Here is a 221421-nt window from a genome sequence, read left to right as displayed (position 1 = left end):
CGTCGCGCTGCCCGCCGGCACCCGCATGGTCACCGCGCAAATGACCTACACCTCGCCGTTCGACCGGTCGGACTGGCGGCCGCTGCTGACAGAGGCGATCGCCAACGTGCAGTGGGAAAAGATAAGCCTCTATCCCGCCGGCCACGCGGTGCGCCGCATCCGGGTGGTGCCGAAGCTGGTGCTGGCCGAAGGCTGGACCGCCGCCAGCGCGCTCGACGGCGCGAAGCAGACCGGGCGCACCATCCAGTGGGCCGTGACCGATTACGAGACGCTGGTCGATTCGCCGGTCTTCGCGGGCGCGCACCGGGCGAACTTCGACCTCGGGCAGAACGTCCGGCTCAACGTATTCGCCGACCAACCGCGCCAGCTTGCCGCCCCGCCCGAGATGCTGCCCGCGCACCGCAAGCTCGTATCCGAGATCACTGCGCTCTACGGCACGCGGCAGTTCGACCATTACGACTTCCTCGTCGCGCTGACCGACGAGCTGGGCACCATCGGGCTCGAGCATCACCGGTCGAGCGAGAACACCTTCAGCGGCAACGCCTATACTTCCTGGAAGGACAAGGCGAACGAGCGCAGCCTGCTGCCGCACGAGATGAACCACAGCTGGAACGGCAAGCATCGCCGCCCGGCGGCACTGTGGGCGCCCGATTATCACACACAGGTCAACGGCGACCTGCTGTGGGTCTACGAAGGACAGACGGCGTTCTGGGACAGCGTGCTGGCGGCACGCTCGGGCCTCCAGCCCAAGGAGGTCGCGCTGGGCGAGATCGCCGAGAACGCTGGCTATTATTCCGAGCAGGCGGGACGAGGCTGGCGCTCGGTCGAGGACACGACCTTCAACCCCGCGCTCGCCTATCGCAAGCCGCAGCCGTTCTCCTCGCTGAGCCGGGGGACCGACTACTACAACGAGGCCGCGCTGGTGTGGCTGGAGGCGGACCAGGTGATCCGCCGCGGCACCGGCGAGGCGAGGGGCCTCGACGACTTTGCGAAGCGCTTCTTCGGCACCGGCGAAGGGGACTGGGGCGTCAAGACCTATACGTTCGAGGATGTCGTCGCGGCCCTCAACGCGATTCATCCGTACGACTGGGCGACCTTCCTCGACACCCGCCTGCGCAGTCCCAGCCAGCCCGCGCCGGTCAAGGGCATCGAGATGGCGGGCTACCGCCTTGTGTGGAAGGAAGAGCCGAATCCGTTCACCAAGCAGGTCGGCGCGGCGGGAGATTTCGGCTACTCGCTCGGCTTCTCGGTCGGCACCGATGGGGCGGTTTCCGGCACGCGCTGGGGCAGCCCCGCCTTTGCCGCGGGGATCAACCCCGGCACCACGATCATGGCGGTCGACGGCCTCGCCTTCAGCCGCGAGCGCCTGGCGACCGCGGTCAAGGATGCGAAGGGCATCAAGACGCCGATCAAGCTCATCGTGAAGCGCGGCGACCGCTACGACGCGGTCGAGGTGCCCTACCATGGCGGGATGCGCTACCCGTGGATCGAGCCGGTGGCGGTGGGCGAGCAGCCGCTCGACCGGCTGCTGGCGCCGCGTACGGGTAACTGAGCGTGGCAGCCGCTGGCGGCCTCGGCAACCGGATCGCCCCGCCACGCTTCCTCGCGTTCCTCGGCGTGCTCGCAGCCGCGTGGATTGCGCAGAAGGTGTGGCTGCCCGCCGACGACTGGCGCGACGGGATCGCCATGGCGTTCAATGCCGCCGCGCTGGTTTTCCTCGCTTCGCTCTACCCGCTGCTCGGCCAGTGCGACGCCAAGGCGATGCGCGACCATTCGCGCCAGAACGATGCCGGCCGTTTCCTCGTGCTCGGCTTCACCTCGCTGCTGACGGTGGTGGCGATGGCGGCGATCACCGGCGAACTCGAGGCGGCCCGCGGGGGTGACTGGATCGCGATGGCCAAGCTCGTCGGCACGCTGCTGCTGATCTGGACGTTCGCCAACGCGGTCTATGCGCTGCACTACGCCCACGCGTTCTACGCCGCGAAGCCAGGCACCGGAGGCGATACCGCAGGCCTCGACTTTCCCGGCACCAAGACGCCCGACTACTGGGACTTCGCCTATTTCTCGTTCACGCTGGGGATGACGTTCCAGACGTCAGACGTTGCGGTCACCGCTCCGGCGATCCGCAAGGTGGTGCTGTTCCACACGTTCGCCGCCTTCGTGTTCAATATCGGCGTGATCGCCTTCACGATAAATGTGCTGGGCGGATCGTCCTGACACCTTTTGCCATGTTGCGGCGCAGCATCCCTCTCGCTAGAGGCACGCCCCATGCAGATCGACAAAATCCCCGTGGGGGACAATCCGCCCGAAAGCCTCAACGTCATCATCGAGGTGCCGACTGGCGGCGAGCCGGTGAAGTACGAGTTCGACAAGGCCAGCGGCGCGCTGTTCGTCGACCGTATCCTGCACACACCGATGCGCTACCCGGCGAACTATGGCTTCGTGCCGCACACGCTGTCGGACGACGGCGACCCGCTCGATGCGCTGGTCATCAGCCGCTCGCCGTTCATCCCGGGCTGCGTCGTGCGTGCCCGGCCGATCGGGGTTCTGAACCTGGAAGACGAGCACGGCGGCGACGAGAAGCTGATCTGCGTGCCGGTCGACACCACGTTCCCGTACTACTCGGATGTCGGCGAAAGGCAGGACCTGCCCTCGATCGTGCTGCAGCAGATCGAGCACTTCTTCACGCATTACAAGGATCTCGAAGCCGAGAAGTGGGTGCGTGTCGGCAAATGGGGCGACGCCGCCGAAGCACGCCAGATCGTGCTCGACTGCATCGCGCGGGCGAACGCCGCGAAGTAATCAGCCCGCCGCCACGGTCATCCCGTCGACCCTCAGCGTCGGCGCGTTGACCGGGCGGTAGTGCTCGAGGTCGTCGGCCGCGCGCAGGCTCGCGAACATCTCGATCAGGTTGCCCGCGATCGTGAAACCCGCGACAGGTCCCTCGATCTTGCCCTTCACGATCCGGTATCCCGCCGCGCCGCGGCTGTAGTTGCCGCTGACCATGTCGATGCCCTGGCCGATCAGGTAGTCGACCAGCACGCCGTCCTCGATATCGGCGATCAGTTCCTCGACGCTGACCTCGCCTGCCAGCAGGTCGATGTTGCTCGTCCCCACACCCGGTGCGCCGCCGCCCGAGCGACTGGCGTGGCCGGTCAGCGGCAGACCGAGCTGCGCGGCGCTGGCGACGTTGGTCAGCCAGCCGGTGACCCGGCCGTCCTCGACCAGCATGCGCGGGACGCAGGCGACACCCTCGCCGTCGAACGGACGCGAGCGCAGGCCGCGCGGGCGTAGCGGGTCTTCCGCGATACGAATCTCGGGGCGCAGTAACGACTCGCCCTCGCGCCCCACGAGGAAGCTCGCCTTGCGGGCGATCGCCGGAGCGGTCATCGCGCCGAGCAGGTGCCCGACAAGCGAGCTCGATACGCGCGGCGAGAAGACCACTGGCAGGCTGCCGCTCGACGGGCTGGCGGGGGCGAGCCGCGCGATCGTCCGCTCGCCTGCGAGGCGGCCTATTTCCTCGGGGCCGGGCAGGTCGGAAAGGTGCCGCGCGTCGCGCATGGCATAGTCGCGCTGCATCCCGTCCCCTGTTCCGGCGATCACGCTGGCGGCGAGCGAGTGCGACGAGCCGCGATAGCATGCGGCAAACCCGTTGCTCGTCACCAGCGCCGCGGCAGCCTGCGACGCGGTGGCCGAGCCGCCCTCGCTGTTGGTGACCCCGTTGACCGCCCGCGCCGCATCCTCGACCGCCAACGCGCGCGCGCGCAGCATCTCTGGATCGGGATCGGCAGGGTCGGCGATATCGAGATCGGCGAACGGCCCGCTTGCTAGCGATTCGGCGGGAGCGAGACCGGCATAGGGATCCTCGGGCGCGTGCCGCGCCATCGCCACCGCGCGCTCGGCGAGCTCGGCCAGGCCGGCGGGCGACAGGTCCGCACTCGACACGCTGGCCGAGCGGCGACCGACGAAGGCACGCAGGCCGACTTCCGCGCTCTCCGAGCGGTCGAGGTCTTCCAGCGCGCCAAGCCGCACCCCCACGCCATGCGACAGGCTGCCACGCCCGACGGCGTCGGCAGCATCGGCGCCGAGGCGGCGCGCGGCGGATACGAGCGCCTCGGCGGCGTCTAGCAGGTGCTGGGAATTCATCGAAGCGGCGCTAGGCCGCGATGGCGCGGGCGGCAAGCGCCGTTGCCGTCAATCGCTCAGGCCGCGGTTGCGATGACCTTGAACAGTCCCGTCAAAGCGAAGGGCAGGCCGATGGCGAGCGTCCAGAGGAACAGCTGATCGCGGCGGTAGGCTCCGCGATAGGCGGGGTCGGCAGCAGCCTCGTCCGAAATCTTCAGCCAACGGCTTTCGAAAGTGCGGCAGGCGGGAATGATCGCGGCGACAAGCACGACGAGCGCGAAATAGGGAAGGAGCGAAGTGGTCCCGGTCTTCAAGGCATGAACGGTCACGAAAATCTGCAGCGCGGTATAGACCAGCAGGGCATAGGCGATGTTGTCGCTCATGCGCTTGCGCCAGTCGAGCTTGCGCTCGCGTGATTTGCTGCGATCGATCGCTTCGGCCATGGGCCTCTGTCTCCCCTGTCCCTCTCCGCCGTATAGTATCGCAAATTGCCACGGGCGCGGCAAGGGCCTGTAACCATAGTGTCATGTCCATACGGTCGGGGCAGGCCGCTCGGCCCGGCGCTCGCCATGCACGAAACCTGCCAAACGCGAAGACATGGGGGTTTTCAGCGCCCCACGGGATGCTACATGACGCCTCGCATGAGCATGCTCGATCCCGATCCCGCCACCGTCCAGCCCGTGATGGACGCGAACGCCCCGCTGCCCAACGGTGGGCTGGAGGTGATCTCGATCGCCAAGTCGTACGACAAGCGTTCGGTGCTGACCGACATCTCGCTGACCGTCGGCAAGGGCGAAGTGCTCGGCCTGCTCGGCCCCAACGGCGCGGGCAAGACGACGTGCTTCTATTCGATCATGGGCCTCGTTCGCCCCGATTCGGGCCGCATCCTTATGGATGGCGAGGACGTGACCAAGTTGCCGATGTACCGGCGCGCGATCCTCGGTCTCGGCTACCTGCCGCAGGAAACCAGCATCTTCCGCGGCATGACGGTGGAGCAGAACATCAACTGCGTGCTCGAACTGGTCGAGCCGGACCCCGAGACCCGCGCCGCGGAACTTAACCGCTTGCTCGACGAATTCGGCCTGACCCGCCTGCGCGAAAGCCCCGCGATGGCGCTGTCGGGCGGTGAGCGCCGCCGCTGCGAGATCGCCCGCGCGCTCGCCGCCAAGCCCTCGATCATGCTGCTCGACGAACCCTTCGCGGGTATCGATCCGCTGTCGATCAGCGACATCCGCGACCTCGTGAAGGACCTCAAGACGCGCGGCATCGGGGTCCTGATCACCGATCACAACGTGCGCGAGACGCTCGAGATCGTCGATCGCGCCTGCATCATCTACGGCGGCCAGGTTCTGTTCGCCGGCACGCCCGAAGCCCTCGTCGCCGACGAGAACGTGCGCCGGCTCTACCTCGGCGAGAACTTCACGCTGTGACCTGACATGGCGCTGGGTCCGCGTCTCGATCTCAGGCAATCGCAATCGCTGGTGATGACGCCGCAGTTGCAGCAGGCGATCCGCCTGCTCGCGCTGTCCAACCTCGAACTGGAAGCCTTCATCGGCGAGGCACTCGAGGCCAACCCCCTGCTCGAAATGGGCGAAGTCAGCCGCGAGAGCGAATCGGATGGGGCGCCCGACGCCCCGCTCGAAGCGACGCCGGGCGAAGCCGGTGCGGACAGCGCGGGCGAGGGCGAGGGCGCACTCGACCTCGACCCGCAGGCGCTCGACCGCGACCGCGACACCGGAGATGCCGACTGGAGCGCGGCCGCACCGGCTGGCGGGGGCGAGGAAGGCCCCGACATTTCGGAGCGCGGTTCCGCCGAGGGGCCGACGCTGGCGGAACACCTCCATGCGCAGGTCGGCGCGGTGGCGGGCGACCGGCGCGAGGAATTCGTGGCGCGTGCGATCATCGATCAGCTCGACGAGGCGGGATACCTGACGATTCCGCTCGCCGAAGTTGCCGACGCGCTCGAGGTGCCGATCGCCGAGGCCGAGCGCGCGCTGGCGGTCGTCCAGTCGCTCGACCCGACCGGGGTCGGCGCGCGGTCGCTGTCCGAATGCCTCGCGCTGCAGGCCAAGGAAGCCGACCGCTACGACCCGTGCATGGCGCGGCTGATCGACAACCTCGAACTCGTCGCGCGCGGTGACGTGTCCCGCCTCAAGCGGATGTGCGAGGTCGACGACGAGGACTTCGCCGACATGCTCGCGGAGCTGCGCGCCTACGATCCGCGGCCGGGCCGGCGCTTCGGCGGCGGGGGCGAGGCGGCGGTCATACCCGACATCCTTCTGAGCCATGCGAAGGGCGGGTGGGACATCGCTCTCAACGAGGCGACCCTGCCCCGCCTGCTGGTCAACCGCGCCTACTACGTGGAACTGCGCAACGGCGCGGGCGGCGACAAGGCCGCGCTCGGTTGGCTCAAGGACCAGCTCGCCGAGGCGAACTGGCTGATGAAGGCGCTCGACCAGCGCGCGCGCACGATCCTCAAGGTCGCGGCCGAGATCGTGAAGCGGCAGGACGGATTCTTCCGCAAGGGTGTGAGCGAGTTGAAGCCGCTCACCCTGCGCGCGGTGGCCGAAGCGATCGAGCTCCACGAAAGCACCGTCAGCCGGGTGACGAGCAACAAGTACCTCTCATGCCCGCGCGGCACGTTCGAACTGAAGTACTTCTTCACCAGCGGCGTGGGCCGGACCGGACCGACGAACGAGGGCGGCGACGGCGAGGGCGCGAGCTCGGCGGCAGTGAAGGCGGCAATCCGCCAGCTGATCGACGCCGAATGCGCGCGCGACGTCCTCTCCGACGACACCCTCGTCGACCTGCTCAAGGACAAGGGCTTCGACCTCGCGCGCCGCACGGTCGCCAAGTACCGCGAGGCGATGGGTATCGGCAGCAGCGTCCAGCGGCGCCGGGCGAAGAAGCTGGCGGGAATGCTGTGAGCGCTCTAACCCGGAGTTCCCTCATCGCCTGCGCAGTGATGGTCGCGACGGGGTGCGATGAGCCCAGGCTGGTAGGATTTCCCGGGATGACCGTGGCCGAATTCAATCGCTTGAACCAGCCGCTGGGAATCGCCCTCGATCCATCGCGATCGGACTGGAAAGGGTTCGATGCGCCACACCTGCTCGTGCTGCGAAAAGATGGTCGGTCGATTGAAATTCCCGTGAGGGATATCGGCGGCGGCACGCAGATCCGGTCGACCGGAGGCGATCATACTATTCCGCCACCCCGAATCAGCGGCTTCGCTTTCGACATCGGGCGCGGCTACGAAAAGCTCGTCGATACGACGCCCATGTATATCGGTTACTGCCGCGCCTTGGAGCGTCTGGCGGGCGTGGCTCCGCAGGCTCTCCCGGACGCTACGATGCTGGAGAAGGCTCTGGCCCGCCACACCGGACCGTTGAGGGAAGCGGTAGTATGTTCGTCACAGGGGCCAGAAGTCGGCTATACCATCACCGTGGTCCACCATGACGGACACCGCGATGGCGGAGACTACAGCCTCGCGGGAGCGAACGGCTCGATACTTTTGCAGCTCGATCAATCTGTGCCGGAAGAGGTCCTGAACAAGGCGGTCCGGCAACAGCAACCCACTGTTGCACAAAAGACTCGTTAATTTCCGGCGCTGCGCTTTACCGCGCGTTAACCTTTTTCCTTCAGATGTTTTGTGGTTAATCCACGGCAACTCCCATTGACGGGTCGTTACCGCGGGGGATTTGGGCACTCAGGGGGGACCTGGCCAATGCGCGTGTTGTTGATCGAGGACGAGCCGACCACGGCCAAGGCGATCGAGCTTATGCTCACGACCGAGGGATTCAACGTCTATCAGACTGATCTCGGCGAAGAGGGCTTGGACCTCGGCAAGCTGTACGATTACGACATCATCCTGCTCGACCTGAACCTGCCCGACATGCACGGGTACGACGTTCTGAAGAAGCTTCGCGTCGCCAAGGTGCAGACGCCGGTGCTGATCCTGTCGGGTATCTCGGAAATGGATTCCAAGATCCGCAGCTTCGGCTTCGGCGCCGATGACTATGTGACGAAGCCTTTCCATCGCGAGGAACTGGTGGCGCGCATCCACGCCGTCGTCCGCCGCTCGAAGGGCCATTCGCAGTCGGTCATCCGCACCGGCAAGCTGGCGGTGAACCTCGATGCCAAGACCGTCGAGGTCGACGGCGCGCGGGTCCACCTGACCGGCAAGGAATACGCGATGCTCGAGCTGCTGAGCTTGCGCAAGAGCACTACGCTGACCAAAGAAATGTTCCTCAACCATCTCTATGGCGGGATGGACGAACCGGAACTCAAGATCATCGACGTCTTCATCTGCAAGCTGCGCAAGAAGCTCAGCCATGCATGCGGCGGCGAGAATTACATCGAGACCGTCTGGGGCCGCGGCTACGTGCTGCGCGATCCGGGCGAAGAGGCGGAAGCCGCCTGATCCCAAGCGTTTGACCGGATCCTTTTGGACGGGGAGAGATCGCCCGGAGCCTCGCGCTCCGGGCGATTTTCGTTTGGGGTTTCAGCCGAGGACCGCGAGACTGGACAGAACGATCCGCACCAGGTCGGCCTGACCGCGCGCGCCGGTCTTGGAGTAGATGCGCTTCGAATAGTTGCGGGTGGTTTCCTCGCTCAGTCCGATCGCACGGCCGGCCGCGATCAGCGGCGTTCCCTCGGCGAGCGCGATGGCGAGCGCTCCTTCCTTGGCGGACAGGCCGAATTGCCGTGCGGCGATCTTCGGTGCGTTCGCGGGCAGCCGGCCGGGCTTGGCACGCGTGGTCGCGATCCCGGTTGCGACCGCGAACGGTCGGCGGGCAGACTCGAGTGGTTGGAACAGCGCGTCGGCGTGTTCGGCTTGCCCGAACGCGGAATCGACGAGCGTCTGGTGGATGCCCAGGCGGGCCAGCGCGACCTCCGCTGCCTCGGCGCGCTCGCGAAGCCGTGCGACAGCGACATGATTCTCCAGCGCCGTCGCGATAGCCGGGACGAGATCGCTCAGGACCACGCTGTCCGCAGCCCCGAAGCGCAGGTCCCGCGCAAACAGGGCAAGCCAGGCGGTGTGGCCGCTGGTCCCTGCAACCCGCACGATCCTGGCATCGCCGATTCGGGCCCATCCGAGCCGCTCGTTCGATGGCGCTACAACATCGAGGTCGCCGAGCGCATAGACGCGACCGGGTCGCATCGCTTCGAGCGGCAACGCCTCCATTGCGGCTTCGTCGGCGGCGGCCGATAATTCCGCTGCGTCCACCCCTGCGCGGTAGTGCGAGCGGGGCGCGGCCACGCTCGGCCCCCGCACGACCAGGTGCACCCGGTCCGCCCCGGTCCGCGCGGCGAGGTTGCGCAGAAAGGTCGCCCACAACGGGGAATCGAAAAGCCCCGCGAACAGCGGCAAAAGCAATTCTCCGCGGTCGATCCGGGTCATCGCCATGATTTGCTCCCATATGGGAGTATATGGGTGCTGTCGAGATCACCAGATGCACCCGCGATCCCACGGAGACCCGCATGACCGCCGCGCCGCGCCCTGACCTGACGCATCTCGAACGGCTCGAGGCAGAGGCGATTCACATCATGCGCGAAGTCGTCGCCGAGGCCGACAAGCCGGTGATGCTCTATTCAGTGGGCAAGGATTCGGCCGTGATGCTGCACCTCGCGCGCAAGGCGTTCTACCCGTCGCCGCCGCCGTTCCCGCTGCTCCATGTCGACACGACGTGGAAGTTCAAGGCGATGTACGAGCTGCGCGACACGATGGCGCGCGACAGCGGCATGGAGCTGCTCGTCTATCAGAACCCCGAGGCGAAGGAGCGCGGGATCAACCCGTTCGATCACGGCGCGCTCCACACCGACATGTGGAAGACCGAAGGCCTCAAACAGGCGCTCGACCTCTACGGTTTCGACGCGGCGTTCGGCGGCGCGCGGCGCGACGAGGAGAAGAGCCGCGCGAAGGAGCGCATCTTCTCGTTCCGCACCGCGACCCACGGCTGGGACCCCAAGAATCAGCGGCCCGAGCTGTGGAACCTCTACAATGCCCGGAAGAACAAGGGAGAGAGCATCCGGGTGTTCCCGATCTCAAACTGGACCGAGCTCGACGTCTGGCAGTACATCCAACTCAACGACATCCCCATCGTCCCGCTCTACTTCGCCGCCCCGCGCCCGACCGTCGAGCGCGACGGGATGCTGCTGATGGTCGACGACGACCGCTTCCCGCTGCGCGCAGGCGAGGAGCCGGTCATGCGATCGATCCGCTTCCGCACCCTCGGCTGCTATCCGCTGACCGGCGCGGTCGAAAGCGAGGCGGCGAGCCTTTCGGAGGTGATCCAGGAAACGCTCCTCACCACCACCAGCGAACGGCAGGGCCGCGCGATCGACAAGGACGCGGGCGGCGCGGGCATGGAATTGAAAAAGCAGCAGGGGTATTTCTGATGAGCGGTCCCGCCTACGAGACCGACGCGCTCATCGCCGAGGATATCGACGCCTACCTCGCCCGGCACCAGCACAAGACGATGCTGCGGTTCATCACCTGCGGCAGCGTCGATGACGGCAAGTCCACGCTGATCGGGCGGCTGCTCTACGACAGCAAGATGATCTTCGAGGACCAGCTCGACGCGCTCGAAGCGGATTCGAAGAAGGTCGGCACGCAAGGGGCGGAGATCGACTTCGCGCTGCTGGTCGACGGCCTCGCCGCCGAGCGCGAGCAGGGCATCACGATCGACGTCGCCTATCGCTTCTTCAACACCGAGAAACGCAAGTTCATCGTCGCCGACTGCCCCGGGCACGAGCAATACACCCGCAACATGGTCACCGGAGCGAGCACCGCCGACCTCGCGGTGATCCTCGTCGATGCACGCAAGGGCGTGCTCGTCCAGACCCGGCGGCACAGCTACCTGTGCCACTTGCTCGGCATCCGCAACCTGGTCCTCGCGGTCAACAAGATGGACCTGATCGATTACGACCAGGCCCGTTATGACGAGATCGTGTCGGACTATTCGGCGTTCGCGCAAAGCATCGGAATCGAGCGCTTCATTGCCATGCCGATCTCGGGCTTCAAGGGCGACAACATCACCGCGCCTTCGCCCAACACGCCGTGGTATTCCGGCCCGACGCTGGTCGACCACCTCGAAACGGTCGAGGTTGCCGCGTCGCGCGATGCCGACGGGCCGTTCCGCATGTCGGTGCAGTGGGTCAACCGCCCCAACCTCGACTTCCGCGGCTTTTCGGGCCTGATCGCGACCGGCTCGGTCCGGCCGGGAGACTCCGTGCGCGTACTGCCCTCGGGCAAGACCACCACGGTGACCCGAATCGTGACGCTCGACGGCGACATCGAGCAGGCGGTCGCCGGGCAATCTGTCACGCTGTGCTTCGCCGACGAGATCGACTGCTCGCGCGGCGACGTGATCGCGACAGCCGACGATCCGCCGCAGGCGAGCGACCAGTTCGAATCGACGCTCGTCTGGCTCAACGACGACCCGCTGCAGGTCGGCCGCGGCTATTGGCTCAAGCTCGGCGCGCAGACCGTCTCGGTCACCGTCCAGCAGCCGAAGTACGTCGTGAACGTCAATGATCCAGGGGGTTCTGGGTCACATCTCGCGGCGAAAACGCTCGAGCTCAATGCCATCGGCGTGGTCGAGATCGCGACCGACCGCCAGATCGTGTTCGAACCCTACGAGCAGAGCCGCGCGCTCGGCGGATTCATCCTGATCGACAAGATCACCAACGCCACCGTCGCGGCAGGGATGCTTCACTTCAGCCTGCGCCGCGCGCAGAACGTCCACTGGCAGCCGGTCGACGTGACCCGCAGCGATCACGCGCGGATGAAGAACCAGACGCCCAAGGTCCTCTGGTTCACCGGCCTGTCGGGCGCGGGCAAGTCGACCATCGCGAACGAGGTCGAAAAGCGGCTCGCCATGATGAACCGCCACACTTTCCTCCTCGACGGCGACAACGTACGCCACGGGCTCAACCGCGACCTCGGCTTCACCGAGGCCGACCGGATCGAGAACATCCGCCGCGTGGGCGAGGTCGCCAAGCTGATGGCGGACGCTGGGCTTATCGTGCTCACCGCCTTCATCAGCCCGTTCCGCGCCGAGCGCGAGATGGTCCGCGCGATGCTGCCCGAGGGCGAGTTCGTGGAGATTTACGTCGACACCCCGCTCGAGATCGCCGAGGCGCGCGACGTGAAGGGGCTCTACAAGAAGGCGCGCGAGGGCACGCTGAAGAACTTCACCGGGATCGACAGTCCCTACGAAGCACCGGGCGCGCCCGAAATCCGCGTCAACACCGCCGAAATGAGCGCCGATGAGGCTGCGGACTACATCGTCCGCCAGTTGCTGCCGCTCAAGTGACCGGATTCCACGCCATGACCGATGCCGACCTCGCGGCCCACCTCGCAGAGACCTCCGGTCGCCTGCTCATAGACGTCCGCGCCAGCGGCACGCTGAGCGGCAAGGCGCTCGGCGATGCCGGCGATGCCGCGGCCAACGACTTCATCGTTGCGGCGTTGAAGCAGCAGCGGCCCGAAGACGGGCTGCTGTCGGAAGAGGAAAAGGACAATCCCGCGCGCCTCGCCAAGCAGCGCGTGTGGATCGTCGACCCGGTCGACGGCACCCGCGAATACGGCGAGGAGCGGACCGACTGGGCGGTCCACGTCGCGCTGGCGATCGACGGCGTCGCCACCACTGGCGCAGTGGCCCTTCCCGGCCTCGACCTCGTGCTGCGGACTGATGCGCCCGCGCCCGTGCCCCCCGCCCCGGCGCGCCTCCGCATGGTCGTCAGCCGCACAAGGCCCGCCGCCGAAGCGGTGGCTGTCGCGGAGGCGATTGGCGCCGAGCTCATCCCAATGGGTTCCGCCGGGGCCAAGGCAATGGCGGTCGTGCGCGGCGAGGCGGACATCTACCTCCACACGGGCGGCCAGTACGAATGGGATTCGTGCGCCCCGGTAGCGGTAGCGCGCGCCCACGGCCTCCACGCCAGCCGCGTGGACGGCAGCCCGCTCGTCTACAACCAGGCGAACACCTGGATGCCCGACCTGCTGATATGCCGGACGGAGCACGCCGATATGGTCCTTGCCGAAGTGGCCCGTTTCCAGGCGAAGAGGTGAGCCGCAACAAGCCGCTGGCGCTCCGCAAACCGCTTTGCTAAGCGCCCGCCTCCGGTCTGCACCCGTAGCTCAGCTGGATAGAGCGCTGCCCTCCGAAGGCAGAGGTCACAGGTTCGAATCCTGTCGGGTGCGCCAAGGGGGCGGTCTTCGGAAGAGGGCCGCCCCCTTGGCGTTGGGCCTGCCTTACAGGCCGAACCAGCGCGCGATGTGGTACGACGCGCAGATGTTCGCATCGAGGTTGTAGCCGGTCGCGGTGCCGCACTGCGTGGCGCCGGTTCCCGGGTCGACCGGCTGGCCATGGCCCATGCCGGTGATCGAGAAGGTTTCGACGACGCCGGTGCCGGAGCCGTTGCGATAGACCTTGTGCGGATAGCCGCCGACCGTGTCCGACGTGTCCGCCGTCTGGTCGACGCCGTGGGCGTTGGTCCACTGTTCCATCGTTTCGTTAAGGTTCGCGATGTTGACGGTCAGGTCGCCGGTGCCGTGCCAGACGGAGACCCGAGGCCAAGGGCCGGTCCAGTTGGTCGCGCCCCGCACGAGGTCGCCCCACTGGGCGGGGGTCTTGCCGACCGATCCCGCGTTGCACATCAGCGATGCGCCGACCGTCGTCGCGCACTTGAACGGCACGCCCGCGAGCGGCGCGCCTGCGGCGAACACCTCGGGATAGACGGCCAGCATCACGTTCGTCATCGCCGCACCCGAACTGAGCCCGGTCACGAAGACCCGGTTCGTGTCGATGGCGTGGTGCGCCACCGACCAGTCGATCCCTTGCTTGATCGAGAGCGGTTCGCCGCTGCCGCGCTGGTAGTCGCTCTTGACGAAGAAGTTCCAGCACTTGCTGCTGTTATTGGCCGATTGCTGCTGCGGGAAAAGCAGGGCGAAGCCCATCTGGTCGGCCCACTTCGTCCAGCCCGTTTCGCTGTCCATGTCGGCCGCCGACTGCGTGCAACCGTGAAGCACCACGACGAGCGGGCTGCCCGCAGTGAGGTTTGTCGGCACATATTCGAACATGCGAATGCTGCCCGGATTGGTGCCGAACGCGGTGACTTCCGTCAGGGTGCCCGCTGCCTGTGCAGGAATGCCGACCGACAGGATCGCGAGCGACACGAGGCCGGTCAGCGACTTCGGAAGCAGGTTCGTCATAACTGTGTCCTTCCCACTTTTGCGGCCGTTCAGCGGCCCCTTTGCTTGCTTGACCCGTCAGCGAACCGCACTGGCGCGTGCGCGTCCGAATTCCTCCCGCAGGCGCAGCTTGTCGATCTTGCCGGTGGCCGCGAGCGGAATGCTCGGCAGGCGAATCACGGCGTCGGGGACCCACCAGCCCGCGCATGCTCCCCGCACCCGCTCGAGAAGCGCGGCATCGGTCGGGTCGGCCCCTTCGACGAGCTCGACCAGCAGGATCGGCCGCTCGCCCCACTTGTCGTCCTCGCGGCCCACGACTGCCGCATTAGCGACATCGGGATGGGTGGCGACCGCCGCCTCGATCTGCGCGGGATTGATCCATTCGCCGCCCGATTTGATGAGGTCCTTCGACCGGCCGGTCAGCGTCAGGCTGCCGTCGGGATCGATCCGGGCGAGGTCGCCGGTGGCGAACCAGCCATCGCGGGTGGCGGGGGAAGTCTGGCCGAGGTAGCACTCGACGACCGAGGGGCCGCGCACCCACAGATGGCCTTCGGTCCCGCGTTGGTCGGCGAGCGGTGTGCCGTCGGCATCGGTGACCATGAGGTCGACGCCCACAGCCGGCTTGCCTGAGGTCGAGGAGTCGCGGGCACCGGCACCCGGCGGCGTCGCGGTTCCCAGCGGGGAGAGTTCGGTCATGCCCCAGGTCGTCTGCACCGCAATCCCGCGTGCCTCGATCCGCTCCATCAGCGCGCTCGGCATCGGGGCCCCACCGACCATGATCCGGCGCAGCGATGGCACCGCAAGATCGTTTGCATCGAGATAGTCGAACAGACCGAGCCAGACGGTCGGAACGCCGACCGCGACGGTCACGTCTTCCTGTTCGATGAGCGCGGCGAGGCTGGCACCATCGAGGTGGCGGCCCGGCAATACGAGCTTGCCGCCCACCGCCGGGATCGCAAACGGCAGACCCCACGCGTTCGCATGGAACATGGGAACCGCTACAAGCACTGAATCCGGCTCGCAGAAGCCGCCGACGGATGCCTGGAGCATCCGCAGAGTGTGGAGGTAATTGCCGCGGTGGGTGTAGGTAACGCCCTTGGGATCGCCGGTAGTGCCCGACGTGAAGCACAACCCGCACGGCGCGTTCTCGTCGAATTCGCCCCACCGGACGGCCCCACCGGGAATCGGGGCGAGCGAAGGGAGCGAATCGGAGACGCCGTCGATGACGAGCACCGCCGCGAGGTTGCCTGCCTTGTCGGCGATGGCGCTCGCCAGCCCCGCAAGGTCGGCACTCGCGACCAGCACTCGGGCACCCGATTGCGATACCATCGCGGCGGAGCTCTCCGCGGTCAGGCGCGGGTTGAGCGTGTGGCACACAGCGCCCATGCCCATCGCGGCGTACCACACCTCGATATGCGCCTGGCTGTTCCACGCCAGCGTCGCCACGGTATCTCCAGTTGCGACCCCGAGGTCGGCCAGGCGGGCGGAGATGCCCTGCGCCCGGGCGTGCACTTCGGCATAGCTTGCGCGGGTCGGAGCGCCGTCGTCCGCGGCGGTCACAATCTCGCCAAGGGGATGCCACTTGGCCGCATGGTCGAGGAACTTGTCGACCGTCAGCGAATAGGGCTGGAGGCTGCCCGGAACCAGCGGCACGGTCATCGGCAGGCCGCCGTTGCCGGGCTCATCGCAGGCGCCGCGACCCCGACGTTCCAGTTCCACTGCACCGTCCCCTGAGCGCGGCGGCGGCAGACCGTCTGTTCGTAGAGCGCGAAGCGATCGCCGAGGGGATCCGTGGCGATCCTCGGCACGTCCGCGAAGTGAATGAAGCGCTTGATCGCGCCGAATTGAGGCCAGTCCGGACTCTTCGGCGCAGTCGGGCGCGCGTCCTTCGCGAACGTCACCCAGTACGACATCATCGCGTCCGACAGAGCGCGTTCGTCGCCGGTGCGCGGGATGTGCGGCCAGGACGGTGCGGTTTCGTGGATGGTCCCGAACATGTAGGGGATTTCCGACGCGTGGAAGGCGTGGAGGCCCGCTTCGTCGGCGGCAGGGTAACCGTGGTCGAACAGGTACAGGTAGGCGGGCTCGCCGATGCGCGCCTGGGCTTCCGCCATGCGCTGCGCGGTCCAGCCGTAGAGCGCGTCGCGGGTGGCGGCGAGCATGCTGTGCTCGACGCTGGCCGAAGGATATGCTGCCAGGAACCGATCGGCATCGGGGCCATAGCTGGCGCGAATGGCCTTTTCGTATGCCACTCCGTCCGCCGGTGCAGGCGGCATCAGGCGACGCATCGAGCGTATCTCGCCCTGGTTGAACCCGGCAAGCAGCGGCACCGCCGCCTGCTCCGCCCGGTCGAATGTGTCGGTGACTTGTCGGGGAAGGACGACCCCGTCGACCGTCCCTTGCGGATAAAAACCGGCTGCCGGCGCCTTCGCGACAAGGTCGCCGGGCGTCATGGCGCGCAGGGCTGCGAGATCGAAGGCACCCACGGCCTTCTGCACCGCCGTTCCGATCGCTTCGGCGGGAGGGTGGCCGTTCAGCGGCCCGCGCAAGGCGGGAACCGAGACCATGTATGCGCTCTGGGCGATGGCCTTGTCGAACAGGCCGCGCGCCTTGGGCGACGCCATCAGGTACATCGCGCTGAGTGCGCCGGCGGATTCCCCGGCGATCGTCACATTGGCGGGATCGCCGCCGAATGCCGCGATGTTGCGCCGCACCCAGCGGAGCGCCGCCATCTGGTCGAGCAGGCCGTAGTTGCCCGAGATGCGATCGGGCGATTCGGCGCTGAGATCCGGGTGGGCGAGGAAGCCGAGCACGCCGAGGCGGTAGTTGATCGATACCACCACCGCGCCCTTTCGGGCGAGGTGCGCACCGTTGTACATGCCCAGGCGGCTCGAGCCGCTGACGAGCGCGCCGCCGTGGATCCAGACGATCACCGGCGCGTTGCGCTGCCCCTGCCGCGACCAGACGTTGAGCGAGAGGCAGTCTTCGCTCAGCGGGCCGGCGTCGTCGCGGTAGATGTCGGCGGCATCGGCCCGCGCGACCGGCTGGAAGCACGATGCACCGAACGCGGTTGCCGCCACTTCGCCCTGTGCATCGGCGGCCGCGACCGGCGGCTTCCAGCGAAGCGCACCGGTCGGGGCCTCGGCGTAGCGCATCCCGCGCCACACCCGCACGTCGCCGTCGGCGGTCCCGCGCAAGGAACCCGCGGGGGCCGCAGCGAGCGGCCCGGCCCCGGCGGGCGCTGGCGGAATGCTGGCGCATCCCCCCGTCGCCAGCGCCCCCGCGGCCAGCGTGATGAAGCCGAACCTGATCATCGACTGATCAGAATTCGTAGCCGACGCGAACTCCGAACGTCCGCGGGCGCAGGCGCGCATAGCGGCTGTCGAGGAATGCCTCGGGATGGACGTAGGTGATCGCCTTGCTGTCGAGCAGGTTCTCGACGTACCCGGTGATCTTCGCGTTGCCGACCGCCACGCCGGCGAGCAGGTTCACGACCTCGTACGACTCCGTATAGTCGAAGGTGGGGTTCACCCGCGTCGGATTGCCCGGAAGGTTCGGGAACAGGCCCGGGAAGCTGCCCACGTGCTGCACCGTCCCCGATACGAACGCATCGCTGTCCGCTCCGATCTGGAAGTCGTAGCGAGCGGTGGCCGATCCTTGGAACTTGGGACCGGACAGCTGGAGACCGTCCACCGCACCCGAGATGGCGGCTTCCGACGCGGTCAACTCGGTGATCTTGGCATCGTTGATCGATCCGTTGGCGATCAGGCTGAGGCCGCCGGCTGGCCGCAGGGCCATTTCGAACTCGATGCCCTTGCTCACCGCGGCGCCGATGTTGGTGGCGAACTGCAGCTGGTCCGACGTGCGGTTGACCTGCACCTGGATGTTCTGCCAGTCGATGTAATATGCGGCGAGGGCGGCGGTGAGCTTCCCGCCGAGCCAGCTGCCCTTCACGCCGACTTCGTAGTTCGTCAGGTCGTCCGAATCTGCGCCCGCCGGGATCACGATATCGTTCGGGTTGACGAGGCTGACACGGCCGGCGTTGGCGTTCACCACCGGGCTGCGGAAGCCGGTCGAGATCGTCGCATAGACCGTCGTGCTGTCGACCGGCTTGAACGAGACGCTCGCCTTGTAGGACAGTTGGCTGTCGGACAGCTTGCGCCCGGCAGCCGGAGCGATCGAGGTGACGGTCAGCGGCGTGTTGCTCAGTCCGAAAATCCCGGCAACGAGGTAGTTGCTGTTGTAGCCGCCGAACTCGGTGAAGCCTTGCGTCTGGTTGCCGGTGTAACGCGCGCCGCCAGTGACCCAGAACCGGTCAGAGAAGCGGTAGGTCAGCTCACCGAACCCGGCGAGTTCGCTCTGGTTGATGTGCACGCCGAACTGGTTGTAGACCTCGCTCGGCAGACCGGTGAGGCCGCGCGCCTGGAGGAATTCCGAACGCGAGCGGTAGTTGTAATCGACGTCGCGGCGCTTGTCGTAGAAGAACCCGCCGAGCAGCCAGTCGAAGTTGCCGCCGCCCTTCGAGGCAAGCCGCATTTCCTGCACGAAGACGTCGTCATAGGCATAAGCATCGAGCGCAAAGGGAAAGGCCTGCGCGAACGTGCCGGCCAGATCGACAACGAACAACTGGTCGAAGGTAGCGTACGTCGACGAACTCGTCAGATCGGCGAAATCGAGGTCGGCGTTGACCGTCAGGTTCGCGCTGGTGAGCTTGGCCCAGAAGCGGTCGGGCCGGTCGGACAGGCGCACAAAGTCGCCGCGCAGCGGATTGATGAGGCCGGAATCCTCGGGCTTGCTGTTCTCGTGGATCAGGGTCGCGCGGATCGACAGGCCATCGACCGGCGTCGCCATCAGGCTCGCGCGGCCGCCATAGGATTTGAGCGTGTTCGCGTTCTTGACGCCGGTGCCGATGTTGTCGACCCAGCCTTCCTCGTTGCGGTGGAAGCCGACACCGCGAAACGCGAGCTTGCCCTCGATCAGCGGTACGTTGATCATGCCGTTGTAGCGCTGGCGGAAGGCGTCGCCGTCGGTCAGGCCGAAATCGACCAGTGCCGCGGCCTCGAACCGGTCGGGGTTGGGCGCCTTGGTGATGATCCGCATCGCGCCCGCGAGCGAGTTGGCGCCGAACAGGGTGCCCTGCGGGCCACGAAGGAACTCTACTCGCTCGACATCGAACAGGGTGGGATCGAGGATGGTGGAGTTGCCGTTCGCCGAGATCGGCAGTTCGTCGATGTAGATCGCGACGTTGCTGGCAAGGTTCGCGCCGTAGCCGTTGGTAGCGATGCCGCGTGCGGTGAAGTTGTTGAAGTTGGCGGTGGGCTTGTTCATGACCACGCCCGGCGTCTCGCGCGCCAGATCCTCGTACCCGACCTGACCCTTTTCACTCATCGCTTCCTGCTGGAACGCGGTGACCGACAGCGGAACGTCCTGCAGCAATTCCTCGCGGCGGGTCGCGGTGACGACGATCGCAGGGTTGGTGCCTTCTTCGGCGGCGGGACCCTGATCGGCCGTCGCCGACTGGGCATAGGCCGGTGCACCGGACAGGAATGCGGCAATCGCGGCGGACGCGAGCAATTGGCTCTTCATTTGGTCTCTCCCAGATTCGCGACGGTTCTCGGCCGCCTCACGTCACGCTTTAAACGCGCGAAATCGGCAATTGTCAACATTCACTCTCACGTGTGAGAGTATTATTTCTGCGGCTATGCCGACGCCCGTTCGTGGCGCCCGATAGCCCGCGCCAGCAGCACGAACAGGACGATCGCGACCGCGTAGAACGGCGCGAGCGTGTAGAGGGCGAGTTGGAGCGAGTTGCCGGTCGAACCGCGCGCCGCGAACCAGTCGCTCGCAGCGCCGACCCATGTGGGGCCAAGGCCGAGTCCGATGAAATTCATCACCAGCAGCAGCAGGGCTCCGGCCAGCACGCGCTGGTTGGGCGCGACCTCCTCCTGCACCAGCGTGACCGAGCACGACAGGTAGAAGTAGTTGAAGAACATGACGATGGTCAGCAGTGCGAGCGCCAGCTGCCAGCCGGGTGCCCAGACGAAGCCGAGATAGAACGGCGCGGCGATGGCGAGCGATGCCGCGGGCGCGGTCGCGAACGACATGCGCGATTTCTGGCTCAATCGGTCGATGAGCTTGCCCGATGCGATCATGCCGCCGCCCATGCCGATAATGATCACGAGCGCATACCAGATCGCGATCTCGGGCAGGGTCATGCCCTTTTCCCGCATCAGGAAGAGCACCGCGAAATTGCCGAGGCCATAGGTGACGAACTGCGTCGCGCCGCTGCCGAGCGCCGCGAGAAGGAGGATCGGGTTCGAGAAGAACGCTTTCACGGTGCCCCAGAACGGGGCGGACGCATCCGCATCTTGGGTCGCTGCGCCGTCGGTCGCGCCGCGCTTCGGTTCGGGGACGAGGAAGGGGAGCGCGATGGCCGTGACGATGCCGACGATGCCGATGGCGACGAACGCGTCGCGCCAGTTGAACACGGCGGCGATCGTCGCGCCGAGCGCGATGCCCAGCGCAGCCCCGATCGGCGGACCGAGGTTGAAGATGCCGAACGCAAACCCGCGCCTGCCGGGCGGGTAGGTGTCGGTGATCAGGGCATAGGACGGGGGAACTCCGCCCGCCTCGCCAAAACCGACCGCCATGCGAGCGACGACCAATTGCGGGAACGTGCGCGCAAGGCCGCATGCTATAGTGGCCGCACTCCAGATACCGCACGCGATCGACAGCACGCCCACGCGGCTGGTCCGATCGGCCAGCCAGCCCACCGGGATGGCGATGAAGCAGTAGAACATCGCGAAGTAGAGCCCGCCGATCAGGCCCAGCTGGCCATCGGTGACCTGCAGTTCGTCCTGGATCGGCTTGGCGAGAATCCCGAGCAGTTGCCGGTCGAGGAAGTTGAGCACGTAGACGAAAGTGAGCGCCGCGAGCACGACCCCCGGTCGGCCCGGCCTTTTCGTCGCCGCAGCGCCGATCGGCGCGCCTTCATCGAGGCTGGTTGGCCGCACGGTCTCTCTCCCAGGTTTGTTTTATGGCCTGCGTTTGACAATGCTTTCAGCAGGCTGTCAATATACGCTCACACGCGTGTGAATGTTTTTCCCGAGGGCGTTCTTGACGGGGCACGGGTTTGGCGGGAGTGAGCGAGCCATGACTACTGGGGACAAGCCGGTCCGGCGCACACGCAAGGCTGAGCAGCGTGCCGAAACGCTCGAGCAGATCTACGACGCGGCGGAAGAACTGTTCGCGCAGCACGGGCTGCATGGCGTGACCCTGAAGGATGTCGCCAAGCAGGTCGGCGTCCATCACACCCTCCTGAACTACTATTTCGCCGACAAGAAGGCGCTGTTCGATGCTGTGTTCGCGCGCCGCGCGGTCGTGACCAGCGAACGGCGAATGCGGGCGCTCGACGAATACGAGGCCGCTGCGGGCGACGGAATCACGGTGGAAGGCGCACTGCACGCCTTTCTCGACACCGATCTCGACACCTACATCGCAGGCGGCAAGGGCTGGCAGAACTATGCCAAGTTGGGCGCGCAGGTATCGAATACACCGGAATGGGGTGCGGAGCTGATGGACCAGCACTTCGATCCCGTGGTCCTCCGGCTGATAGGCTTGCTGCAGAAGGCGCTGCCCGGCGCTGCCGAGGAAGACCTGCTCTGGGGCTATCACTTCACCACCGGCGCGTTGATGCTCACGCTCGCCCGGACCGGACGCATCGACAAGCTGTCCCACGGTCTCTGCCGCTCCGACGACTTCACCGCGATCAAGGCGCGCATGGCCGATTTCATGGCCGCCGGTATTCGCAAGATCTGCGAAAAGTAGCGCGTCCTCAGGTCGAAACGAGCGTCGCTCTCTCGGCGCTGGCAACTTCGCGCTCGGCCTGCATGAACCCATAGGACGGCACGATCTCGCCGTTACGCGCCGTGATCGCGGGCCACCGGGCGGCAACACGCCCGGCCGCGTCGTCGCTTCGCCCAACGTAGGCGCCCTCGGTCAGGGTCACGTGCGCTGTCGCGAAGTGGCCGGCGCCGGCGCACAGTATCGTCCGGGTCGGTGCGTCCGCTTCGACCAGCCGCACGAGCCCCGGGCTGACGAACGCCGGGTCGAGCTGCGCCAGCGCCTCGGCAGACAGCACATCGCCCGTCATCGCGGTCGCCGCCGTCGGTGCGAGGCAGTTGACCCGGATGCCGTACTTTTCGCCCTCGATCGCGAGCGTCTGCATCAGGCCGACGAGCGCCATCTTGGCCGCACCGTAATTCGCCTGCCCGAAGTTACCGTAAAGGCCCGACGACGACGTGGTCATCACGATGCGGCCATAGCCTTGGGCGCGCATGGTATCCCACACCGCCTTCGTGCAGATCGCGGCCCCCATGAGGTGGACGTCCACCACCAGCCGGAAGTCGGCGAGGTCCATCTTCGCGAAGCTCTTGTCACGGAGGATTCCGGCGTTGTTGACCAGGATGTCGACCGAGCCCCAGCGGTCGATGACGGCCTCGACCATGCGCCCGATAGCCGCCTCGTCGGTGACGGACGCCGCGAAGGCGAAGGCCTCGCCGCCGTCGTCGGCGATCTCCAGCGCGACTGCACTGCAGGCTTGTTCGGCGAGATCGACCACCACCACCTTCGCCCCTTGGCGGGCCAGTTCAAGGGCGTGACAGCGGCCCAGGCCTCCGCCAGCTCCGGTCACGATCGCCACCCGCCCAACCAGCCGCTGATCCTGCATACACGCCTCTCTCAAGTTTTGTTCACTATTGAGAGAGTGAGTAGAATTGAGAGGGCTTTTGCGCAACCCCGTTTTAGGCTCCGTAAAGAAGGCGCCGCAACCGGGCTCAGAAGAGGGCCTTCAGGTCCTTCTTGAGGATCTTGCCGTTGGCGTTGCGCGGTAGGGTATCGGCCGAAAACACGATTTGAACCGGCACCTTGAAGCGCGCGAGCCGCTCGGCAACCCAGCCGCGCAATTCGTCCTCGCTGGCCGTGGTGCCCGGCGCCAGGTGGACGACCGCGCCCGGCTCCTCGCCCAGGGTTGGATGCGGCAGCGCGACCAGCGCGGCGTCGGTGACGGCGGGGTGCTCGTAGAGGACGTTCTCGACCTCGATCGAGTAGATGTTCTCGCCGCCCCGGATGATGATGTCCTTGGCTCGGTCGACGATGTAGCAGAAGCCCTCGTCGTCGAGCCGGGCGAGGTCGCCGGTGCGGACCCAGCCGTCGATGAAGGTCTCGGCGGTGGCCTCGGGCCGATTCCAGTAGCCTTTCACCACCTGCGGCCCCCTCGCCCACAGCTCGCCCACGGCGGCGGCGGGCAGGTCTTCCATCGTTTCCGGGTCGACGATCCGCAAGTCCGACACCGCGACCGGAGGGCCGCAGCTGTCGGGCCGGTTGAGGTAGTCCTCCGACGAGTGGCTGGTCACCGTGGCCATCGTTTCGGTCATCCCCCAGCCGTTTCCGGGCAGCGCACCGAAGACCTCGCGGATCTTGCGCACGAGTTCGGGCGCGCTCGGTGCGCCGCCATAGGCAATCGCTTCCAGGCTGGAGAGGTCGTACTTCTCGCGAGCGGGATGCTCGATCAGTTGCCACGCGATGGTAGGCACCCCGCCGGTCGCGGTCACCCGTTCGCGCTCGATGAGCCGGAACGCCTCGACCACATCCCACTTGCGCATGAAGACGAGTTTGCTGCCCGATGCGATGGCGCCCATCAGCGTGGCCGAACACGCGGTCACGTGGAACAGCGGGATGACCGTCAGCCCCGTGCGCGGCACCGGTTCGGGCACCGGATCTCCCCGGCGCAGCGCCGCACAGGCGGCCGAGTAACCGCTCGATAGGATATTGGTGACGAGATTGCGGTGCGTACCGAGCGCGCCCTTGGGACGGCCGGTGGTGCCGCTGGTGTAGAAGATCGTCGCGTCGTCGTCCGGCTCGATCTCGGCAGGGGGCAAGTCGGTGTCGGGCAGGTCGCCGTAGCCATCGGGCGACCCGATGACGCTCTCGAGCGCGATGGCGGCGTCGAGCGGCGCGGTCGCCCGGGCGACAAGGACCGCTTCGACGTTGGGGAACTCGGCCCGGTTGCCAGCAAGCGCGAGCCACCGCTCGTGATCGCAGATGAGGATGCGGCTGCCCGAATCGGCAAGACCGAAGGCGAGTTCACCCGGCGTCCACCACGCATTGAGCGGGACGCAAATCGCCCCCAGCGTCGTCGCCGCGAAAAACGCCACCGGCCATTCGGGCAGGTTGCGCATCGCCAGCGCCACCCGGTCGCCCTTGCCAATCCCGCGCGCGCGCAGGTCGGCAGCCAGCGCCGCGACCGCCCGGTGCCAGCCGTCGAATGTCACCCGGTCGCTTTCGTAAACGAGAAACTCCGCCGCCCCGTGCGACCGGCCGAGCGCCGCCAGCACGCGCAGGTTCCTCGGCGCATTCGCCCATACGCGCGTCGGGACGCCGCGAATGGTCACGGTGTCCATGGCGAGTCGCTCGCCCGGCGCGGTCAGGATAGCGCGGCATTCGTCGAGGCTGCGCGCGGGCCAGCTTGCGGGAGCCGTCCACCAGCCGGGTTCAGCTGCGTCTGACATTGTCCACCTTCCCGGCCATCCTCTCTCGCTCCTTCGACGCGCGCCCTCGTTCTTGCTCGAAGGTCACTCAGTTTGGAACAAAGGGTATGGCAGTGCGTCATCGCCTGCACAACGGTCTCGCGAGTTTTTCCAAACGTATGGTATGGAGTAATCGGACCATCTGTCGCACCGGGTTCGGCGCACCGAAGAGCAATCCATCCGCGCATTAGCAATTTGGCAAGCGGCAGCGGTTAACGAAGGTGTCACGATGAGCGCGACTCCGACCGATTTTGCCACGCAGACCGCCAGCCGCAGCCAGCGCAGCGCGAATGCGATGAGCGTGCAATGGGCTGCCTTGCAGGATGCCGCGGGTGCGGTCGCCATGCTGGCGGGGCTGGCGGCGGAGAAGCCGAGCGTGCGCATCCGCGACTTTCCCGCACTGATCAAGGACGCGGGTGGCTGGCGGCTCGACCTGGCGACGACCGGGGTGGCCGATCTGGCCGCGATGATGACCCCGGGGCTCAAGGCATTGCTGGCGGTCTCCGCGCGCGGGCAGGACCCGACCGCGGCCGCGCTGACGCTCTGGCGCGAATACCACCATGCGCGCGCCGCGCTGCTCGAGCTGGTGCCGGAGCAAGGCGCCATGGGACCGCTGCGCAAGGCGTGATTCTCGTGCTGCGGCGCTTGACCCGGTTCTGCTTTCGTTCCAGTTTCCGGGCCATGCCCGATTCACCCGCGATCGCCCTTGCCACCGAACGTCACGATGCCATCGCCGTGTGCCGCGGGATCACCCGGCTGTTCGCGCGCAACGACATCTGGTGCCTGCCCGAGATGCCACTGAGGAACGGTCGCCGTGCCGATCTCATGGGCGTCGATCCCAAGGGTCGAATCGTGATCGTGGAGGTCAAGGTGAGCCGCGCGGACCTGGTGGGCGACGGCAAGTGGCCCGACTACCTCGACTTCTGCGACCGGTTCTACTGGGGCGTGCCCCCGGGAATCGACCGCGCACTACTCGACGGGCTGGACTTCAAACCCGACTGCTGCGGGGTGATCGTGGCCGACGGCTACGACGCGGAGATCGTCCGCCCCGCGCCGAGCCACCCGCTCGCCCCTGCACGCCGCAAGGTCGAGACCGAGCGCCTGGCCCGCGCCGCGCTGCGCCGGATGGTCGTGGCGGGCGATCCCGACTGCGGAGCGTGGGGGCGCGTCACCGGCTGATTCGCCGAAAGTCCATGCGCCGGCCCCGCGGGCTTGCTATCGCGGCAAGCCATGGACGCAATCGTATTCTCCGCGCTGGCGATGACAGCGATCGTCGCGGTCCGCTACCTGCTGTCGAGCGGGGGCTTCGCGTGGGCCACGTCGCGCGTGCGGCCTGGGCTCTATAACGGCCTGACGCCGCAAATCCGGCGAGAGATCGGCTGGTCGCTCGCCTCGGCGGCGATCTACGGCATCCCGGCGGGCGTCGTCGCGTGGGCCTGGCAGGAGCGCGGCTGGACCCGCATCTACACGGGCTGGACGGACTTTCCGCTGTGGTACCTGCCGGCGAGCGTCCTCGTCTACCTCGCCGCGCACGATACCTGGTTCTACTGGACGCACCGGTGGATGCACCGCCCCACGCCGTTCAAGGTCGCGCACGCCGTGCACCACGCCAGCCGCCCGCCGACCGCGTGGGCGGCGATGAGCTTTCACCCGTGGGAAGCGATCACCGGCGCAGTGGTGATCCCCGCGCTCGTTTTCCTCATCCCGATTCACGCCGCGATGCTCGGGCTGGTGCTCACGATCATGACCGTGATGGGCGTCACCAACCACATGGGGTGGGAGATGTTTCCCCGCTGGCTCGTTCATTCGAAGTTGGGAGAGTGGCTGATAACCGCCAGCCACCATCAACGGCACCACGATCTCTATCGATGCAACTACGGACTCTATTTTCGCGTGTGGGACAGGCTGTGCGGCACCGACCGCGGGCTGGCACAACCGTGATCCGCGCGGGCGGCGTGATGGCGCTGGCGGCCGGCGCGCTGGCGCTCGGCGGGGCTGCGCCGACGCACGAGGTCGGCGTGAGCGTGAGCGGCCTGCGCTCGACGAAAGGCGTGGTGCGCGCCTGCATGACCGGCAACGCCGCGCGCTTTCCCAAGTGCGCGGGCGATCCCGCATCGTACCGGCTGGTCGTTCCCGCGAAGTCGGCGGGCAGGCTCGTATTCAAAGGCGTGACGCCAGGACGCTACGCCATCGCGCTGCTCCATGACGAGAACGACAACGGCAAGGCCGACCGCGCGCTCGGCATGATGCCCAAGGAAGGCTTCGGCTTCTCGCGCGATGCGCCGGTCCGAATGGCCCCGCCCAAGTACGCCGACGCGGTATTCGCGGTGGAGGACAGGGACCTGAGCCTCAGCATCAAGATGCGCTACATGCTCTGACGTCGCGGCGCCCCGCCCTCATGTAGCGAAGCGGTAGGGCGCCCGCCCTCGAGTAGCGAAGCGGTAGGGCACAAAAAGACTCCCGCCAGCACTTAACGGGATGTTTACCACGCTCCGGCACAACCGGCCCAATCGCATCAGGCGCGCGCGCTGCGCGTCGCGGACGGGGGTTAGCACGAGGCCATGGAAAACCTGCGAGGACTGCTCGGGGCAATCGACTACGGCGCGGAGGAGCCGGAATACGGTTTCGCCGACGAGGATGTCGGCCACGAACCGCCGCCGAGCCCGATCGGGCAGGACGAGCGCCGCATGCAGGTGCGCGCCTACAATCACTGGGCCAGCCTGCTGGTCGACCGCAGTATCCCCTCGATCGAGGACCTCGATCCGGTCTCGCTGCCCGACTTCGGGCCATATTCGGTGCTGCTCGACTTCTCCCATGGGATCGACGATCCGGCGGTGCGCTATCTCGGAACCATGCTGGCCGAAGAATGCGAGGTCCCTTCCAACATCCAGCGGCTGAGCGACGTCCCGGGGCGCTCGCTGCTGACCCGCATCACCGATCATTACATGCAGATCCTCGCCAACCAGGCGCCGATCGGGTTCGAGGCCGAATTCGTCAACCAGCGTGGCCGCACGATCATGTATCGCGGCATCCTGCTGCCCTATTCGAGCGACGACGACACGATCGACTTCATCTACGGCGTGATCAACTGGAAGGAAGTGGCCGACCAGCTGACCAGCGACGAGCTGCTCCTCGAAATCGATCAGGCGCTCGAGACGTCGGAAGCCAAGCCGCGCGCGCTCGATCCGGTCACCGACTGGGCCGATGGCCCCGGCAGCGTCGATGCCGAGCCGACCGTGTCACTGTCGGTATCCTATTCGCAGCCCGTCAGTGACGACCCGTTCCCGCTGCCCACGTTCGGCAACGACGACGACACGTCGGCCGAGGGCTTCGGCTACGACGAGGACGAGGACTACGAGGACGAGGACGAGGACGAGGAAGGCGCGAGCAGCCTCTACGAGGCGATCGAGGCGGTCGACGACGAGCCCGAGGGTCCGAGCCGCTTCGCTTCGCTGCTGACGCTGGGCGGCGGCAGCTCCGCCGGTTCCTTCGACGACGACGACGACGAGGATTACGGCGACGAGGACCCCGTCGCCAAGTGGCTCGCGCGCGCTCCGACCCCGCTCGAGCAATTGCCCGAGGACGAATTCGGCGAGCCCGCCGATCCGGTCGCTACAGTAACGGACTACGAACCGCTGACGTTGGAAGCGCCTGTATTCGACGCCGCAGAGCCGGTCGCCGAAGATGCAGACGAGCCTTTCGAACTGGTCGCACCGGTCGAAGATGCCATCGAGGATGCGCCCTTCGAATTGGAAGTGGCGTTCGGGGAGCCAGTCGCGGAGGACGCGCCGTTCGAGCTCGTCGACATGGTCGAGCAAGTCGCAGTCGAGTCCGAACCGTTTGAACTCGTCGAAGCGGTCGAGCCTGTGCTCGAACACACCGTCGCCGACATCGTGCCTCCCGCGCCGGTCGAGGCATTCGCTCCGAGCGGCGACGAAGGTCTTTACGATTGCCTCGCCGAAGCGCGCGAACTCGCGCTCGCCGCGAGCAGCTGCGAGGACCGCAGTCGTACCGCGCTCTATGCCGCGGTCGGCCGGGCCTACGACTTCAGCCTTGCCGCGCAGGCCGAGCCGGAAGAGTTCGCCGAGATCATGGAAGACAGCGGCCTGACGATGCAGGACCGCGCGCCGATGACGCCGGTGGTCAAGCTGGTCTTCGGTGCCGACTACGACAAGACGCGCCTGACCGAGTATGCCGCGGTGCTGACCCACGCGCACCGCGTGGGGATCGAGCGCGGCACGCTCGCCGACTTTCTCGGCAAGGCCGACGGCGGCCTCAAGGGCGTCGTCCAGGCCGAACGCGCGTTCCGCCGCGCCGACGATGGCGAGGTTCCGGCACGCGAAACCCCGCGCGAGGCGCTGGCCCGCAAGCTGCGCGCGATCGCTCCGCTGGGGTTCGAGGATATCGATGCCGAGGGCGAGGAATTCGCTCTCGTCATGATCCGCCGCGTCGGCGGCGAGGTCGTGGTCCTCGGCGAGATCGCCGATACCGCGCTGGTCGAGAAGGCGGCGAGGAAGCTCGTCGCCTGACAGGCGGTATCGCCGGAACTTAGGGCTTTGCCCGCGCCCGCCGCGCCGCTAGCGCGAGGCCAATGGCCCTGTTCGCTAGCGCGCCCGTCCGTATCCAGCCCTATTTCGGGTATCGCAGCGAAACGCGGCTGACGATCGTCGCCCGCGCCCTGCGTGCCCGCGATCCGGGGGACGCACCTTTCGCCAATCGCGGGCGGGTGCGGGCGATGCGCACCATGCTCGCGCAGTTCGGCTCGCGCGAGGTTCCCGGGCTGGCCGTGCGGCTGGAACTCAGGAACACTCTCGGCACCGCGATCGAACGTCACGCGGTTACCGATGCGGAAGGCTATGTCCACTTCGACGTGCCGCTCGAACCGGCATGGCCGCTGTCCGCCGCGCCGGCGTGGGAAGTCACCTGCTTTCACTGGCTCACTCCCGAGGGCCCGCAATGCATCGAGGGATATGTGCTGGCCCCCGGCACCGACACGCACCTCGCGGTGGTGTCCGACATCGACGACACGATCGTCGAGACCGGTATCACCGGCGGCGTGCGCTCGGTGGCGAAGAACTGGCGCCGCGTGCTCGCCGAACTGCCGGACGAGCGGATCGCCGTGCCGGGTGCGGACGTGTTTTACGGCGCCCTGGGCGGAGGCGCGGTGCTCGCGGCACCCGGCGGCGCGGGCACCCGGTACGAGGCGACCCACCGGCCGTTCTTCTACATCTCGTCGAGCCCATGGAACCTGTTCTCGTACCTCGTCGCCTTCCAGCAGAGCCGCAAGTTGCCGCTCGGCCCGTTGCTGCTGCGCGACTGGGGCCTCAACCGCGCGACCTTCGGCTCCGAAAGCCATGGCGGGCACAAGCGCGCCGCGCTCGACAAGCTGCTGGCCTTCTATCCCGAGATGCGGTTCGCGCTGATCGGAGACGACACGCAGGGCGATCTCGCTGCCTATGCCGATACCGTGCAGGCGCATCCCGGCCGCATCGCGGCGGTGTTCATCCGCACCGGGGCAGGGCCGCTTTCGCCCGAGGAGGTCGCCGGCAAGGCGATGATCGAGGCGGGCGGCGTCCCGCTGTGGCTGGGCGACGATTTCGCGACCGGGAGCGACTTCCTGCGCACGATCGGCATCTCGACCAGCGGCGAGACGGCGCAGATCGTCAAGACCGTGCAGAAGGAGGCGCCCAAGCCATGAAGCCGGGCCGCGCAAGGAGATGGGTGATGGGGATTGCACTCGTGCTCGGCCTGCTTGCGCTTGCCGGATTCGGCGTGTGGCGCTGGGCGGTGGCCCAGGGGTCGGCCGCGACGCTCGACTGGATCGACGCGCGGTTTTCGCGCGACGGTGCGGTCCGCCTCGCCGCGACCGGGCAATACGGGCCCGACGCCGCGCAGAAGGTGGAACTGTGGGTGCCGGTCGGCCAGGCCTTTGCCGAGCCTGCCCCGCCGCCGGGCCGGCAATCCGCGCAAATCGTCCATCCGCTCGTCGTCTTCGTCCACGGCGGCGGCTGGCACTCCGGAGCGCCCGAAGACTACCGCTTCGTCGCGCGGACCCTCGGCGAAGCAGGCTTTGCGACCGCGCTCGTCGGTTATCGCCTCGTGCCCGAGGGGCGCTTCCCGGCGATGCTGACCGATACCGCGGCGGGCGTGCGGTGGGTGCGCGATCATGCAATGGAGAATGGCGTGCGCGCGGACCCGATGGTCTTGGCGGGTCATTCGGCGGGGGCCTACAACGTGCTGATGCTGGGGCTCGATCCGCAGTGGCTCGCGCAGGCAGGGGTGCCGCAAAGCGCGATCGGCGGGATCGTCAGCCTGGCCGGGCCGGCCGATTTCTACCCTTTCACCAGCGATTCGGCCAAGAATGCGCTCGGCCACGTCGCCGACCCGCACAGGACCCAGCCGATCGAGTTCGCCCGCGCCGACGCGCCACCGATCCTGCTGCTCCACGGCACGGCCGACACCGTGGTGCGGGTGCGCAACGCGCGCAATCTCGCACGGGCGATTGGCGCTGCGGGCGGTACGGTCGAGCAGCGCGAATACGAAGGCATGGGCCATGCGGGCATCGTGATGGGCCTGTCGCGCCCCTTCACACAGGGCGGAATCGTGTCCGACCTGCTGGTCGACTTCGCCCGCAAGAGGACCGCGCCACCTTCAGTTCCGGTTCAGCGCGAAACCCGCTAGTGCGGCAGTCGATGCGTTTCCTCGCCCGTCTGCTTGCCATTGCGGCCGCTGCCTCGCTGGTCGCACAACCGGCGGCCGCGCAGTCGATCCTCCGCGATGCCGAGACCGAGGCGCTGCTCGACGACATGGCCGCCCCGCTGGTCGAGGCCGCGGGCCTCGCGCCCGGCAACGTCGACCTGGTGCTCGTCGGCGATTCCAGTATCAACGCCTTCGTTGCGGGCGGGCAGGCGGTCTACATCCACACCGGGCTGATCGAGGCCGCCACCTCCGCCGAAGAGGTGCAGGGGGTGATCGCGCACGAGCTGGGCCACGTCACCGGCGGGCATGTGATCAATTCCGCCGGCGCGACCGAGGCGGGGCGGATCTCGCTGCTGTCGCTGGTGCTCGCCGCCGCCGCCGCCGCCGCAGGCGCAGGCGATGCGGCGATGGGCGTGATGATGGCGGGCCAGCGTGCGGCGCTCGGCAAGTATCTCGCCTTCAGCCGGATGCAGGAAAGCTCGGCCGACGCGGCGGGCGCGGAGTATCTCTCCAAGGCGGGCATCTCGGGGCGAGGCAGCCTCGCCTTCTTCAAGAAGCTCCAGAGCCTCGAATTCCGGTACGGCCAGAATCCGTCGGACGAGGACCAGTTCGTATCCACCCACCCGCTGTCGGGTGAGCGGATCACGCGGCTGACCGAGGTCTACAAAGCCGACCCGGCGTGGGAAAAGCCGATCGACCCGGCGCTCGAAAAGCGATTCCAGCTCGCCAAGGCGAAGCTCGCCGGATACGTCAATGAACCGGCCAGGACGCTGCGCGATTATCCGGTAAGCGATACCGGCGAAGCGGCGCGCTATGCCCGCGCCTACGCCTTCCACAAGGAAGCGCTGATCGACAAGTCGCTCGCCGAAACCCGCGCGCTGATCGCGGCCGATCCGGACAATCCCTATTTCCGCGAGCTCGAGGGGCAGGTCCTGCTCGAATCGGGTCGTCCGGCCGAAGCGCTCGAACCGCTGCGCAAGGCGACCGCGCTGACGAACAATGCGCCGCTGATCGCAGCGCTGTTCGGCCACGCGCTGATCGCGACCGAGAACCCCGCCAACCATGCCGAGGCGGAAACCGTGCTCAAGGCGGCGGTCGCCCGCGATCGCTATAACCCGTTCGCCTGGTACCAGCTCGGCGTGATCTATGCCGAGAAGGGCGACATGCCGCGCGCGCGCCTTGCCAGCGCCGAGCAGCAATCGATGAACCGCCGCTATGGCGAGGCGCTGCGGAGCGCGCAGGCCGCCGTCGCGGGACTGCCGACCGGCTCGCCCGACTGGCTGCGCGCACAGGATATCGAGCTGGAGGCGCGCTCCGAGCTTGAACGCCAGAACAAGCGCAAGTAGCGCTGGCGCCATGAACCGGCTCGTCTCGCTCCTTCCCGTCGCGCTCGTGGCGCTCGTTTGCGGTTTCCTCGGCGCGTGGGCGTTCGCCCTGACCGGCTTCGGCAATGCGTCGACGAAGGACTGGCTGCTCGAGAACCCGGAAATTCTTCCGCAGGTCGCCGAAGCCTACCGCGCGAAGGAAATGAACCAGCGGCTCGCCGGTATCGAGAGCGAATTGACGCGGCCGTTCCCCGCTGCCGTGCTCGGCAATCCGCAGGGTACGGTCACGCTCGTCCAGTTCAGCGACTATGCCTGCGGGTATTGCCGCCAGAGCGTGCCCGACGTGAAGGCGCTGATCGCCGCCAATCCCGACCTTCGGGTCGTCGTGCGCGAATGGCCGATTTTCCAGGGCAGCGACGTGACCGCAGGACTGGCACTCGCGGCGGCGCAGCAGGGCAAATATGCCGCGTTCCACGATGCACTGTATGCCGGCGGTCCGCCGAGCGACGCCTCGATCAAGGCCGCGGCGCAGAAGGTCGGGCTGGACATGGCCGCCGCCCAGCAGTTCATGCAGAACCCCGCCGTCCGCTCGGAATTCCAGAACAACCAGCGGCTGGCGATGCAGCTCGGCTTCGAAGGCACCCCCGGCTGGGTGGTCGGCACCCAGGTCCTCTCCGGTGCCGTGGGCCGTGAACAACTTGCCGCGGCGATCGAGGAAGCTCGCAAGGCGACGTGATCGCGCGGTATCTCATCGCACTACTGGCCGTCGTCACCAGCACGACGTTTGGCGCACCGGCTCACGCGGATCCGGCCGGGGACCGCGCCGGCCTCGCGACGCTGCAGGCCGAGGACCTGCGCATGCAGTCGATCGGCTGGCGGCTCGCCACGGGCAACGCGCGGTTCTGCGATGCGAAGCCGGCAATCGGCCTGCTGCTGCAGGACATGGCGAACTACATCGCACCAGCGCGGATGCGCGCGGCGGCGGCCATCGCAGGCGACATCGCCGTGCAGGTGGTCGTGCCCGGATCGCCCGCGGCGCTCGCGGGCCTTGCCCCGAATGACGAGATCGTCGCGATCGACGGGCAGCAAATGGCGGCCCTGCCGAAAGTGAAAGCAGGCGACTGGCAGCGACTGACCGGACTACAGGATCGGGTCGACGACGCCCTTGTGCGTAATGGACAGGTCGCGCTCTCCTGGCGCGATAGCCAGGGCCGCATTCGCGAAGCGACCGTTGCGGGCGTGGCTGCGTGTCCGACCCGTTTCGAGCTCGGCTCGAGCGGTGGACGCGCGGTCGCCGACGGCGCGCGAGTGATCATCGGCCGCAAGTTTGCCGGAGTCGGCTATGCCGAGGACGAATTCGCAGCTGCGCTGTCCCATGAGTTCGCGCACAACCTGCTGAGCCACAAGCTGTGGCTGCGCAGCAAGGGCCGCAGCGTGAGGAACATCCGCACGACCGAGGGCGAGGCCGATCGGCTGATGCCTTGGCTCCTCGCCAACGCGGGCTACGCGCCCGAAGCCGCGGTCCGCTTCTTCCAGCGCTGGGGCCCGGGCGGCGACGGCTGGATCTTCCGCGCCCGCACGCACGACGGATGGGACGAGCGGGTCGATGCAGTGCGCGGCGAATTGCCGCACGTCGCGGCGCTCATGGCGCGGGATGGCGCGGCGGACTGGAAATCCAATTTCCGCCGCGACACCGCGAACTAGGCTGCGTCGGCGACTTTCGCGTAGAGCGAGGCGAGCGGACGGGCCATGACCCGGCGCACCATCGGTTCGAAGAATTCGAGGCTCTCGCTCTCGTAATCGGGATCGAACGCGGCCTGGTCGTACTTTTCGCAGAATTCGGCGCAGGCGTCGAAATGGGGCGAGCCGCGGAACTGGTCGCGGGCGTTGCGGTCCATTCCGAGGTAGTGGAAGTAGTAATAGCCCTGGAAATGCCCGTGATTCTCGCAGATCCAGTGCACTTCCTCGGTCACGAAAGGCTTGATGATCGAGGCGGCCACTTCGGGGTGATTGAACGTGCCCAGCGTGTCGCCGATGTCGTGCAGCAGCGCCATCACGACATAGGCCTCGTCCCGCCCGTCGCGATGGGCGCGGGTCGCGGTCTGCAGCGAGTGTTCGAGGCGGCAGATCGGGAAGCCCCCGAAGTCGCCTTCCAGCAGCTTGAGATGGGCGAGCACGCGGTCGGGCAGCCCCTTGGCGAAATCCATGTATTCGCCGCCGATGATCGCCCAGTCTTCCTGCGTGCCGTCCTTCATTGCGCGGAACTTCGCGCGCTCGGCGGCGCCGTGGAGGGTGTCTTCGGTCACGTCCATCGCATGCTCTCCTTGGTGCGAGTGCATAGCGCATGATGCCGCGCGACGCCAAAACTTGTCTGTTTCGCCGCCCGAACTACGTTAGGGAGCGGTGATGGCCATGCTGCCCTTCCGCCCCGCGCCGTTCTTCGACAACAAGAACGCCGCCTTCTGGAACCTGCAGTTCGCGGGCTGGGGCGGCGCGCTTGTCTGGCGCGCGCTTTCGACGGTGGCCAACGAGCAGCCGTGGGACCTGTTGCTGGTGGTGCTGGTCCAGATCATCACCGGCTTCGCGATCAGTCTCGTGCTGAGCGTGATCTACGGCAACCTGATCAAGCGCAGTCCGTTCGTGACGTGGTCGATGACCGCGCTCGTCCTCGTCGTCGCGGTGCTGCTGTTCGCGGGCATCGATTCGTGGCTGCAGGGCATCTATTACTCGAGCGCGCGCGAGACGACCTTCGTCCAGCGCACACTGGGCCTCGCGTTCCTCGACGGGACGCTGCTCGGCGCGTGGTCGGCGCTCTACTACGCGATCAATTTCTTCCTCCAGGTCGAGGAGCAGGCCGACCGGCTCGAGCGGCTGGAGGCGCAGGCGACCAGCGCGCAGCTGGCCATGCTGCGGTATCAGCTCAACCCGCACTTCCTGTTCAACACGCTGAATTCGATCTCCACGCTGGTGCTGCTCAAGCAGACCGAACCGGCGAACGCGATGCTCACGCGCCTGTCCGCCTTCCTGCGACATACCCTGGTGAGCGAGCCCGGGGCCAAGGTCACCGTGGCGCAGGAAGTCGAGACGCTGCAGCTCTACCTCGGTATCGAACGGATGCGGTTCGAGGAACGGCTGCGCACCGAATTCCGCGTCGATCCCGATGCCGCGCGCGCGGTGCTGCCTTCGATGCTGCTCCAGCCGCTAGTCGAGAATGCGATCAAATACGCCGTCAGCCCGCAGGAAGAAGGGGCCGATATCGCGCTTGTTGCACAACTCGTCGGACGCCGGCTGCGAGTGGCCGTGTCGGACACCGGTCCCGGCTTGCGCGAAGGGACCAGCCGCGCCAGCGGATCGAGCGCACTTGCGGGCATTGGCAGGACGGTGTCGACCGGCGTGGGCCTTGCCAATATCCGCGATCGTCTGGCCCAAGCCTATGGTGAGGATCACCGCTTCGAAATCCGCAACCCGCCCGAAGGCGGTTTCACCGTGATCATCGAGATCCCGTTCGAAACCGCCGAGAGCGAGGCGCCTGCGCCCGCCGTGAAGCCCGCCATTTCCGAAACCGTAACTGCCCCGCGGCTCGAGCCGCGTTCGATTGGAACCCCCGCATGACCATCCGCACCCTCATCGTCGATGACGAGAAGCTCGCTATCCAGGGCCTCCAGCTCCGCCTCGACAAGTTCGATGACGTCGAGGTGATCGGCACCTGCGCCAACGGGCGCGAGGCGATCCGTGCGATCAAGACCGAAAAACCCGACCTCGTCTTCCTCGACATCCAGATGCCCGGCTTCGACGGCTTCAGCGTGGTCAAGGGCGTGATGGAGATCGAACCGCCGCTGTTCGTCTTCGTGACGGCGTTCGAGGAACACGCGATCCGCGCGTTCGAGGCCAATGCCGTCAACTACCTGATGAAGCCAGTCGACGAGGACAAGCTGGCCGACACAGTCGAGCGCGTGCGCCAGCGCCTCGCCGACAAGCGCAGCGCCGAAGAGGCCGAAAAGCTCAAGACCGTGCTCAGCGAAGTCGCGCCCGATGCGGCCGACCAGTTCGCCGCCGACGACGCGGCCCCGGCCGAAAGCGCCGATCGCTACGAAAAGCTCATCAACATCAAGGATCGCGGCCAGATCTTCCGCGTCGAGATCGATTCGATCGAGCACATCGAGGCGGCGGGCGACTACATGGTCATCTCGACCGGCAACAACAGCCTTGTGCTGCGCGAGACGATGAAGGACCTCGAGCGCCGGCTCGACCCCCGCACCTTCCAGCGCGTCCATCGCTCCACCATCGTCAACCTCAACCAGGTCCGCCAGGTCAAGCCGCACACCAACGGCGAATGCTTCCTGGTGCTGGAGAGCGGGTCCGAGGTGAAGGTATCGCGCAGCTACCGCGACGTGGTCGCCCGCTTCGTGCATTGATGGCTGTCGCAAGTTCGGGCTGCACCGCGCATCCCGCAAGCGCGAACGCGCGTCGGCCGGTTAGGCCGGAAGCCAAGGGGCCGGACGGCCCCGCCGGCGCTTGAGGCGCAAACAAAAAACGGCCACACGCGCTGACATGGCTGCCTTCTCCATCCCCGGCTTCGACCTCGATCGTTTCGTCCGCGAGACCCTCGCGGAGGATCTCGGCGAGGGTCTGCCGGGCGGCGGCCATGACGTTACCAGCGAGAGTGTGATTCCGGCCGACGCGCGGTTTTCCGGAGTGATGGACAGCCGCGATGCGATCGTCGTCGCGGGGCTTCCGATTGCCGAAGCATTCTTCCGCGCGCTCGACCCGGACATGGCGATCGAACTACTGGTCGAGGAGGGCGCGGACGTTCAGCCCGGCACCGACCTGATGCGGCTGGAGGGCAACGCGCGCGCCATGCTGACTGCCGAGCGCAGCGCCCTGAACACCGTCCAGCACCTCTCGGGCGTCGCGACGCTGACCCGCGAATACGTGCGCGCGATGGACAACCCGGCCTGCACCCTGCTCGACACCCGCAAGACGATCCCGGGCCTGCGCCACCTCGAGAAATACGCCGTGCGCATGGGCGGCGCGGCGAACCACCGCATGGGCCTGTGGGACGCGGCGATGATCAAGGACAACCACGTCCTCGTCGCCGGTTCGGTGGGCGAAGCGGTACGCCGCGCGGTCGCGGCCGGTGTGCGCGAGATCATCTGCGAGGTCGACCGGATCGACCAGATCGAACCCGCGCTCGCCGCCGGGGCGACCCGCCTGCTGCTCGACAACATGGAACCCGCCGAGCTGGCCGAGGCCGTGCGACTTGTCGCCGGGCGCGTGCCGACCGAGGCGAGCGGCGGGATCAACCTGCAGACGATCAAGGCCAAGGCCGCGACCGGCGTGAACTACGTGTCGGTCGGCCGCCTCACCCAGAGCGCGCCTGCCGCCGACATCGGGCTGGATTTCACCCCGCTGTGAAGCGCCGCACGGGTCCGCGCCCCCCGGCTATCCGCTGGTTCGCGGGGCTGTTCGTCCTCGCCGCGATCCTGAGCCTCTTCGACGGCCTGTCGGGCCTTGATGCCCCGAACATGACCGATAGCATCCGCGACGCGACGATCATCGGGTCGAGCGCGCGGTTCACCATCGCACTGATGACGACCGGGCTGGTGTGGTTCTTCGCCCTGCGCCTCGCCCGCTGGATGGTGCCCGCGTTCCTGCTGACGAAGATCGCCGCAACGCTCGTTCTAGTCGTACGGGCGGGCTCGTTCGCTTTCGTATCGCCCCTGTGGCTGGCGGCGATGGCTCTCGGGGTGATCGCGGCCGCGATGCTCTTCGCGCCATCGGCCCGGCCGTGGTTCGCGAGGCCGGGACAGCGGATCGACGATGTCTTCGCCTAGGGTCCTCGTCGGAGCCGTGCTTGCCGTCACTCTGACCGGCACCGCTCACGCCCAGGCCTACCAGTGCCGCGTCCCGCAGAGGGTCCAGGTCCCGCAGGTTCGCCCCGACGGGCCGGTCCGCCGCGTGCCCGTCACCGGATACACGTTCGCGCTGAGCTGGGCGCCCGAGTTCTGCAAGGGCCGCGAGGGGCGCCGGGCCGATGCGGTGCAGTGCTCGGGCGACAACGGATCGTTCGGCCTCGTGGTGCACGGGTTGTGGCCGGACGGGCGTCGCGGGGGGCGCAGCGGCTGGCCGCAATGGTGCCCGACCGGTCGCGCGCCGTTGGCCACCGAAGTCCGCCGCAACCTCTGCATGATGCCGTCTGCGCGAATGCAGGCGAACGAGTGGGCCAAGCACGGCAGCTGCATGGTGCGGCGGCCCGAGACGTACTTCCGCGTCACCCGCATCCTGTGGGACAGCGTGACGCTGCCCGATCTCGACCGGCTGTCGAAGGAGGACGGCCTGACCGTCGGGATGCTCCGCGACCGCTGGCGGTTCGCCAATCCCGGCTGGCCGCGCGCGGCCATCGGCGTGAAGGTGAACGAGCGCGGTTGGCTGCAGGAACTGCGGCTCTGCTACGATCGCCGATTCCTGCCGGTCGCCTGCGACGCGGCGCGCTATGGTCCGAAGGACGGCGGGAAACTTCGCATCTGGCGCGGGTTGTAACGATACCCTCCCGCGGAGCCCGATCCCCATGAAATTCCTGTCGTTTCGCCTACCGCTGGTCGGCGCCCTTCTTTTGCCTGCGCTCGCCGCACCCGCCTTGGCCCAGACCGGCACCGATGAGGGCAAACCGGACTACAACGTCCTGATCGGAGCAGGCCCCCGCGTCGCGCCCACGTATCCGGGGTCCGGCGCACGCGAATGGAGCGCGTTCCCCTCTATCGAGGTCTGGGAGGCGGATACCGCCTTTCCGGTCGAGGCAGCCGACGAGGGCATCGGCCCGATCATTTTCGGCGAGCGACTGGGCACCGGTGCGGGCGTGACGCTTGCCATCGCCCCGACCCGTTCGCGCGACGACATTCCGGGACTGGGCAAGGTCGGCTTCGGCGTGGAGGCCGGCGCGTTAGCGCAGACGTTCCTGGGGCAGACCCTGCGGCTGCGGGGCGAGGTGTGGCAGGCGATCGGATCGCACAAGGGCCTGGTGGCCGACCTGATGGCCGACGCCGTTCTGCGCGGGCGGGACGATCGCTTCGTGATCGCAGCGGGTCCACGCGTGCGCTGGGGCGACGGACGATACCACCGCGGCCTGTTCGGCGTGGATCCGGCCGAGGCAGCCGCGAGCGGCCTTGCCGCCTATCGTCCGGGAAGCGGCATTCATGCCTATGGCGCGCAGGCCAACGCCCACGTGTTCCTCGGGCCCCGGATCGGCCTCAATCCTTATGCCCGCTACGACAGGCTGGTGGGCAATGCCGCCGATTCGCCGATCGTGCGCCAGGGATCGCGCAACCAATACGAGGCGGGAATGGCGCTCACCTACCGGTTCCGCATCCGGCGCTAGCGTCAGCGCCGGTCGCGGAAGAAGCCGCGCAGCAGTACCGCCGCCTCGCCCTCGCCGATGCCGCCGACGACTTCGGGCTTGTGGAGGCATTGGGGGTGATCGAACACGCGCGCGCCATGCGCCACTGCGCCGCCCTTAGGGTCGGGGGCGGCGTAGGTCACGCGGGCAAGGCGGGCGTGGGCGATCGCGCCGGCGCACATCGCGCACGGCTCCAGCGTCACGAACAGCTCGCACCCCGTCAGCCGCTCGTCGCCCAGCGCCAGCGCGGCCGCGCGAATCGCCGCGATCTCGGCATGGGCGGTGGGATCGTGGGTGGCGCGGGGGGCATTGCGGCCTTCGCCGATCACCGCGCCATCCTTGACGACGACCGCGCCGATCGGCACTTCGCCCGCCTCGGCCGCCTCGCGCGCGAGCGCGAGAGCACGTTTCATCGGGTCGGGCAGGGGCCAGCGAGTCATGTCGCTCTCCTAGCAGTGGGTTGACGATTCGCGAGCCTCTCGCTAAGCGCGCGCCTTTCCCGGCACTGCCGTAACTGCTTACCGAAGAGATTTGTCATGTCCCGCATCTGCGAACTCACCGGCAAGGGCCGTCAGGTCGGCCACAACGTGAGCCACGCCAACAACAAGACCAAGAGGGTCTTCCTGCCCAACCTGCAGAACGTGACGCTGATGAGCGAGAAGCTCGACCGCAGCTTCAAGTTCCGCGTCTCGACCCAGGGCCTGCGCTCGGTCGAACACAACGGCGGGCTCGACGCGTGGCTGATGAAGACCAGCGACGAAAAGCTGTCGGCCACCGCGCTCAAGGTGAAGCGCGAGCTGAAGAAGGCGGCCGCCGCCGCCTGATTGCCCTAAAGGGCTGATCGACAAGGGCGCGCCGGACTTCGGTCCGCGCGCCCTTTTCGCGTTTCCGGTCGGATCTTACTGGGGCGGCAGGAACAACAGCGGGTCGAGCCGCGCGCCCTGCCATTCGAGCGACCAGTGAAGGTGCGGGCCGGTCGCGCGCCCGGTCGCGCCGACAGTGCCGAGCAGCTGGCCCTGCCGCACCCGGTCGCCCTCCTTCACCGCCAGGCCCTGCGAGTGGAGGAACGCGCTGTTGAGCCCGCCGCCGTGGTCGATCATCAGCAGGTTGCCCTCCAGCGAAAACGGGCTGGTCGCCGCCAGCACCACGACTCCGTCAGCCGGCGCGACGTAGGTCGCCCCCGCACCCGGCGCGATATCGAGCCCGGAGTGGTAGGCCGCAGGCTCCCCGCGATAGATGCGCTGCGAACCGAACCGGCCCGAGATCCGCGCCCTGACCGGCCAGATCATCGCCTGCTTCCAGCCCTCGACCGACGAATCGGTGGCGCGGGCCGCCGCGATCCGCGCGAGTTCGGGGCGGCGGCGGGCCATGAATGCCTCGGTCGCCCCGCCCGGCGTGCGGGCGACGTCGATGCGCTCGATCTGCCACGCGCGCGGCGAGACCGAGAGCGGGCTGCGCACCTCGCGCCCGTCAGCCAGCGTGGCGACAAGCATGGCATTGGCCGGGGCATCGCGATCGAACGCGGCGAGGAAGCGGCCCTGCGCATCGAGCAGCAGCGGCTGCGCGTCAAGCCGAGCGCTCAGCGTCCCGCCGGGGGCCTGCCCGCGAATCCAGCCGCCCTGCGTAAGCTGGCCATCGACGGCGAACGTCGTGAGGGCACTGCGAGAGCCGGCCTGCGTCGGGGCTGGTGCGGGAGGTGGTGTGCGAACCGGCTGGACGACCGAGACGCTCGTGGGATCGGTATCGCTGCCGCCCGCGGTGCAGGCGGCTAGGATCAACGAAACGGCTGCGACCGCGAAACGCTTCACTCTTACTTCCCTTGGCCGAGGAGCCTCCGCGTGGCGAGATCGGCGCTGGCGTAGGGTTCCTGCCGATCGACACTCCAGTAGCGCAGCGCTTCGAGCGGGATGGCCTCTCCGCTCACCGCGCACACGACGTGGTTGCCTGGACGCATCACGCGAAAACCGTTGGGGCCGTAAATGAGCTGCGCGGCCTGGTCGCCAGATTTCATCAGCATGGCAGGGACCCTAGCACCGCTCGCTCAACCGAACAAATCGTCCTGCCGCGGCGGAGCGGCGGGCGAAGGGGAGGGGCGCGTCCGACGGACGGGAGCGGGCGCGGCGCCGAGGGGCGCGACCTCCAGCGGCCCATCGCGGAAATGCAGCGTCAGCGCGGTTTCCGTCTTCGCGCTGGCCGCGTCGACCAGCGTCTGCCCGCTGGAACCGGTCACCCGGACATAGCCCTTGCCGAGCAGGGTATCGGGATTGAGCGAGGTCATCAGCCGCGCGGTCGCCGCCAGCCTGTCCTGCGCGCGTTCTATCCGGTGGCGCAGCAACGCGGGCGACAGCCGCGCACGGTCGTGCTGCAAGGCCTCGCGCGCCGCACCTGCCCGGTCGCGCAGGCCCTGGCGCAAACGGCCCGACAGGTCGTCGAGCTTCTGCGCCTGCGGAGCAAGCAGCGCTTCGATTCTCGGCAGGCGCTTGACCCGCGCCTCCAGCCGCTCGCGACCGAGTTCCACGGGGCGCAAGGCGCAGCGTTGCTTGCGCAGGGCGAAATCGGCGAGCGTCGCGGCGAGCTCGCGGCGCACCGGCACCGCCATCTCGGCCGCCGCGGTGGGCGTCGGCGCGCGGCGATCGGCGGCGAAGTCGGCAAGCGTCGTGTCGGTCTCGTGCCCCACCGCGCTGATCGTCGGGATGGTCGAGGACGCGATGGCGCGGACGACGACTTCCTCGTTGAAGCTCCACAGGTCCTCGATCGAGCCGCCCCCGCGCGCGACGATCACCAGGTCGGGGCGCAAGGGGTGTCCGGGCGGCAGGGCGGAAAACCCGCGCACCGCGCCCGCGACCTGCTCCGCCGCGCCATTGCCCTGCACCAGCACCGGCCAAACCACCACGCGGCTCGGGAAACGATCGGCAAGGCGGTGGAGGATATCCCGGATCACTGCCCCCGTGGGCGACGTCACGACACCGATGGTGGCGGGGATGAACGGCAGCGCCCGCTTGCGCGCGGGATCGAACAGACCCTCCGCCGCGAGCCGCTGGCGCGTCTTTTCCAGCAGCGCGAGCAGCGCGCCTTCGCCCGCCAGTTCCAGGCTGTCGATCACGATCTGGTACTTCGAACGGCCCGGATAAGTCGTCAGCTTGCCGCTGGCCACGACCTCCAGACCGTCCTCGGGCACGAATGCCAGCCGCTCCGCCGATCCGCGCCACATCACGCCGTCGATCACCGCCTTGTCGTCCTTGAGCGCGCAGTAGAAGTGGCCCGATGCCGCGCGCTTCACGCCCGACAGTTCGCCGCGCAGGCGCACGAAACCGAAGCGGTCCTCGACCGTGCGTTTCAATTGTCCGGCAAGTTCGCTGACCGTCAGCGGCTCGGCGTTGTCCCCGGGCCGTCCCTTCGCTACCAGCCCGGCTCCATCTTCGGGGTAATCGGGAACGGGCATGAACATCCTTTTGCTGGGCAGCGGTGGGCGCGAGCATGCGCTGGCGTGGAAGCTCGCGCAATCCCGCCTGCTTACCGAAACCGGACATAGGCTCTACGCCGCCCCCGGCAACCCGGGGATCGCCGAGCACGCCGAACTGGTCGCGCTCGATGCGACGGATCATGCGGCGGTGGCGGCGTTCTGCGAGGACCATCGCATCGGCCTCGTCGTGATCGGGCCCGAGGCGCCGCTCGTCGACGGACTCGCCGACAGTCTGCGCGAAGAAGGCTTCCGCGTGTTCGGTCCTTCGGCCGCCGCTGCGCAGCTCGAAGGCAGCAAGGGCTTCACCAAGGACCTGTGCGAGCGCGCAGGGATTCCCACGGCAGGCTATGTGCGCACCGCCTCGCTCGGCGACGCGGTCGGCGCGCTCGGCAGGTTCACCCCGCCCTACGTGCTCAAGGCCGACGGCCTTGCCGCAGGCAAGGGGGTGGTCATCGCCGAAACCCGCGAGGAGGCCGAAGGTGCGCTCGCCGAGATGTTCGGCGGCCAGTTCGGCGCAGCGGGCGCGGAAGTGGTGATCGAGGAATTCATGGAGGGCGAGGAAGTGAGCTTCTTCGCGCTCACCGACGGGGCGACCGTGCTCGCCTTCGGCAGCGCGCAGGACCACAAGCGCGTCGGCGAGCGCGACACCGGCCCCAACACCGGCGGGATGGGCGCCTACTCGCCTGCCCGGTGCCTCACCCCGCTGCTGCGCGGCGAAGTGATCGAGCGGATCATCGCCCCCACCGTCCGCGCGCTCGCCGACGAGGGCACGCCCTATTCGGGCGTCCTGTTCGCCGGGCTCATGCTGACGAGCGAAGGGCCCAAGCTCATCGAATACAACTGCCGGTTCGGCGATCCCGAATGCCAGGTGCTGATGATGCGGCTGGAGGACGACCTCGGCGAACTGCTGCTCGCGTGCGCCGACAACCGCCTCGCCCGGGTCCCTCCGGTCAAGATGAAGCGCGATGTGGCTCTGACCGTCGTCATGGCGGCCGAGGGCTATCCTGGCACCCCCGCGAAAGGCGATGCGATCGACCTCGGCGAAGCGGAAGCGAACGGCGCGAAGGTTTTCCACGCCGGAACCGCACTCGCGGATGGCGGCCTTGTCGCGAGCGGCGGGCGCGTGCTCAACGTCACCGCGACCGGCGCGACCGTGCGCGAGGCGCAGGGCACTGCCTATGCCGCGCTCGATGCGATCGACGCGCCCAGCCTGTTCTGCCGCCGCGACATCGGTTGGCGCGAGGTCGCGCGCGAGATGGACGCCGAAGCGGACGGCTGATAGTCTCCCAAAGAAAACGGGCCGCGGCACCTTTTGAGGGGAAGGAACCGCAATGCCATATCGCCACGCGCACTATTTCGTGGGCTTCGTCCTGCTGGTCATCCTGGCGGGTTTCTGGGCGAGCTATTTCGCCCCCATCCGCACCGCGCTGCCGCTGGCGTTCCACGTCCACGCCATGACCGCGATCGCGTGGCTGCTGCTGCTGATCGTCCAGCACGTTTCCATCCAGCGACGGATGAACGCCTACCACAAGACGATGGGCTGGGCGAGCTTCGGACTGTTCCCGCTGCTGATCGTCGGGCTGACGATGATCATCAACCATTCTGCCGCCCGTCTCGCAGCCAACGAGGGCGAGTTCATCGCGTTCGCCGGACCCTCGTTCGCGATTGGCATGGTCATCGCCATCGCCGCATACCTGACGCTGTTCTATCTCGCGCTGAAGAACCGGCGGACCGTGAAACTCCACGCGGGCTACATGCTCGCGACACCGCTGATCCTGTTCGAATCGCCGTTCAGCCGGGTGATCGACGCCTACCTGCCGTGGCTCAACGTCATCGGCAGCGAGGGGCCGCAGGCGCTGTTCGACACGATCGTCGTCGGCGACACGATCGCCACGGTGTTCGCGCTGGCGCTCTACGCCCGTGACCGCAAGCACGGCGCCCCATGGTTGATCGCTTCGGCGTTCATGATGCTGCAGGCGGTCGTAATGTGGGTCACTCCGGGCAACGCGGCGATCGGAGAGGTCTTCAAGGCCTACGCCGCGATCCCCGATACGATCACCCTGTCGCTCGCGGCCGCGGTTGGCGGAGCGGCCTGCTGGTTCGGTTGGCACGCCGCCCCCCAACGCAAGCGGCGCCGCCGGCGTTCGAAGGGCGGAGACGCCGCACCCGCCTGAGACGCGGTTGACGGTGCGCGGCGGGGGGCGCATCGGCGAGCGCGATGGACGCACCGCAGAGTCCCCCGCCACGCACCGGACTATTGGCCAGCGGCCGCGCGCTCGCCCCGTTCGCGCATCCGGCGTTCCGGGCGATCTGGACCGCGAACCTGCTGTCGAACATGGGCTCGATGATCCAGGGCGTCGCCGCGGCCTGGCTGATGACCGAACTGACGAGCAGCCACCTGCTGATCGCGCTGGTGCAGGCGTCGACGACGATGCCGATCCTGCTGTTCGGCGTGTTCGCCGGGGCGATCGCCGACAATTACGACCGGCGGATCGTCATGCTCGTCGCGCAGGTCGGGATGCTTGTCACATCGGGCGTACTGGCGGTGATCACGTGGGAAGGAGTGATCGAACCGTGGAGCCTGCTGGCGCTGACGCTGCTCGTCGGCACCGGGACCGCGCTCAACGGACCCGCCTGGCAGGCCTCCGTCCGCGCACAGGTGGGCCGGGCGGACCTGCCGCAGGCGATCAGCCTCAATTCGATCGCCTTCAACCTGGCGCGCAGCGTCGGCCCGGCGCTCGGGGGGCTACTGATCTCGCTGTGGAACGTGGGCCTTGCGTTTGCGGTCAACGCGGTGAGCTACGTGATCCTGATCGCGGTGCTGCTGCGCTGGCGGCCCAGCTTCGCTCCTCCGGTCCGGGCGCCGATGCTCGAGTCGATCGCGCGCGGGCTGCGATTCTGTGCGTCTTCCATCCCGGTGCGGCGGGTGTTGTTGCGCGGCGCGACTATCGGGCTCGGGTTTGCCGGATACCAGGCGCTGCTGCCCGCGATCGTGCGCGAGCGCCTCGACGGCAGCGAAATCGACTACGGCCTGCTGCTCGGCGTGTTCGGCGTCTGCTCGATACTGGCCGCGTTCACGACCCCGCCGCTGCGCCGCCGTTACGGGACCGAAGTCGTCATGGGCATCGGGACGCTGGTTTTCGCGCTGGGTATCGTCCTGATCGCGCTGGCCGGGTCGGTGCCCGCTGCCATGCCTGCCGCGGCCTGCGCCGGGTTCGCGTGGGTCACCGCGTTCACCACGCTCAACGTCGCGATGCAGGTGCGTTCGCCTGAGGAGATCCTCGGCCGCTGCCTGTCGATCTACCAAGCGGTGACCTTCGGCGCGATGGCATTGGGCGCTTGGGTGTGGGGCGCGATGTCCGACTGGCTAGGACTTGGCGCTGCGCTGACCTCGGCCGCCGTCTGGCTCGTCGCCATGCTCGTCGTCATGCGCCTGTCTGCGCCGATGCCCGCGCGCGGCGAAGGGGTGCAGTAGCGCCCGCGCTGCTCGGCCCGGTCAGACGAGCTTTTCGGCCATCAGCGCCTCAAGGTCCGCCTCGGGCCGCGCGCCGTAGTGGCTGATGATCTCGGCCGCACAGATCGCCCCGCGCTTGAGGCAGGTCTCGAGCGGTTCGCCCTTCACGTGCCCGAACAGGAAACCCGCGGCGAACAGGTCCCCCGCACCGGTCGTATCGACCACGCTGGTCGCCACCGATGGCACCGTCGCGCGCGCGCCGTCCTTCAGTGCGGTCGCACCGTCCGCGCCGCACGTGACCACCAGTGTCGGCACCTTGTCCTTCAGCGCGGCAATCCCCGCCTCGAAGTCGCTTTCGCCGGTCAGCGCCGCGAGTTCGGTGTGATTGGCGAACAGCACGTCGATCAGGCCTTCCGCGATCAGCGCGCGGAAGTCGTCGCCGTGGCGTTCGATCACGAACACCTCGGACAGCGTGAACGCGACCTGGCGTCCGGCAGCCCGGGCCGCCTCGATCGCCCGGCGCATCGCGGCGCGCGGTTCCTCGGGATCCCACAGGTAGCCTTCGAGATAGAGCACGCGCGCGGCGGCGATCTCGGTCTCGTCGAGCGCGGCGGCGGGGAGGAACTGGCTCGCGCCGAGGAAGGTGTTCATCGTCCGCTGGCCATCGGGCGACACGAAGATCAGGCACTGCGCGGTCGGCGGCTCGCTGTCGGGGCGAACCGGGGTGGCAAAGGCGATGCCGCCTGCACGGATGTCATGTGCGAAGACGCGGCCGAACTGGTCGTCGGCAACCTGGCCGATGAAGGCGCAGTCCGCCCCGAGCGCGGCGAGACCCGCGAGCGTGTTCGCCGCAGAGCCGCCCGAGATTTCCTTCGCCGGCCCCATCGCGTCGTAGAGGCGGCGTGCGCCGTCGGCATCGACCAGGGTCATCCCGCCCTTGTTGAGCGCCAGCCGCTCGATCGTGGCATCGTCGGCGGGGGCCATGATGTCGACGATGGCGTTGCCGATGGCGATGACGTCGTAACGGGGTTCGGGCACTCGGGAATCCTCGGATCTGGGAAAAGCCCGGCGCGCCTAGCGGGTTGCGCCCGATTGGCCAAGCGTGGAGAAGGCCGTCCTCAAGCAGCGAAGCGATAGGACGAAAAAGAATGATCGTCCTCAAGTAGCGAAGCGATAGGACGCAAGGAATGATCGGAGTGCCTTCCGCTTTCGCCCGCGCCGTGGGCCAGCTCGGCGATCGCCGCGTGCTGGCGGTGCTCGTCAAGAGCATGGGGGTGACGCTGGCGATCTTCGCCGCGCTGGCGGTTGCGTTGTGGCGCGGAGCGGCGCTCGCCATCGAGCGCTATGCAGCGGGCTGGGGCGAAGTCGGCGGGCTGATCGCGCTGGTGCTGGGCATCATCGCGGGCTGGCTCGCCTTTCGTATCCTCGCGCTGGCGGTGCTGCAGTTCTTCGCCGACCAGGTGGTCCACGCGGTCGAAGCGCGGCACTATCCCGCCGAAGCCGCCGCCGCGCGCGACCTGCCGTTCGCGGAAGACGCCCGGAATGCGCTGGGCGGGCTCATGCGGGCGGTGATCGTCAATCTGGTCGCGCTGCCCGTCGCGCTGCTGCTGCTGGTCACCGGGATCGGCACCGCGCTGCTGTTCTGGGCGGTCAACGCCTGGCTGCTCGGGCGCGAGCTGCAGGACATGGTCTGGCTGCGCCACCGGGCGCCTCGTTCGTCATCTGGCCGGCAGGACGCGCCGCCGCTCGGCGCCTTGACACGGCTCGCGCTGGGCGGGATCGTGGCCGCCGTGCTGCTGGTGCCTCTGCTCAACCTCCTCGCCCCGGTGCTCGGCGCGGCGGCGGCGACGCACCTCGTCCATTCGCGTAAAGGTCGCCCGTGAAATACTTGCCCCTGCTGTTCCCGCTCGCGCTCGCCGCCTGTGGTCCCTCGACCGGGACCAAAGTCGCCTCAACCCCCGCGCCCGTGACGACCGCGCGCACGCAGGCGGTCCCTGCGACGCGCCCCGCCCCTCCGCCGAGCGGCGGCTTTCGCGCGGCCAAGGTGATGAACCTGCCCGGACTCGAAGGCGTGATCGGGTCCGACACCGCGGGCCTGCAACGCCAGTTCGGCCCCCCGCGGCTCGACGTGTGGGAAGGCGACGCGCGCAAGCTGCAGTTCTCGGGCGAGGCCTGCGTGCTCGACGTCTACCTCTACCCGCCCGCGCCCGGCGGCCAGCCGACCGCGACCTGGGTCGACGCCCGCCGCGCAAGCGACGGCCTCGACGTCGACCGCGCGAGCTGCGTCAGGGCGCTGAAAAAGTAGGGCACGAATTTCCCCCCGAGCAGCCCCTTTTGGCGGAATTCAAACCATGAAGGACTCGCCGCAGCCGCACGCGCCCTTGGCGTTGGGGTTCGTAAAGACGAACCCGGCGGTGAAATCGTCCTCGACCCAGTCCATCGTGCTGCCGACGAGGTAGAGCACGCTCGGCCCGTCGATGTAGAACGTGCCGCCGGGGGTTTCGATCTTCTCGTCGAACCGGGTCTCTTCGCTGACGTAGTCGACCGAGTAGGCGAGGCCCGAGCAGCCGCGGCGCGGAGTCGATAGCTTGACGCCGATCGCGCCGTCGGGCGCCTCGGCCATCAGGTCGGCCACCCGCGCCTCGGCGGCGGGGGTAAGGATCACGGCGGCGGGACGGGTGCGGAGCTTGGTGTCGGTCATAACATTCCCAGTTCGAGTCGCGCCTCGTCGGTCATCTTGTCCGGTCCCCACGGCGGGTCCCACACGAGGTTCACTTCGGCATCGCGGACGCCGGGCACACTGCCGACGCGGAGCTCGACTTCGCCCGGCATCGATTCGGCGACCGGGCAGTGCGGGGTGGTCAGCGTCATGGTGACCTTGGCATCGCCGTCCTCGGTCACCTCGACCCCGTAGATCAGGCCGAGGTCGTAGATGTTGACCGGGATTTCCGGGTCGAAGATGTCCTTCAGCGCCTCGACGATCGCTTCGTAGAGATCGCCGCCGACTTCGCCCGCGTGAGCGACTTCGGGCTTCTGCGCGAGGAATCCCTCAAGGTAATCGCGCTTGCGCTCGAGCTTTTCGGTAGGGGTCTCGACCGCGTCTTCGACGCTCGCGCGCGGCGGCTTCGCGACGCTCCCGACCTCTTCGGTCTCGAACCGGGTTTGCTCATTCATGCGAAGATCCTGAGTCACGAGAAAATTCTTCTGGCACGCTCGATCCCGCGGATCAGCGCGTCGATATCGGTGTGGTCGCTGTAGAGGCCGAAGCTCGCCCGCGCGGTGGCGGGCACGCCGAGGTGCTCCATCAGCGGCTGCGCACAGTGGTGGCCGGCGCGGATCGCGACGGTCTCCTCGTCCAATATGGTGCCGAGGTCGTGCGGATGCACCCCCTCGATCGCGAAACTGACGATGCCCGCGCTGTCCTCGGGCCCGAACAGCGTCACATCGTTCATTGGGCGAAGTGCATCGCGCAGTTGCCGCACGAGATCGCCCTCGTGCGCCTCGATCGCGTCGAGCCCCACACCCGCGACATAGTCGCAGGCGGCGGCAAACCCGATCGCTTCGACGATCGCGGGGGTGCCCGCCTCGAACCGCTGCGGCGGCGGGGCGTAGGTCGTGCGTTCGAACGTCACGCGGTCGATCATCGAACCGCCGCCCTGCCACGGCGACATTGCAGCGAGCAGCTCCGCCCGCCCCCACAGCGCGCCGATCCCGGTCGGGCCGTAGAGCTTGTGCGCAGAGAAGGCGTAGAAATCGCAGTCGAGCGCGGCGACATCGACGCCCAGACGCGGCACCGCCTGACACCCGTCGACCAGCAGCTTCGCACCGACCGCATGGGCAAGGTCCGCCGCGCGGCGCACGTCGAGCGTGGAGCCGAGCACGTTCGACACGTGCGCGAGGGCGACCATCGTGTGCTCGGGCGTGAGCATCGCCTCGGCCGCGTCGAGGTCGATCCGGCCGTCGCTCGTCAGCGGACAGACGTCCACCTGCCACCCGGCGAGCTGCCACGGCACGATGTTCGAATGATGCTCGAGCGTGCTCAGCAACACGCGGCCCTTGTCGGGATACGAGTAGGCGACGAGGTTGATCGCCTCGGTCGCGCCGCGGGTGAAGACCAGCTCCTCCTCGCGCCCTCCGACGAAGGCAGCGACCCGCCGCCGTGCCGCCTCGTAGCCGAGCGTCATCTGCGCCGAGCGCGAATAGACCCCGCGGTGCACTGTCGCATAGTCGGCACCGATCGCGCGGGTCACCGCGTCGATCACCGCCTGCGGCTTCTGCGCGGTGGCCGCCGTATCGAGGTAGTGCCACGGCTGCCCGCCCGGGCCGACGAGCCCCGGAAAATCGGCCTTGCGGCTGATGGCCTGCATCATGGTCACGCCGCGCCCTCCAGCACGCCCAACGCCGCTTCGAGCAGCGCGTCGGGCTCGCCATGCGCGGCGAAGGCATCGGCGACGAAGGCCCGGACCAGCAGCGCCTTGGCGGCCTCGGGGGGAAGTCCGCGCGCGGCCATGTAGAACGCCGCCGCCTCGTCCATCTGGCCGATCGCGGCGCCGTGCGCGCACTTCACGTCGTCGGCGAAGATTTCCAGTTCGGGCTTGGCGTTGGCGGAGGCTCCGCGCGACAGCAGCAGGCCCTTGAAGCTCTGGGCGGCGTCGGTCTTCTGCGCGTCCCGCGCGACGGCCAGCCGGCCGAGGAAGTTGCCCGTCGCGCTGCCCCAGTGGACCGCGCGAACGACCTGGTTGCTGGTGCCGCCGGGCTCTGCGTGGTGCACGCGGGTGACGATCTCGCGCGTGGCGTCGCCGCCGCCGATGGTCACGCCGCCGAGTTCGAAATGCGCGCCTTCGTGCAACGTCACCTCGACCTCGAGGCGGGTGTATTCGGGTGCCGAGAGCACCGCGAACAGCTCCGCCCGCGCGCCCGCGGCTACGTCCAGCCGCACGCGGTGGAGGCCGGGGTACGCGGCATCGAGGATCAGGTCCTTGGCACGCGTCTCGCCGGGTGCGAGCACGGCCTCGTGCCACACGTCGAGCGCGGCCGGCTCCAGCGCCGCCAGCGCGTCGGGATCGGCGTAGCGCCAGTCCTCGTCACGCGTGGTGGGGAGCACGGCGAAGGTCACGCGCCGCCCCGCTTCAATGCCAGCGCCGCGATGCCCTGCCCGCGGTTCTGCTTCAGGCACGGGTCGAGCGTGGCGAGCTTCGCCTTCATCTTCACTTGCTTCTCTTCCGCGGTGCCCTTGCCGTCGGCGATCGCCTTCAGCGCGGGGTAGGCGGGCTTCACGCAGGTGAGCGTGGCGAAACAGCCGATCTTGTCGATCTCCTCGTCGCCCGAGGTCTTGACCGTCTTGCACGCGAGCTTGCCGTCGACCGCCGCCCAGGTGCCGCGCCACTGCTGCAGCTTGCCTGCGATCACCGGGACCTGCGCGGCGACTTTCGGATCGACCTTCGAGGTATCCACGTTCGCGGGCGGCGTGGCGGCACCGCTCGCTTGCGCGAGCACGAACAGCGCGGAGACCAGCCAGCTCATGCCGTCCCCACCTTTTCAGAGACCCCTTCGTAGCCTTCGCGCTCGAGCTCGAGCGCGAGTTCGGGGCCGCCCGACTTCACGATCCGGCCCTTGGCGAGGATGTGCACCCGGTCGGGCTTCACGTAGTCGAGCAGGCGCTGGTAGTGGGTGATCAGCAGCACGCCCTTGTCGGGCTTTCGCATGATCGCGTTGATGCCCTCGCCGACGATCTTCAGCGCATCGATGTCGAGCCCGCTGTCGGTTTCGTCGAGCACTGCGAATTGGGGATCGAGGATGCCCATCTGGACCATTTCGGCGCGCTTCTTTTCGCCGCCCGAGAAGCCGACGTTCACCGGCCGCTTGAGCATGTCCATGTCCATGCGGAGCAGCGCGGCCTTGTCCTTCGCGAGCTTGAGGAATTCGCCGCCTGACAGCGGCTCCTCGCCCCGCCCCTTGCGCTGCGCGTTGAGCGCCTCGCGCAGGAACTGGACGTTGGAAACGCCGGGAATCTCGACCGGATACTGGAAGCCGAGGAACAGCCCCGCCGCCGCGCGCTCGTGCGGTTCGAGGGCGAGGAGGTCCTCGCCGCCGAGCGTGACCGAACCCCCGGTCACCTCGTAACCCGGCCGCCCGCCGAGCGTGTAGGCCAGCGTCGACTTGCCCGCGCCGTTGGGGCCCATGATCGCATGGACCTCGCCCGCGCCGACCTCGAGGCTGAGGCCGCGCAGGATCTCCGCCTCGCCGACAGTGGCGTGCAGGTTACGAATCGAGAGCATTGGCATCTTTTCCGGTGAACTGGGCGATCGACTGCGCGATCTCGGCATCGAGCTTGCGAACGGCAGCCGCCTTGGCGTCACCCGACAGGCCCGCCGTGCGCTGGTCGCGGACGCGGGCGATCTGCGCGCCGCAGAACGCGCGCACCTCGGTGACCTTGGTACGCAAATCGCCGTCGAGCGCGGAGGTTGAGCCCGCGAGCAGGCACCCGCGCAGGCGTCCTTCGGCGGCGGCGGCGCCGAAGTCTTCGGCGGCCGCAGGCGCGGCGAGCGCTGTAACCGCCAGCGCGGCAACGAACGGGACTCGAATCATTCGGGCTTCCTTTCGGCGGGCCGCCTGCCTGGCCGCGACCAGTCCTGGTTGGGGTTCTGCGCGGCGTGTTCGCGGGCGCGGGTCTTCTTGTCGGCGATGCGCATCCGCATCCCGGCGGTGATGCGGGCGAGGACGGCGTCCATGTTGTCGAGCACGTCGGCCGCCGCGATCCGCATCACCTTGATGCCGACCGCGTTCAGGCTCTTGTCGCGGCGCTTCGAGATCGCCGGATCGGCTCCTTCCTCGTCGAGCATGATCGCCATGCCGAGCGTGGGGCTGCCGAAATCGACGATCGCGCTGCCGATCACCGCGTGGCGGGTGAACTTGTACCGGCCGAGATCGGCCTTGGCGAACCGCTCGGCGAGCGCCTTGTGCGCAGGGGTCGAATGCCGCCGCATCTCGCGCGCCATGTCGTGCAGCGCATCGAGCCGCTTGTCGGAAATCTCCCACCCGCGCCCCTTCTTCTTGATCGCGGGCGCGGCATCGGCGGTCTCGTCGGGCGAGCGGAGCTGGAGGGTCTTGCGGGTGGTCATCCGACCGCGTCCCATTCATCGCTTCCATCAACGTGAATAATGAAAAGGGTGTCGCAAATCACATCTGGCCAGGCCACTCGGACTACATTCCCTTCTTCGAACCGGAGTTGACCGGCTCTGGGAGCATCGCTGAGATCAAAACCCTTAACATATTTGCCAACTAGAGCGGTGAGCCCCGTCGGAGCAGCCTGGTCGCGGAAGTCTGACCCTCCATCCTCAAGCAAAATATCGGCAGACGAGCTCAGCGTGAAGCTCTCGTCGCCCTTCGTCAGGCCGAGCTGAAAGTGGGCTAAACCAAAGCAGACCCGGTCAACGTGGGCTCCAATGATTTTGTCAGCGAGGTTCACCCCACGCTCCCCTCGAGCGAGATCGCCAGCAGCTTCTGTGCCTCGACAGCGAACTCCATCGGCAGCTGTTTCATCACGTCTTTCGCAAAACCGTTGACGATCAACGCCACCGCCTCTTCCTGCCCAAGCCCGCGCTGCATGGCGTAGAACAGCTGGTCGTCGCTGATCTTGCTGGTGGTCGCCTCGTGCTCGATCTGCGCGGTGGGGTTCTTGACCTCGATGTAGGGCACGGTGTGTGCGCCGCAGGTCGAGCCCAGCAGCAGCGAATCGCACTGGGTGAAGTTGCGCACGTTCTCGGCATTGGCGCCGACGCGGACGAGGCCGCGGTAGGTGTTGTTGCTCTTGCCCGCCGAGATGCCCTTGGAGATGATCGTCGAGCGGCTGCCACTGCCGTTGTGGATCATCTTCGTGCCGGTGTCGGCCTGCTGGAAGTTGTTGGTCACCGCAACCGAGTAGAACTCGCCGACGCTGTCCCTGCCATTAAGCACGCAGCTCGGGTACTTCCACGTGACCGCCGAGCCGGTCTCGACCTGGGTCCAGCTAATCTTGCTGCGCGCGCCCTGGCACAGGCCGCGCTTGGTGACGAAGTTGTAGATCCCGCCGACGCCCTCGGCGTTGCCGGGGTACCAGTTCTGTACGGTCGAATACTTGATCTCGGCGTCGTCCATCGCGACCAGCTCGACCACCGCGGCGTGGAGCTGGTTCTCGTCGCGCATCGGCGCGGTGCAGCCTTCCAGGTACGAAACGTAGCTGCCCTTTTCGGCGATGATCAGCGTGCGTTCGAACTGGCCGGTGTTTTCGGCATTGATGCGGAAATAGGTGCTGAGCTCCATCGGGCAGCGCACGCCCTCGGGGATGTAGACGAACGTCCCGTCCGAGAAGACCGCGCTGTTGAGCGTGGCGAAGTAGTTGTCGTGCTGCGGCACCACCTTGCCTAGCCACTTTCGCACCTGGTCGGGGTATTCGCGGATCGCTTCGCTGATCGAGCGGAAGATCACGCCCGCCCGCTCGAGCTCGGCGCGGAAGCTGGTCGCCACGCTGACGCTGTCGAACACCGCGTCGACCGCCACCTTGCGCACGCCCGCGAGCACTTCCTGCTCCCCGATCGGGATGCCGAGCTTGTCGTAGACCGCCTTGATCTCGGGATCGAGCTCGTCGAGCGATTCGAGTTCGGGCTTCTTCTTCGGCGCGGCGTAGTAGAACGCGTCCTGGTAATCGATCGCCGGATAGCCGAGCTTCGCCCAGTCGGGCTCCTTCATCGTCTGCCACAGGCGGAACGCCTTCAGCCGCCAGTCGAGCATCCATTCGGGCTCGTCCTTCTTGGCGCTGATGAAACGGACGGTGTCTTCGCTGAGGCCCTTGGGCGCGAATTCGGTCTCGATCTCGGCAGACCACCCGTGTTCGTAGTCCGCCGCGCGGGCGGCCGCTTCGCGGGCGGCGATATCGGTCATGGTTGCATCGTCGGTCATGCCTGCACCTGCGCCAGACGGTTCAATGAGACGCTCGACAGCGCGCCATGCAGCGCTTCATTGACGAGTGGCCAGTGCGGGCGGACGGTGCACGAACTCTCCGCCGCGCATTCGCCGTGCGAGCACGCAGCGAGCGCAATCGGCCCCTCGACCGCCTCGACGATGTCGGCGAGCGTGATCGCCGCCGCCGGGCGCGCGAGCTGCAGGCCGCCGTGCGCGCCCCGCACCGAGCGCAGGAGGCCAGCGGCGGTCAGCTTGCTGACGAGCTTGGCGACGGTTGGCGCGGGAAGGCCGGTCTCGGCCGCCAGCTCGCCCGCACTCGTCCGCCCCCCGCCGCAGTGGCGGGCCGCGGCGCTCATCGTGACGACGGCGTAATCGGCTAGGTTCGAGAGGCGCATTGCAATCGGGTCAATTCGGAATGATTCGGTCCGAATTGCACCTAGGCGTCGTCGCCCTTGCTTTCAAGCGGCGGGAGAGGGGCGACCTGCGGGTGGATCTCGCGGAAATTGCGCACATCGAGCAACGTGCGCAGGATCGAATCGTCCTCCGCCAGCAGTCGCGCGGGCGTGCGGCCGGTGAACTCGCGGATTTCGCGGATCATGTGCGACTGGTCGTAGAAGACCTCGGTCAGCTCGGCGACACGGTCCTCGCTCACGTCTGTCTGCGAGAGCAGTGCCACGACGCGAGTGGCGCGGTAGATGCGCATGAGGTGCGTCGGCCCCGACCCGAGGTAGCGCGCGACGAGGCGCTGGACTTGGCGCGGCGAATATTCGCTGGCGTCGTAGAGCTCCTGTGTGGGCGGATTGAACCCGCCGCCAAGCCAGCCCGCCACCTGGCGCAGCAGTTGGACGTGCCCCTGCGGCACGCGGCGGATACGCGGTCGCAGAAAGGCCGAAACGATGTCGGCGAGCGCCTGTCCGTCCATCTCCGGATCGGCTTCGTACGCCGCGCGGACGGCGTCGCCGATGGCAGTTGCATCATGCCCGAAAACACCTGCAGCATCGTGCAGGCGGTCGGCCGACTTGTCGGCGGCTAGGCCAGTGAGTGCCGCCCAGCCGAGACCCGACAACGCCGCACCGAAGGCATGGAACGGCCCGTTCACCTCGAACGGCGCGGCGACGGTGGTCGGCCCCTGGACCGTCACCGGAAACGAAGGATCGGATCGGCCGTGCGGATAGTACATCACGCCGTGCCCGCGCAGATAGATCTGGAACTGGCCGACCGCCGCAGGCTGCATGTCGCGAATATCGATCTCGTCGCAGCGGAAGAGGAAATAGGTCGTGACGTACGGCTGCAAGTCCGCTGGCGGCGCGATGTAGTCGAGCCGCATCAGAGCCTGTTCGGTCAGCGCGTCGTCGATCGCGCCCCGTTCGGCATGCCAGTCTGCGGTCAGCGCGCGATGCATCGCTTCCGGAAATCCCCCGATTCCTGCCGATGCGACCCGGGGCAGCGGTTACGATCCCGGCTGCTCTCCAGCAACCGGACAATGCGCCAATCGCGAATTATTTCCTTGTGATAGAAAAAAGGCGGTCCCAGCCGGAGCCAGGACCGCCGTAAAGTGGAGGAACTCGTTGCCAAGAAAGCTTCGAGCCCTTCGGGTCGCAGGGGTCAGATACGGCGATTCGTGATTCGCGGATTGTATGAAAGCGACGCAAAACGGCTAATCGGGGCACCTTTTGTTGTATGTTTTCGACGTTTTGCGCATTTTGGGTCCATTCTCGACAGAGTCGCGCCTCCACGCCATAGGCGATCGGAATGCTCTATCGCCTGGCCACTCCCGCCCTCTTCGCGCTCGATCCCGAACGCGCGCATCGGATGACGATCGCCGGCCTGAAGCTTCTGCCCACGCTGACCCCGCCCGCACCGGGTCCGCTGGCGACGACGGTCGCGGGGATCGCGTTCGCCAACCCGGTCGGCCTCGCCGCGGGGTTCGACAAGGACGGCGAAGTTCCCGACAAGATGCTCGGCCTCGGGTTCGGTTCGGTCGAGATCGGCTCGCTCACGCCGCGCCCGCAGGCGGGCAATCCCAAGCCGCGCCTGTTCCGGCTTGCCGAAGACAGCGCGGTGATCAACCGCATGGGATTCAACAACGGCGGCGCCTCCGCGGCGATCGGCCGACTGGAAAAGCGCGACCGCAAGGGCGTGCTCGGCATCAACGTCGGTGCGAACAAGGATTCGCCCGACCGGATCAACGACTACCTCAAGGGCATCGCCACGTTTCGGCCCGCCGCCGACTACCTGACGGTCAACATCAGCTCGCCCAATACGCCGGGCCTGCGCGACCTGCAGGCGCGCGGCGAGCTGGAAGCATTGCTCGAGGCGATCCGCGACCAGCGAATGGCCGGCGACCCCCCGGTCTTCCTCAAGGTCGCGCCCGACCTTGCCGAGGGCGATCACGAGCGGATCGTGCGCGTGGCGCTCGACTGCGGGATCGCCGCGCTGATCGTCGCCAACACGACCGTGTCGCGCCCGCCACTGCGCTCGTCGCACGCGGACGAGACCGGCGGCCTGTCGGGCGTGCCGCTCGCACCGCTGGCGCTCGACCAGATCCGCCGCTTCCGCGCAATCGCGGGCACTGATCTGCCGCTGATCGGCGTGGGCGGCATTCGCGGAGCGGAAGATGCCTGGCAGCGCATCCGCGCAGGGGCCAGCCTCGTCCAGCTCTACAGCGCGCTCGTCTACGAAGGCCCGGGCCTGGCGAAGCGGATCGTGCGCGGTCTGGAGACCAAGATGAAACGCGACGGCTTCACGTCGATTGCGGAGGCGGTCGGGAGCGAGTAGCACCGCGCGCAATGCTGCGCCGCTTCATCGTTTCGCTCGCCGCGCTCCCGCTTCTCGCGGGCTGCGCCACCCTCCCCACCGAAACCTCGCCCGCGACCGCGGTGCAGGGCAACGTCAGCGCCGCCGACCCGCGCGCCGAGGAGGCGGGCCTCGCCATGCTGCGGCAGGGCGGCAACGCGGTCGACGCCGCGATCGCGACGATGATCGCGCTGACTGTCGTGGAACCGCAGAGCTCGGGCATCGGCGGCGGCGGGTTCATGGTCCGCGGCGCGGCCGACGGCAGCGTCGAGAGCTTCGACGGCCGCGAAAAGGCGCCGGCGGGCGCGGGCAACGACTGGTTCCTCAACGCCGACGGCTCGCTTCCCCCGTTCGACGCCTCGATCAAGAGCGGTCTCAGCGTGGGCGTCCCCGGCAATCTCGCGCTCGCGGCAAAGGCGCACGCCGAGCACGGCAAGCTGCCGTGGGCGAGGCTGTTCGATCCGGCGATTGCGCTCGCCCGTGACGGCTTCAGGATGAACCCGCGCCTCGTCGGTTCGCTCACCCAGACGACAGACCGCGCCGCCTGGACGCCCAGCGGCCGCGCGCTGTTCTTCGGCGCCGACGGCAAGCCGCTCCCTGCGGGAACTCTGGTGAAGAACGAAGCGCTCGCGCAGACGCTCGAAGCGGTCGCCAAGGGCGGCACCAAGGCATTCTACACCGGCCCGCGCGCCGAGGCGATCGCCGCCACGGTGGCCGCCGAGACCCCGCGACCGCGTCCGATGACGGCGGGCGACCTTGCCGCCTACGAATCGAAGGAGCGCCCGCCGGTCTGCGGCACATACCGCGGCTACAAACTGTGCGGCATGGGCCCGCCGAGTTCGGGCGGGATCGCGGTGCTGCAGATCCTCAAGATGCTCGAGCGGTTCGACCTGAAATCGCTGGGCGCCGACAATCCGGTGACCTGGCACCTTTTCCTCGAAGCACAGCGGCTCGCCTACGCCGACCGCGAGCTTTACGCCGCCGACAGCGACTTCATCGCAGTGCCGGTCGCGGGCCTGGTCGATCCCGCCTATCTCGCACAGCGCAGCCAGCTCATCGACCCGGCGAAGTCGATCGCCAGCCCCAAGGCGGGTGTGCCCGCAAGCGCGCAGATGGCGCTGGCCGACGGCGACGAGCCGGAGGAGCATGGCACCTCGCACTTCTCCGCAGTCGACAAGAGCGGCACGATGGTCAGCTACACCTCGACGATCGAAAGCGCGTTCGGGTCGGGCCTGATGAGCGGCGGGTTCTTCCTCAACAACGAGCTAACCGATTTCAGCCGCTCGCCGTCGGTGGACGGCAAACTCGTCGCCAACCGGGTCGAGGGCGGGAAGCGGCCGCGCAGCTCGATGGCGCCGATGGTGATCTACGACCCGTCGGGCAAACCGATCATCGCGGTGGGCGCGGCGGGCGGGGCGACGATCCCGGTTTCGACCACCCGCGCGATCATCGGCATGATCGACTTCGGGCTCGACGCGGACGCCGCGCTCGGGCTGCCGTTCACCATGGCCTATGTAGACACGATCCTGGTGGAAAAGGGCACCTGGCTCGAAGCGGCGAGCGACCGCCTGCGCGCGCTCGGCCATGCGCAGATCCGCTCCGGCGAGGCGCCGATCAAGGTCAACGCGCTGCTCCGCACGACCACGGGCTGGCAATCGGCGCGCGAGCCGCGGATGGAAACGCTGCTCGACGCCCCGTGACACCGCTTGTCGCTACGGCCGCGGGAGCCTAAGCCCGAGACCGACCGTTAAAGGCGGCAGCACCCCGGGTGTTCGGGAAGCAGGAGAGTGGGGCCTTGCAGCTCAGCGATATCGATTCCGCCAACAATCTCGTCGAACTGTTCTTGAAGCGCGCGGACGCCAAAGCCGACCGCCCGTTCCTCGGCACGAAGATCGGCGGCACCTGGCAGACGCGGACGTGGCGCGAAGTGGCCGACACGGTCTGCATCCTGGCCGAGAACCTGCGCGCACTGGGGCTGCAGGACGGCGACCGCGTGGCGCTGGTGTCCGAGAACCGGCCCGAATGGTGCATCGCCGACCTCGCGATCATGGCCGCCGGCTGCGTCACCGTGCCGGCCTACGTCACCAATACCGAACGCGACCACCAGCACATCCTCGACAATTCCGGCGCGCGCGCGGTGATCGTGTCCAACGACAAGCTGGCGAAGCCGCTGATCCCGGCGATGATGCGCACCGGGATTGCCGAGCACGTGATCGCGATCGATTCGATCCGCCAGTACCAGGGCGGCCAGATCGCCTGCCATCAGTGGTCCGCGATGACCGAGGGCGATGCGCAGGCCGCGCGCGCCGCGGTCGAAGCGCGGATCGGCAAGATCGGGCGCGGCGATACCGCGTGCATCATCTACACCAGCGGCACCGGCGGCGCGCCGCGCGGAGTGCTGCAGCACCACGGCATGATCCTGTGCAATGTGGCTGGGGCCGCGGACGTCCTGAACGAGGATTTCGGCATCGCCGACGACGAGCGGTTCCTCTCGTTCCTCCCGCTGAGCCATGCCTACGAGCACACGGGCGGCCAGTACCTGCCGATCGCGGTCGGGGCGGAAATCTTCTATTCGGAAGGGCTCGAAAAGCTCGCCAGCAATATCGAGGAGACGCGCCCGACGATCATGGTCGTGGTGCCGCGCCTGTTCGAAGTGCTGCGCGCACGGATCATGAAGCTGATCGAGAAGCAGGGGAAGGTCCCCAACTACCTGATGACCCGCGCGCTGCAGATCGCCGCGCATCCCAAGCTGCGCCTGCGCGACCGGCCCGCCGACCTCATCATCGAAAAGCTGCTGCGGCCCAAGATCCGCGCGCGCTTCGGCGGGCGGATGAAGGCGATGGTTTCGGGCGGCGCGCCGCTCAACCCGGAGGTCGGCACCTTCTTCGAGGCGATGGGCCTCACCATGCTGCAGGGTTACGGCCAGACCGAGGCGGGTCCGGTGATCTCGTGCAACCGCCCCAAGGCGGGGATCAAGATGGACACCGTCGGGCCGCCCTTGCGCGGGGTCGAGGTCAGGATCGCCGAGGACGGCGAGATCCTCGTGCGCGGCGAGTTGGTCATGCACGGCTACTGGCAGAACAAGGCGGAGACCGACAAGGCGCTGCAGGACGGTTGGCTGCACACCGGCGACATCGGGCACCTCGATGCGAAAGGCCGGATCGTCATTACCGACCGCAAGAAGGACATGATCGTCAACGACAAGGGCGACAACGTCGCGCCGCAGAAGATCGAGGGGATGCTGACCCTGCAGCCCGAGATCGCGCAGGCGATGGTCAGCGGCGACAAGCGCCCCTACCTCGTCGGGCTGATCGTGCCCGATGCCGAATGGATGGTCGAGTGGGCCAAGGCCAACGGCGAGAAGTTCGATTGCAAGGCGCTGCAGGACCTGCCCGCTTTCCGCAGCGCGGTGCGCGCCGCGGTTGACCGGACCAACCAGGACCTCTCGGTGATCGAGAAAGTGCGCCAGTTCGCCTTCGCGGACGAGCCCTTCACCACCGATAACGAGGAAATGACCCCGAGCCTCAAGATCCGCCGCCACAAGATCCGCGAACGCTACGGCACGCGGATGGACGCGTTGTACAGGGGATGAGGGTCATCCTGCCGGGCCTCGCCCTGCTTGCCGGTTCGGCGATCGCAGGCGAGGATGCGACGCTGCCATCTGCGCTGGAGGCCGGCTGGGACGACAAGCCGGTGTGCGAACTGCTGCACCGGGCAACGCATACCCGCACGCTGCGCTGCACCTTCCCGCCCGGCGGAGGACACGTGCGGCACTTCCATCCGGCGCACTTCGGCTATGCGCTGAGCGGCGGGACGATGGAATTGACCGACGCGGGCGGGGTGCGGATCGCGAAGATCGCCACCGGCTCGCACTATCGAAGCGACGGCACCCCGTGGCACAGCGTCCGCAACGTCGGCGACACGACGGTCACCTATCTCATCGTCGAGGAACTTACGGCACCACCGTCGTGAACAGGTAGGTCGCGAAGATCACGAGGTGGATCACGCCCTGGACCACGGTGACCTTGCCGCGGCTCAGCGTCAGCGTGGCGACCAAGAGCGTCAGCGCGAGGAGCACCGTGGAGCGCATCGACAGGCCGAGCTCGAGCTCCAGCCCAAGCACCAGCGCGACGGTCGCGACCGCCGGGATGGTCAGCCCGATCGTCGCCAGCGCCGATCCGATCGCGAGGTTGAGGCTCGTCTGCACCCGGTTGGCCCGCGCGGCGCGCAGCGCGGCGAAACCTTCGGGAGCGAGGACCAGCGCGGCGATGATGATGCCGACCAGCGCGCGCGGTGCCCCGGCGGCGGCGACCTGGGCCTCGATCACGGGGGAGAGGTTCTTCGCCAGCAGCACAACGCCCACCAGCGCGACCAGCAGGGCGGCCGCCGCCGCCATCGCCTTGGCTCGCGGTACGGGCGGCTCATGCGCGTGGTCGTGGCCGTCGTCCTCGTCGGCATCGTGGAGGAAGTGCTCGCGGTGGCGGATCGTCTGCGCGACCACGAAGGTGCCGTAGATGATCAGCGATACCACCGCGACGAACACGAGCTGCTGGCCGTTGTAGAACGCCCCCGGCGCACTCGTAGTATAGTTCGGCAGCACCAGCGTGAGCACCGCGAGCGTCGCCAGCATGGCAAGGCCTGCGCTAACGCCCTGCTGGGTATAGCGCTGCTCATGATGCGCCTGCCCGCCCGCCAGCAAGCAGATGCCGACGATCCCGTTGATGGTGATCATGATCGCCGCGATCAGCGTGTCGCGCGCCAGGGCCTGCGCCGCGCTGCCTTCGGACAGCATGATCGACACGATCAGCGAGGTCTCGATCACCGTCACCGCCAGCGCGAGGGTCAGTGTGCCGAAGGGTTCGCCGAGATAATGCGCGAGGACTTCGGCGTGATAGACCGCCGCCATCACCGCGCCGCCCAGCAGCAGCGCCGCGATGGCGACGCCGACGCCGTTATCGGGCTTGCCGAATGCGAGCGCGCCGAGCGCGAGCAGCGGGAGGGCGACGAACCAGGCGCTGAGGCCGAACATATTGCGAAGCGTGGGTTGGGTGGCGGTGGTCACCCGGCGACCCTAGCCAGATTGCCGCGGCGGGGCCAACCCGCCAAGGCAAAAAGGGCTCAGGCGGCTTCGCGTTCGATGTATTCGGGATAGAAGCTCGGCGCGCGGTCCGACCAGCCGGGCGCGGTGGCGGCGGCTTCGGACAACGACTGGAGCAGCAGCTTGCGGCGGCTCGGCTTGATTTGCGGCAGCGCGGCGGCAGCGCAGAACGCGCTCGGCAGCCACGGCCGCGCTTCGGCCCCCAGCAGCCGCTCGTATAGGAAACGGAAGGCCGAGAAGCTCTCGATCCGGTCCTGCGCAAGGTCGAACGCGGCGACGCGGGTCAGCTTGCCGATGAAACCCTCGACGCACTCGAACCCGGTTTCCGCCGGGATCGCCGCGCGCAGCAGTTTCAGGTCCTGGTAAGCGACGTACTGGCTGCGGATCGCCGCGTTCTCGTCGACCGAGCGGGCCCACAGCTTGAAGGCATCCTGCCGCCCGAGCCCGATGTCGAGGCTGCGGCGGATATAGCGCTGCTCGGCGGGCGAGAAGCTGGCGAACTCGCGCATTTCTGAGATCGTCATCGACGCGGCATTCTTGACGGCCATGGCCGGTACCCCCTGATCCCTGCAGGATCGCGCACGATGGTTAATTTCGCGTTAGCCTTGGCGCACGAAGTCCCCTCGGCCGCCCGCGGACTATCCGGATCGCGCAACGTCCCGTCGCATGACGATTTTACATTCTCTACTAATTTGGTAGATATAGTGCGCCGCCTGCCGACGATGGCCGGCGAAAAGCAGCAAGGAGACGTCCATTGTCGCATGATTCCGACGCCCGCGAACCGCTTGCCCTGATAGTGCCTGGCCTCGACAACAGCGGGCCGGATCACTGGCAGACGAAGTGGGAGGCCGAAATGCCGGACTGCCGCCGCGTCGAGCTCGGCGGTTGGGACAGGCCGCATCGCAATACCTGGGTGAACCAACTCAACCTCGCAATCCACCAGGCCGGCCGCCCAGTGGTGCTCGTCGCGCACAGCCTCGGCTGCCATGCGGTCGCATGGTGGAACGAGTACGAGCAGCCCGATGCCGACGGTCCCGTCAAGGGCGCGCTGCTGGTCGCCCCGCCCGAGGTCGAGAGCGCAGCGATCGACGATCGCCTGGCGCCGTTCGCGCCGGTAATGAAGCGCAGCTTCCCGTTCCCGACGATCGTCGCCGCGAGCCGGGACGATCCCTACATCGCCTTCGGACGCGCCCGCCGGCTCGCGCGGATCTGGCGCAGCCGCTTCATCGACGCGGGCTGGCTCGGCCACATCAACGCCGCCTCGGGCATCGGCAGCTGGCCGTTCGGGCAGTTCCTTCTGCGCCAGGTGCGCGAGATGGCAATGCCGTGGGCACCGCCGCATACGATCGGCCCCAACTACGCCGCGCTCGCCGGACCTGCCGCATCGCTATAGGTCACTGTCCGCAACGCGATTCGGCAAATTTGTCCTGCATCAATGATCCTCCCGCCTGAAGCGGGCATGCCGCCTCGACGGTAACCGCGAATCGGGAGATCATTCGAATGCTGACCCTGCACGACAGCCCAAGCGACGTCCTTGCCGTGACCGTCTCGCGCAAGATTACGGGCACCGACCTCGACACGATCATGGATGCGCTCGAGGGCGCGATGGCCAAGCACGAGCGCGTCCATATCTTCGTCGAAACGCAAGCCATCGAGGGGCTCGAGATCGCGAGCTTGCCCGCCTATCTCACTCGCGCGATTCCGCTCTTCGGCAAGCTGCGGCACTTCGGCCGGGTGGCGGTCGTCGCGGACCAGGCCTGGGTCCGTGCCGGAACGCGGATCGAAAGCGCGATGCTGCCGATGATCACATATCGGACCTATCTTCCCGCGCGACGCGGCGAGGCGCTAGCGTGGGTGGAAGGCGAACCCGCGATGAGCGCCGACTGAGCGCCCTAGATCAGTCCTGCCAGCGGGCTTGACGGATCGGCGTACTTGCGGGTGCCCATGCGGCCCGAAAGGTAGGCGTGACGGCCTGCCTCGACGGCGAGCTTCATCGCGCGGGCCATGCGGATGGGATCCTTCGCCTCGGCGATGGCGGTGTTCATCAGCACCCCGGTGCAGCCGAGTTCCATCGCGACCGCCGCATCGCTCGCGGTGCCGACCCCGGCATCGACCAGCACGGGCACTTTCGCGCCCTCGACGATCAGGCGGATGGTCACGCGGTTCTGGATGCCCAGGCCCGAGCCGATCGGCGCGCCGAGCGGCATGACCGCGACCGCGCCCGCCGTTTCGAGTTGCTGCGCCGCGATCGGATCGTCGACGCAATAGACCATCGGCTTGAAGCCTTCGTTCGCGAGCACCTCGCACGCCTTCAGCGTCTCGCGCATATCGGGATAGAGCGTGCGCGCCTCGCCCAGCACTTCCAGCTTCACGAGGTCCCAGCCGCCCGCCTCGCGCGCGAGCCGCAGCGTGCGGATCGCCTCGTCGGCGGTGAAGCAGCCAGCGGTATTGGGAAGGTAGGTGACCTTCTTCGGATCGATGTAATCCATCAGCACCGGCTGCGACGGATCGGACACGTTGACCCGGCGCACCGCGACGGTGACGATCTCCGCCCCCGACGCTTCGAGCGCGGCGGCGTTCTGGGCAAAGTCCTTGTACTTGCCGGTGCCCACGATGAGCCGCGAGGTGAAACGGTGACCAGCGACTTCCCACGAATCGTCGTCCGAGGCATTTGCGAGGTGATCGCCACCACCCACAAAGTGGACGATTTCCAGTGTGTCGCCGGCCGACAGCGTGACCTGTTCCAGCGTCGAGCGCGGCGCGATCTCGCCGTTGCGCTCGACCGCGACCTTTTCGGGCAGCAGGCCAAGTTCGCGAACGAGGTCGGCAACGGTGGCGGCGGAAGTCCGGCGGCTTTCGCCGTTAACGGTCAGCGTCAGAGGTGCAGGCATTCTCGCCAGATAGCGAACAGTGGCACGCGCGCAAGTTGAGGATGTGCCCAAGCGAGACCAGCGCGACGCCGATGATCGTCAGCACCGCTTCCTCGTACCCGTGCGGCACCGCCAGCGCGCCGCCCATGAAGCTCAGGCCGGTCATCGCGGTGACGAAGGGTCCGGCGCGGCGGTGGCGCAGCGCGCCCCACCCGATCGCCGCCGCGGCGACGATCATCGCCAGCGCCAGGCCGACTTCATGGATGATCGGGCTCGCCAGCAGTTCGCCGCCAAGGCCGAGCGCGGAGACGAGCACCAGCGTCGCGAGGCAGTGTACCACGCATAGCGCGCTGAGGGTGATACCCGCGCGGTCGAGGCTTCCCCGAATCGAGGTGATGAAGACGTTCGGCATGATCAGCCGTCCATCTATGTAACGCTGTATCGTTACGCAAGTCCTGCCGGGCCGGTTCGGCTTGCGATTCGCGTCCGGCGGACGCATGGGCGCGTCCGATGGAACGCCCTTCCCCCGCACCCGACAGCTGGCGGCCGCGCCAGATCGCCAACTGGCTTTATGTCGTCGCCGCGCTCGTCGTCGCCATGGTCGTCGTCGGCGGCATCACCCGCCTGACCGAATCGGGCCTGTCGATCACCGAATGGAAGCCGGTGACGGGGGCGCTGCCCCCGCTCTCCGAAGCGGCGTGGCAGGCGGAATTCGCCAAGTACCGCGAAATTGGCGAGTACAAGCAGATCACCGGTCCCGCTGGCATGACGCTGGCCGATTACAAGTTCATCTATTTCTGGGAGTGGTCACACCGGCTGCTTGGACGCCTGATCGGGATGGCCTTCGCGCTGCCGCTGGCGTGGTTCTGGGTCCGCAGGGCGATCCCGGCGGGCTACAAGCCGCGCCTCGTCGCGCTGCTCGCCCTGGGCGGACTGCAGGGCGCGTTCGGCTGGTTCATGGTCCGCTCGGGCATCAACGAGACGATGACCGACGTCAGCCATTTCTGGCTCTCTATCCACCTGCTCACCGCGCTGTTCACGCTCGCGGGGCTGGTGTGGACCGCGCTCGACCTGCGGGCGCTCGAACGCGACCCTGCGGCGCGGCCGGCGCGGATGACCGGCCTTGCATGGACGGTGGCTGCGGTGCTGTTCGTGCAACTGTTGCTCGGCGCGTGGGTGGCGGGACTCGACGCGGGCCTCGCTTCGGACACCTGGCCGCTGATGCAGGGGCGGCTCGTCCCTGAATACGATGCGAGCCGGGGGTTCGTGTGGGCGGCGCTCCACGATCCGTTCCTGATCCACTTCCTCCACCGCTGGTGGGCGTGGGCGGCGGTCGCGGCGCTGGTCGTGCTCGCCCGGCGGGTCAAGCCGATCGAGCGGCGCGCCTCGGTGGCGATCCATTCGGCGTTCGGGGTGCAGATCCTGCTCGGCATCGCGACCGTCCTCACCGGGGTCGCGCTGTGGCTGGCGGTGCTCCACCAGTTCGTCGGCGCGCTGGTCGTAGCGGCGAGCGCGTGGGGAATGCACGTCATCGGGCGCGAGCGCGGGTGAGCGGGGGTGCAGTCGGGGGCGGGCCCGCGCTGATCTGGACGCCGATCGACACGGCGGACAATGCCCGCAACCTCGCGACCGCCGTCGTCGGCTCGGGCCTTGCCGCCTGCGCCAACGTGATCGGCCCCATCGAATCGCACTTCGTGTGGCAGGGCGCGTTGCAGTCGATCGAGGAGTTCGGCGTGCAGTTCAAGCTTGACGCACGCACGCTCGACGCGGCGGTCGCGCTGGTTGAGGAGCTTCACGTGTACGACGTCCCGGTGGTGATCGGCTGGCTCGCCGACCGCGCTCCGCCTGCCACGCTCGCCTTTATCGCGGGCCCATCGATAGTCTAACGGTATTATTTTACCTCCCCGCAAACCCGCCGTTTTGCTTGACTTGTTGGACTTCGCCGGCCAATGGCGCCGCTCCCCCGCGGCATCGCCGTGGGCAACATTCGCTTTTTTCAAGGACCAGCCATGAAGGCGCTCAGCAAGATCACCCGGTCGATCAAGCCGGCCGAGGTCGAGAAGAAGTGGCACCTGATCGACGCCGAAGGGCTCGTCGTCGGCCGCCTCGCCTCGATCGTCGCCAACATCCTGCGCGGCAAGCACAAGCCGAGCTACACCCCGCACGTCGATTGCGGCGACCATGTCGTCATCATCAACGCGGACAAGGTGAAGTTCACCGGCCGCAAGCTGACCGACAAGAAGTATTACAAGCACACCGGCTATGCCGGCGGCATCAAGGAAACGACCCCGGCCAAGGTGCTGGACGGCCGTTTCCCCGAGCGCGTCCTTGAAAAGGCCGTCGAGCGCATGGTCCCCCGTGGTCCGCTCGGTCGCCAGCAGATGAAGGCGCTGCACCTCTATGCCGGCACCGAGCATCCGCACGGCGGCACCCAGCCGGTGGCGCTCGACGTCGCTTCGATGAACCGCAAGAACAAGGTCACCGCGTAATGGCTCCCGAGGATTCTGGCTCAACCAACACCGTGTCGGATCTCGCCGACCTCAAGGACATCACCAGCGGCGCCCCCGCCGCGGACGATGCCGCCGAAACCCAGGCTCCGGTCAAGGTCAGCAATGCCCCGCTCCGCGAGCAGGAGCTCGACAAGCAGGGCCGCGCCTACGCCACCGGCCGCCGCAAGGACGCCACCGCGCGCGTCTGGCTCAAGCCCGGCACCGGCAAGGTGACCGTCAACGGCCGCGACCAGGAAGTCTACTTCGCGCGTCCGACGCTGCGCCTCGTCATCGACCAGCCCTTCACGATCACCGATCGCCAGGGCCAGTACGACGTCGTCGCTACCGTCAAGGGCGGCGGTCTTTCGGGCCAGGCCGGAGCGGTGAAGCACGGCATCTCGCAGGCGCTTTCGAAGTACGAGCCCGCACTTCGTGCGACGGTCAAGGCCGCCGGCTTCCTCACCCGCGACAGCCGCGTGGTCGAGCGCAAGAAGTACGGCCGCGCCAAGGCTCGCCGCAGCTTCCAGTTCTCGAAGCGCTAAGAATTTCCGCGACGGCGGAATGGGAGGGCGGTGCCGCAAGGCGCCGCCCTTTCCGTTTCAGTGGACCGGTGGATCGACCCGCGGCACCGCGTTGACCAGCGCGACCGGCTCGCCCGGTTCGCGCGGCGGCAGGGCATCGGGCGGCACCGCGTCGATCTTCATCGCCTCGGTCGGCACGTCCTGCAGGTTGCGCGCCTCGACCGTCAGCGTTCCGTCGGCCTCGAAGCGGAGTTCGTTGAAGCTTTGCGGGGTGGATCGGATCCTTTGCGACAGCGTGCCCGCCCCGATCATCCGGACCGGGCCGTTCACCGTCTGCTGGATCAGGTCGAACGGATCGTGGACATGGCCCGAGAGGACTGCGGTAACGTTGCGCCTGGCAAGCTCGCCCATCGCCTTGGTCCCGCCGTGCGTGAGCGCGGTGCCCTTGGTCCCCACTTCGACCAGCGGGTGATGCACGGCGACCAGAATCTTCTTGCCCGGCGGCAGCGCATCGATCGCAGCGAGGCACTTGGCGAGCGCGGTATCGCTGACCCATCCCTTCGACCAGTCGAGCCGCGGCTGCATCCGTGCCGCAGTCTTCAGCGACACCACGGCCAAGCCGGGCAGATCGAGTTCTTTCTCGACCACCGATTCCATGCCCTTGAACCGCCGGTAGGGAGCGAAGAACCGCTCGTAGGGATTGAAGTAAGGCAGGTCGTGATTGCCCACTTCGACCGTGACAGGCGCATCGAGCGACAGGATCCAGTCGCGCGCCGCCGCAAATTCGCGGGACCGCGCGCGCATCGTCAGGTCCCCGGTGATAAGCACCGCGGCCGGCTTGCGCGCCGCGACCTCGGCGGCGACCCAATCAAGCGCGCGGTTGTGTTCGAGACCGAAATGGATGTCGGACAGGTGAAACAGCAGCGTGCTATCGGCCATCCGCAATCCCAAGCAGATCGACATCGAGGCTGTCGAGCGAAAAACTGAGTGCGGTGCCGCCTTCGCTGCGTTCGCCGTCGACCATCAATGGCACGGCTTCGTTGTCGAGCGATTGGCACGCGACCGATCGCGACTGGCCAAGCTTGTCGTGCGGGCCCTCGCGAAAATCGCGCTTGAGGATGGCGAGGCCTTGCTGGACATAATCGCCCAGCCCGTCCGCCCCGTATCCTTGGATCGCAATCCCCTCGGCACGCGGACAGAAGCGGAGACCGGCATAGCCTTCTTCACGGCCGGCGGGAGGCTGTGTGAGCGCGACCATCGGGCCGACGGTACTGGTGGCCGCGGCGTCCCAGCCCTTTGCGATGACCTCGCCGATATTCGCCTCGCGCATTTCTTCGCGTACATCGGCCCACTTGGCGCCTGGTCCGGCGAGCAGCTCGCACAAGGCCAGCACGCCTTCGCCGCGGATGCAGGTCCGCCGTTTGACCGTGAGCGCTCCGGAACCCAGCAGGCCGACGATATCGAGCGGATCGCGTTCACCAAAGATTTCGCGCGAGAGGAGGTTGAACGTCCCTCCCGGCAAGGGAAGCACCTGACCACCGAACCCTTCGAGACCGCCTATCGTCCGGCTCAAGGTGCCGTCCCCACCGTGTATGGCGATCAGGCCGACCCCGGCGGTGTTCGCTTCCGCGACCGTCGGTGTGCCATCCTTGCAGTCGATCACCCGGTCGGGCGCAAGGCCCGCGTCGCCGAATGCCGCGACCAAGGCCTGCAAGGCCTCGTCGTCGTGGCTGCCGCTGCTGCCGTTGTAGATGAGCCAGGTCGTGTCCGAATGAGCCATGCTCGCAAAGCGATGCGCGCCCTGCACGGTTCCCGAAGTCAGATGCGGCGCGTGAGGATGAGCCATGCTGCAAGGGCGTTGAGCACTCCGTAGCCCGCATAGACGCGCACAACCCACGTCAACCCCTGCGCCGCAAGGAGCAGTGCGGCGAACAGCAACAGGAACTCGGTCGCGAAGGTTACGCGACCGCCGAGCTGGTGCACGTACCACGGACTCCGACCGAGCAGCGGGTGGCGACTTTCGAGCACGGCGCGGTGCAACGCGAAGTTCGCCACCCCCAAAATGAAGATCGCGACGAGCGACATGAGACCGATGTGGTGTGCGCTCGTCGGTTCGCAACAACCGTTCGTCCGCCGCGGTCGCGCGCTCGTCATCCGGGCGGGTCGATGGTCGGATCGATGCGGCCGACCATCGACCCCATGCTGCGCGACCAGAATGTACACTTTAGAAGAAACGGCATCGGGGTTGATTGAATACGACGCAAAATTGCTTGGAATGAGGAGTTCACACCATGCGTATTACCATTCTCGCCCTTTCCGCTTTGGCGCTCGCTGCCGGTGCGCAAGCTTCTGCGAACAGCATCGAGGTCCGCTACGACGACCTGAACCTGGCGAGCGTGAGCGGCCAGAAGGCTCTCGAACGCCGCATCGAATCGGCAGCCCGGGATGTCTGCGAAGTCAATGTCCAGCGGACCGGAACCCGTATCCTGCCGCCCGACGTTAGGAAGTGCCACGCCGCCGCCCGCGCTTCAGCGAAGCAGCAGATGGCGACCCTCGTCAACCGTGAGACGGCGCTCAAGGGCGGCTGACGCTAGCCTGCAACGAAGTCCCTTGGATGCCGTGTCCCCACGGCATCCTGGCCCGGATGGGAATAGCCCTCCCGTCCGGGCCACTCTGTTTCTGGGGCCCGGCGCAGGAGTCGGCGGCGGTCAGCGACCGGCCATCGCCTTGACCTTGGCCATGTAGGTACGGCCGATCCGCAGCGTCTCGCCATCATCCAGCTCGATCGACCAGACGCCCAGTCCATCGTGCCGCAGGCCGCGAATGCAGTCGCGCCGCAGGATCGTGGACCGATGGATGCGGATGAACTGTGCGGGGTCGAGGCGATCCTCCAGCCCGGCGATCGTCTGCAGCAGCAGGTACGACCGGTCGCCAACGTGCAGCCGCACATAGTCCCGCTCGGCATCGATGCGACTGACTTGGGCCACTTCTATCCGCAGCAGTTCGGATCGGTGCGGTACCCAAAGCTCGCTGAGCCATTTGCTGTCCGGCCTGGCTGAGGGTGAGCCCGATCGTGCGATCGCCCGGTCTACCGCGCGGCCCAGCCGCTCGGGCGTGACCGGCTTCAGGACATAATCCACCGCCTCAAGATCAAACGCCTCGACCGCGAAGTGTTCATGTGCGGTGACGAAGACGATCGCCGGTTTGCGCGATCGCTTGGCCAGGGCCCGCGCGACCCCGAGACCGTCGAGTTCGGGCATCGTCATGTCGAGCAGGACGAGGTCGGGCGTCAATGCTTCGATCAGCCGCAGCGCGGCCGCACCGTCGCTGGCGGTGCCTACGACCTGCAATTCGGGAATGCGCGCGCAGATTATCTGCATCCGCTCGATGGCGAGCGGCTCGTCGTCGACGATCAGCGTGCGCAGCGTATCCGTTGCCCCTTCGCGGGGTGCACTACTCTCAGACATCGGCGCCGATCGGAAGCCGCAGTTCGCTGCGATAGCCGCCCTCGACCGGACCCGAGACGATGGCGGCATCGCTGCCGAAACGGGCCTCGATCCGGTCGCGCACATTGGCGAGGCCGATGCCGAAGCCGTGAGTGTTTGGATTGGGCACGCCGGGACCGTCGTCGGCCACCGTCAGCACCAGCCGCCCGTATTCCTCGCGCGCGGAGATCGTGATCGTAACCGGACGGTTGACCGCGGCGACCGCATACTTGACCGAATTTTCGACCAGCGGCTGGAGAATCATTCCCGGAACATGCACTTGTGCGAGTGCACCGGGAAGGTCGATCGCGACACGCAGTCGGTCGGGAAAGCGCACCGCCTCGATGGCGAGGTAATCCCGCTGCAGCGCCACTTCGTCGGCCAGTTCGACGTCGCCGGTGGGGTCTTCGGCGAGGCTGTGGCGGTAGAAGCTCGCCAGGCCCTGGATCATTTCTTCAGCCCGCTCGCCCCTGCCGCTCATCACCAGTGCCGACAGCGAATTAAGCGCATTGAACAGGAAATGCGGATTGACCTGATAACGCAGGGACCGAAGCTCGGCCGCTCTCGCGGCGCTGCGGAAATTGGCCTCTCGCCGCTCTGCCTCGCGCGCACGTCCTATCGCGCCCAACGCGAGGTAGAGCGATGCCCAAGACAACAGCAGGAAATAGCGCCCGGTCGCCAGTTCGATGAGCGGAACCCACATCTTCTCGCCGTCGTTCTCCGCCGGAAGGACCACCCGCGAGGTGGCCGCATCGTCCGGCCCGAGCGCGCCTTCGGCATCGGCGCCGGGAATGGACGGCGCCTCGATCACGATGTTGCCCGAGGCATCGCGCCGAATCGAATAGCCGTTGCGCTCGGCGATCTTGCTCTCGACCTTTTCCTGTACGTCGGCGAAAGCCATCAGGTTGGCCTTGGCGATCGCGAACGATGCCGGGATCGCAAGGATAAGCGCGACGGCGATTTGAGTCCCGAGCGATCGCCGGTCGACCAGACGCAGGATCAGCCACAATGCAAAGGTGACCGCCATCCCGACGAGGCACACGAGCCCCCTGCGCCACAGCAACTCGGTCTGGAGTTCCAGCCCGACCGCGGCCCGGATCGTCACGAGCACGAAATAGCACGCCCACAGCCCCGCAATCGAGGCTGCGACGGTCCGCAGGGAAACGCCTGGATGTTCGCTGGCTGAGTGGCCGATCATTCGCCCATGCTCTGCCCGAGCGCCCGGGATTATGCCAGTCCCGGCGTCGAGGGGAGTCTGCGCTTCATCGACCCGATCATGCCGTCGGCAGAAGATGCTCGCGGGCGATCTTCTCCTTCCATTCGGCGGGGGCGAGCGTGTGGACGTTGGCCCCGGTCGAATCGACCGCCACCGTCACCGGCATGTCTTCAACCCGGAATTCGTAGATCGCTTCCATCCCTAGGTCCTCGAACCCGACGACCTTGGCTTCGCGAATGGCGCGAGCGACCAGATAGGCTGCGCCCCCTACCGCCATCAGGTAGGCGACCTTGTGCTTCGCGATTTCCTGTACCGCGCCCTGCCCGCGTTCGGCCTTGCCGATCATCGCGAGGAGCCCGAGTTCGAGCATGGTGTCGGTGAACTTGTCCATCCGCGTAGCGGTAGTCGGACCGGCGGGCCCGACGACTTCGCCCAGCACGGGATCGACCGGGCCGACGTAGTAGATCGCGCGGCCCTTGAAGCTGACCGGCAGTTCCTCGCCCCTTTCGAGCATGTCCTTGATGCGCTTGTGCGCCGCGTCGCGTCCGGTGAGCATCGCACCGTTCAGCAGAAGCCGGTCGCCCGCCTGCCAGCTCGCGACTTCCTCCGCGGTCAGCGCGTCGAGGTTGACGCGCTTGGCGGCGGCGTCGGGCGTCCAATTGACGTCCGGCCAGTCGGACAGATTCGGCTTCTCGAGGAAGCTCGGTCCCGAGCCGTCGAGCGTGAAGTGTGCGTGGCGGGTGGCGGCGCAGTTGGGGATCATCGCCACCGGCTTTCCTGCGGCATGGCACGGCCAGTCCATGATCTTCACGTCGAGGATAGTCGACAGACCGCCCAGGCCCTGCGCACCGATGCCCAGCGCGTTGACCTTGTCGAAGATCTCGATCCGCAGCGCCTCGATGTCGGTCTGCGGACCGCGCGCTTTCAGCTGCCCCATGTCGATGGGGTCCATCAGGCTCTGCTTGGCGAGCTTGACGCAATGTTCGGCGGTGCCACCAATCCCGATCCCGAGCATTCCCGGAGGGCACCAGCCCGCGCCCATCTGGGGTAGCATCTCGATCACCCAGTCGACGATCGAGTCGCTGGGGTTCATCATCTTGAACTTGGACTTGTTCTCGCTGCCGCCGCCCTTCGCAGCGACATCGACCGAGACGGTGCTGCCTGGCACCATCTCGACGGAGAGGACGCACGGCGTGTTGTCGCGGGTGTTGCGGCGGGTGAATGCCGGATCGGCGAGGACCGAGGCGCGCAGCTTGTTGTCCGGGTGGTTGTAGGCGCGGCGCACGCCTTCATCGACCACGTCCTGCAACGACCGGGTCGATTCGAGGCGGCAGTCCTGCCCCCACTGCACGAACACGTTGACGATCCCGGTATCCTGGCAGATCGGCCGGTGCCCCTCGGCGCACATGCGGCTGTTGGTCAGGATCTGCGCGATCGCGTCCTTCGCCGCCGGGCCCTGCTCGGCCTCGTACGCCTCACCCAGCGCGCGGATGTAGTCCATCGGGTGATAGTAGCTGATGAACTGCAGCGCATCGGCTACGCTTTCGATCAGGTCGTCCTCGCGGATCGCCACCATGTCGCCCATCGAACCCACACTCCTCCTGATCGATTCGCCACAGTCGCGATAGGTTCGCATCGCCAAGGCGTCAAAGCGCTTGGCCCTTGCCACCGTTTGCGCCAATGACCAGATAGTTGACCGACTGTGTTGGCTAGTTAATACAGGTTCCCCAAGTATGGCCTCCGCCCCCCGCCCCGCATCCGACTTTTCCGCCGCCCGCCGGGCGATGATCGACAGCCAGCTGCGCACCAGCGGGGTCAACGAGCCGTGGGTGCTGTCGCGCATGGCCGCCGTCCCGCGCGAGGATTTCGTGCCCGCGGCTGCGCGCGAGGTGGCCTATACCGACCGCGCGGTTCCGCTCGATGGCGGAGCGATGCTTGCCCCGCCGCTCGTCCATGCGCGGATGCTGGCCGAGGCGAAGCCGACGGCAGCCGACCGCGTGCTCGTGATCGAGGGCGGCAGCGGATACCTCCCGGCACTCCTCAGTGGGCTCGCGGGTGACGTCGTCGTCGCCAGTCCGGCCGACGCCGCCAAGGCGAAAGGCACATTCACTCTGCTGGTTGTCGACGGGGCAGTCGAACAGATTCCCGACGCGCTCGCAAAGAAGCTTTCGGACGACGGACGCGTGGTAACCGGCCTCGTAGAAAATGGCGTCACGCGCCTCGCGATCGGGCGCAAGGCAGCGGGCGCGATCGCACTGCTGTCCCTCGCCGAAATCGGCATCCCGCGCCTTTCCGCGTTCGACAAGCCGAAGGTGTGGAGCTTCTGACCATGTCCGCCAAGCTGCGTACCTTCCTGCTGCTCGGCAGCACGGCGACCATTGCGCTCGCCGCAGTCCCCGCTCACGCCGATACGCTGCGCGAAGCGCTTAACGCCGCCTATCGCACCAACCCGACGCTGCAGTCGGCGCGGGCGCAGCAGCGCGCGACCGACGAGACCGTACCGATCGAGAAGTCGGCCGGACGCCCGAACGCGACGGGCAACGTCCAGTATATCGAGTTCGTGAAGCAAAGCTCGAACACCGGCACTGCACCCGATCGCCAGCTTGGCGCCAGCGTCGACCTCGGCGTACCGATCTATTCGGGCGGGGCGGTGAAGAATGCGGTCAAGGCGGCCGAGAACCGGGTGGAAGCCGGGCAGGCAGACCTGCGCGGCACCGAATCGGCGATCTTTACGCAAACGGTCGCCGCCTACATGGACGTGATCCGCGGAGAGGCGCTGGTCGGCCTCAGCTCCAACCAGGTCGAAGTGCTGACGGTCAACACGCAAGCGACCAGCGACCGGTTCGAGATCGGTGATCTCACCCGCACCGACGTCGCGCAGTCGCAGGCTCGGCTGGCGCTGGCGCAGGGCGACCTGCGTTCGGCGCAGGCCAACCTCATCAGCGCACGTGAAGCCTATATCCAGCTCACCGGCAGGGCGCCCGACGACCTCCAGCCTCCCCCGCCGCTGCCCGGCCTGCCCGCCAGCCCCGAGGATGCCGTGGCCGTCGCGCTCGAGCAGAACCCGGACCTGATCGCCGCGCGCGAGCGGGCCGAGGCGTCGGGGTACGACATCGACGTCGCCGGATCGGGCCGCTTGCCGCGCGTGTCTATCTTCACCGGCGGCGATTACAGCAACACGCTCGGCTCGCTGGACATTCCCGGCTCGACGGTGGCCATTCCGCAGAGCAGCACCGGGGTGCAGGCGGGCGTCAACGTGTCGATTCCCATCTTCCAGGGTGGCCGACCCGCGGCTCTCCAGCGGCAGGCGCAGGCCCGCTCGGCCGCGGCGCTCGAAAACGTGATCGCCGCCGAGCGCGACGTGATCGCTCAGGTCCGCTCGGCCTATTCGAGCTGGCTCGCCGCGACACAGATCATCACCAGCAACCAGACCGCGGTCGATGCCGCGACCCTCAGCCTCGAGGGTGTGCGGGCGGAGAACACCGTCGGCAACCGTACGATCCTCGACATCCTCAATGCCGAGCAGGAGCTGGTGAACGCCCGTGCACAGCTCATCACCGCACGGCGCAACGCCTACGTCGCCGGATTCAGCCTGCTTGCCGCCATGGGCCGGGCCGAAGCGCGCGACCTGGGCCTGGGCGACGACGGCCCACTCTACGACCCTGCGGTCAACTACAACCGGGTCAAGGGCAAGTGGAACGACTGGGACCGCGACCGCGACCCGGTCGTCCAGTCCACGCGGACCGTTGACATCCCGGCTCCCGACGCGGAGATTCCCGTTAACGATGATTCGGCACCGGGATCGGTGACCAACTAGAATCGTCGTCGGTTTCGATTGCGCGTTTCGGGGGGTCCACATGCGCCAGGAAGGTGAGGCTTCGGTCGAGGAAATCCTCGAATCGATCAAGAAAGTGATCGCTCGCGACAACCGCGCGACCGCGCTCGACACGCGCAAGCGGCGTGAGGCCGACGACGTCGATTCGCGCCCCGAACCTGCCGATGCTGACGAGGCCGACGAAATTCTCGACCTGGCGGTGGCGGACTTCATCGAACAGGCGCCCGATTTCACCTCGAGTGATTCGTCCGATGACGTCGACGACGAGAGCGAGGTGGCGGATGCCCCGCTGGTCACCCACAGCGCCCGCGAATCGATGCGCGAGAACCTCGCTGCGCTCGCCATGCTCGCCGAGCCGGGCGTCCCGCCGCAGATCGTCCGCTCCGGCGAGACCTCGCTCGAGGGCCTGACCCGCGAACTGCTGCGTCCGATGCTCTCCGAATGGCTCGACAGGAACCTTCCAGCGATGGTCGAGCGGATGGTCAAGGACGAGATCTCGCGGATCGCCGGCAAGCGCGGCTGACAGCCTAAACCACTTTCCTACTTGGCGCGCAGGCTTTAGGTCCGCCGCCATGAGAAACATCTCCGGGCTCGCCCTGGTTGCCGCATTCGCCGTGCTGGCAACTCCTGCCATCGCCGCCAAACCGAAGAAGCCCGCGGCCGAAGCGCGCTCGCCGATGAGCGCACAGGACCTCGTCACCCTGCCCCGGCTGGGCGGTGCGGCGGTCAGCCCCGACGGGGCATTGGCGGTTTATCCGCTGACCACGACCGACCCGGCAACCTATGCGCGGAGCACCGCGCTCTACGTCCGCCGCCTGACCGATTTGCGCGCCGCGCCGGTCCGTCTCGACCTTGGCGGAAGCGCGGCAAGCGCCGCATTCAGCGACGACGGCCTGCTCTATTTCCTCTCGGACCGCGGCGAGGGCGAGACCGACCAGGTCTGGCGCGCGCGCGTGAGTGCCGACGGCACGGTGAGCGAGATCGCGCAGGTCACCGCGCTCCCCGCAGCGGTCGGCGGCTTCGCGTTGTCCCCCGGTGCGACCCGCATCGTCGTGTGGGGCGACGTCGCGCGGACCTGCACCACCTTCGGCTGCGACGACAAGGCGACGCACCTGCCCGGCCCTGGCACCGGCCGCCTTTACGAAGGCGACGTCGGCTTCGTGCGTCACTGGGATTCGTGGGAGACACCCGGCGTCTACGGCCGCGCGTTCGCGTTTCCGCTGGCGGGCGGCAAGGCGACCGGCAACGGCGTGCCTCTCGACGGGCCTTCAGGCAAGGACGCGCTCGTCGGCGATACGCCCACCAAGCCGTTCGGCGGGACAGAGGAAATCGCCTGGGCGGCCGACGGGCACGGCGTGTTTTTCGCCGCGCGAAAGTCCGACGCGAGCGAACCGCGATCGACCAATGTCGACCTGTGGTTCAACGACCTGTCGGGCCGCGCGCCGATCAACTTGACGCAGGCCAACCAAGCAACCGACACGCTCCCCGCGCCCTCGCCCGACGGCAAGTGGCTCGCCTGGGCGGCGATGGCGCGGCCCGGCTACGAGGCCGACAAGCTGACGGTAATGCTCAAGGAGCTGGCGACCGGGAAAGTCCGTCCACTCACGACCGGGTGGGATAGTTCGGTCGGCTCGCTCGCGTGGACGCCCGATTCCGGGTCTATCATCGCCACGGCGCAGGACGTACTCGATACGCCTGCGTTCCGCATCGATCCGGCCACCGGCAAGGTCGAGCGGCTCGACCTGATGGCCGGCAATGAAGCACACATTGGCGATGTCGTCCCGCTCGCTGGCGGCGGCCTCGTCTTTACACGGGCGTCGATCGGGGCACCCAACGAGCTTTACCTTTCGCGCGACGGCAACCAGGCCATGCCGCTGACCGACGCGGCGACTTCGATCCTCGGGCAAAAGGCGCCGATAGTGACCCGCCGGTTCAGCTTTAACGGGGCGAACGGCGACACGGTCTGGGGCCAGATCACCAAGCTCGACGACCGAAAGGGCAAGATGCCCGCGATCCTCTATGTCCACGGCGGGCCGCAGGGCTCGTTCGACGATTCGTGGTCGAATCGCTGGAACCCGCGCATCGTCGCCAGCCAGGGCTATGCGGTGATCTCGATCGATTTTCACGGATCGACCGGCTACGGGCAGGCCTTCACCGACAGCATCACCAATGACTGGGGCGGCAAGCCGCTCGAGGACCTGCAGAAGGGCCTCGCCGCCGCGCTCGCCCTCGACAGCCAAATCGACGGCGCGAACGCCTGCGCAATGGGCGCGAGCTATGGCGGGTACATGATGAACTGGATCGCCGGGCAGTGGCCCGACCGGTTCAAGTGCCTCGTCCAGCACGACGGCGTGTTCGATGCCCGCGCGATGGCCTACGAGACCGAGGAACTGTGGTTCGACATTTGGGAGCACGGCGGCAAGACCTACTTCGAGGATCCCGCCGCCTACGAACGCTGGAACCCCGCGCTCCACGTCGACAAGTGGAAGACGCCGATGTTGGTGATCACCGGCGAGAACGACTTCCGCATTCCCTACACGCAGGGGCTGGCATCGTTCACCGCGCTGCAAATGAAGGGCATTCCCTCGCAACTGCTCGTGTTCCCGGATGAGAACCACTGGGTGCTCAAGGGCAAGAACTCGCTCCAGTGGCACAACACGGTGTTCGGCTGGCTCGACCGCTGGCTCAAGCCCGCGAAGTGAGCGCGCCCGCCGAACTCGGGAAGGCCCGCGCCGCGCTCGCCAAGATCGGCGGCGAACGGGTCGGTCGGCAGATCTTCCTCTGCGCGCTGTCGGACAAGCAGAAGTGCTGTTCGCGCGAGCAGGGCGATGCTTCGTGGAAGTACCTCAAGCGCCGGCTCAAGGAGTTGGGGCTCGTCGGCAAGACGGTCCAGCGGACCAAAGCCGACTGCCTCCAGGTGTGCGAAGCCGGGCCGATTGCGGTCGTCTGGCCCGATCGGGTCTGGTATCACTCGTGCGACGAAGCCGGTCTGGAAAAGATCATCCAGCAGCACCTCATCGGCGGCGAGCCGGTCGAGGAACTGCGCCTGCGCGAGGGCTAGCGGCGCTTCCCGTCCTTGTCGGCCAAGCTGTCGGCCAGCGGATCGACTACCGAAGCGTCGTGCCCCGTGCCGTTCGACATGAAAACGAGGCCCATCAGCGCGCTCATGAGCATCATCGCAGCCCCGACGCCGAGGCCCGTCGCAATGTAGAAGTGGATCGACATCGCCGTGCCCGACACCCACAGATAGCCCAGGAGAGCCGCGACGGTAATCGCGGTCGCCGCGCCCATCACCCGCATGAGCCGCTTCCACCGCGCCCACGCGAAAGCGGCATTGGCGGGATCGTCGAGCGGTGAGTTGGCCATAGCGCGCGCTTGTGCGCCCCGCGCCGAAAACGCGCAATGGTCCCCCGCTGGATTTTCTCGTCCGTCCATGTCATCTTCTCCACCTTGGGACGATAACAGAAGGGAGAGTCCGATGGACATCGCCCGCTTGATCGCCGGTCGCGCGAACAGCGAAGTGATCACCTGCGACGTCGGCATGACCATGCGCGAGGCCGTGTCTGTGCTGGCGCGCCACCGGATCGGCGCGCTCCCGGTGATGCGAGACGGCGAAGTGGCCGGCATTTTTTCCGAACGCGACGTTATCTACTGCCTCGAGGCCGAGGGCGAGGCGAGCCTGTCGAAGCCGCTCGAAGAAGTGATGACGGCTCCTGCGATCACCGTCGATGCGGGCACGCAAATTGCAGATGCCCTTGCCCTGATGACCGAGCGTCGCATCCGCCACCTGCCGGTTGTCCAGCACGGAGAGATGGTCGGCTTCGTGTCGATCGGCGATCTCGTGAAATCGCAGGTCGACGATCTGGCCCAGGAAGCGGCGGCGATGCGCATCTATATCCAGAGCGCCTGAAGCCCCGACTTGAGGTCGCGCCCCGCGGCTCCTACATTACCGTCATGGCCGAACCGCTGATCCTGACCGAAAATGCCGCAAAGCGCGTCGCGGCGATCGCCGCGCGTCAGGCCAAGCCGGCAATCCTGCGGCTGTCGGTCGAGGGCGGCGGTTGCTCGGGCTTTCAGTACAAGTTCGATCTCGCAGACGCTGCCGAGGGCGACGATTCGGTGAGCGAGACCGACGGGGTACGCCTCGTGGTCGATCCGGTCAGCCTCGACCTCATCGCCGGAAGCACGGTCGATTTCGTCGAGTCGCTTGGCGGCGCGGCGTTCAAAGTCGCCAATCCGCAGGCGGCCGCCGGTTGCGGTTGCGGTTCCAGCTTCGGCATCTAGAACTCTGTGGATGCGGATTGCATCCTTCAACATCAACGGCGTGAAAGCACGCCTGCCCCGCCTCATCGAATGGCTCGAGGAGACGCGGCCGACGGTCGCGTGCCTGCAGGAGATCAAGAGCCAGGACGAGGGCTTCCCCTACGCCGAATTCGAGAAGATCGGATATCAGGCGATCTGGCACGGCCAGAAGGGGTTCAACGGCGTAGCGATCCTCGCCGACGGTGTTGCGCCGGTCGAGGCCCAGCGCACACTGCCCGGCGATCCGCTCGACGAGCACTCGCGCTACATCGAGGCCGACGTCAATGGAGTGCGGATCGCCTGCATCTACCTGCCCAACGGCAATCCGGTGCCGGGGCCCAAGTTCGACTACAAGCTCGCGTGGATGGAGCGCCTGCGCGCGCGGATGCACGAGCTTTGGGCGCTCGAGATGCCGGTCGCAGTGGTTGGCGACTTCAACGTCATCCCCGAGGATAAGGACGTCTGGTCGCCCGCCGCGATGGCAGCCGATGCGCTGATGCAGCCCGAATCGCGCGATGCCTATGCACGGCTTCTCGGCGACGGGTGGACCGATGCGCTCGACACGCTCAACCCGCGCGGTGGGGTTTGGACGTTTTGGGACTACCAAGCGGGTGCATGGCAGCGCGACCACGGCTTCCGGATCGACCACCTGCTCCTCTCGCCCGAACTGGCCGACCGTTTGCTCGCCGCCGGGGTCGACAAGGAGTATCGAGGGCGGGAAAAGGCCAGCGACCACACACCCGTCTGGGTCGATATAAGGGACTTCTGACCGCCGGCGGTTAGCCGAGCGAGGCGCGCCAAGGAATTTGAGCGCCGAGGCCCAGGCTCAGCGATAAAAGATGTGCGAATCGATGGTCGCGCGGGCGATCTTGGTGCGGCTCCAGCTCGGTCGCACGTACTTGGCGTGGAAGAAAAGCGCATCGCCGGCCTTGCTGTCCCACAGGCCTTCGTGCGCGATGCGGGCGATGGCCGAAGCGCGCTTCCACGCCAGCGATCCGCGGTCGATGCGCGGCATGGCTCCACCACGGACGAACGAGAACTGCGACTTCTGGAAGACCACTCCGCAATAGTTTGCGGGGAAGCGGCCTGATTCGGCGCGGTTCACGATGACTTGGCCGACGGCGAGCTGACCGGCGAGCGGTTCGCCGCGCGATTCGAAATAGATTGCGCCCGCGAGGCATTCGAGCTCGCTCGACAGCGCGGCGGTTTGCGGCATGTCGGCCACGAGTTCGCGCAGCGATCCCGCGTTGGCGGAAGTGCTCGGCTCGTCCGAACCGGGAAGCGGCTGGACCACTTCGGTGGAAACGAATGCGACCGCGCGGCTTTCTGGCACTGTCTCGTCGGTCAGCGACGAAGTGGCGGCAATAGCTGCGGTCTTGCGGATCGCGCTGGGTTCAGCGTTGGCGCCGGATCCGTCGGCGGCGAAGAATGTAAGGACAACCGCCGCGGCAAGCGCCGCGATCGTCGAGCGATGAAATTGCATTGGTCCGTCGAAAATCGGCGGTGGACGCGCCATGACGCAGGCCGGGACCCACCCGCGTTCACTGCGGTCTATGGTCGGGTCCGTTGCTAGCCTGCCGGCCGCCCCCCGTCTGCGCGCTGGCTGGACGACCGAATGCCATCCGAGCCGCCTGCGTCTGAAGGTGAGCGGCCCGATAAATGCTGCAGGTGCGAAGTCAAATCAGGTAACCAAACTTGCGACGAACCGTTCTCTATCCGGGACATCTGCCTCTATCAGCCACAAATCCGGGTCGCGTTCGCTCCGACGAGTTAGTGTCTCGGAAAATTCCCGTTTGTTTTCCGGGTCTTCCGAAACGGTGTGAACGAATCGTCGGTTCCCATCGAGCATTGGCATTCTTTCATATAGCCATGCAGGCTCTCCGCGACCGATTATGACAATCGCGATAGTACCCGCATCGCGTTCACCTTTAGCGATAACCATCGCGAAGCCACCATGCGATTCGGCCAGCCGGCGGATTCCCGCCACCTCGAGATGCGCGGGCAGGCGGGCGTCCACTGGGTCGATCAGACCTCGGCCGCGTATCCGGACAGCCCGGACAACGCGATACGCGACCGCATGAAGGTGCCGGTACCGCGGCCGATCTCGTCACCCTCCGCATCGACAAGGCGCGCCTCGGCCACGAGGACGCGCTTGCGACCGCTGATCCAGCGACCTTCGGCAACGACCTCGCCGCCTCGCACAGGCTTGGTGAAGTGCAGGTTGAACGAGGTGGTCAGCAGGAAACGATCGGTGACGAGGGTGTTCGCGGCGTAAAACGCCGCATCGTCGAGCATCTTGAAATAGACCGTTCCATGCGCTGCCCCCGCCGCGTGGTACACATTGGGATCGATGGTGAAGATCAGGCGCGAACGCCCCTCGGCGGGGATTTCGAGGCGAGACGCGAACAGTGTGTTGACCGGCGCCGCCGCATAAAGTCGTTCGAGCGCGCGGTAGTGCAGGGCCGCGCCGGTGGGGGTCGGGTGGTCCATCCGCTCAGGCGGCGTCGCGGTCCGACGCATTGGTCAGCAGGGCATAGAGCGTCTCGGTATCGCTCGCCGCGACCAGTGCGCGGTGCATGTCGACGTCGCGGACCATGCGAGACAGAGCCGCGAGGGCGTGGAGGTGGGTCGCCCCGGCATTGGTCGGCGAGAGCAGCCCGATCGCGATGTCGACCGGCATCCGGTCCGCCGCGCCGAATTCGACCGGTTGGGTCAGCTTGAGCAGTGCAGCGACCGGCCGTGTTAGTCCTTCGACGCGCGCGTGCGGCAGGGCGACCCCGCGCCCGAACCCGGTGCTGCCAAGCGCCTCGCGCTCCTCAAGCCCTTCGAGCACAGCGGCGCGATCAAGCGCATAGACTTTCGCGAAACGCGTCGCGAGGGCACCAAGGATCGCGGGCTTGTCCGCCGGTGAATCGATCCACACGGCTTCGGGCAGCAACTTGAAAATGACGTTCATGGACAGGCAGTCGAGCAAGTTGCCGGAGGGCGTCCGGCAGGAAAACGGCGAGGGTGGATGACCCCCGCCGGTCCTGGCGGGGTCGTCAGCGTGGCTCGACCCAACCGATCGAGCCATCGCGGCGGCGATAGACCATATTGTGCCGTCCGGTGCCAGCGTTTTTGAACAGCATGGCGTTGGTGTCGCGCAGGTCGAGCATCATCACCGCGTCGGCGACGCTGCTTTCGGGAATGTCGGCGGTCGTCTCGGCAATCACCATCGGCGCATCGCCCACCTCGACCTCGTCGGCCTCGGCGTCGGGTGCCGCGAGGATCGAATAGGCCGCCGTCTCTTCCTTCAGGGCGTGATCGGCCTGCTGGTGGCGATCGGTGATCCGGCGCTTGTAGCGGCGAAGCTGCTTGTCGATCTTCTCGGCTGCCTGATCGAGCGCAAGGTGCGCATCCTGCGCAACGCCATGGCCTTTCAGGATCAATCCCTGCATCACATGGGTGACGATATCGCAGCTGAACGCGCCTGCGGGGGCCTTTCCGAATGTGACGTGGCTGGACAGCGCTCGGCTGAAGTACTTGTCGACAATGGCCGTGAGGCGATCCGTTACGTGGGTTTGCAACGCTGCGCCGGTATCGACCTGGTGGCCTGAAACGCGAATGTCCATCGGCACGCTTTCTCCTCTTATCTGCGACCTTCCTTAGACAACTCTAACCGCTCCAGATCGCTCCCTTGATCGTGCCGACGAACGCCTGGTGACGGGCGATTTCCTCGGGCGAGGGGAGGTGCGGCCGAGCCGGCCGGAAGGGGCGTTCGCGCACCGCGACGGTGGTGACGGAAACGAGCGTTTCCTCCACCGCGCTGCCGGCAAGGGCGAAACCGATCTGGCGGCCACCTGTGAGCTCGACATAGACTTGCGCGAGCAATTCGGCGTCGAGCAGCGCGCCGTGCTTGACCCGGTGGCTGCGGTCGATGCCGTAACGCGTGCACAACGCGTCGAGCGACAGCTTCGCGCCCGGATGCCGCCGCTTGGCGATGGCGACCGTATCGACCATCCGTGAAAGGCACACGGCCTCGAGACCGCAGAGGTCGAGCTCGGCATTGAGAAAGCCGAAGTCGAACCCGGCGTTGTGCGCGACCAGCGGGGAATCGGCGATGAAGGCGAGCAAGTCCTCGCACTTGTCGCGGAAACGCGGCTTATCGGACAGGAATGCTGCGCTGAGGCCGTGCACCGCCTCGGCCTGTTCGGGCATGTCGCGGTCGGGATTGAAATAGGCGTGGAAAGTAGCGCCCGTGGGCACACGGTTGACCAGCTCGATACAGCCGATCTCGACCATTCGGTCGCCCGTCCTGGGGTCGAGTCCGGTGGTTTCGGTATCGAACACGATTTCGCGCATGTGCGACTTCTATCCTCCTCTTCGCGCAGGCTGGCAAGTGGCGGAAATCGGGGCAGGGCGCATATCCTCCTGCGTCAGCCGCCGGTCACCTGCGCGATCAGCGCCTTTACCGCATCCTCGGTCGCGCGAAGCGATGTGCCGGTGTCGATCACGTGGTCCGCCCGGGCGCGCTTTTCAGCGTCGGGCGTCTGTAGCGACAGGATGTGCGCGAACTTCTCGGGTGTCATCCCGGGCCGGGCGAGCACGCGGGCGCGCTGGACGTCGACGGAGGCGGAGACGACCGCGACGGCGTCGACGCTTTCCCAGCCACCCTTTTCGAACAGCAGGGGAATATCGAACACGACCAGCGGCTCTCCGGAATGTTCGATCATGAACGCGTGGCGCTCGGCAGCCACCGCCGGGTGGACGATACCCTCGAGCCGGGCGAGGGCTTCGCGATTGCCGAATACTTCGGCGCCGAGCTTTTCGCGCAGGACACCGTCAGGCCCGGTCGAGCCGGGAAACGCCGTCTCGATAGCTGGGAGCAGCGCGCCGCGTGGTCCCTGCAACCGGCGCACCTCGGCGTCGGCATCGAAAACCGGCACGCCTGCAGCTTCGAACATCGCGGCGACGGTCGACTTGCCCATGCCGATCGAGCCGGTGAGGCCCAAAATGAAGGGGCGCATGAATGGGCGGCTCATGCGGTGAGCAGCGCTCGCAGCTCTGCGTCGAAGTGGCGCGGCGGCGCGTGACCGAAGAAGCGCTCAAAAGCGAGTCCCGCCTGTCCGATCAGCATCGCAAGGCCATCGACGGTGCGGTGCCCGGCGGCGCGCGCATCCTGCAGGAACGGCGTGTCGACCGGCGTGGTGACGATATCGTAGGCGATCGCGCCCGGCGGCGCATGGCTCCAGTCGAACGCGAGCGGCGGATTGCCCGCCATGCCCAGCGGGCTCGCGTTGACCACCAGATCGAGGCATCCGTCGCGGTCGTCGAAGCCAAAGTCGGTCGGATCGGCAAAATGGGCGAGGGGGGCGACGTGGTGCTCGCCCCCCGGATCGAGTTCGTCGAGCAGCGCCTGGGCCTTGGCGGGATCGCGCCCGGCGAGGACGATGACGAATTTCTCGCGCGCCAGTGCTGCGACGATCGCGCGTGCCGCGCCGCCGGTGCCGAGCACGCGCGCCATGCGGAAGTAGTGCATCTTCGCCAGTTCCTCAGCGAGGGGTTCGAGGAAGCCGCCGACATCGGTGTTGTAACCGGTGAGCGCACCGCCTTCGTTGACCACGGTGTTCACCGCCCCGGTCGCCTCGGCCAGCGGATCGATCCGGTCGAGATGCGCCATGACCGCCAGTTTGTGCGGCATCGTGACGTTGCAGCCGCGCCACGCCGGATCGCTCCGACGACTGGCGATGTAATCGGCGAGTCCTTCGGCATTGACATGACAGGCGCGGTAGTCGGCCTCGATCCCCTGTTGCGACAGCCAGAAGCCGTGGATCGCCGGCGATTTCGACTGCGCGATGGGATCGCCGATAACTTCGGCAAAGGGGCGGGTCATTCAGGAAATCCGGTAAACTGACGCAGGCCCCAAAGCACCCTGAAAAGCGGCATACCCAGCACGGTGAAATGATCGCCCTCAATCGATTCGAACAACTGAACGCCTCTACCCTCGATCCGGAACACGCCGACACAAGCTGCGACCTCCGGCCATTCGGCATCCAGATAGGCATCGATGAACGCATCAGAGATTGATCGGACGAAAAGAACTGCTTGATCCCCGCAGTCCATCTTAACGTGCCCGTTCCGCGCGAGGGCCGCCGCGCTGTGGAGGTGCATCTCTTTACCGGAAAAGAAGCGCAAGTGGTCGGCGGCTTCATCCCGGTCACGGGGTTTATCGAAGCGCTTGCCCCCGACTACCACCAAAGAATCAGAGCCTAAAACCCATCGAGGCTCAGCGTCAGTAGCGAGAGCCAGCGCCTTTTCGCGGGCTAGCACGCGAGCGACTTCTTGGGGCGGTTCTCCTATGAGTGCTGCCTCTATCGCACGTTCATCGATGCTGGCGGGTATTGCTTCGAACGCCACCCCCGCCGCCTCGAGCATCGCCCGGCGCGACGCGCTTTTCGACGCCAGCACGATCATATCGGCTTGGGACCCGAATCCGGCGTGCCCCGGCGCGACTGGCGTTCGGTGAAGAGGCGGATGATCGCCGCCGCAGTCTCCTCGATCGAGCGGCGGGTGACGTCGATCACCGGCCAGTCGTTGTCGGCGAACATGCGCCGGGCGAAACGGAGTTCCTCCGCCACCCGCTCGGCATCGGCGTAGCTCGTCTCGCGCCCCTCGGCGATCGACAGCAGGCGGTTGCGGCGAACCTGTATCAACCGTTCGGGCGCGGTCGTAAGGCCCACGACCAGCGGATGGCGCAGCGCGAACAGCGAAGCGGGCGGGGGACTTTCGATGACCAGCGGGATGTTGGCGACCTTGTATCCGCGGTTGGCGAGATAAATGCTCGTCGGCGTCTTGGAGCTGCGCGAGACCCCCGCGAGCACAATGTCGGCCTGTTCCCAATCCTCGTGCGCGATTCCGTCGTCGTGCGCGATCGTGAACTGGATCGCCTCGACCCGCGCGAAGTAGGCATCGTCCATCGCGTGCTGACGGCCGGGCCTGCCGTGCGCTTCCTGCCCGAGGTGCGATTCGAGAGCCGCCGTCACTGCGTCGAGCACCGGAACTGCCGGTAGGCCGAGCGCGCGGCAATGCTCTTCCAGTCGCTTGCGGGTCTCGGTATTGACGAGCGTGAACAGCACGAGGCCGGGGTTCGCAGCGAGGTCGGGCACGATCCGGTCGAGGTGTTGCTGGCTACGCACCATTGGCCAGAAATGGCGCTGGACGTCGGCCTCGTCGAACTGGGCGAGCGCGGCCTTGGCGATCATCTCCAGCGTCTCGCCGGTGGAATCCGACAGCAGGTGGAGGTGGAGGCGCGGCATCAACCCTCGATTGCGGCCTGTGGAGAACGGGGCGCATAAACCACGGGAGGAATGCGGGGACAAGCGGATGCGCCGATTCCATGCCCGCTATCGCGATTCAACCAGAGGCGTTGTGGACAGGTCGACTGGGTTTTCGACAGCCTCGGGATAGCGGGGACAAGCTCTTGTTGACGCGCAATTCCGGCGATTCGCACCCTTCGAAACTGTGGTCAGCGCGGGAAAAATCGGGCAGGGCGCCGCTGTCCCCGGTTTCCACAGGGCCAACAGACTCCTTCATCTTATTCTTAGAATCTCATTGAATTGGAATAACACGCGATGCCCGGCCTGCTTCTCGACACATTGCGCGGAGTTCGCGGCGAGGCAGTACCGATGTGGCTCATGCGCCAGGCCGGTCGATATCTGCCCGAATATCGCGCGCTCAGGGCGGAGAAGGGCGGTTTCCTCGAGCTGGTCTACGATACCGACGCCGCGGCCGAGGTAACCATCCAGCCGCTGCGCCGGTTCGGATTCGACGGCGCGATCCTGTTCTCCGATATCCTGATCGTGCCTTATGCCATGGGCCAGGATCTGCAGTTTCTGGCGGGCGAAGGTCCGCACCTCTCGCCCCGACTTGCCGATCATACCCTAGAGAGCCTCCAGAGCGTCCCTCAGCGCCTCGAGCCGATCTATGCCACCGTGGCTAAGGTCCGGGCTGGAATCGGCCCTGAGACGACGCTGCTGGGCTTTGCCGGGTCGCCATGGACGGTGGCGACCTACATGGTCAACGGCGAGGGTTCGAAAGACCACCATGCCACGCGCGAGATGGCCTATCGCGATCCCGCTGCTTTTGCCGCGATAATCGATGCGATCGCCGCAGTGACGGTGGAGTATCTTGTTGGCCAGATCGCAGCCGGGTCCGAAGCGGTGCAGCTGTTCGACAGCTGGGCGGGCAGTCTCGCCCCCGACGAGTTCGAACGCTGGGTGATTGCTCCCAACGCGGCGATCACGGCCGCTATCCACGAACGCTGCCCGGGCGTGCCAGTGATCGGCTTTCCCAAGGGCGCCGGCGCCAAGCTGTCGGCCTACGCCCGCGAGACGGGGGTCGATGCGGTCGGGGTAGACGAGACGATCGATCCCCACTGGGCCGCGCGCGAATTGCCCGCGGGAATGCCGGTGCAGGGCAACCTCGATCCGCTGCTGCTGATGGCGGGCGGCGACCGGCTGGTCGCGCGAACCGAAGCGATCCTAGAGGCGTTTATCGACCGGCCCCATGTGTTCAACCTCGGTCACGGAATCGGCCAGTTCACCCCGATCGAGCACGTCGAACTGTTGCGCGATACGGTGCGCAACTGGAGGGGGTGACGAACGCGATGGCGTTTCCTAGATGCCGCCCATGGAAAGCGCGCTGGCGATGACCTATCTATGGCTCAAGGCCGGTCACGTGATCTTCGTGATCTTCTGGATGGCGGGGCTGTTCATGCTCCCGCGCTATCTCGTCTACCATCAGGAAAGCGCCCCCGGATCGCCAGAGGAAGCGATGTGGATCGATCGTGAGCGCAAGCTCGTCAGGATCATTCTCATGCCCTCGCTCGGGATCGTCTGGTTGCTCGGACTGCTGCTCGCCTGGTCGCAGGGCTACTTCGGCGAGGGCTGGTTCCACGCCAAGCTAGCGCTGGTGTTCGTGCTGTCGGCCTATCACGGCTGGATGGTCGGCTACTCGAAGAGGCTGGCGCGCGGCGAACGGTCGCTCACCGGCAAGCAACTGCGCCTCGCCAACGAAGTCCCCGGTTTGCTCGCGGCGCTGATCGTGGTGCTGGTGATCGTCAGGCCCTTCTGAGCCTGCGACCAGCCGAGCAAGGCGGCGATTGACCGCGCCTGCCGCCGGCCTTATTCCACGCGGCCTCAACCGGCTTTTTCCGGCCTCGCATTTCCTGCCGAGGCCGGGTCGCGCTTTCCCCAAGCCCTTACGACCGGCCGGCCGCTTCCAATCTACGGATCGAATGAAATGCACCTGAAAGAACTCAAGAAAAAAACCCCGGCCGAGCTCGTTGAGATGGCCGAGGAACTGGGCGTCGAAGGCGCCAGCACCATGCGCCGCCAGGACCTCATGTTCTGCATCCTCCGCGAACTCGCCGAGGACGAGGAATACGAGGAACAGATCATGGGCGTCGGCACCATCGAGGTGCTGCAGGACGGCTTCGGCTTCCTCCGCTCGCCGCAAGCGAACTACCTCGCCGGCCCGGACGACATCTACGTTTCGCCCAACCAGGTCCGCAAATGGGGCCTGCGCACCGGTGACACCGTCGAAGGCGAAATCCGCGCCCCCAAGGAAGGCGAGCGCTACTTCGCGCTGACCAGCCTCAAGAGCGTCAACTTCGACGATCCCGACGCGGTCCGCCACCGGACCAACTTCGACAACCTCACGCCGCTCTATCCCGATGCGAAGCTGAGCCTCGATACGCTCGATCCGACGGTCAAGGACAAGTCGGCCCGCGTGATCGACATCATCAGTCCGCAGGGCAAGGGCCAGCGCGCGCTGATCGTCGCGCCGCCGCGTACGGGTAAGACCGTGCTGCTGCAGAACATCGCCAAGGCGATCACCGACAACCACCCCGAGGTGTTCCTCATCGTCCTGCTCGTCGACGAGCGGCCCGAGGAAGTCACCGACATGCAGCGTTCGGTGAAGGGCGAGGTCATCTCCTCGACCTTCGACGAGCCCGCAACGCGTCACGTGCAGGTCGCCGAAATGGTGATCGAAAAGGCCAAGCGCCTCGTCGAGCACAAGAAGGACGTGGTGATCCTGCTCGACTCGATCACGCGTCTCGGCCGCGCCTATAACACCGTTGTGCCGAGTTCGGGTAAGGTGCTGACCGGCGGTGTCGACGCGAACGCGCTGCAGCGCCCCAAGCGCTTCTTCGGCGCCGCGCGCAACATCGAGGAAGGCGGTTCGCTCTCGATCATCGCCACCGCGCTGATCGATACCGGGAGCCGCATGGACGAAGTCATCTTCGAAGAGTTCAAGGGCACCGGTAACTCGGAAATCGTGCTCGACCGCAAGGTCGCCGACAAGCGCATCTTCCCCGCGCTCGACGTGGGCAAGAGCGGCACCCGCAAGGAAGAGCTGCTGGTCGAGAAGGACAAGCTCTCGAAGATGTGGGTCCTGCGCCGCATTCTCATGCAGATGGGCACGGTCGATGCGATGGAATTCCTGCTCGACAAGATGAAGGATTCCAAGACCAACGAGGACTTCTTCGCGACGATGAATCAGTAACGACCGGCGCAGGTGGACGGGCTTCAGCGTCCGTCCACCTGCTCGATCAGTTCGTCGGGATCGGGCGTATCGAACAACCACACCTTGCCGCTCGGGCGGCGGAGGGTCTTTTCGATGATCGGGTCGTACGCGGCGTCCCCGCCCTTACGATTGAGCCGCAGTTCGCGGGTCACCAGCTTGCCGGTCAGCAGGTTCCAGCTCAGCTCGAACCCGTCGTGCGCGTACGTGCGGCTGTAATAGGTTGCGTCCATCCCGATCAGCCGCATGCGATTGTCGGCCTTGTCGAAACGGTAACGCCGCGTTGAGGCTGTTGCCGAGGTGCCTCCGGTCAGATCCTCGAACACCAGCACGCCCTTGGCAAACGTCAGAGAGCCGCTGCCGAGAGGTGTGATGTCGAGGGGTAGGTATTCGGCCCCATGGACTGCGTAGGCTATCTGCAGGTTTCGCTAGTCGTCGGTTCGGGTAACGTAGGCAACATCCGCGGTGCCATCGCCGTCGATGTCGGCATCGAGGCGCGCTTCCAGGTCTTCGCCGGGATTGAGCACCGGTTCCAGCGCGGCTGCTGGCGTGACGGCGATCAGCATTAAGACGATCGCGGCGACACGCATCAACCCTTGGCCCGTTCGAGCTGCGCGCCCATCATCTCCCACACCTTGTTGATCGCCTTGAGCGGGCGAACCATGACTTTGAAATCCTTGATCATTCCCTCACTATCGAAGGTGATGATGTCGACCCCGTTGATGTGCACGCCGTCGAGCTCGGTCACGAATTCGAGCAATGCCTGGTTGCCGTCCGAGAACTCGCGGACGTAGCGGAACTTGTCCGTGTTGAGCACCACACCCGCCGCAGCGAGATAGGCCACGACGATCGCGCGACCGTGTTGAGGCGTGTGGACCACCGGCGAATGAAACACGGCATCGTCACGGATGATCGCGGCGAGCGCGTCGGGTTGGTTGCCACCGTCAAGCACACGGTGCCAATTGGCGAGACCCGCGGCCGCGCTCATGCGAGGTGCTCGGCGAAGAAGGCTTTCGTGCGGGCGTCGGCCAGTTGGGCCCCATCCTCGTCGCGGCGGTTGCCCATTTCGGCAGCGAAGCCGTGGTCGAGGCCCGGATAGTCGTGCAGCTCGACCTTGGGATGGGGATCGAGCTCGGCGTGGATCTTCGACTGCGCGTCGGGCGTCACGAAGTGGTCGGCGGTGGGAATATGCAGCATCAGCGGGTTAGCGATCGCGTGCGCCTCGCCGAGCATCTGGTCGATCATGACCCCGTAATACCCGACCGATGCATCGATGTCGGTACGGGTCGCTGCCATATATGCCATGCGCCCGCCGAGACAGAAGCCGACGAGGCCCACCTTGGTGCAACCGCGCTCGCGCTTGAGCCAGTGGATCAGCGCTTCGATATCGCGGACGCAGGCGTCGGGGTCGAACTTGCTCATGTTATCGAACGCTTTCTGGAGCTGGTCGGGAACGTCTGGATCAAGTTCCTCGCCGGCAGCAAAGCGCCAGAAGATGTCGGGGGCCGCGGCAACATAGCCCTCTCGCGCCCACGCATCGCACTTTGCACGAATGCCTGGATTCACCCCGAAAATCTCCGGGATGACGATGACTGCCGCGCGCGCATCGCTGTCGCTCCCGGCAACATAGGCGTGAAAGGTCGCGTCTTCTTCCAAGGTTGGGATCTGGGTCGTTCCGGTCATCGCGCTCTCCTCGTATCCAGTGATCCTAGCGGGTCGCGATGGACTTTGCCAAACCCGTGTGACAGGTGTCCTTCCGATACGAGCAGGAGCGCGTCCGCATGAAGGTCCACGTTGAGATCGACTGCACCCCGGAAGAAGCCCGTACTTTCATGGGCTTGCCCGATGTCGGCAAGGCGAACGAGGTCTACGTCGACCTTATGTCGAAGGCCATGAAGGGTGTGGGCAGCATCGACAAGCTGCAGGAAGTCGCCGGACAGATGGCGCCGATGGGGCAGATGGGATTGAAGTTCTTCCAGAATTTCATGGAAGGCGCGGCCGCGGCCAACAAGGCCTCACAAGGCGGCAAGAAGGGCACCGAGGGCGCCTGATCGCACCGCACGATCGGCTTGATCCGGCCATGGATACGATCTTTGCGCTCTCGAGCGGCGCCCCGCCGGCCGGTATCGCGATCGTCAGGATCAGCGGCCCGCGCGCCGCTGATGCGCTCACTTCGTTGGGGGTCCGCTTGCCCGCTCCGCGCCGGGCGACGACGATGACCTTGCACGATGGCGCCGGCGATGAACTCGACCGCGTGCTGGCGCTGTGGATGCCAGGCCCGGCGACCGCAACCGGCGAGGATGTTGCCGAACTCCACCTGCACGGTGGGCGGGCCGTCGTCGCGGCGGTCGAGCGGGCGCTCGCGGCGCTGCCGGGACTCAGGCGGGCCGAGGCGGGAGAGTTTACCCGACGGGCCTTTTCCAATGGGCGGATCGACCTTGCCGAGGCGGAGGGTCTCGCCGACCTGCTCGCGGCCGAAACCGAAGGGCAACGGCGCGCCGCGCTCGCGGTGGCAGGCGGCGCCTTGTCGCGCCAGGTCGAGGCGTGGCGCGGGGACGTGCTCACGCTCTCGGCACAGGTCGAAGCCGTCCTCGATTTCGGCGACGAGGATGACGTCGGCGAACTTCCGCCGGACTTTTTCGTTCGAGTCGAGCGATTGGCGCGCGAAATCGAGGCGTGGCTTGCCCGGCCGTCGGCGGAGCCGCTTCGCGACGGCATCCGCGTGGTCCTGGCTGGTCCGCCGAATGCAGGAAAATCGAGCCTCCTCAATGCCTTGATCGACAAGGAAGCTGCAATCGTGGCGGCGACACCGGGTACGACACGAGACGTGATCGAGCAGCCTGTGGCGATTTCCGGAGTGCCATTCGTACTGGTCGATACCGCGGGGCTGCGTGAAGCCACGAACGATGCGATCGAGGCCGTCGGCATCGCGCGCGCCGAAGCCGAAGTGCAACGTGCCGAGATCGTGTTATGGCTGGGGCCGGAGGGAGAGGGGCCCAAGGGCGCGTGGGAGGTCTTGGCCAAGTCTGACCTTGGGAATCAAACCAAGATCGCACCGCGCTTTTCCGTCTCTTCCGCGACTGGAGAGGGCATATCCCAGTTGCTTGCTGCGCTTGCCGATGCAGGGCGATCGCTACTGCCGGCACCGGGGGATGTTGCTTTGAACAATCGTCAGCGGGATCGCATGCAAGAGGCGCACACGGCGCTGGATATCGACGGTCAAGCAAGCCTCCTGATCATGGGCGAACAGCTTCGTCTTGCGCGCATGGCATTCGATCGGCTCACGGGCCGTGCATCGACCGAGGAGATGCTCGATGCTCTGTTTGGGCGGTTCTGCATCGGCAAATGATGTTCCACGTGAAACGTCGGATTTTGACCCGTACGGCGAGTTGACCTAGGGCGGGGCGCTATGGCGCAATTCGATATCATCGTCGTTGGCGGAGGCCATGCCGGGGTGGAAGCGGCGGCGGCAGCGGCACGGATGGGTGCGCGCGTGGCGCTGGTCACGTTCGCACGCGAGACGGTTGGCGCGATGAGCTGCAACCCGGCGATTGGGGGCCTCGGAAAGGGTCATCTCGTTCGCGAGGTGGACGCTTTCGATGGGCTGATCGCACGCGCAGCCGACCATGCGGCGATCCACTACCGGATGCTCAATCGCTCTAAGGGGAGTGCGGTGTGGGGGCCGCGCATCCAGGCGGACCGGCTGCTGTTCAAGGCGGCGATCCAGTCGCTTATTGCCCAGCAAGGCGACCTGACAGTCGTTGAGGGCGAAGCCGCCGCGCTGCTTTTGGCTGGCGGGCGTATTGCTGGGCTCGAGCTGGCCGATCGTGCGCGGATCAATGGCGCGGCAGTCATACTCTGCACGGGCACATTCCTTGGTGGAAAGCTGTTCCGCGGCGAAGAGCGCATGATCGGGGGCCGAATCGGCGAAGCTTCGGCGAGCCGCCTGGCCGAGCAGATTCGCGGGGCCAGCCTTCCGATGGCGCGGCTCAAGACGGGCACACCTCCACGGCTCGATGGGCGGACGATCGATTGGGCGGCACTGGCCGAGCAGCCGAGCGACGCCGAACGTTGGACCATGTCCCCGCTCACGCATGCTCGGACCAACCCGCAACTCGCGTGCGCGATCACGCGAACGAACGAGCGCACTCACGACATCATTCGCGGCTCGCTGACTCGCTCACCGCTGTTTACCGGCGCGATCGACGCACAGGGGCCACGATATTGCCCGTCGATTGAGGATAAGATCCATCGGTTCGGCGATCGCGACGGCCACCAGGTATTTCTCGAGCCCGAAGGACTGTCGACGCATCTGGTCTATCCAAACGGCATAAGCACGTCGCTGCCCGCCGACGTGCAGGAGGCCATGGTCCGCTCGATGCCTGGCTTGGAGAGGGTCGACATCGAGGTGCCCGGATATGCCGTCGAGTACGACCATATCGATCCTCGTGCGCTCGATCGCACCTTGCAGGTTCGCGACATTCCAGGCCTTTACTGTGCTGGCCAGATCAACGGTACCACGGGGTACGAGGAAGCGGCCGCACAAGGGTTGGTCGCCGGGCTTGGAGCGGCAGTCCATGTCCTAGGGCGACCGCCGGTGGAGCTCGACCGGAGCAACTCGTATCTCGCAGTGATGATAGACGACCTGACCCTGCACGGAGTCAGCGAGCCTTATCGAATGCTAACCTCGCGGGCGGAGTACCGCTTGCGACTTCGCGCGAGCAACGCATCCACCAGGCTCACACCGCTCGCGATTGAAGCAGGTTGTGTCCGTAAGGAGCGAATGAACTGGTTCTTCGACCGCGAAGATCGTCGTTCCACGTGGAACAACCGTCTGAATCAAGCGATCTCTCCCAAGGAGCTTGCTCAGGTCGACGTGACGGTGCGAAGCGATGTCACCGCTAAATCAGTCAAGGGATGGTTGTCGCACGGTATCGCGGCGCAGTCGCTTGGGCCTTGGCTACCCATAGGCTTCGCGGAGAGCGAACTTGGCGTCGAGTTGGTTGAGGATGCAGTCTACGCGCCTTATCTCGCGCGGCAGGAGGCCGAGCTGCGCGATCTGAAGGCGTCGGACGCCATGAGGCTACCGTTGGAATTCGATTTCGGTGCGGTACCCGGGCTTTCCAACGAAATGGCCGAGCGTTTGACCAGAGCGAGGCCCGACAGTCTAGCGGCAGCAGGGCGCGTGCCTGGGATCACCCCCGCGGCCCTTTCGGCATTGTTGGTACAGGCGCGGCGAGCCGCCGCATGATTTCGAACGAGGCTCAGGCGAGGGCCTTCGTTGCGGCTCGGTGCGATCCACTCGCGCTCGAGCGCCTGACATTGCTGGTGGGGCGCCTGCGCGAGGAGAACACGCGGCAGAATCTCGTTTCAACCGGATCGCTCGAATCGATCTGGACGCGTCACATTGCGGATAGCGCGCAGCTTCTCGACCACGCACCGCAAAGTCCCGCTGGAGCATGGCTCGATCTCGGCTCCGGTGCCGGTTTCCCGGGAATGGTCGTCGCCGTTATGCGGCCCGACATGCCGGTCCACCTTGTCGAATCGCGCAAGCTGCGCGTCGAGTGGCTGAATGCTCTTGTCGGCGAATGCGACCTGGCCCGATGCAGCGTTATCGGATCGCGTGTCGAATCTGTCCAGACTGCACCATATTCGGTCATCAGTGCACGTGCTTTTGCGCCGCTCGACCGCTTGCTGAACCTTGCCGAACGTTTTTCCACAAGCGACACGACATGGTTGTTGCCCAAGGGACGCTCGGCGGCGCAGGAAGTGGCCGCTCTTCCAAAATCCATGCGGACCATGTTCCACGTGGAACAATCGCAAACCGATCCGGATGCGGGGATTATCGTGGGGCACTTGGCAGAAGGTAAGCGCCGATGATCACAGTCGCAGTGGCCAACCAGAAGGGCGGAGTGGGCAAGACTACCACGGCCATTAACATCGCCACCGCAATGGCCGCAACCGGTTGGAAAACCTTGCTAATCGATCTCGATCCGCAGGGGAATGCGTCCACCGGAATGGGGATCGCAAGCGATGACCGCGGTCGTTCGAGCTACGATTTGCTAGTCGATTCACTGCCCTTGGCCGAATGCATCACCCCGACTTCGATTCCGGGTCTCGACTTGGTTCCGGCCACTGTCGACCTGTCCGGTGCTGAGATCGAGCTCGTGAACGTTGAGGATCGCACTTCGCGGCTCAGTTCGGCGCTGGCCGAGCATCGAGGGCACGATATCGCGTTCATCGACTGTCCCCCTTCGCTGGGCCTGCTCACGCTCAATGCGCTCGGCGCGGCCGACACCCTTCTCGTGCCGCTTCAATGCGAGTTTTTCGCGCTCGAAGGCTTGTCGCAGCTCTTGCTGACGGTCGAGCGGGTCCAGCAGCGGTTCAATGCGGACCTGGGTATCATCGGCGTAGTGTTGACCATGTTCGATCGCCGCAACCGGCTGACCGACCAGGTCGCCGACGACGTCCGGGCGTGCCTCGGGCCGCTGGTGTTCGAATCGGTCATCCCCCGCAACGTGCGCCTGTCCGAGGCGCCGAGCCACGGGCTGCCGGCACTCGTCTACGACCACAATTGCGCGGGAAGCCGCGCATACATGGCGCTCGCGCGCGAGTTGATCGGACGCCTGCCTGCCGAAAGGAAAGCTGCATGAGCGATCCCGCCGATCCGATTCGCTTTACCATCCCCGATCGCCCCAAGTCCGATTCGCGCCGTGCGCTCGGTCGCGGGCTGGGAGCCTTGCTCGGTGAGACCCGGCGAGAAGAGCCGCTCGTCACCGGCGGCACCGGAAATTCGAATCAAGGTGGAGAGGATTTAAAAGGCTATCCCTTCTCGGGCCTCGCCAGCATCGCAGTAAGTGCGATCGAGCCGCACCCTGACCAGCCGCGCAAGCGCTTCGACGATGCCGCACTCGAGGAACTCGCCGCGTCGATCGCGCAGCGCGGCGTTATCCAGCCGGTCATCGTCCGGCCAGCCGGGGCGGGGCGCTACCAGCTCGTCGCGGGAGAGCGCCGCTGGCGCGCGGCACAGAAGGCGATGCTTCACGAGATTCCGGCACTGGTCCGCGATCTCGACGAGCGCGAAGTCACCGCGCTCGCGCTGATCGAGAACCTCCAGCGCGAAGACCTCAACCCGGTGGAAGAGGGTCGTGCCTACCAGCGACTGGCTGAGGGCGAGGGGATGACCCAAGCCGAGATCGCGAAGCTTGTCGACAAGTCGCGCAGCCATGTCGCCAACCTCCAGCGATTGCTCCAGTTGCCCGAGCCGGTGCTCGATCTCGTCGAGGACGGTTCGCTGTCCATGGGCCATGCCCGTGCGATTATCGGTCACCCGGATGCCAGGGAGATCGCCCGAAAGGCGGTGGACGGGTCGCTCTCGGTGCGCGAGGTCGAGCGGCTCGCGCGGCAGGGGATCGAGGTCAAGGGTGGTCGGCGCCCGGTCCGCGTCGCTCGAGATCCGGCCAAGGACGCCGACATCGCGGCGGTCCAGCGGCACCTCGAGGAGTTCCTCGGACTCAACGTGCGAATCAAGACCGACGAGGATCCCCGTTCGGGCGCGGTAACGATCCGCTACCGAACCCTCGACCAGCTCGACCTTATTTGTCAAAGGCTTACCGGCGGCGACATCTGATCGTTAGCTGGAAAGACGATCGTTCTTAATGGGTCGATAAGCATTCTCCCCTAGACGCTGCCGGGTTTGGGGATCGAAACGCTTGGACATCAGGTTTGCCATTGCCGCTGCCGCCGTGTGCGCCGCCAGTTCGCTGGTGAGCGCCCCTGCGTCTGCGCAAGGCAGGGCAACCAGCACCGTTCCGGTGTCGGTCAACCTGCTGAGTTCGTGCCGCCTCGCCACTCGGCCGCTGCAGTTCGGCATCGTTGCCAGCCGCGTGACCCAAGTGCGAGCGATCACGACCATGCAGGTCGAATGTCCGGTGGGCACTGTCTACAGCATCGGCATCGACAACGGGCTCGCCTTCGACGGAACGGTGCGGCGGATGAGGGGCAACGATTCGAACGGGCAGGTGTGGTTTGCCGACTATCGGTTGTTCCGCGATCCTCTGTATGCCCTTCCGTGGGGCACCACCCCGGCAACGATGGTCACTGGTGTGGTTTTGTTGCCGGGACCGGTGACGCACACGCTCTATGGCGAAGCCCGGCCGCGCAACCTGCGTCCGGCACCCTATATCGATACGGTCACGGTCACCCTGCATTTCTGACCGTTGCCTAGGCGCCTGGCCGCCTTCGACGTTCCAAGAAAATTCGGGCCTCGTGGTTAAGTTCCACAGCCTATTTTACTTGGCGTTAACTATACTTCCCTAGGTATTCTCCCATAACGGACAGCGAAAAACTGCGTAACCATTAGCAGTTTGGCAACCGGTCTTGGTGCATTGGGCCAATCGGCACAGAAAGCCAGATCGATTGGGGATCACTACTATGCGTAAGATTGCTGTCTCGCTCGCGATTGCTGCGGGCCTTGCTGCGAGCCCCGCGCTCGCTGCCGGTGTCACCGGCCAGGAAGCGACCAACACCATCCAGGTGTCGCTGAACATCTCGACCGCCTGCACGCTCACCACCAACCCGATGTCGTTCGGTACGGTGACGACGGCGACCGGCGGTGCCACCGCTTCGTCGGACACCCGCGTGAACTGCACCCCGGGTGCGGCCTACACGGTGAACATCGACGACGGTGCCAATGCCGCCCTCGGCGTCCGCAAGCTCAAGTCGACCAGCGGTGCCGCCACTGTCGACTACAACATCTACACCGACGGCAGCCGCACGGTTCCCTGGACGTCGACCGGGTTCACCGGCACCGGCAACGGCGCCGACCAGACCATTCCGGTCCTCGGCAAGCTGACGCAGCTGACCCAGGTCGGTGCGGGCACGTATCAGGACCTCCTGACCGTCACCCTGCACTACTGATCCAAGATACCGGAGACCGAGAAATGACCCGTCGCGCCATCGTCCTGAGCACCATTGCAGGGATCCTGGCGGGCGGGTCGCTTCTTTCGGCCCCGGTCGTTGCCGCTCCGTCGGAGACCGTCGAGGTCGCCGGGAAGGAAGCGAGCCTGTCCATCGCACCACTGCGGATCGAGATCGACCGTGGCAACGCCGGCGGGACCGTGTACCTTTCCAACCCGTCGGGTCGGCCGCTCGCCGTGCAGGCGCGCATGTTCGCCTGGTCGCAGGATGGCGGCGAAGACGCCTACGCGCCCAGCGGCGATATTTCCGTATCACCGTCCATTTCGATGATTCCTCCCGGGGAAACCCAGATCGTGCGCTTGGTCCGCAAGGGCGCGGCATCGCCGGGAGAAAAGCGGTTCAGGCTGGTTGTCGACCAGTTGCCGGACCCGACCCAGACCGGAGAATCCGATGCCATGGCGCGGATCCGGTTCACCCTGCCTGTCTTCGTCGACCGCGACAGCGCCGCCCCGGCTGCCCTGGCGTGGAAAGTGACCGACAACCGCCTCGAGCTCGCCAATACCGGCGGCACGACCTCGCGGATCATCGGCATCACGGTGAAGACCGCGGGCGGGACTGAGGTCCCGGTCGAGCGCAATACGCTGCGCTATGTCCACGGCAATTCGACCATCGCCTGGCCGATCGGAAAGGGCTGTTCGCTCGGCGCGCTCAAGGTGACCGCGCAGATCGACGGCCAAGCGGTCGATGCGCAGCCAGTATCCGTTTGCGGCTAGACCCCTCCTCGCGCTGATCGCTGCAGGCGCTGCCGCCAGCCTGCCCGGAACCGCTCACGCACAAGCCGATCCGTTCGCGCTGCCCAAGGGGCTCACGCAGCAATCCGTCGCCGATGCGCCGACGGGACCGATCGTCTCCGAAATCGTCGTCGATGGGCAACTCCGCCGCCGCATGGTCACGCTCGAAGGCAGCGGGGATGCGCTGACGATCGACGCGGAAGAAGCACGCGGAGCAGGCCTGCCGGTCAAGGATGGCGTGAAGGGCCGCGTCGCGCTCGCGTCGCTCACCATTTACGAATGGAGCTTCGACCCGCTGCGCCAGCGCCTCAAGGTTGCGCTCTTTCGTAACAACGACGGCGCGAACTTCCGCGATCTCGGTGCCCGCAAGCTGGCAGAGGGCGTCAGCAGCACGCCGCTCACTACCTTCCGCATCGATTACGACGTGACCGCCAGCGCAAGCCCGCAGGGCAGCGCGCTCGGCGGCTTCTTCAGCGCCTATGCCGTGCGCGGATATACATCGCTCGGGACGACCGCGCGCGCGATCAGCAATCCAGCGCCGGGGCAATCGCCGGTCACGCGTCTCGACAGCCAATTCCAGGTCGCTTTCGAAAAGCGCGGACTGGTGGCGACCGCGGGCGACTTCATCAGCGCGGGCAGTCAGTCGCAGCGTCCAGTGCGCCTGGGCGGCATTCAGCTCGCCACCGACTTCGAGTTGAGGCCCGACATCGTTTCGCTGCCGCTGCCAGCGTTCAGCGGGACGGTTTCCGTGCCGACCACGATCGATCTTGTCGGCGCGAACGAGAAATTGCGCGTCGAAGGCATCGAACCGGGCGAATTCACTCTGCGCAACATCCCGACCGCACCCGGACGCGGCGAGATGACCGCGATCTTGCGCGATTCATTGGGCCGCGAGGTGGTCCAGCACGCCAAGTTCTATGTTTCGCGCGACTTGCTGGCGCCTGAGCGCTCAGCCTACGCGGTCAACGCGGGTTTCGTCCGACGACGATACGGCGAGCGAAGTAACGACTACGGCGCCCTTGCGGCCTCCGCCTTCTACAGGCGGGGGCTTTCGTCGCGTCTGACGCTCGAAGGCAGCGGAGAATGGACGCCCGGCACCGCCAACGTCGGTGCGCGGGCCGATTTCGTCCTCGCCAGCATCGCCAAGGCGACCGTCGAGGGCCGTTTCAGCCGCGACAAGCAGGCCGGAAGCGGCTTTCTCGCCAACTTTGGCATCGAATCGATCGGTTCGCGCTTCGGCATCGCCGCCGGCGCAACTTTGCCGGGCGCAACTTACCGCGACGTGGCGACCCGTCTCGGCGACCTGGCACCGCCGAAACAGCTGTTCGCGAACGCTTTTTACCGGATTTCGGGCAATACGCAGGTCCAAGTCGCGCTGGTTCGCCGCGAAAGTCGCGCCGATCCGACGATCGGCCGCCTTGCCGACCGCACCGACTCGATGAGCACCAGCTTGCAACTTCCGATCACCCAGAAATTGCGCTTCTTCGGCTCGGCCGACTATCGCCGCACCCGTGTGCGCAGCGGTTTCGGCATTGCCGGTGGCCTTGCGCTCGATCTCGGCGGTGGGCACCGGGTCAGCGCCTATGCCGCGCGCAACGCCGGACGCTCGAGCGCCACGGCGTCGTACAGCAAGGACGATATCGAGGTCGGCGACATCGGCTACCGCGCGTCCGCATCGGTCTCCGATGACGACACCAGTCTTCACGCGCAACTCACTCACCGCGCGTCGTTCGCCCGCGTCGTTGCCGAGGCGGAGCAGGTGAGTGGTCGGTTTGCGGGTCGGGTGACCGCGCGCGGTACGCTGATGCTGGCGGGCGGAGCACTCTATGCGCGCAACAGCACCGGGTCGAGCTACGCGCTGGTCCGCGCCGGGGACGTCGAGGGCATCCCGGTCACTCTCGATAACCGCTTCGTCGGGCGGACGAGCAAGTCGGGTCGCCTGCTGGTTGAGAATATTCCCGCGCAAGCGACCGTGAAGATCGACGTCGATGCCGATCAGCTACCCCCTGAGGCCGTCGTGCGCGAGGCGACGCACCACATCCGCGTGCCGCGTCGGGCGGTGGCGATCGTGCGGATCGATGCGGTCACGTTCCGTCCGGTGATGCGCGCGCTGGTCGATCCGGCGGGGCGCCCGATCGCGCCCGGTACGCCGGTCCGTATCCTGCCATCGGACGAGATGTCGCTGACAGGGTTCGACGGCCTGGTCGAGCTCAACGCCGGGGCGGCACCGTCGCAGCTCGTGGTCGGCCGTCCGGGCCAGACGTGCATCGTGGAACTGGCAGGCCAGGACATCACTGCGGATACAGTTACGCCGTTGGTGTGCGAGCCCTACACGATCGCCCAAGGCGCGCCCGAAAATGGGGCCAAGGAAGCGAAGGCCAAACGTGGCCGCAATCCGGCGCGAGTTGCGCGGCGCAACTTCGGCCCAGCGGCGGCCCCCGCGGCGACGCTCGCGCTCAGCTCCCCTTGATCAGCTTGATCCGCTTGTCGCTGCGCGGCGCGGGGCGGGGCAGGATCTTCGGCTGCGGTTGCGGGGTGGGGCGATAGGCGGGATTGGCTGCGGCGACTGGCTCGTCGATCACTTCCTCGGTCACGTATTCGCGGACGACCGCGCGCTGCGGCACCTGCACCATGACCGGCACGTATGCGACCTGGCCATAGCCATAGCTGTAGCCGGGATAGCCGCGCGCGAGGTAGCCATCGAGATGCGCGGCGCATTCGTCTTCGCGGCGGCGGTCTCCGGCGGCTCCGATGGCAGCGCCGATCGCAACCCCGGCAAGGCCGCCCACTCCCGCGCCGAGCAGCGTGCCGGCAAGGCGCTCGGAATCCCACGCGCGGTTGCCGATGGCTCCGCCGACAGCAGCACCGAGCAGGCCGCCGATCACGCCCGCGCGATCCTTTTTGCTCACCCCGCGAATGCTCTCGCGGCAACGAAGCAACCAGGCGTCGCGGTCGAACTGCGGGCCGTAGCCGGGATGATGGGCACCGGGATGGTACGCCATCTGCGGCGCCATCGGATGTCCGCCGTGGGGAAGGGGATGAACCATGGGCGGCAGCGGAGGCGGCGCCGGAGGATACCCGGCGTCCTCGTCCCAACTGGGAGCGGCTGCGTGCGGCGCCAGGAACGGCGGCAGCGGCGGCGGCGGGGGCAAGGGCGCGGCGACAGGCTCGCCGGGCAATACCAGCGGGCCATCGGCGGGCTGCGCGAGCGAGGGCGTGCCGAATGCGAGTGCGCCTGCAGCGGCGGTCATGGTCAGAAAGCGGTGGGCGGACATGCGCAAATTTCCCCTTCCGGCGCCAACGGATGCAGTGACCCGATTCGAACGCGTTAACGGAAAATTTAGCATTGTCTCGACCGGCTTCCCAAGCGGCCGCGTGCGTCCTGTCCCGAAACGGGGCGGCTAGATCCGCGCGGACAGGAGCGCCGCCAGCGCCTCTACTCCGCTGGCATCCTCGGCGTCGAAGCGGGCAAGCTCGGGGCTGTCGAGATCGATCACCGCGATGACCGCGCCATCGCGCAGCACCGGCACGACGAGCTCGCTGCGACTGGCGGCATCGCAAGCAATGTGGCCAGGAAAGGCATGGACATTGGGTACGAGTTGGGTCGCGCCGGTCGCCGCCGCCGCGCCGCACACCCCTTGGCCGAACGCGATGCGGATGCACGCGGGTCGGCCGACGAAGGGGCCCAGTACCAGTTCGCCGTCCACCACCCGGTAGAAGCCTGCCCAATTGAGCGCGGGCAGGAACTCGCCCATCAGCGCGGCGACGTTTGCCATGTTGGCCACGCCGTCCGGCTCGCCCGTTGTCAGGGCGTCGGCCGCCTGTACGAGGTCGCGGAAGAGTTCGGGCTTGGGGAGGGCGGCATCGGCGCGGAAATCGTACATGGCGTGCGATGTAGCGCAGCATGGCGTTGCCGCAAGCGCTCGCCTCGCCTAACCATGCCGGCATGAGCACCGGCCGCAAGATCCTCGCCGGCGTCCTCGTCGCAGTCCTCGTGATACTCGGCCTGGTCGCTTACCTGATGACACCCGATACTGCCCGGCAGCAGGTGGGCGACGTGGCCGGGACCGAGCCCGAACTTCTGCGTCCGCGCTACGAGAGCTTCCCCACGGTCGGCATTGCCGAGCCGGTGGGCTGGAAGGCGAACGAAGTGCCTGCCGCGGCTGAGGGACTCGCGGTGACGCGTTTCGCCGACGGGCTCGATCATCCCCGCACGATGCTGGTCCTGCCCAACGGCGATGTCCTGGTGGCGCTTACGAACCGCCCCCCTTCGCAAGGATCGGGCGGCATCGAAGGGTTTATCGCCGGTCTGCTGTTCAGCAAGGCGGGGGCGGGCGGTCCATCTGCCAACCAGATCGCCCTGCTGCGCGATGCCGACGGCGACGGCCGCGCCGAGCAGAAGACGCTGCTCAGCAATCCAGCTCTCTCCTCTCCCTCGGGTCTCGCCTACAAGGACGGCACGCTCTACGTCGCGAACCACGACGCGCTGCTCGCATTCTCCTATGCCGAGGGTGCGACCACGCTGTCGGGCACGCCGAAGAAGCTGATGGACCTGCCCCCCGGCGGAAATCACTGGATGCGCAACATCCTCCTCTCGGCGGACGGCAACCACATCTACGTCGCGGTCGGCTCTGCCTCGAACGTCGGTGAAAAGGGAATGGACGTCGAAAAGGGTCGCGCGGCGATCTGGGACTACAACCTGACGAACGGGCGCCAGCGCCAGTTCGCGAGCGGGCTGCGCAATCCCAACGGCCTCGCGCTTTCGCCGTGGAGCGGCGAGTTGTGGACCACGGTCAACGAGCGCGACATGCTTGGCTCGGACCTCGTGCCCGATTACCTGACCAACGTGCCGATCGGCGCGCAATACGGCTGGCCGTGGGTCTGGTGGCGCAGCAACTTCGACGACCGCGTCGATGCGCCGACGCCCGAGGGTTTCAATCCGGACTATATCCGCCTGCCTGAATACGCACTGGGCCCGCATGTCGCCGCGCTGGGGCTGGCGTTCACCGGCAACGGCTCGACGCTCGGCGACAGGTTCGGCGCGGGTGCGGTGATCGCGCGGCACGGATCGTGGAACCGCGAGCCCAAGTCGGGTTACGATGTCGTTTACGTCGCGTTCGACGGTCGCGGCAATCCGACCGGCAAGCCGGTGCCGGTTCTCAGCGGTTTCCTTGCTGCCGACGGGAGGACCACCAAGGGCCGGCCGACCTGGGTCACCTTCGCGAAGGACGGAGCGCTGCTGGTGACCGACGACACCGCCGGGATTGTGTGGCGGGTTGCCGAGCCCGGCGCCAAGCCGTCGGGTGCGATCGATCGTGTGACCGGCAAGCGCTTGCCTCCCCAGCGCGAACTACGCGGTGCGGGCGCGACCTTCGAAGAGGACTACGCCCGCCAACCGGTTCCTTAAGGGTTCATGGCCCTAGACGCGGCGGCTGGCGCGTCCGGCAAGCTCGGTGACGTATTGCCACGCCGTGCGCCCCGAGCGAGCACCGCGGCGCTTCGACCATTCGAGCGCGTCCGCGGGGTCGAACGCCAGGCCCAGCGGCTCGGCATAGGCGGCGACGATGCCGAGGTAATCGTCCTGGCTCGCGGCGTGGAAACCCACCGAAAGTCCGAACCGGTCAGCCAGTGCCTGCAGGTCGTCGACCGCGTCGCGCGGGTTCACAGGGTCGTCCTGCTCGGCGAGGTGGCGCGGCACGATCGCGCGGCGGTTGCTGGTGACGGCGAGCCGAACGTTGGCGGGCCGCGCTTCGACCCCGCCTTCGAGCCAGCTGCGCAGGTGCCGTGGGCCAACCGTGTCGCCGTCCGCGAAGCCGAGGTCGTCGAGGTAGACGAGGAAGTTGCGCGTCGTCCCCGCGAGGGCGGCGAACAGAGCGGGGATCGTCGGCAACGCATCGGCGGCGACCTGCACCAGCGCGAGCCGTTCGGGCATTTGCCCTTGGGCGGCGACGGTCGCGGCACGGACGAGGGCGCTCTTGCCCATTCCCCGGGCGCCCCACAGCAGCATGTCATGCGCCGCATGGCCACTGGCAAGCCGGGCGACGTTCTCTGCAACCGAAGCCTTCTGGCGGTCGATCCCGATAAGTTGGTCGAGCGAGGGCGCTTCGATTCGCGGCACGGCGCGCGCGGCGCTGCCGTCCCACACGTAAGCGGGGGCGGCGGTCCAGTCGGTCGCATTCGGTGGCAGCGGAGCCATCCGATCCAGCGCCGCAGCGATGCGCTCCAGCGGATCGCTCATGCTGTCAGGGCCTCCGTGGACAAAGCGTAGAGCAGGTCCGCTCCGCCCCGCGCACTGGCGGACAGCCCGAGCGCTTCGGGCACGATTTGGCTCAGGAAATAACGGGCAGTGACCGGCTTGGTCGCGGCGAGCGAGGGGGCGGCACCCTCGCCCACGGCGCGGGCCTGTCGCAGGAGCTGCCACCCCGCGACCGCGACGGCGCTCATCGCGGTGAAGGGTACCGACCCTGCGAGCCGGTCGTCGATCGAGGCGTCCTCGCGCATCCACTTTGCGATTGCCCGGCATTCGTTGGCCAGCACGACCAGACCCGTTTCGTCGGATGCGTCGCGCGCGATATCGGCGAACAGTGCATCCAGCGCTTCGCCGTTCTCGAGGCCCAGCTTGCGGGTGACGAGGTCCGCAGCCTGAATGCCGTTGGTCCCTTCGTAGATCGGAGCGATCCGTGCGTCGCGGTAGTGCTGAGCGGCGCCGGTCTCCTCGACGAATCCCATCCCGCCATGGACCTGCACACCGATGCTCGCGACCTCGACGCCGATGTCGGTGCCCCACGCCTTGAGCATCGGCACGAGGCACTCGCCCCGCGCCGCGGCCGCCGCGTCGCCCAGCGTACCGCGATCGACTTGCCCGGCGGTGTAATAGAGCAGTGCCCGCGCGCCCTCGGTCAGCGCTTTCATGCGGAGAAGCATCCGGCGCACGTCGGGATGCTCGATGATCGCGACCGGTGCTTTGCCCGGACCTCCCGCGCGAGCAGACTGCACGCGCTCGGCGGCATAGGCCATCGCTGCCTGCGTCGCCCGCTCTCCCACCTGCACGCCCTGGTTGCCGACATTGATCCGTGCGTTGTTCATCATCGTGAACATCGCCATCAGGCCGCGACTGGGCGCGCCGACGAGGTCGCCGATGCACTCGCCGTTGTCGCCGAAGCTCATGACGCACGTCGGCGAGGCGTGGATGCCGAGCTTGTGCTCGAGGCTGACCGCGCGCAGGTCGTTGCGCGGGCCGAGCGAACCATCGGCGTTGACCAGATATTTGGGCACCACGAACAGCGAAATGCCGCGGCTGCCCTCTGGCGCGTCGGGCAGGCGGGCGAGGACCAGGTGGACCACATTCCTTGCCAGCTCGTGATCGCCCCAGGTGATGAAGATCTTGGTCCCCGCGATGCGAAAGCGGCCCGCGTGTTCGCCGTCCGCTATCGGGGTCGCGGTGGAGCGCAGAGCGCCGAGGTCGCTGCCCGCTTGCGGCTCGGTCAGGTTCATGGTGCCCGACCACTCGCCACCGATCATCTTCGGCAGGTAGAGCGCTTTCTGCGCGTCCGATCCGTGATGCTCGAGCGCTTCGATCGCACCGGTGGTCAGCATCGGCAGCAGGTTGAACGCAAAGTTCGCGGTGCCGAGGTTTTCCAGAACGTTGACGCCGAGGCTGAACGGCAGCCCCTGACCGCCGAAGTCGGCCGGACCGGCGATCGCGTTCCAGCCCTGCTCGACATAATGGGCGTAGGCCTCGGCGAATCCGTCGGGCAGGCGCACCACACCGTTCTCCAGTTTCGCGCCTTCGAGGTCGCCGACACGGTTGAGCGGTGCCCATTCTCCGGCGGCGAATTCGCCGATCCCCGCGACGATCGCCTCGACCATGTCGGGCTCGGCGGCGGCGAACCGTTCGGCCTGCGCCAGCTCGCCGATCCCGGCGCAAACGTCGAGCGCGAGCAGCTGGTCGGCGGTAGCGGGGCGGTACATGCGGGCAAGTCTCCTCTGGCGGCGCGACGCGAACCGCTTATAGCGCGCGCCGATGGGCGACAAGCACGCTACGAAATGGCTGGATGGCGAGGACGCGGCAGCGATCGCCCGCGCGGCCGCGCTGCTCGAATCGGGCGGTCTCGTCGCGCTGCCGAGCGAGACGGTCTATGGCCTCGCAGGTCGCGCCGATCGCGACGATGCGGTGGCCGCGATCTACCGCGCCAAGGGCCGCCCCGAATTCAATCCGCTGATCGTCCACGTCGCTGGCCTGGAAGCTGCCGAGCGGATCGCCCATTTCGATGCGCGCGCATTGAAGCTGGCCGAACATTGCTGGCGCGGACCGCTCACGATGGTGTTGCCCCTGCGCGCGGATGCGGGCCTCGCCCCTGCGGTGACCGCGGGCCTGCCGACCGTGGCCGTGCGCGCGCCTGCCAATCCGATCATGCGCGCAGTCCTGGAGGGCACCGGGCTGCCGCTCGCCGCCCCTTCGGCCAATCGCAGCGGCACGGTAAGCCCGACAAGCGCCGACCATGTCATGGCCACGCTCGAAGGGCGAATCGACGCGGTGCTCGACGGCGGCCCTTCGCCGCACGGGCTGGAATCGACGATCGTCGCGGTGCGTGAAGGCGGCTGGCAGCTTCTGCGCGAAGGTCCGGTGCCGCGCGAAAAGATCACCGACCTGATCGGCCCGCCGATGGACGTCGCCTCGCGCAAGATCGAGGCACCGGGCCAGCTGCTGCAGCACTATTCGCCCGGCAAGCCCGTACGACTGGACGTTCTCGTGGCCGAAGACGGCGAGTTCCTGATAGGGTTCGGTCCGATCGAGGGGCATACCTCGCTGTCGCGCAAGGGCGACCTGTCTGAAGCGGCGTCGCGGCTCTACCGCTGCCTGCACCTGGCGGCGGCGGCGGCCGAGGCGAGGGTAGCGGTGGCCCCGGTGCCGGAAGAAGGAATAGGCCGAGCGATCAACGACCGGTTGCGGCGGGCCGCGGCCTGATCGTCAGCGCTGCGGGTCGGCCTCGTAGGGGACCTGCGGCATGAGCGCGCGGATCTCCGCGTTGACCGAAGCCGCCTCGTCACACGAGCGGCGATTGCCTTCGAGACACTGCCTTTCGAGCTTGGTGCGCTTGCGTTCGAGCTGACCGAGGCGCTCCTCGCGCTTGCGGATTTCTCGTCCGCGCTTCTCGTCGGCCTCGGACTGGCTCGTGGTCGCCATGTCGACTGCTTTGGACGCTACGCGCACGGGCGCGGTTGCGACGTCGAATGCGGTCTTGGCGAGACAGCCGGATAGGCCGAACGCCATCAGGGGCAGAAGTACAAGGGCAGGGCCGCGCATCGAGCAATCCTTTCGATGCGCGGCCCTTAGGTCAACGGGTGTTGCGGTTCGATGAACCTATTCGGGGGTCGCCGGGGCGCTCGGCGGCGCGGGCGGTGCCGGGGGAACGGGGCCGGTTGGGGCGGCATCGACGGTCGTGGTGTTGGCGGGATTGCAGTGCAGCGTGCCCGAGCCCATCGACTTGATCGTGCATTTGGCATTGCCGCTCACCGTCACGTCGCCCGAACCCATCACGTTTGCCTCGACCGTGCCGTCGGAGGCGAAGGCGGCCTTGCCCGACCCGGCAATGGTGACTTCGGCGGTGTCAGCGGTAAGCCCGGCCATGTCGCCCGCACCCGACCCGGCGATGGTGAGTTCGAGCTCGGAGGTCCTGCCCGAGGCGCGGTAGGTGCCGCTGCCCGCGATCGTCACTTCCAGCGACTTCGCATCGACGCCGTCGGTCTTCGCGGTGCCGCTGCCGGCAATCGTGATCTCCGCCTCGCCCGAGAGTGCTGCAGCCTCGAGCGTGCCCGAACCCGCAAGCACGACTTTTTCGAGCGACGGCAGCGTGACCATCACGCGCGCCTTGCCCTCGGTCTTCTTCGCTTCGGAATCGCGCATGATGCCGAGAGTATCGTCCTTCAGCGAGAAGCGCAGCGCGGCGACCGCTTCGGCATCGCCGCTGGCCTCGATCTTCAGTTCGCTACCTTGGGTGACGATCACCGAATCGGGCCCGGCCAGGACGATCCCGGTCGGCGTCTTGCCGGCCGTGTCGAGCTCCGCGAGCGGCACGCCGTTCTCTCCGTTGATCGAAATGTTGCCGTCGCAGCCGCTGGTGGCGAACGCGGCGGCGAATACAATTGCGGGAGCGATCCCGCGCAGAATCTTGTGCAGCATGGTCGAACTCTCCTGCGTGACCGGTTTGGCGTATTGCCGATATAATACAGCAAACGGCTCCTCGCAACGCCACAAACGAAAAGGGCCGCCCCTGCGGGCGGCCCTTCGTCGTGTCCAGTCGACCGTTGATCGAACTCAGGCGGTTTCGGCCTGGTCGTAATACTGCGGCGCGTGCTCGCGCAGCACCGCGAGGATCTTGCCCAGCGCGGCCGGTTCGTCGGTCTTTTCCATCGCCGCGAGCTCGCGGGCGAGCCGACTGGAGGCCGCTTCGAAAATCTGGCGCTCCGAATACGACTGTTCGGGCTGATCTTCCGGACGGAACAGGTCGCGGGTAACCTCGGCGATCGACACAAGGTCGCCCGAGTTGATCTTCGCTTCGTATTCCTGCGCGCGGCGCGACCACATGGTGCGCTTGACCTTCGGCTTGCCCTTCAGGGTCTCCATCGCTTCCTTGAGCGTCTTGTCGCTGGAGAGCTTGCGCATGCCGATCGATTCGATCTTGTTGACCGGCACGCGGAGCGTCATCCGCTCCTTCTCGAAGCGCAGGACGTAAAGGTCGAGCTTCATGCCGGCGATTTCCTCGCTCTGAAGCTCCACCACACGGCCGACGCCATGCTTGGGATAAACAACGTAATCACCGACTTCGAAGGCAGGGGCCTGGCTCGCCATCTATGGTCCTTTCGTGCGGACGAGGACGACCACGCGACCAAATTTCCTTCTCGTCCGAGCAGGGCGCCCGGCCGCGAAAACCCAGTCAATGCGTTGAAGTGCTGCGCCCTTTCCAACTTCTTGCTTGTCGCCGGGAATCGCTCACCAGCGGGCTTGTTGGATTATATAACACGTTCGCAACAAAATTTCCACCCCCGCGCGCCGAGCGCGCGGGATGGCGTGTTACGGAAGGATAACGCGCGGCCTGAGCCGGGGGATCAGTCGCCTTCGCCCGGTTCCGCGGTGAAGAACTTGTCGAACTTGTCCGCTTCGCCCTTATGCTCGTCGGCGTCCTCGGGCGGTTCCTTTTTCTGGGTGATGTTCGGCCATTCGGCAGAGAATTTTGTGTTCAGCTCCAGCCACTTTTCCAAGCCGTCCTCGGTATCGGGCAGGATCGCCTCGGCCGGGCATTCGGGCTCGCACACACCGCAGTCGATGCATTCCGAAGGGTTGATGACGAGCATGTTCTCGCCCTCATAGAAGCAGTCCACCGGGCAGACCTCGACGCAGTCGGTGTACTTGCACTTGATGCACGCGTCGGTGACGACGTAGGTCATTGCCTCTAGCCCCTCTCAGGCGGTTGGTGGTCGTCCGCTGCTATGCCGCCAATGGGTCCGCGGTCAAGCGCGCGATAGCAGGCCTGCGCTTCGGACGCCGGTCCGCGGCGGGCGGGCAGGGCAACGATCTCGATCACGCGAACCCCGCCGGGTAGCGGCAAGGTTATCGTATCGCCGATTGCCACGTCCTGGCTGGTGCGCAGCACACGGGAGCCGTTGCGCCGCACGTGTCCCTCGCCGACGAGCGCCTGCGCGAGACCGCGCGTCTTTGTCAGCCGCAGTTGCCACAGCAACTTGTCGATCCTCATAGAGCGAGGTCGGCGAGCGCGGCGAAAGCGCTGCCCTCGCGTGCTTTGGGCTTGTCCGGCGAGCGTTCGCGTGGGGCGGGTCGCCAGGTCCAGCGATCGGGGGCCGGCGGGCCGAACGCGCCGGGCGCCAGGCGGCGACCGCGCTGGAGCTTGAACCCTGCCGTGCCGAGCAGCCGCACCCAGCTTTCCGCCGTGAGCCCCGTCGAAACGGCCAATGCGGGTTCGAGCGAGAAATGGCGAACACGCGCCTTCGTGCGCGCGTCGAATGCCGCACGCACCAGCTTGTCGGCCACGTCCACCCGGACCGCCTGCTCACCCGCAGGACGGTAGCCGGTCGGCAGGTTGCGCGCACTCGGCAGGACCGAGGGCATGTGCGGCTGGAGCGGCCGCCGATCGATCCCCGCATCCTGGAACGCGCGCCGTGCGGCAGGCTTGAGGAGCGCAGGCGCGAACACATCGAGCGCGCCGAAGACGACGCCAAGGCGGCGCAGGTACGGACGCTGTTCGCGCGGCAGGTGCTCGATCCCCGCCCGTTCGCGCGGCAGGGACCCGTGCGCGGCGACTAGATGGAGCAGCAACGCCCGTGCCTGGCTGCCGGCAGCCGGATCGCGCGCCGCCGTTTCCAACGCGGCCAGCGGGGCGAGCGCGGCAAGCCGTTCCGCGAGCCATCGCTCCATCGCGACAAGGAGGGCGCGGCGTTCTGAGTCGGGGACTTGCGCAAGGTCGCGCGACGCCACGAGACGGTAAGCGAGCGCGGAACGCCCCTGCTCTAGCCGCGCCAGTTCGCGCCCGTTCCAGCGCAGCGCGCCGCCTTTGAGTTCCACGCCGGACGGGTCTTTGGCAAGCGCCTTCGCGCGCTGTCCGAGCAGCCTCGGCAGCGCCTTCTCCGCTGCCGCCAGCAGCATCCGGCGATCGGCGTGGTTCGCCAAGGGATCGACCACAAAGCGGAATCCCTCGAGGTGTCCGATTGCCTCGCCCTCCACCGTCACGACGTCATCGGACGCGAGCGCGACGGGGAGCAGGGCAGGGTCGGTGCCGAGGCTCTTCATCAGGATCGCGGTCCTTCGGTTGACGAAACGTTCGGTCAGGCGGGCGTGGAGCGCATCCGACAGCCGCGCCTCGACCGCGCGCGCACGCGCCGCCATCTCGTCGCGGGCGAGCACCCAGTCCGGTCGCTGCGCGATATAGGCCCAGCTGCGGATCGCGGCGATGCGGCCCTGCAGCGTGTCGATATCGCCCTGTGGACGGTCGAGCTCGGCGATGCGCGCTGCGACGTAGTCCGCCCCCAGGTGCCCGTGCCGTAGGTCCTCCCACAGCCGCGCGACGAAACGCGCATGGGTGTCGGCTCCGCTCTGCCGGAAATCGGGAAGCGAGCACGCTTCCCACAGACGCCGCACGACACCCGGTGTCGTGACGTCGCGGGCGATCGGGTCTTCGGCAAGCCGCTTGAGCACCGCGAGGTCGATCGCTTCGGGCGCGCGGACGAGGCCTGCCTCGGGCGGCGGCGATTCGAGGTCGGCGATCAGCGCGCCCAGCGTATCGAACCGCGGCTCCGCCTCGCGCCAGTAGAGCGCGGTCAGCGGGGCAAAGCGGTGTTCCTCGATCGCGTAGACTTCCTCGTCAGTGAACTCGGGCGACTGGCCACCTCCCATGCCCGAGAGCGTGCCGAAGGTTCCGTCGGTCTGGTGCCGCCCGGCGCGACCGGCGATCTGCGCCATCTCGGGGGGGGTCAGGCGGCGCTGGCGCACCCCGTCGAACTTGGAGAGACCGGCAAACGCGACGTGACGCACGTCGAGGTTCAGGCCCATGCCGATCGCATCGGTGGCGACGATGTAGTCGACCTCGCCTGACTGGAAGAGCGCGACCTGCTTGTTGCGCGTCTCGGGGCTGAGGCCGCCCATCACCACCGCCGCGCCGCCGCGGAACCGTCGCAGCATCTCCGCCACCGCATAGACCTGCTCGGTCGAGAACGCGACCACAGCGCTTCTCGGCGGCAGGCGGCTGAGCTTGGTCGTCCCGGCATAGCGCAGCGTGGAGAAGCGCGGGCGGGTAACGATCTCGGCTTTGGGCACCAGCGCGCGGACCATCGGTTCGAGTGTCGAGGAGCCGAGCAGCATCGTCTCCTCGCGTCCGCGCGCATGGAGCAGCCGGTCGGTGAAGATGTGCCCGCGCTCGCGATCAGCCGAGAGCTGCGCCTCGTCGAGCGCGACGAAAGCGTGACCTCCACCCAGGCGCGGCATCGCCTCGGCAGTGCAGAGGAAATAGCGCGCGTCGGGCGGTTCGATCCGTTCCTCGCCGGTGATCAGAGCGACCGATTTTTCGCCCTTGAGCACGACGACCCGATCGTAGACCTCGCGTGCCAACAGCCGCAGCGGAAAACCGATCGCGCCGCTCGAATGGCCGCACATCCGCTCGATGGCGAGGTGGGTCTTGCCGGTGTTTGTCGGCCCGAGGACCGCCTTGATCGTCACGCGGCGTAATGTGGCACCGCCGTTCCCGGCCCGCAACCGTCCGGCTCCGGCCTCCCACAACTCGCCGCGCAGGGGAGTCGGATCGTCCGAATTTAGGGCGATGTTAACTTCAATCGGCGAGGGAGTTCGGGCACGGGACCCGCCGGGTTCCGGGTCGCGCCGGGTTGGATCTCCGTCGCGCGACCTGCTTGAGTGGAGGGCGTCGGTGTTTCAACCGCGCGAAAGCGATGCGTCGGGGCATGGCCCCGCCGACGGCGTGCCGGGCTGGCGCGCCGCTGCGCTGACGCACGCGCAGATCGCGCCCGAACCCGATACGCAGGTCCTCCGCCGCGTTCGTAGCCTTGCCGAGCGCTGGGACGCCTGGCGCTGGAGGGCCGAGGAGCGCCTTGCCGACGTCGACCTCGCGCCTGACCTTGCCGAGGCGATCGGCAGCCGCCGCTGGTTCCGTGGGCTCGGAACGTTCCTAGGCCTCTCGGCGCTCAGTCTTGCGTTCTGGCCGGGCATCGCTCCGCTCGAAGCCGCGCCCGCGACCCGGGTCGACGATGCCGTGCGCGACGAATTCCGCAGCCAGATGATCATGCCGCTGGCACTCGGCGCCGATAGCGGCCGCCAGATGGGCGCGACGGCGAAGGTCGTACCGCTGAAGGCCGCGCCCGAGCGGCCGCGCCTCGAAGTGTCCGCCACGCTGGCGGCCGGCGACAGCTTCACCCGCATGCTCCAGCGCGCCGGGCTCGGCAGCGCGGACATCGCGCGCGCCTCGGGCCTCGTGTCGCAGGCGATGGCACTGGGCGACATCGCTCCGGGGACGAGAATCGACATTACCCTCGGCCGCCGTCCGGCACCGGGTGCGCCGCGCCCTCTCGATGCGCTGGCTTTCCGCGCGCGGTTCGACCTAGCTCTCGAGATCGAGCGGTCGGGTGGCGGACTCGCGCTCGAACGCAAGGCGATCCGGGTCGACAACACCCCGCTGCGCATTCGCGGGGTCGCGGGCGACAGCCTCTATCGCTCGATGCGCGCGGCGGGAGCGCCCGCAAGCGCGGTGCAGCAGTACCTCAAGACACTGGGCGAGCAGGTCGACCTCGACGAAGGCGTTCGACCGACCGACACCTTCGACATGATCCTCTCCTACAAGCGCGCCGCCACCGGCGAGCGGCAGGCGGGGCAATTGCTGTACGCGGGCATCGATCGCGGCGGGAAGCCGCACACCCAGCTCATGCGCTGGGGCAGCGACGGGCGTTTCTACGAAGCGTCGGGCGCGGGCGAGCAGCGCAGCGGCTTGCTGGCCCCGGTGCCGGGCGCGGTGACCTCGCGCTTCGGTATGCGCCGCCACCCGATCCTCGGCTATTTCCGCCGCCACGCGGGGATGGACTTCAAGGCGAGCTACGGCACGCCGATCGTCGCGGTGACCGATGGCGTCGTGGCGTCGGCGGGGCGCGCGGGCGGCTGCGGCAACGCGGTGCGGGTGAACCATGCAGGCGGCATCCAGACACGCTATTGCCACATGAGCCGGATGGCGGTGTCCTCGGGCCAGGGCGTCCGGCGCGGGCAGGTGATCGGCTACGTCGGCTCGACCGGCCTCTCGACCGGTCCGCACCTTCACTACGAGATGTATCGCGGTGGCGCGGCGGTCGATCCGGGATCTGTGCAGTTCGTCACGCGCGCGCTGCTGAGCGGCGAGAGCCTTCGCCGCTTCAAGGGCGTGCTCGCGCAGCTCAAGCAGGTCGAGACCGGCGCGGCGTTGACTCCGCTGGTGCCTGCCGCCGCCGAGGCTTCGCGTGAGGAGCCGTTGCGCGAGATCGATCGCGTCGGCGAGTAACCGCGCGCGATTGCGCGAAGTCGCTGGTTGCGGCAACAGCGCAGGCCATGACCGCCGCCTATCCCAACCTGCGCCTGCGCCGAACCCGCGCTTCAGCGTGGAGCCGCGCGCTCCACCGCGAGACGGTGTTCACCCCCGCCGACCTAATCTGGCCGCTGTTTGTGACCGAGGGTTCGGGGGTCGAGGAACCGATCGCCAGCCTGCCCGGCGTCTCGCGCTGGTCGGTCGACGGTATCGCGAAACGTGCGAAAGAAGCGCTTGATCTCGGCATTCCATGCCTCGCATTGTTCCCGAACACGCAGGCCGACCGCCGCAGCGATGACGGGGTCGAAGCACTCAATCCCGACAACCTGATGTGCCGCGCGATCAAGGCGATCAAGGACGCCGTGGGCAACGACGTGGGCGTGCTGACCGACGTCGCGCTCGATCCCTACACCAGCCACGGGCAGGATGGGCTGCTCGACGATGCGGGCTACGTCGTCAACGACGATACCGTCGCGGTGCTGGTCGACCAGGCGATCAACCAGGCGAACGCCGGCGCTGACGTGATCGCCCCGTCCGACATGATGGACGGACGGGTCCGCGCGATCCGCATGGCGCTCGAGATGAACGGGCACCCCAACGTCCAGATCATGGCCTATGCCGCCAAGTACGCGAGCGCGTTCTACGGCCCGTTCCGTGATGCGGTCGGCTCAGGCGGGCTGCTCAAGGGCGACAAGAAGAGCTACCAGATGGACTCGGCGAATGCGGAAGAGGCCTTGCGCGAAGTTGCGCTCGACCTCGCCGAGGGCGCAGACAGCGTGATGGTCAAGCCGGGGTTGCCCTATCTCGACATCGTGCGGCGGGTGAAGGACCGGTTCGAGGTGCCGGTCTTCGCATACCAGGTGAGCGGCGAGTACGCGATGATCGAGGCGGCCGCTGCGGCGGGCGCGGGGGATCGCGACGCGCTCGTCCTCGAAACGCTGATGGCATTCAAGCGCGCCGGTTGCTCGGGCGTGCTGACCTACCACGCCGCGCACGCCGCGCGGCTCCTCAATGGCTGAGTTCGCGATCCGGACCGAGCGGCTGACCCTGCGCGACTGGCGCGACGGCGATGCTGCGTTCTTTTTCGAAGGCACCAATACGCCTGCGGTCATGCGTTGGCTCGGCGGGGCGATGGACGACGGCGGCAAGCAGGCGCTGCTCGACCGGGTAGCGGGATGCAGCGCGGCGAACGGATTCTGCTTCTGGATTGTCGAGCGCAATGACGATGGGGCGATCCTCGGCTTTTGCGGCCTCAAGCGCGCCGATGCGCCCGGCTCTTCGGTGACCGGAGAGATGGAAGTGGGCTGGCGCCTGCGCGAAGACGCCTGGGGCCAGGGCTACGCAAAAGAAGCCGCGACCGCCGCGCTCGATGCCGCTTTCGGCCGCTTCGGCGCGGACGAGGTCGTCGCGCTGACGGTGATCGAGAACACCGCGAGCTGGGGCCTGATGGAGCGGCTGGGGATGCGCCGCCGCGCAGAGCTCGACTATGCCGACAATCGCTTCGAACCGCCCCTGCGCGACACGATCGTCTATTCGATCGATCGCAGGCGCTGGACGCAACCGGGATGAACGCACGCCGCCGGACCACCTTCGTCGCGACAATCCTGCTCGGCAGTTTCCTGCTCTTCCTCGTCCAGCCGATGGTGGCGCGCATGGCGCTGCCCCGACTCGGCGGAGCGCCCAATGTCTGGAACAGCGCGATGCTGGTCTATCAGGCGCTGCTGCTCGCCGGCTATGCCTATGCCCATGCGCTCGGCCGCCTGAACCTGCGTCGGCAGGCCATCGTGCACATCGCCGTGCTGGTCGTTGCCGCGCTAACCCTGCCCATCGCGCTTGCCGATCTGCCGCCCGCTGCACCGGGTGCAGAAGTGCTGTGGGTGCCGCTCCTGTTCCTCGTCACGATCGGACCGCTGTTTTTCGCCGTGTCGGCGCAGGCGCCGCTGATGCAGCGATGGTATGCCGCCGATCCGGACGCCGGCGATCCCTATCCGCTCTATGCCGCGAGCAACCTAGGCAGCTTTGCCGGGCTCTTGGCCTACCCACTCTTCGTCGAGCCGCTGTTGCCGCTGCGGTGGCAAAGCGCGGGCTGGGCCATCGGATACGCCGTGCTCGTCGTGCTCGTGTTCCTCGCAGCGCGAGCGTTGCCGGCAACGGAGACCGATGCGTCTTTGAAAGCGCCCGACAACGACGACCCCGTCTCCGGCCGAATAATCCTCCTGTGGCTGGCGCTTTCGGCGGTCCCGTCGGGACTGATGCTGTCGACGACGACGTTCCTGACCACCGACATCATGGCGATGCCGCTGCTGTGGGTCATTCCGCTGGGGCTGTATCTGCTGTCGTTCTCGATCGCCTTTGCCGCCTCCAGGAAGATCGCACACATCGTCATGCGCTCGTCAGCCGCGCTGGTGATGGTGCTGGGCGCGGCGATGATCCTGCTGGGCGCCAAGGGCTCGATAGCAGCCGCGCTGGTGAGTGTGGCATTGCTGTTCGTCGTCGCCGTGGCGCTCCACGGGCGACTTTACGAGACGCGGCCGATCCCGGCACGGCTGACGCTGTTCTACCTCGCCATGTCGGCTGGGGGCGCGCTCGGCGGAGCGTTGACGGCGCTGATCGCGCCCGTGCTGTTCGACTGGACATGGGAGCACCCCCTGCTGATCGTGGCGGCTGCCTTGCTCGTGCCAGTGCCGCATTATGCCCGGTGGACCGAGCGCCTTTCCGTGTCGCGCGACCGTCCCGAAGTGGCCATGGCCCTCGTCCTTGCGGTGTGCCTGCTCGCGGTCGCTGCGCTAGCGCGGGCTTACGGCGCAGAGCACCGCTCCCCGCTTGCCATACAGAGCGCGCTCGCCGTGGTCGCCGTCCTCATGCTGCTGCTCGTGCGTTGGCGACTCGCATTCGCCGGACTTCTTGCGCTCACCATGCTGGCGGTCGGCCTGACCGATCAGGTCCGCACCAGCCTTTCGGGAGATCGCAGCCGCAGCTATTTCGGCATCTACTCGGTGCGCGATGTTGATGCCACCGCGCGGTCGCTTGCGCACGGCACGACGCTCCACGGCATCCAGCTTCGTACGCCTGGGCGAGAGCTTGAGCCTACGACCTATTACGGTCGCACGTCGGGCGTCGGTCTTGCCCTTGGCGCGGGGGATGCCGTGCTGGGCAGCCATGCCCGTATCGGCATCGTCGGTCTCGGCACGGGTACCTTGGCCTGTTACCGTCGACCCGGCCAGACCTGGACGATCTACGAAATCGACCCGGCAGTTCTCGCGCTGTCCCGAAACGGCCGGTTCACCTTCATCGAGCGGTGCGCGCCAGATGCGGACATCGTCATCGGCGACGCCCGGCTCGAACTCGCCAAAGCACCGGAAGGCGAGCTCGATTTTCTGGCGATCGACGCATTCTCTTCCGACGCCGTCCCTCTCCACCTGCTGACCGACGAGGCGTTCAAGGTCTATCTCGACAGCCTGGCGGACGATGGCCTTCTGCTCGTGCACATCTCCAACCGCTATATCGATCTTGCCCCGCCCATCGCGGCCATTGCCCGGGCGAACGGACTTGCCGCGATCCAGCGGACGGATATCGGCGTGAAAATGCCACTGACGCCGTCGATCTGGATCGCCCTGTCGCGCGATCCGGCGCGCCTTGCCGCGCTGCAGCGGTCGAGCGCGTCAGAATGGACGGAATTGGACGACACCGGACACCCTGTCTGGACCGATGACTTCGCGTCGATCCTGCCCGACCTCAACTGGAGCAAATTCCTGTGACCATGCACCGCCCCGGCGTGCGGATCGTGCCGATCCACGGCAAGAGCCCGCAGATTGACAACAGCGCCTTCATCGCGCCCGGCTGCACGATCATCGGCGACGTGACGATCGGGGCGGAAAGCTCGGTCTGGTACAACTGCGTGCTGCGCGCGGACACCACGCGGATCGTGATCGGCAAGCGGACGAACATCCAGGACGGCAGCGTGCTCCACGGCGATCCGGCGCGTCCGGGCGACCCGGATGGCAGCCCGCTGATCATCGGCGACGATGTGCTCGTCGGCCACATGGTCATGCTCCACGGCTGCCGGATCGAGGATCGCGGCTTCGTCGGCCTCGGCGCGATCGCGATGAACAAGGCGGTGATCGGCCCCCATGCGATGCTTGCGGCGGGAGCGATGCTGACCGAGGGCAAGGTCATGGCCGAGCGCGAGCTGTGGGGCGGGCGGCCTGCGCGCAAGATGCGCGACCTCGACGACATGGCCGTCATGGGAATGCGCATGGGCGTGGCGCACTACGTCGAGAACGCGAAGGCGCACATGGCCGCGCTGGCAGACGAGTCGCGCGGCGCGACTTAATCCCTGATCAGGCCTCTCAACGCCTCGATCCGGTCGGCCTCGTGGGGGGGCTTGTCCCAGCGAATGCGGTGGATGCGGGGGAAGCGCATCGCCAGGCCGGACTTGTGGCGTTTGCTCTCGTGCACCGAATCGAACGCGACCTCGAACACCAGGCTGCGGTCGGTCTCGCGCACCGGGCCGAAGCGATTTGTGGTGTGGGTGCGGACGTGGCGGTCGATCTTCTTCAGTTCCTCGTCGGTGAAGCCCGAATAGGCCTTGCCGACCGGCAGCAGCTCAGCCCCCGCATCGGGATCGCCGTCCCAGCAGCCGAAGGTGTAGTCGGAATAGAAGCTGCTGCGTTTGCCGCTGCCTCGCTGGGCGTACATCAGCACGCAGTCGATCAGCAGGGGATCGCGCTTCCACTTGTACCACAGGCCCACACGCCGCCCGGCGATGTACGGCGAATCGCGGCGCTTGAGCATTAGTCCCTCGATCGCGTCGTCGCGGGTGCGGCTGCGGACTTCCGCGAGGTCGTCGAAGTGCGCAGCCTCGATCACCTGGCTGAGGTCGAAGTGGCTGTCGGGCAGGCGCGGCATCAGCGCCTCGAGCGCCGCGCGCCGATCGCTCCAGCCCTGTTCGCGCAGATCCCGCCCTTCGAGGATCAGCACGTCGTAGAGGCGAACGAACGCGGGATAATCGGCGAGCATCTTCTTCGCGACGGTCTTGCGCCCCAATCGCTGTTGCAGCGCGTTGAAGCTCGCCGCGCCGCCTTCCTCCCCACCTTGATGGCTACCGCGCACCAGCAGTTCGCCGTCGAGCACCGCGTCCATCGGGAGCACCTCCAGCAGCTCGGGGAAAGTCGCCGAAATATCGTCGCCGCCGCGCGAATAGAGCCGCGTCTCGCCGCTGATCCGCACAAGCTGGACCCGGATGCCGTCCCATTTCCATTCGGCCGCGTAGTCGGAGAGGTCGACGACCGTGTCCTCGAGCGGGTGGGCCAGCATGAAAGGGCGGAAGGTCGGCATGTTGGCCGTGTCGGGCGGTGCCTCGCCGTGCGCGGCCCAGGCGAAGAGCGGCGCGTAGGGCGGAGTCAGCCCGTGCCAGTGCTCCTCGACCTCCTCGACCCCGACGTCGAACGCCTGCGCGAACGCGACCTTCGCGAGTCGGCTGGAAATGCCGATGCGCATGGCACCGGTGGCGAGCTTGAGCAGCGCGTAGCGGCCTGAACTGTCGAGCCGGTCCATCAGCGCGGGCAGTTCGGTGTAAACCGACTTGCGGTTCATCGCGGCGAGCAGGGCGACCGTTTCGCCGACGGTCGGCGGGTCGGGAGGATCGGCGGGAGACGGCCACAACAGGCTCGCAGTCTCAGCGGTATCGCCCACGAAATCGCGGCTCAGCGTCCACAGCACGGGGTCGATCCGATCCATCAGCATCGTACGGATCGCCGACGATTTGACGGCAGGAAAGTCGAGCCCGTCGGTCAGCGCCGCGAGCGCCCATCCGCGATCGGGATCAGGCGTGGCGCGCAGGTATTCGGCGATCAGCCGCAGCTTCTCGTTGCGGCTGCGGGTGTAGACCAGCGCGTCGATCAGGGCGGCGAGTTCCTCCACCGTCCCTAGTCGTCCTCGTCCTCGTAGCCCACCAGCGCCAGCGCGCGGGCTTTGCGCTGGTGCAACTGGTGCCAGCGCAAGAGCGCCTCCTCGCGGCCGTGCGTGATCCAGGTCTCGCGCGGGTTCACTTCCTCGACCGTGCGGGTGAGTTCGCCCCAGTCGGCGTGGTCGGAGATGACGAGCGGCAGCTCGACGTTGCGCTGGCGCGCGCGCTGGCGGACGCGCATCCATCCGCTCGCCATCGCGGTTATGGGGTCGGGCAGGCGGCGGCTCCAGCGGTCGTTGAGCGCCGAGGGCGGACACATGACGACGCGACCGCGCATGTCGTCCTTGGCCGCGTCGCTCACCAGCCGCAGTTCGCCGAGGTTCACGCCGAATTCCTCGTAGAGGCGGCACATCCTTTCAAGCGCGCCGTGAAGGTAGATCGGTTCGTGGTGGCCCGCCGCGCGCAGCTCGGCGATCACCCGCTGCGCCTTGCCCAGCGCATAGGCACCCACGAGCACGCAGCGATCGGGATGCGCGGCGAGCCGGTCGAGCAGCTTCTTCATTTCGTCGGCGATCGGAGGGTGGGTGAACAACGGTAGGCCGAAGGTCGCCTCCGTCACGAAGATGTCGCAAGGCGTGACCTCGAACGGCGGACACGTCGGATCGGGGCGGCGCTTGTAATCGCCCGTCACGACCACACGCTCTCCCGCATGCTCGAGCAGGATCTGCGCGCTGCCGAGCACATGTCCGGCGGGAACGTACGTTGCGCGCACGCCGCCCTTGAGTTCGATCGATTCGCCGTAGGGCACCGGCACCGCCTCGTGCCGGACCAGACCCTCTCCGTCCTCTGTCCCCGTGCGGTAGCGCAGCTCCATGATCGCCAGCGTCTCGGGGGTCGCCACGGTGACGCCGTGGCCCCCGCGCGCGTGGTCGGCGTGACCGTGGGTCACGAGGGCATGAACGACAGGGCGTGACGGGTCGATCCAGGTGTCGGCCGGGACGACATGGATGCCGTGCGGCTCGGGCCTGATCCATGCGAAGTCGCGCGCCATCGGTCGATTCAAGCGAAAGGGGCGCGAAGCGTTCCCGCCGCGCGCCCCTTTGTCGTTCGTTGTTCGGGGATCAGCTCTCGCTGTCGCCCTTAGAAACGTCGGCACTCTCGTCCGCCTTGCCTGCGGGCTTGGCCTTGCCCTTGGCAGGCTTGGCCTTCTTGGGCGGGCGGACCTTGGGCGGGGCCGGAGTCAGCTCGAAGGCGGGCTGGCCGTCCTTCAGGCTCACGTGGACCTCGCCGCCGCCCGACAGCTTGCCGAACAGCAGTTCTTCCGCGAGCGGCTGCTTGATCTTTTCCTGGATCAGGCGGGCCATCGGCCGGGCACCATAAAGCTTGTCGTAGCCCTTTTCGGCCAGCCAACCGCGCGCATCGCTGTCGAACTGGATGTGCACGTTCTGGTCGGCGAGCTGGAGTTCGAGCTGAAGGATGAACTTGTCGACCACCCGCGCCACGGTCTCGCGGCCGAGATAGCTGAACGGCACGATCGCATCGAGCCGGTTGCGGAATTCGGGGGTGAACATCTTCTTCACCGCCTCGTCCTGCGCGTCCTCCTTCGACACGTCGCCGAAGCCGATGCCCTGCCGCGCCATGTCGCTCGCACCCGCGTTGGTGGTCATGACCAGCACGACGTTGCGGAAATCGACCGTCTTGCCGTGGTGGTCGGTCAGGCGGCCGTTATCCATCACCTGCAGCAGGATATTGAACAGGTCGGGGTGCGCCTTTTCGATCTCGTCGAGCAGCAGCACGCAGTGCGGTTGCTGGTCGATCGCATCGGTCAGCAGGCCGCCCTGGTCGTATCCGACATAACCCGGAGGCGCGCCGATCAGGCGGCTGACGCTATGCCGCTCCATGTACTCCGACATGTCGAAGCGCTGCAGAGGGATGCCCATGATGCTGGCGAGCTGGCGGGCGACCTCGGTCTTGCCGACGCCGGTCGGGCCGGAGAACAGGAACGAGCCGATCGGCTTGTCCGGGTCGCGCAGGCCCGCGCGGCTGAGCTTCATCGCGGTCGACAGCTTCTGGACCGCCGCGTCCTGGCCATAGACGACCTGCTTCAAGTCGCGTTCGAGATGCTCGAGCGCCTTTTTGTCGTCGCTCGACACGCTCTTGGGCGGGATGCGCGCCATCGTCGCGATGACCGCCTCGATCTCGCGGGCGGTGATCTTCTTCTTCCGTTTCGACGGCGGCACGAGCATCTGCATCGCGCCGACCTCGTCGATCACGTCGATCGCCTTGTCGGGCAACTTGCGGTCGTTGATGTAGCGCGCCGACAGCTCGACCGCGGTCTTGATCGCGTCGGGCGTGTAGGTGACCTTGTGGTGATCCTCGAATGCGCTGCGCAGGCCTTTGAGGATCTTGATCGTGTCCTCGACCGTCGGCTCGTTCACGTCGATCTTCTGGAACCGGCGCAGCAGCGCGCGGTCCTTTTCGAAGTGGTTGCGGAACTCCTTGTAGGTGGTCGAGCCGATGCAGCGGATCGTCCCGCCGCTGAGGGCGGGCTTGAGCAGGTTCGACGCGTCCATCGCCCCGCCGCTGGTTGCCCCGGCGCCGATCACGGTATGGATCTCGTCGATGAACAGCACCGCCTCGGGCATCTTTTCGAGTTCGTTCACGACCTGCTTCAGCCGCTCCTCGAAGTCGCCGCGATAGCGGGTGCCGGCGAGCAGCGCGCCCATGTCGAGCGAGTAGATTACCGCGTCCTGCAGAACCTCGGGCACGTCGCCCTCGATGATCTTGCGCGCGAGGCCTTCCGCGATCGCGGTCTTGCCGACGCCGGGATCGCCCACATAGAGCGGGTTGTTCTTGCTCCGGCGGCAGAGAATCTGGATCGTCCGATCGACCTCGGGGCCCCGTCCGATCAGCGGATCGACCTTGCCGCCCTTGGCCTTTTCATTGAGGTTGACGGTGAACTGGTCGAGCGCGCTCGCGTCCTTGCCGCCGCCCTTCGCTTCCGCCTTGGCTTCCGACGGGCCTTCGCTATCGCCGCTGCCCTGCGGCGGCTTGCTTTCGAGCTGCTTGCCGCCCTTGCCGATGCCGTGGCTGATGTAGCTGACCGCGTCGAGGCGGCTCATGTCCTGCTGCTGCAGGAAATAGACCGCGTAGCTGTCGCGTTCGGAGAACAATGCGACCAGCACGTTGGCGCCCGTCACGGTATCCTTGCCCGAGGACTGAACGTGAAGGATTGCGCGCTGGATAACCCGCTGGAACCCGGCGGTCGGCTGCGGATCGGCCTCGTCGCTGGTCTCGAGCTTCTGGTATTCCTCGTCGAGGTAGCGGCGGACCACTTCGCCCAGTTCGGCAAGATCGACCCCGCAGGCGACCATGACCGCCGCGGCATCCTCGTCGTCGATCAGCGCGAGCAGAAGGTGCTCCAGCGTCGCGTATTCGTGGCGCCGCTCCGCCGCGCCGGCAAGAGCGCTGTGAAGGGTCTTTTCGAGGTGCTGGGCGAAACTGGGCATTCAGGTATCTTTCGCTTGGGTTTGCTCTCCGCCGCCGGGCGGAAAGAGTGCGGGCCGAGGGTTAATTTCGGCATAACGTGGCGATTGCCACCGATATGGGAAGCGGCCCGGCAAATGCGAGGCCGGACGCGTCAACTGGATGGCTTCCCGAACAAGGCGTCGGCGGCGCTGCGATGCGCCGCGGCGGTGAGGCGATGCTTTTCCACGCGGACGATTTCGGCCTCGAGCAGCGCGATCCGCTCCTGCAGCTCGTCCTGCGAATAGGGGGAAAGGTCCTCCTTCGCGAGGAGGCTCGCCGCGTCGCCTTTCGGCCGGGGACGGTCAAGGTCGTCCATTGCAGCGCAGCATCGCGCGCTCGCCCGCTTGCTGTCAATGGCCCGTCCCGCTAGTCCCCGGCGCGTTGCGTTGCGCTGTCGCAATCGCGCAACAGGGGTAAGCAAGGGGCGTGACGTTGGCCAAGGCCATTCCCGAAACCATGACCGCGATGGGTTACGATGCGCCCGGCAAGCCGGATGTCTTTCGTCCCGAGACAATTCCCGTACCGCAGCCCGGGCCGGGCCAGGTGCTGATCCGGGTCGCCTATGCCGGGGTCAATCGGCCCGACGTGATCCAGCGGCAGGGCTTCTATCCGCCGCCGCCGGGCGCTTCGCCGATCTGCGGACTCGAGGTGGCAGGTACCGTGGTCGCGATCGGCAAGGGTGTCGAACCCGAACTCCTCAACCACGAGGTCTGCGCGCTCACGCCGGGCGGGGGCTATGCCGAATACTGCCTCACCGATGCACGGCACTGCCTGCACATCCCGGAGGGACTCTCGCTGGCCGAGGCCGCCGCGCTGCCCGAAACGCTGTTCACCGTCTGGCACAACGTGTTCGAGCGCGCCTGGGCCATGGAGGGAGAGACGATCCTCGTCCACGGCGGCACCAGCGGGATCGGCACGATGACGATCATGCTCGCCAAGGCATTCGGCCTGATCGTGATCGCTACCGCCGGCAGCGCGGACAAGTGCGCGGTGATGCGCGATCTCGGCGCCGATCTCGCGATCGATTACAAGACGCAGGACTTCGTCGCCGAAGTGAAGGCGTTCACGCAGGACAAGGGCGTCAACGTGGTGCTCGACATGGTTTCGGGCGATTACGTGGCGCGCAATCTCGAGTGCCTGGCCGAGGACGGCCGCCACGTGACCATCGCGGTGCTCGGCGGGATGAAGGCCGAGATCAACATGGCGCTGGTCATGCGCAAGCGGCTGACGCTGACCGGCTCGACGCTCCGCCCGCGCACCGACGATTTCAAGGCGCTGCTGGCGGACGAGATCCACCGCACCGCCTGGCCACTCGTCGCCGATGGGACGGTGCGCCCGGTCATGCACAGCACGTTCCCGCTCGCCGAAGTCGGCGCGGCGCACGCGCTGATGGAAAGCGGCGACCTCGTCGGCAAGATCGTGCTGGAAGTCGCCGCATCCTGATGGTGTCGATCCCGGCGACCGATTGACACGGTTCCGTCACACTGACGCGCAAACGACCCCGAACCGTCGCACGGATTTCGCATCTTTGCCCTATCGTCTGCATGACCGAGGCAGGCGAAGGACAGGGACGATGCTGCAGGATTGGGAAGCCGGGTTCGTCGGCAACAACCCCGGAATCATCGCGCGGATGCCGCGCCCCGCAACTGCCGCTCGGGTGGTGATCAACCTCGTGGGTGGCCGCCGGATCTGGCGCTCGGCTCGAGAAAGCCTGCCCTCCGCTGCCTGAGCGAAGCCGGGAGGCCTTGCTCTCCCGCCCCCTATGGCCTAGATCGGTGCCACACGGCCGCCCCGCGAGGGGCGGCCCTTCTATTTTCAGGACCCGATCATGGCCGACCAACCCAAGCCGCTCATGCCGCACGCGACCGCCACCTGGCTGGTCGACAACACCGCACTCTCGTTCGAACAGATCGCGGAATTCTGCGGCCTTCACATCCTCGAAGTGCAGGCGATGGCCGACGATCTCGCCGGTGCCAAGTACACCGGCCGCGATCCGGTGCACGCGGGCGAACTGACCAACGAGGAGATCGAGAAGGGTCAGGCCGACTCGACCTATTCGCTCAGGATGCACAAGGCGCCGGTCGCGGTCAGCCGCACCAAGGGTCCGCGCTACACACCGGTGTCGAAGCGGCAGGACAAGCCCGACGGCATCGCCTGGATCCTGCGCAACCACCCCGAGGTGTCGGATGCGCAGATCGGCAAGCTGATCGGCACCACTCGCAACACGATCACCGCGATCCGCGAGCGCAGCCACTGGAACATCCAGAATATCAACCCGAAGGACCCGGTCACGCTGGGCCTGTGCTCGCAGCGCGAGCTCGATGCGATGGTCGCCAAGGCCGCCAAGAAGGCGGGAATCGAGGAAGATTCCGTCGCCCGCGACGCGCGTTTCGGCACCGACCGCGACGCGCTGATCACCGAGCTGCGCGCCGAGCGCGATGCGGCGGCGAAGGCGGCGGTCGAAGCCAGCCAGGAAGCCGAAGCCGCCGCCTGGCTCGAAGCCAAGCGCGCCGAGGAAGCCAGCGAGGGCTGACGTTTCCATTGGCATAACTTGCCAAGCGGGCGCGCTTGGCCCATCCTTTTTACATGGATGTCAGTAGCGCGCCCGATCATCCCTCGCCCGTACAATACGCGCACCCCTGCGCTTGGGATGTGCCGCTACCCGAACTGACCGTGCCCGGCCTGCTCGAACGCGCCGCCCGCGACGCGCCCGGTGCGTGCGCGATCGATTTCATGGGGCGCGGATTTTCCTATGCCGATGTGCTGGACGAGGCGCGCCGCGTGGCTGCGGGCCTCGGCGCGCGCGGCATCGGCAAGGGCGACCGCGTTGGGCTGTTCCTGCCCAACGTGCCGATCTACCTTTCGGCCTACTACGGCGCGATGATGGCAGGCGCGGTGGTGGTCAATTTCTCGCCGCTCTACACCGCCGCGGAACTCGAGGCGCAGGTTGCCGATTCCGGCGCGCGACTGTTGGTGACGGTCGATGTGGCGAGCCTGCTGCCGACCGCGTTGAAGGTGCTCGACGGCTCGAACCTTGAAACGCTGGTGGTCGGCAGCCTTGGGGCAATGCTGCCGTGGACCAAGCGGATCGCGCTGGCGATACTCGGGCGCAAGGCGCTGGCCACGATCCCGGCGCGCGCCAACGTCGTGCGATGGGAGCACATGCTGGCGCGGCCCGATGTCGCACTGCCGCCGGTCGCCCGCGCCGACCTCGCGCTGCTGCAATACACCGGCGGCACCACCGGGCGGCCGAAGGGCGCGATGCTGAGCCACGCCAACCTCGCGACCAACGCGCTGCAGGTCGAGGCGATCGATCCACGGCAGGGCGAGCGCGACGTGATCCTGGGCGTGCTGCCGCTGTTCCACGTGTTCGCCAACACCTGCGTGCTCAATCGCACCGTCGCCAACAAGGGGACGATCGCGATGCTGCCGCGGTTCGACGCAAAGCAGGCGCTGAAAACGCTCCAGCGGGTGCGAGCAACCGCCTTCCCCGGCGTACCGACGATGTACCAGGCGCTGCTCGACCATCCGCAACTCGCGAGAACCGACTTCTCATCGTTGCGGGTCTGCATCTCGGGCGGGGCACCGCTGCCGGCGCCGGTGCGCGACGAGTGGGAACGGCGGACGGGATCGCGGCTGGTCGAAGGCTACGGCCTCACCGAATCGAGCGGCGTGGTCTCGACCAATCCCTACGAGGGGGAGCGGCGGTCGGGTACGATCGGCCAGGTCCTGCCGCACACCCGCGTGCGCCTGCTCGACAAGGAGGACGCGACCCGCGCCGCTCCGGCGGGAGAGCCGGGCGAATTGGTGGTCGCCGGGCCGCAGGTCATGCATGGCTACTGGAACCGGCCCGATGCGGCGGCCGATGCGTTCGTCGAGGCGGACGGCACCCGCTGGCTGCGTACCGGCGACGTGGCCGAGATCGACGCCGACGGCTTCATCGCGATCGTCGACCGGATCAAGGACATGATCGCGGTCGGCGGCTTCAAGGTCTTTCCGAGCCAGGTCGAAGCGGTCCTGCTCGAACATCCCGCGGTCAAGGAGGCACTCGTCCTCGGCCTTCCCGACGCCTACCTTGGCGAGATGCCGCGCGCATTCGTGACTATCGACGATGGCGTGCCCGCCACGGGCGCGGAGCTCGCCGAGTGGCTCAACGCGCGCGTCGGCAAGCATGAGCGAGTGAGCGGGGTCGACGTGCGCCTGAACCTGCCCAAGACGATGATCGGCAAGCTCGACCGCAAGGCCCTGCGGGCCGAAGTGATGGCCGATCAGGCCCCGGTGTAGTCGCGGTACCAGCGCACGAAGGCGGGTACGCCGACCTCGATCGGAGTCGACGGGCGATAGCCGGTCGCTTCGGTCAGCGCGTCGATGTCGGCGTAGGTCTTGTGGACGTCGCCCGGCTGCATCGGCAGCATTTCGAGCGTCGCCTTGCGGCCGCATTCGGCTTCGAGCAGATCGATGACCTTCATCAGGTGCTCCGACCGGTTGTTGCCGATGTTGTAGAGCGCGTGGGGCCCGCGGCTGCCGCCCGCCTTCTCCGCACCGTCATCGGCCGGCGGCCGGTCGAGGCACGCGATCACCCCGCCGACGATGTCGTCGATGAAGGTGAAGTCGCGGTACATGTCGCCGTCGTTGAACACCGGCAGGCTCTGTCCCGACAGGATCCGGTTGGTGAAGTTCCACAGCATCATGTCGGGCCGGCCCCACGGGCCGTAGACGGTGAAGAAGCGCAGGCCGGTGAGCGGCAGGCGGAACAGGTGGGCGTAGCTTTCGCTCATCAGCTCGTCGGCGCGCTTGCTGGCGGCATAAAGCGAAACCGGGTGGTCGCTGCGGTCGGCGACCGAGAACGGCAGCTTGGCGTTCCCGCCGTAGACCGAGCTCGAACTGGCATAGACCATGTGCCGCGTGCCGCGTGCCCGCCCGACTTCCAGCATGGCGAGGTGGCCGACCATGTTCGCCCGGGCATAGGCCATCGGGTTGTCGATCGAATAGCGGACACCCGCCTGCGCGGCGAGGTGGACGATCGCATCGAATTGTTCGCCCGCTAGCGCCGCGTCGAGCGACTCTGCGTCGGCAATATCGACCTGCTTGAACGCGAACCGCTCGCCGCCCGGCGCCGAGGCGACGCGGGCGAGCCTGTCGTGCTTGAGCGAGACCGGATAGTAGTCGTTGAGATTGTCGATCCCGAGCACGGCATCGCCGCGCGCGACCAGTGCTTCGCTGACTGCCGATCCGATGAACCCGGCTGCTCCGGTGACGAGTATTCTCATGGCCGCGCGGGGTAGGGCCGCGCGCGGCCAGATTCAACGATTAGCTGGCGAGCGTCAGCTTCGGCTCGCTGTCGTCCGACGGGGGCGTTGCAGCGGCAGGTGCGCCAGAAGCCTTGGCCGCGGGAGCGGCACTGCGGCCAGCGACGCGGTGGGCGAAGCGACCCTCGACCGCCGCACCCTGTTCGATCGTCAGCGCGTCGTAATGGACATCGCCGCTGATCCGCGCCGTGCGCAGCACGACCAGCTCGCGCGCGGTGATCGATCCGCTGACGCTACCGGCGAGCCGGGCGGTTTCCGCCTCGACCGCACCCTCGATGTGGCTGCCTTCGCCCTGGACGATGCTGGCGCACTTGATGTCGCCTTCGATCCGGCCGTCGATGTGCAGGTCCACGGTCGCCTCGATGTCGCCACGGATGACGACGTCGCTACCGATGATCGAGAAGGTCGAGCCGCTGCTCGCGCTCGGCCTAGCCACGGGCGGGCTCACGGGCGTCGGGCTGTACTCGTCGGGCTTCTTTGAGAACATGGGGGGCTGCCTCCAGGAAGGGGCGCGGGTTCACCGCGCGGTCGTTGACGCGCACCTCGAAGTGGAGGTGCGGACCGGTCGAACGGCCGGTCGATCCGATCGCGCCGATGACGTCGCCGACGGCGACCTCTTGCCCCACGCGCGAATGGAACTTGGACATGTGGGCATAACGGGTGACGAGCCCGTTGCCGTGGCTGATCTCGACCACGTTGCCGTAACCGCTCTTCTGGCCGACGTAGCTGACCCGGCCCTTGGCGGCTGCGTAGATCGCCGCGCCCACCGGACCGCGGAAATCGAGGCCCGAGTGCATCGCCGATTCGCCGGTGAACGGATCGCGGCGGAAGCCATAGCTCGAGGTCAGCATCTCGACCGCGGCGGGGCGGTACTGCGGGATGCCGGCGAGGCTGCGGTCGAGCGCTTCCATGCGCGCGAGGCTGAGACCGAGCCGCTCGAAGCGCGGGTCGATCGAACCGTCGCGATTGGTCGCGAGCTTGACCAGGGGACCACCCATCGCGGCGCGGCTGGCCGAGCGGACCATCGCCCTGGGATCGAGGCCCAGCTTGCGGATCGCGGCGGCGCTGCGTTCCGACCGGCGGTCGGCGTAACGGGTGAGCTTTTCGACGAAGGCAAGCTGGCGCGCCTCGATCCGGGCGAGCGCGGCCGCCTCGGGGATCATCGCGCTGACCTTGTCGATGGTCTTGCCGGCTTCGGTCGTCGAATCGCTCACGGTATCGCCCGCGACGATGTCCGCCGGAAGCGACTCGGTCGCTTCGTCGATGAAGTCCTGGCGCCGTTCGAGATCGGCGGCGATCGCGCCGATGTTCTTGCGGTAGGCGCCGACGCGCTCTTCGGAGCTGGCGACCTGCGCCTCGCGCTCGAGCAGCGACAGCCGGTCGGCGGCGGCGCGGTACTGCAGCCAGCCCATGACGGCCATCGACAGGCCCCACGCGACGAGCGCGGTGAGCACCGCGCCCGCGACGATCATCTGGAACCTGCTGGTGAGTTTGATAAAGCGAACCTGTCCCTGCGACCGCATGAAAAACTCGCGGTCCGGAAACCAGGTGCGCAGGCGATTGAGCCAACCGCCAGCGACTGCGTTCATGTGAGGTACGACCCCTATGTCCCGTTCTTATCCCGGCAGGCGGCTAACAGTTGTTATGTGAGAGGTCGAATCGACTCGGGCGGACTCGGGGCGAGTCGAGCGAGTCGCGGGATGAAACGTTCCAAACGGTGGAAATATTCGAATCAACGCGGGAACATAGAAGCGCGTCAGGGGTTTGCCGGCCCGCAGTTTTCCTCGCTGGTCTTGCGGCGAGCGAGTGGTAGAGCGGCACTCATGGCGCTCGACGATGCCCCCTCCGATACGACCGCGATGGTCGCAGCGCTCGCCCGGGCAGGGCGGACCGCGCAGCGCACGCTCGGCGCGCTGTCGAGCGAAGCGCGCGCCGAGGGGCTTGCGGCGGCGGCGGACGCCCTGCGGTCCGAGTCCGCGGCGATCCTTGCCGCCAATGCGCTCGATGTCGCCGCGGGAGCCGCGGCCGGACTATCGTCCGCCATGCTCGACCGGCTTCGGCTCGACGAAGAGCGTCTGCGTGGGATCGCCGATGCCGTCGATGCGGTCGCGGCACTGCCGGATCCCACCGGCGCGGTCATCTCGCGCGACGAACGGCCCAACGGCCTCGTGCTCGAACGCGTGCGCATACCGATCGGGCTGATCGGGATCATCTACGAAAGCCGTCCCAACGTGACCGCCGATGCCGCCGCGCTGTGCGTGCGGGCGGGCAATGCGGTGCTGCTGCGCGGGGGAAGCGAGGCGGTCCACTCGAACCGCGCGATCCACGCAGCGATGGTGCGCGGTCTCGAGAGTGCGGGCGTGCCGGCCGAGGCGGTCCAGCTCATGCCGACGCAGGACCGTGCGGCGGTGGGCGCGATGCTCGCGGCGGCTGGACTGATCGACATGATCGTCCCGCGCGGGGGCAAAGGGCTGGTCGCGCGCGTGCAGGCCGATGCCCGCGTCCCGGTGCTCGCGCATCTCGACGGGATCAATCACACCTACGTCCACGCCGCCGCCGATCCGGCCAAGGCACGTGCGATCGTGATCGATGCCAAGATGCGCCGCACCGGTATCTGCGGGTCGATGGAGACGCTGCTGATCGACGCCGCCTATCCCGATACGCCCGCGCTGCTTGGTTCGCTGATCGAAGCGGGTTGCGAGGTGCGCGGCGACGCGCGCGCGCAGGCGGTCGACCCGCGGGTCGCTCCGGCAACGGCCGACGACTGGAACACCGAATACCTCGACGCGATCGTCTCGGTCGCGGTGGTCGACGGGCCGGACGAAGCGATGGCGCACATCGCCGCGCACGGCTCGCAGCACACCGACGCGATCGTGACCGACGAAGAAGGCGTAGCGGCGCGCTTCCTCGCCGAAGTCGATTCGGCGATCGTGATGCACAACGCCTCGTCGCAATTCGCCGACGGGGGCGAATTCGGGCTGGGTGCCGAGATCGGTATCGCGACCGGACGGCTCCATGCACGCGGGCCCGTCGCGCTCGAAGGCTTGACGACCTACAAGTGGCTGGTGCGCGGCACCGGCCAGGTGCGCGGCTGAGGGCGGACGAACGCCGTTTTGTCCGGCATGATCGTCACCGGCCTCCTCGGGGGCAGTTTCAATCCCGCGCATCGCGGTCACCGGCAGATCAGCCTCGCGGCCATCGACCGCATCGGCCTCGACGAGGTCTGGTGGCTGGTTTCGCCGGGCAATCCGTTGAAGCCGCAGGCGGGGATGGCGCCGCTGCGCGCCCGGGTCGCCTCGGCGAATCTGGCCGCGCGCCGTGCGCCGATCCGGGTGACGGCGATTGAGGGCGACCTGGGCACGCGATACACCGTGGATACGCTCAAGGCGCTGATCCGGCGCTATCCCAAGCGGCGCTTCGTCTGGATCATGGGGGCGGACAATCTTGCCCAGTTCCACCGCTGGAAGGACTGGCGCACGATAGCCCGGCTGGTGCCGATCGCGGTCTTCGCGCGCCCCGGCTTCGAGGCGAGGGCGTTCGCCAGCCCTGCGATGGCGCTGCTCGGGCGGCACCGCGTGTCGCCCCGAGCGCTTGGTCGCAGCGGCTTGGCGCTGCCCGCGATGGCGTGGGTCCGCTTCGATCCCGATCCCATTTCCGCGACGGCGTTGCGCAAGGCAAATCCGCACTGGGCCGACCGGTTCGCTCGCGCGCAGGTGCGCGACGATGTAACGCGCCGCCGCGTGGATTGAGGCAGGAATGTCACCATCGCCGCCCCGAATCGGGCGTGGGTCCGATCGGCGTTGCGGCGCATAGCAATGAACGGTATGCTGCGGGTTGCCGGTGCCGCTCGCAGGTATCGGTCCGCCGTCGGGGAGGCCCGTTCCCGCCGCGCGGTATCACCAACGAAGCGGGCGTACGGAGTGCCTCGGCCCAAGTGCTGACGCGGTTCGATTGTCGATCCATGCCGGCCCGTTGCCGGTTCGTCCGCTGGCCGGCCGCCACTCTCCATCGTGCTGATCCCGGCCGATCCATCCTTGCGGGGGAAACCCTGCAGGGATGATGCGCGTTGTAGCCTCCGTGCCGTTCGCAACATCTCTCAGGAGCTCGCTCACCGCCTATGCATCAGGCGCAACCCTCGCCGGCCGCGGCCGGCTCAACCGGATCCGGCATGCCCCAGTCCGATAATACGTCCGACAAGCCCGCCGACCGGCTCCATGCGCTGGTCATGGCGCAGCTCGACGACGACCAGGCGCAGGAAATCGTCTCGATCCCGCTCGCCGGGAAAAGCTCGATCGCCGATCACATGGTGATCGCTTCGGGCCGCTCGACGCGCCAGGTCGCGTCGATGGCCCAGAAGCTCGCCGAAAAGGTCAAGGCCGAAGGCTTCGGCTCCGCCCGCGTCGAAGGGCTGCCCGCCGCCGACTGGGTGCTGATCGATGCCGGCGACGTCGTCGTCCATCTGTTCCGCCCCGAAGTGCGCAGCTTCTACAACCTGGAGCGCATGTGGGGCTTCGGCGACGAGAAACTGCCCTCGACCGGAACCGCGTAACATCCAGCTCCACGTCATTGCCCGTGGTAAGATCGCCCGCTCGCCCGAGGCTGAGCTGGTCGCGCGATACGAGAAGCGCATTACCTGGCCGATCAGGCTGACCGAGCTGCCCGAGACCGGCGGGCGCGTGCCCGATGCGCTCACTCCGACGCGCACCGTCCTGCTCGACGAACGCGGCAAAACCCTCTCGTCCGAGGCATTCGCCGCGATTCTCGGCCGGTGGCGCGACGAGGGCGTGCGCGAGACGCGGTTCGTGCTCGGCGCGGCGGACGGGCATTCGGATGAGGAACGCGCGGCCGCCGACCTCCTGCTGGCGATGGGCGCGATGACGTGGCCCCACCTGCTCGCCCGTGCCATGCTGATGGAACAGCTCTATCGCGCGACGACCATCGTCGCCGGACACCCCTACCATCGTAGCGGCTGATCGGGTTAGAGGGGGTCCGATGCGAACCGCGCTTGCCCTGACCGCGCTGCTGACGGCCGCCGCCGCGCTTTGGCTGGGCGCAAGCTCGGCCACGGGGCAGCTCGGCGGTGGGTACAGCAACGTCGGCGAAACGCGCAGCGCGCTTGCGCAGGCGCGCGACCAGGCCCGCGCCGCTGCAGTGCGCGCAGGGCAGCTGGAGGGCGCGGCGCGCGCAACCCGCGAAGCCAGCGAGAAGACTGCGCGCGAAGCCGCCGCGGTCGCCGCCCGCATCCAGGAATCGGAAGCCCGGATCGCCGCTGCGCGCGCCCGCATGTCGCTCGCGAGCGGCGAACGGCAGGCGCTCGAACGGCGCCTTGCAGTCCGGCGCGAACCGCTCGTCAAACTGACCGCGGGCCTGCAGAAGCTCGCGCGCCGCCCGCTCGCGCTCGCGGTGCTGCGGCCGGGGTCGCTTCGCGAAACGGTGTACCTGCGCGCCATCCTGGACACCACGCTACCCGAAGTCCGCCGCCGCACCGCCTCGCTACGCGGCGAACTGGAACGGGCCGAAGCGATCGAGCGCGAATCGCGATCGGCGCTCGGCGCGCTGCGCGACAGCGAGGGCAAGCTCGCCCAGCGGCGCAACCGACTCGCCGCATTGGAAACGAAGCAGCGGCTCGACGCTCGCCGCGTTGGCGGCGAGGCCGCACGCGAGGCGGAACGCGCGCTCGCTTTGTCGGAGGAGGTGCGCGATCTCGATACGCTGGTCGGGAGGCTCGATGCTGCGGGCACGCTGCGCGAGACGCTCGCCACGCTGCCGGGGCCGCTGCTGCGCCCGGCGCGTCCTGATGCGAGCGTTGTGCTCACAGCCGAGACAACACCGCCTGCGCCGACAGTTCGCGCACCCGATTTCCAGGTGCCCGTCACCGGTCGGACGGTTGCTGGGTTCGGCGCGCCGGACGAGGCCGGATTGCTAAGCAAGGGCATCCGTTTCGCACCTGCGAGCGGGGCGCAGGTCGTCGCCCCGGCGCCCGGGCGGGTCGCCTTCGCGGGCCCGTTCAGCGGTTTCGGGCGGATCGTGATCGTCGATCACGCGGGCGGGTTCACCAGCCTCGTGACCGGCCTCGCGCGGGTCGAAGTAGCGGTCGGAGAAACGCTCGTGCGTGGTGCGCCGTTGGGGGTCGCCGATGCCGGTCGGCCGCTCGTCGGATTCGAGTTGCGCAAGGACGGAACCCCGGTGAACCCCGCCGAGTTCGTTCGATGAGCGGCTTCGGCTCACCGTACCGCCGTCTTTGCCTCATCTGGCGTTAACCCCCCGCGCGCGATACACAGGGCGCCTACTGCCACAGGAATTTTCGCGATGAAGCTTGTCTCCACCCGCCTTTCCGCCCTGGTGCGCTCGGCCGCGCTGGTCAGCGCGATCGCGCTGATCCCGGCGACCACCGCCGGCCTTGCGCAGGTCGACAGCCAGGCCTCGCCCGAGTTCGCCAAGCTGTTCGCGGTCTACCAGCGGATCAAGGCGAGCTATGTCGAGCCGGTCGAGGACGACAAGCTGATCCGCGGCGCGATCGACGGGATGCTCGCCAGCCTCGATCCGCACTCCGCCTATCTCGACGGCGGCGATCTCCAGCGGCTCGAGACGATGATCGACGGCAACTACTCCGGGCTCGGCCTGTCGGTCGTGATGGAAGACGGCGCGGTCAAGGTCGTCAGCCCGTTCAAGGGCAGCCCGGCGGACAAGGTGGGCATCAAGGCGGGCGACTTCATCACCCACCTCGATGGCCAGTTGGTCTATGGCGGCGAGCTCGACGACGCGGTCGCCAAGATGCGCGGCCCCTCGGGCTCGAGCATCCGCCTGACGATCTTCCGCAGCGGTCGCGAAGAGCCGTTCGACGTGACCGTGACGCGCGGCGTGATCGAGCTCGAACCCGTCACGCACAAGCTCGAAGCGGGCAACATCGGCTACATCTCGGTCAACGAGTTCAGCCGCGACGTCGGCTCGGACGTGTTCGCCGCTTGGAACGCGATCAAGCGCGAGTCTTCGGGCCGGGTGAACGGGTTGGTGCTCGACCTGCGCCAGAACCCCGGCGGCTCGCTCGACGAGGCGGTGGCGCTCAGCGACCTGTTCCTCGAAAAGGGCCAGATCGTCTCCCAGCGCGGCCGCGCGCGGGGCGAATCGCTGCAGTATGAAGCCGAAAGCGTGTTCAAGGGCGACATGGCCAAGGGCGTGCCGGTGATCGTACTGATCGACGCGGGCAGCGCCTCGGCATCCGAAATCGTCGCGGGCGCGCTGCAGGACCAGCGCCGCGCCGTGGTCATGGGCGACCGCAGCTTCGGCAAGGGCAGCGTGCAGACGCTGCTGCCGCTAGGCCGCACCGCCGCGCTCAAACTGACGACCGCGCGCTATTACACGCCGTCGGGCCATTCGGTGCAGGAAGGCGGGATCAAGCCCGACATCATGGTGCCGCAGCTCAGCGATCCTGACCTCGCCAAGCGCGAGAAGTTCCGCCTGCGCGAATCGGACTTGCGCGGTCACCTCGTCAACGAGGCGGCGCTGAAGGACGAGGACATGGAGCGCGATCGCAAGGACGATCCGCGCTTCCAGCTCACCGCCGAACAGCTCAAGGCCAAGGGGGTGGAGGACTTCCAGCTGACTTACGCGCTCGACACGCTCCGCCGCACGTCGCCGAGTGCGGTGGCGCGCCGCAACTGATGCGAGGCTCCTCGATGAAGCGCGCCCAGCGGCTCGCGTTGGCCGTGCCCGCACTGCTGCTCGCCGGAGCCTACGTGTCCGAATACGGGTTCGGGCTCCATCCGTGCGAGATGTGCTGGTGGCAGCGCTATCCGCACTTCGCTGCCGTCGGCCTCGCGCTGCTGTCGTTCGTCGTCGCGCCCAAACGGGTGTGGATCGCCCTTGCTGCGGTCGCGATTCTGGTATCGGGCGCGATCGGGGCGTTCCACGCCGGGGTCGAATACGGCTGGTGGGAAGGGCTGACGACTTGCGCCACGGTATCGTCGGGCGGGGGCGATCCGCTCGAAGCGATCATGAACGCGCCGCTGGTGCGCTGCGACGAGGTCCAGTGGAGCCTCTTCGGGATTTCGCTCGCGGGGTGGAACTTCCTGATCTCGACCGTCGGCGGGCTGGCGGTTTTCGTGCTCCTCGGAAAGCGCCGCGGTGCCTGACACAGCGCGCATGATCCGCGTCGACCAGGCGGGTGAATACGGCGCGCAGCGGATCTATGCCGGACAGCTTGCGGTCATGGGCGACCGTGCGCCGCACGCGGGCGAGATCGCCGCGATGGCCGAGCAGGAGCGCCGCCACCGCGAGGCGTTCGACGCGCTGATGGCGGCGCGCGGGGTCCGCCCCACGGCCTTGCAGCCGTTCTGGCACTCGGCGGGTTACGCGCTCGGCGCGGCGACCGCGCTCATGGGGCCCGAAGCTGCGATGGCCTGCACCGCCGCGGTTGAGGAGGAGATCGACCGGCATTACTCGGCGCAGCTCGATGCGCTGGAGAAGGACGGCAAAGATCCCGAGCTGTCGGCGATGATCGCCGAGTTCCGCGACGACGAGCGCGCGCACCGCGAAGCGGCGCTGGCGGCCGGGGCTGAACGCGCCCCCGGTTATCCGCTGCTGTCGGGTGCGATCCGGCTCGGCTGCCGCATTGCGATCCGCCTTGCAGAGCGCATCTGAGGAACCTTGCCCGGCGCCCGTGCGCTTCATAAGGCATTCACTGCCGTTGTGGCTCCTTCGGGCCGCATAAAAAGGATACGACCGATGATCCGCCGTTTCGCCCTGCCGCTGCTCGCCGCAACAGCCTCCGCGTTCGCGGTGCCCGCCGCCGCCCAGGACACCGGCGGCGACAAGGTCCGCATGGTCATCGTCTATGGCGAGGACGCCGCGCCGCAGGCCTCCAGTGACGAGATCCTCGTCGTCGCCCGCCTGCCCGAGAACGACCGCTACCGCATTCCAGAGGCGCTGCGCTTTAGCGACGACCCGGCCAACATGGCCTGGGCTCGTCGGGTCGAGCGGCTCGACCTCGTCGGCAAGTCGGGTACGATGTCGTGCTCGACGGCTGGCGCGGGCGGCTTCACCGGGTGCACCCAGCAGCTCATAAACGCGTTCTATGCGGACAAGCGCGAGAGTGCGGACGTGCGCTTTTCGGAACTGATCTCCGCCGCGCGGGCCGAGCGTCTGTCGACCATCGACACCGATGCCGCCGAACAGCAGGCGCGGGTCGAGGAGCTCGAGAAGCAATACATGGAGCGGCTCGAGCGCGAACGGAGCGCACCGCTGCCGGGCGAGGCGCCCACGACCGCGCCCGCTACGCCTCCGGGCGATGCCGCGCCGATCATGCAGGGGCCGAAGTGACCGCGCACATCTCGGGATAGCCTGCCCTTAACGTTTCGTGGTTAATGCGGCCGGCATGACACGCCCGCTCAAGGTCCTCACCGTCTTCGGCACCCGGCCGGAGGCGATCAAGATGTTCCCGCTCGTCCATGCCTTCGCCGCCGACGCGCGGTTCGACGGGCGGGTTTGCGTGTCGGGCCAGCACCGCGGGATGCTCGACCAGGTGCTGGAGATCGCGGGTGTGGTGCCGCACCACGATCTCGACCTCATGCAGCCCGACCAGACGCTCGACACGCTGACCGCCAACCTCCTCACCGGGATCGGCCGGGTGCTCGATGCCGAGCGACCCGACTGGGTGGTGGTGCAGGGCGATACCGCGACCGCGATGGCGGGCGCGCTGGCGGCCTACTACCGCAAGATTCCCGTCGCCCATGTCGAGGCAGGACTGCGCTCTGGCAACATCCACCACCCGTGGCCGGAGGAAGTGAACCGAAAGATCGTCGGCAGCTTCGCCGCGCTGCACTTTTCCCCCACCGAGACCGCCGCCGCCGCTTTGCACCGCGAGGCGATTGACCCGGCCACCATCCACGTCACCGGCAACACGGTGATCGACGCGCTCCGCTGGGTCACCGCGAAGATCGAGCGCGAGCCGCAGCTCGCCGCCGGTCTCGCCGACCTCGAGGCGCGGTTCCAGGGCAAGCGCATCATCGGGATGACCAGCCACCGCCGCGAAAACTTCGGCGGCGGGATGGAAGGCATCGCAGAGGCCGTCGTGCGCCTCGCCGCGCGCGACGACGTGGCCGTGATCTTCCCCGTTCACCTCAACCCGAACGTGCGCGCGGTGATGAACGAGCGGCTGGCTGGCCTCGACGACGTCGCGCTGATCGAGCCGCTCGACTATCCCCACTTCGCGCGCCTGATCGATATCTCGACCCTGATGCTGACCGACAGCGGCGGCGTGCAGGAAGAGGCGCCCGCGCTGGGCAAGCCGGTGCTCGTGATGCGCGAGACGACCGAGCGGCCCGAGGGGGTCGAGGCGGGCACCGCGCGCCTCGTCGGCACCGATCCCGACCGCATCGTCGCCGAGGCCACGCGCCTGCTCGACGATGCCGACGCCTATTCGGCAATGGCCCGCGCGCATAATCCGTTCGGCGACGGCCATTCGGCTGCACGCATCGTCGAGGTCCTTGCTGCCGCTCGCTGAGACAGCGTTACCGCTATGTTTACCGCTCCGCCGTAGTGCGGACCCGCAATGCAATTCGCGGGATCAACAATGCGCGGCGATACCAATCCGGAAGTGTGCGTCATCGGGCTCGGCTACATCGGCCTGCCGACAGCGGCGATCATCGCCCGCGCCAATTGCCGCGTGACCGGAGTCGATGTGTCGCAGGCCGTTGTCGACACGATCAACCGCGGCGAAATCCATATCGAGGAGGTCGACCTCGACGGCCTCGTCCACGGCGTCGTCCAGCGCGGGATGCTGTGTGCCGCGACCGAGATCGCGCCTGCCGACGTGTTCGTGATCGCGGTGCCGACCCCGTTCGAGAAGGACGGCAACCACACGCCCGACATCTCCTACGTGATCGCCGCTGCGACCAGCCTCGCCGCAGTGCTCAAGAAGGGTGATTGCGTCATCCTCGAATCGACCTCGCCGGTCGGCACGACCGAGGCGCTGCGCGACCGGCTCGCTGCGCTGCGACCCGACCTCGCCATGCCCGGCCTGAGCGCCGGGACACCCGACGTCTCCATCGCCTACTGCCCCGAGCGGGTGCTACCGGGTCGGATCCTTGAGGAACTGACCCACAACGACCGTTCGATCGGCGGGATCACCCCGCGCTGCGCGCGCAAGGCGCTGGCGTTCTACAAGCTCTTCGTGCGCGGCACTTGCGTCACCACCGATGCCCGCAGCGCCGAGATGACGAAGCTGGTCGAGAATGCCTACCGCGACGTGAACATCGCCTTCGCCAACGAACTCAGCATGATCGCCGACCGCATGGGCCTCGACGTGTGGGAGGTGATTCGCCTCGCCAACCGGCACCCGCGGGTGAACATCCTCCAGCCCGGACCCGGCGTGGGCGGGCACTGCATCGCGGTCGATCCGTGGTTCATCGTCCACGGTGCACCCGAGGAATCGCGCGTCATCCGCACCGCGCGCGAAGTCAACGACGCCAAGATGCACCACGTCCTCGCCAAGGCCGCCGCGCTGGTCGAGGCGAACCCGCATGTGCCGGTTGCCTGCCTCGGCCTCGCGTTCAAGGCCAACATCGACGACTTCCGCGAGAGCCCGGCGCGCTACGTTGCAGCGAACCTCGCCCGCCAGTTCGGCGATCGCGTACGGGTGGTCGAGCCTTACGCCGCCCGGTTGCCGGTCGAGTTCACCGACACGGGCGCGACACTGGTCGATCTCGACACCGCGCTGGAGACCTGCGGGGTGCTGATCGTGCTGGTCGACCACGACCTGTTCCGCGTCGTCCCGCTCGAAGAGCGCAGCGGCGCGATGGTTTACGATACGCGCGGTATCTGGCCCGAATCTGCGAACAAGGAACCGCCGCCGCCGCTGCGGTTGGCGAGCTAGACCCCGTAGTATTCGCGGTACCAGGCGACGAATCGCCTGATGCCTTCGCGATAGCCGGTGGCGGGGCGATAGCCCGTCAGCCGCTTCAGCAGTTCGGCGTTCGCCCAGGTCGCCGGAACGTCGCCCTTCTGCATCGGCATGTAATTGCGCTTCGCCTCGACCCCGCACTCTTCCTCGATGGCCTCGATAAAGTCGAGCAGGCGGACCTTGTCGCTGTTGCCGATGTTGACGACGCGGAACGGAGCGACCGGGCTGAGGCTGTCGCCGTCCTCGATCGCGTCCTTGCTCTCGGGCCGCACCGGCGGCGTGTCGACCAGCAACCGGATGGCCCGGACGAGGTCGGTGACGTACGTGAAGTCCCGATACATCTCGCCGTTGTTGTAGATGTCGATCGCTTCGCCGCTCAGGATGCCCTTGGTGAACTTGAACAGCGCCATGTCGGGCCGACCCCACGGCCCGTAAACCGTAAAGAAGCGGAACATCGTCGTCGGCAGGTTCCACAGGTGAGCGTAGCTGTGCGCCATCGATTCGCCGGCCTTCTTGGTCGCGGCGTACAGCGTCATCTGTGTCTCGACCCGCTCAAGCTCGTCGAACGGCATGTCCTCGTTCGCGCCGTAGACGCTGCTGGTGCTCGCCATCAGCAGGTGATCGACCGCCAGTTCGCGGGCGCATTCCATCACGTTGAACGTGCCAACGATGTTAGCGTCGATATAGGCGCGCGGGTTCTCGAGGCTGTATCGCACCCCTGCCTGCGCGGCGAGGTGCACGATCACATCGGGCTTGTCGGCCACCATGAGGTCGCGCAGGCCGTTGAAGTCCTCGAGCATCCCGACGTGCGCCGTGAAGTGCTGGTTCTGCAGCAGTATCTGGTGCCGCCGCTCCTTGATCCGCACGTCGTAGTAGTCGGTCATCCCGTCGAAACCGACGACGCGAAAACCTTCGTCGAGCAAAAGTTGCGACAGGTGGTAGCCGATGAATCCGGCACTTCCCGTGACGAGGACCGTACGCATCGTCAAAGCGTCCAGTCGGCCGCGCATCCGAGGACGCCCTTGAGATCGGCGAGCGTGCCGCCCGGCAGGACTCGCTCCCGGAGCTTGTCTGCTCCCATGGCGAGGTATTCCATGTGTGACACCGCCAACAGCACGAGATCGTAGCCGCTCTCCAGTGCCTGCGGGGACAGTTCGATCCCGTATTCGTGGACTGCTTCCTCACTGTCGGCGTGCGGATCGTGGACGGTTACCGCATGACCTCGCCGCGCGAGCGCCGCGACCAGGTCGGCGACCTTGCTGTTGCGGAGGTCGGGCACGTCTTCCTTGAAGGTCAGGCCGAGTACCAGTGCCTGGCCGGCTTTGCCGCCGCGCGTTTCGTGCAGGCGATCGGCGACCCATTCGGACATCGCATCGTTGGTGCTTCGACCGGCTAGAATCACCCGCGGGTCGTGGCCGAGTTCCTCGGCGCGATGCGAGAGATAATAGGGGTCCACGCCGATGCAATGACCGCCAACGAGGCCCGGCGAGAAGGGCAGGAAGTTCCACTTGGTGCGTGCCGCCGCGAGGACATCCCACACCGAGATGTCCATCTTGGAAAAGATTTGCGCGATCTCGTTCATGAAGGCGATGTTGATGTCGCGCTGGGCGTTTTCGATCACCTTGGCCGCCTCGGCCGCCTTGATCGAGGCGGCGCGGAACACGCCCCCGGTGGTCACCGCGCCGTAGAGTTCGGCGACCCGCTCGAGCGTCGCGTCGTCCTGGCCCGAGACAACCTTGGTGATCTTGTCGACCGTATGCTCGCGGTCCCCCGGATTGATCCGTTCGGGGCTGTATCCGAGCATGAAGTCGACCCCGCAATGAAGCCCGGAGACCGCCTCGAGGATCGGTCCGCACAAGTCCTCGGTCACGCCGGGGTAGACGGTGCTTTCGTAGACCACCACCGGCGTCTTGCCCGCTGCGACCGCCGCCGGCAGCATCGCGCCGACGGTGCGAGAGGCGGCCTCGACGATCGACAGGTCCGGCCTGTTCGCGGCGTCGATTGGCGTCGGAACGGTCACGATGTAGAAGTCGCTCGGCGGGCAGGCGGCGGGATCGTCGGTCAGCGCGAGAGTGCTCGCGGCGAGCCGCTCGCCGTCTATCTCGCCCGTTCGGTCGAAGCCGTCGCGCAGCTCGGCGATGCGTTGCACGCTCACGTCCATTCCCGTGGTCGGAACATGGCGCGCCAGTGCCACCGCCAGGGGCAGCCCGACATAGCCCAGACCGATGACCGTTACCGCTTGACCCGAAGCAACCAACGTACGCCTTTCAATTGCCTGATTTGGTTGGCGCGCCTCTAGGCGAGGCCGGGGAGTGGCGCAACCGCGAGCCTTCCTAGCGAATGTGCCGATTCTTGCATTCGCGCCCGGCTATTGCCTCGTGCCCGGAAACGGCCTTCTTGTGCCGCACAGGCAATCTGCTAAGGCGCGCGGCTTGCGATGAATTTGTTCCCCGCGAAGGGGGCGGTCGAGGGCGCAGGTTGAAGCTTTTCCACACATTACGGTCGCGTGATGAGGGCAAATTCTGGGCGCTTGCGCTGTGGATTCTGGCGACCTTCCTGATGGGCGGCGGCGCGCGCGACGACATCACCTCGCTTGTGATCCTGCGCCCGCTCGCGGCAGTAATGCTTGCCGTTGCAGCATACAAGACGACGGCCGCGGACATGCGGCCTTTTCGTTCGCTGCTCGCAATTCTCGGAGCAATCGTGGCGCTTGTCGGGCTGCAACTCGTGCCGCTGCCGCCGGCGGTGTGGCAGGCCCTGCCGCAACGCGAACTGATCGCCGATATTGATCGCGCCGCGGATCTGGGGTCTGTCTGGCGCCCGCTGTCCATTGCGCCGCCGCGTACATGGAATGCGCTTTTCGCGTTGATGGTCCCGGTTTCGGTGGTTCTCTTTGCGATAAGGCTGGACGGGCGGCAATCCGCACGAATGGTCAAGGTCGTGCTGGCGATCGGCCTGCTTTCGGTACTCTTCGGCGCACTCCAGCTGGTCGGGGGGTCTGGCGCGTTCCAACTGTACATCGTGCACAATGCGGGTGCAGCAAACGGGCTTTTCGCCAATCGCAACCATCAGGCCGTATTCCTGGGATGCCTGTTTCCGCTGTTGGCGGTTTTCGCCAGCGGACGCACACTTGATGCGGGCCAGCGCCGCTTCCGGACGATCGTAGCCGCTACTGCTGCTCTCACCCTCATTCCCGTCCTGCTCATAACCGGCTCGCGGGCGGGGCTCGCGTTCGGTATAGTGGGTCTCTTGGCGGCCTTGCTGGTCTACCGGAAACAGGAGCCTGCGCCTGCCAAGTCGCGAAAGCCCAAACAGCATCGCTGGCAGAATCTTCTCGCCGACAATCGCGTGATCTATGCCGGGTTCGGCGTCGCGACCACCGTGTTGATCGGCGTCACAGTTTTCCTGTCGCGCGCGGAATCGCTGCGCCGCCTGCTCGAATCCGGAGAGTTAGGCGAAATGCGCGTGGCATCGCTGGGTCCGGTCAGCCGTCTGGCGATGGAATACCTCCCCTTCGGTTCCGGTGCCGGAACGTTCGTTGAGGCATTCTTTCGGGCGGAGCCGCGATCGTTCCTTGCCCCCACTTACTTGAATCACGCCCATTTCGATTATCTAGAATGGGCGGTGACAGGAGGTGTCCCTGCACTTGCCATCGTGGCCGTCGCAGCCGGATTCGCGCTGTTCGCCGCGATCCGCCTGTTCCTGCGCGCCCGCATCGCGGACGCCGGGGTGCAGCTGGGCCGCGCGGGACTTGTGGTCCTCGCCATCCTTGCGGGTGCCAGCATCGTCGATTATCCGCTGCGCACCCCGGCGATCTCGGCATTCGCGGGGCTGGCGGCGGTGTGGGTTTGGCGCGGCGCCTTTGCGAAAAAGCCCGGGGCACCCGCTTAGGGCTGGCAATCGGCGTTCATTTACTTTAGCCGCCGCATCTCAAGCATGCTTTGAACGGGTTACAGTTTCATGTTGTTTTTCCGCCTGCTTGCGGTGTTGATCGCCGCCAGTCAGTTGTCGGCATGCGCGTCGCGTGGGCCGGTCGGTCCCTTGCAGGGTGCGTCTGGGCCGACATCCTCGATCCAAGTCGTCAATTCGGGTGAGCTGCCGGCGCCGACCGTAGGCGACTTCACTGGCGACACTCTGCCCTACCGCATCGGCGCTTACGATGTGCTCGACATCGGCGTGTTCGGCATCGAGGGGATGGAGCGGCGCGAAGTTCGGGTTGACGGAGCGGGTCGCGTGGCCTTCCCGCTGGTGGGCACGGTGGATGCCCTGGGGATTACCCCGGCCGAACTCGAAACCCGCCTGGCCGATCGCCTGCGGGCCAATTACGTGCGCGACCCGCGGGTTTCGGTGAATCTCAAGGAACAAGTCAGCCAGACCTTCACGGTAGCCGGGCAAGTGCGTGAGCCGGGGAACTTCCCCCTGATCGGCAAGATGACGCTGGTTCGCGCCGTTGCGCGGGCAAAGGGCTTGGACGAGTTCGCCAAGACCGACGAGGTGCTGGTATTTCGGCAAGTCAATGGACAGAAGATGGCCGGACTGTTCGACATCCGCGGGATCGAGCGCGGCAACTACGATGATCCGGCGATCTACCCCAACGATGTGATCATTGTCGGCGACAGCGCCCAGCGGCGCCTGATCCGCGACATCATCGGTATTGCGCCGACGCTGCTCGCGCCGCTGATCGTCACCCTGGCCAACAACAATTGAGCCGCGACGAAAAGCGGACGGATCGCAGATCATGAACGAAATCACCGCAGCCTATAACGACAACCTGGCGTTCGAAGACCAGATGCTGCCCGATGAGCAGAACCGGGAGGCGCCGATCCTGCTGCAGTACTGGCATCGTCTGGTGCGGTGGCGCTGGGTGGTGATCGGGATCATCGTTGCCGCACTCGCGCTTGGCGTGGTGGCGACCTTGCTGATGACGCCGCAGTACACCGCGACTACACGGCTGGAAATCAGTCGCGAAGAGCAGAACATCACCAACGTCGAGGGGATCGAGCCGACCAACGCCACCCGCGACGAGGAGTTCTACCAGACGCAGTATTCGAACCTCGAAGCGCGGTCGCTTGCCCAGCGCGTGGCGCGCAGTTTGCGCCTGGCGAACAATCCGGCGTTCTTCGCGGCGCATGGCGTTGACGCCGATCAGGGTCTCCTGTCGGGTGCCAGCGCAAGCGAAACCCGGGCGTCGCGGGACCAGCAAGAAGACGAAGTGATCGATCTTCTGCTCGAAAAGGTCGAAATCGCGCCGATCACCCGGTCGCGGTTGGTCGATATCCGCTATACCAGCGCCGACCCGGACTTATCGGCGACGATTGCCAACAAGTGGGCCGAAGAATTTATCGCCCAGAGCACCGACCGCCGTTTCGCGTCGACATCCGATGCGCGCAAGTTCCTTGAAGGACGACTGGCGGACCTGGCGCAGAAGCTCGAGGAGTCCGAGCGCCGTGCGGTTGCCTATGCCGCGGCGAACGACATCGTCTCGCTTGGTAATAGCGTAACGCCCGATGGGCGCACGATGGTTGATCGAACGCTCATTTCGAGTGACCTCGAAGCGCTCAACAGCGCTCTCACCCAGGCCACCGCCGACCGTATCGCCGCCGAAAGCCGCGTGGGCCAGCGCGGCCCGATGGAAGAAAGCGTCAATAACGTCGGCCTTACAAACTTGCGCCAGCGCCGCGCCGAGCTTGCGGCACGCTATGCCGAAATGATGGTCCAGTTCGAACCCGGCTATCCCGCGGCACGTGCCGTGCAGCAGCAGATCCAGTCGCTCGACAGTGCGATCGCCCGCGAAGAGGGACGCGTCTCTTCCACCCGTTCGACCGCTTATCGGGAAGCTGCGGCGCGCGAAGCGACGCTGCGCGACCGTGTCGCCGCGCTCAAGGGGCAACTCAGCCAGCAGCAGTCGTCGTCGATCCAATACAATATCTTCCGCCGCGAGGCCGACACCAACCGTCAACTCTACGACAGCCTGCTCCAGCGCTACAAGGAAATCGGCGTAGCGGGTGTTGCGGTGAACAACATCTCGGTGATCGATCGGGCAGAAGTGCCCGGGGCGCCGTCTGCCCCCAACCCGTTCGTCAACCTCGCGCTCGCCTTCATCGGCGGTCTCGGCGTTGCCTTCCTGGTGCTCATCGCTCTCGAACAGATCGACGAAGGTCTGCGCGAGCCCGGTGCCGTTGGCCGCTTACTGGGGGTACCGTTGCTCGGCAGCGTGCCGCAATCTGCGACCGACGCACCCAAGGACCTGCTGGCGGACGGCAAGTCCGAACTCTCGGAGGCGTATTTCAGCGTCTATTCGAACCTGGCGTTCTCGACCGCGCACGGCTTCCCGAAGTCGATGATGGTCACCAGTTCGCGTGCGCAGGAAGGCAAGACGACGACAAGCGTCGCGCTTGCCACCACGATCGGCCGAACCGGTCGCTCCGTCCTGCTGCTGGATTGCGACCTGCGGTCTCCGTCGTGCCACCTGCTGCTTGACGCGCAGAACAAGCGCGGTGTGAGCAACTTCCTGTCGGGCGAAAACGATTGGCGCAGCCTGGTCCAGGAAACCTCGAGCCGCGGAGTCTCGCTGGTCAGCACCGGGCCGACCCCCCCGAGCGCCGCCGAACTGTTCAGCAGCGATCGCCTCGCCGAACTCATCGCGCTCGCCAGCCCCTCATACGACCACATCGTGATCGACGCTCCGCCGCTGCTCGGCCTTGCCGACGCGCCGCTGATCTCGCGGTCGGTGGAAGGCGTCGCATTCGTGATCGAATCGCACGGCGTCGCGGTGCGAGGGCTGCGCTCTGCCCTCGCACGCTTGCGCCAGGCGCACGCCCGCGTGTTTGGCGCAGTGGTGACCAAGCTCGACGAGCGGACTGCGGGCTATGGATACGGCTACGGCTACGGTTACGGCTATGGCAAACAGGCGGAAGACTGACCGCCCCGGTATCGTATTGCGCCTGCGAATGTTCGATCGGACGAAGCTTCCCCGACTGATCTTCGCCGTCGTATGCGGGCTCGTGCTGGCGGCAGTTTCCGCCGTGCAGGCTGGCAGGGCGATCTACGACCGTCGCAATCCCATCATGTCGGAGATGATGCTCGGTTCCGATGACGCCCGGATAGCCTTGTGGACTGCGCGAACCCTGACCGATCCAAAGGCCATTCGCGATTCAAGCATCGTCGGCCAGGCGCAGGCCGCCCTCCTGCGCAATCCGCTGAATCCTGGCGCCTTGCGGGCGCTGGCTTTCTATTACGAAGGGGCAAAGCAAGGGGCGAAGGCCGAAACGCTCGCGACAGTTTCAGGCCATGTTTCGCGCCGTGACCCGCTCACGCAGCTCCTGCTGACCCAATACGCGGCCCGCGCTGGCAAACCCGACGCGGCGCTCGATCATCTCGATACCGCGCTGACGACCGTTGACCAGGGACGCGAGCAGGTTTTTCCGATCATCTCTGCGCAACTGCAAAATGTCGAGCTACGCAACGCGCTGCCGCGGCTGCTTGAGACTCGCAACACCTGGGTGGCCGAGTATCTCGAATACGTCATGCGGCACGAGAAAGGCGGGCCAAAGATCACCGCGGAAATGCTGCTTCGCGCCGACCCGCGCTCTGCCGCTCCGGTATATGGCAAATTGGGTCCCGAGCTTGCCTCCAGCCTAGCGCAGGATGGCGAAATCGACTTGGCCCGCCGTACGTATGGTCGCGTGAAGGGATCGAAACCGGATGTCACCCGAACGGTGGCCTTCAATCGCGCCACGATCGACGCGGCAATCGGCTGGTTCGCGTGGAGCGGGATTGGTGACGGCGCCGCCGGTGCCGACTTGCGTGCTGGTAGCGGCGGCAAGGTGCAGGCGACCGTCTATGCCTCTGCAGGCACCAACCGCGCTCCTGCATTGCGCCGTGTCCTGTTCCTGGCGCCGGGCACTTATCGCCATTTCGAGCGACGAACTTCGGCTTACGGCGGGAAAGACGCGGTCGCCCAGTTCGAGATGAAATGCATCGGCGGCTCGGGAGCGACCATATGGAAAGGCCCGGTCGCCGGGATCGACGCAGATGCCGCAGGGTCATCCGGGCCAATCGTCCCGACGGGCTGTCCAGCCCAGATGATCGAACTGTTCGTTTCGAGCCAGCTCGGAGCGGGCGGATCGGAATTCGTCATCGAGGACTTCGACCTCCGCCGGGTCGGCTGAGAGTGCGTCCGAATGGCTGACGTCGACCTGCTGGTGATCGGCGGCGGGGCGATCGGCCTGGCGGTGGCCCGTGAAGCGGCCATCGCAGGTTTCTCGGTAGTGCTTGCCGAGACAAATTACGCCATCGGGATGGAAACCAGCTCGCGCAACAGCGAGGTGATCCACGCCGGAATCTACTATGCGCCCGGATCTCTCAAGGCGCGCGCCTGTGTCGAGGGGCGCGACCTGCTATATGCGTTCGCCGATCGGTATGGCGTTGCCCACCGGCGGTGCGGCAAGTTGATCGTCGCGACCGGAACGGGCCAGGAAGAGGCTCTCGAGGCGATTCGAGCACGCGCGACGGCCAGCGGAGTGGAAGTTCTTGCTCTCCTGTCCCGCGGAGAACTGGCCGCGCGCGAACCGGCGGTCAATGGTACTGCGGCCCTGTTCTCACCAAGCACCGGTATCGTCGATTCGCACGGTTTCATGCTCGCATTGGCAGGACACGCCGAAGCGGCGGGTGCGACCCTGGCGATGCACAGCCGCATAAGACGTATCGAACGCCGGGCCGGCGAATGGGCGGTGTTCGTCGGCGAGGATGCGCAGGCCGCGCTCACCTCGCGCCGGATCGTCAACGCTGCCGGTCTCGCAGCTCCTGACATGGCCGCCCAAATCGACGGGTATTCCTCCGATCGCCCGGCGATCCGCGAATGGGCGAAGGGCAACTATTTCTCCTACGCCGGAGCCGTACCCTTCACCTCGCTGGTGTATCCCGTGCCGGTTCCGGGCGGGCTTGGCATTCATCTGACGCTCGACCTTGCGGGCCGCGCGCGGTTCGGACCGAATGTCGAGTGGATCGACAGGCTCGACTACGCGGTCGATCCGTTGCTGCGCGATGAGTTTGCCGCGGCCATCGCCAGCTACTGGCCTGGCGTCGATCGCGATCGGCTTCACCCCGATTATGCGGGCATCCGGCCCAAGCTGGGTGGGCGCGAGGATCCGGCGGGTGATTTCGTGATCGAAACGAGTGCGATCCATGGACTCCCCGGCGTGGTCAACCTGCTCGGCATCGAAAGCCCGGGTCTGACAGCGTCGCTCGCACTGGCGCGCATGACGGTCGAAACACTCGATGCATGAGGCGGCATGTTGCCGCCGACGCATCGGACGCTTTCAATCGGCGAATCCATGTTGTAGGCGGCGCACTCTCTTGCCGCAGACGCCGGTCGCGGATCCCCAGGGTACCAACGCACAATGAAAAATTTCGCGATCATCGGCGCTGCGGGCTACATCGCGCCGCGCCACATGGCGGCGATCCGCGATGTCGGCCACCGGGTGACCGCGGCGTTCGACCCGAACGATTCGGTCGGTATCATCGACAGCTATTTTCCCGAGGCGGATTTCTTCACCGAGTTCGAGCGGTTTGACCGGCATATCGATCGCCTGCGCCGCGAGGGTGCCGGTGACGCAATCGATTTCACTTCGGTCTGTTCGCCCAACTACCTGCACGATTCGCACACCCGCTTCGCGCTGCGGTCGGGCTCCGACGCGATCTGCGAGAAGCCGCTGGTGCTCAATCCTTGGAACCTGGACGGTCTGGCGGGGATCGAGGCGGATACCGGTCGCAGGATACACACGATCCTGCAGCTGCGGCTGCACCCGGCAATCGTCGCGCTGCGCGAGGCCGCACTCGCCCGCACCGACAACACCAAGTCCGAAGTCGACCTGATGTACGTCACGTCGCGCGGGCGCTGGTATCAGCAGAGCTGGAAGGGCGACGAAAAGAAGTCGGGCGGCATCGCGACGAACATCGGCGTCCACTTCTTCGACATGCTCGGCTTCCTGTTCGGCAAGCTGCAGGACAACCGCGTGTTCCTGAAGCAAGATTCGCGCTCGGGGGGCTATCTCGAATTCGAACGGGCCCGCGTGCGCTGGTTCATGTCGCTCGATATCGACGACGTGCCAGAGGCCGATCGCGCGCGCGGCCAGCGGACGTACCGCTCGATCACCGTCGACAGGCAGGAAATCGAATTTTCGGGCGGATTTACCGATCTCCACACCCGCAGCTACGAGGAAATCCTCGCCGGTCGCGGATTTGGGCTGGAAGAGAATCGTCTGGCGATCGAGGCGGTTGCCGCGATCCGTGGTGCCGAGATCGTTCAGGCGGGCGACGGAGAAGCCCACCCGGCGTTCATCGATCTATGACCGACGTCTTCGTCCACGCAAGCGCCATCGTGGATGATGGCGCCGAGATCGGCGAAGGCAGCCGGGTGTGGCACTTCGCGCATGTGTGCGGCGGTGCGCGCATTGGCCGTGGCGTTTCGCTTGGCCAGGGTGTGTTCGTCGGCAACCGCGTTACGATCGGAGATCGCTGCAAGGTGCAGAACAACGTCTCTGTCTATGACAACGTCACGCTCGAAGACGGGGTTTTCTGCGGGCCGAGCATGGTTTTCACCAACGTGCATAATCCGCGCGCCCTGATCGAACGCAAGGACGAATATCGCGATACGCTGGTCCGTACCGGGGCGACGCTGGGCGCCAACTGCACAGTGGTGTGCGGGGCGACGATCGGGCGCTTCGCTTTCGTCGGCGCGGGTGCCGTCGTGACCGCCGATGTACCCGACTACGCGTTGATGGTGGGTGTGCCCGCGCGCCGCATCGGCTGGATGAGCGAATACGGGGAACAGCTCGACCTGCCGCGCTCTGGGGAAGGAACCGCAACGTGTCCGCATACCGGCGCCCGGTATCGCCTGAGCGACGACACAGTCGTGCGCGAGGATGCGAAACCGTGATCCCTTTCGTCGACCTGGCCGCCCAGCAGGACCGCTTGCGCGCCGAAATCGAGGGCGGCATCGCGCGCGTGCTGGCGCACGGCCAGTACATTCTGGGGCCCGAGGTGGCCGAACTCGAAGCCGCACTCGCCCGATACAGCGGCGCCTCGCACTGCATCAGTTGCGCCAACGGCACCGATGCGCTGCAGATCGCGCTGATGGCGCTGGGTGTGGAGCCGGGCGACGAGGTCGTGACGCCGAGCTTCAGCTACATCGCCACTGCCGAGGCCGCGGCGGTGCTCGGCGCGCGCCCGGTCTTCGTCGACATCGACCCGGAGACGTACGCCCTCGACGCGGCCCAGCTGTCCGCAGCCTTAACCTCCCGGACGAAAGCGATCATCCCGGTTTCGCTGTACGGCCAGTGCGCCGACTACGACGCGATCAATGCCATTGCCGCCGACGCAGGCGTGCCGGTGATCGAGGATGCCGCGCAAAGCTTCGGTGCGCGTTATCACGATCACCGCTCGGGCAACCTCACCACGATCGCCTGCACCAGTTTCTTCCCGTCGAAACCGCTCGGGTGCTATGGCGACGGCGGCGCGATCTTCACCTCCGATGATGAGCTTGCCGTGCGCCTGCGGCAGATCGCACGCCACGGCCAGGACCGCCGCTATCACCACATCCGTGTCGGCGTGAACAGCCGGCTCGATACCCTGCAAGCGGCAATCCTGCTGCCCAAGCTGGCGATCCTCGATGATGAGCTCGCTGCGCGTGAGCGGGTGGCGCAGGCCTATTCGGCCAAGCTGAATGCGCGCGGCGTGACTGGCACCCCGACCGTCCTCCAGCACAACGTCAGTGCATGGGCCCAGTACACCGTGCGTGTGGAGCAGCGCGGCCGCGTGCAGCAGGTGCTGCAGGCGGCCGGCGTGCCAACTACGGTCCACTATCCGTTGCCGCTGGCCAAGCAGCCTGCGGTGGCCGATCCCGCGGCGCACCTGCCGCAAAGCGACGAGGCGGCGCGCACCGTGCTCAGTCTGCCGATGCACCCCTACCTTTCGGAAGCGGACATCGACACTGTCGTCGATGCCCTTGCAAAGGCGTTGTGATCTTCTAGTGCCAGCGCCGAATACGCTGGGCGCACAAAAGGAACGGTAAATCATGGATGTAAGCGGCAAGAAGCTGCTGGTAATCGGCGGGGCCGGCCTGATCGGGTCGCACACAGTCGACAAGCTGCTCCAGCAGGATGTGGGCGAGGTCGTGATCTACGACAATTTCGCGCGCGGTCGGCAGGAAAACCTTGCCGAAGCGCTGCGCGATCCGCGCGTCCGCATATTTGAGATCGGCGGTGACATCCTCCACACCGACATTCTCGACGCCGCAATGCAGGGCGTCGACGGCGTGTTCCATTTTGCCGCTCTGTGGCTGCTCCAGTGCCACGAGTTTCCGCGCTCGGCTTTCAACGTTAACGTCGGCGGCACCTTCAACGTCATGGACGCCTGCGTGCGCAACGGGGTCAAGCGGCTGGTCTATTCCTCGTCGGCTTCGGTCTACGGCGATGCGGTCACCGATCCGATGGGAGAGGACCACCCGTTCAACAACCAGAACTTCTACGGGGCTACGAAGATCTGCGGCGAGGCGATGCTACGCGCCTACCACCACCGTTACGGCCTCGAGTACGTGGGCCTGCGCTACATGAACGTCTACGGACCGCGGCAGGACTATCACGGCGCCTACATCGCGGTGATCATGAAGATGCTCGACGCGATCGATCGCGGTGATGCGCCTACCATCATGGGCGACGGGTCCGAAGCGTTCGACTTCGTCGCGGTCGAGGATTGCGCGCGCGCCAACGTCTGCGCGATGAACGCCAACGCGAAGGACGAATTCTACAACGTCGGCACGGGCGTGCGCACGAGCCTCAAGGAACTTGCCGAACGGCTGCTCAACCTGACCGGCTGCAACAAGGAGATCGTCTACGCGCCGCGCAGTCAGGCGACCCTCGTTCGCAACCGCATCGGCTCGCCGAAGAAGGCGACCGAGGAAATCGGTTACACCGCTTCTATCGACCTCGACGACGGCCTGCGCCGCCTGATCGACTGGCGCGCCGCGCACAAGGAAGAGGTGGCCGCGCGTCGCCGTGCCGTAGGTCTCGCGGCGTGAGCGATCGGCCCGCCATGAACGTGCCCATCGCCCGCACGGCGCTCGAACCGGCCGAGATCGAGAGCGTGCTCGAGCCGTTGCGCAGCGGGTGGCTGGTGCAGGGTCCAAAGGTCCGCGAGTTCGAATCCAAGTGGTCCGAATTCACCGGCGCGAAGCATTCGGTCGCAGTCACCAGCTGCACCACCGGGCTGCATCTCGCTGCGGTCGCGCTGGGCCTCGGCCCGGGCGACGAAGTGATCGTGCCCGCGTTCACATGGATCGCCACCGCCAACATCGTCGAGCACCAGCAGGCGACGACTGTGTTCTGCGACATCGACCTCGTCACCTTCAACATCGACGTCGACCAGATCGAGAGCCTGATTACCGAGCGGACCGTGGGCATCATCCCCGTCCACCTTTTCGGCCTCGCGGCCAATATGGACGCGGTGAACGCGATCGCCAGAAAGCACGGCCTGTGGGTCGTTGAAGACGCAGCCTGCGGCTTTGGCGCGACCTACAACGGCGGTCACGTCGGCACGCTGTCCGATGCGGGTGCGTTCAGCTTTCATCCGCGCAAGGCGATCACCACTGGCGAAGGCGGGATGATCACGCTGGAAGACGACGCGCTCGCCGAGAAGGTGCGCCAACTGCGCGACCACGGCGCGGCCATGTCGGACCTCCAGCGCCACCTCGGTGCGCGACCCTACCTGCTCGCCGATCACCCGCTCGCGGGCTACAACCAGCGGATGACCGATTTCCAGGCCGCGCTGGGATCGGCGCAGATGGACCGCGCCGGGGCCATCGTCGCCGAACGGCGCCGGCTCGCCGCAGGCTTCGACGAGGCCTTCGCGGACCTGGACTGGCTGCGCACGCCCGCGCACGTCGATGGCTGCGAGCACGGTTACCAGAGCTATCCCTGCCTGTTCATGCCGGACGAGATTTCTCCGGACACCGTGAAGTCGATCAACGAGCGTCGCAACGCATGGATGGAGCGGCTGCAGCAGGCAGGCATCTCGACGCGCCCGGCTACTCATTCGGTCCACATGCTGACCTACTACCGCGAGAAGTACAGCCTCGCGGAAACCGACTTCCCGCAGGCCTTCGCTGCTAACGACTGTTCGATCTCGCTGCCGCTGTTCCACGGAATGTCGACCGACGAGCAGGACTACGTGATCGAGCAGGTGCGGAAGGGCCCCGACTGATGTGCGGCATCGCCGGCCTTGTCCGGCTCGACGGCAAACCGGTGGATCGCGACCTGGCGATCCGGATGCGCGATGCACTGGTCCATCGCGGACCGGACGCCTCCGGCCTGTGGGCGGAAGGGCCGGTCGCGTTCGGGCATCGGCGGCTCAAGATCATCGACCTGTCCGAAGCCGCGGCTCAGCCGATGGTCAGCGTCGAGCATCGCTACGTGCTCAACTTCAACGGCGAGATTTACAACTTCCGCGAACTCCGCGCGGAGCTCGAAGCCGCCGGATACTGGTTCCGCTCGAACAGCGATACCGAAGTCGCCCTGGTGGCGTTGCAGCACTGGGGCGCCGATGCGATCGCCCGGTTCAACGGCATGTTCGCCTTCGCGTTGTACGACCGGCAGGAGCGCCGCCTGCTACTGGCCCGCGACCGTTACGGGGTGAAGCCGCTTTATTTTGCCCGCCAGGGGAAGCGCTTCTATTTTGCCTCCGAGCAGAAGGCCATCCTCGCGGACCCGGCGTTCGAGCGCAGGCTCGACGGCGGCGCGCTGTACGAATATTTCACGTTCCAGAACCTGTTTACCGACCGCACGCTGCTCGAAGGCATCGAGATGCTGCCGGCTGGAACATATGCGACACTCGATCTCGGCCACTCCGGTGCCCGGCTCGTACAGACGCGCTACTGGGATTATCGGTTCAGCGAGCCCGAGAATCCGGCCGATCCGCGCGAATACCGGCAGGAACTGGACCGGCTGTTCACCCAAGCCGTCGAGCGCCAGCTGATCAGTGACGTAGAGATCGGCAGCTACCTCTCGGGCGGCATGGATTCGGGTTCGATCACGGCGGTCGCGGCCTCTTCGTTCCCGAACCTCAAGACCTTCACCTGCGGGTTCGATCTCAGCTCGGCCTCCGGCATCGAGCTCGCATTCGACGAACGCACCAAGGCCGAGGCGATGAGCGCGCGCTTCAAGACCGAGCACTACGAGATGGTACTCAAGGCCGGCGACATGGAGCGCAGCCTTGCGTCGCTCGCGTGGCATCTCGAAGAACCGCGGGTGGGGCAGTCCTACCCCAACTACTACGCCGCGCTCCTCGCCAGCCGCTTCGTCAAGGTCGTGATGTCGGGCGCGGGGGGCGACGAATTGTTCGGCGGCTATCCGTGGCGTTATTACCGCGCCGCAGTGAACCGCGATTTCGATCACTACGTCGACCAGTATTACGACTACTGGCAGCGGCTGGTGGACACCGAGAACCGCGATCGCCTGTTCGCTCCGATCGGCCTGACCGATGCGTCGGTCGATCCGCGGCAGATCTTCCGCGAGGTGTTCGACACCCACGACAACGAATTGTCGCGGCCAGAGGATTACATCAACCACTCGCTCTACTTCGAAGCGAAGACGTTCCTCCACGGCCTGTTCGTGGTGGAGGACAAGCTGTCGATGGCGCACAGCTTGGAATCGCGGGTGCCGTTCATGGACAACGACCTGGTCGATTTCGCCATGCGCTGTCCGGTGTCGCTCAAGCTCAACAAGCTGAAGGACGTGATCCGCGTCGACGAGAACGAGGCGGGCGACAAGCAGACCAACTATTTCCGCAAGACCAACGACGGCAAGCAGATCCTGCGCGACATGATGGCGCGCTATATCCCGGACGACATCGTTAAGGGGGAAAAGCAGGGCTTCTCCTCTCCCGACGCGAGCTGGTTCAAGGGCGAGAGCATCGACTTCGTCCGCAAGAAACTGTGCGGCCGGGACGCGAAGCTGTTCGACGTCCTCGACCGCGAGACCGTTCACGCGCTGGTGGCCGACCACCTCGAGGGGCGCGAGAACCGGCGTCTGCTGATCTGGTCGTTCCTGAACGTGAACGAGTACTTGGAGCAGGTCCTGTGAGCGGCCTCCTCGCCGACTTGCGCGCGTTCCTGGCGGCGCGGCGAAGCGAGGTGTCGGCGGCGCACACCCGCACGCTGCCCTTCGGCGATTACGTGTCCGACCGCTGGGAAAAGGCCCGCTCGCTTGGGTTCGGAGACGGCACGTCGGTCTACGACAGCGCGCACGTGTTCGGCAACGTCACGGTCGGCCGCGACACCTGGATCGGCCCGTTCACCGTCCTCGACGGCAGCGGCGGACTGTCGATCGGAAGCAACTGCTCGATATCGGCTGGGGTCCAGATCTATTCGCACGACACCGTCGAGTGGGCGACATCGGGCGGCAGCGCGCCTAATGCCTATGCCGCTACCGCGATCGGCGACAACTGCTACATCGGGCCCAACACCATCATCGCCAAGGGCGTGACGATCGGCACCGGGGCCATCATCGGCGCCAACAGCCTGGTCCTCGACGACGTTCCGGCTGGCGCAAAGGCCTTCGGCACACCCGCGCGCATCGCCGGCAGCCCCCAACCATGACCCGGACCATCGCATGACCGACAGCCTCTCAGCCCGCCTTTCGGCAGCGACCCGTTCGCCGCTGTCGCTCGAAGGCAACTTCGCCTCACTCGTCGCCACGTCGCAGGCCGAGAACCAGCAGCAGACCAATCAGGTCTTCAGCGAGAAGTGGGAGAAGTACGCCGGCGCCGAGAGTTCGCTGGAGGATTTCTACGCCTTCCAGCGCGACTGGTATCTCAAACTCTACGGGTTTGCCGACGAAGGCGCGCTGTCGGCGCACCTTGCGGGCTGCCGGGTCATCGTCGATGCCGGGTGCGGGCTCGGCTACAAGGCGGCCTGGTTCGCCGACCTCGCGCCGCACGCTCTGGTGGTCGGCATCGATTTCTCCGACGCCGCGCGGCAGGCCAGCCGGCTGTTCGGCGACCGGGGGAACCTCGTGTTCCTGCAAGGCGACATCGCCGCTACCCCGTTCGCGGACGGCGCGGTCGACTACGTCAGCTGCGACCAGGTCATCATGCACACCGAGGACCCCGAAGCGACCTTCGGCGAACTCTCGCGCATCACGTCGGAAGACGGCCAGTTCGCCTGCTATTTCTACGCGAAGAAAGCGCTGCCGCGCGAATTGCTAGACGATTACTTCCGTCTCCACTGCAAGGAAGTGACGAGCGAGCAGTTGTGGGAGATGTCCGAACAGCTGACCGAACTCGGCAAGCGCCTTTCCGCGCTTGAGGTCAGTTTCGATGCGCCTGCCATACCCCTGCTCGGGATCAAAAGCGGCCCGATCGACATTCAGCGGTTCATTTACTGGAACTTCCTCAAGTGTTTCTGGAACCCTGAACTGGGCTGGGACACTTCGCTGGTAACCAACTTCGACTGGTACAGTCCCAGTAACGCTCGACGCTTTAGCGAGGACGAAGTGCGCACCATTGTGGCGGACTGTGCAATGGCGCCGGTGTTCTTCCACGCCGAGGAAGCGGCCTATTCGGGGCGGTTCCGGCACGATCGATGACGCTTGCAACCCCTGCCTTGCTGGCGGACACGTCACTCACTGTTTGTGCGCGTTGCATCTACGACGAGCGGGTATCGAACATCGTGTTCGATGCCGGCGGAGTTTGCAATTACTGCCGCCAAGTCGACGAGCTAGTTGAGCAATACGGCACCGGGCAGCCGCGCGGCGAAGGCGAGCTGGCGTGCATAATCGAAGAGATCAAGCGCGCCGGCAGGGGTAAAAGGTACGACTGCATCATCGGCGTCAGCGGGGGTACCGACAGCAGCTACATGGTGCATCTGGCGGTCAAGGAATGGGGGTTGCGTCCCCTCGCGGTACACTACGACAACACGTGGAACACCGCGATCGCCACGCAAAACATTCGCCGCGTGCTGAACGCGCTCGACGTCGATCTTCACACGCACGTTGTCGACAACCGCGAGGCAGACGACATCTTCCTGTCCTTCTTTCGCGCTGGCGTGGCCGAGATCGAGGCGTCGACCGATCTCGCGCTTGCAGAGACGATGAACCGCGCGGCGATCAAGCACGGCGTGCAATATGTGCTGGAAGGGCATAGTTTCGTGACCGAGGGCATCACCCCGGTCGGGCGCAACTACTTCGATGGGCAGTACATTCGTTCGATCCATCGCCGATTCGGCAAGCGGCGGATGAAGAGCTATCCGCTGATGACTTTCGAGCGAATGCTCTACGCGGCGTTGTTCGCCCGGGTGCGCAAGATCCGGCCGTTCTGGTATATGGACTACTCCAAGGAGGATGCGCGCGCTTTGCTGGAGCGCGACTATGGTTGGGAATACTACGGTGGGCATCACCTAGAAAACCGGATGACTGCCTTCTTTCACTCGGTCTACGCGCCGCAAAAGTTCGACAGCGATTTCCGGAACAACACCCTTTCCGCTCTGGTCCGCAACGGGCAGATGTCTCGTGAAGAGGCGTGGGCGCGCTACAACGAGCCGCCGCATGTCGAGGAAGAGCTGGTTGCGTATTTCCGCAAGCGGCTCGGCCTTTCGGAAAACGAGTATGCATCCATCATGGCCGACACGCCGCATTCGTGGTGGGAGTTCCCGACCTACAAGAAGCGCTTCGAGCGGTTCCGGCCGCTGTTCCGGTTGCTCGCCGATGCCAATCTCGTGCCTCGCTCGTTCTACCTCAAGTATTGTTTCCCGACCCCGACGGTGGACACATGAGCGAGGTCCTCATCGTCGATTACGGCATGGGCAACATCGGCTCGCTGCGGAACATGTTCCGCCGGATCGGGGTCGAGACAGAGGTTGCCAGCGACGCGGGCAGTATCGAACGCGCGCGCAGGATTTTGCTGCCCGGCGTCGGCGCGTTCGACGCTGCGATGCGGCGGATAAACGACCTGCGCATCGCCGACCCGCTGCGCGAGCGCGCGCGCACCGGCAATGTTCCGTTTCTTGGCATATGCCTCGGAATGCAGCTTCTCGGTGACGCGAGCGAGGAAGGCGGATTGCCCGGCCTCGGCCTGATCCCCGCCACCGCGCGGCGATTTCCGGCCGGTGACGGCCTCAAGGTACCGCACATGGGCTGGAACGTGGTGCGTCGGACAAATGCCTCACCGCTCACCGAATGGATGACCGACGAGGAAGAGACGCGGTTCTACTTCGTCCATTCCTACGCGGTGGAAACTGCCGACCCGACGGACACGATCCTGTCGTGCCGCTACGGGATCGATTTTGCGGCGGGCATCGCGCGGGACAACGTGTACGGCGCGCAGTTTCACCCGGAAAAGAGCCACCGCTTCGGCATGCGCCTGCTCAGCGCGTTCGTCAGCCTGCCATGCTGAGGGTTCGTGTCATTCCGGCGCTGCTGCTGCGCCACGGGAGCCTGGTGAAGACCCGGCGGTTTCGCGGAACCGATTACATCGGCGATCCGTGCAACACGCTGCGTATCTTCAACGAGCTCGAGGTCGACGAGCTTGCGGTGCTCGATATTGAGGCCTCGCGTGAGTGTCGCGGGCCCGACTTCGATTTGCTGGCCGATATTGCAAGCGAGTGCTTCATGCCGCTGTCCTACGGCGGAGGCCTGACGAGTTTCGAGCAGGCCGCACGCGTGTTCGGCATCGGGTTCGAGAAAGTCATCGTCAACAGCGCGGCCTACAACCGTCCCGAGTTGCTGACGGAGATCGCCGAGACCTATGGCAGCCAGGCGGTGGTGGCCTCGATCGATGTGGGGCGCACGGTTTGGGGCAGGGAGGCGATCTACAGCCACGGTGGGCGGCGGCGGCAATCGGGCGATCCGGTATCCTGGGCGCGTGAGGTTGAACGACGCGGGGCAGGTGAAATCCTGCTGACGGCGATCGAACGCGAAGGAACTTGGGACGGGTTCGATGTCGAACTTGTCCGCCGCGTGTCCGCTGCGGTTTCGATCCCTGTCATCGCCCAGGGCGGCGCGAGCACAGTCGACGATCTCTCGAGCGCCGTGCGCGAAGGGGGCGCCTCTTCGGTCGCCGTCGGTGCGATGGTGGTCTACCAGAAGAAGGGTTGCGGGGTTCTGGTCAACTTCCCCGAGCGCGGCGAACTGGAAGCCGCGCTGGGGACCACCTTCGCTGGAGTCGGAGGATGAGCAATCCGTTCACGTTCGCCTACATCGAGCGTCAGTACCGTGCCGCGCTCGACGCCGGTTACACCGTCGTCAACTGCCGCGATTACGTCGCGCTGCGCGCTAGCGGACAGGTGCCCGAACGCACGCTGGTCAATCGGATCGACATCGACGTTTCGGTCAAGAAGGCGGAGCGGCTCGGCGAAATCTACCGGCGGCTGGCCATTCCGGCGACGTTCTTCGTCCGCCTGCATGCCCGCGAGTACAATCCGTTCGATTTCGACAACTACCGCATCCTGAAGGGTCTAGCGGCGGACGGTCACGAGCTCGGCTACCACAGCGAGATCGAGGACCAGGCGGCGATCTGGGGAGAGGATGCCGAGCAGTGCCTGCGCCGCGACCTGTCGGTGATGGAGACGATGTTCGGGCATAGCGTAGTCGGCATCGCCAGCCACGGCGGGATGACCGGGATCAACAACCTCGACTTCTGGCGCGATCGCGAAGCGGGCGAATTCGGGGCGCTGTACGAAGCCTACGAGGAAAACGGCGGCTTCGACCTGTTCAACCGCTCGCTTTACGTGACCGACAGCGAATGGACGCGCTGGAAGGCCTATCGCGACGGGAAACGGATCGACGGCGATCAGCGCTCGCTGGCCGAGCATCTGGAGGATGCGCCGCCACTGGTGTACCTCCTTATCCATCCCGAAACCTATTTCGACCGGCACGTCTACGAATGACCCGCATCGCACCCAACCCGCTCGAGCGGGACGCCATCGAGATAATCTGCGGCTGCGAAATTGCTAACGCGGACTCGCTTGAGCGCGTTGACGGGCTAACCACGCTCGAGCTCCCGCTATCGGGCAAACTGGCTTTTCGCGATCAGTTCGACGACAAACTCGCCGAGCGGATCGGACGGGCTCCTGCAGACATGCTGTGGGTGCTGCCGTCCGCCGCGCGTGGCCGTATTGATCGACCCTCTATATATACCGACACGCCCCGCGTCGCATTCTCGGCAATTGCCGTAGCGCTGTTCGACTATTTTGGTGCCTACTGGACGGGCGCGCTGGGCGCGGAGGAAGCGAATGCGCGATGGCCGCATTCGACTTTCATGCCCGGCAGCTACGTCCATCCATCCGCCCGGATCGGCCCGGGCGCGCTGGTCTGGCCGGGCGTGGTGATCGGCCCGAACGTAACGATCGGGCGGAATGCCCTCATCAAGGCCAACGCGGTAATCGGGCTCCCCGGTTTTGGCGTCGGACCTGACGCAAGCGGAAACCTGCAGCATCTGCCCCATCTCGGAGGCGTGGTTATCGGGGACGACGTGGAAGTGGGAGCGCTCGATACCATCTGTGCCGGCACGATCCTGCCTACAGTGGTCGAAGACAACGTGAAGTGCGACGATCATGTCCACATCGCCCACAATTGCCGGATCGGCGCCAATACGCAGTTGACCGCGCATGTCGAATTATCCGGGAGCACTGTTATCGGGAAGAACTGCATCCTGTCGCCGAACTGCTCGACGGTAAACGGTACGCAGATCGGCGACGGTGCACTGATCGGCATTGCCGCCAACGTGACCAAGAACGTCGAGCCGCATACGGTGGTCGTCGGCAATCCTGCGCGTCCGATCCGCCGCATCGGCGGCTGATCGCTCTCGGCGACCATCCACATGACTGCCAGCCTGACACCCGCGCAAGTCTTCGCGATCCTCGGCATTCTCGGTGGAGCGTTCCTGCTGTCGTTCGTGCAGGCGTACATCGGCTCCCGGATCGGGTCAGACAGCCCAGCGCACCTTTTCCTCGTGCGGCAGGTGCGCAAGTACGGTGCGTTCTTCACGCGCATTCCGGATCTCCTTAACAAGCCGGCACTCGGAGCCAATCCGATGTACCTGCACTTCCTTCTCGCCCGGCTGCCAGATCGCGCATTGGACTTTGCGCCGTACCTCCTGAACCCGGTCGCCAATGCGCTGCACGTGGGGCTTTTCGCGCTGGTGGCGACGGTCTTTTGCCGCTCGGCCGGGATGGACGAGTGGGCACCGGCTGCGGCCATCGCCTTGTTCGCATTCTGTCCGCAATGGTTCCATGCGCTGAGCGCGCGCAACTTCGGCTTCAGTTCGCGCGGGACCGGGATGCTTCTGGTCACCGCGTTCTTCGCGTCGTTTGCCGCTCTCGAACTGGGATACCTGCCGCCGACCTGGGCGTGGGTCGCCATGACCGGTTGCGCATACCTGATTTTCGCCTTCAATACGTTCTCGATGCAGGTCCTGCTGATCGTGGGCACGCTGCTTGTCCCGATCCGCTACGACGCGACCCATCTGCTCGGCATTGCCGGAGGGCTCGTGCTATTTGTTGCGGTGCATCCGCGATATTCGGTGAGTTACCTGCGCTACACTTGGCGCTTTGTGCGCGGTTACGCGGGCGAGCTTGCGCCCAAGTTCATTCTCGAACGACGGTACAGCGTCTGGCGCGATCTGGTGTGGGACATTCCGCGGCGCCTTGTTCGAGACCCCGTGGCCGGCGCCCATTATGCTTACGAGAATTCGCTGCTCGTAGCGATCTTTCTCAATCCACTGGCCCTCGCGGCGATCGCTGCGCGCTTCTCTCCGCTCTATCATGCCGAGCCGGCCGTCGCGTTGGCGACCGATCTCGCGCTGGCAGGCATGGCGGCGATGGCGGCGATTTCTTTTCGGGTGACGCGGTTTCTCGGCGAACCCGAGCGGTATGTCGAGGCGATGACGGCCTGGATCACGCTGGCGGGCTTCGCGTGGGTATGGACCGTCATGGGGACGACTGCATCCATGGTGCTTGGCGCCCTTTTTGCACTGATGACTGCGGGCCAGGTCGGCCTGTCGCGTTTTCTCGCGGGACGCATCGCATTCAAGCCCAGCACCACGGACGCGGTCGCCGACGCGATCCGTGCGCGCCTACCTGATGAGAATGTACGGCTGTGTTCCAACAACGAGCAACTGACCAAGCTGCTCCTCATCAACGACTGGAAGTTCAGCTACCTGATCGCCGTTGGCGAACTCTATTGCGGGATGACTGTGAGCGAAACCTACACGCTTTTTCCAAACCTGCGGAAATCTGCCTGCGAGAGGTTGGTTCGTGCATATCGCCTAACCGTGGCGGTCCTCCAGAAAGACCTGTTTGACACGCTTTTCGACACCGATCGACCCGATGGCCTGATCGGGGAGGACACCATTTTCGAGAATGAGGCCGTCCGGGTTGTCGGATTCGTGTGGGAGGCTCCGCGCGAGGCTGGAGTGCGGTGAAATTCGCCCGTCAATTCCTCGTTTACGGTATCGCCGGAGCATTGAGCCGGCTCGCGTCGTTCCTGCTGGTGCCGCTGTACACGCGCACGCTGAGCCAGGGAGATTACGGTCAGCTCGAAATCCTGCTGGCACTGCACCAGTTGGCGGTGCTGACGATCGGGCTGCAGGGAGAATCGGCGGTCGCGCGCGACTATTTTCGCGCCGAGCAGGAGGGCCGCGTCCGCGAGCTTTACTGGGGTGCACTCGGGCTCGCTGCTGCGGGGTTGGCGATCTCGATTGGGTTGGTCGCGGCTGCGTTCGCGATCGGCATTCCCGATGACGTCACCCGGTACATTCCGCTGATCCTGTTTGCCGGGCTCGTGACGCATGTGCTCGGCATTCAGCTCGTTGCGATGCGCTTTGCTAGCAGACCTTTTGCGTATGGCGCGATCTCGCTTGTCGATGTGCTCGTGACAGCAGCATCGAGTATCTATCTCATCGTCTTTCAAGGCATGGGCATTCTCGGCGCGCTCGCTGGGCTGGCAATCGGCAAGACCGTTGTTCTCGTCGCTATCTGGCGTTCGACATTCGGCAAGCCGCAAAGGCCGGGACGGATTCGCGAGATGGCCGCCTACAGCCTCCCGACGATGCCCGCGGTGCTGCTCAACTGGTTGCAGACCATGGGTAGCCGCATCGTCTGGAGCTTCTTCTTTGCCGTCAGTGCCGTTGCCGTCGCGAGTGTCAGCATGCGCGTTGCGGCGGCATTCGGACTGCTGGTCTATGCATTCCGACTGGCGTGGGAACCGCTTGCCTTTCGCATGCTCGAAAGCGAGGAGAGGCGCCGCTTCGCGCCCGCGCTTGCCCATATCTGTATCGTGGCGTTCGTTGCTGCGGGGGTGGCATCGCTTGCCGGACCACTGCTGACGGCACTATTCGCCCCGCCCGAGTATCGCGCGGCGACCGGCCTGGTCGGTATCCTGATGATGGCGCAGGTCTGGCTCGCGGTGATCCTGGTCACCCAAATTGGCATCCATGGCGCTCGCGTGACTTCGCGGGTGAGCGTTGTCTTCGCGATCGGGGCAGTGCTGAACCTCGCGGTCCTCGCTGCCACGGCGCATTTCGCGGGAATCGTCGCGATGGCCTGGGCGCAGTTCGCGGGTGCGACCGCGAGCGCGCTCGCAGCGGCGTGGTATAGCAATCGTCATTTCGACACGGCATTTTCCCCGCGTCTGCTTGCCGTGATGGCTGCGGTTACGACCGGCTTCGGTTTCGCCAGCCACGCATTGCCTTCGTGGGAGGGCTCGCTCTGGCCGCACCCGCTGCTCGTGCTTTCGACAATGCTCGGAGTTGTCATTATCTGGCTTGCCGGTATGGACAGGCGAACGCGCGGCGAACTCGTCGCCGATTACCGGGCTGTGGTCGCCGGCGGTGCGGTTCCGTTTTCGCGTACCGATAACGTCTCCGCCTCACCCGAAACCGGCAAATAACTGTCAGGGAATACGGGTAGTCAGCCGATGCTCTTGATCATTGCCCTTTTTGTCATTGGCGCAGGCATGATCGCGGTGACGTCGAATGCCGACACGTTCTCGCCTGCGAAATTCTTGCTGGCATTCTTCGTCCTCTTCCATGTCGGCGCGCTGTTCGATCCGCCGAGCCAGTTTGTCCTCGCGCTCATGCTGGTGCCGCTCTCCCTGATCTTTCTTGTGACCTTCACGGAGGCGTCGGCAGTCCAGTACCGCCCGCTCGACCGGCCACGCTGGACGCAAGCGCGCAACACCAGCGTGATTACCGTGGCAATCTGGGTCCTGTCATCCCCGGCGATCCTATCGCAGATGGCGATGATCTACGAGTTTGGCGGCCTTGCGGGCTACGTGAACTCGGTCAACACCCGGGTTGCGGACTGGAGCGGATTCGGATGGGCAAGAACGCTCATCGCGACGCTGACTGTCTTCAATATCGTCTATTTCGCGATCGGACTTCACAGACGCCAGACGGCGGGCTGGTGGTCCGCCTACGCGGTCCATCTCGCTATCGTGCTCGCCTTGGGTTTGCTCTCGGGCTCGCGCAGTGGGTTGCTCAATGTATTCGCGTTGATGATTGTTTGCTTCCATTACCTCAAGCGTCCGATCCGGATGCCGGTGGCCGCAGGTATGGTCGTCCTGCTGTCGCTTGCGGCTTCGGTCCTGGGCGTGGCGCGCAACGGCTTCAAGCTCGACGACGGGCAACTGTCGACAGGACTTTCCAACTCGACCGAAAGCTTCAGCCTCAACGCGTTCTCCTACGGCATCGAACCGCTGACTTTGATCGACGAGTCACCGCGGCTGGTCCTCGCCCACGGGTCGACCTTCGTATCACTCGTCACCAACATGATCCCGCGCAGCATATATCCGGGCAAGCCCGATACCGGTGGCGTGTGGCTGACCAAGTATTACGCAGGTGACGCATGGGAGGGTCTTTCCAATCTCACCCCGACTTTCCTCGGTGAATGGATCATCAACTTCGGCTGGCTGGCGGGGATCGTCGGGTTTGCCGTCACCTACGGCCTCATGTGCTTCCTCATTATGCGCTGGTACGTTCGCCTGTTTCGTGAACGCACGAGAAAAGCCGACAGTCTCTTTGCGATCGACGTGGTGATATACGTTCACACCTTGTGGACTCTGGTCGGCCTGATGCCGGGAGAACTGACCAATGTCGTGCTCGGATATGCTCTCACGCAGCTTCTGCCGCTGCTCGTATTGCGGATGTTCGTGAAGGCGATGTTGTCGCGCGATGCGCGGCGCGGTCCGGGTTTCCAAGGCCGCTCCGGCTCCGGCTCCTTCGGCCCCGGCCCTGGGCCCGTTCGCGGCCGCCAGCAACCGGTGCCGCGCCGTCCGGTCGCGATCGGCACGCGGACATCAGGGGAGAGGCGCTGAGCCTCCCCGCCTGCGCGTCCCTGCTGTTGCGAACATCGGCATGAAGATCGTCATCAACGCGTATTCCGCGCGCCTCGGAGGTGGGCAGACGTACGTACGAAACCTGCTGCAGCGTGTGCCCGATGATCCCGCGCTTGAAATTCTCGTGTTCGCGCCACCGGGGCTCGCGCTACCCGAACATCCTGCGATCGTTCGCGGAACGACCCGCTGGCCGGTCGAGAACCCGCTTCTGCGGCTGTTCTGGGAGCGTTTTCGCTTGCCCCGCATCCTGGCCGAGAGCGAGGCCGATATCCTGTTCAGCCCCGGCGGCCTGCTCAACACAATAGTGCCCGACGGCTGCCGGACGGTGACCATGTTCAGGAACATGCTTCCCTTTGACAAGGCGATGCGTGACCGGCTCAAGTGGGGGCCGCAGAAAGTGCGCAACCTCCTTCTTCGCCGCAGCCTGTTGTCGAGCATGCAGCGCGCCGACCTTGTCATTTTTATTTCCGAATTCGGGCGCAACCAGATCGAGCGACTGGGAAGACTGAAGAAGACGGTCACCATTTCGCACGGCATCGCGCGACCCTTCCTCACCGCCAGCACACGCCTCCCTCGGCCTGATGTCGCAGGCGATGGTCCCTACATCCTCTATGTATCGCGGTTCGAACCGTACAAGCACCACATCGAGGTCGTGCAAGGGTACGCGATGCTGCCGAAACCGCTGCGCGACCAGTACCGGCTGGTGCTGGCGGGTGAGGACAACTACGAAGCCGCAGCCGACGTGCGGGCGCTGATTGAACGGTCGGGCCTCACCGATCGCGTGGTGCTGGCCGGGGGAGTGCCATACGACCAGCTGCCTGCGCTCTATAACAATGCCGAAGTCAACGTCTTCGCCTCGTCGTGCGAGAATTGCCCCAACATTTTGCTGGAATCGATGGGCGCGGGTCGGCCCGTGCTGTCGTCCGACGTCATGCCGATGCCGGAAATCGGCGGCCTAGACTTGGCCTACTTTTCTCCTTACGATCCGGCCGATTTCTGCCGCCAATTGGAGCTTGTCTTGTCCGACGAGAGACTTGCGGATCGCGTCGTCCAGGCCGCGCGCGATCGCGCAGCGCTATACGACTGGGATGTCACCGCCAACCGCACCTGGGCCGCGCTGCGCGACCTTGCCAACGAAGGGGTCGCGCGTGATTGACGACAAGTTCAAGGGTCGCACCCTCCTGATCACCGGCGGAACGGGTTCGTTCGGCAATGCGGTGCTCTCTCGCTTTCTCGACGCCGGCCTCGAGGAAATTCGCATATTCAGCCGCGACGAGAAGAAGCAGGACGACATGCGCAACCGCTATCAGCGGTCGAACGTGAAGTTCCATATCGGCGACGTGCGCGACTACGTCGCAGCGCTCGATGTTACGCGGGGGGTCGATTTCATCTTCCACGCCGCGGCGCTGAAGCAGGTGCCGAGCTGCGAATTCCACCCGCTCGAAGCGGTGAAAACCAACGTGCATGGCACCGCCAACGTGCTGCGCGCGGCGGTCGAGAATGGCGTGCAGAGGGTCGTCTGCCTCAGCACCGACAAGGCAGTCTATCCTATCAATGCCATGGGCATGTCGAAAGCGATGATGGAAAAGGTCGCCGTCGCCGCATCGCGCAACGCGCGCGATACGGTAATTTCGGTCACGCGGTACGGCAACGTGATGGCGTCGCGCGGTTCGGTCATCCCGCTGTTCGTCGACCAGATCGCCCGCGATGCAGAAATCACTGTCACCGACCCGAGCATGACGCGCTTCATGATGACGCTGGAACACGCGGTCGACCTGGTGCTCTATGCCTTCGCCAACGGCGAACCGGGCGATACGTTCGTCCAGAAGGCGCCTGCGGCCACAATCCACGAGCTTGCCAACCGCCTGCGGATCCTTGCCGGAAAACCGAATCATCCGGTCCGCGAGATCGGCACGCGTCATGGCGAGAAGTTGTTCGAAGTGCTCCTGAGCCGCGAGGAGATGGCCTCGGCCGAGGATCTCGGCGAGTATTTCCGCGTGCCTCCCGACCTGCGCGACCTGAACTATCGCAAGTTCGTCGAAGAGGGGGAGAAGCGCATCTCGCGCTCGGAGGATTACAATTCGCACAACACCACCCGGCTGGAAGGGCAGGCGCTGGATTCGTTGCTGATGGAGCTGCCGCTGATCCGTCAGGTGGTGGCAGAGGCTGCGGGCGCTGCCGCGTGAGGGTTCTGGTCACCGGAGCCAATGGCTTCGTCGGACGCAACCTGATCGTCCGGATGGAGGAACTAGGCCACGACATCCTCCGTTACGGACGTGACACGGGACCGGAGCAGCTTCCCGCGCTTGTGGGGCAAGCCGATGCCGTGGTGCATCTCGCGGGAGAGAACCGCCCAACCGATCCGGGCGCGTTTGACGCGGTGAACCGCGGCCTCTGCGAAGTGCTTGCGCAAGCTGTCAGGAATGCCGAACCATCACCGCCCGTGTTCCTCGCCTCGTCGATCCAGGCTGGAAGCGATAGCGCTTACGGATTGAGCAAGCGCGCCGGCGAACAGGCGTTCGAGGCGCTGCCCTCGCACGCGGCGATCGTGCGGTTCCCCAATATCTTCGGCAAGTGGTGCCGGCCGAACTACAATTCTGCCGTCGCGACGTTCGCGCACAACGCGGCGCGCGGCCTCGACTTGCCGGTGAACGACCCGGCCGCCCCGCTGCGCCTGATCTATATCGACGATGTCGTCGCGATGATCGCCGAATGGCTCGATGGTCCTTATCCCGCCGGCGCGCATCGCATCGAACCGGCCCCGGTTTATGACACGACGGTGGGCGAGGTTGCCGATCGCATGCGGTTCTATGCCGAGGTGCCTGGCAGCCTGACGGTCGACAACGTGGGCACCGGCCTGAACCGCGCGCTCTATGCGACGTTCGTCAGCTATCTGCCGCCGGAGCGGTTTTCCTATCCGCTTACGGTCCACGCCGACCCGCGCGGCCGCTTCGCGGAGATGCTGCGGACCACCGGTTCCGGTCAGGTTTCGTTCTTCACGGCGGGCGAGGGCGTCACGCGCGGTGGGCACTACCACCACACCAAGACCGAGAAGTTCCTTGTCGTGCAGGGACGGGCGCGGTTCCGCTTTCGCCACTTGCTGACCGGCGAGGAGCACGCATTCGAAACCTCGGCCGATGAGCCGCGGGTGGTCGACACCATTCCGGGCTGGTCTCACGACATCGCCAACGTCGGCCCGGGCGAGATGATCGTCGTGCTGTGGGCGAACGAAGCCTTCGATCGCGAGAAGCCGGATACAGTGGCCTATTCGCTCGAACCGACGGAATGATGGCGCGATGAAGAAGCTCAAGGTCATGACCGTCGTCGGTACCCGGCCGGAGATCATCCGGCTGTCGCGCACGATCGTCGCGCTTGACCGGTACTGCGATCACACGCTGGTCCACACCGGCCAGAACTACGATTACGAGCTCAACCAGATCTTCTTCGACGATCTCGGTCTGCGTAAACCCGACGTATTTCTCGAAGCGGCCGGTGCGACCGGGGCGGAAACGATCGGCAACGTGATCGCCAGAGTAGACGGCGTGCTTGCCGAACACGCGCCTGACGCCCTGCTGGTCCTCGGCGACACGAACAGTTGCACAGCGGTGATTCCGGCCAAGCGACGGCAGGTGCCGACATTTCATATGGAAGCGGGTAACCGGTGCTTCGACCAGCGTGTTCCCGAGGAAATCAACCGCCGGATCGTCGACCACACCGCCGACGTGAACCTGACCTACAGCGACATCGCGCGGGATTACCTACTGCGCGAAGGGCTCGATCCGGCATTGGTGATAAAGACCGGCAGCCCGATGTTCGAGGTCCTGACCCATTTCCGCGACCGTATTGACGCATCCGAAGCCCTCGACCGGCTGGAACTTGCGGAAGGCGGTTACTTCCTCGTCAGCGCGCACCGCGAGGAGAACGTCGAGCCGGAGGGTGCGTTCCGCAAACTGGTCGCCGCGCTCAACACCGTTGCCGAGACGTTCGGCTTGCCAGTCATCGTGTCGACGCACCCGCGCACCCGTAACCGGATCGAGGCGGCCGGGATTTCCTTTGCCGACGGAGTGCGACTGATGAAGCCGCTCGGTTTCAGCGACTACAACCGGCTGCAGCTTGCCGCCAGGGCGGTCCTGTCGGACAGTGGCACGATCAGCGAAGAGGCCTCGATCCTCAACTTCCCGGCCCTGAACCTGCGCGAGGCGCACGAGCGGCCGGAAGGAATGGAGGAAGCTGCGGCGATGATGGTCGGGCTCGACGCCGAACGCATTCTGCAGGGCCTCGCGATCCTCGCCGATCAGCCCCGGGGCGACACGCGCCTTATCCGCCAGCCGGCCGATTATTCAATGCCCAACGTGTCGGACAAGGTCGTGCGGATCGTCCACAGCTACACCGATTACGTGAACCGGGTCGTCTGGAAGCGCTACTGACGCCGACTGTCCGCTGATGCGTCTCGCCCTCGTCACCGAAGCCTATCCGCCGCAGCGCTCGTCGGGTGCCGTGCAGATGCGCGATCTGGCGCGCGAATTCGCGCGCCAGGGACACCAACCCGTCGTGCTGATGCCGATGCCGGGTCAGGCGGAGTCGTGGACGTCGGCCAGCGACGAAGGGGTCGAGATTTACCGGTTGCGGGCACCGGAGATGAAGGACATTTCCTACACTCGGCGAACCGTGAACGAGTTCCTGATGCCCTTCGCCATGCGCCGGGCACTACGCGGTTCGCCGGTCGATTTGGCCGGGTTCGATGGAGTGGTGTGTTACTCTCCCTCGATTTTTCATGGTCCGCTGGTCCGCTCGCTCAAGACGGCGAGCGGGTGCCCGGCCTACCTGATCCTGCGCGACATATTCCCGCAGTGGATGCTCGACCTCGGCCTGATCCGACGTAACTGGCGGTTTCGCGTGCTGCAGGCAGTGGCCGACTACGAATACAGCCAGTGCGACGTGATCGGCATCCAGACGCCGGGCAACGCCGAGTTCGTTGCCGCGCACGCCCGCCGCGCGCGGGTCGAGGTGCTGCCCAACTGGCTGGCGCCGCCGATCCTTCGGCCGTGCTCGATAGACCTGTCGGTCGGGCCGCTCGCCGGTCGCAAGGTATTCGTATACGCCGGAAACATGGGCATTGCGCAGGGCATGGACAAAATGCTCGACCTCGCCCGCGAGCTTGATCGGCGCAGCGACATCGGTTTCCTGTTCGTCGGCCGGGGGAGCGAAGCGGCCCGCATGGCTGTCGCAGTCGAGAACGAGGGACTGGCGAACGTCGTCATGCACGACGAGATCGATCCGGACGAGATACCGGGCGTCTTTGCCCAGGCGCACGCCGGTCTGCTGACGCTGGCGCACGATCACCGGACCCATAACATTCCGGGGAAGTTCATCAGCTATATGCATTGCGGCCTTCCCGTGCTGGCGAGCGTCAACCCTGCGAACGACATCGTGTCGATGATCCGCGACCACGCGGTGGGTGCCGTGTCGGTCGATCCGACGGGCGCTGACCTCGCCACGCTTGCCGTGCGCTTGGTGGACGAGGCCGATGATCGGCACGCGATGACCGATCGTGCGCGCGCACTGGCACAGGACCAGTTTTCTGCGGCTGCGGCGGTGCGGCAAGTCGTCGCGGCCCTGTCGGCTGAGACGCGATGACCCTGTCTCGCCGCGCCCTGATAGCGACTGCGCCGATCGCCGGGCTGGCGTCGTCAGCGCCCGCGCTCGGTGCGGCGGGGCCTGTCGGGCCGGCTGCCGAAATTCGCACGTTCGAGAGCTTTGGTGCGAAGGGCGATGCGCCCGACGCGTCCGGACGGGGAACCGACGATACCCGGGCAATCCAGGCAGCGATCGACTGGGCATCGACTGGTGGAGGCCAGCGACTGCCGCGCGCCCTGATCATGGCCGATCGCGCCTACCTGTGCGGGCAGATCACGCTCTACCCGGCGACGACGATCATCGGCACGGGGCGCCAGACCTCGGCGTTCATCTGTCGCGACGGAACGCGCGGGGCTTGGTTCTCGACCCGCGGCAACGGCGCGCAGAAGGTCATGCTGTCGGGCTTTGCGCTCTACGGCCGCGGCCAGCGCGGGCTGGAAAGCGTGCTGGCGCTGGGCGATCAGGCGAACGAGGTGCCTTTGGGTACCGAGAGCATCATCGAGGGCCTCTGGCTGCGCGATGCGCCGGAAGCGATCGGGTTGGCGGTCGCCGGCAACGTCGCGCTGATCAATGACCTGACTGTCCAGAGCGTGCGGATCGGGATGCGCGGGCGCGGGGCGGCGAATCACATCCAGAACCTGTTCGTGATGCAGGCAGGCGAAGGCGCGCGCAGCCCGGCGACCGCGATCGGGGCCGACCTGTCCGGCTGGTTCGTGCGCGGGCTTCACGTCGAGGCGACTGTGGAGGCGGGCATTCCCCTGAGGCTGCGCGGGAACAGCCACGCCCTCCATGCCTTCATCGCCACGGTCGAAGGGTACGCGCCGAGCCACCTGATCGACATAGACGACAGCGAATATGACGAATGGTCGCTCGATGGGGTCGTGCTGTCGGAGAACCGCTACCAGGTTCGCAACGGCATTGTCCGGCGGCGCCAGGGCTTCGTCGGCGGCAAGAACGCGAAGGCCTTTTCGGGGCGGTCGATGCGTGCGCAGGCCGATGCCAAAGCAGGACCGCGCGCATCGGGTTCAGTCGCATTCTCGGTTACTCTAGAAGGAAGCGCGAACGGTTTGACCCACGCAATATCCGCGCTCGGCCGACCGGGCAGTGCACCACCCGACACGGCGGCCATTCGGGGCGCGAATCCCGTGCAGCGACGTGGCGGGGCCACGGGGGGAGCGTTTGTCGCCGGCGGACGGGTTGTCGGTTCTGCTCGCGACCAGTTCGAGATCGACGTCCCCGCCCCGGACCGCGATACAGCCGCCGGAACGGCGGGGCTCGAGCTCAATTCGTCGGGCTTGCCGCTTAACGTCAGGCTCGATTTCACGCGCGGGACCGTTGCGGTAGCCTTCAGCCACGCCCTTACGGGGGAACCGTTCGACCTCGGCTCGCTTGCACCTGGTCGGCGGATTTCCGTCGCGGTCGATCTCGGCCGTTAGTCGGATTCGATAGACAGTGCGTTACCGCGTCACTAGGGACGGCCCGCTGTCGTGCAGGGTCGGAAGGCCCGGGAGCTTGCCGGGCGCGCTGGGTGGAGCGCGCTGTGCAGGCGCATCCACGGCGCGGGGTATGCAACTCACGGTTTGGCTGTCGCAATGCAGATGATTTCAGTCGCGCGCGACCGGACGATGATGGAGCGCTTCTCGTTCCAGTTCTTCACCGGCCTGTTCGTCGCCGTCCTGATGCCCTCGACGCTCGTCTTTGCCGTGCGCGACCTCAGGATCAACGAGGCCGCGCTCAACAATACGATGATGGCGACGGCCGTGGCGTTCGTCGCGGGACTGGTCATGTCGCGGCGTATGCGCGGGTTCCCCGGATTCTCGCGCGTCGAGAGCGACCTTCCGCTGTACATCACGACCTACACCGCGGCGGCGGTGGTGCTGCTTGCCCTGCGCGTTCCGTATTCGGTCGTTGTCATGGTCTCGAGCTTCAGCCTCGCCTCGCTGATGGCGATGGTCTTTGCGACGTCGCTCGGCCGCGGACGGCGACCGACGTTTCGGCTGGTGCCTTACGGCAACATCGACCGGCTCGCATCCATCGAGTGGGCGCGGTTCGTGCCGATGGACAACCCGCAGTTCGATCCCAAGAAATGTGCCGATGGCCTCGTCGCCGACCTGCGGGCAGACCTGCCGGACGAATGGGAGCGCGCCTTGGCCGACGCTGCGCTGCACGGGTGCCCGGTCTATCACAGCAAGCAGGTCGAGGAAGTGCTGACCGGAAAAGTCGATATCGAGCACCTCTCCGAAAATTCGCTCGGCTCGCTGCTGCCCAACCGCGCATTCGGCGACGTGAAGTCGCTTGTCGACCGGGTGACAGCCTTGCTGGTTTTGCCGCTCCTGCTTCCGATCCTTCTTGGTACAGCGCTGGCGATCCGGCTCGATTCGCCGGGGCCGGTATTCTTCCGCCAGCCGCGGATCGGGCAAGGCGGCAAGATCTTCATAGTCTACAAATTCCGCTCGATGCGCGATCGCCACGATCGGAGCGACGAAAAGCAGGCTTCGATCACTGCCGCCGGTGACGACCGGATTACCCGGGTCGGCGCGGTCATCCGCCGGTTTCGCATCGACGAGCTTCCCCAGCTGTTCAACGTCCTGCGCGGCGAAATGAGCTGGGTCGGCCCGCGTCCCGAAGCGATCGCCCTGTCGCACTGGTACGAGGCGGAGCTGCCGTTCTATAGCTACCGGCACATCGTCAAGCCCGGGATCACCGGATGGGCGCAGGTCAACCAGGGCCATGTCGCCGATCTCAATTCGGTCCACGACAAGCTGCGGTTCGATTTCTACTACATCAAGAACTTCTCGCTCTGGCTCGACCTTCTGATCCTGTTGCGGACCGTGCGTATCGTGACGGGCGGTTTCGGCGTCAAATAACCTGAGCAGGGGCGGTGCGATCTTCGCGCCGCCCCGTCTTGCTGTCTGGCCCTTTCCTCGTGTGCTGCGCTTGTCAGCTCAGCGCGATATCCGGCGCGTCTTCCTGCTTCATGCCGACGACGTGGTAGCCCGCGTCGACGTGGTGCGTCTCTCCGGTGACCCCGCTCGCCAGGTCCGACAGCAGGTAGAGGCCCGCGCCCCCGACATCCTCGATCGTGACGTTGCGGCGGAGCGGCGAATTCAGCTCGTTCCACTTGAGGATGTAGCGGAAATCGCCGATCCCGCTCGCCGCCAGCGTCTTGATCGGGCCGGCGCTGATCGCGTTCACGCGAATGCCGTCGGGGCCGAGGTCGTTGGCGAGGTACTTCACGCTCGTTTCCAGCGCCGCCTTCGCCACGCCCATCACGTTGTAGTGCGGCACGACCTTTTCCGCGCCGTAATAGCTCAGGGTCAGGATGCTGCCTCCCGCGCTCATCATCTCCGACGCGCGCTTGGCCACCGCGACAAGGCTGTAGGCGCTGATGTTCATCGTCATCAGGAAGTTGTCGAGGCTGGTGTCGACGTACTTGCCGCGCAGTTCGTTCTTGTCGGAAAAGCCGATCGCGTGGACCACGAAGTCGAGGCTGTCCCAGCGCGCCTTCAGCGTATCGAACGCGGCATCGAGCGCGGCCATGTCGGACACGTCGCAATCGAAGCAGAAGTCGCTGCCGAGCTGCGCGGCGAGCGGGACCACCCGCTTGGCCAGCGCATCGCCCTGGTACGAGAACGCAAGCTCGGCGCCCTGTTCGGCCAGCTTCTGCGCGATACCCCAGGCCAGCGACTTGTCGTTGGCGAGGCCCATGATCAGCCCGCGCTTGCCCTGCATCAGCCCGCTCATCCGATTCCCTCTTGCTCCATCCGTGCCAGTTCCTTCGCCGCCGCCCGCCGTGCCCGGTCATCGGCCTGGCCGATCCGGTTTTCCGCCTCCTCGGGCGTCTCGGCGAGCGCGGCGTTGAGCTCGGCACCCACCACCATCCCTAGTCCGACGAGGTAGAAAAAGAAAAGAGCGATCATGATACCGGCGAGGCTCCCGTAGGTCGCATCGTAGCTGAAGAAGCTGCGGATCGCCGGGGGCAGGGCGACCGTGACGCCGATCCACCATAGCGTCGTAGCCAGCGCGCCGGGCCACTTGGGATAGCGCCGCTTGCGATAGGCCTTGGGCGTAAGCGTGTAGAACAGCAGGTAGAGCGATCCGAACAGCCCGAGCGCGGGCACGATGCGGGTCAGGCGCAGCGCATCGATCGCATCGCCAAGGCGCGGGATGTAGGCGTCGATCACTTCCTGCGCGGTGCCGATCAGCACCTGCGCGATCAGGCTGACCATCAGCAGCACCACCGCGCCGAAGATGACCCCCGCCGACCACAGCCGATACTTCCAGAACGCGTGGGTGGCGGGGGTGCCATAGGCGCGGCGCAGGATGTCGCGGATCGTCTCGATCAGGCTCGATACGGTCCACAGGCCGACGAGGCCGCCGAGCCACAAAAGCCACCCGCTGCGCGCCTCGACCACGGTGCGGGCGACCGGTTCGATCACCTCGCTCACGATCGGCGGGAGGGCGTAGAGCACGGTGGTGATGGTCGCGGCGCGCTCGCTCTCCTCGCCCAGGATCGAGAAGATCGCCGCACCCAGGATGAAGAACGGGAAGATCGCGATGATCGCCATGTAGGCAAGGTTGCCCGCGTGGATGAAGCCGTCGTTGTAGGCTCCGATCAGCACGCGCTTCGCGATCTCGAACACCTTTGTGCCGGGGCCGACCCGGCTGATCACCTCACTGCGGAAGCCGGGGCGGTGATGCAGCGCATCCTTGCGCCGCTCCTCGGGAGACAGCTTGAGGAGCGGCCGCTCGACCGGCGCGGACACAATGGTATCGAGAACCGGTTCTTCACTCATCGTCGGATGTGCTTGGCCTGCCGCTTCGCTGGTTGAGGCCGATCGCGTGTACGAACGACGACCCGTTCAAACCCCGAGCTTTGCCCGGGGGTTGCGTTCGTCCTGCCAACCGTCGAGCCGCTTGGCGAGTTCCGAGACATCGTCGGGCAGGTCGATCTCGAGCGTGACCAACTGGTCGCCGCGCTTGCCGTCCTTCTTCGTGAACCCCTTGCCGCCGAGCCGCATGGTCGTGCCGCTCGATGTGCCCGGCTTGATCGTCAGCATGACCGGGCCGTCGACGGTCGGCACCTTGACCTTTCCGCCGGCGACCGCCTCGGCCAGCGTGATCGGCAGGTCGAGCCGGATGTTGTCTCCGTCGCGGCGGAAGAACGGGTGCGGATCGACGGAAATCGTCACGATCCCGTCGCCCGCCCCGCCGTGCCCCGGCTCGCCTTTGCCCTTGAGGCGCATCTGGGTCCCGTCCTCGACCCCGGCGGGCAGCTTGAGATCGATCGTCTTGCCGTCGGCGAGCGTGATGCGCTGGTCCTTGCGTGCCGCCGCGTCGACGAAGGACACGCGCAGGCGATAGCCGATATCCGCGCCCTTCTGCGGCGGGGGCGGGCGACGCTGCTGGCCGAAGCCGCCGCCGCCGAATCCGCCGGCCCGCCCGGCGCGCGCGGCGCCGCCACCGAACAGCCCTTCGAAGAGATCACCGAGGTCTACCCCGTCGTTTCCGCCCATTCCGCGCAGGTCTTCGGGACGGAAGCCGCCGCCCTGAAACCCGCCGTTGAACCCGCCACCGAAGGGGCCGCCACTCCCGCCGCCCATGCCGCCGAACGGATTGGCGGGATTGCCCTCGCCGTCGATCTCGCCGCGGTCGTATTGGGCGCGCTTGGTGCTGTCGGACAGCAGGTCGTATGCCCGGGTCACTTCCGAAAATCGCTCGGAAGCCTTGGGGTTGTCCTTGTTGCGATCGGGGTGCAGCTCCTTCGCGAGCTTGCGATAGGCGGACTTGATGTCCTTTTCGCTCGCGCTGCGCGCTATTCCAAGGGTCGCATAGGGATCGGCCATGGCGTGTTAGCTAGGTGAGGCAGTGGACGCGCGCAAGAAGCGAGGCTTTCCTACAAGGCACACGGCGGTTAGACCGGCCCGGCCCATGACCTGTCCCGTCCCAACCGCTGCTGCCGTCCCCTGCCCGTTTTGGCGTATACTTCGTGTCACCTTCCAGGCAGCAACCCTATCGAATCCGGGAGAAGCGCATGACCGACGCTGAGCGGTCCATGCTGCCCGATTCGGACCCACTCGGCCTGTTCGGAACGTGGTTCGCAGAGGCGCGCGACCGCGAGCCGAACGATGCCAACGCGATGGCGCTCGCCACCGCCACGCCCGACGGGATGCCCTCGGTGCGGATGGTGTTGCTCAAGGACTGGGGCGAAAACGGTTTCACGTTCTACACCAACGCGCAGAGCCGCAAGGGGGCTGAGATCCTCGCCAATCCGCGCGCCGCGTTGCTGTTTCACTGGAAAAGCCTGCGCCGCCAGATCCGCATCGAAGGCCCGCTGACCGAGGTCTCGCCCGCAATGGCCGACGACTACTTCCACAGCCGCGCCTTCGTCAGCCAAGTGGGCAGCGCGGCGAGCGACCAGTCGCGTCCGCTCGCCGACCGGCAGACCTACCTCGACCGGGTCGAGGCGCTTGAGGATGCCTGCAAGGCCGCGGGTGAAGTGCCGCGTCCGCCGTACTGGACCGGCTTCACGCTCGCGCCCGAAGCCATCGAGTTCTGGCTCGACCGCCCCAATCGCCTCCACGACCGCCGCCGCTTCGTGCGAGACGGCGCGGGGTGGAGCAGCACGCTGCTCTACCCATGACGCCCGAAGCCCGCGCCGAGCGCGCCCGCCTGACCCGCAGCGCCGCCTTTGCCTCGATCGCGATGGCGCTGTTTCTCGGCGCTCTCAAGGGCTGGGCCGCGTGGAAGACCGGTTCGACCGCGATGCTCGGCAGCCTCGCCGATACCACGCTCGACCTCATCGCCAGCCTGGTGACCCTGTGGGGCGTGTGGTTCGCCGCCCAGCCCGCCGACCGCGAGCACCGCTGGGGCCATGGTAAGGGCGAGGCGCTGGCGGCGATCTTCCAGGTCATGCTGATCGCGATCTCGGCCTCCGCGATCGCCTTCCGCGCGATGACGCAGTTGCTCTCCGGCACCCACGATACGAGTGCGGCGAACGAAGGCATCGCGGTTTCGGTGATCGCGATCCTGGCGACGTTTGTTCTCCTCGCATGGCAGCGGCACGTGATTCGCAAGACCAGGTCGCTCGCGATCGCGACCGACAACCTGCACTACAAGTCGGACCTGTTTCTCAACCTCTCGGTCATCGCCGCGCTGGTGCTCGACCAGTATCTCGGTTTCGGGATGGCCGACCCGCTGTTCGGGCTCGGCATCGCGGCGTGGCTGCTGCTCGGCGCGTGGCGCGCGGCGAGCGAGGCGATCGACCAGCTGCTCGATCGCGAGTGGCCCGAGGAAAAGCGCCTGCAGTTCGTCGCCGCCGCCGCCGAGCATCCCGAGCTGTCGAACCTTCACGACCTCCGAACGCGGTCAGCCGGGGCGCACGATTTCGTGCAGTTCCACGTCGACCTGCCTGCGCACCTGACCGTTGGCGAGGCGCACGACATCATCGACCGTGTGGAAGAGGATCTCTGCCGCAAGTTCCCCGAGATGGAGCTGCTGATCCACATCGATCCGCAAGGCCACGTCGACGAGCCCGACAACCCGCTGGTCGAGGAAGACCAGTTTTCGCGGCTCGAAGGCGACGGGTGACCGGCCTGCCGTACTGGCAGGTCGACGCATTCGCCGACCGAGCGTTCAGCGGCAATCCGGCGGGGGTCGTGCTGCCCGGCCGCTCGCTGACCAGGGAAACGATGCAGGCCATCGCGGCCGAACTCGGCCTGCCGGCGACTGCGTTCGTGGAACCGGAGAATGGCGCGGGCGTGCGACCGATCCACTGGTTCGATGGCGCGCGGCCCATCGGCCTCTGCGGGCACGCGACGCTGGCGGCGGGGCACGTCGTCCTGTCGCAGGGCAAAGGGAATGCCCGTTTCGTAGCTCCCGACGGCAGGATGCTCGAAGTAACGGCCCACGGCGAACGGCGCGAGCTCGCGCTTCCAGCCATTTCTACTGCGCCGCGCGAGTTGCCCGAGCTCGCCGAGTTCCTCGGCGCCGAGCCGGTGGAGATGCACTTCAACGAAGACGGTTATGCCCTCGCGATCTACCGCTCGGCAGACGCGGTGGAACGTCTCGCGCCCGATTTCGCGGCCCTGCGCGGTCTCGGCTGGCAAGTCACTGCGACCGCCCCCGCACCGGCGGGAAGCGCCGAAGCCATCGTCAGCCGCGTCTTCACTCGCGTCGGCGGTGAGGACCAGGCGACCGGATCGGCCCATGCGGTGCTGACGCCTTACTGGGTCGAGCGACTGGGGATGCCGAGTTTCCTCGCCCGGCAGGCCAGTGCGCGCGGGGCCAGTTTTGGCTGCACCCTCGACGGCGACCTCGTGCGGCTGTCGGGCGGGTGCGTCACCGTGATCGAGGGAACGCTCTACCTGCCGGGGTAGAGTTCGACGACGTCGGCCAGTTCCTGCAGCATCGGCGGGCGCTCGGCATCGTCCGAATGGCCGAGGCGCACCACGGTCAGCTTCCGGTCGGGCGCGACGAGAACGTACTGGCCCATGTGGCCGATCATCGCGAACAGCGATTTCGGCCCTCGGTTCGCGAACAGCGGATCGTCGTCGCCCTTGACGGGCCGGTTGAGCCAGGTCTGCGCGCCGTAGTTGGCCTGACGCGGGCTCGGCGCGGTCATGAACTCGACCCAGCGCCGGGGCAGGATCTGCGTTCCGCGATACGAACCCTTGTTGCGCAGGAATTCGCCGAAGCGCGCCCAGTCGCGCGCGGTGCCATGCATCAGGCTGCCGCCGACCAGCGTGCCCGCCTGGTCGAATTCCGGCACCATCGAGGTCATGCCCAGCGGCCCGAACAATCGCGTCTGGAGGTAGTCGGCGACCGCCCGGCGGCGCAGCTCGGGATCGTCGCTGCGGGTCAGCACGCGCGCTGCGATGTCGGCGAGGATGACCGTCGTGTTGCTAGAATACTCGAACTTCGCGCCGGGCTCGGCCTCCAGCGGCTGGCTCTCGGCGAAGGTCGCCATGTCGTCGCGCCCGTCGAGGAACAGCATCCGCACTTCGCTCGATTCGTAGGGCACATCGCCCGATTCGGTGTGCCGCAGTCCGCTGCGCATCTGGAGGAGCTGGCGCAGCGTGATCTCGCCGCGCGGATCGCCCGATCGGCGCCAGCGGGGCAGCGGCGGCGCCCGGTCGAGCGTCAGGCGGCCGTCGGCCACCAGCAGTCCGATCATCGCGGCGGTCACGGTCTTCGCCATCGACCAGCTCACGAACCGCGTATCGGGTCCGTATCCGGGGGCATAGCGCTCCGCGGCGATGGTGCCGCCGTGCATCACGACGATCGCGCGCGTTTCGCCGAGGCCGTCCTTGGCGAACAGGTCGTCGATCTCGCGCGCGAGTTGTTCGTTCGGCGCGCCGGGGTTCGCTTTCACGGCGGCCAGCGCTTCCTTCGTAAGCGGCGGCGGGGCCGGGGCTTGCGACGAGCATCCGGCCAATACCAGCAGCAGGGCTGGCAGCGCGGCGAGGGCGGCGATAAGGGGCGGGGAGAGGCGCATCGGCGCGGCGGGCATTCGCACGGAGGAAATCGGGTTGGCAACGGCAAAGCGGACGAAGCGTCGGCTGTTCGGCGCAAATCGCCTCGTCTGGATCGGCGGGATCGTCGTCGCGTTGCTGGCGCTGTGGCTGGCGTTCGGCACCGCCGCGACCGGCTACGCCAACGCGGCGACCGCCTACAGCGCGCGGGTCGCCTGCTCGTGCCGCTTCGTCGCGGGCCGTCCGCTCGACGACTGCGCGAAGGACAAGATCGGGGGGATGGAACTGGTCTCGCTGTCCGAGGACGATTCGGCGAAGAGCGTGACCGCGCGGCTGCTGCTCGTCAGCGATACCGCGCGAATCAAGCCGGGTTACGGCTGCGTGCTAGATCCCTGGAACGACTGAACCGCGGCTTCGGTCGCGTCGATCCACCCGCCGCCGACCACCCGGTCGCCCGCATAGATCACCGCCGCCTGCCCCGGCGCGACGCCGAATTCGGGCGCGGCGAAGCGGATCGTCGTCGGCGCGCCGTCGCCCAGCGGCCCTGCCAGTGCGATCGGAACGGGCTTGGCGAGGCTGCGGACTTTCGCGGTGAGCGGCGTTTCGGGCAGCGGGCCGATGCGGTTGGTCTCGATCAGGTGCGCCGCCGCGACTCCGAGCATCGCCTTCGGCCCGACACGCACCTCGGCGCTGTCGGCGTCGATGCCGATCACGTAGAGCGGCTCGGGCTGGCCGCCGATCTCCAGCCCGCGGCGCTGGCCCACGGTGAAGTGGATGATCCCGCGATGAGTGCCGAGGGGCTCGCCGGTGGCGGCGTGGACGATTCGCCCCTCCTGCACACCCTCGGGCCGCAGCTTGCCGACGATCTTGGCGTAGTCGCCGTCGGGCACGAAGCAGATGTCCTGGCTGTCGGGCTTGGCCGCATTGCGCAGGCCAGCTGCCTCGGCGAGGCGGCGCACGTCGGCCTTCGGTAGCCCGCCCAACGGGAAGCGCAGGAATTCGAGCTGCGCGTCGGTCGTGCCGTAGAGGAAATAAGACTGGTCGCGCGCCGGATCGAAGGCGCGGTGAAGCTCGGGACCTGCGGTGCCGATGACGCGGCGCACATAGTGGCCGGTGGCAAGGCAATCGGCGCCCAGCTCGCGCGCCATGCGGAACAGGTCGGTGAACTTCGGGCCCATGTTGCAGCGGATGCAGGGGACCGGCGTGCGCCCGGCGAGGTAGTCGTCGGCGAACCGCTCGACCACGTCCTCGCGAAAGGCGCTCTCGTGGTCGAACACGTAGTGCGCGATGCCGAGCCGGTCGGCGACGGCGCGTGCATCGCGAATGTCGTCGCCTGCACAGCACGCGCCCTTGCGGCCCGTCGCCGCGCCGTAGTCGTAGAGCTGGAGGGTGACGCCGATCACTTCGGCGCCGCTCGCCGCGGCGAGCGCGGCGACGACCGACGAATCGACCCCGCCCGACATCGCGACAATGATGCGGCACGCATTCGCGGCGCGCGGCAGGTCGAACAGCGCAGCGGCGGCTGCGGGTTCCAGCAAGGGAGACAGGACGACGGCAGCGTTCACGGCGGCGCCCTTACACCGGAGAGGGAATATGCGCCAGTTTGCCGCCCCAGCGGTTCGTGCGGGTCCTAACCGAGGGTAAATGGCGGATTTACCGGTTCTTGACCGATGGCGGTCTAGAGCGGGTGCATGTTCGAAGCAGCCATCATGCCCGCCGCCGTCGGCCAGGGGGATCCGTTCCGCCCGCTCGACTGGAACGAGCTGGTCATACGATTCGCGGCGGCGCGCGACCTGCGCGCCCTCGTGAGCCGTCCGGCCGCGGCAGGCGGCAGCTTCCAGGGGCAGGCCGATTTTATCCTGCATGCCGAAAGGTTCGGCGAACCCCCTGTTAACCTCGGTGCTTTAGGAGGCGTGAAAGCGCTCGCGGCAATAATGTCCGCCACCGTGGACGACAGGGTCAAGGGCGCACAGGGAACGCAATGATCGAGAACCAGAAAATCCGTCCCGCTCAGGTCATCGGACCGCTCGGCGAGCCGCTGGGCATCGAGGACCTGCCGCCGCCGAACACCAAGCGGTGGGTCGTGCGCCGCAAGGCCGAGGTCGTGGCCGCGGTCAACGGCGGCCTGCTGTCGATCGACGACGTCCTCGAGCGCTATGGCCTGACGCTGGAAGAATTCGCCTCGTGGCAGCGCGCGGTCGACCGTTCGGGGATGCAGGGCCTTCGTGTCACGCGCATCCAGCACTATCGCGACCTTTACGAGCGCCAGCTGAAGTACTGATCCGGCCCGCTCTGCGGCTGAACCGAAGCCAAATACCCATAACCTCCTTCGCCCGCTCATCGCAGCCGGGGAACGCCTTGCCTTGAGCGCCGTTCATGTTCGCGTACGGAGCTTGATTCCGGGCGCAATGAAAAGAGGAGTGCCGCAATATGGGTTGGATCATTGCAATCATCGTCGGCGGTGTCGCAGGCTGGCTGGCCAGCATGGTCATGGCGCGCGACGCGTCGATGGGCATCATCATGAACATCATCGTCGGCATCGTCGGCGCCATCCTGGGCAACCTGCTTGCGGGTCCGCTGCTGGGCATCGACACCACGATCCAGACGTTCAACCTTCCGGGGTTCCTCGTCGCGATCGTCGGTGCGATCATCCTGCTCGCGATCGCCAACCTGGTGCAGCGCAAGCGCATCCGCTAACACCGACGCGGATGGAAATCAGGGCGGCGGAACTTCGGTTTCGCCGCCCTTTTTCGTGCGTATCGCGAGGTCGCTAGCCCGCGCGGAAGGTCATTGCGCCGCCGTTCATGCAATAGCGCTTGCCGGTCGGCTTCGGCCCGTCGTCGAACACGTGGCCGAGGTGTCCGCCGCAATCGGCGCACAGCACTTCGGTGCGCGGCATGCCGATCTTGTAGTCGGTGTCGGTCGCGATCGCGCCGGGCAGCGGCTTCCAGAAGCTCGGCCAGCCGGTCTTGCTGTCGAACTTGGTCGACGACGAATAGAGTTCGTTCGCGCAACCGGCGCACAGGAACGTGCCCTTGCGCTTTTCCTTGTCGAGCGGGTGGCTGAACGGCCGCTCGGTCCCCGCCTCGCGCAGGATCCAGTACTGGTTCTTCGTCAGCTTCGCCTTCCACTGGGCGTCGGTCAGCCCCTTGGGCCACGACTTCGCCTGCGCGGGCGAGCCGCCACAGGCGGCAAGCGCGGGAGCGATCGCCGTGGCGCCGAGCCACGACATCAGCGAGCGGCGGGTAGCGGTGGTCATGGACGCACCATTAGCACGGTTCGCTGAACCGCGTCAGAACTCGGTGATCTCGACCTCGAGCTTGCGGAAGCCGTGGACGAAGTTCGCCCGCACCCGCTCGACGTCGCCCGCGACATGCACCCGCATCCGCCGCGCGTGCATCTCCTCGAGCAGGACCTTGAGCTGCAGCTCGGCCAGGCGCGCGCCGACGCAGCGGTGGATGCCATAGCCGAATGCGACATGGCGCCGCGCATTCTCTCGCGTGATGTCGAGCTTGTCCGGGTTCTCGAACACCGTCTCGTCGCGGTTGCCCGAAATGTACCACAGCAGCAGCTTCTCGCCCGCCCTGATCGTCTGCCCGAACAGTTCGCTGTCCTCGCTCGCCGTACGGCGCATGTGCGCCAGCGGGGTCTGGTAGCGGATGCATTCCTGCACCGCGTTGGGGATCAGCGAAGGGTCTTCCTCGAACAGTTTGCGCTGGTCGGGAAACTTGTCGAACGCGTGGACGATGCCGCTCATCGTGTTGCGCGTGGTATCGTTGCCGCCGACGATGAGGAGGATGAGGTTGCCCATGTATTCCTCGGGGCTCATCTGGTTCATCGCGGGGGAGTGGATCATCATCGAGATGAGATCGGGCGTCGGTTCCTTCTGCGCCCGCTCCATCCACAACTGGGTGAAATAGGCGCCCATCTCGCGGATGATGCCGAGCCGCCGGTCGTCGAGCTGGCGGATCAGGCCGATCTCGGTATCGCCCGCCCAGTCGGACCAGAAAGTCAGCAGCCGGCGGTCCTGCCACGGGAAGTCGAACAGCAGCGCGAGCATTCCGGTGGTGAGTTCGATCGAAACGGTATCGACCCAGTCGAACACCTCGCGCCGGGGCAGGGTGTCGAGCAGCTCGCCGGTCCGCGCGCGGATCTCGCCTTCCATGTCGGCCATGTTCGAGGGAGTGAACTTGGGCGCGACGGTGCGCCGCTGGCCGGTGTGCTTGGGCCGGTCCATCGCGATGAACATCGGCAGCTCGAACCGGTCGCGACCGAGCTCGGCCAACTGCTCGTCGGTCAGCCGGTCGAGGATCGTGATGCCCCCGGCCGAGGAATAGAGCTCGGGCAGCGCCTCGACGTGCTGGATCGCACGGTGGCTGACCACGTTCCAGTGCGGGCCGAACGGGCTGTGCTCGACCTTGTGGACGTCGCCCTTGGCGCGCAGGTCGCGGAAGATCGGCTGCCAGCGGTCCTCGACGTAGATGTCCGACCGGCTGACGTCGCCCGCCTCGCTATGCTGCGGGATCGCCTGCGGATTGTCGCGCAGCGCCTGTTCGAGCGCATCGGCCGCACGCGGGGAAGTGGTCCACGTCGGCGGCGCGGCAAGCTGGGTTGCCATCGGGGTCTCTCCTGCTCAGGGCGACTCCGCTCCGGGCCACCTCTCGTCCGGGCGCTATCCTGCGCCTGCTTACTGCAGTGTCAATAGCAGTTGCGATTCGGGACCGATCAGGTCGGCGCGATTTTGCGCCGAAACAGCCCCCGCTTGCCCTCTGGAGACGGTCCCGACTTCATCACGCGGCGGCGGAACAGGCGCGCTCCGAAGCGGACGAACACGATCACCCAGAGCACTTGCCACGCGATTGCGAGAGCATGCGGCCAGAGCGCCGACAGCTGCGCCGCCCGGCTCACCATCGCGTAGGGACTGCTGAAGGGGAAGGCGATCGCGAACATCTCTGCGGGCGACCCGATGTCGCTGGTCGAATAGGTCGCGAGGAAGAACACCGCGAGCTGCAGCATCGTCGCCGGCATCGACAGCGTCTGCACGTCGCGCACAGTGGGCGCCATCGCACCGATGGTGAGGAATACCGACCCGATGAGCAGGTACGCCATCGCGAAATAGACGAGGAACAGCGGGAGGAAGAGTGCCCAGCCCACCGCCGGCGTCGGCAGCGACTGAACTTCTAGAAGGCCGGCGGCAATCGCCACGCCGGCGAGGCCGCCCCAGACGGCGATCCCGACGTAACTGACGGCCAGCATGGCGAACAGCTTGCCGAGGAAAACGGCGTCCATCGGTATCGCCGCGGCGAGGACTTCGATGATCTTGTTCGCCTTCTCCTCGACGAGGTTCGACATCACCATGCCCGCGAGCAGCATCGTCAGCAGGAACAACAGCGTCAGTGCCGCGGTCGCGGTACCGGCGAGCGCACTCTTGCGACTGGCTCCGCTGGTCGCGGTCGGTTCGAGGGCGACCTCGGGATAGGTCGCCTCGGCCCCCTTGGCATTGGCGATCAGGAGCGATGCTTCGCCCTCCCACCGCTCGATGCGCTCCTTGGTCCCGATCAGGCGCGGTGCGTCGAGCGTTCCCGTCAGGATCGCGCCGTAGTTGTTGCCTTGCTGCTGCAAAAGCGTGCCCGGATCGTCGGTCGGTCGTTCGATCCGGGCGATCTTTGGCAGGTCGACCAGCGGGGCTAGCCGGTCGCGCGCGTGGACGATCGCCATCGAGTTGCCGAGGCTCATCGCCACGGCCAGCACCGGCGGCTCCGAATTCTCGGCGGCCTTGCGTCCGACCGAAGCGGCGCCGACGCTGATGAGGCCGAAGAACACCGGGCCGAGCAGGAAGAACAGGAACGCCTTCGACAGCAGGATCGCGAGGAAATCGCGCCGGGCGACCACCAGCGCGGCTTGAAGCAGCGAGAGGCGGGCCGCCGCCGTATCGTTCGGTGCGGTGTTCATCGGACCTGCTCCACCGGGCTCTCTTCTTCCAGCGCGCGCGCCGCGGCTTCGCCGGCAATGTGGACGAACGCATCGTGGAGGCCCGCGCGCTCGATCGACAGCGAAAGGATCCCCGCATTGCCTTCGATCAGCGCACGCAACAGCGGCTCGATTCCGCTCTCGGGCAGCGAGAACAGCCAGTAATTCCCCTCGTGCCGGGCATCGGCGGGTAGCGCCGCGCGCCAGGGGCCGCCGACGGAGGCGGTTTCCAGCCGGACCTGCGCCGGGATCCGGTCGCGCGCCGCATCGACGCTGCCGGCATAGGGCACCTTGCCCCCGGCGATGATCGCGACGCCTTCGCACAGCCGTTCGGCGTGAGCGATGACGTGGGTCGAGAAGATCACCGTCGTCCCGTCCGCCGCGAGGCCGCGAATCATCTTTTCGAGCTTGCCCTGGTTCAACGCATCGAGTCCGCTGAACGGCTCGTCGAGCACCACCAGCCGGGGCCGGTGGACCAGCGTACCGAGAAGCTGGACCGTCTGCGCCATGCCCTTGGAAAGCTGGCGGATCGTGCGGTCGGCGGCGTGGCCGAGTCCGTGCTCCTCGAGCAATTCGCGGCCCCGCCGCTTAGCCTCGCCCAGCGGCATACCGCGCAGCGCGCCGAGAAAGCCGATTGCCTCGTACGCCTTCATCGACGGATAGAGCCCGCGTTCCTCGGGCAGGTAGCCGATCAGGCGGGCGATATCGTGCGGCCGGTCGTGGCCGAAGATGCGCCGTACGCCCTCGTCCGGATCGATGATGCCGAGCAGCATCCGCAAGGTCGTCGTCTTGCCCGCGCCGTTGGGGCCGAGCACACCGTAGATCGCGCCCTGCGGCACCGACAGGTCGACACCGTCGACAGCCACGGTCGAATCGAACCGTTTGACGAGGCCCCTTGCCTCGATTGCAAGGGGCGCCTCGACGGCCAGAGTCCCATCACGGACGGTCGGCCGGTCGTTGCTCACGGAGCCGTCTGCGCTTAGCGGTGCATGCATGGTCACGGGTTAACCGTGGCACGTGAACGGGAGCAACCCCAAGATTGGTTAACGTCGTCGAAGCCGATGACCTTCGCACGCGCCTGTTCGGGCGGGCGCGCGAGGAAGGTTTCGTCGCGGTGGGTATCGCTCCCGCCGCAAACGACCCGGTTGCGGCTGCTCGGCTGGCGACCTGGCTGGCCGAGGGCGCGCACGGGACGATGGAGTGGATGGCCGCGCGGGCTGCCGAACGGTCGGGGCCGCAAGGGCTGTGGCCCGCCGCGCGCAGCGTCATCGCGCTGGGAATGAGCTATGCGCCGGAAGGCGATCCGCTGGCGCTGGAGGGCGACGGCGAGCGGGCGCGCATTTCGGTCTACGCGCAGGGCCGCGATTATCACGACACCGTCAAGAAAGCGCTCAAGCGGCTGGCGCGCTGGCTGGTCGCCGAAGTGCCGGGCGCGGAGGTGAAGGTCTTCGTCGACACCGCGCCAGTGATGGAAAAGCCGCTGGGGCAGGCGGCGGGGCTCGGCTGGCAGGGCAAGCACACCAACCTCGTCAGCCGCGAACACGGCTCGTGGCTGTTCCTCGGCGCGATCTACACCACGATCGAGTTCGCGCCGGACGATCCGCACGACGATCGCTGCGGTTCGTGCGACGCATGCCAGCGCGCATGCCCGACCGACGCGTTCCCTGCGCCCTACCGGCTCGATGCGCGGCGCTGCATCTCGTACCTGACCATCGAGCACGCGGGCCCGATCCCGCACGAGTTCCGCAAGGCGATGGGCAACCGCATCTACGGCTGCGACGATTGCCTTGCCGTGTGCCCATGGAACAAGTTCGCCAATGCGGCCGCCGCCAACCGCGCGTTCCTGCCGCGCGCCGAACTGGTCGCGCCGCGCCTCGCCGAATTGCTCGCGCTCGACGATGCCGGGTTTCGCGCGTTGTTCTCGGGGAGCCCGATCAAGCGGATCGGGCGCAACCGTTTCGTCCGAAACTGTCTCATCGCGGCGGGAAACTCGGCAGATCGAGCGATTGATTCGCACGTCGCGGCGCTTGTCGACGATGCCGATCCGGCCGTGGCCGAGGCCGCTGAATGGGCCTTGGGAGAGCTTAGATCAGTTCCTTGAGCGGCCGCTCGGGGTCGGCCAGCGCCTCGGGTTCGGGCGCGGCGCGCGCCTCGACCAGCTTGCGGCCCTGCACATAGTCCCTGGTCATGTTGACGCAGTCGAGCGCGATCACGCGGCCTTCCTTGAGGTAGATGACCGAGAACTTCGCTTCGCCCGGATCGCCCCGCACCACGGTGGCATCGTGCCCGATCGAGAGGCCCGCGGTCTGCAGGCGCAAGTCGAACTGGTTCGACCAGAACCACGGGAAGGCGCGATACGGCTCTTCGGTGCCCATGATGTGCTTGGCGACGGTGGTCGCCATGTCGTTGGCGTTCTGCACCGATTCGACCCGGATGACCGATCCCTCGGCCCAAGCGCTCGCGTGCGCCGCGCAATCGCCGATGGCATAGATTTCGGGCAGCGAGGTACGGCAGAATTCGTCGACGTCGACGCCGTTCGCGCCCGCTGCCCCGGCGAGCAGCAGCGGACCTGCCGCCGGCACGATGCCGATGCCCACGACCACGAGGTCGCATTCGATTGCCTCGCCGTCCTCGAGCACGACCCGGCGGACCCAGCCGTTCTCGCCTTCGAGCTTGTCGACCTTGGCTTCGAGCCGGATGTCGACACCGTGGTCGCGGTGGTAGTTCTGGTAGAAGTCGCTCAGCGCTTCGCCGGCGACTCGCGCCAGCACGCGCGGCAATGCCTCGAGCAGGGTGACCTTGCAGCCGAGCTTGGTGAGAACGGCCGCCGCCTCGAGACCGATGTACCCGCCGCCGATCACGAGCGCGCGCTTCGCTCCGTTGTCGAGCTCGGCCATGATCCGGTCGGCATCGGCCTTGTCGCGCACGGTGTGTACGCCCGACAGGTCGGAGCCGGAGCACGAGATGCGCCGCGGATCGCCGCCGGCTGCCCAGATCAGCTTGCCGTAGCCGACTTCGCTTCCGTCGGAGAGCTTGAGCGACTGCGCCTGCGGATCGACCGTGGTGACCGCCGCGCCAAGGCGCAGGGTGACATTGCGTTCGTCCCAGAACGCCGTCGGACGGATCAGGATGCGTTCGAACGGTTTGTCGCGCGCGAGGTATTCCTTCGACAGCGGCGGCCGTTCGTACGGCGGTTCGCTGTCGCGGCCGATCATCAGGATCGACCCTTCGAAGCCCTGCTGGCGCAGCGCAATGGCGGCCTGCGCCCCCGCGTGCCCCGCACCCACGATCACGATATCTGCCCGGTCCATTTGCGGCGATTTGCCGCAAATGGTCCCCTCGTCAAGCTACCGCTTATCGACCGAGGAGGTTGCGGGCCTGGCTGGCGATCTGCGCGAGCATCGCCGGGGCGACCGGATTCTGCCCCTGCGCGCGTGCGATCACGCCGCGAAACTGGCGGATCGCCGCTTCGTGATCGGCCGCCCAAGCAGACACGGTCGCGACCGGATTCTCCTTCGCGCCCTTGCGCCGCGACAGCCGCCGCAGGAAGTCGAGCCGCATCTGCTGGAAATCGCGGCTGAGCCCGGCCACGAGCAATCGCTCCCACACGTCCGACGGATTCATCATCGCCGCGGTGCTCTGCGCCCAGTCGAGGCCAAGGCGATTGCCGAGGTCGGTGAACGCCTTCGTCAGTGCGCGCGCGCCGATGTCCGCATCGCGGGACAGCGCCGCGAGGCCGATCGACCCGTCGATGTCGTACAGGTGCGCGACTTTCGCGGCGAGCTTCTCGGGCGCGCCGAGGCGCACGAATTCCTCGATCAGACGCTCTGATTGACCGCGCGAGGCGGGCGCGAGCAGCTCGCCGGTCGAGCCCGACAGCTCGGTCACGCGCTTTTCGAGGCGCGCGATCATCTCGCTCGGCATCGTCGTGCTGGCACCCGCACGGATAAGGTCGGCCATCTGGCTGCGCAGCGCCCCGGCGGTGTGCCGGAACAGGTAGATGCGCGCGTCTTCCGGCATCTTCGCCGTCTCGAGCTGTTCCCACAGCGCGTCGGCGCCGAACAGGCGTGCGGCCGAAACGAACGCGGCGCAAATGTCGGCGAGGCCGACGCCTTCTTCCTCGGACAGTTCGAATACGTGGACGAGGCCGAGCCGGTTGATCATCTTGTTCGCAAGCTGGGTCGCGATGATCGCGCGGCGGAGCTGGTGCCCTTCGATCTGGCGCTTCCAAGTCTTGCGCATCGGCGTCGGGAAATAGGCCAGCAGCAGGTCTTCGAGCACCGGGTCGTCGACCAGCGTCGATTTCTCCAGCGCATCCTGCAGCAGCAGCTTGGCCGACGAGAGCAGCACGGCCAGTTCGGGCCGCGTCAAGCCGCTGCCGTCCTTCGCGCGGCGGACGAACACGTCGCTCGCCGCCAGCCCCTCGGTCCGGCGGTCGAGCGCGCCGCGCTCTTCCAGTGCCTCGATCAGGTGGACCTGCGCCGCGACAGCCGGAGCGCCGCCCGCCTGCGCGATCGACAGCGCGAGCGCCTGCAGCCGGTTGTTCTCCAGCACCAGGTCGCCGACCTCGTCGGTCATCGAGGCGAGGAGCGTGTTGCGCTTGGCCTCGCTCAGCTTGCCCGCGCGGGTCGCGGCGGCGAGCGCGATCTTGATGTTGACCTCGTTGTCCGAGCAATTGACCCCGGCCGAGTTGTCGATGAAGTCGGTGTTGATGCGCCCGCCGTGTTGCGAGAACTCGATCCGCGCGGCCTGCGTCACGCCGAGGTTGGCGCCTTCGCCGATGACCTTGGCGCGCAGCTCGATCGCGTCGATCCGCAGCGAATCGTTGGCCGGGTCGCCGACCTCCGCGGTCGCCTCGTGGCTGGCCTTCACGTAGGTGCCGATGCCGCCGAACCAGAACAGATCGACCGGCGCCTTGAGGATCGCTGAGATCAGCGCCTCGGGCTCCATCTCGCTCGCGTCGACGCCCAGCGCGGCCTGCACCGCCTTCGAAAGCGGGATACGCTTGAGTGAGCGGGCATAGACGCCGCCGCCCTTGCTGATCAGCGACTTGTCGTAATCGTCCCAGCTCGACCGCGGCAGCGCGAACATGCGCTTGCGCTCCTTCCAGCTTGCCGCCGGATCGGGATCGGGATCGAGGAAGATGTGCCGGTGGTCGAACGCGGCGACCAGCTTGATCGCCTTCGACAACAGCATCCCGTTGCCGAACACGTCACCCGACATGTCGCCGCAGCCGGCGACGCGCGTCGTGTCCGACTGCACGTCGATGCCCATTTCGAGGAAGTGCCGCTGGACCGAGACCCACGCGCCCTTGGCGGTGATGCCCATCGCCTTGTGGTCATAGCCGTTGGAGCCGCCGCTCGCGAAGGCATCGTCGAGCCAGAAATGCTCGCTCTCGGCGATCGCGTTGGCGACGTCGGAAAAGGTCGCGGTGCCCTTGTCGGCGGCGACCACGAAGTAGGGGTCCTCTCCGTCGCGGATGACGACGCTATCGGGGTGGACGACCTTGTCGTTCACGATGTTGTCGGTGATCGACAGCAGCGTACGGATGAAGACCTGATAGCTGGCCTTACCCTCGGCCCCCCAGCCTTCGCGGTCGCGCGACGGATCGGGCAGCTGCTTGGGATAGAAGCCGCCTTTCGCGCCGGTCGGCACGATGACCGCGTTCTTCACGCGCTGGGCCTTCATCAGGCCGAGGATCTCGGTGCGGAAATCGTCGCGCCGGTCGGACCAGCGCAGTCCGCCACGGGCGATCGGCCCGGCGCGCAGGTGGATGCCCTCGACCCGGCGCGAGTAGACGAAGATCTCGCGGTAGGGCACCGGCTTCGGGAGCCCCGGAACGAGCGCGGAATCGAGCTTGAACGCGAGCGCCTCGCGCGCCGCCGGGGCGAACGCGTTGGTGCGCAGGATCGCGCCGATGAGCGCGTGGTACTGCCGCAGCAGGCGGTCGTCGTTGATCGCCGCGACTTGGGACAGGCCCTTGCGGATCGCGTCCTCGTGGCGAGCGGCTTCGGCGTCGCGGTCGCCCGCGAAGGCGGGATCGTGCCGCGCGGCGAACAGCGCGATCAGCGAGCGGGTGACCTGCGGCGCGCGCTTCAGTGCATCGACCACCGTGTAGATGGTGAAGCCCATCCCGGCCTGGCGCAGGTAGCGGTAGAACGCCCGCAGCCAGTCGGCCTCACGCGAGGAGAGACCCGTACCGACCACGAGCCGGTTGAACGGATCGTCTTCCGCCGCGCCGTTGAGCACGGCGGCGATGGCGTTTTCGATCGTCTCGGCCCGCTCGGCGATCGCGGCGGCCTGCTCGCCCTCGGCCAGTTGCAGGGTAAAATCGTGGATCGTGCCCTGGCGGGCCTGACCGTCTTCGCCCGCGCCGAGCGCGGTGGGCACTTCCTCGAGGACGCGGAAGCCGAAGTTCTCGAGCGCGGGCACCGCGTCGGACAGCGCGAGCGCGCCCGCGTGCTGATAGACCTTGAGCCGCATCCGGCCTTCGGCGTCATCGGGGTGGCGATAAAGCCGTGCGTCGCGCTGGGGCAGCACCCCGGCGGTTTCCGCATCGACCGCGCTCAGCCGGCGAAGGCGGCGGATGTCCTGTGCTGCTTCGGCCGCCCCATAGCTGGTGCGGTAGGCGGTCGGGAATCCCTCGGCAAAGCGCGCTGCCAGAGCCGCGGCGCGCGAGGATTCTTCGCCGGTCGCGACGAGTTCGCCCTCGACCGCCTCGCCCCAGCCGCGCAGCAGTGCCTGGATCGCGGCCTCGATCGCGTCGGCATCGGGCGACCCGGTGCTTTCACGGTAGTCCAGTACGTAGCGCAGCAGCGCGAGGTTGCCGCCCTCGACCTGCAGGCTCCAGTCGAGCGCCTTGGCGCCCGCGCCTTCCTCGAGCAGGTCCTCGATACGGCCCCGCACCTGTGTCGACAGCATGTCGCGCGGCATCCACACGAACGCGAACAGGTGGCGGCTGAGGGGAGCCTCGACGAGCACCAGCCGCGGCCGGGGCCGGTCGACGAGGCTCATCATGGTGGTCGCGACGCGCTCTATGTCGGCGTCCGAGAAGCCGATCACGAGATCGTGCGGCAGCGCGGTCAGCGCGTGGACCAGTGCCTTGCCGGCGTGTCCCTGCGGGTCGAAACCGAACTTGGCGTTGAGATCGGCGAGCTGGGTGCGAAGACGCGGAACTTGCGCAGGCGGGGTGGCGAGCGAGGCGCTCGTCCACACGCCCGCGTGAATCGACAGCGCGGCGACTTTCCCGTCCTCGAACAGCGGCACGATGAACAGGTCGAGCGGCACCCGGCGGTGGACGTTCGACAGGCGGTTCGCCTTGATGATCAGCGGCGTGCGACCACCACCGAGCTTGGGATCGTCGAACCACGCGAATGCGCGGTCGTAACTGACGTCGGCGAGAATCGCCTTGGCGCTCTTGCGGCAGATGCCGAGCACGTTGGTGTGGCTGCCGTCACGGCGGCGGGTGAGGTGGCCGAGCTGGGTCAGCATCCCGCCTTCAAGCCAGCGGAGCAGAGCAGCGCCCTCGCCGTCGGTCAGCCGGGCCGCATCCTCGAGCATAGTCTCGCGCATCTTCGGCCAGTCGGCGACCGCCGCGCGTACGTCGGTCAACGTCGTGGTAAGATCGCGCTCCAACTCGCGGCGCTGGCGCGCGTCGGTGCGCGGCGTCTCGACGTAGATCATCGATTCGCGCGCTTCACCCGCAGCCGCTCCGCTGGGGAGTTCGACCAGCTTGCCCTTGGCATCGCGCCGGACGGCCACGACCGGGTGCAGCAGGCGGTCGATCGACAACCCGTGCGCGGCCACCGTCGCCGCCACCGAATCGACGAGGAAGGGCATGTCGTCGTTGATCACCGCGATGCGCATGAAGCGCCGTTCTTCGCTGGCCGAGGCGATGACGATCGAAGGCTCGCACTCCTCGCGCGTCGCGGCGGCTTCGCCGACGAACGCTGCAGCGTCGGCGAGCAGGCGGGAGTCGAAGCCGGCGTCTCCGGGCAGCAGCGACTCGGCCATGCAGGCAGCGAGGCCCTTCGTGAGGCCCGCGGCGAGGGAAGGGGATCCGGCCTGGCGGCGCGGGGTTCGGGCTTTCGAATCAGCGGCTTTGGCGGCCATCCTGCGTGCTCCGTCAGCCCGTCGGGAGGTGCGGGCTGTTATTATATTGTTGCCGCAACTCGCAGCAATCTGGCGCGCGTTACGCCCTTGCGCGGAGGGCTGCAACCCGGAAAGCCGCCCGCATGCTAGGACTACGCGCGAGCGGCGCGGATTATCCGGCGAGCGCTTCCATCGTCAGTTCGAGCGAACGTTCGCGCACCGCCGGATCGAAGGTGGCGCCTGATACGATGATCTCGTCGGCCTGCGTTCGCTCGACGAAGCGGCCGATCGCCTCGCGCACGGTCGTGGGCGAGCCGACCGCGCTCGCTTGCCCGATGTGCGCGAGGAGACCCTGCGCGGCCACCGGCAGCGTTTCGCGATAATTCGGGATCGGCGGGGGCAGGCGGCCCGGCTCGCCGGTGCGCAGCCGTACGAAACTCTGCTGCTGGCTCGATGCGATCAGCTCGGCCTCGGCATCCGTCTCGGCGGTGAACACCGTCATCGCCGCCATCGCGCGGGGCTTTTCGAGCCAGGGCGAGGGTTGGAAGCGCTCGCGATAAAGCGCCAGCGCAGCGTCGAGGTGGTCGGGCGCGAAGTGCGAAGCGAATGCGTAGGGTATTCCAAGCTGCGCGGCGAGGTCGGCACCGAACAGGCTCGAGCCGAGCATCCACATCTCGACATGCGCGCCGCGCCCCGGCGTCGCATGGATCGGCAGCTGCGGGTCGCCCGCAAGAAGCGCGCGCAGCTCGACCACGTCCTGCGGGAAGAACTCGGCGGCCTGGTGCAGGTTCTTGCGCAGCGCGCGCTGCAGCTCGGGACCCGCACCCGGTGCGCGGCCGAGCCCGAGGTCGATCCGCCCCGGAAACAGCGCGTCGAGCGTGCCGAACTGCTCGGCGATCACGAACGGGTTATGGTTGGGCAGCATGATCCCGCCCGACCCGATGCGGATGGTCGAGGTGGCGTTGCCGACGTGGGCCAGCACGACCGCCGTGGCGGCGCCGCCGATGCCTTCCATCGTGTGATGCTCGGCGACCCAGAAGCGGGCGTAGCCCTGCGCTTCTGCGACCTGCGCGAGCCGCGCGGTGGCGGCGTAGGCCTCGGGCAGCGAACCGCCCTCACGGATCGGGACGAGGTCGAGGACCGAAAGCGGGATCATTCGCTTACCTGCGCGAGGTAAGCCTTGGCGGGTGCGGCATAAGGACCGTCGGCATCCGCCGCGATGACCGATTCGAACGACTTGCGTGCTGCCTCGTTGCGCCCGCCGAGCGCGGCGATCACGCCGGCCTCGAGCCCGATCGCCGGGTCGCGCGGATCGAGCTCGACTGCCTTCTCGATCTGCGCCTGCGCCGCGACGAGATCGTCCTGTCGCCGCGACAGCGTGGCCGAGAGCAACCAGGCGTGCGGCTCGTCCGGCGCCATCGCGCGCGCTTCGGCGAGCGCCGCCGAGGCCTCGGCGAGCTTGCCGAGCGATACCAGCGCGGTGGCCCGGTCGAGGTCGATCGCACCGGTCAGCTCCGTTTCGCCCGCCGCTTCGGCGCGCGCCGGATCGAGCACGGCGAGGGCCTCGTCCGGCTTGCCTTGGGCGAGCAGCGCGCTGCCCGCCAGCGCGCCCATCCGCGCACGGAAGCGGGTGTCGGTGGTCTCCTCGCGGGCGGCGGTGAACGCGGTCGCGGCGGTTTCCCAGTCGCCGAGATAGCCCGCAGCGACGCCGAGGCAATGGCGCCCGGTGGCGCGCTGGGTTCCGCTCGTGCGCGACACCCATTCCTCCGCCATCTTGAGCGCCTTGGCGGCGTCGGTGCGCGCGGTCTGCAGGCACTGGTCGATCGCCGGGCGGCTGTTGGCCCGGTCGATCAGCGGCGCGGTGCGAACGCCCTCTCGCGGCGGGCGGTTCTGCAGTTCCGGCGGTACCGCGGTGATCGGCGAGGTCGTCGGCGCGGGGCCGACCTGCATCAGCGCGAGCGGAAGGAGAAAGGGGAGCATGGTCACGTCCTAGAGCGCGGCAATCGTGCGCAGGAGCAGGGCGATGTCCTGCTCGCGGCTCAGCCGGTGGTTGCCGTCCTTGACCAGCGTCAGGTGAACGTCGGTCGAACGCAGTCCGGCGGCAAGCCGCTGCGAGATTTCCCACGGCACGTCCGCATCCTGCATCCCGTGAATCAGCCGGACCGGACAGTCGAGCGCGATTGCGCCATCGAGGCGGCGGCTCGCCTGTCCGTCGCGCCAGAAGCCTGGATGGGTCGGGGTCGGCTCGGGACCGTAGGGGTTGTCCTCCAGAACCTTCTCCCCCGCCGACAGCGTTCCCTTTTGCGCCTCGTCGTAGCCCCACTCGGTAAAGTCCGGGGCAGCGGCGATGCCGACGAGGCCGTGAAGCCGGTCGCCGAGCGCCTCGGCAACCAGCAGCATGAGCCATCCGCCCATCGACGACCCGGCCACGATGACCGGTCCGTTCAATTCCGCCTCGACCAGTTCGACCACCTCGCCGCACCAGCGCGACAGCGTACCGTCGGCGAAATCGCCCGATGAATCGCCGCAGCCCGAATAGTCGAGAAGCAGGCATTCGCGCCCCGCACCGTGCGCCCAATCCATCACAGCGGTCGCCTTGCCGCCCGCCATGTCGGACATGTAGCCGGGGAGGAAGACGATCGCCGGCCCGTCTCCCGCGAGATGCCGGAAGGCGATCCGGCGCCCGTCAGGCAGAGCGTGGAAACGGATGGCTGGTTCCATGCCAGGGCAAGTCGGGGCTCAAGCTCCGGGAATCAACCTTCAATCGCGAAGGAAGATGTCCTCGATGGGAATCGCGAAGACGTCCGCGATCCGAAACGCGAGCGGCAGCGAGGGGTCGTACCGACCGGTCTCTATCGCATTGACGCTCTGGCGGCTGACGCCGAGGCGGTCGGCCAGGTCCTGCTGGCTCCAGCCACGCTCGCCGCGCAGGGCCTTGAGGCGGTTCTTCACGAGCGAAACCGGACGATCGGCGCGGCGATACCGAACAGGGCCAGCCAGATGACGCCGATCCACTGCGGGCCGCTGTCGACGACATCGAACACGGCAAGGAACTGCCACAGCGTCGTGATGGCGAGCATCGCGCCCGTCGCTAGCAGGACCTGCTTGATGAGGAGGTGGCGCTGGTACTCGTCGTCGCATTCGGCGATCAGTCGGAAGATCGCCCAGAACACGCCGCAGATCATTCCGGCGGTCAGGAGCGCGACGGCGATGCGCGCCAGGTCCGGCGCCCCGTCCCGCACCATCAGCAGCCCGCCGACGAGTGCGCCGATATACCCGGCCATGAAGCCCGTGAGGCGAAAGAAATAGCGGCGTATGTAAGCAGGGGCGGTCATGGCGGAAAACCTCGAACAGATGACAAGCTCGCTTTACATTAGGATGGATCTGAGTCAAGCGACCTTTACATTTGGATGGTGCCCTTGCTGACCGCAAACCGTCATGCGATGCGGGCACTGGTCCTGCGACCGAAAGGGGAGAGACGATGCCCACCCGCCAACCGCCCGCCGCCGTGCCGATGCCCGCACTCGACCGGCGCAGCTTGCTGCGGGGTGGCCTGCTCGGCGCGGGGCTGGTCGGTGCGGCGCCTTTGGTGGCGCAGATCGGCGGGGGTTTCACCCATGCGGTCGCGAGCGGAGAGCCGGCGGCGAAATCGGTGCTGCTGTGGACCCGTTACGTCGGTTCGCACCCCACACGGCTGCGGTTCGAGGTGTCGGAAAGCGCGGAGTTCACGAAAATCGCCAGCGGCGGTTCGGTGACCGCAATGCCCGCCAACGACTGGTGCGCCAAGGCGACTGCCAGGGGCCTCGCGCCCGGCCGATGGTATCACTACCGCTTCGTCGCGCCCGACGGCAGCTTCTCTCCGGTCGGCCGCACGAAGACCTTGCCCGAAGGGTCGACCGACCGCTTCCGCATGGCAGTGTTCAGCTGCTCGAACCTCGGCTTCGGGTACTTCAACGGCTACGCCCACGCCGCGCAGGCCGACGAGTTCGACCTCGCCGTGCATCTCGGCGATTACCTCTACGAATATGCGGCGGGGATCTATCCGAGCGCCGCGCAGACCGTTTCGGGACGGCAGATCGAGCCGCCGAGCGAACTCGTGCACTTGGCCGAATACCGCCGCCGCTATGCCAGCTACCGCCTCGATCCTGACCTGATGCGGCTGCACCAGCTCTACCCGATGGTCGCGGTGTTCGACGATCACGAGACTGCCAACGATGCATGGAAGGGCGGGGCGGAGAACCATTCGTCCGAGAGCGAGGGGTCGTGGTCGGCACGAACGAAGGCGGCGATCAAGGCGCGCAGCGAGTGGCTGCCGGTCTCCGACAAGCCGTGGGCGCGCTACGACGTCGGCGACCTCGCCACGCTGTTTCGGATCGAGACCCGGATTACCGCGCGCGACAAGCCGATCGACGTGAACGGCGCGGTCGCCGGCGTGCCGCCCGAGCGGCTCGACGCCGCGCTCGCCGCACTGCGCGACGGAGCCTGGGCCGACCCGAAACGCACGCTGATGGGCGGGGCGCAGGAGCAATGGCTCGCCTCGGGCCTCGCTTCCTCGGTGCGCAGCGGTCGCAGGTGGCAGGTGCTCGTGCAGCAGGTGATCATGGGCGGCTTCTCGACCCCGCCCGACCTGCTCGAGCGGATCGGGACCGATGTACCCGCGGCGGTCCGGCGGCGACTGACCGCCGCAGCCATGACCTCGCGCGCAGGACTGCCGGTCAACATGGACGCGTGGGACGGCTACCCGGCGGCGCGCAAGCGACTGTTTGCGGCCGCGCGCTCGGCCGACGCCAACCTCGTCACGCTGACGGGCGATTCGCACAATGCTTGGGCGTTCGACCTCGCGCACGAAGGCGAGGGCGTGGGGGTCGAGTTCGCCGGACAGTCGGTCACGTCACCGGGTTTCGAATCGAGCCTTGGCATGATCCGCCCCGCCGACCTCGCCGCATCGCTGGTCGGTCATAACAAGGGCATGAAATGGGCCGATACAGCGCGGCGGGGATACATGGCCGTCGAGCTGACGCCCGCGCAGGCTGCGTGCGAATGGCGCTTCAGCGACCCCGTCCGCGCCCGCTCGGCGACCCTCGCCGGGACCCACCGGATGGTCGCGGCCTACGGCGCGCGGCGCTTCACGGCTTGAATCCCGGCCAAGGGTTGAGCCGTTAACGCCTCGTCGCTATGTGAGCGGCCATGGCGCACCGTATCGCAGCTACGACGACTACCACCACCCCGGTCACCCGGGGGCGGCCAGCGTCTGCCAGCTTCGTGCGCTAGCAAGACCTGCCGCCGCCCGGTTGCGGGCGGACCGGCGTCTTCCTCCCGCAACCGCTTCACCCAACTGACGCTTCCGGCGCGCGGCCCTTTCTGCCATGGGCGCGGCAAACGACGGTACGAGGACGATGAGCGAGTTTCTGAAGATCAGCCTGCCCGATGGATCGGTGCGCGAAGTGCCCGCGGGCAGTACCCCGGCGGATATTGCCGCGGCGATCGGTCCGGGCCTTGCCAAGGCTGCGCTCGCGGCGCGCGTGGATCATGGTTCGGGGGCAGAGTTGCGCGACCTCAATCGCGCGTTCGAGGGCGACGCCCAGCTCGCGCTCGTAACCAGCCGCGACGAGGCCGACGCGCTCGAACTCGCCCGGCACGACTTTGCCCACGTTCTTGCCGAAGCGGTGCAGGCGCTGTGGCCCGGCACGCAGATCACCTTCGGCCCGGCAACCGACGACGGGTTCTATTACGACGTCATGGCGCCTGCGAACCGCACGCCGTTCTCGATCGACGACCTTCCGGCGATCGAGGACAAGATGCGCGAGATCATCCGCGCCGACAAACCGCTCACGCGCGAGGTCTGGAGTCGCCAGCAACTGATCAACAAGTGGCAGGCCGACGGCGAGACGTTCAAGGCCGAATGGGCGGCCGAGCTTCCCGAAGGCGAGGAACTGACGGTCTATCGCTCGGGTGACGATTGGCTCGACATGTGTCGCGGTCCGCACCTCCCCTCGACCGGCAAGCTCGACCCCGCTGCCTTCAAGCTGACGCGCGTCGCGGGCGCCTATTGGCGCGGCGACCAGAAGAACGCGCAGCTCACGCGGATCTACGGCACCGGCTGGCTCAACAAAAAGCAGCTCGACGCGCACCTCCACCGGCTGGAGGAGGCCGCCAAGCGCGATCACCGCCGTCTGGGCCGCGAGATGAACCTGTTCCACCTGCAGGAAGAGGCGCACGGCAGCGTGTTCTGGCACCCGCAGGGCTACACGATCTACCGCATGCTGGAGGACTACATCCGCCGCGCGGTGCAGGGCGCCGACTGCCGCGAGGTGAAGACCCCGCAGGTGATGGACGCCCGCCAGTGGGAGAAGTCCGGTCACTGGGGCAAGTACCGCGAGAACATGTTCGTCATCCCCGACGAGGTGCCCAACACCGAGGACGAGGGACCGATCGTTTCCGACGACGCGCAGTGGATGGCGCTGAAGCCGATGAACTGCCCGGCGCACGTGCTAATCTTCAAGCAGGGCATCAAGAGCTACCGCGACCTGCCGCTGCGGCTGGTCGAGAACGGCTGCTGCCACCGCAACGAACCGCACGGTGCGCTCCACGGGCTGATGCGAGTGCGCCAGTTCACCCAGGACGACGGCCACATCTTCTGCCGCGAGGACCAGATCGTCGAGGAAGTGCGCAGCTTCTGCGAGCTTGCCGACAAGGTCTACAAGGACTTCGGCTTCACCTACGCGGTCAAACTCGCGCTGCGCCCCGACCAGCGGTTCGGCTCCGACGAGGACTGGGACAAGGCCGAAAGCGAGCTGCGCCAAGCGGTCATCGATGCCGGGCTCGCCACCGAGGAATACGGATGGGAGGAACTGCCGGGCGAGGGCGCGTTCTATGCGCCTAAGCTCGAATGGCACCTGACCGACGCGATCGGCCGGACCTGGCAGGTCGGGACGATCCAGTCCGACCGCGTGTTGCCCGAACGGCTCGACGCGAGCTACATCGGCGAGGACGGCGAGCGGCACCGCCCGGTCATGCTCCACCGCGCGATCTTCGGCTCGTACGAGCGGTTCATCGGTATCCTGATCGAACACTTCGCCGGCAAGCTGCCGACGTGGCTCGCGCCGACGCAGGCGGTGGTGGCGACGATCGTCTCCGACGCCGACGACTACGCGCATCACGTCGCCGCGAAGCTGGTGGCAGCGGGCATCCGCGTCGAGACCGACGTGCGCAACGAGAAGATCAACTACAAGGTCCGCGAGCACTCCCTCGCCAAGGTCCCGCACCTGCTGGTCGTCGGCAAGCGCGAGGCCGAGGAAGGCACCGTCGCCGTCCGCACGCTCGGCGCGGAGCATCAGAAGGTGATGTCGTTCGACGACGCGCTGGCGATGCTGGTGGGCGAGGCCACCGCGCCGGATCTCCTGCCGGGTTGATCCTCGGGCTCACCGTCGCGGCGATTGCGACCGGGCTGGCGGCGGCGCTGGTCGCGGGCTTCGTTCGCGGGCTCGCCGGGTTCGGGCTCGCGATACTGCTGGTGCCGGTGCTGGGCCTCGCGATCCCGCCCGCCGAGGCGGTGGTGGCGGGCAACTGGCTCGGCTTCATGATCAGCATGGTTTCGCTGCGCAAGCAGGTCGCCGAAACCGAGCGGTCGGCGTGGGTCATCGCCGGGGTGGCGCTTCTGGCGATCCCGCTCGGGGTGCTGGCGCTTTCGGCAGTGACACCGGAAGTCGCGCGGCTGCTTATCGCGCTCGTCGCGATCGGGGCGTTCGTTGCGGTCCTCTTGCCGCCCCGCCCGCACGAGCGGCCCGCGCGCGGCGAGACGGTGGCGACCGGCGTCGCCTCGGGCTTGCTCACCGGTTTTGCGGGGATGCCGGGGCCGCCGGTTGTGCCGTTCTATCTCCGTCGCCCGATCGCGCCTGCAACCGCGCGAGCATCGATGATGTCGGTGTTCCTCGTCACGCAGGGTGCGGGGGCGTTGAGCGCGCTGGCGCTGGGCGTTGCGACATGGCGCGAGTTCCTCGTTGCGCTCGGCCTCTATCCGGCGGTCTTCGTCGGCAACTGGGTGGGCGGCAAGGCGTTCGGCCGCATCGACCCGCGCGCATGGCGCTGGATTGCCGGCGCGGTGCTGGGCCTCGCGGCCGGCGGTGCGGCGCTGAAGCTGGTGAGCGCCTAGAAGGGAAGGAAGCGGCCGGCGAAGATCAGTGCCAGCGTCGATCCCGTCACCAGCGTAAAGCGCACCACCTCGAGGGCGGGCGACTCGCTGGTCAGGACATGGGCTACTGCTCGGGCCATGAAGGCGAAGCTGCGCCCGACTCCCTAATTCCGGGTTAATGCCTCTGATTCGAGCCGGGGCATCTGCTGGCTGGCGCAGTGAAACCCGCCGCCGCCCGCCAGCACCGCGTCTCCCGGCAGGCCGATCGTGGCGCGATCAGGGAACAGCGCGGCGATCGCCGCAACCCCGTCGGCATCGTGGACCGAGCCGAAGGTCGGCACGACCACAAGGTTCGTGGTGATCGCGAAATTGGCGTAGCTGGCCGGCTCGATGAAGTCCCCGCGGGTGACGAGGCCGGGCGAGGGGATCTCGATAACCTCGACCCCGAACGCCTCGGCGCGCGCCTTGGCATCGGCATAGATCGCGGCGTTGGGCTCCCCGGGACCGGTCGCCCGCGGCAGCGCGAGGCGATTGGCGCCCACAAACCGCGCAAGGTTGTCGACGTGCCCGTCGGTATGGTCGTTGAGCAGCCCGTCGCCGAGCCACAGCACGCGGTCGAAGCCCAGATCGCGCGCCAGCCGCGCCTCGATCTCGTCGCGCGAGAGGTGCGGGTTGCGGTTGGGGTTGAGCAGGCACTGCTCGGTCGTCGCGACGAGGCCGGTGCCGTCACCGTCGATCGCCCCGCCTTCGAGGATCCAGTCGGACTGGATGACGTCGAGACCGGCTTCGCCCGCGATCTCCGCGCCGATCTCCTGATCGCCCGCCATCAGGTACTTGCCGCCCCAGCCGTTGAAGCGGCAGCGCACCGCCACGCCGTCGCTCCGCACCAGCGGTCCGGTATCGCGCAGCCAGACGTCGCCGAAGGTCCGCCGCTCGAGCGCGACCGCGCTCGAGACCAGACTGCGCGCCCGCGCCTCGTTCGCTGCGTCGCGCACCAGCAGGCGCACCGCCTGCCCGCTGTCGGCAACGGCATTGGCGAACGCGGCGATCTGCTCCTGCGCGGCTGCAAGCACCTCGGGCCACTCGTCGGCATCGTGCGGGAAGCCGATCCATAGCCAGTCCTGCGGCGCCCATTCGGGCGGCATGATCGCGGTCATGGTGCGGGTGTCAGCAGCCGCCGTCGCCGGCACACGACTTGTCGCGCGCGCCGCGGAATTCATCGCCGTCGTTCCAGTTCGGCCAGCTCGTGCTCATCGCCATGCTGCGCCCGATCCGGTAGTAGAGCTGGAGCACCTGCATCGCGCCCGACCAGTTCCACGCCGGATCGTATTCGTCGGCCGGCTGGTGATAGATGTTCTCAGTCCAGTTCTTGGCGAACGCGGCGCCGGCCTCCTTGCCGCCCTGTTCGAGGTCCTCGCCGCCCTTGAGATACAGCATCGGCACCCCGACCTTGGCGAGGTTGAAGTGGTCCGAACGGTAGTAGAACCCCTTTTCGGGCGTGGGTTCGGGATCGAGCGTCAGCTTCTCGCCGGTTGTCGCAGCCTGGAGGAAGGCATCGAGCTGGCTCTTGGCCCCGCCGATCGCGACCACGTCCTTCGCGCGGCCCGCCATCGGCATGCCGTCGATGTTGATCCCGCCGACCGTCGCGGCGAGCGGGAAGACCGGGTTCGAGCCGTAGTATTCGCTGCCCAGCAGCCCCGATTCCTCGGCAGTGACGGCGAGGAACACCTGGCTGCGGCGGGCAGGCCCAGCCTTGGCATTGGCCTCGGCGAGCGCGACGAGCGCCGCGGTGCCGGTCGCGTTGTCGACCGCGCCGTTGCAGATGTCGTCCCCGCTCGCGTCGGGCTTGCACCGGCCCAGATGATCCCAGTGCGCGGTGTAAAGGACGTATTCGTCCCTGGCCTCGGAGCCTTCGAGCACGCCGATCACGTTCTGCGATTCGAAGGTGCGGATCGCGTTGCCGAACTTGGTCCCGACCTTGACCCCGAGCGGGACGGGCTTGAAGCCCTTGGCCTTCGCCGCCGCCGCCAGCTTGGCGAGGTCCTGCCCGCCCGCGGCGAGGATCTTCTCGGCGACAGGCTTCTGCACCCAGCCGTTCATCATCGTCTGGCTGGCACCCTTGTCGGCGCGCTGGGCGTAGACTTGCGGTCCCGACCACGAGCTTTCGACCACGTTCCAGCCATAGGCGGCGGGGAATGTGTCGTGGACGATGATTGCGCCCGCCGCGCCCTGCCGTGCGGCTTCCTCGTACTTGTAGGTCCAGCGGCCGTAATAGGTCATCGCCCGGCCGCCGAATTCGCCCGCGAGCCCCTCGGTCTCGTAATCGGGATCGTTGATCAGGATGACCGCGGTCTTCCCCTTCATGTCGAGCCCGGCGTAGTCGTTCCAGCCCTTCTCGGGTGCGACGATGCCGTAGCCGACGAACACCAGTTCGCTGTCCTTGAGGTCCACCTGCGCGTTCTCGCGGTAGGTCGCGCCGACCCAGTCGGACCCGTAGGTGAAGGACTGCGCCTTGCCGTCCTTTCCAGTCACCGTCAGCGGGCCGTAGTTCTGCCCGGTAATCTCGACCAGCGGCACGCGCTGGGTCCACGATCCGTTGTTGCCCGGCTTCAGGCCCGCCTTCTGGAACTGCTCGATGAGGTAGGCGATGGTTTTTTCCTCGCCCGGCGTTCCCGGTGCGCGGCCTTCGAACTCGTCGGAGGCGAGCCGCTCGGTGACGGCCTTGATCGTTGCTTCGGACAGCGTCCCCGGGGCGACCTCGGGCACATCGAGCGCGGCGCCAGATGCCTCGGCATCGCCGGTGGCGGTCATCGAACAGGCGGCGAGCGAGAGCGCGGCGGCGGCGCCGAGCAGGATGCGAACCTTCATGCGATAATTCCTCGTTGCGTGGCGGGCTTCTTGCAAAGCACGGGCGCTCTAGCAAGGCCGCGCGCTTGCCAGCGCCGGTCGGGACGGGCAGGGCCGGGGGAATGGCAGGCGATTGGCGATCGGCGATTGGGCGGGCGCAGGAGAATGCGCCGTTCCTCGCCCGTGCACTCGAACGTCAGCCGGACCTTGCCGCATTGCTTGAAGGTGGACACGGCGATGAGGCGCTCGTCTTTGCCAAGCGGGCGGGCGAGGGCGCCGGATCGACCGGTGTCGCCCTGCGGCGCGAGAAGCTGGCGCTCGCCACCGCGCTCGCGATAGGCGACCTGGCAGGGGCATTTCCGCTCACGACGGTCGTGACCGAGCTGTCTGAATTCGCCGACCGCGCGCTCGACCGGGCACTGGCGGCGGCGATCCAAGCACGCGTGCCAGATGCTCAGCCCGCGGGCATGATCGCGCTGGCGCTGGGCAAGCATGGCGCGTGCGAGCTCAATTACAGCTCCGACATCGACCCCATCCTGCTTTACGATCCGGCTACCTTGCCGCGCCGGGCGCGGGACGAGCCCGCCGAAGCCGCGCAGCGCTATGCGCGCGAGGCGGTGCGGTTGATGAGCGAAGTGACAAGCGACGGCTACGTCTTCCGCGTCGACCTGCGACTGCGTCCGGCGAGCGAGGTCAGCCCGCCCGCGATCTCGCTCGACGGAGCGCTGACGCATTACGAAAGCTCGGCGCTGGCGTGGGAGCGCGCGGCCTTCATCCGCGCGCGGGCGGCGGTGGGCGACGTCGCGGCGGGCGAGCGGTTCCTCGCCGCGATCCGCCCGTTCGTGTGGCGCCGCAGCCTCGATTTCGGCGCAATCGGGGACATCCGGCGGCTCTCCACCCGCATCCGCGCAAGTCACGCGGGGCCATCGACGCCGGGGCCGGGCTACAACGTGAAGCTGGGCCGCGGCGGTATCCGCGAGGTCGAGTTTTTCGCGCAGACGCACCAGCTGATTCACGGCGGCCGGGATCCGTCGCTGCGGGTTCGCGGGACGCGCGCCGCGCTCGATGCGCTGGCAGCAGCCGGTATCATAAGCGGCGAGGATGCCCGCGCGCTGGGCGAAGCATACGACCGGTTGCGCACGATCGAGCACCGGCTGCAGATGGTCGCCGACCAGCAGACCCACACTCTGCCTTCGGGTGCGGCACTCGACGGGGTCGCGCGGCTCGACGGCATGGCGGACGGCGCGGCGCTGGTCGCGGAGCTGGCGGACGTCACGGGCGTCGTGGCGTCGCGCTACGACGCGCTCATCGCCGAGGACGGATGCTCGCCGACCACCGTGGTCGCACGGGGCGACGGGCTGGAGAAGCGGCTAGGCGAGCTCGGTTATGCCGAACCGGAGCGGCTGGCGGCACGCATCACCGGGTGGGGCGACGGGCGCATCCGGGCATTGAGGTCCGAAGCCGCGCGCGCCGCGCTCGATGCGCTGCTGCCGGTCCTGCTCGAACGGTTCGCCGCCGCGCCCGACCCCGACCAGGCGGTCACCCGGTGGGAGCGCGTGCTGGGCGCCGCGCCGAGCGCGCTCAACCTGTTCAACCTTCTGCTCCAGCGCCCGGCCTTGATGGACCAGCTCGCCCGCATCCTCGTCCTCGCGCCGACGCTCGCCGACGAGCTGGGTCGGCGGCCCGACCTCCTCGATACGCTGATCGGCCAGCAGGCGCTCGACCTGCCGGGCACCGCTGCCGAAATCGCGACGAGCATGGACGGCTCGGGGGACGGCGACGACTACGAGCAGCAACTCGACCGCATCCGGCGGGTGACCGGCGAGTTGCGGTTCGCGCTGGGCCTGCAGACGATCGCCGCAGCGCACGATCCGCTCGCGATCGCAGGGGCTCTCAGCCGCACAGCCGAGGCCGCGCTGTGCGTCGCGCAAGAGGCCGCGACGCGCGAGTTCGAGCGGGTCCACGGCAGGGTGCCGGGTAGCGAGCTCGTCGTGCTGGGTCTGGGGCGCCTGGGGGGCGGCGCGCTCACTCACGCCTCCGACCTCGACCTGATCTACCTCTTCTCGGGCGAATTCGAGGGCGAATCGGACGGTCCGCGACCGCTCGGTGTGACGCACTACTTCAATCGCCTCGCCCAGCGGGTGACCGCGGCGCTCAGCGTGCCGACCGCCGAGGGCGCGCTCTACGAGGTCGATACCCGCTTGAGGCCGCAAGGAGCGCAAGGGCCGCTCGCGGTCAGCCTGGCCAGCTTCGCCCGTTACCAGCGCGAGGAGGCGTGGACGTGGGAGCACATGGCGCTCACCCGCGCGCGGCCGCTGACCGGCTCGGCAGAGGCGAAGGCCGAATTGCAGGCGACCATCGACGGTGTCCTCGCGGCGCCGCGCGATGCCGCCAAGCTCAAGGCCGACGTGCTGTCGATGCGGGCAGAGATGGCTGCGCACAAGCCGGCCAAAGGGCCGCTCGACGCCAAGCTGCTGCGCGGCGGGCTCGTCGACCTCGAGTTCCTCATCCACTTCCTGCAGTTGCGCGAGCGCACCGCGTTCGACCCCGACCTGCGCACCGCGCTCGGCGGCTTGGCCGGGGCCGGACTCGTACCCGACGCACTCACAGGCGCTCTCGACCTCATGTCGCGGCTGCTGGTCGCAGGACGCCTTCTCGCACCCGACCTTGCCGAGCCGCCGCCCGCCGCTGCCGCCGCGCTGGCCGAGGCCTGCGGCATGGCCGACGTTCCTGCGCTCTTGCACGCATTCGCTCTCGCGCGGCAGGAGGTCGGCAAGGCCTGGGCCGATTCGCTGGGCGAACCGCTGCCGGGCATGGACGACGGAGATTTCGAATGAGCAAGCCGGCCGTGGGCGATCCAATGCCCGATATCGCCATGGTGACGCCCGAGGGCGGCACGGTGCGCCCGTCGGATTTCGCGGGGAAGCCGGTGGTGATCTGGTTCTACCCGAAGGACAATACGCCCGGCTGCACGACCGAGGCGAAGGATTTCTCCGCGCTCGCGGGCGACTTCGCCAAGGCAGGGGTGGCGCTGCTCGGGGTGAGCAAGGATAGCGCGCAAAAGCATCGCGGCTTCATCGAGAAGCAAGGCCTCACCGTGCCGCTCGCCACCGATGCGGCAGAGGGCGGGCTGTCCGATGCGCTGGGCATTTGGACCGAGAAGCAGCTCTACGGGAAGAAGTTCATCGGCATGGTCCGCACGACCTACCTGGTCGGCGCTGATGGCCGGATCGCGAGAGTGTGGGACAAGGTGAAGGTCAAGGGCCACGCCGACGAAGTGCTCGCCGCCGCGCAAGCGCTGTGACCGAACTCATTCCGGTTGGCGAGGCGATCCGCACCGCGCTGCTGACCGCCGACCCGCGCGCCAAGGCGATGGCGGCGCGCAAGGTCGCGCGCGACTGGCGGCTGGGGCGGCTCGGATTCGAGTTTCCGGGGGCCATGCCCGATCGCCCGGCGCGTCCGGCCGCGCCCGAGCTGCTTCCGCCAAAACAGATGCCCAAGCGCGGCAAGGCCGGCTCCGAGAGAAACCGGATCGCGCTGTGGCATTCGCTTGCGCACATCGAATTCGTCGCCATCGACCTCGCGCTCGACGTGGCCGGACGCTTCGGAGGGGAGATGGGCGAGGGTTTCGTCAGTGACTTCCTGGCCGTGGCGGCGGACGAGGCGATGCACTTCGCGATCCTCGAGCGTCACCTCGCGACGATGGGCAGCCGCTATGGCGCGTTGCCCGCACACGACGGATTGTGGCAGGCGGCGGAGGACACAGCGCACGATGTCGCGGCGCGATTGGCGATCGTGCCGATGGTGCTCGAGGCGCGCGGCCTCGACGTCACGCCCGCGACCCTCGAACGGGTCCGTGCGCAGGGCGACTGGCATGGTGCGAAAGTGCTCGAACGAATCCTTGACGACGAAATCCGCCATGTCGCCGTGGGCGTCAAATATCTTAACGCGTGCGCCGAAAAGCGTCGGATCGACCCGGAAAATCTCTGGATTTCATTGGTCCGCAGGCACTTTCGTGGGGGCTTGAAGCCTCCATTCAACGACTCGGCGCGTTCGGCAGCCGGTTTGTCGCTCAGTGCGTGTGCTGCACTTGCTTCGTAAAAGTTTCACCGGTTAATCCACAATCCACGAGACGGCGGGGGGTTCCGATCAGTCTCTGAAAATTGTCGCGAAGCCCGCCTTGGCGGAGATTTCGCAAACGGGTTCGCGCGGCGCCGGGGGGTGTCGCAAGATAAAGGACGGGTACTTTGGTCGCAAACCTTATCCAGCGTCGCATTTTCGCTGCACTTGCTGCAGCTGGTGCGTTCTTCTCGATGGGTGCCACGCCCGCTCTCGCCAATTCCAGCGCCGCCGCTTCCGCCGATATCGCCGCCCCGGTGCGCGATGCCCGCGCCGCCGGCATCAATTCCACCGACGAGCAGTTCAAGCAGCTCTTCTCGAGCTGGCAGTCGCTCGACGGTGTAAACGCGCCGAACCCGGTCGCTCCGACCACCGGCGTCGCCATTCCGTCGCGCGCTCCGCTCGCCGTCGGCAGCACCTCGAGCAGCTACGGCCTGCGCACCCACCCCGTTCTCGGCGGCACCCGCGCCCACAAGGGCATCGACCTCGCCGCGCCGACTGGTACCCCGGTTTATGCCACCGCCGATGGCGTCGTCGGCAAGGCCGAATGGTTTTCCAGCTACGGTCTCTACGTTTCGATCGGCCACGGTGCCGAGCTCGAGACCCGCTACGCCCACATGTCGCGCCTGGCGGTTGCCGCCGGTGAGCGCGTTCGCAAGGGCGACGTGATCGGCTACGTCGGTTCGACCGGCCGCTCGACCGGCCCGCACCTGCACTACGAAGTGCGCGTTTCGGGCGAAGCAGTGAACCCGATCCCGTACATGGCAGAGGCGACTCCGTCGGCCGGCATCGCGCTCGCCGCGAAGTAAGCACCGAAATACGGCCGTCCCGTCGCACCGCGGGACACGGCAAGAACACGGAGAGGGTGTAGGACAAGGGCGGCAGGCGAAAGCCAGCCGCCCTTTTTCCTTGTCATGGCGACCCGATATGCGGCCGCCTTTTCGCTTGCCGGACGGACTGCAGGCGATACCTTCCGCAGTCGAAGAGGCCACCCGAGCCTCGGGACCACGACGCGGGAGACGACAACACGATGCATCCCATCGAGCACGCGCGCACCAGACCCGATCACCCGGCGGTGATCATGGCAGGCAGCGGTGCCAGCATGACCTTTGCGGAGATGGATGCAGCGGCGAACCGCTTCGCCCACCTGCTTCGCGCGCGCGGCCTTGCCGCAGGTGACGCGTTCGCGGTGCTGCTGGAGAACCGGCTCGAATATTTCACGCTGATCTGGGGATCGCAGCGAGCGGGTACGATGCTGGTGCCGGTTTCGACCCGGCTGACCGCACCCGAGATCGCCTATATCCTCGCCGACAGCGGCGCGAAGCTGCTGATCACGTCGGGCAAGTTCGCCGAAGCGCTTTGCGCTATTCGCGAAGGGCACCCGGAGCTGGCGGTGATCGCCATGGATGCCGACGGCGACGAATCGTTCGCCGCCGCGCTCGCGAGACAACCGGAAACGCCGATCGCCGACCAATCCGCTGGCCAGACGATGCTCTACAGTTCGGGGACGACCGGTCGGCCCAAGGGCGTCCGGCCCAAGTCGCCCGAAGACCCGTCCCCCACGGCGCCGGTGGCCCTCATGGGCCTCGCCACGGTGGGCGCCGGGATGCCAACCGACGGATCGATTGTCTATCTATCCCCCGCACCGCTTTATCATGCGGCCCCGATCGGGTGGGCCTCGACCGTCCATCGGCTCGGCGGCACCGTCGTCATCATGGAGAAGTTCGAGCCCGAGGCAGCGTTGCAGGCCATCGAGCGCTTCCGGGTCACCGATAGCCAATGGGTGCCCACGCATTTCGGCCGCATGCTCAAGCTGCCCGACGAGGTGAAGGCGCGCTACGACCTGTCGAGCCACCGCCGCGCCATCCATGCGGCTGCCCCGTGCCCGGTCCCGATCAAGCGGGCGATGATCGACTGGTGGGGTCCGATAATCCTCGAATACTATGCCGGCTCCGAAGGCATCGGAATGACGCTGGTCGATTCGACGAACTGGCTCGAGCGGCCGGGGACGGTCGGCAGGGCGATCTTCGGCGCGCTGCACGTCTGCGGCCCGGACGGCGAGGAGCTGTCGCCAGGCCGGGACGGACTCATCTATTTCGAGAATGCGGTCCTCCCAAGCTATCACAACGACCCCGAAAAGACGGCCGATGCCATGCACCCCGCTGGCTGGATGACGCTGGGGGACATCGGGCACGTCGACGAGGACGGCTACCTGTTCCTCACCGATCGCAAGAGCCACATGATCATCTCGGGCGGCGTGAACATCTATCCGCAGGAGATCGAGAACCTGCTCGCCAGCCATCCAAAGGTGATGGACGCAGCAGTGATCGGTGCGCCGGATGCGGACCTTGGCGAGCGCGTCGTCGCGGTCGTGCAGCCGGTCGACATGGGCGAGGCCGGCCCCGAGCTGGAACGCGAGCTGTGCAGCTACCTTGCGCCGCAGCTCGCCCGCCACAAGATTCCCCGCCTGTTCGAATTCCGCGCCGACTTGCCCCGCGAAGCGAACGGCAAGCTCTACAAGCGCGAGCTGCGCGACGAGTTCGCGGCGCGCGCGCGCGCGGAGGCATGATGGCAGTCACTGCGCGCATTGCTTCATTCGCACCAGCGCTTGCCCTGGCCGCATGTGCCACTGTTGAGCCGGTCGGTTCCATCGAATCGGTGCGGGCGATCGACGAGCGGCAGCGCGCGATGGTCGCGGCGGCGGATGTGGAGGGCCTCAGCGCGCTCACCCATGCCAACCTGCGGATCAATGCCCCGACCGGGCGCGTCCTCGATCGGGCGCAGTTCCTTTCCGGTATGCGATCCGGCGGGATCGCCGCCGAGCGGTTCGAACGGATCGCCGAAGACGTCTCGATCAGCGGCAATGTCGCGGTGGTGATCGGGCGCGAGGTGTTTACGCCCACCGCAGGCAGCGAACTGGGCCGGACATACGGCGCGGTGCCCCTGCTGCGGCGCTATACCAACGTCTACCTGTGGGAGGACGGCCGCTGGTACTGGCTCGCGCGCCAGGCCGCGGTGGTGCCGGCGCGCTAATCTGCGAGCAGGCGCTCGGCGATGCGCCGGACTTCTTCGCCCATGTCCTCACGCTCCAGCGCCAGCGCGAGGGTTGCCTCGACGAACCCGGTCTTGCTGCCGCAGTCGAAGCGCCGCCCGGCAAAGGTTACCGCGTGGAACGGCTGGTCGCCGATCATCCGCGCCATCGCGTCGGTGAGCTGGATCTCGCCGCCCGCGCCCTTTTCCTGCGCTTCGAGCGTGCGCATGACTTCGGGCTGGAGGATATAGCGGCCCGAGATGATCTTGTTCGACGGCGCCTCTGCGACCGGCGGTTTTTCGACGAGGCCGGTCACTTCGGTCAGGGTAGCCGAGATTTCGGCGCCGGGAGCGATCACGCCGTAGCTGCTGACATCCTCGCGCGGGACTTCGAGAACCGAGATGAGGTTGCCGCCGACTTCGTCATAGGCAGCGATCATCTGCGCGAGGCAGCCGGGCTCGCCGTGCATCAGCTCGTCGGGCAGCAGGATCGCGAAGGGTTCGTCGCCGACGATGTCGCGTGCACACCAGATCGCGTGGCCGAGGCCCAGCGGTTCCTGCTGGCGAACGTAGGCGCAGTTGCCCGGCCCGAGCCGGGTGGGGGCAAGCACCGACAGGTCCTTGCCCCGATCCGACATCGTCTTTTCCAGTTCGAAGGCGATGTCGAAGTGGTCTTCGATCGCGCTCTTGCCGCGGCCGGTGACGAAGATCATCTGTTCGATCCCGGCCTCACGCGCTTCGTCGACCGCGTACTGGATCAGCGGCCGATCGACGATCGGCAGCATTTCCTTGGGGATCGCCTTGGTGGCGGGCAGGAAACGGGTGCCGAGCCCTGCGACCGGGAACACGGCTTTGCGGATCGGTTTGCGACTGCTCATGGCGGGGCGATACGGATAGCGGAATCGCCGCGCAACCAGCGATCTTGCGACTATCCGGAATCGCGCTAGTGCGAAGCGCATGGACAAGATCATCGTCGAAGGCGGCAAGCGCCTGTCAGGGACCATCCCGATCTCGGGCGCGAAGAACTCGGCTCTCACGCTGATTCCTTGCGCACTGCTGACCGACGAGCCGTTGACGCTGCGCAACCTGCCGCGCCTTGCCGACATCGATGGGTTCCAGCACCTGATGAACCAGTTCGGCGTCACGACCGTGATCCAGGGCAGCCGCCCCGAGGATTTCGGCCGTGTGATGACGCTGGAAGCGACGCGGATCACCGGCACCGTCGCGCCCTACGATCTCGTGCGCAAGATGCGCGCCTCGATCCTCGTGCTCGGGCCGATGCTCGCGCGGATGGGCCAGGCCAAGGTTTCGTTGCCGGGCGGCTGCGCGATCGGCAACCGGCCGATCGACCTCCACCTGAAGGCGCTCGCCGCGTTCGGAGCGGTAATCGAGATCGCGCAAGGCTATGTCGCCGCGCACGCGCCCGACGGCGGTCTGCCGGGCGGCGAGTTCGATTTCCCCGTCGTCTCGGTCGGCGCGACCGAAAACGCGCTGATGGCGGCGGTCCTCGCCAGCGGCACCTGCCGCCTGTTCAACGCCGCGCGCGAGCCCGAAGTCGTGGACCTGTGCAACCTGCTCGTCGCGATGGGGGCCGAGATCGAGGGGGTCGGCACCTCCGACCTGACGATCCACGGCGTCAAGCGGCTCCACGGCGCGACCTATCGCGTGATGGCCGACCGGATCGAGGCGGGAAGCTACGCCTGCGCGGCGGCGATCACGGGCGGCGATGTCCTGCTCGAGGGTGCCAATGCGGTGGAGATGTCCTCGACGCTCCACGCCCTGCGCAACATCGGTGTCCATGCCGAAGAAGCGAAGAACGGTGTGCGCGTCGCCGCCGACGGCAAGCTCAAGGCCGCGAACCTCACCACCGCCCCCTATCCGGGCCTCGCGACCGACATGCAGGCGCAACTCATGGCGCTGCTCACCGTGGCCGAAGGCACGAGCGTTCTCAACGAGACCATCTTCG

At 66.9% G+C, this 221421-nt stretch carries 225 protein-coding genes and 1 tRNA gene (2 of these 226 only partly in view); 134 read left to right on the top strand and 92 right to left on the bottom strand.

Annotated features, from left to right (window positions below; translation table 11 throughout):
* The 3 genes in view from ACWPMX_RS13925 to ppa are tightly spaced (at most 51 nt apart) and all read left to right on the top strand, a layout consistent with a single transcriptional unit that may run on beyond the window.
* On the top strand, nucleotides 1-1552 hold the 3' portion of the coding sequence (locus ACWPMX_RS13925) for a M61 family metallopeptidase (protein ID WP_455700591.1). Its footprint begins 371 nt before the window's first position; only the last 1552 of its 1923 coding nucleotides appear in the window; its start codon lies off the left edge, out of view; it ends in the stop codon at nucleotides 1550-1552.
* Nucleotides 1553-1554: 2 nt separating this feature from the next.
* A complete protein-coding gene (locus tag ACWPMX_RS13920; RefSeq protein ID WP_455700590.1) occupies nucleotides 1555-2217 on the top strand; it encodes a DUF1345 domain-containing protein in 663 nt (220 codons plus the stop codon).
* A gap of 51 nt (nucleotides 2218-2268) precedes the next feature.
* Nucleotides 2269-2802 (top strand): inorganic diphosphatase, encoded by a 534-nt coding sequence (ppa, locus tag ACWPMX_RS13915; protein WP_455700589.1) that lies wholly within the window; start codon nucleotides 2269-2271, stop codon nucleotides 2800-2802.
* On the opposite strand, the gene ACWPMX_RS13910 is transcribed toward ppa, so the two are convergent.
* On the bottom strand, nucleotides 2803-4146 hold the full coding sequence (locus tag ACWPMX_RS13910; protein WP_455700588.1) for a TldD/PmbA family protein: 1344 nt from the start codon (nucleotides 4144-4146) through the stop codon (nucleotides 2803-2805). It abuts the gene before it with no gap.
* A 56-nt stretch (nucleotides 4147-4202) separates the two neighbouring features.
* The gene (locus ACWPMX_RS13905) at nucleotides 4203-4568 is read right to left on the bottom strand and encodes a hypothetical protein (RefSeq protein WP_455700587.1); all 366 of its coding nucleotides are present in this window, start codon (nucleotides 4566-4568) and stop codon (nucleotides 4203-4205) included.
* A 204-nt stretch (nucleotides 4569-4772) separates the two neighbouring features.
* Here ACWPMX_RS13905 and lptB point away from each other — a divergent pair, with 204 nt between their 5' ends.
* The 4 genes from lptB to ctrA all read left to right on the top strand — a co-directional run bounded on the left by lptB (nucleotide 4773) and on the right by ctrA (nucleotide 8545).
* Nucleotides 4773-5555 (top strand): LPS export ABC transporter ATP-binding protein, encoded by a 783-nt coding sequence (gene lptB, locus ACWPMX_RS13900; RefSeq protein WP_455700799.1) that lies wholly within the window; start codon nucleotides 4773-4775, stop codon nucleotides 5553-5555.
* A 6-nt stretch (nucleotides 5556-5561) separates the two neighbouring features.
* Nucleotides 5562-7052: an RNA polymerase factor sigma-54 gene (gene rpoN, locus ACWPMX_RS13895; RefSeq protein WP_455700586.1), complete on the top strand. Its 1491-nt coding sequence runs from the start codon at nucleotides 5562-5564 to the stop codon at nucleotides 7050-7052.
* 86 nt (nucleotides 7053-7138) lie between these two features.
* Nucleotides 7139-7723: a hypothetical protein gene (locus ACWPMX_RS13890; RefSeq protein WP_455700585.1), complete on the top strand. Its 585-nt coding sequence runs from the start codon at nucleotides 7139-7141 to the stop codon at nucleotides 7721-7723.
* Between the two features lie 126 nt (nucleotides 7724-7849).
* Entirely contained in the window at nucleotides 7850-8545 is a 696-nt protein-coding gene (gene ctrA / locus ACWPMX_RS13885; protein ID WP_455700584.1) for a response regulator transcription factor CtrA, read from the top strand.
* Between the two features lie 81 nt (nucleotides 8546-8626).
* Here the strand turns inward: ctrA and ACWPMX_RS13880 are convergent, their stop codons facing one another.
* Nucleotides 8627-9532, bottom strand: coding sequence for a helix-turn-helix transcriptional regulator (locus ACWPMX_RS13880; RefSeq protein ID WP_455700583.1), 906 nt, complete (start codon nucleotides 9530-9532; stop codon nucleotides 8627-8629).
* A gap of 74 nt (nucleotides 9533-9606) precedes the next feature.
* Between ACWPMX_RS13880 and cysD the strand changes: the two genes are divergently transcribed.
* From cysD to ACWPMX_RS13860, 4 genes are all read left to right on the top strand, one after another.
* Nucleotides 9607-10524: a sulfate adenylyltransferase subunit CysD gene (gene cysD, locus ACWPMX_RS13875; RefSeq protein ID WP_455700582.1), complete on the top strand. Its 918-nt coding sequence runs from the start codon at nucleotides 9607-9609 to the stop codon at nucleotides 10522-10524.
* Nucleotides 10524-12443, top strand: coding sequence for a sulfate adenylyltransferase subunit CysN (cysN, locus tag ACWPMX_RS13870; protein WP_455700581.1), 1920 nt, complete (start codon nucleotides 10524-10526; stop codon nucleotides 12441-12443). Before cysD ends, cysN begins: the two co-directional genes overlap by 1 nt.
* A 14-nt stretch (nucleotides 12444-12457) precedes the next feature.
* Nucleotides 12458-13198, top strand: coding sequence for a 3'(2'),5'-bisphosphate nucleotidase CysQ (locus tag ACWPMX_RS13865; protein WP_455700580.1), 741 nt, complete (start codon nucleotides 12458-12460; stop codon nucleotides 13196-13198).
* Nucleotides 13199-13256: 58 nt separating this feature from the next.
* Nucleotides 13257-13333 (top strand) — tRNA-Arg (locus tag ACWPMX_RS13860).
* Nucleotides 13334-13381: 48 nt separating this feature from the next.
* Here ACWPMX_RS13860 and ACWPMX_RS13855 read toward each other — a convergent pair.
* The 5 genes from ACWPMX_RS13855 to ACWPMX_RS13835 all read right to left on the bottom strand — a co-directional run bounded on the left by ACWPMX_RS13855 (nucleotide 13382) and on the right by ACWPMX_RS13835 (nucleotide 21333).
* Nucleotides 13382-14341, bottom strand: coding sequence for an extracellular catalytic domain type 1 short-chain-length polyhydroxyalkanoate depolymerase (locus ACWPMX_RS13855; RefSeq protein ID WP_455700579.1), 960 nt, complete (start codon nucleotides 14339-14341; stop codon nucleotides 13382-13384).
* A gap of 57 nt (nucleotides 14342-14398) precedes the next feature.
* The gene (locus ACWPMX_RS13850) at nucleotides 14399-16039 is read right to left on the bottom strand and encodes an AMP-binding protein (protein ID WP_455700578.1); all 1641 of its coding nucleotides are present in this window, start codon (nucleotides 16037-16039) and stop codon (nucleotides 14399-14401) included.
* Entirely contained in the window at nucleotides 15976-17634 is a 1659-nt protein-coding gene (locus ACWPMX_RS13845) for a carboxylesterase/lipase family protein (protein ID WP_455700577.1), read from the bottom strand. The genes ACWPMX_RS13850 and ACWPMX_RS13845 overlap by 64 nt, the downstream gene beginning before the upstream one ends.
* A gap of 7 nt (nucleotides 17635-17641) precedes the next feature.
* Nucleotides 17642-19906 (bottom strand): TonB-dependent receptor, encoded by a 2265-nt coding sequence (locus tag ACWPMX_RS13840; protein WP_455700576.1) that lies wholly within the window; start codon nucleotides 19904-19906, stop codon nucleotides 17642-17644.
* 113 nt (nucleotides 19907-20019) lie between these two features.
* Nucleotides 20020-21333, bottom strand: a complete 1314-nt coding sequence (locus ACWPMX_RS13835; protein ID WP_455700575.1) for a spinster family MFS transporter — start codon at nucleotides 21331-21333, stop codon at nucleotides 20020-20022.
* A gap of 139 nt (nucleotides 21334-21472) precedes the next feature.
* Here ACWPMX_RS13835 and ACWPMX_RS13830 point away from each other — a divergent pair, with 139 nt between their 5' ends.
* Nucleotides 21473-22147 (top strand): TetR/AcrR family transcriptional regulator, encoded by a 675-nt coding sequence (locus tag ACWPMX_RS13830; protein ID WP_455700574.1) that lies wholly within the window; start codon nucleotides 21473-21475, stop codon nucleotides 22145-22147.
* Nucleotides 22148-22154: 7 nt separating this feature from the next.
* On the opposite strand, the gene ACWPMX_RS13825 is transcribed toward ACWPMX_RS13830, so the two are convergent.
* Together ACWPMX_RS13825 and ACWPMX_RS13820 are read right to left on the bottom strand one after the other, a co-directional pair.
* Nucleotides 22155-23048, bottom strand: a complete 894-nt coding sequence (locus ACWPMX_RS13825) for an SDR family NAD(P)-dependent oxidoreductase (protein WP_455700573.1) — start codon at nucleotides 23046-23048, stop codon at nucleotides 22155-22157.
* A 106-nt stretch (nucleotides 23049-23154) separates the two neighbouring features.
* A complete protein-coding gene (locus ACWPMX_RS13820) occupies nucleotides 23155-24888 on the bottom strand; it encodes a class I adenylate-forming enzyme family protein (protein WP_455700572.1) in 1734 nt (577 codons plus the stop codon).
* Between the two features lie 247 nt (nucleotides 24889-25135).
* On the opposite strand from ACWPMX_RS13820, the gene ACWPMX_RS13815 reads away from it, so the two are divergent.
* The 10 genes from ACWPMX_RS13815 (at nucleotide 25136) to ACWPMX_RS13770 (ending at nucleotide 34634) form a co-directional block, all read left to right on the top strand.
* Nucleotides 25136-25534, top strand: a complete 399-nt coding sequence (locus ACWPMX_RS13815) for a hypothetical protein (protein ID WP_455700571.1) — start codon at nucleotides 25136-25138, stop codon at nucleotides 25532-25534.
* 53 nt (nucleotides 25535-25587) lie between these two features.
* On the top strand, nucleotides 25588-26085 hold the full coding sequence (locus ACWPMX_RS13810) for an MmcB family DNA repair protein (protein ID WP_455700570.1): 498 nt from the start codon (nucleotides 25588-25590) through the stop codon (nucleotides 26083-26085).
* Nucleotides 26086-26136: 51 nt separating this feature from the next.
* Nucleotides 26137-26847: a sterol desaturase family protein gene (locus ACWPMX_RS13805; protein ID WP_455700569.1), complete on the top strand. Its 711-nt coding sequence runs from the start codon at nucleotides 26137-26139 to the stop codon at nucleotides 26845-26847.
* Nucleotides 26844-27284, top strand: a complete 441-nt coding sequence (locus ACWPMX_RS13800) for a DUF2141 domain-containing protein (RefSeq protein WP_455700568.1) — start codon at nucleotides 26844-26846, stop codon at nucleotides 27282-27284. Before ACWPMX_RS13805 ends, ACWPMX_RS13800 begins: the two co-directional genes overlap by 4 nt.
* Nucleotides 27285-27467: 183 nt before the next feature.
* Nucleotides 27468-29435, top strand: coding sequence for a PAS domain-containing protein (locus tag ACWPMX_RS13795; protein ID WP_455700567.1), 1968 nt, complete (start codon nucleotides 27468-27470; stop codon nucleotides 29433-29435).
* A 62-nt stretch (nucleotides 29436-29497) separates the two neighbouring features.
* A complete protein-coding gene (locus tag ACWPMX_RS13790) occupies nucleotides 29498-30604 on the top strand; it encodes a phosphatase domain-containing protein (protein ID WP_455700566.1) in 1107 nt (368 codons plus the stop codon).
* Nucleotides 30605-30630: 26 nt separating this feature from the next.
* Nucleotides 30631-31587: an alpha/beta hydrolase gene (locus ACWPMX_RS13785; protein ID WP_455700565.1), complete on the top strand. Its 957-nt coding sequence runs from the start codon at nucleotides 30631-30633 to the stop codon at nucleotides 31585-31587.
* A gap of 11 nt (nucleotides 31588-31598) precedes the next feature.
* Nucleotides 31599-32951: a M48 family metalloprotease gene (locus tag ACWPMX_RS13780; protein WP_455700564.1), complete on the top strand. Its 1353-nt coding sequence runs from the start codon at nucleotides 31599-31601 to the stop codon at nucleotides 32949-32951.
* Nucleotides 32952-32961: 10 nt separating this feature from the next.
* Entirely contained in the window at nucleotides 32962-33666 is a 705-nt protein-coding gene (locus tag ACWPMX_RS13775) for a DsbA family protein (RefSeq protein WP_455700563.1), read from the top strand.
* Complete coding sequence (locus tag ACWPMX_RS13770; RefSeq protein ID WP_455700562.1) at nucleotides 33663-34634, top strand: PDZ domain-containing protein; 972 nt, start codon at nucleotides 33663-33665, stop codon at nucleotides 34632-34634. The genes ACWPMX_RS13775 and ACWPMX_RS13770 overlap by 4 nt, the downstream gene beginning before the upstream one ends.
* Here the strand turns inward: ACWPMX_RS13770 and ACWPMX_RS13765 are convergent.
* Nucleotides 34631-35242, bottom strand: a complete 612-nt coding sequence (locus tag ACWPMX_RS13765) for an HD domain-containing protein (protein ID WP_455700561.1) — start codon at nucleotides 35240-35242, stop codon at nucleotides 34631-34633. The two genes, ACWPMX_RS13770 and ACWPMX_RS13765, sit on opposite strands and share 4 nt — an antisense overlap.
* Before the next feature lie 94 nt (nucleotides 35243-35336).
* Between ACWPMX_RS13765 and ACWPMX_RS13760 the strand changes: the two genes are divergently transcribed.
* The 6 genes from ACWPMX_RS13760 (at nucleotide 35337) to ACWPMX_RS13735 (ending at nucleotide 40305) form a co-directional block, all read left to right on the top strand.
* On the top strand, nucleotides 35337-36542 hold the full coding sequence (locus tag ACWPMX_RS13760; protein ID WP_455700560.1) for a sensor histidine kinase: 1206 nt from the start codon (nucleotides 35337-35339) through the stop codon (nucleotides 36540-36542).
* Nucleotides 36539-37345 carry a LytR/AlgR family response regulator transcription factor gene (locus ACWPMX_RS13755; protein ID WP_455700559.1) on the top strand — a complete coding sequence of 269 codons (807 nt, stop codon included), beginning with the start codon at nucleotides 36539-36541 and terminating at the stop codon, nucleotides 37343-37345. Before ACWPMX_RS13760 ends, ACWPMX_RS13755 begins: the two co-directional genes overlap by 4 nt.
* A 136-nt stretch (nucleotides 37346-37481) precedes the next feature.
* Nucleotides 37482-38345, top strand: a complete 864-nt coding sequence (gene nadC / locus ACWPMX_RS13750; protein ID WP_455700558.1) for a carboxylating nicotinate-nucleotide diphosphorylase — start codon at nucleotides 37482-37484, stop codon at nucleotides 38343-38345.
* On the top strand, nucleotides 38342-38764 hold the full coding sequence (locus ACWPMX_RS13745; RefSeq protein ID WP_455700557.1) for a hypothetical protein: 423 nt from the start codon (nucleotides 38342-38344) through the stop codon (nucleotides 38762-38764). Before nadC ends, ACWPMX_RS13745 begins: the two co-directional genes overlap by 4 nt.
* Complete coding sequence (locus tag ACWPMX_RS13740; protein ID WP_455700556.1) at nucleotides 38751-39470, top strand: ribonuclease T2 family protein; 720 nt, start codon at nucleotides 38751-38753, stop codon at nucleotides 39468-39470. Before ACWPMX_RS13745 ends, ACWPMX_RS13740 begins: the two co-directional genes overlap by 14 nt.
* A 28-nt stretch (nucleotides 39471-39498) precedes the next feature.
* Complete coding sequence (locus tag ACWPMX_RS13735; RefSeq protein ID WP_455700555.1) at nucleotides 39499-40305, top strand: MipA/OmpV family protein; 807 nt, start codon at nucleotides 39499-39501, stop codon at nucleotides 40303-40305.
* A 2-nt stretch (nucleotides 40306-40307) separates the two neighbouring features.
* On the opposite strand, the gene ACWPMX_RS13730 is transcribed toward ACWPMX_RS13735, so the two are convergent.
* The gene (locus ACWPMX_RS13730; protein WP_455700554.1) at nucleotides 40308-40763 is read right to left on the bottom strand and encodes a nucleoside deaminase; all 456 of its coding nucleotides are present in this window, start codon (nucleotides 40761-40763) and stop codon (nucleotides 40308-40310) included.
* 96 nt (nucleotides 40764-40859) lie between these two features.
* Between ACWPMX_RS13730 and rpmB the strand changes: the two genes are divergently transcribed.
* Nucleotides 40860-41147: a 50S ribosomal protein L28 gene (rpmB, locus tag ACWPMX_RS13725; protein WP_455700553.1), complete on the top strand. Its 288-nt coding sequence runs from the start codon at nucleotides 40860-40862 to the stop codon at nucleotides 41145-41147.
* Nucleotides 41148-41222: 75 nt separating this feature from the next.
* Here the strand turns inward: rpmB and ACWPMX_RS13720 are convergent, their stop codons facing one another.
* The 3 genes from ACWPMX_RS13720 to xseA are packed head-to-tail and all read right to left on the bottom strand — an operon-like array spanning nucleotide 41223 to nucleotide 43765.
* Entirely contained in the window at nucleotides 41223-42131 is a 909-nt protein-coding gene (locus ACWPMX_RS13720; RefSeq protein ID WP_455700552.1) for a M23 family metallopeptidase, read from the bottom strand.
* Between the two features lie 2 nt (nucleotides 42132-42133).
* On the bottom strand, nucleotides 42134-42340 hold the full coding sequence (locus tag ACWPMX_RS13715; RefSeq protein ID WP_455700551.1) for a DUF2093 domain-containing protein: 207 nt from the start codon (nucleotides 42338-42340) through the stop codon (nucleotides 42134-42136).
* A gap of 24 nt (nucleotides 42341-42364) precedes the next feature.
* Complete coding sequence (gene xseA / locus ACWPMX_RS13710) at nucleotides 42365-43765, bottom strand: exodeoxyribonuclease VII large subunit (protein ID WP_455700550.1); 1401 nt, start codon at nucleotides 43763-43765, stop codon at nucleotides 42365-42367.
* Here xseA and purD point away from each other — a divergent pair.
* From purD to ACWPMX_RS13695, 3 genes are read left to right on the top strand one after another with little or no spacing between them, the layout of a single operon-like run.
* The gene (gene purD, locus ACWPMX_RS13705; protein WP_455700549.1) at nucleotides 43764-45065 is read left to right on the top strand and encodes a phosphoribosylamine--glycine ligase; all 1302 of its coding nucleotides are present in this window, start codon (nucleotides 43764-43766) and stop codon (nucleotides 45063-45065) included. The two genes, xseA and purD, sit on opposite strands and share 2 nt — an antisense overlap.
* Before the next feature lie 52 nt (nucleotides 45066-45117).
* A complete protein-coding gene (locus tag ACWPMX_RS13700; RefSeq protein ID WP_455700548.1) occupies nucleotides 45118-45960 on the top strand; it encodes a hypothetical protein in 843 nt (280 codons plus the stop codon).
* 44 nt (nucleotides 45961-46004) lie between these two features.
* Complete coding sequence (locus ACWPMX_RS13695) at nucleotides 46005-47261, top strand: MFS transporter (RefSeq protein ID WP_455700547.1); 1257 nt, start codon at nucleotides 46005-46007, stop codon at nucleotides 47259-47261.
* A gap of 21 nt (nucleotides 47262-47282) precedes the next feature.
* Here ACWPMX_RS13695 and ACWPMX_RS13690 read toward each other — a convergent pair whose 3' ends face one another.
* Nucleotides 47283-48278, bottom strand: coding sequence for an adenosine kinase (locus ACWPMX_RS13690; protein ID WP_455700546.1), 996 nt, complete (start codon nucleotides 48276-48278; stop codon nucleotides 47283-47285).
* A 149-nt stretch (nucleotides 48279-48427) separates the two neighbouring features.
* Here ACWPMX_RS13690 and ACWPMX_RS13685 point away from each other — a divergent pair, with 149 nt between their 5' ends.
* Nucleotides 48428-49123 (top strand): EI24 domain-containing protein, encoded by a 696-nt coding sequence (locus ACWPMX_RS13685; RefSeq protein WP_455700545.1) that lies wholly within the window; start codon nucleotides 48428-48430, stop codon nucleotides 49121-49123.
* Nucleotides 49120-49545 carry a hypothetical protein gene (locus ACWPMX_RS13680; protein WP_455700544.1) on the top strand — a complete coding sequence of 142 codons (426 nt, stop codon included), beginning with the start codon at nucleotides 49120-49122 and terminating at the stop codon, nucleotides 49543-49545. Before ACWPMX_RS13685 ends, ACWPMX_RS13680 begins: the two co-directional genes overlap by 4 nt.
* Before the next feature lie 39 nt (nucleotides 49546-49584).
* On the opposite strand, the gene ACWPMX_RS13675 is transcribed toward ACWPMX_RS13680, so the two are convergent.
* Genes ACWPMX_RS13675 through ACWPMX_RS13620 form a run of 12 tightly spaced genes read right to left on the bottom strand, consistent with a single transcriptional unit; the run spans nucleotide 49585 to nucleotide 57582 of the window.
* Complete coding sequence (locus ACWPMX_RS13675) at nucleotides 49585-49941, bottom strand: HesB/IscA family protein (protein ID WP_455700543.1); 357 nt, start codon at nucleotides 49939-49941, stop codon at nucleotides 49585-49587.
* Entirely contained in the window at nucleotides 49938-50414 is a 477-nt protein-coding gene (locus ACWPMX_RS13670; RefSeq protein WP_455700542.1) for an SUF system Fe-S cluster assembly protein, read from the bottom strand. The genes ACWPMX_RS13675 and ACWPMX_RS13670 overlap by 4 nt, the downstream gene beginning before the upstream one ends.
* A gap of 14 nt (nucleotides 50415-50428) precedes the next feature.
* Entirely contained in the window at nucleotides 50429-51610 is a 1182-nt protein-coding gene (locus ACWPMX_RS13665) for an aminotransferase class V-fold PLP-dependent enzyme (RefSeq protein WP_455700798.1), read from the bottom strand.
* A 2-nt stretch (nucleotides 51611-51612) separates the two neighbouring features.
* Complete coding sequence (locus ACWPMX_RS13660) at nucleotides 51613-52356, bottom strand: SufD family Fe-S cluster assembly protein (RefSeq protein ID WP_455700541.1); 744 nt, start codon at nucleotides 52354-52356, stop codon at nucleotides 51613-51615.
* On the bottom strand, nucleotides 52353-52763 hold the full coding sequence (locus tag ACWPMX_RS13655) for a hypothetical protein (protein WP_455700540.1): 411 nt from the start codon (nucleotides 52761-52763) through the stop codon (nucleotides 52353-52355). The genes ACWPMX_RS13660 and ACWPMX_RS13655 overlap by 4 nt, the downstream gene beginning before the upstream one ends.
* Nucleotides 52760-53518 carry a Fe-S cluster assembly ATPase SufC gene (gene sufC, locus ACWPMX_RS13650; RefSeq protein WP_455700539.1) on the bottom strand — a complete coding sequence of 253 codons (759 nt, stop codon included), beginning with the start codon at nucleotides 53516-53518 and terminating at the stop codon, nucleotides 52760-52762. The genes ACWPMX_RS13655 and sufC overlap by 4 nt, the downstream gene beginning before the upstream one ends.
* Nucleotides 53502-53828: a hypothetical protein gene (locus ACWPMX_RS13645; protein ID WP_455700538.1), complete on the bottom strand. Its 327-nt coding sequence runs from the start codon at nucleotides 53826-53828 to the stop codon at nucleotides 53502-53504. The genes sufC and ACWPMX_RS13645 overlap by 17 nt, the downstream gene beginning before the upstream one ends.
* On the bottom strand, nucleotides 53825-54361 hold the full coding sequence (locus ACWPMX_RS13640; RefSeq protein WP_455700537.1) for an endonuclease domain-containing protein: 537 nt from the start codon (nucleotides 54359-54361) through the stop codon (nucleotides 53825-53827). Before ACWPMX_RS13640 ends, ACWPMX_RS13645 begins: the two co-directional genes overlap by 4 nt.
* Nucleotides 54358-54708, bottom strand: a complete 351-nt coding sequence (locus ACWPMX_RS13635) for a hypothetical protein (RefSeq protein ID WP_455700536.1) — start codon at nucleotides 54706-54708, stop codon at nucleotides 54358-54360. The genes ACWPMX_RS13640 and ACWPMX_RS13635 overlap by 4 nt, the downstream gene beginning before the upstream one ends.
* Nucleotides 54705-56177 (bottom strand): Fe-S cluster assembly protein SufB, encoded by a 1473-nt coding sequence (sufB, locus tag ACWPMX_RS13630; protein ID WP_455700535.1) that lies wholly within the window; start codon nucleotides 56175-56177, stop codon nucleotides 54705-54707. The genes ACWPMX_RS13635 and sufB overlap by 4 nt, the downstream gene beginning before the upstream one ends.
* Nucleotides 56174-56575, bottom strand: coding sequence for an SUF system Fe-S cluster assembly regulator (locus ACWPMX_RS13625; protein WP_455700534.1), 402 nt, complete (start codon nucleotides 56573-56575; stop codon nucleotides 56174-56176). Before ACWPMX_RS13625 ends, sufB begins: the two co-directional genes overlap by 4 nt.
* A 41-nt stretch (nucleotides 56576-56616) precedes the next feature.
* The gene (locus ACWPMX_RS13620; RefSeq protein WP_455700533.1) at nucleotides 56617-57582 is read right to left on the bottom strand and encodes a helix-turn-helix domain-containing protein; all 966 of its coding nucleotides are present in this window, start codon (nucleotides 57580-57582) and stop codon (nucleotides 56617-56619) included.
* Between the two features lie 350 nt (nucleotides 57583-57932).
* Here ACWPMX_RS13620 and ACWPMX_RS13615 point away from each other — a divergent pair, with 350 nt between their 5' ends.
* From ACWPMX_RS13615 to ACWPMX_RS13600, 4 genes are all read left to right on the top strand, one after another.
* Nucleotides 57933-58958 (top strand): quinone-dependent dihydroorotate dehydrogenase, encoded by a 1026-nt coding sequence (locus tag ACWPMX_RS13615; RefSeq protein ID WP_455700532.1) that lies wholly within the window; start codon nucleotides 57933-57935, stop codon nucleotides 58956-58958.
* A gap of 11 nt (nucleotides 58959-58969) precedes the next feature.
* On the top strand, nucleotides 58970-60676 hold the full coding sequence (gene ggt / locus ACWPMX_RS13610; RefSeq protein WP_455700531.1) for a gamma-glutamyltransferase: 1707 nt from the start codon (nucleotides 58970-58972) through the stop codon (nucleotides 60674-60676).
* A gap of 95 nt (nucleotides 60677-60771) precedes the next feature.
* A complete protein-coding gene (locus ACWPMX_RS13605) occupies nucleotides 60772-62568 on the top strand; it encodes an AMP-dependent synthetase/ligase (protein WP_455700530.1) in 1797 nt (598 codons plus the stop codon).
* Nucleotides 62565-62948 (top strand): cupin domain-containing protein, encoded by a 384-nt coding sequence (locus ACWPMX_RS13600; RefSeq protein ID WP_455700529.1) that lies wholly within the window; start codon nucleotides 62565-62567, stop codon nucleotides 62946-62948. The genes ACWPMX_RS13605 and ACWPMX_RS13600 overlap by 4 nt, the downstream gene beginning before the upstream one ends.
* Here ACWPMX_RS13600 and ACWPMX_RS13595 read toward each other — a convergent pair.
* Together ACWPMX_RS13595 and ACWPMX_RS13590 are read right to left on the bottom strand one after the other, a co-directional pair.
* Nucleotides 62929-64038, bottom strand: coding sequence for a calcium:proton antiporter (locus ACWPMX_RS13595; protein WP_455700528.1), 1110 nt, complete (start codon nucleotides 64036-64038; stop codon nucleotides 62929-62931). The genes ACWPMX_RS13600 and ACWPMX_RS13595 overlap by 20 nt on opposite strands.
* 56 nt (nucleotides 64039-64094) lie before the next feature.
* Entirely contained in the window at nucleotides 64095-64622 is a 528-nt protein-coding gene (locus ACWPMX_RS13590; protein ID WP_455700527.1) for a hypothetical protein, read from the bottom strand.
* A 206-nt stretch (nucleotides 64623-64828) separates the two neighbouring features.
* Here ACWPMX_RS13590 and ACWPMX_RS13585 point away from each other — a divergent pair, with 206 nt between their 5' ends.
* Both ACWPMX_RS13585 and ACWPMX_RS13580 read left to right on the top strand, forming a co-directional pair.
* Complete coding sequence (locus ACWPMX_RS13585) at nucleotides 64829-65467, top strand: RBBP9/YdeN family alpha/beta hydrolase (protein ID WP_455700526.1); 639 nt, start codon at nucleotides 64829-64831, stop codon at nucleotides 65465-65467.
* A 107-nt stretch (nucleotides 65468-65574) separates the two neighbouring features.
* Complete coding sequence (locus tag ACWPMX_RS13580) at nucleotides 65575-65961, top strand: STAS/SEC14 domain-containing protein (protein WP_455700525.1); 387 nt, start codon at nucleotides 65575-65577, stop codon at nucleotides 65959-65961.
* A 5-nt stretch (nucleotides 65962-65966) separates the two neighbouring features.
* Here ACWPMX_RS13580 and thiS read toward each other — a convergent pair whose 3' ends face one another.
* Together thiS and ACWPMX_RS13570 are read right to left on the bottom strand one after the other, a co-directional pair.
* Nucleotides 65967-66965: a sulfur carrier protein ThiS gene (thiS, locus tag ACWPMX_RS13575; protein WP_455700524.1), complete on the bottom strand. Its 999-nt coding sequence runs from the start codon at nucleotides 66963-66965 to the stop codon at nucleotides 65967-65969.
* On the bottom strand, nucleotides 66937-67356 hold the full coding sequence (locus tag ACWPMX_RS13570; RefSeq protein WP_455700523.1) for a MerC domain-containing protein: 420 nt from the start codon (nucleotides 67354-67356) through the stop codon (nucleotides 66937-66939). The genes thiS and ACWPMX_RS13570 overlap by 29 nt, the downstream gene beginning before the upstream one ends.
* Before the next feature lie 98 nt (nucleotides 67357-67454).
* Here ACWPMX_RS13570 and ACWPMX_RS13565 point away from each other — a divergent pair, with 98 nt between their 5' ends.
* The 4 genes from ACWPMX_RS13565 (at nucleotide 67455) to rpsI (ending at nucleotide 69975) form a co-directional block, all read left to right on the top strand.
* Complete coding sequence (locus tag ACWPMX_RS13565) at nucleotides 67455-68495, top strand: COX15/CtaA family protein (protein ID WP_455700522.1); 1041 nt, start codon at nucleotides 67455-67457, stop codon at nucleotides 68493-68495.
* Nucleotides 68492-68830: a divalent-cation tolerance protein CutA gene (cutA, locus tag ACWPMX_RS13560; RefSeq protein ID WP_455700521.1), complete on the top strand. Its 339-nt coding sequence runs from the start codon at nucleotides 68492-68494 to the stop codon at nucleotides 68828-68830. The genes ACWPMX_RS13565 and cutA overlap by 4 nt, the downstream gene beginning before the upstream one ends.
* A 123-nt stretch (nucleotides 68831-68953) precedes the next feature.
* The gene (rplM, locus tag ACWPMX_RS13555; RefSeq protein ID WP_455700520.1) at nucleotides 68954-69433 is read left to right on the top strand and encodes a 50S ribosomal protein L13; all 480 of its coding nucleotides are present in this window, start codon (nucleotides 68954-68956) and stop codon (nucleotides 69431-69433) included.
* Nucleotides 69433-69975, top strand: coding sequence for a 30S ribosomal protein S9 (gene rpsI, locus ACWPMX_RS13550; RefSeq protein WP_455700519.1), 543 nt, complete (start codon nucleotides 69433-69435; stop codon nucleotides 69973-69975). The genes rplM and rpsI overlap by 1 nt, the downstream gene beginning before the upstream one ends.
* A gap of 57 nt (nucleotides 69976-70032) precedes the next feature.
* On the opposite strand, the gene ACWPMX_RS13545 is transcribed toward rpsI, so the two are convergent.
* Genes ACWPMX_RS13545 through ACWPMX_RS13535 form a run of 3 tightly spaced genes read right to left on the bottom strand, consistent with a single transcriptional unit; the run spans nucleotide 70033 to nucleotide 72039 of the window.
* On the bottom strand, nucleotides 70033-70893 hold the full coding sequence (locus ACWPMX_RS13545; RefSeq protein WP_455700518.1) for a metallophosphoesterase family protein: 861 nt from the start codon (nucleotides 70891-70893) through the stop codon (nucleotides 70033-70035).
* Entirely contained in the window at nucleotides 70883-71734 is an 852-nt protein-coding gene (locus ACWPMX_RS13540) for a diacylglycerol kinase family protein (protein ID WP_455700517.1), read from the bottom strand. The genes ACWPMX_RS13545 and ACWPMX_RS13540 overlap by 11 nt, the downstream gene beginning before the upstream one ends.
* 38 nt (nucleotides 71735-71772) lie before the next feature.
* Nucleotides 71773-72039, bottom strand: coding sequence for a hypothetical protein (locus tag ACWPMX_RS13535; RefSeq protein WP_455700516.1), 267 nt, complete (start codon nucleotides 72037-72039; stop codon nucleotides 71773-71775).
* Between the two features lie 206 nt (nucleotides 72040-72245).
* Between ACWPMX_RS13535 and ACWPMX_RS13530 the strand changes: the two genes are divergently transcribed.
* Nucleotides 72246-72542 carry a UrcA family protein gene (locus ACWPMX_RS13530; protein ID WP_455700515.1) on the top strand — a complete coding sequence of 99 codons (297 nt, stop codon included), beginning with the start codon at nucleotides 72246-72248 and terminating at the stop codon, nucleotides 72540-72542.
* 120 nt (nucleotides 72543-72662) lie between these two features.
* On the opposite strand, the gene ACWPMX_RS13525 is transcribed toward ACWPMX_RS13530, so the two are convergent.
* The 3 genes from ACWPMX_RS13525 to ACWPMX_RS13515 all read right to left on the bottom strand — a co-directional run bounded on the left by ACWPMX_RS13525 (nucleotide 72663) and on the right by ACWPMX_RS13515 (nucleotide 76240).
* Nucleotides 72663-73421, bottom strand: a complete 759-nt coding sequence (locus ACWPMX_RS13525) for a LytR/AlgR family response regulator transcription factor (protein WP_455700514.1) — start codon at nucleotides 73419-73421, stop codon at nucleotides 72663-72665.
* Nucleotides 73414-74637 carry a sensor histidine kinase gene (locus ACWPMX_RS13520; RefSeq protein WP_455700513.1) on the bottom strand — a complete coding sequence of 408 codons (1224 nt, stop codon included), beginning with the start codon at nucleotides 74635-74637 and terminating at the stop codon, nucleotides 73414-73416. The genes ACWPMX_RS13525 and ACWPMX_RS13520 overlap by 8 nt, the downstream gene beginning before the upstream one ends.
* 76 nt (nucleotides 74638-74713) lie before the next feature.
* On the bottom strand, nucleotides 74714-76240 hold the full coding sequence (locus tag ACWPMX_RS13515; RefSeq protein ID WP_455700512.1) for a fumarate hydratase: 1527 nt from the start codon (nucleotides 76238-76240) through the stop codon (nucleotides 74714-74716).
* Nucleotides 76241-76388: 148 nt separating this feature from the next.
* Here ACWPMX_RS13515 and ACWPMX_RS13510 point away from each other — a divergent pair, with 148 nt between their 5' ends.
* From ACWPMX_RS13510 to ACWPMX_RS13490, 5 genes are read left to right on the top strand one after another with little or no spacing between them, the layout of a single operon-like run.
* Nucleotides 76389-76982, top strand: a complete 594-nt coding sequence (locus ACWPMX_RS13510; protein ID WP_455700511.1) for a protein-L-isoaspartate O-methyltransferase family protein — start codon at nucleotides 76389-76391, stop codon at nucleotides 76980-76982.
* 2 nt (nucleotides 76983-76984) lie between these two features.
* Nucleotides 76985-78472 carry a TolC family outer membrane protein gene (locus tag ACWPMX_RS13505; protein ID WP_455700510.1) on the top strand — a complete coding sequence of 496 codons (1488 nt, stop codon included), beginning with the start codon at nucleotides 76985-76987 and terminating at the stop codon, nucleotides 78470-78472.
* 40 nt (nucleotides 78473-78512) lie between these two features.
* Nucleotides 78513-79013, top strand: a complete 501-nt coding sequence (locus tag ACWPMX_RS13500; RefSeq protein WP_455700509.1) for a DUF2497 domain-containing protein — start codon at nucleotides 78513-78515, stop codon at nucleotides 79011-79013.
* Between the two features lie 49 nt (nucleotides 79014-79062).
* Nucleotides 79063-81192, top strand: coding sequence for a dipeptidyl-peptidase 5 (locus ACWPMX_RS13495; protein ID WP_455700508.1), 2130 nt, complete (start codon nucleotides 79063-79065; stop codon nucleotides 81190-81192).
* Nucleotides 81189-81551 (top strand): (2Fe-2S) ferredoxin domain-containing protein, encoded by a 363-nt coding sequence (locus ACWPMX_RS13490; protein ID WP_455700507.1) that lies wholly within the window; start codon nucleotides 81189-81191, stop codon nucleotides 81549-81551. The genes ACWPMX_RS13495 and ACWPMX_RS13490 overlap by 4 nt, the downstream gene beginning before the upstream one ends.
* On the opposite strand, the gene ACWPMX_RS13485 is transcribed toward ACWPMX_RS13490, so the two are convergent.
* Nucleotides 81548-81856 (bottom strand): hypothetical protein, encoded by a 309-nt coding sequence (locus tag ACWPMX_RS13485; RefSeq protein ID WP_455700506.1) that lies wholly within the window; start codon nucleotides 81854-81856, stop codon nucleotides 81548-81550. The two genes, ACWPMX_RS13490 and ACWPMX_RS13485, sit on opposite strands and share 4 nt — an antisense overlap.
* Before the next feature lie 112 nt (nucleotides 81857-81968).
* Between ACWPMX_RS13485 and ACWPMX_RS13480 the strand changes: the two genes are divergently transcribed.
* The 3 genes from ACWPMX_RS13480 to xth are packed head-to-tail and all read left to right on the top strand — an operon-like array spanning nucleotide 81969 to nucleotide 83561.
* Nucleotides 81969-82400 (top strand): CBS domain-containing protein, encoded by a 432-nt coding sequence (locus tag ACWPMX_RS13480; protein ID WP_455700505.1) that lies wholly within the window; start codon nucleotides 81969-81971, stop codon nucleotides 82398-82400.
* Between the two features lie 44 nt (nucleotides 82401-82444).
* Complete coding sequence (gene erpA, locus ACWPMX_RS13475) at nucleotides 82445-82774, top strand: iron-sulfur cluster insertion protein ErpA (RefSeq protein WP_455700504.1); 330 nt, start codon at nucleotides 82445-82447, stop codon at nucleotides 82772-82774.
* 10 nt (nucleotides 82775-82784) lie between these two features.
* Nucleotides 82785-83561 carry an exodeoxyribonuclease III gene (xth, locus tag ACWPMX_RS13470; RefSeq protein ID WP_455700503.1) on the top strand — a complete coding sequence of 259 codons (777 nt, stop codon included), beginning with the start codon at nucleotides 82785-82787 and terminating at the stop codon, nucleotides 83559-83561.
* A 57-nt stretch (nucleotides 83562-83618) separates the two neighbouring features.
* On the opposite strand, the gene ACWPMX_RS13465 is transcribed toward xth, so the two are convergent.
* The 10 genes from ACWPMX_RS13465 to ACWPMX_RS13420 all read right to left on the bottom strand — a co-directional run bounded on the left by ACWPMX_RS13465 (nucleotide 83619) and on the right by ACWPMX_RS13420 (nucleotide 90087).
* Complete coding sequence (locus ACWPMX_RS13465) at nucleotides 83619-84275, bottom strand: cell wall hydrolase (RefSeq protein ID WP_455700502.1); 657 nt, start codon at nucleotides 84273-84275, stop codon at nucleotides 83619-83621.
* A gap of 198 nt (nucleotides 84276-84473) precedes the next feature.
* Complete coding sequence (locus ACWPMX_RS13460) at nucleotides 84474-84809, bottom strand: DUF1491 family protein (RefSeq protein ID WP_455700501.1); 336 nt, start codon at nucleotides 84807-84809, stop codon at nucleotides 84474-84476.
* Between the two features lie 8 nt (nucleotides 84810-84817).
* Nucleotides 84818-85282, bottom strand: coding sequence for a PaaI family thioesterase (locus tag ACWPMX_RS13455; protein ID WP_455700797.1), 465 nt, complete (start codon nucleotides 85280-85282; stop codon nucleotides 84818-84820).
* A 4-nt stretch (nucleotides 85283-85286) separates the two neighbouring features.
* Nucleotides 85287-85748 carry a PTS sugar transporter subunit IIA gene (locus tag ACWPMX_RS13450; protein ID WP_455700500.1) on the bottom strand — a complete coding sequence of 154 codons (462 nt, stop codon included), beginning with the start codon at nucleotides 85746-85748 and terminating at the stop codon, nucleotides 85287-85289.
* 85 nt (nucleotides 85749-85833) lie between these two features.
* Nucleotides 85834-86403, bottom strand: coding sequence for a ribosome hibernation-promoting factor, HPF/YfiA family (gene hpf / locus ACWPMX_RS13445; RefSeq protein WP_455700499.1), 570 nt, complete (start codon nucleotides 86401-86403; stop codon nucleotides 85834-85836).
* 43 nt (nucleotides 86404-86446) lie between these two features.
* Nucleotides 86447-87133, bottom strand: a complete 687-nt coding sequence (dnaQ, locus tag ACWPMX_RS13440; protein WP_455700498.1) for a DNA polymerase III subunit epsilon — start codon at nucleotides 87131-87133, stop codon at nucleotides 86447-86449.
* A 74-nt stretch (nucleotides 87134-87207) separates the two neighbouring features.
* Nucleotides 87208-87813: a dephospho-CoA kinase gene (gene coaE, locus ACWPMX_RS13435; RefSeq protein ID WP_455700497.1), complete on the bottom strand. Its 606-nt coding sequence runs from the start codon at nucleotides 87811-87813 to the stop codon at nucleotides 87208-87210.
* A complete protein-coding gene (locus ACWPMX_RS13430; protein ID WP_455700496.1) occupies nucleotides 87810-88664 on the bottom strand; it encodes a shikimate dehydrogenase family protein in 855 nt (284 codons plus the stop codon). Before ACWPMX_RS13430 ends, coaE begins: the two co-directional genes overlap by 4 nt.
* Entirely contained in the window at nucleotides 88661-89245 is a 585-nt protein-coding gene (locus ACWPMX_RS13425; RefSeq protein ID WP_455700495.1) for a Maf family protein, read from the bottom strand. Before ACWPMX_RS13425 ends, ACWPMX_RS13430 begins: the two co-directional genes overlap by 4 nt.
* Complete coding sequence (locus tag ACWPMX_RS13420; protein ID WP_455700494.1) at nucleotides 89242-90087, bottom strand: pyruvate, water dikinase regulatory protein; 846 nt, start codon at nucleotides 90085-90087, stop codon at nucleotides 89242-89244. The genes ACWPMX_RS13425 and ACWPMX_RS13420 overlap by 4 nt, the downstream gene beginning before the upstream one ends.
* 315 nt (nucleotides 90088-90402) lie before the next feature.
* On the opposite strand from ACWPMX_RS13420, the gene hemE reads away from it, so the two are divergent.
* From hemE to rho, 3 genes are all read left to right on the top strand, one after another.
* Nucleotides 90403-91428, top strand: a complete 1026-nt coding sequence (gene hemE, locus ACWPMX_RS13415) for a uroporphyrinogen decarboxylase (RefSeq protein ID WP_455700493.1) — start codon at nucleotides 90403-90405, stop codon at nucleotides 91426-91428.
* Nucleotides 91429-91459: 31 nt separating this feature from the next.
* On the top strand, nucleotides 91460-91903 hold the full coding sequence (locus tag ACWPMX_RS13410) for a CopD family protein (RefSeq protein ID WP_455700796.1): 444 nt from the start codon (nucleotides 91460-91462) through the stop codon (nucleotides 91901-91903).
* A 168-nt stretch (nucleotides 91904-92071) separates the two neighbouring features.
* The gene (gene rho, locus ACWPMX_RS13405; RefSeq protein ID WP_455700492.1) at nucleotides 92072-93337 is read left to right on the top strand and encodes a transcription termination factor Rho; all 1266 of its coding nucleotides are present in this window, start codon (nucleotides 92072-92074) and stop codon (nucleotides 93335-93337) included.
* A 23-nt stretch (nucleotides 93338-93360) separates the two neighbouring features.
* On the opposite strand, the gene ACWPMX_RS13400 is transcribed toward rho, so the two are convergent.
* From ACWPMX_RS13400 to ACWPMX_RS13385, 4 genes are all read right to left on the bottom strand, one after another.
* Complete coding sequence (locus tag ACWPMX_RS13400) at nucleotides 93361-93681, bottom strand: hypothetical protein (protein WP_455700491.1); 321 nt, start codon at nucleotides 93679-93681, stop codon at nucleotides 93361-93363.
* A 102-nt stretch (nucleotides 93682-93783) separates the two neighbouring features.
* Complete coding sequence (locus tag ACWPMX_RS13395; RefSeq protein WP_455700490.1) at nucleotides 93784-93945, bottom strand: hypothetical protein; 162 nt, start codon at nucleotides 93943-93945, stop codon at nucleotides 93784-93786.
* Nucleotides 93945-94343, bottom strand: a complete 399-nt coding sequence (locus ACWPMX_RS13390; RefSeq protein ID WP_455700489.1) for a nuclear transport factor 2 family protein — start codon at nucleotides 94341-94343, stop codon at nucleotides 93945-93947. Before ACWPMX_RS13390 ends, ACWPMX_RS13395 begins: the two co-directional genes overlap by 1 nt.
* Nucleotides 94340-95038 (bottom strand): dienelactone hydrolase family protein, encoded by a 699-nt coding sequence (locus tag ACWPMX_RS13385; protein ID WP_455700488.1) that lies wholly within the window; start codon nucleotides 95036-95038, stop codon nucleotides 94340-94342. Before ACWPMX_RS13385 ends, ACWPMX_RS13390 begins: the two co-directional genes overlap by 4 nt.
* Before the next feature lie 98 nt (nucleotides 95039-95136).
* On the opposite strand from ACWPMX_RS13385, the gene ACWPMX_RS13380 reads away from it, so the two are divergent.
* The 10 genes from ACWPMX_RS13380 to ACWPMX_RS13335 all read left to right on the top strand — a co-directional run bounded on the left by ACWPMX_RS13380 (nucleotide 95137) and on the right by ACWPMX_RS13335 (nucleotide 105535).
* On the top strand, nucleotides 95137-95406 hold the full coding sequence (locus ACWPMX_RS13380) for a DUF6489 family protein (RefSeq protein ID WP_455700487.1): 270 nt from the start codon (nucleotides 95137-95139) through the stop codon (nucleotides 95404-95406).
* Nucleotides 95407-95435: 29 nt separating this feature from the next.
* Entirely contained in the window at nucleotides 95436-96704 is a 1269-nt protein-coding gene (gene mnmE / locus ACWPMX_RS13375) for a tRNA uridine-5-carboxymethylaminomethyl(34) synthesis GTPase MnmE (protein ID WP_455700486.1), read from the top strand.
* 60 nt (nucleotides 96705-96764) lie between these two features.
* Nucleotides 96765-98606, top strand: coding sequence for a tRNA uridine-5-carboxymethylaminomethyl(34) synthesis enzyme MnmG (gene mnmG, locus ACWPMX_RS13370; protein ID WP_455700485.1), 1842 nt, complete (start codon nucleotides 96765-96767; stop codon nucleotides 98604-98606).
* Nucleotides 98603-99235 carry a 16S rRNA (guanine(527)-N(7))-methyltransferase RsmG gene (gene rsmG, locus ACWPMX_RS13365; protein ID WP_455700484.1) on the top strand — a complete coding sequence of 211 codons (633 nt, stop codon included), beginning with the start codon at nucleotides 98603-98605 and terminating at the stop codon, nucleotides 99233-99235. Before mnmG ends, rsmG begins: the two co-directional genes overlap by 4 nt.
* The gene (locus ACWPMX_RS13360; RefSeq protein ID WP_455700483.1) at nucleotides 99232-100008 is read left to right on the top strand and encodes a ParA family protein; all 777 of its coding nucleotides are present in this window, start codon (nucleotides 99232-99234) and stop codon (nucleotides 100006-100008) included. The genes rsmG and ACWPMX_RS13360 overlap by 4 nt, the downstream gene beginning before the upstream one ends.
* Nucleotides 100005-100985 carry a ParB/RepB/Spo0J family partition protein gene (locus ACWPMX_RS13355; RefSeq protein WP_455700482.1) on the top strand — a complete coding sequence of 327 codons (981 nt, stop codon included), beginning with the start codon at nucleotides 100005-100007 and terminating at the stop codon, nucleotides 100983-100985. The genes ACWPMX_RS13360 and ACWPMX_RS13355 overlap by 4 nt, the downstream gene beginning before the upstream one ends.
* Nucleotides 100986-101067: 82 nt before the next feature.
* Complete coding sequence (locus ACWPMX_RS13350) at nucleotides 101068-101571, top strand: Csu type fimbrial protein (RefSeq protein WP_455700481.1); 504 nt, start codon at nucleotides 101068-101070, stop codon at nucleotides 101569-101571.
* 217 nt (nucleotides 101572-101788) lie between these two features.
* The gene (locus ACWPMX_RS13345) at nucleotides 101789-102274 is read left to right on the top strand and encodes a Csu type fimbrial protein (protein ID WP_455700480.1); all 486 of its coding nucleotides are present in this window, start codon (nucleotides 101789-101791) and stop codon (nucleotides 102272-102274) included.
* A 23-nt stretch (nucleotides 102275-102297) separates the two neighbouring features.
* Nucleotides 102298-103047: a fimbrial biogenesis chaperone gene (locus ACWPMX_RS13340; protein WP_455700479.1), complete on the top strand. Its 750-nt coding sequence runs from the start codon at nucleotides 102298-102300 to the stop codon at nucleotides 103045-103047.
* On the top strand, nucleotides 103019-105535 hold the full coding sequence (locus ACWPMX_RS13335; protein ID WP_455700478.1) for a hypothetical protein: 2517 nt from the start codon (nucleotides 103019-103021) through the stop codon (nucleotides 105533-105535). Before ACWPMX_RS13340 ends, ACWPMX_RS13335 begins: the two co-directional genes overlap by 29 nt.
* Here ACWPMX_RS13335 and ACWPMX_RS13330 read toward each other — a convergent pair.
* Nucleotides 105522-106340, bottom strand: coding sequence for a hypothetical protein (locus tag ACWPMX_RS13330; protein WP_455700477.1), 819 nt, complete (start codon nucleotides 106338-106340; stop codon nucleotides 105522-105524). The two genes, ACWPMX_RS13335 and ACWPMX_RS13330, sit on opposite strands and share 14 nt — an antisense overlap.
* Nucleotides 106341-106466: 126 nt before the next feature.
* Nucleotides 106467-106949 (bottom strand): GAF domain-containing protein, encoded by a 483-nt coding sequence (locus ACWPMX_RS13325; protein WP_455700476.1) that lies wholly within the window; start codon nucleotides 106947-106949, stop codon nucleotides 106467-106469.
* Between the two features lie 62 nt (nucleotides 106950-107011).
* On the opposite strand from ACWPMX_RS13325, the gene ACWPMX_RS13320 reads away from it, so the two are divergent.
* On the top strand, nucleotides 107012-108472 hold the full coding sequence (locus ACWPMX_RS13320) for a PQQ-dependent sugar dehydrogenase (RefSeq protein WP_455700475.1): 1461 nt from the start codon (nucleotides 107012-107014) through the stop codon (nucleotides 108470-108472).
* A gap of 12 nt (nucleotides 108473-108484) precedes the next feature.
* Here ACWPMX_RS13320 and ACWPMX_RS13315 read toward each other — a convergent pair whose 3' ends face one another.
* The gene (locus ACWPMX_RS13315) at nucleotides 108485-109303 is read right to left on the bottom strand and encodes an ATP-binding protein (protein ID WP_455700474.1); all 819 of its coding nucleotides are present in this window, start codon (nucleotides 109301-109303) and stop codon (nucleotides 108485-108487) included.
* Complete coding sequence (locus ACWPMX_RS13310; protein WP_455700473.1) at nucleotides 109300-111036, bottom strand: acyl-CoA dehydrogenase; 1737 nt, start codon at nucleotides 111034-111036, stop codon at nucleotides 109300-109302. The genes ACWPMX_RS13315 and ACWPMX_RS13310 overlap by 4 nt, the downstream gene beginning before the upstream one ends.
* A 52-nt stretch (nucleotides 111037-111088) precedes the next feature.
* Here ACWPMX_RS13310 and ACWPMX_RS13305 point away from each other — a divergent pair, with 52 nt between their 5' ends.
* Nucleotides 111089-112033 carry an L-threonylcarbamoyladenylate synthase gene (locus ACWPMX_RS13305; RefSeq protein ID WP_455700472.1) on the top strand — a complete coding sequence of 315 codons (945 nt, stop codon included), beginning with the start codon at nucleotides 111089-111091 and terminating at the stop codon, nucleotides 112031-112033.
* Nucleotides 112034-112036: 3 nt separating this feature from the next.
* Here ACWPMX_RS13305 and ACWPMX_RS13300 read toward each other — a convergent pair whose 3' ends face one another.
* The 6 genes from ACWPMX_RS13300 to ACWPMX_RS13275 all read right to left on the bottom strand — a co-directional run bounded on the left by ACWPMX_RS13300 (nucleotide 112037) and on the right by ACWPMX_RS13275 (nucleotide 117328).
* Nucleotides 112037-112372 (bottom strand): hypothetical protein, encoded by a 336-nt coding sequence (locus ACWPMX_RS13300; RefSeq protein ID WP_455700471.1) that lies wholly within the window; start codon nucleotides 112370-112372, stop codon nucleotides 112037-112039.
* A 57-nt stretch (nucleotides 112373-112429) separates the two neighbouring features.
* Nucleotides 112430-113248 (bottom strand): head GIN domain-containing protein, encoded by an 819-nt coding sequence (locus ACWPMX_RS13295; RefSeq protein WP_455700470.1) that lies wholly within the window; start codon nucleotides 113246-113248, stop codon nucleotides 112430-112432.
* A gap of 135 nt (nucleotides 113249-113383) precedes the next feature.
* Nucleotides 113384-113917, bottom strand: coding sequence for a CarD family transcriptional regulator (locus ACWPMX_RS13290; RefSeq protein WP_455700469.1), 534 nt, complete (start codon nucleotides 113915-113917; stop codon nucleotides 113384-113386).
* A 257-nt stretch (nucleotides 113918-114174) separates the two neighbouring features.
* The gene (gene fdxA / locus ACWPMX_RS13285) at nucleotides 114175-114513 is read right to left on the bottom strand and encodes a ferredoxin FdxA (RefSeq protein ID WP_455700468.1); all 339 of its coding nucleotides are present in this window, start codon (nucleotides 114511-114513) and stop codon (nucleotides 114175-114177) included.
* Nucleotides 114514-114518: 5 nt separating this feature from the next.
* On the bottom strand, nucleotides 114519-114821 hold the full coding sequence (locus tag ACWPMX_RS13280) for an RNA-binding S4 domain-containing protein (protein WP_455700467.1): 303 nt from the start codon (nucleotides 114819-114821) through the stop codon (nucleotides 114519-114521).
* Complete coding sequence (locus tag ACWPMX_RS13275) at nucleotides 114818-117328, bottom strand: helicase-related protein (protein ID WP_455700466.1); 2511 nt, start codon at nucleotides 117326-117328, stop codon at nucleotides 114818-114820. The genes ACWPMX_RS13280 and ACWPMX_RS13275 overlap by 4 nt, the downstream gene beginning before the upstream one ends.
* Before the next feature lie 64 nt (nucleotides 117329-117392).
* Here ACWPMX_RS13275 and ACWPMX_RS13270 point away from each other — a divergent pair, with 64 nt between their 5' ends.
* The 5 genes from ACWPMX_RS13270 to ACWPMX_RS13250 are packed head-to-tail and all read left to right on the top strand — an operon-like array spanning nucleotide 117393 to nucleotide 123465.
* Nucleotides 117393-119108, top strand: a complete 1716-nt coding sequence (locus ACWPMX_RS13270; RefSeq protein ID WP_455700465.1) for a peptidoglycan DD-metalloendopeptidase family protein — start codon at nucleotides 117393-117395, stop codon at nucleotides 119106-119108.
* 47 nt (nucleotides 119109-119155) lie between these two features.
* The gene (gene hemB, locus ACWPMX_RS13265) at nucleotides 119156-120151 is read left to right on the top strand and encodes a porphobilinogen synthase (protein WP_455700464.1); all 996 of its coding nucleotides are present in this window, start codon (nucleotides 119156-119158) and stop codon (nucleotides 120149-120151) included.
* Nucleotides 120144-120701: a GNAT family N-acetyltransferase gene (locus tag ACWPMX_RS13260; RefSeq protein WP_455700463.1), complete on the top strand. Its 558-nt coding sequence runs from the start codon at nucleotides 120144-120146 to the stop codon at nucleotides 120699-120701. The genes hemB and ACWPMX_RS13260 overlap by 8 nt, the downstream gene beginning before the upstream one ends.
* Nucleotides 120698-122890 (top strand): fused MFS/spermidine synthase, encoded by a 2193-nt coding sequence (locus ACWPMX_RS13255; RefSeq protein ID WP_455700462.1) that lies wholly within the window; start codon nucleotides 120698-120700, stop codon nucleotides 122888-122890. Before ACWPMX_RS13260 ends, ACWPMX_RS13255 begins: the two co-directional genes overlap by 4 nt.
* Before the next feature lie 2 nt (nucleotides 122891-122892).
* Nucleotides 122893-123465, top strand: a complete 573-nt coding sequence (locus ACWPMX_RS13250; protein WP_455700795.1) for a gamma carbonic anhydrase family protein — start codon at nucleotides 122893-122895, stop codon at nucleotides 123463-123465.
* Here the strand turns inward: ACWPMX_RS13250 and ACWPMX_RS13245 are convergent.
* The 4 genes from ACWPMX_RS13245 to ACWPMX_RS13230 all read right to left on the bottom strand — a co-directional run bounded on the left by ACWPMX_RS13245 (nucleotide 123462) and on the right by ACWPMX_RS13230 (nucleotide 128884).
* Complete coding sequence (locus ACWPMX_RS13245; RefSeq protein ID WP_455700461.1) at nucleotides 123462-125054, bottom strand: cisplatin damage response ATP-dependent DNA ligase; 1593 nt, start codon at nucleotides 125052-125054, stop codon at nucleotides 123462-123464. The genes ACWPMX_RS13250 and ACWPMX_RS13245 overlap by 4 nt on opposite strands.
* A 5-nt stretch (nucleotides 125055-125059) precedes the next feature.
* Nucleotides 125060-126091, bottom strand: coding sequence for a ligase-associated DNA damage response exonuclease (locus tag ACWPMX_RS13240; protein ID WP_455700460.1), 1032 nt, complete (start codon nucleotides 126089-126091; stop codon nucleotides 125060-125062).
* 70 nt (nucleotides 126092-126161) lie between these two features.
* Nucleotides 126162-128549, bottom strand: a complete 2388-nt coding sequence (clpA, locus tag ACWPMX_RS13235) for an ATP-dependent Clp protease ATP-binding subunit ClpA (RefSeq protein WP_455700459.1) — start codon at nucleotides 128547-128549, stop codon at nucleotides 126162-126164.
* A gap of 131 nt (nucleotides 128550-128680) precedes the next feature.
* Entirely contained in the window at nucleotides 128681-128884 is a 204-nt protein-coding gene (locus tag ACWPMX_RS13230) for a DUF1192 domain-containing protein (RefSeq protein ID WP_455700458.1), read from the bottom strand.
* A 140-nt stretch (nucleotides 128885-129024) separates the two neighbouring features.
* On the opposite strand from ACWPMX_RS13230, the gene ACWPMX_RS13225 reads away from it, so the two are divergent.
* From ACWPMX_RS13225 to ACWPMX_RS13210, 4 genes are all read left to right on the top strand, one after another.
* Nucleotides 129025-130011 carry an NAD(P)H-quinone oxidoreductase gene (locus ACWPMX_RS13225; RefSeq protein WP_455700794.1) on the top strand — a complete coding sequence of 329 codons (987 nt, stop codon included), beginning with the start codon at nucleotides 129025-129027 and terminating at the stop codon, nucleotides 130009-130011.
* A gap of 130 nt (nucleotides 130012-130141) precedes the next feature.
* Nucleotides 130142-130297: a hypothetical protein gene (locus ACWPMX_RS13220; RefSeq protein ID WP_455700457.1), complete on the top strand. Its 156-nt coding sequence runs from the start codon at nucleotides 130142-130144 to the stop codon at nucleotides 130295-130297.
* A 99-nt stretch (nucleotides 130298-130396) separates the two neighbouring features.
* Nucleotides 130397-131101 (top strand): DUF1013 domain-containing protein, encoded by a 705-nt coding sequence (locus ACWPMX_RS13215; RefSeq protein WP_455700456.1) that lies wholly within the window; start codon nucleotides 130397-130399, stop codon nucleotides 131099-131101.
* 53 nt (nucleotides 131102-131154) lie between these two features.
* Nucleotides 131155-132852 (top strand): long-chain-fatty-acid--CoA ligase, encoded by a 1698-nt coding sequence (locus ACWPMX_RS13210; RefSeq protein ID WP_455700793.1) that lies wholly within the window; start codon nucleotides 131155-131157, stop codon nucleotides 132850-132852.
* Here the strand turns inward: ACWPMX_RS13210 and ACWPMX_RS13205 are convergent.
* The 3 genes from ACWPMX_RS13205 to ACWPMX_RS13195 are packed head-to-tail and all read right to left on the bottom strand — an operon-like array spanning nucleotide 132837 to nucleotide 135466.
* A complete protein-coding gene (locus tag ACWPMX_RS13205; RefSeq protein WP_455700455.1) occupies nucleotides 132837-133838 on the bottom strand; it encodes an NAD-dependent epimerase/dehydratase family protein in 1002 nt (333 codons plus the stop codon). The genes ACWPMX_RS13210 and ACWPMX_RS13205 overlap by 16 nt on opposite strands.
* Nucleotides 133839-133878: 40 nt before the next feature.
* Nucleotides 133879-134313 carry a bactofilin family protein gene (locus tag ACWPMX_RS13200; protein ID WP_455700454.1) on the bottom strand — a complete coding sequence of 145 codons (435 nt, stop codon included), beginning with the start codon at nucleotides 134311-134313 and terminating at the stop codon, nucleotides 133879-133881.
* Complete coding sequence (locus ACWPMX_RS13195) at nucleotides 134306-135466, bottom strand: M23 family metallopeptidase (RefSeq protein ID WP_455700453.1); 1161 nt, start codon at nucleotides 135464-135466, stop codon at nucleotides 134306-134308. Before ACWPMX_RS13195 ends, ACWPMX_RS13200 begins: the two co-directional genes overlap by 8 nt.
* A 234-nt stretch (nucleotides 135467-135700) precedes the next feature.
* Between ACWPMX_RS13195 and ACWPMX_RS13190 the strand changes: the two genes are divergently transcribed.
* From ACWPMX_RS13190 to wecC, 11 genes are all read left to right on the top strand, one after another.
* A complete protein-coding gene (locus tag ACWPMX_RS13190; RefSeq protein ID WP_455700452.1) occupies nucleotides 135701-136972 on the top strand; it encodes a glutamate-5-semialdehyde dehydrogenase in 1272 nt (423 codons plus the stop codon).
* 27 nt (nucleotides 136973-136999) lie between these two features.
* Nucleotides 137000-137626: a nicotinate-nucleotide adenylyltransferase gene (locus ACWPMX_RS13185; protein ID WP_455700792.1), complete on the top strand. Its 627-nt coding sequence runs from the start codon at nucleotides 137000-137002 to the stop codon at nucleotides 137624-137626.
* Between the two features lie 419 nt (nucleotides 137627-138045).
* Nucleotides 138046-138426 carry a ribosome silencing factor gene (rsfS, locus tag ACWPMX_RS13180; protein ID WP_455700451.1) on the top strand — a complete coding sequence of 127 codons (381 nt, stop codon included), beginning with the start codon at nucleotides 138046-138048 and terminating at the stop codon, nucleotides 138424-138426.
* 1 nt (nucleotide 138427) lies between these two features.
* Complete coding sequence (locus ACWPMX_RS13175) at nucleotides 138428-138850, top strand: 23S rRNA (pseudouridine(1915)-N(3))-methyltransferase RlmH (protein WP_455700791.1); 423 nt, start codon at nucleotides 138428-138430, stop codon at nucleotides 138848-138850.
* A 19-nt stretch (nucleotides 138851-138869) separates the two neighbouring features.
* Entirely contained in the window at nucleotides 138870-140090 is a 1221-nt protein-coding gene (locus ACWPMX_RS13170) for a murein hydrolase activator EnvC family protein (protein ID WP_455700450.1), read from the top strand.
* Nucleotides 140091-140186: 96 nt separating this feature from the next.
* The gene (locus tag ACWPMX_RS13165; protein ID WP_455700449.1) at nucleotides 140187-141539 is read left to right on the top strand and encodes a S41 family peptidase; all 1353 of its coding nucleotides are present in this window, start codon (nucleotides 140187-140189) and stop codon (nucleotides 141537-141539) included.
* Between the two features lie 14 nt (nucleotides 141540-141553).
* Nucleotides 141554-142009: a disulfide bond formation protein B gene (locus tag ACWPMX_RS13160; protein ID WP_455700448.1), complete on the top strand. Its 456-nt coding sequence runs from the start codon at nucleotides 141554-141556 to the stop codon at nucleotides 142007-142009.
* A gap of 10 nt (nucleotides 142010-142019) precedes the next feature.
* Nucleotides 142020-142517 carry a demethoxyubiquinone hydroxylase family protein gene (locus ACWPMX_RS13155; RefSeq protein ID WP_455700790.1) on the top strand — a complete coding sequence of 166 codons (498 nt, stop codon included), beginning with the start codon at nucleotides 142020-142022 and terminating at the stop codon, nucleotides 142515-142517.
* 84 nt (nucleotides 142518-142601) lie between these two features.
* Complete coding sequence (locus ACWPMX_RS13150; protein ID WP_455700447.1) at nucleotides 142602-143195, top strand: hypothetical protein; 594 nt, start codon at nucleotides 142602-142604, stop codon at nucleotides 143193-143195.
* Nucleotides 143196-143250: 55 nt separating this feature from the next.
* Nucleotides 143251-144378, top strand: coding sequence for a non-hydrolyzing UDP-N-acetylglucosamine 2-epimerase (gene wecB, locus ACWPMX_RS13145; protein ID WP_455700446.1), 1128 nt, complete (start codon nucleotides 143251-143253; stop codon nucleotides 144376-144378).
* 69 nt (nucleotides 144379-144447) lie between these two features.
* A complete protein-coding gene (gene wecC / locus ACWPMX_RS13140; protein WP_455700445.1) occupies nucleotides 144448-145749 on the top strand; it encodes a UDP-N-acetyl-D-mannosamine dehydrogenase in 1302 nt (433 codons plus the stop codon).
* Here the strand turns inward: wecC and ACWPMX_RS13135 are convergent.
* Both ACWPMX_RS13135 and ACWPMX_RS13130 read right to left on the bottom strand, forming a co-directional pair.
* Nucleotides 145746-146759, bottom strand: coding sequence for an NAD-dependent epimerase/dehydratase family protein (locus tag ACWPMX_RS13135; protein ID WP_455700789.1), 1014 nt, complete (start codon nucleotides 146757-146759; stop codon nucleotides 145746-145748). The two genes, wecC and ACWPMX_RS13135, sit on opposite strands and share 4 nt — an antisense overlap.
* Nucleotides 146760-146761: 2 nt before the next feature.
* Nucleotides 146762-148033, bottom strand: a complete 1272-nt coding sequence (locus tag ACWPMX_RS13130; protein WP_455700444.1) for a nucleotide sugar dehydrogenase — start codon at nucleotides 148031-148033, stop codon at nucleotides 146762-146764.
* Between the two features lie 95 nt (nucleotides 148034-148128).
* Here ACWPMX_RS13130 and ACWPMX_RS13125 point away from each other — a divergent pair, with 95 nt between their 5' ends.
* The 28 genes from ACWPMX_RS13125 (at nucleotide 148129) to ACWPMX_RS12990 (ending at nucleotide 180661) form a co-directional block, all read left to right on the top strand.
* A complete protein-coding gene (locus tag ACWPMX_RS13125) occupies nucleotides 148129-149667 on the top strand; it encodes an O-antigen ligase family protein (protein WP_455700443.1) in 1539 nt (512 codons plus the stop codon).
* Between the two features lie 72 nt (nucleotides 149668-149739).
* Complete coding sequence (locus ACWPMX_RS13120) at nucleotides 149740-150483, top strand: polysaccharide biosynthesis/export family protein (protein WP_455700442.1); 744 nt, start codon at nucleotides 149740-149742, stop codon at nucleotides 150481-150483.
* A 31-nt stretch (nucleotides 150484-150514) separates the two neighbouring features.
* Nucleotides 150515-152698: a GumC family protein gene (locus tag ACWPMX_RS13115; RefSeq protein ID WP_455700441.1), complete on the top strand. Its 2184-nt coding sequence runs from the start codon at nucleotides 150515-150517 to the stop codon at nucleotides 152696-152698.
* A gap of 28 nt (nucleotides 152699-152726) precedes the next feature.
* On the top strand, nucleotides 152727-153947 hold the full coding sequence (locus ACWPMX_RS13110) for a hypothetical protein (protein WP_455700440.1): 1221 nt from the start codon (nucleotides 152727-152729) through the stop codon (nucleotides 153945-153947).
* A gap of 12 nt (nucleotides 153948-153959) precedes the next feature.
* Nucleotides 153960-155063 carry an NAD(P)/FAD-dependent oxidoreductase gene (locus ACWPMX_RS13105; RefSeq protein ID WP_455700439.1) on the top strand — a complete coding sequence of 368 codons (1104 nt, stop codon included), beginning with the start codon at nucleotides 153960-153962 and terminating at the stop codon, nucleotides 155061-155063.
* Nucleotides 155064-155177: 114 nt separating this feature from the next.
* A complete protein-coding gene (locus ACWPMX_RS13100; protein WP_455700438.1) occupies nucleotides 155178-156128 on the top strand; it encodes a Gfo/Idh/MocA family oxidoreductase in 951 nt (316 codons plus the stop codon).
* Complete coding sequence (locus ACWPMX_RS13095; protein WP_455700437.1) at nucleotides 156125-156715, top strand: acyltransferase; 591 nt, start codon at nucleotides 156125-156127, stop codon at nucleotides 156713-156715. The genes ACWPMX_RS13100 and ACWPMX_RS13095 overlap by 4 nt, the downstream gene beginning before the upstream one ends.
* Nucleotides 156712-157800 carry a DegT/DnrJ/EryC1/StrS family aminotransferase gene (locus tag ACWPMX_RS13090; protein ID WP_455700436.1) on the top strand — a complete coding sequence of 363 codons (1089 nt, stop codon included), beginning with the start codon at nucleotides 156712-156714 and terminating at the stop codon, nucleotides 157798-157800. The genes ACWPMX_RS13095 and ACWPMX_RS13090 overlap by 4 nt, the downstream gene beginning before the upstream one ends.
* 52 nt (nucleotides 157801-157852) lie before the next feature.
* Nucleotides 157853-158854: an NAD-dependent epimerase/dehydratase family protein gene (locus ACWPMX_RS13085; RefSeq protein WP_455700435.1), complete on the top strand. Its 1002-nt coding sequence runs from the start codon at nucleotides 157853-157855 to the stop codon at nucleotides 158852-158854.
* Nucleotides 158851-160035 carry a DegT/DnrJ/EryC1/StrS family aminotransferase gene (locus tag ACWPMX_RS13080; protein WP_455700434.1) on the top strand — a complete coding sequence of 395 codons (1185 nt, stop codon included), beginning with the start codon at nucleotides 158851-158853 and terminating at the stop codon, nucleotides 160033-160035. Before ACWPMX_RS13085 ends, ACWPMX_RS13080 begins: the two co-directional genes overlap by 4 nt.
* A complete protein-coding gene (gene asnB, locus ACWPMX_RS13075; RefSeq protein WP_455700433.1) occupies nucleotides 160035-161912 on the top strand; it encodes an asparagine synthase (glutamine-hydrolyzing) in 1878 nt (625 codons plus the stop codon). Before ACWPMX_RS13080 ends, asnB begins: the two co-directional genes overlap by 1 nt.
* Nucleotides 161909-162427 (top strand): acyltransferase, encoded by a 519-nt coding sequence (locus ACWPMX_RS13070; protein WP_455700432.1) that lies wholly within the window; start codon nucleotides 161909-161911, stop codon nucleotides 162425-162427. Before asnB ends, ACWPMX_RS13070 begins: the two co-directional genes overlap by 4 nt.
* A 13-nt stretch (nucleotides 162428-162440) precedes the next feature.
* Nucleotides 162441-163415: a class I SAM-dependent methyltransferase gene (locus ACWPMX_RS13065; RefSeq protein ID WP_455700431.1), complete on the top strand. Its 975-nt coding sequence runs from the start codon at nucleotides 162441-162443 to the stop codon at nucleotides 163413-163415.
* A complete protein-coding gene (locus tag ACWPMX_RS13060; protein ID WP_455700430.1) occupies nucleotides 163412-164599 on the top strand; it encodes an N-acetyl sugar amidotransferase in 1188 nt (395 codons plus the stop codon). Before ACWPMX_RS13065 ends, ACWPMX_RS13060 begins: the two co-directional genes overlap by 4 nt.
* The gene (hisH, locus tag ACWPMX_RS13055; RefSeq protein WP_455700429.1) at nucleotides 164596-165219 is read left to right on the top strand and encodes an imidazole glycerol phosphate synthase subunit HisH; all 624 of its coding nucleotides are present in this window, start codon (nucleotides 164596-164598) and stop codon (nucleotides 165217-165219) included. The genes ACWPMX_RS13060 and hisH overlap by 4 nt, the downstream gene beginning before the upstream one ends.
* Nucleotides 165213-165998, top strand: a complete 786-nt coding sequence (locus ACWPMX_RS13050) for an AglZ/HisF2 family acetamidino modification protein (RefSeq protein WP_455700428.1) — start codon at nucleotides 165213-165215, stop codon at nucleotides 165996-165998. Before hisH ends, ACWPMX_RS13050 begins: the two co-directional genes overlap by 7 nt.
* Nucleotides 165995-166711 (top strand): hypothetical protein, encoded by a 717-nt coding sequence (locus tag ACWPMX_RS13045; protein ID WP_455700427.1) that lies wholly within the window; start codon nucleotides 165995-165997, stop codon nucleotides 166709-166711. Before ACWPMX_RS13050 ends, ACWPMX_RS13045 begins: the two co-directional genes overlap by 4 nt.
* Nucleotides 166708-167622 (top strand): UDP-3-O-(3-hydroxymyristoyl)glucosamine N-acyltransferase, encoded by a 915-nt coding sequence (locus ACWPMX_RS13040; protein WP_455700426.1) that lies wholly within the window; start codon nucleotides 166708-166710, stop codon nucleotides 167620-167622. Before ACWPMX_RS13045 ends, ACWPMX_RS13040 begins: the two co-directional genes overlap by 4 nt.
* Before the next feature lie 21 nt (nucleotides 167623-167643).
* Nucleotides 167644-169245, top strand: coding sequence for a hypothetical protein (locus ACWPMX_RS13035; protein WP_455700425.1), 1602 nt, complete (start codon nucleotides 167644-167646; stop codon nucleotides 169243-169245).
* Complete coding sequence (locus ACWPMX_RS13030) at nucleotides 169242-170711, top strand: lipopolysaccharide biosynthesis protein (RefSeq protein ID WP_455700424.1); 1470 nt, start codon at nucleotides 169242-169244, stop codon at nucleotides 170709-170711. The genes ACWPMX_RS13035 and ACWPMX_RS13030 overlap by 4 nt, the downstream gene beginning before the upstream one ends.
* A 66-nt stretch (nucleotides 170712-170777) precedes the next feature.
* Nucleotides 170778-172136, top strand: a complete 1359-nt coding sequence (locus ACWPMX_RS13025; protein ID WP_455700423.1) for an O-antigen polymerase — start codon at nucleotides 170778-170780, stop codon at nucleotides 172134-172136.
* A gap of 40 nt (nucleotides 172137-172176) precedes the next feature.
* Entirely contained in the window at nucleotides 172177-173313 is a 1137-nt protein-coding gene (locus ACWPMX_RS13020) for a glycosyltransferase family 4 protein (protein WP_455700422.1), read from the top strand.
* A complete protein-coding gene (locus tag ACWPMX_RS13015; protein WP_455700421.1) occupies nucleotides 173306-174343 on the top strand; it encodes a polysaccharide biosynthesis protein in 1038 nt (345 codons plus the stop codon). The genes ACWPMX_RS13020 and ACWPMX_RS13015 overlap by 8 nt, the downstream gene beginning before the upstream one ends.
* Complete coding sequence (locus ACWPMX_RS13010; RefSeq protein WP_455700420.1) at nucleotides 174340-175446, top strand: polysaccharide biosynthesis C-terminal domain-containing protein; 1107 nt, start codon at nucleotides 174340-174342, stop codon at nucleotides 175444-175446. The genes ACWPMX_RS13015 and ACWPMX_RS13010 overlap by 4 nt, the downstream gene beginning before the upstream one ends.
* A gap of 7 nt (nucleotides 175447-175453) precedes the next feature.
* Nucleotides 175454-176584: a non-hydrolyzing UDP-N-acetylglucosamine 2-epimerase gene (gene wecB, locus ACWPMX_RS13005; protein WP_455700419.1), complete on the top strand. Its 1131-nt coding sequence runs from the start codon at nucleotides 175454-175456 to the stop codon at nucleotides 176582-176584.
* 16 nt (nucleotides 176585-176600) lie between these two features.
* Nucleotides 176601-177794 (top strand): glycosyltransferase family 4 protein, encoded by a 1194-nt coding sequence (locus ACWPMX_RS13000; RefSeq protein ID WP_455700418.1) that lies wholly within the window; start codon nucleotides 176601-176603, stop codon nucleotides 177792-177794.
* A complete protein-coding gene (locus ACWPMX_RS12995) occupies nucleotides 177791-179230 on the top strand; it encodes a hypothetical protein (RefSeq protein WP_455700417.1) in 1440 nt (479 codons plus the stop codon). Before ACWPMX_RS13000 ends, ACWPMX_RS12995 begins: the two co-directional genes overlap by 4 nt.
* A gap of 156 nt (nucleotides 179231-179386) precedes the next feature.
* Nucleotides 179387-180661: a sugar transferase gene (locus ACWPMX_RS12990; RefSeq protein WP_455700416.1), complete on the top strand. Its 1275-nt coding sequence runs from the start codon at nucleotides 179387-179389 to the stop codon at nucleotides 180659-180661.
* A gap of 73 nt (nucleotides 180662-180734) precedes the next feature.
* On the opposite strand, the gene fabI is transcribed toward ACWPMX_RS12990, so the two are convergent.
* The 3 genes from fabI to ACWPMX_RS12975 form a co-directional block, all read right to left on the bottom strand.
* Nucleotides 180735-181538 carry an enoyl-ACP reductase FabI gene (gene fabI, locus ACWPMX_RS12985; RefSeq protein ID WP_455700415.1) on the bottom strand — a complete coding sequence of 268 codons (804 nt, stop codon included), beginning with the start codon at nucleotides 181536-181538 and terminating at the stop codon, nucleotides 180735-180737.
* A complete protein-coding gene (locus ACWPMX_RS12980) occupies nucleotides 181535-182590 on the bottom strand; it encodes a YihY/virulence factor BrkB family protein (RefSeq protein WP_455700414.1) in 1056 nt (351 codons plus the stop codon). Before ACWPMX_RS12980 ends, fabI begins: the two co-directional genes overlap by 4 nt.
* A 66-nt stretch (nucleotides 182591-182656) precedes the next feature.
* Nucleotides 182657-183640 carry a DnaJ C-terminal domain-containing protein gene (locus ACWPMX_RS12975; protein ID WP_455700413.1) on the bottom strand — a complete coding sequence of 328 codons (984 nt, stop codon included), beginning with the start codon at nucleotides 183638-183640 and terminating at the stop codon, nucleotides 182657-182659.
* Nucleotides 183641-183828: 188 nt separating this feature from the next.
* Here ACWPMX_RS12975 and pdxH point away from each other — a divergent pair, with 188 nt between their 5' ends.
* From pdxH to ACWPMX_RS12960, 3 genes are read left to right on the top strand one after another with little or no spacing between them, the layout of a single operon-like run.
* Nucleotides 183829-184437, top strand: a complete 609-nt coding sequence (pdxH, locus tag ACWPMX_RS12970) for a pyridoxamine 5'-phosphate oxidase (protein ID WP_455700412.1) — start codon at nucleotides 183829-183831, stop codon at nucleotides 184435-184437.
* On the top strand, nucleotides 184434-185384 hold the full coding sequence (locus ACWPMX_RS12965; protein WP_455700411.1) for a cation diffusion facilitator family transporter: 951 nt from the start codon (nucleotides 184434-184436) through the stop codon (nucleotides 185382-185384). The genes pdxH and ACWPMX_RS12965 overlap by 4 nt, the downstream gene beginning before the upstream one ends.
* Nucleotides 185381-186172, top strand: a complete 792-nt coding sequence (locus ACWPMX_RS12960; protein ID WP_455700410.1) for a PhzF family phenazine biosynthesis protein — start codon at nucleotides 185381-185383, stop codon at nucleotides 186170-186172. Before ACWPMX_RS12965 ends, ACWPMX_RS12960 begins: the two co-directional genes overlap by 4 nt.
* Here the strand turns inward: ACWPMX_RS12960 and ACWPMX_RS12955 are convergent.
* Complete coding sequence (locus ACWPMX_RS12955) at nucleotides 186157-187290, bottom strand: serine hydrolase domain-containing protein (protein WP_455700409.1); 1134 nt, start codon at nucleotides 187288-187290, stop codon at nucleotides 186157-186159. The genes ACWPMX_RS12960 and ACWPMX_RS12955 overlap by 16 nt on opposite strands.
* A gap of 34 nt (nucleotides 187291-187324) precedes the next feature.
* Here ACWPMX_RS12955 and ACWPMX_RS12950 point away from each other — a divergent pair, with 34 nt between their 5' ends.
* A complete protein-coding gene (locus ACWPMX_RS12950; RefSeq protein ID WP_455700408.1) occupies nucleotides 187325-187672 on the top strand; it encodes a hypothetical protein in 348 nt (115 codons plus the stop codon).
* On the opposite strand, the gene mnmA is transcribed toward ACWPMX_RS12950, so the two are convergent.
* Nucleotides 187639-188805, bottom strand: coding sequence for a tRNA 2-thiouridine(34) synthase MnmA (gene mnmA, locus ACWPMX_RS12945; RefSeq protein ID WP_455700788.1), 1167 nt, complete (start codon nucleotides 188803-188805; stop codon nucleotides 187639-187641). The two genes, ACWPMX_RS12950 and mnmA, sit on opposite strands and share 34 nt — an antisense overlap.
* Before the next feature lie 153 nt (nucleotides 188806-188958).
* On the opposite strand from mnmA, the gene ACWPMX_RS12940 reads away from it, so the two are divergent.
* The 3 genes from ACWPMX_RS12940 to ACWPMX_RS12930 all read left to right on the top strand — a co-directional run bounded on the left by ACWPMX_RS12940 (nucleotide 188959) and on the right by ACWPMX_RS12930 (nucleotide 189964).
* Entirely contained in the window at nucleotides 188959-189252 is a 294-nt protein-coding gene (locus tag ACWPMX_RS12940) for a hypothetical protein (RefSeq protein WP_455700407.1), read from the top strand.
* A complete protein-coding gene (gene sciP, locus ACWPMX_RS12935) occupies nucleotides 189249-189548 on the top strand; it encodes a CtrA inhibitor SciP (protein ID WP_455700406.1) in 300 nt (99 codons plus the stop codon). Before ACWPMX_RS12940 ends, sciP begins: the two co-directional genes overlap by 4 nt.
* A 149-nt stretch (nucleotides 189549-189697) precedes the next feature.
* Entirely contained in the window at nucleotides 189698-189964 is a 267-nt protein-coding gene (locus tag ACWPMX_RS12930) for a GlsB/YeaQ/YmgE family stress response membrane protein (protein WP_067675557.1), read from the top strand.
* Between the two features lie 73 nt (nucleotides 189965-190037).
* Here ACWPMX_RS12930 and msrB read toward each other — a convergent pair whose 3' ends face one another.
* From msrB to ACWPMX_RS12910, 4 genes are all read right to left on the bottom strand, one after another.
* Nucleotides 190038-190526: a peptide-methionine (R)-S-oxide reductase MsrB gene (msrB, locus tag ACWPMX_RS12925; RefSeq protein ID WP_455700405.1), complete on the bottom strand. Its 489-nt coding sequence runs from the start codon at nucleotides 190524-190526 to the stop codon at nucleotides 190038-190040.
* A gap of 33 nt (nucleotides 190527-190559) precedes the next feature.
* Nucleotides 190560-191885: a cytochrome P450 gene (locus ACWPMX_RS12920; protein WP_455700404.1), complete on the bottom strand. Its 1326-nt coding sequence runs from the start codon at nucleotides 191883-191885 to the stop codon at nucleotides 190560-190562.
* A 107-nt stretch (nucleotides 191886-191992) separates the two neighbouring features.
* Nucleotides 191993-193219 carry an ABC transporter permease gene (locus ACWPMX_RS12915; RefSeq protein WP_455700403.1) on the bottom strand — a complete coding sequence of 409 codons (1227 nt, stop codon included), beginning with the start codon at nucleotides 193217-193219 and terminating at the stop codon, nucleotides 191993-191995.
* On the bottom strand, nucleotides 193216-194202 hold the full coding sequence (locus ACWPMX_RS12910; protein WP_455700402.1) for an ABC transporter ATP-binding protein: 987 nt from the start codon (nucleotides 194200-194202) through the stop codon (nucleotides 193216-193218). Before ACWPMX_RS12910 ends, ACWPMX_RS12915 begins: the two co-directional genes overlap by 4 nt.
* A gap of 74 nt (nucleotides 194203-194276) precedes the next feature.
* On the opposite strand from ACWPMX_RS12910, the gene queG reads away from it, so the two are divergent.
* Nucleotides 194277-195338 carry a tRNA epoxyqueuosine(34) reductase QueG gene (queG, locus tag ACWPMX_RS12905; RefSeq protein ID WP_455700401.1) on the top strand — a complete coding sequence of 354 codons (1062 nt, stop codon included), beginning with the start codon at nucleotides 194277-194279 and terminating at the stop codon, nucleotides 195336-195338.
* Here the strand turns inward: queG and ACWPMX_RS12900 are convergent.
* The 7 genes from ACWPMX_RS12900 to ACWPMX_RS12870 all read right to left on the bottom strand — a co-directional run bounded on the left by ACWPMX_RS12900 (nucleotide 195322) and on the right by ACWPMX_RS12870 (nucleotide 204663).
* Nucleotides 195322-196548 carry an NAD(P)/FAD-dependent oxidoreductase gene (locus ACWPMX_RS12900; RefSeq protein WP_455700400.1) on the bottom strand — a complete coding sequence of 409 codons (1227 nt, stop codon included), beginning with the start codon at nucleotides 196546-196548 and terminating at the stop codon, nucleotides 195322-195324. The two genes, queG and ACWPMX_RS12900, sit on opposite strands and share 17 nt — an antisense overlap.
* A gap of 43 nt (nucleotides 196549-196591) precedes the next feature.
* Nucleotides 196592-201349: an NAD-glutamate dehydrogenase gene (locus ACWPMX_RS12895; RefSeq protein ID WP_455700399.1), complete on the bottom strand. Its 4758-nt coding sequence runs from the start codon at nucleotides 201347-201349 to the stop codon at nucleotides 196592-196594.
* 151 nt (nucleotides 201350-201500) lie between these two features.
* Nucleotides 201501-202484 (bottom strand): LLM class flavin-dependent oxidoreductase, encoded by a 984-nt coding sequence (locus tag ACWPMX_RS12890; RefSeq protein ID WP_455700398.1) that lies wholly within the window; start codon nucleotides 202482-202484, stop codon nucleotides 201501-201503.
* A complete protein-coding gene (locus tag ACWPMX_RS12885) occupies nucleotides 202481-203308 on the bottom strand; it encodes a tetratricopeptide repeat protein (RefSeq protein ID WP_455700397.1) in 828 nt (275 codons plus the stop codon). The genes ACWPMX_RS12890 and ACWPMX_RS12885 overlap by 4 nt, the downstream gene beginning before the upstream one ends.
* A 9-nt stretch (nucleotides 203309-203317) precedes the next feature.
* Nucleotides 203318-204049 (bottom strand): alpha/beta fold hydrolase, encoded by a 732-nt coding sequence (locus tag ACWPMX_RS12880; RefSeq protein WP_455700396.1) that lies wholly within the window; start codon nucleotides 204047-204049, stop codon nucleotides 203318-203320.
* Between the two features lie 39 nt (nucleotides 204050-204088).
* On the bottom strand, nucleotides 204089-204280 hold the full coding sequence (locus tag ACWPMX_RS12875) for a helix-turn-helix transcriptional regulator (protein ID WP_455700395.1): 192 nt from the start codon (nucleotides 204278-204280) through the stop codon (nucleotides 204089-204091).
* Nucleotides 204277-204663 carry a hypothetical protein gene (locus ACWPMX_RS12870; protein WP_455700394.1) on the bottom strand — a complete coding sequence of 129 codons (387 nt, stop codon included), beginning with the start codon at nucleotides 204661-204663 and terminating at the stop codon, nucleotides 204277-204279. The genes ACWPMX_RS12875 and ACWPMX_RS12870 overlap by 4 nt, the downstream gene beginning before the upstream one ends.
* Nucleotides 204664-204809: 146 nt before the next feature.
* On the opposite strand from ACWPMX_RS12870, the gene ACWPMX_RS12865 reads away from it, so the two are divergent.
* From ACWPMX_RS12865 to ACWPMX_RS12855, 3 genes are all read left to right on the top strand, one after another.
* Nucleotides 204810-206465 (top strand): alkaline phosphatase D family protein, encoded by a 1656-nt coding sequence (locus ACWPMX_RS12865; RefSeq protein WP_455700393.1) that lies wholly within the window; start codon nucleotides 204810-204812, stop codon nucleotides 206463-206465.
* A gap of 259 nt (nucleotides 206466-206724) precedes the next feature.
* Nucleotides 206725-208740 carry a threonine--tRNA ligase gene (gene thrS / locus ACWPMX_RS12860; RefSeq protein WP_455700392.1) on the top strand — a complete coding sequence of 672 codons (2016 nt, stop codon included), beginning with the start codon at nucleotides 206725-206727 and terminating at the stop codon, nucleotides 208738-208740.
* Nucleotides 208737-209480 (top strand): sulfite exporter TauE/SafE family protein, encoded by a 744-nt coding sequence (locus ACWPMX_RS12855; protein ID WP_455700391.1) that lies wholly within the window; start codon nucleotides 208737-208739, stop codon nucleotides 209478-209480. Before thrS ends, ACWPMX_RS12855 begins: the two co-directional genes overlap by 4 nt.
* On the opposite strand, the gene ACWPMX_RS12850 is transcribed toward ACWPMX_RS12855, so the two are convergent.
* From ACWPMX_RS12850 to ACWPMX_RS12840, 3 genes are read right to left on the bottom strand one after another with little or no spacing between them, the layout of a single operon-like run.
* Nucleotides 209477-209599 (bottom strand): hypothetical protein, encoded by a 123-nt coding sequence (locus ACWPMX_RS12850; protein WP_455700390.1) that lies wholly within the window; start codon nucleotides 209597-209599, stop codon nucleotides 209477-209479. The two genes, ACWPMX_RS12855 and ACWPMX_RS12850, sit on opposite strands and share 4 nt — an antisense overlap.
* 24 nt (nucleotides 209600-209623) lie before the next feature.
* Nucleotides 209624-210616, bottom strand: coding sequence for an agmatine deiminase family protein (locus ACWPMX_RS12845; RefSeq protein WP_455700389.1), 993 nt, complete (start codon nucleotides 210614-210616; stop codon nucleotides 209624-209626).
* A gap of 10 nt (nucleotides 210617-210626) precedes the next feature.
* The gene (locus ACWPMX_RS12840) at nucleotides 210627-212327 is read right to left on the bottom strand and encodes a M28 family metallopeptidase (RefSeq protein ID WP_455700388.1); all 1701 of its coding nucleotides are present in this window, start codon (nucleotides 212325-212327) and stop codon (nucleotides 210627-210629) included.
* 101 nt (nucleotides 212328-212428) lie between these two features.
* On the opposite strand from ACWPMX_RS12840, the gene ACWPMX_RS12835 reads away from it, so the two are divergent.
* The 6 genes from ACWPMX_RS12835 (at nucleotide 212429) to ACWPMX_RS12810 (ending at nucleotide 219458) form a co-directional block, all read left to right on the top strand.
* The gene (locus ACWPMX_RS12835; protein WP_455700387.1) at nucleotides 212429-215143 is read left to right on the top strand and encodes a bifunctional [glutamine synthetase] adenylyltransferase/[glutamine synthetase]-adenylyl-L-tyrosine phosphorylase; all 2715 of its coding nucleotides are present in this window, start codon (nucleotides 212429-212431) and stop codon (nucleotides 215141-215143) included.
* The gene (locus ACWPMX_RS12830; protein ID WP_455700386.1) at nucleotides 215140-215610 is read left to right on the top strand and encodes a peroxiredoxin; all 471 of its coding nucleotides are present in this window, start codon (nucleotides 215140-215142) and stop codon (nucleotides 215608-215610) included. Before ACWPMX_RS12835 ends, ACWPMX_RS12830 begins: the two co-directional genes overlap by 4 nt.
* Complete coding sequence (locus tag ACWPMX_RS12825; protein WP_455700385.1) at nucleotides 215607-216407, top strand: ferritin-like domain-containing protein; 801 nt, start codon at nucleotides 215607-215609, stop codon at nucleotides 216405-216407. The genes ACWPMX_RS12830 and ACWPMX_RS12825 overlap by 4 nt, the downstream gene beginning before the upstream one ends.
* A gap of 146 nt (nucleotides 216408-216553) precedes the next feature.
* On the top strand, nucleotides 216554-217234 hold the full coding sequence (locus tag ACWPMX_RS12820; protein WP_455700384.1) for a M23 family metallopeptidase: 681 nt from the start codon (nucleotides 216554-216556) through the stop codon (nucleotides 217232-217234).
* Nucleotides 217235-217455: 221 nt separating this feature from the next.
* Nucleotides 217456-218994: an acyl-CoA synthetase gene (locus ACWPMX_RS12815; protein WP_455700383.1), complete on the top strand. Its 1539-nt coding sequence runs from the start codon at nucleotides 217456-217458 to the stop codon at nucleotides 218992-218994.
* Nucleotides 218994-219458: a nuclear transport factor 2 family protein gene (locus tag ACWPMX_RS12810; protein ID WP_455700382.1), complete on the top strand. Its 465-nt coding sequence runs from the start codon at nucleotides 218994-218996 to the stop codon at nucleotides 219456-219458. The genes ACWPMX_RS12815 and ACWPMX_RS12810 overlap by 1 nt, the downstream gene beginning before the upstream one ends.
* Here the strand turns inward: ACWPMX_RS12810 and galU are convergent.
* Nucleotides 219455-220333, bottom strand: coding sequence for a UTP--glucose-1-phosphate uridylyltransferase GalU (galU, locus tag ACWPMX_RS12805; protein ID WP_455700381.1), 879 nt, complete (start codon nucleotides 220331-220333; stop codon nucleotides 219455-219457). The two genes, ACWPMX_RS12810 and galU, sit on opposite strands and share 4 nt — an antisense overlap.
* 79 nt (nucleotides 220334-220412) lie before the next feature.
* On the opposite strand from galU, the gene murA reads away from it, so the two are divergent.
* Nucleotides 220413-221421, top strand: partial view of a UDP-N-acetylglucosamine 1-carboxyvinyltransferase gene (murA, locus tag ACWPMX_RS12800; protein ID WP_455700380.1) — the 5' portion only. It continues 275 nt past the right edge of the window; 1009 of the gene's 1284 nt are visible here — the first part of the coding sequence; it begins with the start codon at nucleotides 220413-220415; its stop codon lies off the right edge, out of view.

This window comes from Tsuneonella sp. HG094 (assembly GCF_053819285.1).
The sequence above is the reverse complement of the archived record's forward strand: the minus strand, read 5'-3'. Positions and strand labels throughout refer to the sequence as shown.

Excerpts from the sequence above, each read along its gene's own strand:
- ppa (WP_455700589.1), top strand. The coding sequence starts at position 2,269 with ATGCAGATCGACAAAATCCCCGTGGGGGACAATCCGCCCGAAAGCCTC.
- ACWPMX_RS13910 (WP_455700588.1), bottom strand. The coding sequence starts at position 4,146 with ATGAATTCCCAGCACCTGCTAGACGCCGCCGAGGCGCTCGTATCCGCC.
- ACWPMX_RS13905 (WP_455700587.1), bottom strand. The coding sequence starts at position 4,568 with ATGGCCGAAGCGATCGATCGCAGCAAATCACGCGAGCGCAAGCTCGAC.
- lptB (WP_455700799.1), top strand. The coding sequence starts at position 4,773 with ATGCTCGATCCCGATCCCGCCACCGTCCAGCCCGTGATGGACGCGAAC.
- rpoN (WP_455700586.1), top strand. The coding sequence starts at position 5,562 with ATGGCGCTGGGTCCGCGTCTCGATCTCAGGCAATCGCAATCGCTGGTG.
- ACWPMX_RS13890 (WP_455700585.1), top strand. The coding sequence starts at position 7,139 with ATGACCGTGGCCGAATTCAATCGCTTGAACCAGCCGCTGGGAATCGCC.
- ctrA (WP_455700584.1), top strand. The coding sequence starts at position 7,850 with ATGCGCGTGTTGTTGATCGAGGACGAGCCGACCACGGCCAAGGCGATC.
- ACWPMX_RS13880 (WP_455700583.1), bottom strand. The coding sequence starts at position 9,532 with ATGGCGATGACCCGGATCGACCGCGGAGAATTGCTTTTGCCGCTGTTC.
- cysD (WP_455700582.1), top strand. The coding sequence starts at position 9,607 with ATGACCGCCGCGCCGCGCCCTGACCTGACGCATCTCGAACGGCTCGAG.
- cysN (WP_455700581.1), top strand. The coding sequence starts at position 10,524 with ATGAGCGGTCCCGCCTACGAGACCGACGCGCTCATCGCCGAGGATATC.
- ACWPMX_RS13865 (WP_455700580.1), top strand. The coding sequence starts at position 12,458 with ATGACCGATGCCGACCTCGCGGCCCACCTCGCAGAGACCTCCGGTCGC.
- ACWPMX_RS13855 (WP_455700579.1), bottom strand. The coding sequence starts at position 14,341 with ATGACGAACCTGCTTCCGAAGTCGCTGACCGGCCTCGTGTCGCTCGCG.
- ACWPMX_RS13845 (WP_455700577.1), bottom strand. The coding sequence starts at position 17,634 with ATGATCAGGTTCGGCTTCATCACGCTGGCCGCGGGGGCGCTGGCGACG.
- ACWPMX_RS13840 (WP_455700576.1), bottom strand. The coding sequence starts at position 19,906 with ATGAAGAGCCAATTGCTCGCGTCCGCCGCGATTGCCGCATTCCTGTCC.
- ACWPMX_RS13830 (WP_455700574.1), top strand. The coding sequence starts at position 21,473 with ATGACTACTGGGGACAAGCCGGTCCGGCGCACACGCAAGGCTGAGCAG.
- ACWPMX_RS13825 (WP_455700573.1), bottom strand. The coding sequence starts at position 23,048 with ATGCAGGATCAGCGGCTGGTTGGGCGGGTGGCGATCGTGACCGGAGCT.
- ACWPMX_RS13820 (WP_455700572.1), bottom strand. The coding sequence starts at position 24,888 with ATGTCAGACGCAGCTGAACCCGGCTGGTGGACGGCTCCCGCAAGCTGG.
- ACWPMX_RS13815 (WP_455700571.1), top strand. The coding sequence starts at position 25,136 with ATGAGCGCGACTCCGACCGATTTTGCCACGCAGACCGCCAGCCGCAGC.
- ACWPMX_RS13810 (WP_455700570.1), top strand. The coding sequence starts at position 25,588 with ATGCCCGATTCACCCGCGATCGCCCTTGCCACCGAACGTCACGATGCC.
- ACWPMX_RS13805 (WP_455700569.1), top strand. The coding sequence starts at position 26,137 with ATGGACGCAATCGTATTCTCCGCGCTGGCGATGACAGCGATCGTCGCG.
- ACWPMX_RS13795 (WP_455700567.1), top strand. The coding sequence starts at position 27,468 with ATGGAAAACCTGCGAGGACTGCTCGGGGCAATCGACTACGGCGCGGAG.
- ACWPMX_RS13790 (WP_455700566.1), top strand. The coding sequence starts at position 29,498 with ATGGCCCTGTTCGCTAGCGCGCCCGTCCGTATCCAGCCCTATTTCGGG.
- ACWPMX_RS13785 (WP_455700565.1), top strand. The coding sequence starts at position 30,631 with ATGGGGATTGCACTCGTGCTCGGCCTGCTTGCGCTTGCCGGATTCGGC.
- ACWPMX_RS13780 (WP_455700564.1), top strand. The coding sequence starts at position 31,599 with ATGCGTTTCCTCGCCCGTCTGCTTGCCATTGCGGCCGCTGCCTCGCTG.
- ACWPMX_RS13775 (WP_455700563.1), top strand. The coding sequence starts at position 32,962 with ATGAACCGGCTCGTCTCGCTCCTTCCCGTCGCGCTCGTGGCGCTCGTT.
- ACWPMX_RS13765 (WP_455700561.1), bottom strand. The coding sequence starts at position 35,242 with ATGGACGTGACCGAAGACACCCTCCACGGCGCCGCCGAGCGCGCGAAG.
- ACWPMX_RS13760 (WP_455700560.1), top strand. The coding sequence starts at position 35,337 with ATGGCCATGCTGCCCTTCCGCCCCGCGCCGTTCTTCGACAACAAGAAC.
- ACWPMX_RS13755 (WP_455700559.1), top strand. The coding sequence starts at position 36,539 with ATGACCATCCGCACCCTCATCGTCGATGACGAGAAGCTCGCTATCCAG.
- nadC (WP_455700558.1), top strand. The coding sequence starts at position 37,482 with ATGGCTGCCTTCTCCATCCCCGGCTTCGACCTCGATCGTTTCGTCCGC.
- ACWPMX_RS13740 (WP_455700556.1), top strand. The coding sequence starts at position 38,751 with ATGTCTTCGCCTAGGGTCCTCGTCGGAGCCGTGCTTGCCGTCACTCTG.
- ACWPMX_RS13735 (WP_455700555.1), top strand. The coding sequence starts at position 39,499 with ATGAAATTCCTGTCGTTTCGCCTACCGCTGGTCGGCGCCCTTCTTTTG.
- ACWPMX_RS13730 (WP_455700554.1), bottom strand. The coding sequence starts at position 40,763 with ATGACTCGCTGGCCCCTGCCCGACCCGATGAAACGTGCTCTCGCGCTC.
- rpmB (WP_455700553.1), top strand. The coding sequence starts at position 40,860 with ATGTCCCGCATCTGCGAACTCACCGGCAAGGGCCGTCAGGTCGGCCAC.
- ACWPMX_RS13715 (WP_455700551.1), bottom strand. The coding sequence starts at position 42,340 with ATGCTGATGAAATCTGGCGACCAGGCCGCGCAGCTCATTTACGGCCCC.
- purD (WP_455700549.1), top strand. The coding sequence starts at position 43,764 with ATGAACATCCTTTTGCTGGGCAGCGGTGGGCGCGAGCATGCGCTGGCG.
- xseA (WP_455700550.1), bottom strand. The coding sequence starts at position 43,765 with ATGCCCGTTCCCGATTACCCCGAAGATGGAGCCGGGCTGGTAGCGAAG.
- ACWPMX_RS13700 (WP_455700548.1), top strand. The coding sequence starts at position 45,118 with ATGCCATATCGCCACGCGCACTATTTCGTGGGCTTCGTCCTGCTGGTC.
- ACWPMX_RS13695 (WP_455700547.1), top strand. The coding sequence starts at position 46,005 with ATGGACGCACCGCAGAGTCCCCCGCCACGCACCGGACTATTGGCCAGC.
- ACWPMX_RS13685 (WP_455700545.1), top strand. The coding sequence starts at position 48,428 with ATGATCGGAGTGCCTTCCGCTTTCGCCCGCGCCGTGGGCCAGCTCGGC.
- ACWPMX_RS13675 (WP_455700543.1), bottom strand. The coding sequence starts at position 49,941 with ATGACCGACACCAAGCTCCGCACCCGTCCCGCCGCCGTGATCCTTACC.
- ACWPMX_RS13670 (WP_455700542.1), bottom strand. The coding sequence starts at position 50,414 with ATGAATGAGCAAACCCGGTTCGAGACCGAAGAGGTCGGGAGCGTCGCG.
- ACWPMX_RS13665 (WP_455700798.1), bottom strand. The coding sequence starts at position 51,610 with ATGATGCAGGCCATCAGCCGCAAGGCCGATTTTCCGGGGCTCGTCGGC.
- ACWPMX_RS13655 (WP_455700540.1), bottom strand. The coding sequence starts at position 52,763 with ATGAGCTGGCTGGTCTCCGCGCTGTTCGTGCTCGCGCAAGCGAGCGGT.
- sufC (WP_455700539.1), bottom strand. The coding sequence starts at position 53,518 with ATGCTCTCGATTCGTAACCTGCACGCCACTGTCGGCGAGGCGGAGATC.
- ACWPMX_RS13645 (WP_455700538.1), bottom strand. The coding sequence starts at position 53,828 with ATGATTCGAGTCCCGTTCGTTGCCGCGCTGGCGGTTACAGCGCTCGCC.
- ACWPMX_RS13640 (WP_455700537.1), bottom strand. The coding sequence starts at position 54,361 with ATGACCACCCGCAAGACCCTCCAGCTCCGCTCGCCCGACGAGACCGCC.
- sufB (WP_455700535.1), bottom strand. The coding sequence starts at position 56,177 with ATGACCGACGATGCAACCATGACCGATATCGCCGCCCGCGAAGCGGCC.
- ACWPMX_RS13625 (WP_455700534.1), bottom strand. The coding sequence starts at position 56,575 with ATGCGCCTCTCGAACCTAGCCGATTACGCCGTCGTCACGATGAGCGCC.
- ACWPMX_RS13620 (WP_455700533.1), bottom strand. The coding sequence starts at position 57,582 with ATGCATCGCGCGCTGACCGCAGACTGGCATGCCGAACGGGGCGCGATC.
- ACWPMX_RS13615 (WP_455700532.1), top strand. The coding sequence starts at position 57,933 with ATGCTCTATCGCCTGGCCACTCCCGCCCTCTTCGCGCTCGATCCCGAA.
- ggt (WP_455700531.1), top strand. The coding sequence starts at position 58,970 with ATGCTGCGCCGCTTCATCGTTTCGCTCGCCGCGCTCCCGCTTCTCGCG.
- ACWPMX_RS13600 (WP_455700529.1), top strand. The coding sequence starts at position 62,565 with ATGAGGGTCATCCTGCCGGGCCTCGCCCTGCTTGCCGGTTCGGCGATC.
- ACWPMX_RS13590 (WP_455700527.1), bottom strand. The coding sequence starts at position 64,622 with ATGGCCGTCAAGAATGCCGCGTCGATGACGATCTCAGAAATGCGCGAG.
- ACWPMX_RS13580 (WP_455700525.1), top strand. The coding sequence starts at position 65,575 with ATGCTGACCCTGCACGACAGCCCAAGCGACGTCCTTGCCGTGACCGTC.
- thiS (WP_455700524.1), bottom strand. The coding sequence starts at position 66,965 with ATGCCTGCACCTCTGACGCTGACCGTTAACGGCGAAAGCCGCCGGACT.
- ACWPMX_RS13570 (WP_455700523.1), bottom strand. The coding sequence starts at position 67,356 with ATGCCGAACGTCTTCATCACCTCGATTCGGGGAAGCCTCGACCGCGCG.
- ACWPMX_RS13565 (WP_455700522.1), top strand. The coding sequence starts at position 67,455 with ATGGAACGCCCTTCCCCCGCACCCGACAGCTGGCGGCCGCGCCAGATC.
- rplM (WP_455700520.1), top strand. The coding sequence starts at position 68,954 with ATGAAGGCGCTCAGCAAGATCACCCGGTCGATCAAGCCGGCCGAGGTC.
- rpsI (WP_455700519.1), top strand. The coding sequence starts at position 69,433 with ATGGCTCCCGAGGATTCTGGCTCAACCAACACCGTGTCGGATCTCGCC.
- ACWPMX_RS13545 (WP_455700518.1), bottom strand. The coding sequence starts at position 70,893 with ATGGCCGATAGCACGCTGCTGTTTCACCTGTCCGACATCCATTTCGGT.
- ACWPMX_RS13540 (WP_455700517.1), bottom strand. The coding sequence starts at position 71,734 with ATGGCTCATTCGGACACGACCTGGCTCATCTACAACGGCAGCAGCGGC.
- ACWPMX_RS13535 (WP_455700516.1), bottom strand. The coding sequence starts at position 72,039 with ATGTCGCTCGTCGCGATCTTCATTTTGGGGGTGGCGAACTTCGCGTTG.
- ACWPMX_RS13530 (WP_455700515.1), top strand. The coding sequence starts at position 72,246 with ATGCGTATTACCATTCTCGCCCTTTCCGCTTTGGCGCTCGCTGCCGGT.
- ACWPMX_RS13525 (WP_455700514.1), bottom strand. The coding sequence starts at position 73,421 with ATGTCTGAGAGTAGTGCACCCCGCGAAGGGGCAACGGATACGCTGCGC.
- ACWPMX_RS13520 (WP_455700513.1), bottom strand. The coding sequence starts at position 74,637 with ATGATCGGCCACTCAGCCAGCGAACATCCAGGCGTTTCCCTGCGGACC.
- ACWPMX_RS13515 (WP_455700512.1), bottom strand. The coding sequence starts at position 76,240 with ATGGGCGACATGGTGGCGATCCGCGAGGACGACCTGATCGAAAGCGTA.
- ACWPMX_RS13510 (WP_455700511.1), top strand. The coding sequence starts at position 76,389 with ATGGCCTCCGCCCCCCGCCCCGCATCCGACTTTTCCGCCGCCCGCCGG.
- ACWPMX_RS13505 (WP_455700510.1), top strand. The coding sequence starts at position 76,985 with ATGTCCGCCAAGCTGCGTACCTTCCTGCTGCTCGGCAGCACGGCGACC.
- ACWPMX_RS13500 (WP_455700509.1), top strand. The coding sequence starts at position 78,513 with ATGCGCCAGGAAGGTGAGGCTTCGGTCGAGGAAATCCTCGAATCGATC.
- ACWPMX_RS13495 (WP_455700508.1), top strand. The coding sequence starts at position 79,063 with ATGAGAAACATCTCCGGGCTCGCCCTGGTTGCCGCATTCGCCGTGCTG.
- ACWPMX_RS13485 (WP_455700506.1), bottom strand. The coding sequence starts at position 81,856 with ATGGCCAACTCACCGCTCGACGATCCCGCCAATGCCGCTTTCGCGTGG.
- ACWPMX_RS13480 (WP_455700505.1), top strand. The coding sequence starts at position 81,969 with ATGGACATCGCCCGCTTGATCGCCGGTCGCGCGAACAGCGAAGTGATC.
- erpA (WP_455700504.1), top strand. The coding sequence starts at position 82,445 with ATGGCCGAACCGCTGATCCTGACCGAAAATGCCGCAAAGCGCGTCGCG.
- xth (WP_455700503.1), top strand. The coding sequence starts at position 82,785 with ATGCGGATTGCATCCTTCAACATCAACGGCGTGAAAGCACGCCTGCCC.
- ACWPMX_RS13465 (WP_455700502.1), bottom strand. The coding sequence starts at position 84,275 with ATGCAATTTCATCGCTCGACGATCGCGGCGCTTGCCGCGGCGGTTGTC.
- ACWPMX_RS13455 (WP_455700797.1), bottom strand. The coding sequence starts at position 85,282 with ATGGACCACCCGACCCCCACCGGCGCGGCCCTGCACTACCGCGCGCTC.
- ACWPMX_RS13450 (WP_455700500.1), bottom strand. The coding sequence starts at position 85,748 with ATGAACGTCATTTTCAAGTTGCTGCCCGAAGCCGTGTGGATCGATTCA.
- hpf (WP_455700499.1), bottom strand. The coding sequence starts at position 86,403 with ATGGACATTCGCGTTTCAGGCCACCAGGTCGATACCGGCGCAGCGTTG.
- dnaQ (WP_455700498.1), bottom strand. The coding sequence starts at position 87,133 with ATGCGCGAAATCGTGTTCGATACCGAAACCACCGGACTCGACCCCAGG.
- coaE (WP_455700497.1), bottom strand. The coding sequence starts at position 87,813 with ATGAGCCGCCCATTCATGCGCCCCTTCATTTTGGGCCTCACCGGCTCG.
- ACWPMX_RS13430 (WP_455700496.1), bottom strand. The coding sequence starts at position 88,664 with ATGACCCGCCCCTTTGCCGAAGTTATCGGCGATCCCATCGCGCAGTCG.
- ACWPMX_RS13425 (WP_455700495.1), bottom strand. The coding sequence starts at position 89,245 with ATGATCGTGCTGGCGTCGAAAAGCGCGTCGCGCCGGGCGATGCTCGAG.
- ACWPMX_RS13420 (WP_455700494.1), bottom strand. The coding sequence starts at position 90,087 with ATGCCGCGCCTCCACCTCCACCTGCTGTCGGATTCCACCGGCGAGACG.
- hemE (WP_455700493.1), top strand. The coding sequence starts at position 90,403 with ATGCCCGGCCTGCTTCTCGACACATTGCGCGGAGTTCGCGGCGAGGCA.
- ACWPMX_RS13410 (WP_455700796.1), top strand. The coding sequence starts at position 91,460 with ATGGAAAGCGCGCTGGCGATGACCTATCTATGGCTCAAGGCCGGTCAC.
- rho (WP_455700492.1), top strand. The coding sequence starts at position 92,072 with ATGCACCTGAAAGAACTCAAGAAAAAAACCCCGGCCGAGCTCGTTGAG.
- ACWPMX_RS13395 (WP_455700490.1), bottom strand. The coding sequence starts at position 93,945 with ATGCGTGTCGCCGCGATCGTCTTAATGCTGATCGCCGTCACGCCAGCA.
- ACWPMX_RS13390 (WP_455700489.1), bottom strand. The coding sequence starts at position 94,343 with ATGAGCGCGGCCGCGGGTCTCGCCAATTGGCACCGTGTGCTTGACGGT.
- ACWPMX_RS13385 (WP_455700488.1), bottom strand. The coding sequence starts at position 95,038 with ATGACCGGAACGACCCAGATCCCAACCTTGGAAGAAGACGCGACCTTT.
- ACWPMX_RS13380 (WP_455700487.1), top strand. The coding sequence starts at position 95,137 with ATGAAGGTCCACGTTGAGATCGACTGCACCCCGGAAGAAGCCCGTACT.
- mnmE (WP_455700486.1), top strand. The coding sequence starts at position 95,436 with ATGGATACGATCTTTGCGCTCTCGAGCGGCGCCCCGCCGGCCGGTATC.
- mnmG (WP_455700485.1), top strand. The coding sequence starts at position 96,765 with ATGGCGCAATTCGATATCATCGTCGTTGGCGGAGGCCATGCCGGGGTG.
- rsmG (WP_455700484.1), top strand. The coding sequence starts at position 98,603 with ATGATTTCGAACGAGGCTCAGGCGAGGGCCTTCGTTGCGGCTCGGTGC.
- ACWPMX_RS13360 (WP_455700483.1), top strand. The coding sequence starts at position 99,232 with ATGATCACAGTCGCAGTGGCCAACCAGAAGGGCGGAGTGGGCAAGACT.
- ACWPMX_RS13355 (WP_455700482.1), top strand. The coding sequence starts at position 100,005 with ATGAGCGATCCCGCCGATCCGATTCGCTTTACCATCCCCGATCGCCCC.
- ACWPMX_RS13345 (WP_455700480.1), top strand. The coding sequence starts at position 101,789 with ATGCGTAAGATTGCTGTCTCGCTCGCGATTGCTGCGGGCCTTGCTGCG.
- ACWPMX_RS13340 (WP_455700479.1), top strand. The coding sequence starts at position 102,298 with ATGACCCGTCGCGCCATCGTCCTGAGCACCATTGCAGGGATCCTGGCG.
- ACWPMX_RS13335 (WP_455700478.1), top strand. The coding sequence starts at position 103,019 with ATGCGCAGCCAGTATCCGTTTGCGGCTAGACCCCTCCTCGCGCTGATC.
- ACWPMX_RS13330 (WP_455700477.1), bottom strand. The coding sequence starts at position 106,340 with ATGTCCGCCCACCGCTTTCTGACCATGACCGCCGCTGCAGGCGCACTC.
- ACWPMX_RS13325 (WP_455700476.1), bottom strand. The coding sequence starts at position 106,949 with ATGTACGATTTCCGCGCCGATGCCGCCCTCCCCAAGCCCGAACTCTTC.
- ACWPMX_RS13320 (WP_455700475.1), top strand. The coding sequence starts at position 107,012 with ATGAGCACCGGCCGCAAGATCCTCGCCGGCGTCCTCGTCGCAGTCCTC.
- ACWPMX_RS13315 (WP_455700474.1), bottom strand. The coding sequence starts at position 109,303 with ATGAGCGATCCGCTGGAGCGCATCGCTGCGGCGCTGGATCGGATGGCT.
- ACWPMX_RS13310 (WP_455700473.1), bottom strand. The coding sequence starts at position 111,036 with ATGTACCGCCCCGCTACCGCCGACCAGCTGCTCGCGCTCGACGTTTGC.
- ACWPMX_RS13305 (WP_455700472.1), top strand. The coding sequence starts at position 111,089 with ATGGGCGACAAGCACGCTACGAAATGGCTGGATGGCGAGGACGCGGCA.
- ACWPMX_RS13300 (WP_455700471.1), bottom strand. The coding sequence starts at position 112,372 with ATGCGCGGCCCTGCCCTTGTACTTCTGCCCCTGATGGCGTTCGGCCTA.
- ACWPMX_RS13295 (WP_455700470.1), bottom strand. The coding sequence starts at position 113,248 with ATGCTGCACAAGATTCTGCGCGGGATCGCTCCCGCAATTGTATTCGCC.
- ACWPMX_RS13290 (WP_455700469.1), bottom strand. The coding sequence starts at position 113,917 with ATGGCGAGCCAGGCCCCTGCCTTCGAAGTCGGTGATTACGTTGTTTAT.
- fdxA (WP_455700468.1), bottom strand. The coding sequence starts at position 114,513 with ATGACCTACGTCGTCACCGACGCGTGCATCAAGTGCAAGTACACCGAC.
- ACWPMX_RS13280 (WP_455700467.1), bottom strand. The coding sequence starts at position 114,821 with ATGAGGATCGACAAGTTGCTGTGGCAACTGCGGCTGACAAAGACGCGC.
- ACWPMX_RS13270 (WP_455700465.1), top strand. The coding sequence starts at position 117,393 with ATGTTAACTTCAATCGGCGAGGGAGTTCGGGCACGGGACCCGCCGGGT.
- hemB (WP_455700464.1), top strand. The coding sequence starts at position 119,156 with ATGACCGCCGCCTATCCCAACCTGCGCCTGCGCCGAACCCGCGCTTCA.
- ACWPMX_RS13260 (WP_455700463.1), top strand. The coding sequence starts at position 120,144 with ATGGCTGAGTTCGCGATCCGGACCGAGCGGCTGACCCTGCGCGACTGG.
- ACWPMX_RS13255 (WP_455700462.1), top strand. The coding sequence starts at position 120,698 with ATGAACGCACGCCGCCGGACCACCTTCGTCGCGACAATCCTGCTCGGC.
- ACWPMX_RS13250 (WP_455700795.1), top strand. The coding sequence starts at position 122,893 with ATGCACCGCCCCGGCGTGCGGATCGTGCCGATCCACGGCAAGAGCCCG.
- ACWPMX_RS13240 (WP_455700460.1), bottom strand. The coding sequence starts at position 126,091 with ATGGCGCGCGACTTCGCATGGATCAGGCCCGAGCCGCACGGCATCCAT.
- clpA (WP_455700459.1), bottom strand. The coding sequence starts at position 128,549 with ATGCCCAGTTTCGCCCAGCACCTCGAAAAGACCCTTCACAGCGCTCTT.
- ACWPMX_RS13230 (WP_455700458.1), bottom strand. The coding sequence starts at position 128,884 with ATGGACGACCTTGACCGTCCCCGGCCGAAAGGCGACGCGGCGAGCCTC.
- ACWPMX_RS13225 (WP_455700794.1), top strand. The coding sequence starts at position 129,025 with ATGACCGCGATGGGTTACGATGCGCCCGGCAAGCCGGATGTCTTTCGT.
- ACWPMX_RS13220 (WP_455700457.1), top strand. The coding sequence starts at position 130,142 with ATGCTGCAGGATTGGGAAGCCGGGTTCGTCGGCAACAACCCCGGAATC.
- ACWPMX_RS13215 (WP_455700456.1), top strand. The coding sequence starts at position 130,397 with ATGGCCGACCAACCCAAGCCGCTCATGCCGCACGCGACCGCCACCTGG.
- ACWPMX_RS13210 (WP_455700793.1), top strand. The coding sequence starts at position 131,155 with ATGGATGTCAGTAGCGCGCCCGATCATCCCTCGCCCGTACAATACGCG.
- ACWPMX_RS13205 (WP_455700455.1), bottom strand. The coding sequence starts at position 133,838 with ATGAGAATACTCGTCACCGGAGCAGCCGGGTTCATCGGATCGGCAGTC.
- ACWPMX_RS13195 (WP_455700453.1), bottom strand. The coding sequence starts at position 135,466 with ATGAACGCAGTCGCTGGCGGTTGGCTCAATCGCCTGCGCACCTGGTTT.
- ACWPMX_RS13190 (WP_455700452.1), top strand. The coding sequence starts at position 135,701 with ATGGCGCTCGACGATGCCCCCTCCGATACGACCGCGATGGTCGCAGCG.
- ACWPMX_RS13185 (WP_455700792.1), top strand. The coding sequence starts at position 137,000 with ATGATCGTCACCGGCCTCCTCGGGGGCAGTTTCAATCCCGCGCATCGC.
- rsfS (WP_455700451.1), top strand. The coding sequence starts at position 138,046 with ATGCCCCAGTCCGATAATACGTCCGACAAGCCCGCCGACCGGCTCCAT.
- ACWPMX_RS13170 (WP_455700450.1), top strand. The coding sequence starts at position 138,870 with ATGCGAACCGCGCTTGCCCTGACCGCGCTGCTGACGGCCGCCGCCGCG.
- ACWPMX_RS13165 (WP_455700449.1), top strand. The coding sequence starts at position 140,187 with ATGAAGCTTGTCTCCACCCGCCTTTCCGCCCTGGTGCGCTCGGCCGCG.
- ACWPMX_RS13160 (WP_455700448.1), top strand. The coding sequence starts at position 141,554 with ATGAAGCGCGCCCAGCGGCTCGCGTTGGCCGTGCCCGCACTGCTGCTC.
- ACWPMX_RS13155 (WP_455700790.1), top strand. The coding sequence starts at position 142,020 with ATGATCCGCGTCGACCAGGCGGGTGAATACGGCGCGCAGCGGATCTAT.
- ACWPMX_RS13150 (WP_455700447.1), top strand. The coding sequence starts at position 142,602 with ATGATCCGCCGTTTCGCCCTGCCGCTGCTCGCCGCAACAGCCTCCGCG.
- wecB (WP_455700446.1), top strand. The coding sequence starts at position 143,251 with ATGACACGCCCGCTCAAGGTCCTCACCGTCTTCGGCACCCGGCCGGAG.
- wecC (WP_455700445.1), top strand. The coding sequence starts at position 144,448 with ATGCGCGGCGATACCAATCCGGAAGTGTGCGTCATCGGGCTCGGCTAC.
- ACWPMX_RS13135 (WP_455700789.1), bottom strand. The coding sequence starts at position 146,759 with ATGCGTACGGTCCTCGTCACGGGAAGTGCCGGATTCATCGGCTACCAC.
- ACWPMX_RS13115 (WP_455700441.1), top strand. The coding sequence starts at position 150,515 with ATGAACGAAATCACCGCAGCCTATAACGACAACCTGGCGTTCGAAGAC.
- ACWPMX_RS13110 (WP_455700440.1), top strand. The coding sequence starts at position 152,727 with ATGTTCGATCGGACGAAGCTTCCCCGACTGATCTTCGCCGTCGTATGC.
- ACWPMX_RS13105 (WP_455700439.1), top strand. The coding sequence starts at position 153,960 with ATGGCTGACGTCGACCTGCTGGTGATCGGCGGCGGGGCGATCGGCCTG.
- ACWPMX_RS13100 (WP_455700438.1), top strand. The coding sequence starts at position 155,178 with ATGAAAAATTTCGCGATCATCGGCGCTGCGGGCTACATCGCGCCGCGC.
- ACWPMX_RS13095 (WP_455700437.1), top strand. The coding sequence starts at position 156,125 with ATGACCGACGTCTTCGTCCACGCAAGCGCCATCGTGGATGATGGCGCC.
- ACWPMX_RS13085 (WP_455700435.1), top strand. The coding sequence starts at position 157,853 with ATGGATGTAAGCGGCAAGAAGCTGCTGGTAATCGGCGGGGCCGGCCTG.
- asnB (WP_455700433.1), top strand. The coding sequence starts at position 160,035 with ATGTGCGGCATCGCCGGCCTTGTCCGGCTCGACGGCAAACCGGTGGAT.
- ACWPMX_RS13065 (WP_455700431.1), top strand. The coding sequence starts at position 162,441 with ATGACCGACAGCCTCTCAGCCCGCCTTTCGGCAGCGACCCGTTCGCCG.
- ACWPMX_RS13060 (WP_455700430.1), top strand. The coding sequence starts at position 163,412 with ATGACGCTTGCAACCCCTGCCTTGCTGGCGGACACGTCACTCACTGTT.
- hisH (WP_455700429.1), top strand. The coding sequence starts at position 164,596 with ATGAGCGAGGTCCTCATCGTCGATTACGGCATGGGCAACATCGGCTCG.
- ACWPMX_RS13050 (WP_455700428.1), top strand. The coding sequence starts at position 165,213 with ATGCTGAGGGTTCGTGTCATTCCGGCGCTGCTGCTGCGCCACGGGAGC.
- ACWPMX_RS13045 (WP_455700427.1), top strand. The coding sequence starts at position 165,995 with ATGAGCAATCCGTTCACGTTCGCCTACATCGAGCGTCAGTACCGTGCC.
- ACWPMX_RS13040 (WP_455700426.1), top strand. The coding sequence starts at position 166,708 with ATGACCCGCATCGCACCCAACCCGCTCGAGCGGGACGCCATCGAGATA.
- ACWPMX_RS13035 (WP_455700425.1), top strand. The coding sequence starts at position 167,644 with ATGACTGCCAGCCTGACACCCGCGCAAGTCTTCGCGATCCTCGGCATT.
- ACWPMX_RS13025 (WP_455700423.1), top strand. The coding sequence starts at position 170,778 with ATGATCGCGGTGACGTCGAATGCCGACACGTTCTCGCCTGCGAAATTC.
- ACWPMX_RS13020 (WP_455700422.1), top strand. The coding sequence starts at position 172,177 with ATGAAGATCGTCATCAACGCGTATTCCGCGCGCCTCGGAGGTGGGCAG.
- wecB (WP_455700419.1), top strand. The coding sequence starts at position 175,454 with ATGAAGAAGCTCAAGGTCATGACCGTCGTCGGTACCCGGCCGGAGATC.
- ACWPMX_RS13000 (WP_455700418.1), top strand. The coding sequence starts at position 176,601 with ATGCGTCTCGCCCTCGTCACCGAAGCCTATCCGCCGCAGCGCTCGTCG.
- ACWPMX_RS12995 (WP_455700417.1), top strand. The coding sequence starts at position 177,791 with ATGACCCTGTCTCGCCGCGCCCTGATAGCGACTGCGCCGATCGCCGGG.
- ACWPMX_RS12990 (WP_455700416.1), top strand. The coding sequence starts at position 179,387 with ATGCAGATGATTTCAGTCGCGCGCGACCGGACGATGATGGAGCGCTTC.
- fabI (WP_455700415.1), bottom strand. The coding sequence starts at position 181,538 with ATGAGCGGGCTGATGCAGGGCAAGCGCGGGCTGATCATGGGCCTCGCC.
- ACWPMX_RS12980 (WP_455700414.1), bottom strand. The coding sequence starts at position 182,590 with ATGAGTGAAGAACCGGTTCTCGATACCATTGTGTCCGCGCCGGTCGAG.
- ACWPMX_RS12975 (WP_455700413.1), bottom strand. The coding sequence starts at position 183,640 with ATGGCCGATCCCTATGCGACCCTTGGAATAGCGCGCAGCGCGAGCGAA.
- pdxH (WP_455700412.1), top strand. The coding sequence starts at position 183,829 with ATGACCGACGCTGAGCGGTCCATGCTGCCCGATTCGGACCCACTCGGC.
- ACWPMX_RS12965 (WP_455700411.1), top strand. The coding sequence starts at position 184,434 with ATGACGCCCGAAGCCCGCGCCGAGCGCGCCCGCCTGACCCGCAGCGCC.
- ACWPMX_RS12955 (WP_455700409.1), bottom strand. The coding sequence starts at position 187,290 with ATGCGCCTCTCCCCGCCCCTTATCGCCGCCCTCGCCGCGCTGCCAGCC.
- ACWPMX_RS12940 (WP_455700407.1), top strand. The coding sequence starts at position 188,959 with ATGTTCGAAGCAGCCATCATGCCCGCCGCCGTCGGCCAGGGGGATCCG.
- sciP (WP_455700406.1), top strand. The coding sequence starts at position 189,249 with ATGATCGAGAACCAGAAAATCCGTCCCGCTCAGGTCATCGGACCGCTC.
- ACWPMX_RS12930 (WP_067675557.1), top strand. The coding sequence starts at position 189,698 with ATGGGTTGGATCATTGCAATCATCGTCGGCGGTGTCGCAGGCTGGCTG.
- msrB (WP_455700405.1), bottom strand. The coding sequence starts at position 190,526 with ATGACCACCGCTACCCGCCGCTCGCTGATGTCGTGGCTCGGCGCCACG.
- ACWPMX_RS12920 (WP_455700404.1), bottom strand. The coding sequence starts at position 191,885 with ATGGCAACCCAGCTTGCCGCGCCGCCGACGTGGACCACTTCCCCGCGT.
- ACWPMX_RS12915 (WP_455700403.1), bottom strand. The coding sequence starts at position 193,219 with ATGAACACCGCACCGAACGATACGGCGGCGGCCCGCCTCTCGCTGCTT.
- ACWPMX_RS12900 (WP_455700400.1), bottom strand. The coding sequence starts at position 196,548 with ATGGACCGGGCAGATATCGTGATCGTGGGTGCGGGGCACGCGGGGGCG.
- ACWPMX_RS12895 (WP_455700399.1), bottom strand. The coding sequence starts at position 201,349 with ATGGCCGCCAAAGCCGCTGATTCGAAAGCCCGAACCCCGCGCCGCCAG.
- ACWPMX_RS12890 (WP_455700398.1), bottom strand. The coding sequence starts at position 202,484 with ATGATCCCGCTTTCGGTCCTCGACCTCGTCCCGATCCGTGAGGGCGGT.
- ACWPMX_RS12885 (WP_455700397.1), bottom strand. The coding sequence starts at position 203,308 with ATGCTCCCCTTTCTCCTTCCGCTCGCGCTGATGCAGGTCGGCCCCGCG.
- ACWPMX_RS12880 (WP_455700396.1), bottom strand. The coding sequence starts at position 204,049 with ATGGAACCAGCCATCCGTTTCCACGCTCTGCCTGACGGGCGCCGGATC.
- ACWPMX_RS12870 (WP_455700394.1), bottom strand. The coding sequence starts at position 204,663 with ATGACCGCCCCTGCTTACATACGCCGCTATTTCTTTCGCCTCACGGGC.
- ACWPMX_RS12865 (WP_455700393.1), top strand. The coding sequence starts at position 204,810 with ATGCCCACCCGCCAACCGCCCGCCGCCGTGCCGATGCCCGCACTCGAC.
- thrS (WP_455700392.1), top strand. The coding sequence starts at position 206,725 with ATGAGCGAGTTTCTGAAGATCAGCCTGCCCGATGGATCGGTGCGCGAA.
- ACWPMX_RS12850 (WP_455700390.1), bottom strand. The coding sequence starts at position 209,599 with ATGGCCCGAGCAGTAGCCCATGTCCTGACCAGCGAGTCGCCCGCCCTC.
- ACWPMX_RS12845 (WP_455700389.1), bottom strand. The coding sequence starts at position 210,616 with ATGACCGCGATCATGCCGCCCGAATGGGCGCCGCAGGACTGGCTATGG.
- ACWPMX_RS12840 (WP_455700388.1), bottom strand. The coding sequence starts at position 212,327 with ATGAAGGTTCGCATCCTGCTCGGCGCCGCCGCCGCGCTCTCGCTCGCC.
- ACWPMX_RS12835 (WP_455700387.1), top strand. The coding sequence starts at position 212,429 with ATGGCAGGCGATTGGCGATCGGCGATTGGGCGGGCGCAGGAGAATGCG.
- ACWPMX_RS12830 (WP_455700386.1), top strand. The coding sequence starts at position 215,140 with ATGAGCAAGCCGGCCGTGGGCGATCCAATGCCCGATATCGCCATGGTG.
- ACWPMX_RS12815 (WP_455700383.1), top strand. The coding sequence starts at position 217,456 with ATGCATCCCATCGAGCACGCGCGCACCAGACCCGATCACCCGGCGGTG.
- ACWPMX_RS12810 (WP_455700382.1), top strand. The coding sequence starts at position 218,994 with ATGGCAGTCACTGCGCGCATTGCTTCATTCGCACCAGCGCTTGCCCTG.
- galU (WP_455700381.1), bottom strand. The coding sequence starts at position 220,333 with ATGAGCAGTCGCAAACCGATCCGCAAAGCCGTGTTCCCGGTCGCAGGG.